General features: G+C 41.9%; 222 protein-coding genes and 3 tRNA genes (1 of these 225 running past the window's edge). 101 read left to right on the top strand and 124 right to left on the bottom strand.

The window, feature by feature from the left end; all coding sequences use genetic code 11:
- The 4 genes in view from ACRHOZ_RS03610 to ACRHOZ_RS03625 are tightly spaced (at most 51 nt apart) and all read left to right on the top strand, a layout consistent with a single transcriptional unit that may run on beyond the window.
- Positions 1–1,573, top strand: the 3' portion of a protein-coding gene (locus ACRHOZ_RS03610) for a T9SS type B sorting domain-containing protein (RefSeq protein ID WP_431122471.1). 1,142 nt of this gene lie to the left of the window's left edge; only the last 1,573 of its 2,715 coding nucleotides appear in the window; its start codon lies off the left edge, out of view; its stop codon occupies positions 1,571–1,573.
- A 51-nt stretch (positions 1,574–1,624) separates the two neighbouring features.
- The gene (locus tag ACRHOZ_RS03615; protein ID WP_431122474.1) at positions 1,625–3,361 is read left to right on the top strand and encodes a T9SS type B sorting domain-containing protein; all 1,737 of its coding nucleotides are present in this window, start codon (positions 1,625–1,627) and stop codon (positions 3,359–3,361) included.
- Between the two features lie 45 nt (positions 3,362–3,406).
- Positions 3,407–5,392 (top strand): excinuclease ABC subunit UvrB, encoded by a 1,986-nt coding sequence (uvrB, locus tag ACRHOZ_RS03620; protein WP_431122476.1) that lies wholly within the window; start codon positions 3,407–3,409, stop codon positions 5,390–5,392.
- Entirely contained in the window at positions 5,389–6,927 is a 1,539-nt protein-coding gene (locus ACRHOZ_RS03625) for a M20/M25/M40 family metallo-hydrolase (protein WP_431122478.1), read from the top strand. Before uvrB ends, ACRHOZ_RS03625 begins: the two co-directional genes overlap by 4 nt.
- A 171-nt stretch (positions 6,928–7,098) precedes the next feature.
- Here ACRHOZ_RS03625 and ACRHOZ_RS03630 read toward each other — a convergent pair whose 3' ends face one another.
- From ACRHOZ_RS03630 to ACRHOZ_RS03645, 4 genes are all read right to left on the bottom strand, one after another.
- Positions 7,099–7,524 carry an Hsp20/alpha crystallin family protein gene (locus ACRHOZ_RS03630; RefSeq protein WP_431122481.1) on the bottom strand — a complete coding sequence of 142 codons (426 nt, stop codon included), beginning with the start codon at positions 7,522–7,524 and terminating at the stop codon, positions 7,099–7,101.
- A gap of 116 nt (positions 7,525–7,640) precedes the next feature.
- Positions 7,641–8,042 carry a TerB family tellurite resistance protein gene (locus tag ACRHOZ_RS03635; RefSeq protein ID WP_431122483.1) on the bottom strand — a complete coding sequence of 134 codons (402 nt, stop codon included), beginning with the start codon at positions 8,040–8,042 and terminating at the stop codon, positions 7,641–7,643.
- A gap of 185 nt (positions 8,043–8,227) precedes the next feature.
- Positions 8,228–9,421 carry an ADP-forming succinate--CoA ligase subunit beta gene (gene sucC / locus ACRHOZ_RS03640; RefSeq protein WP_420400370.1) on the bottom strand — a complete coding sequence of 398 codons (1,194 nt, stop codon included), beginning with the start codon at positions 9,419–9,421 and terminating at the stop codon, positions 8,228–8,230.
- 374 nt (positions 9,422–9,795) lie between these two features.
- Entirely contained in the window at positions 9,796–10,434 is a 639-nt protein-coding gene (locus ACRHOZ_RS03645; RefSeq protein WP_431122485.1) for an LON peptidase substrate-binding domain-containing protein, read from the bottom strand.
- A 164-nt stretch (positions 10,435–10,598) separates the two neighbouring features.
- On the opposite strand from ACRHOZ_RS03645, the gene lysA reads away from it, so the two are divergent.
- The 3 genes from lysA to ACRHOZ_RS03660 all read left to right on the top strand — a co-directional run bounded on the left by lysA (position 10,599) and on the right by ACRHOZ_RS03660 (position 12,848).
- Positions 10,599–11,837 carry a diaminopimelate decarboxylase gene (lysA, locus tag ACRHOZ_RS03650; RefSeq protein ID WP_431122487.1) on the top strand — a complete coding sequence of 413 codons (1,239 nt, stop codon included), beginning with the start codon at positions 10,599–10,601 and terminating at the stop codon, positions 11,835–11,837.
- Between the two features lies 1 nt (position 11,838).
- Complete coding sequence (locus ACRHOZ_RS03655; protein ID WP_431122489.1) at positions 11,839–12,252, top strand: DUF3995 domain-containing protein; 414 nt, start codon at positions 11,839–11,841, stop codon at positions 12,250–12,252.
- Positions 12,253–12,320: 68 nt separating this feature from the next.
- Positions 12,321–12,848 carry a thioredoxin family protein gene (locus ACRHOZ_RS03660; RefSeq protein WP_431122491.1) on the top strand — a complete coding sequence of 176 codons (528 nt, stop codon included), beginning with the start codon at positions 12,321–12,323 and terminating at the stop codon, positions 12,846–12,848.
- 10 nt (positions 12,849–12,858) lie between these two features.
- On the opposite strand, the gene guaB is transcribed toward ACRHOZ_RS03660, so the two are convergent.
- Positions 12,859–14,331: an IMP dehydrogenase gene (gene guaB / locus ACRHOZ_RS03665; RefSeq protein WP_431122493.1), complete on the bottom strand. Its 1,473-nt coding sequence runs from the start codon at positions 14,329–14,331 to the stop codon at positions 12,859–12,861.
- A 12-nt stretch (positions 14,332–14,343) separates the two neighbouring features.
- On the bottom strand, positions 14,344–14,550 hold the full coding sequence (locus ACRHOZ_RS03670) for a hypothetical protein (protein ID WP_431123338.1): 207 nt from the start codon (positions 14,548–14,550) through the stop codon (positions 14,344–14,346).
- Between ACRHOZ_RS03670 and ACRHOZ_RS03675 the strand changes: the two genes are divergently transcribed.
- Entirely contained in the window at positions 14,473–14,823 is a 351-nt protein-coding gene (locus ACRHOZ_RS03675) for a DUF6686 family protein (RefSeq protein ID WP_431122495.1), read from the top strand. The genes ACRHOZ_RS03670 and ACRHOZ_RS03675 overlap by 78 nt on opposite strands.
- A 37-nt stretch (positions 14,824–14,860) precedes the next feature.
- On the opposite strand, the gene ACRHOZ_RS03680 is transcribed toward ACRHOZ_RS03675, so the two are convergent.
- The 6 genes from ACRHOZ_RS03680 to ACRHOZ_RS03705 all read right to left on the bottom strand — a co-directional run bounded on the left by ACRHOZ_RS03680 (position 14,861) and on the right by ACRHOZ_RS03705 (position 19,773).
- Entirely contained in the window at positions 14,861–15,355 is a 495-nt protein-coding gene (locus ACRHOZ_RS03680; protein WP_431122497.1) for a hypothetical protein, read from the bottom strand.
- Positions 15,355–15,885 carry an FMN-binding protein gene (locus tag ACRHOZ_RS03685; RefSeq protein ID WP_431122499.1) on the bottom strand — a complete coding sequence of 177 codons (531 nt, stop codon included), beginning with the start codon at positions 15,883–15,885 and terminating at the stop codon, positions 15,355–15,357. The genes ACRHOZ_RS03680 and ACRHOZ_RS03685 overlap by 1 nt, the downstream gene beginning before the upstream one ends.
- Before the next feature lie 72 nt (positions 15,886–15,957).
- Positions 15,958–17,136 (bottom strand): hypothetical protein, encoded by a 1,179-nt coding sequence (locus ACRHOZ_RS03690; protein ID WP_431122501.1) that lies wholly within the window; start codon positions 17,134–17,136, stop codon positions 15,958–15,960.
- Between the two features lie 151 nt (positions 17,137–17,287).
- A complete protein-coding gene (locus ACRHOZ_RS03695; RefSeq protein WP_431122503.1) occupies positions 17,288–18,151 on the bottom strand; it encodes a hydroxymethylglutaryl-CoA lyase in 864 nt (287 codons plus the stop codon).
- Between the two features lie 107 nt (positions 18,152–18,258).
- Positions 18,259–19,299, bottom strand: coding sequence for a quinone-dependent dihydroorotate dehydrogenase (locus tag ACRHOZ_RS03700; RefSeq protein ID WP_431122506.1), 1,041 nt, complete (start codon positions 19,297–19,299; stop codon positions 18,259–18,261).
- A 54-nt stretch (positions 19,300–19,353) separates the two neighbouring features.
- A complete protein-coding gene (locus tag ACRHOZ_RS03705; RefSeq protein ID WP_431122508.1) occupies positions 19,354–19,773 on the bottom strand; it encodes a hypothetical protein in 420 nt (139 codons plus the stop codon).
- A gap of 96 nt (positions 19,774–19,869) precedes the next feature.
- On the opposite strand from ACRHOZ_RS03705, the gene pepT reads away from it, so the two are divergent.
- Entirely contained in the window at positions 19,870–21,123 is a 1,254-nt protein-coding gene (gene pepT / locus ACRHOZ_RS03710; RefSeq protein WP_431122510.1) for a peptidase T, read from the top strand.
- Positions 21,101–21,694 (top strand): YdeI/OmpD-associated family protein, encoded by a 594-nt coding sequence (locus ACRHOZ_RS03715; protein ID WP_431122513.1) that lies wholly within the window; start codon positions 21,101–21,103, stop codon positions 21,692–21,694. The genes pepT and ACRHOZ_RS03715 overlap by 23 nt, the downstream gene beginning before the upstream one ends.
- A gap of 10 nt (positions 21,695–21,704) precedes the next feature.
- On the opposite strand, the gene ACRHOZ_RS03720 is transcribed toward ACRHOZ_RS03715, so the two are convergent.
- From ACRHOZ_RS03720 to nusB, 4 genes are all read right to left on the bottom strand, one after another.
- Complete coding sequence (locus ACRHOZ_RS03720) at positions 21,705–23,051, bottom strand: Gfo/Idh/MocA family protein (RefSeq protein ID WP_431122515.1); 1,347 nt, start codon at positions 23,049–23,051, stop codon at positions 21,705–21,707.
- Positions 23,052–23,136: 85 nt separating this feature from the next.
- Positions 23,137–23,424 (bottom strand): preprotein translocase subunit YajC, encoded by a 288-nt coding sequence (yajC, locus tag ACRHOZ_RS03725; RefSeq protein ID WP_138834491.1) that lies wholly within the window; start codon positions 23,422–23,424, stop codon positions 23,137–23,139.
- 15 nt (positions 23,425–23,439) lie between these two features.
- Positions 23,440–23,919 (bottom strand): DUF1573 domain-containing protein, encoded by a 480-nt coding sequence (locus tag ACRHOZ_RS03730; RefSeq protein WP_431122518.1) that lies wholly within the window; start codon positions 23,917–23,919, stop codon positions 23,440–23,442.
- 38 nt (positions 23,920–23,957) lie between these two features.
- On the bottom strand, positions 23,958–24,905 hold the full coding sequence (gene nusB, locus ACRHOZ_RS03735) for a transcription antitermination factor NusB (RefSeq protein ID WP_431122520.1): 948 nt from the start codon (positions 24,903–24,905) through the stop codon (positions 23,958–23,960).
- A 168-nt stretch (positions 24,906–25,073) separates the two neighbouring features.
- Between nusB and ACRHOZ_RS03740 the strand changes: the two genes are divergently transcribed.
- The 10 genes from ACRHOZ_RS03740 (at position 25,074) to ACRHOZ_RS03785 (ending at position 35,469) form a co-directional block, all read left to right on the top strand.
- A complete protein-coding gene (locus ACRHOZ_RS03740; protein ID WP_431122522.1) occupies positions 25,074–26,825 on the top strand; it encodes an ABC transporter ATP-binding protein in 1,752 nt (583 codons plus the stop codon).
- A 78-nt stretch (positions 26,826–26,903) separates the two neighbouring features.
- Positions 26,904–27,275, top strand: coding sequence for a PUR family DNA/RNA-binding protein (locus ACRHOZ_RS03745; RefSeq protein WP_420400388.1), 372 nt, complete (start codon positions 26,904–26,906; stop codon positions 27,273–27,275).
- Between the two features lie 87 nt (positions 27,276–27,362).
- Entirely contained in the window at positions 27,363–29,882 is a 2,520-nt protein-coding gene (locus ACRHOZ_RS03750) for a M14 family metallopeptidase (RefSeq protein ID WP_431122524.1), read from the top strand.
- 58 nt (positions 29,883–29,940) lie between these two features.
- Entirely contained in the window at positions 29,941–30,615 is a 675-nt protein-coding gene (locus tag ACRHOZ_RS03755) for a hypothetical protein (RefSeq protein WP_431122526.1), read from the top strand.
- 135 nt (positions 30,616–30,750) lie between these two features.
- Positions 30,751–31,620 (top strand): HEPN domain-containing protein, encoded by an 870-nt coding sequence (locus ACRHOZ_RS03760; RefSeq protein ID WP_431122528.1) that lies wholly within the window; start codon positions 30,751–30,753, stop codon positions 31,618–31,620.
- Between the two features lie 381 nt (positions 31,621–32,001).
- On the top strand, positions 32,002–32,262 hold the full coding sequence (locus tag ACRHOZ_RS03765) for a ribbon-helix-helix domain-containing protein (RefSeq protein ID WP_431122531.1): 261 nt from the start codon (positions 32,002–32,004) through the stop codon (positions 32,260–32,262).
- Positions 32,263–32,421: 159 nt separating this feature from the next.
- Positions 32,422–33,009, top strand: coding sequence for a hypothetical protein (locus ACRHOZ_RS03770; protein ID WP_431122533.1), 588 nt, complete (start codon positions 32,422–32,424; stop codon positions 33,007–33,009).
- A gap of 118 nt (positions 33,010–33,127) precedes the next feature.
- A complete protein-coding gene (locus ACRHOZ_RS03775) occupies positions 33,128–33,763 on the top strand; it encodes a hypothetical protein (protein ID WP_431122535.1) in 636 nt (211 codons plus the stop codon).
- A 4-nt stretch (positions 33,764–33,767) separates the two neighbouring features.
- Positions 33,768–34,313 (top strand): dihydrofolate reductase family protein, encoded by a 546-nt coding sequence (locus ACRHOZ_RS03780; protein WP_431122538.1) that lies wholly within the window; start codon positions 33,768–33,770, stop codon positions 34,311–34,313.
- A gap of 142 nt (positions 34,314–34,455) precedes the next feature.
- Positions 34,456–35,469: a hypothetical protein gene (locus tag ACRHOZ_RS03785; protein ID WP_431122540.1), complete on the top strand. Its 1,014-nt coding sequence runs from the start codon at positions 34,456–34,458 to the stop codon at positions 35,467–35,469.
- A gap of 39 nt (positions 35,470–35,508) precedes the next feature.
- On the opposite strand, the gene ACRHOZ_RS03790 is transcribed toward ACRHOZ_RS03785, so the two are convergent.
- Positions 35,509–36,603 (bottom strand): lysophospholipid acyltransferase family protein, encoded by a 1,095-nt coding sequence (locus tag ACRHOZ_RS03790; RefSeq protein ID WP_431122542.1) that lies wholly within the window; start codon positions 36,601–36,603, stop codon positions 35,509–35,511.
- Entirely contained in the window at positions 36,564–37,481 is a 918-nt protein-coding gene (locus tag ACRHOZ_RS03795; protein WP_431122544.1) for a bile acid:sodium symporter family protein, read from the bottom strand. The genes ACRHOZ_RS03790 and ACRHOZ_RS03795 overlap by 40 nt, the downstream gene beginning before the upstream one ends.
- 87 nt (positions 37,482–37,568) lie before the next feature.
- Between ACRHOZ_RS03795 and ACRHOZ_RS03800 the strand changes: the two genes are divergently transcribed.
- The 3 genes from ACRHOZ_RS03800 (at position 37,569) to ACRHOZ_RS03810 (ending at position 39,042) form a co-directional block, all read left to right on the top strand.
- On the top strand, positions 37,569–38,123 hold the full coding sequence (locus ACRHOZ_RS03800; RefSeq protein WP_431122546.1) for a thioredoxin family protein: 555 nt from the start codon (positions 37,569–37,571) through the stop codon (positions 38,121–38,123).
- A 69-nt stretch (positions 38,124–38,192) separates the two neighbouring features.
- Entirely contained in the window at positions 38,193–38,513 is a 321-nt protein-coding gene (locus ACRHOZ_RS03805) for a cupin domain-containing protein (protein ID WP_431122548.1), read from the top strand.
- Positions 38,514–38,520: 7 nt separating this feature from the next.
- Complete coding sequence (locus ACRHOZ_RS03810) at positions 38,521–39,042, top strand: GNAT family N-acetyltransferase (protein WP_431122550.1); 522 nt, start codon at positions 38,521–38,523, stop codon at positions 39,040–39,042.
- Here ACRHOZ_RS03810 and ACRHOZ_RS03815 read toward each other — a convergent pair whose 3' ends face one another.
- Complete coding sequence (locus ACRHOZ_RS03815; RefSeq protein ID WP_431122552.1) at positions 39,043–39,585, bottom strand: YfiT family bacillithiol transferase; 543 nt, start codon at positions 39,583–39,585, stop codon at positions 39,043–39,045.
- Between the two features lie 165 nt (positions 39,586–39,750).
- Here ACRHOZ_RS03815 and ACRHOZ_RS03820 point away from each other — a divergent pair, with 165 nt between their 5' ends.
- On the top strand, positions 39,751–40,389 hold the full coding sequence (locus ACRHOZ_RS03820; protein ID WP_431122554.1) for a peroxiredoxin: 639 nt from the start codon (positions 39,751–39,753) through the stop codon (positions 40,387–40,389).
- Between the two features lie 50 nt (positions 40,390–40,439).
- Here ACRHOZ_RS03820 and ACRHOZ_RS03825 read toward each other — a convergent pair whose 3' ends face one another.
- Positions 40,440–41,267 carry a hypothetical protein gene (locus tag ACRHOZ_RS03825; RefSeq protein WP_431122557.1) on the bottom strand — a complete coding sequence of 276 codons (828 nt, stop codon included), beginning with the start codon at positions 41,265–41,267 and terminating at the stop codon, positions 40,440–40,442.
- A gap of 334 nt (positions 41,268–41,601) precedes the next feature.
- On the opposite strand from ACRHOZ_RS03825, the gene ACRHOZ_RS03830 reads away from it, so the two are divergent.
- Positions 41,602–41,796 carry a cold-shock protein gene (locus tag ACRHOZ_RS03830; protein WP_420400402.1) on the top strand — a complete coding sequence of 65 codons (195 nt, stop codon included), beginning with the start codon at positions 41,602–41,604 and terminating at the stop codon, positions 41,794–41,796.
- 457 nt (positions 41,797–42,253) lie between these two features.
- Here ACRHOZ_RS03830 and ACRHOZ_RS03835 read toward each other — a convergent pair whose 3' ends face one another.
- Entirely contained in the window at positions 42,254–43,186 is a 933-nt protein-coding gene (locus ACRHOZ_RS03835; protein ID WP_431122559.1) for a peptidylprolyl isomerase, read from the bottom strand.
- Between the two features lie 243 nt (positions 43,187–43,429).
- Between ACRHOZ_RS03835 and ACRHOZ_RS03840 the strand changes: the two genes are divergently transcribed.
- Together ACRHOZ_RS03840 and ACRHOZ_RS03845 are read left to right on the top strand one after the other, a co-directional pair.
- Positions 43,430–43,777 (top strand): hypothetical protein, encoded by a 348-nt coding sequence (locus tag ACRHOZ_RS03840; RefSeq protein ID WP_431122561.1) that lies wholly within the window; start codon positions 43,430–43,432, stop codon positions 43,775–43,777.
- A gap of 72 nt (positions 43,778–43,849) precedes the next feature.
- Entirely contained in the window at positions 43,850–44,278 is a 429-nt protein-coding gene (locus ACRHOZ_RS03845) for a GNAT family N-acetyltransferase (RefSeq protein ID WP_431122565.1), read from the top strand.
- Positions 44,279–44,327: 49 nt separating this feature from the next.
- Here ACRHOZ_RS03845 and ACRHOZ_RS03850 read toward each other — a convergent pair whose 3' ends face one another.
- Positions 44,328–45,725, bottom strand: coding sequence for a M20/M25/M40 family metallo-hydrolase (locus ACRHOZ_RS03850; protein WP_431122568.1), 1,398 nt, complete (start codon positions 45,723–45,725; stop codon positions 44,328–44,330).
- Positions 45,722–46,606 carry a PPK2 family polyphosphate kinase gene (locus ACRHOZ_RS03855; RefSeq protein WP_431122571.1) on the bottom strand — a complete coding sequence of 295 codons (885 nt, stop codon included), beginning with the start codon at positions 46,604–46,606 and terminating at the stop codon, positions 45,722–45,724. Before ACRHOZ_RS03855 ends, ACRHOZ_RS03850 begins: the two co-directional genes overlap by 4 nt.
- Before the next feature lie 178 nt (positions 46,607–46,784).
- Between ACRHOZ_RS03855 and ACRHOZ_RS03860 the strand changes: the two genes are divergently transcribed.
- Entirely contained in the window at positions 46,785–47,498 is a 714-nt protein-coding gene (locus ACRHOZ_RS03860; protein WP_431122574.1) for a hypothetical protein, read from the top strand.
- Between the two features lie 2 nt (positions 47,499–47,500).
- Here ACRHOZ_RS03860 and ACRHOZ_RS03865 read toward each other — a convergent pair whose 3' ends face one another.
- The 9 genes from ACRHOZ_RS03865 to mnmD form a co-directional block, all read right to left on the bottom strand.
- Positions 47,501–48,664 carry a sigma-54-dependent transcriptional regulator gene (locus ACRHOZ_RS03865; RefSeq protein ID WP_431122576.1) on the bottom strand — a complete coding sequence of 388 codons (1,164 nt, stop codon included), beginning with the start codon at positions 48,662–48,664 and terminating at the stop codon, positions 47,501–47,503.
- A 10-nt stretch (positions 48,665–48,674) separates the two neighbouring features.
- Entirely contained in the window at positions 48,675–49,496 is an 822-nt protein-coding gene (locus ACRHOZ_RS03870; RefSeq protein ID WP_420400411.1) for a DUF6268 family outer membrane beta-barrel protein, read from the bottom strand.
- A 74-nt stretch (positions 49,497–49,570) separates the two neighbouring features.
- Positions 49,571–50,467: a mechanosensitive ion channel family protein gene (locus ACRHOZ_RS03875; RefSeq protein ID WP_431122579.1), complete on the bottom strand. Its 897-nt coding sequence runs from the start codon at positions 50,465–50,467 to the stop codon at positions 49,571–49,573.
- 6 nt (positions 50,468–50,473) lie between these two features.
- A complete protein-coding gene (locus tag ACRHOZ_RS03880) occupies positions 50,474–51,817 on the bottom strand; it encodes an ABC transporter permease (protein ID WP_431122582.1) in 1,344 nt (447 codons plus the stop codon).
- The gene (locus ACRHOZ_RS03885) at positions 51,807–52,745 is read right to left on the bottom strand and encodes an ABC transporter ATP-binding protein (RefSeq protein WP_431122584.1); all 939 of its coding nucleotides are present in this window, start codon (positions 52,743–52,745) and stop codon (positions 51,807–51,809) included. Before ACRHOZ_RS03885 ends, ACRHOZ_RS03880 begins: the two co-directional genes overlap by 11 nt.
- Before the next feature lie 189 nt (positions 52,746–52,934).
- Positions 52,935–54,050: a molecular chaperone DnaJ gene (gene dnaJ / locus ACRHOZ_RS03890; RefSeq protein WP_431122587.1), complete on the bottom strand. Its 1,116-nt coding sequence runs from the start codon at positions 54,048–54,050 to the stop codon at positions 52,935–52,937.
- Between the two features lie 6 nt (positions 54,051–54,056).
- Positions 54,057–54,620, bottom strand: coding sequence for a nucleotide exchange factor GrpE (locus ACRHOZ_RS03895; protein ID WP_431122589.1), 564 nt, complete (start codon positions 54,618–54,620; stop codon positions 54,057–54,059).
- Positions 54,621–54,770: 150 nt separating this feature from the next.
- Positions 54,771–55,709, bottom strand: a complete 939-nt coding sequence (locus ACRHOZ_RS03900; RefSeq protein ID WP_431122592.1) for a TIGR01777 family oxidoreductase — start codon at positions 55,707–55,709, stop codon at positions 54,771–54,773.
- A gap of 110 nt (positions 55,710–55,819) precedes the next feature.
- Positions 55,820–56,485: a tRNA (5-methylaminomethyl-2-thiouridine)(34)-methyltransferase MnmD gene (gene mnmD / locus ACRHOZ_RS03905; RefSeq protein ID WP_431122594.1), complete on the bottom strand. Its 666-nt coding sequence runs from the start codon at positions 56,483–56,485 to the stop codon at positions 55,820–55,822.
- A 202-nt stretch (positions 56,486–56,687) separates the two neighbouring features.
- On the opposite strand from mnmD, the gene ACRHOZ_RS03910 reads away from it, so the two are divergent.
- Positions 56,688–57,746, top strand: a complete 1,059-nt coding sequence (locus tag ACRHOZ_RS03910) for a branched-chain amino acid aminotransferase (protein ID WP_431123328.1) — start codon at positions 56,688–56,690, stop codon at positions 57,744–57,746.
- Between the two features lie 31 nt (positions 57,747–57,777).
- Here the strand turns inward: ACRHOZ_RS03910 and ACRHOZ_RS03915 are convergent, their stop codons facing one another.
- The gene (locus ACRHOZ_RS03915; RefSeq protein WP_420400421.1) at positions 57,778–58,164 is read right to left on the bottom strand and encodes a hypothetical protein; all 387 of its coding nucleotides are present in this window, start codon (positions 58,162–58,164) and stop codon (positions 57,778–57,780) included.
- Between the two features lie 538 nt (positions 58,165–58,702).
- Between ACRHOZ_RS03915 and crcB the strand changes: the two genes are divergently transcribed.
- From crcB to ACRHOZ_RS03935, 4 genes are all read left to right on the top strand, one after another.
- Positions 58,703–59,077: a fluoride efflux transporter CrcB gene (crcB, locus tag ACRHOZ_RS03920; protein ID WP_431122596.1), complete on the top strand. Its 375-nt coding sequence runs from the start codon at positions 58,703–58,705 to the stop codon at positions 59,075–59,077.
- Positions 59,078–59,346: 269 nt separating this feature from the next.
- On the top strand, positions 59,347–59,685 hold the full coding sequence (locus ACRHOZ_RS03925) for a P-II family nitrogen regulator (RefSeq protein ID WP_431122599.1): 339 nt from the start codon (positions 59,347–59,349) through the stop codon (positions 59,683–59,685).
- A gap of 32 nt (positions 59,686–59,717) precedes the next feature.
- Entirely contained in the window at positions 59,718–60,974 is a 1,257-nt protein-coding gene (locus tag ACRHOZ_RS03930) for an ammonium transporter (protein ID WP_431122602.1), read from the top strand.
- A gap of 123 nt (positions 60,975–61,097) precedes the next feature.
- Entirely contained in the window at positions 61,098–62,162 is a 1,065-nt protein-coding gene (locus ACRHOZ_RS03935) for an outer membrane beta-barrel protein (protein WP_431122604.1), read from the top strand.
- A 62-nt stretch (positions 62,163–62,224) separates the two neighbouring features.
- Here ACRHOZ_RS03935 and ACRHOZ_RS03940 read toward each other — a convergent pair whose 3' ends face one another.
- A complete protein-coding gene (locus ACRHOZ_RS03940; protein WP_431122607.1) occupies positions 62,225–62,860 on the bottom strand; it encodes a DUF1684 domain-containing protein in 636 nt (211 codons plus the stop codon).
- Positions 62,861–62,943: 83 nt separating this feature from the next.
- On the opposite strand from ACRHOZ_RS03940, the gene ACRHOZ_RS03945 reads away from it, so the two are divergent.
- Positions 62,944–63,681, top strand: coding sequence for a DJ-1/PfpI family protein (locus ACRHOZ_RS03945; protein ID WP_431122609.1), 738 nt, complete (start codon positions 62,944–62,946; stop codon positions 63,679–63,681).
- Here ACRHOZ_RS03945 and ACRHOZ_RS03950 read toward each other — a convergent pair.
- Together ACRHOZ_RS03950 and ACRHOZ_RS03955 are read right to left on the bottom strand one after the other, a co-directional pair.
- Positions 63,668–65,083 (bottom strand): alpha/beta hydrolase, encoded by a 1,416-nt coding sequence (locus ACRHOZ_RS03950; protein WP_431122611.1) that lies wholly within the window; start codon positions 65,081–65,083, stop codon positions 63,668–63,670. The genes ACRHOZ_RS03945 and ACRHOZ_RS03950 overlap by 14 nt on opposite strands.
- Before the next feature lie 70 nt (positions 65,084–65,153).
- Positions 65,154–65,603, bottom strand: coding sequence for an Lrp/AsnC family transcriptional regulator (locus ACRHOZ_RS03955; RefSeq protein WP_431122614.1), 450 nt, complete (start codon positions 65,601–65,603; stop codon positions 65,154–65,156).
- Positions 65,604–65,726: 123 nt separating this feature from the next.
- On the opposite strand from ACRHOZ_RS03955, the gene ACRHOZ_RS03960 reads away from it, so the two are divergent.
- Positions 65,727–66,128 carry a hypothetical protein gene (locus ACRHOZ_RS03960; RefSeq protein WP_420400429.1) on the top strand — a complete coding sequence of 134 codons (402 nt, stop codon included), beginning with the start codon at positions 65,727–65,729 and terminating at the stop codon, positions 66,126–66,128.
- A gap of 12 nt (positions 66,129–66,140) precedes the next feature.
- On the opposite strand, the gene ACRHOZ_RS03965 is transcribed toward ACRHOZ_RS03960, so the two are convergent.
- On the bottom strand, positions 66,141–69,599 hold the full coding sequence (locus tag ACRHOZ_RS03965) for a methylmalonyl-CoA mutase family protein (protein WP_431122617.1): 3,459 nt from the start codon (positions 69,597–69,599) through the stop codon (positions 66,141–66,143).
- 142 nt (positions 69,600–69,741) lie between these two features.
- Here ACRHOZ_RS03965 and purU point away from each other — a divergent pair, with 142 nt between their 5' ends.
- The 3 genes from purU to ACRHOZ_RS03980 all read left to right on the top strand — a co-directional run bounded on the left by purU (position 69,742) and on the right by ACRHOZ_RS03980 (position 73,246).
- A complete protein-coding gene (gene purU / locus ACRHOZ_RS03970) occupies positions 69,742–70,590 on the top strand; it encodes a formyltetrahydrofolate deformylase (RefSeq protein ID WP_431122619.1) in 849 nt (282 codons plus the stop codon).
- A gap of 68 nt (positions 70,591–70,658) precedes the next feature.
- Positions 70,659–71,357: a DUF4197 domain-containing protein gene (locus ACRHOZ_RS03975; protein ID WP_431122622.1), complete on the top strand. Its 699-nt coding sequence runs from the start codon at positions 70,659–70,661 to the stop codon at positions 71,355–71,357.
- A 419-nt stretch (positions 71,358–71,776) separates the two neighbouring features.
- Positions 71,777–73,246 (top strand): helix-turn-helix domain-containing protein, encoded by a 1,470-nt coding sequence (locus ACRHOZ_RS03980; protein WP_431122624.1) that lies wholly within the window; start codon positions 71,777–71,779, stop codon positions 73,244–73,246.
- Positions 73,247–73,411: 165 nt separating this feature from the next.
- On the opposite strand, the gene ACRHOZ_RS03985 is transcribed toward ACRHOZ_RS03980, so the two are convergent.
- Positions 73,412–73,921, bottom strand: coding sequence for a hypothetical protein (locus tag ACRHOZ_RS03985; protein ID WP_431122627.1), 510 nt, complete (start codon positions 73,919–73,921; stop codon positions 73,412–73,414).
- A gap of 196 nt (positions 73,922–74,117) precedes the next feature.
- Here ACRHOZ_RS03985 and ACRHOZ_RS03990 point away from each other — a divergent pair, with 196 nt between their 5' ends.
- Positions 74,118–74,312 (top strand): hypothetical protein, encoded by a 195-nt coding sequence (locus ACRHOZ_RS03990; RefSeq protein ID WP_420400435.1) that lies wholly within the window; start codon positions 74,118–74,120, stop codon positions 74,310–74,312.
- On the opposite strand, the gene pyrF is transcribed toward ACRHOZ_RS03990, so the two are convergent.
- Complete coding sequence (gene pyrF / locus ACRHOZ_RS03995; RefSeq protein ID WP_431122629.1) at positions 74,309–75,136, bottom strand: orotidine-5'-phosphate decarboxylase; 828 nt, start codon at positions 75,134–75,136, stop codon at positions 74,309–74,311. The genes ACRHOZ_RS03990 and pyrF overlap by 4 nt on opposite strands.
- Positions 75,137–75,279: 143 nt before the next feature.
- Positions 75,280–76,356, bottom strand: coding sequence for a peptide chain release factor 1 (gene prfA / locus ACRHOZ_RS04000; protein ID WP_420400437.1), 1,077 nt, complete (start codon positions 76,354–76,356; stop codon positions 75,280–75,282).
- Between the two features lie 353 nt (positions 76,357–76,709).
- Here prfA and ACRHOZ_RS04005 point away from each other — a divergent pair, with 353 nt between their 5' ends.
- Positions 76,710–77,375 carry an ATP-binding cassette domain-containing protein gene (locus ACRHOZ_RS04005; RefSeq protein WP_431122632.1) on the top strand — a complete coding sequence of 222 codons (666 nt, stop codon included), beginning with the start codon at positions 76,710–76,712 and terminating at the stop codon, positions 77,373–77,375.
- On the opposite strand, the gene ACRHOZ_RS04010 is transcribed toward ACRHOZ_RS04005, so the two are convergent.
- The 8 genes from ACRHOZ_RS04010 to ACRHOZ_RS04045 all read right to left on the bottom strand — a co-directional run bounded on the left by ACRHOZ_RS04010 (position 77,356) and on the right by ACRHOZ_RS04045 (position 85,298).
- On the bottom strand, positions 77,356–78,708 hold the full coding sequence (locus ACRHOZ_RS04010) for a DUF3570 domain-containing protein (RefSeq protein WP_431122635.1): 1,353 nt from the start codon (positions 78,706–78,708) through the stop codon (positions 77,356–77,358). The two genes, ACRHOZ_RS04005 and ACRHOZ_RS04010, sit on opposite strands and share 20 nt — an antisense overlap.
- The gene (locus ACRHOZ_RS04015) at positions 78,699–78,908 is read right to left on the bottom strand and encodes a DUF4266 domain-containing protein (protein ID WP_431122637.1); all 210 of its coding nucleotides are present in this window, start codon (positions 78,906–78,908) and stop codon (positions 78,699–78,701) included. The genes ACRHOZ_RS04010 and ACRHOZ_RS04015 overlap by 10 nt, the downstream gene beginning before the upstream one ends.
- An 8-nt stretch (positions 78,909–78,916) precedes the next feature.
- Positions 78,917–79,912: an FAD:protein FMN transferase gene (locus ACRHOZ_RS04020; RefSeq protein WP_431122639.1), complete on the bottom strand. Its 996-nt coding sequence runs from the start codon at positions 79,910–79,912 to the stop codon at positions 78,917–78,919.
- Entirely contained in the window at positions 79,909–80,346 is a 438-nt protein-coding gene (locus ACRHOZ_RS04025) for a thioredoxin family protein (RefSeq protein WP_420400441.1), read from the bottom strand. The genes ACRHOZ_RS04020 and ACRHOZ_RS04025 overlap by 4 nt, the downstream gene beginning before the upstream one ends.
- Positions 80,347–80,367: 21 nt before the next feature.
- Entirely contained in the window at positions 80,368–80,823 is a 456-nt protein-coding gene (locus ACRHOZ_RS04030) for a ubiquinol-cytochrome c reductase iron-sulfur subunit (protein WP_431122641.1), read from the bottom strand.
- A 46-nt stretch (positions 80,824–80,869) separates the two neighbouring features.
- Positions 80,870–82,048 (bottom strand): AIR synthase related protein, encoded by a 1,179-nt coding sequence (locus ACRHOZ_RS04035; protein WP_431122643.1) that lies wholly within the window; start codon positions 82,046–82,048, stop codon positions 80,870–80,872.
- A gap of 64 nt (positions 82,049–82,112) precedes the next feature.
- The gene (locus tag ACRHOZ_RS04040; protein WP_431122646.1) at positions 82,113–83,111 is read right to left on the bottom strand and encodes a serine/threonine dehydratase; all 999 of its coding nucleotides are present in this window, start codon (positions 83,109–83,111) and stop codon (positions 82,113–82,115) included.
- Positions 83,112–85,298 (bottom strand): glutamine synthetase III, encoded by a 2,187-nt coding sequence (locus ACRHOZ_RS04045; RefSeq protein ID WP_431122648.1) that lies wholly within the window; start codon positions 85,296–85,298, stop codon positions 83,112–83,114.
- A 212-nt stretch (positions 85,299–85,510) separates the two neighbouring features.
- Between ACRHOZ_RS04045 and ACRHOZ_RS04050 the strand changes: the two genes are divergently transcribed.
- Positions 85,511–86,521: a glutamine synthetase beta-grasp domain-containing protein gene (locus ACRHOZ_RS04050; RefSeq protein ID WP_431122650.1), complete on the top strand. Its 1,011-nt coding sequence runs from the start codon at positions 85,511–85,513 to the stop codon at positions 86,519–86,521.
- Positions 86,522–86,576: 55 nt separating this feature from the next.
- Here the strand turns inward: ACRHOZ_RS04050 and ACRHOZ_RS04055 are convergent, their stop codons facing one another.
- Complete coding sequence (locus ACRHOZ_RS04055; protein ID WP_431122652.1) at positions 86,577–87,515, bottom strand: calcium/sodium antiporter; 939 nt, start codon at positions 87,513–87,515, stop codon at positions 86,577–86,579.
- Between the two features lie 554 nt (positions 87,516–88,069).
- On the opposite strand from ACRHOZ_RS04055, the gene ACRHOZ_RS04060 reads away from it, so the two are divergent.
- The 3 genes from ACRHOZ_RS04060 (at position 88,070) to ACRHOZ_RS04070 (ending at position 91,565) form a co-directional block, all read left to right on the top strand.
- Positions 88,070–89,404, top strand: a complete 1,335-nt coding sequence (locus tag ACRHOZ_RS04060; protein ID WP_431122655.1) for a cell envelope integrity protein TolA — start codon at positions 88,070–88,072, stop codon at positions 89,402–89,404.
- 127 nt (positions 89,405–89,531) lie between these two features.
- Positions 89,532–91,310 (top strand): DUF885 domain-containing protein, encoded by a 1,779-nt coding sequence (locus ACRHOZ_RS04065; protein ID WP_431122658.1) that lies wholly within the window; start codon positions 89,532–89,534, stop codon positions 91,308–91,310.
- A 108-nt stretch (positions 91,311–91,418) separates the two neighbouring features.
- Positions 91,419–91,565 (top strand): SsrA-binding protein, encoded by a 147-nt coding sequence (locus ACRHOZ_RS04070; protein WP_431122660.1) that lies wholly within the window; start codon positions 91,419–91,421, stop codon positions 91,563–91,565.
- Here the strand turns inward: ACRHOZ_RS04070 and ACRHOZ_RS04075 are convergent.
- A complete protein-coding gene (locus tag ACRHOZ_RS04075) occupies positions 91,559–92,071 on the bottom strand; it encodes an adenine phosphoribosyltransferase (protein ID WP_431122663.1) in 513 nt (170 codons plus the stop codon). The two genes, ACRHOZ_RS04070 and ACRHOZ_RS04075, sit on opposite strands and share 7 nt — an antisense overlap.
- Before the next feature lie 62 nt (positions 92,072–92,133).
- On the opposite strand from ACRHOZ_RS04075, the gene ACRHOZ_RS04080 reads away from it, so the two are divergent.
- Positions 92,134–92,207: transfer RNA gene (locus ACRHOZ_RS04080), tRNA-Arg, on the top strand.
- 221 nt (positions 92,208–92,428) lie between these two features.
- A complete protein-coding gene (locus tag ACRHOZ_RS04085) occupies positions 92,429–93,682 on the top strand; it encodes a site-specific integrase (protein ID WP_374957564.1) in 1,254 nt (417 codons plus the stop codon).
- Here the strand turns inward: ACRHOZ_RS04085 and ACRHOZ_RS04090 are convergent.
- The 4 genes from ACRHOZ_RS04090 to ACRHOZ_RS04105 all read right to left on the bottom strand — a co-directional run bounded on the left by ACRHOZ_RS04090 (position 93,679) and on the right by ACRHOZ_RS04105 (position 98,984).
- Complete coding sequence (locus tag ACRHOZ_RS04090; protein WP_431122666.1) at positions 93,679–94,890, bottom strand: hypothetical protein; 1,212 nt, start codon at positions 94,888–94,890, stop codon at positions 93,679–93,681. The two genes, ACRHOZ_RS04085 and ACRHOZ_RS04090, sit on opposite strands and share 4 nt — an antisense overlap.
- A gap of 146 nt (positions 94,891–95,036) precedes the next feature.
- A complete protein-coding gene (locus ACRHOZ_RS04095; RefSeq protein ID WP_431122668.1) occupies positions 95,037–95,813 on the bottom strand; it encodes an outer membrane lipoprotein-sorting protein in 777 nt (258 codons plus the stop codon).
- A 31-nt stretch (positions 95,814–95,844) separates the two neighbouring features.
- Positions 95,845–98,217 carry an efflux RND transporter permease subunit gene (locus ACRHOZ_RS04100; RefSeq protein WP_431122670.1) on the bottom strand — a complete coding sequence of 791 codons (2,373 nt, stop codon included), beginning with the start codon at positions 98,215–98,217 and terminating at the stop codon, positions 95,845–95,847.
- 170 nt (positions 98,218–98,387) lie between these two features.
- Complete coding sequence (locus ACRHOZ_RS04105) at positions 98,388–98,984, bottom strand: TetR/AcrR family transcriptional regulator (RefSeq protein WP_431122673.1); 597 nt, start codon at positions 98,982–98,984, stop codon at positions 98,388–98,390.
- 69 nt (positions 98,985–99,053) lie between these two features.
- On the opposite strand from ACRHOZ_RS04105, the gene ACRHOZ_RS04110 reads away from it, so the two are divergent.
- Complete coding sequence (locus ACRHOZ_RS04110) at positions 99,054–100,169, top strand: DUF2652 domain-containing protein (RefSeq protein ID WP_431122676.1); 1,116 nt, start codon at positions 99,054–99,056, stop codon at positions 100,167–100,169.
- An 8-nt stretch (positions 100,170–100,177) separates the two neighbouring features.
- Here the strand turns inward: ACRHOZ_RS04110 and ACRHOZ_RS04115 are convergent, their stop codons facing one another.
- The 3 genes from ACRHOZ_RS04115 to ACRHOZ_RS04125 all read right to left on the bottom strand — a co-directional run bounded on the left by ACRHOZ_RS04115 (position 100,178) and on the right by ACRHOZ_RS04125 (position 102,111).
- Positions 100,178–100,792 carry a DinB family protein gene (locus ACRHOZ_RS04115; RefSeq protein ID WP_431122678.1) on the bottom strand — a complete coding sequence of 205 codons (615 nt, stop codon included), beginning with the start codon at positions 100,790–100,792 and terminating at the stop codon, positions 100,178–100,180.
- 11 nt (positions 100,793–100,803) lie between these two features.
- Positions 100,804–101,466 carry an alpha/beta hydrolase gene (locus tag ACRHOZ_RS04120; RefSeq protein ID WP_431122681.1) on the bottom strand — a complete coding sequence of 221 codons (663 nt, stop codon included), beginning with the start codon at positions 101,464–101,466 and terminating at the stop codon, positions 100,804–100,806.
- A 135-nt stretch (positions 101,467–101,601) separates the two neighbouring features.
- Complete coding sequence (locus ACRHOZ_RS04125) at positions 101,602–102,111, bottom strand: SRPBCC family protein (RefSeq protein WP_431122684.1); 510 nt, start codon at positions 102,109–102,111, stop codon at positions 101,602–101,604.
- A gap of 137 nt (positions 102,112–102,248) precedes the next feature.
- On the opposite strand from ACRHOZ_RS04125, the gene ACRHOZ_RS04130 reads away from it, so the two are divergent.
- The 17 genes from ACRHOZ_RS04130 to ACRHOZ_RS04210 all read left to right on the top strand — a co-directional run bounded on the left by ACRHOZ_RS04130 (position 102,249) and on the right by ACRHOZ_RS04210 (position 114,736).
- Positions 102,249–103,127, top strand: a complete 879-nt coding sequence (locus ACRHOZ_RS04130) for an RNA polymerase sigma factor (RefSeq protein ID WP_431122686.1) — start codon at positions 102,249–102,251, stop codon at positions 103,125–103,127.
- Entirely contained in the window at positions 103,127–103,648 is a 522-nt protein-coding gene (locus tag ACRHOZ_RS04135) for a DinB family protein (RefSeq protein ID WP_431122689.1), read from the top strand. Before ACRHOZ_RS04130 ends, ACRHOZ_RS04135 begins: the two co-directional genes overlap by 1 nt.
- A gap of 138 nt (positions 103,649–103,786) precedes the next feature.
- Positions 103,787–104,290: an SRPBCC family protein gene (locus ACRHOZ_RS04140; protein ID WP_431122691.1), complete on the top strand. Its 504-nt coding sequence runs from the start codon at positions 103,787–103,789 to the stop codon at positions 104,288–104,290.
- 19 nt (positions 104,291–104,309) lie between these two features.
- On the top strand, positions 104,310–104,930 hold the full coding sequence (locus ACRHOZ_RS04145) for an SRPBCC family protein (RefSeq protein ID WP_431122693.1): 621 nt from the start codon (positions 104,310–104,312) through the stop codon (positions 104,928–104,930).
- A 59-nt stretch (positions 104,931–104,989) separates the two neighbouring features.
- Positions 104,990–105,343, top strand: coding sequence for a SnoaL-like domain-containing protein (locus ACRHOZ_RS04150; protein WP_431122695.1), 354 nt, complete (start codon positions 104,990–104,992; stop codon positions 105,341–105,343).
- 103 nt (positions 105,344–105,446) lie between these two features.
- A complete protein-coding gene (locus ACRHOZ_RS04155; protein ID WP_431122698.1) occupies positions 105,447–106,328 on the top strand; it encodes an RNA polymerase sigma factor in 882 nt (293 codons plus the stop codon).
- A 90-nt stretch (positions 106,329–106,418) separates the two neighbouring features.
- Positions 106,419–106,922 (top strand): SRPBCC family protein, encoded by a 504-nt coding sequence (locus ACRHOZ_RS04160; protein WP_431122700.1) that lies wholly within the window; start codon positions 106,419–106,421, stop codon positions 106,920–106,922.
- Positions 106,923–106,942: 20 nt separating this feature from the next.
- Positions 106,943–107,533, top strand: coding sequence for a DinB family protein (locus tag ACRHOZ_RS04165; RefSeq protein ID WP_431122702.1), 591 nt, complete (start codon positions 106,943–106,945; stop codon positions 107,531–107,533).
- A 16-nt stretch (positions 107,534–107,549) separates the two neighbouring features.
- The gene (locus ACRHOZ_RS04170) at positions 107,550–107,903 is read left to right on the top strand and encodes a SnoaL-like domain-containing protein (RefSeq protein ID WP_431122704.1); all 354 of its coding nucleotides are present in this window, start codon (positions 107,550–107,552) and stop codon (positions 107,901–107,903) included.
- Positions 107,904–108,105: 202 nt separating this feature from the next.
- The gene (locus tag ACRHOZ_RS04175) at positions 108,106–108,579 is read left to right on the top strand and encodes a hypothetical protein (RefSeq protein WP_431122706.1); all 474 of its coding nucleotides are present in this window, start codon (positions 108,106–108,108) and stop codon (positions 108,577–108,579) included.
- Positions 108,580–108,834: 255 nt separating this feature from the next.
- Positions 108,835–109,212 (top strand): hypothetical protein, encoded by a 378-nt coding sequence (locus ACRHOZ_RS04180; RefSeq protein ID WP_431122708.1) that lies wholly within the window; start codon positions 108,835–108,837, stop codon positions 109,210–109,212.
- A gap of 48 nt (positions 109,213–109,260) precedes the next feature.
- A complete protein-coding gene (locus tag ACRHOZ_RS04185; protein WP_431122711.1) occupies positions 109,261–110,751 on the top strand; it encodes a S41 family peptidase in 1,491 nt (496 codons plus the stop codon).
- 137 nt (positions 110,752–110,888) lie between these two features.
- Positions 110,889–111,416 (top strand): SRPBCC family protein, encoded by a 528-nt coding sequence (locus ACRHOZ_RS04190; protein WP_431122713.1) that lies wholly within the window; start codon positions 110,889–110,891, stop codon positions 111,414–111,416.
- Positions 111,417–111,433: 17 nt separating this feature from the next.
- The gene (locus ACRHOZ_RS04195; RefSeq protein WP_431122716.1) at positions 111,434–112,579 is read left to right on the top strand and encodes an SRPBCC family protein; all 1,146 of its coding nucleotides are present in this window, start codon (positions 111,434–111,436) and stop codon (positions 112,577–112,579) included.
- Between the two features lie 38 nt (positions 112,580–112,617).
- Positions 112,618–113,478 (top strand): helix-turn-helix domain-containing protein, encoded by an 861-nt coding sequence (locus tag ACRHOZ_RS04200; protein WP_431122719.1) that lies wholly within the window; start codon positions 112,618–112,620, stop codon positions 113,476–113,478.
- Between the two features lie 13 nt (positions 113,479–113,491).
- A complete protein-coding gene (locus ACRHOZ_RS04205; protein WP_431122721.1) occupies positions 113,492–114,244 on the top strand; it encodes an SDR family oxidoreductase in 753 nt (250 codons plus the stop codon).
- An 18-nt stretch (positions 114,245–114,262) separates the two neighbouring features.
- Positions 114,263–114,736 (top strand): asparaginase domain-containing protein, encoded by a 474-nt coding sequence (locus ACRHOZ_RS04210; protein ID WP_431122724.1) that lies wholly within the window; start codon positions 114,263–114,265, stop codon positions 114,734–114,736.
- A gap of 70 nt (positions 114,737–114,806) precedes the next feature.
- Here ACRHOZ_RS04210 and istB read toward each other — a convergent pair whose 3' ends face one another.
- The 15 genes from istB to ACRHOZ_RS04285 form a co-directional block, all read right to left on the bottom strand.
- Entirely contained in the window at positions 114,807–115,544 is a 738-nt protein-coding gene (gene istB / locus ACRHOZ_RS04215) for an IS21-like element helper ATPase IstB (RefSeq protein WP_225604039.1), read from the bottom strand.
- A gap of 22 nt (positions 115,545–115,566) precedes the next feature.
- Positions 115,567–117,111, bottom strand: a complete 1,545-nt coding sequence (gene istA, locus ACRHOZ_RS04220; protein ID WP_225604038.1) for an IS21 family transposase — start codon at positions 117,109–117,111, stop codon at positions 115,567–115,569.
- A gap of 195 nt (positions 117,112–117,306) precedes the next feature.
- On the bottom strand, positions 117,307–117,810 hold the full coding sequence (locus ACRHOZ_RS04225; RefSeq protein ID WP_106145287.1) for an RNA polymerase sigma factor: 504 nt from the start codon (positions 117,808–117,810) through the stop codon (positions 117,307–117,309).
- A 126-nt stretch (positions 117,811–117,936) separates the two neighbouring features.
- Positions 117,937–118,272: a DUF1801 domain-containing protein gene (locus ACRHOZ_RS04230; RefSeq protein ID WP_106145286.1), complete on the bottom strand. Its 336-nt coding sequence runs from the start codon at positions 118,270–118,272 to the stop codon at positions 117,937–117,939.
- A complete protein-coding gene (locus ACRHOZ_RS04235) occupies positions 118,269–118,802 on the bottom strand; it encodes a DUF4199 domain-containing protein (RefSeq protein ID WP_106145285.1) in 534 nt (177 codons plus the stop codon). The genes ACRHOZ_RS04230 and ACRHOZ_RS04235 overlap by 4 nt, the downstream gene beginning before the upstream one ends.
- A gap of 78 nt (positions 118,803–118,880) precedes the next feature.
- A complete protein-coding gene (locus tag ACRHOZ_RS04240; protein ID WP_158259120.1) occupies positions 118,881–119,309 on the bottom strand; it encodes a LuxR C-terminal-related transcriptional regulator in 429 nt (142 codons plus the stop codon).
- A gap of 49 nt (positions 119,310–119,358) precedes the next feature.
- Positions 119,359–121,023 (bottom strand): serine hydrolase domain-containing protein, encoded by a 1,665-nt coding sequence (locus ACRHOZ_RS04245; protein WP_431122729.1) that lies wholly within the window; start codon positions 121,021–121,023, stop codon positions 119,359–119,361.
- A gap of 193 nt (positions 121,024–121,216) precedes the next feature.
- Entirely contained in the window at positions 121,217–122,305 is a 1,089-nt protein-coding gene (locus ACRHOZ_RS04250) for a serine hydrolase domain-containing protein (protein ID WP_431122731.1), read from the bottom strand.
- A 117-nt stretch (positions 122,306–122,422) separates the two neighbouring features.
- The gene (locus ACRHOZ_RS04255) at positions 122,423–123,226 is read right to left on the bottom strand and encodes a LytTR family transcriptional regulator DNA-binding domain-containing protein (RefSeq protein WP_431122733.1); all 804 of its coding nucleotides are present in this window, start codon (positions 123,224–123,226) and stop codon (positions 122,423–122,425) included.
- Positions 123,227–123,513: 287 nt separating this feature from the next.
- Positions 123,514–125,106, bottom strand: a complete 1,593-nt coding sequence (locus tag ACRHOZ_RS04260; protein WP_431122735.1) for a type IV secretory system conjugative DNA transfer family protein — start codon at positions 125,104–125,106, stop codon at positions 123,514–123,516.
- Positions 125,106–126,155, bottom strand: coding sequence for a MobB family relaxase (gene mobB / locus ACRHOZ_RS04265; RefSeq protein ID WP_431122737.1), 1,050 nt, complete (start codon positions 126,153–126,155; stop codon positions 125,106–125,108). Before mobB ends, ACRHOZ_RS04260 begins: the two co-directional genes overlap by 1 nt.
- On the bottom strand, positions 126,155–126,547 hold the full coding sequence (locus ACRHOZ_RS04270; RefSeq protein ID WP_431122740.1) for a BfmA/BtgA family mobilization protein: 393 nt from the start codon (positions 126,545–126,547) through the stop codon (positions 126,155–126,157). Before ACRHOZ_RS04270 ends, mobB begins: the two co-directional genes overlap by 1 nt.
- Before the next feature lie 368 nt (positions 126,548–126,915).
- A complete protein-coding gene (locus tag ACRHOZ_RS04275) occupies positions 126,916–127,113 on the bottom strand; it encodes a hypothetical protein (RefSeq protein ID WP_431122742.1) in 198 nt (65 codons plus the stop codon).
- Positions 127,114–127,123: 10 nt separating this feature from the next.
- A complete protein-coding gene (locus tag ACRHOZ_RS04280; RefSeq protein WP_431122744.1) occupies positions 127,124–127,573 on the bottom strand; it encodes a JAB domain-containing protein in 450 nt (149 codons plus the stop codon).
- Positions 127,574–127,648: 75 nt separating this feature from the next.
- The gene (locus ACRHOZ_RS04285) at positions 127,649–127,984 is read right to left on the bottom strand and encodes a single-stranded DNA-binding protein (protein WP_431122747.1); all 336 of its coding nucleotides are present in this window, start codon (positions 127,982–127,984) and stop codon (positions 127,649–127,651) included.
- A 1,090-nt stretch (positions 127,985–129,074) separates the two neighbouring features.
- Between ACRHOZ_RS04285 and ACRHOZ_RS04290 the strand changes: the two genes are divergently transcribed.
- Positions 129,075–129,710 (top strand): CAP domain-containing protein, encoded by a 636-nt coding sequence (locus ACRHOZ_RS04290; protein WP_431122750.1) that lies wholly within the window; start codon positions 129,075–129,077, stop codon positions 129,708–129,710.
- A 174-nt stretch (positions 129,711–129,884) separates the two neighbouring features.
- Here ACRHOZ_RS04290 and ACRHOZ_RS04295 read toward each other — a convergent pair whose 3' ends face one another.
- The 16 genes from ACRHOZ_RS04295 to ACRHOZ_RS04370 form a co-directional block, all read right to left on the bottom strand.
- Positions 129,885–130,991: an alkaline phosphatase gene (locus tag ACRHOZ_RS04295; RefSeq protein ID WP_431122752.1), complete on the bottom strand. Its 1,107-nt coding sequence runs from the start codon at positions 130,989–130,991 to the stop codon at positions 129,885–129,887.
- A gap of 208 nt (positions 130,992–131,199) precedes the next feature.
- A complete protein-coding gene (locus tag ACRHOZ_RS04300; protein ID WP_431122755.1) occupies positions 131,200–132,954 on the bottom strand; it encodes a RagB/SusD family nutrient uptake outer membrane protein in 1,755 nt (584 codons plus the stop codon).
- Positions 132,955–132,972: 18 nt separating this feature from the next.
- On the bottom strand, positions 132,973–136,308 hold the full coding sequence (locus ACRHOZ_RS04305; RefSeq protein ID WP_431122756.1) for a TonB-dependent receptor: 3,336 nt from the start codon (positions 136,306–136,308) through the stop codon (positions 132,973–132,975).
- 142 nt (positions 136,309–136,450) lie between these two features.
- The gene (locus ACRHOZ_RS04310; RefSeq protein WP_431122758.1) at positions 136,451–137,614 is read right to left on the bottom strand and encodes a FecR family protein; all 1,164 of its coding nucleotides are present in this window, start codon (positions 137,612–137,614) and stop codon (positions 136,451–136,453) included.
- A gap of 49 nt (positions 137,615–137,663) precedes the next feature.
- Positions 137,664–138,263: an RNA polymerase sigma-70 factor gene (locus ACRHOZ_RS04315; protein WP_431122761.1), complete on the bottom strand. Its 600-nt coding sequence runs from the start codon at positions 138,261–138,263 to the stop codon at positions 137,664–137,666.
- A gap of 211 nt (positions 138,264–138,474) precedes the next feature.
- Entirely contained in the window at positions 138,475–139,068 is a 594-nt protein-coding gene (locus ACRHOZ_RS04320; protein WP_431122763.1) for a gluconate 2-dehydrogenase subunit 3 family protein, read from the bottom strand.
- 3 nt (positions 139,069–139,071) lie between these two features.
- The gene (locus ACRHOZ_RS04325) at positions 139,072–140,775 is read right to left on the bottom strand and encodes a GMC oxidoreductase (RefSeq protein WP_431122765.1); all 1,704 of its coding nucleotides are present in this window, start codon (positions 140,773–140,775) and stop codon (positions 139,072–139,074) included.
- A 25-nt stretch (positions 140,776–140,800) separates the two neighbouring features.
- Positions 140,801–141,805, bottom strand: a complete 1,005-nt coding sequence (gene iolG, locus ACRHOZ_RS04330; RefSeq protein WP_431122767.1) for an inositol 2-dehydrogenase — start codon at positions 141,803–141,805, stop codon at positions 140,801–140,803.
- Positions 141,805–142,710, bottom strand: a complete 906-nt coding sequence (locus ACRHOZ_RS04335; RefSeq protein WP_431122770.1) for a TIM barrel protein — start codon at positions 142,708–142,710, stop codon at positions 141,805–141,807. The genes iolG and ACRHOZ_RS04335 overlap by 1 nt, the downstream gene beginning before the upstream one ends.
- An 11-nt stretch (positions 142,711–142,721) precedes the next feature.
- Positions 142,722–144,200, bottom strand: a complete 1,479-nt coding sequence (locus tag ACRHOZ_RS04340; RefSeq protein ID WP_431122772.1) for a CoA-acylating methylmalonate-semialdehyde dehydrogenase — start codon at positions 144,198–144,200, stop codon at positions 142,722–142,724.
- 45 nt (positions 144,201–144,245) lie between these two features.
- The gene (locus ACRHOZ_RS04345) at positions 144,246–145,841 is read right to left on the bottom strand and encodes a solute:sodium symporter family transporter (protein WP_431122774.1); all 1,596 of its coding nucleotides are present in this window, start codon (positions 145,839–145,841) and stop codon (positions 144,246–144,248) included.
- 21 nt (positions 145,842–145,862) lie between these two features.
- Entirely contained in the window at positions 145,863–147,722 is a 1,860-nt protein-coding gene (gene iolD, locus ACRHOZ_RS04350; protein ID WP_431122776.1) for a 3D-(3,5/4)-trihydroxycyclohexane-1,2-dione acylhydrolase (decyclizing), read from the bottom strand.
- Between the two features lie 10 nt (positions 147,723–147,732).
- The gene (gene iolC / locus ACRHOZ_RS04355) at positions 147,733–148,746 is read right to left on the bottom strand and encodes a 5-dehydro-2-deoxygluconokinase (protein ID WP_431122779.1); all 1,014 of its coding nucleotides are present in this window, start codon (positions 148,744–148,746) and stop codon (positions 147,733–147,735) included.
- A gap of 4 nt (positions 148,747–148,750) precedes the next feature.
- The gene (gene iolB, locus ACRHOZ_RS04360; protein ID WP_431122781.1) at positions 148,751–149,626 is read right to left on the bottom strand and encodes a 5-deoxy-glucuronate isomerase; all 876 of its coding nucleotides are present in this window, start codon (positions 149,624–149,626) and stop codon (positions 148,751–148,753) included.
- Positions 149,626–150,579, bottom strand: coding sequence for a class II fructose-bisphosphate aldolase (locus tag ACRHOZ_RS04365; RefSeq protein WP_431122783.1), 954 nt, complete (start codon positions 150,577–150,579; stop codon positions 149,626–149,628). The genes iolB and ACRHOZ_RS04365 overlap by 1 nt, the downstream gene beginning before the upstream one ends.
- 143 nt (positions 150,580–150,722) lie before the next feature.
- On the bottom strand, positions 150,723–151,748 hold the full coding sequence (locus ACRHOZ_RS04370; RefSeq protein WP_431122785.1) for a LacI family DNA-binding transcriptional regulator: 1,026 nt from the start codon (positions 151,746–151,748) through the stop codon (positions 150,723–150,725).
- Between the two features lie 111 nt (positions 151,749–151,859).
- Here ACRHOZ_RS04370 and ACRHOZ_RS04375 point away from each other — a divergent pair, with 111 nt between their 5' ends.
- Positions 151,860–152,504 carry an HAD-IA family hydrolase gene (locus ACRHOZ_RS04375; protein WP_431122788.1) on the top strand — a complete coding sequence of 215 codons (645 nt, stop codon included), beginning with the start codon at positions 151,860–151,862 and terminating at the stop codon, positions 152,502–152,504.
- Between the two features lie 160 nt (positions 152,505–152,664).
- Here ACRHOZ_RS04375 and ACRHOZ_RS04380 read toward each other — a convergent pair whose 3' ends face one another.
- Entirely contained in the window at positions 152,665–153,210 is a 546-nt protein-coding gene (locus ACRHOZ_RS04380) for a PepSY-associated TM helix domain-containing protein (protein WP_431122791.1), read from the bottom strand.
- A 142-nt stretch (positions 153,211–153,352) separates the two neighbouring features.
- Between ACRHOZ_RS04380 and ACRHOZ_RS04385 the strand changes: the two genes are divergently transcribed.
- Positions 153,353–154,558 carry a serine hydrolase domain-containing protein gene (locus tag ACRHOZ_RS04385; protein WP_431122792.1) on the top strand — a complete coding sequence of 402 codons (1,206 nt, stop codon included), beginning with the start codon at positions 153,353–153,355 and terminating at the stop codon, positions 154,556–154,558.
- 13 nt (positions 154,559–154,571) lie between these two features.
- On the opposite strand, the gene ACRHOZ_RS04390 is transcribed toward ACRHOZ_RS04385, so the two are convergent.
- The 7 genes from ACRHOZ_RS04390 to ACRHOZ_RS04420 all read right to left on the bottom strand — a co-directional run bounded on the left by ACRHOZ_RS04390 (position 154,572) and on the right by ACRHOZ_RS04420 (position 159,415).
- Entirely contained in the window at positions 154,572–155,177 is a 606-nt protein-coding gene (locus ACRHOZ_RS04390; protein ID WP_431122794.1) for a hypothetical protein, read from the bottom strand.
- Between the two features lie 154 nt (positions 155,178–155,331).
- A complete protein-coding gene (locus ACRHOZ_RS04395; RefSeq protein ID WP_431122796.1) occupies positions 155,332–155,607 on the bottom strand; it encodes an ATP-dependent Clp protease adaptor ClpS in 276 nt (91 codons plus the stop codon).
- Positions 155,608–155,627: 20 nt separating this feature from the next.
- The gene (gene prmA / locus ACRHOZ_RS04400; protein ID WP_431122798.1) at positions 155,628–156,458 is read right to left on the bottom strand and encodes a 50S ribosomal protein L11 methyltransferase; all 831 of its coding nucleotides are present in this window, start codon (positions 156,456–156,458) and stop codon (positions 155,628–155,630) included.
- Between the two features lie 9 nt (positions 156,459–156,467).
- Positions 156,468–157,217, bottom strand: a complete 750-nt coding sequence (tpiA, locus tag ACRHOZ_RS04405; protein WP_431122800.1) for a triose-phosphate isomerase — start codon at positions 157,215–157,217, stop codon at positions 156,468–156,470.
- Between the two features lie 50 nt (positions 157,218–157,267).
- Complete coding sequence (locus tag ACRHOZ_RS04410; RefSeq protein ID WP_431122803.1) at positions 157,268–158,365, bottom strand: BT_3928 family protein; 1,098 nt, start codon at positions 158,363–158,365, stop codon at positions 157,268–157,270.
- 126 nt (positions 158,366–158,491) lie between these two features.
- Positions 158,492–158,845 (bottom strand): four helix bundle protein, encoded by a 354-nt coding sequence (locus ACRHOZ_RS04415; protein WP_431122805.1) that lies wholly within the window; start codon positions 158,843–158,845, stop codon positions 158,492–158,494.
- A gap of 24 nt (positions 158,846–158,869) precedes the next feature.
- Positions 158,870–159,415, bottom strand: a complete 546-nt coding sequence (locus ACRHOZ_RS04420) for a DUF1599 domain-containing protein (RefSeq protein WP_431122807.1) — start codon at positions 159,413–159,415, stop codon at positions 158,870–158,872.
- A 94-nt stretch (positions 159,416–159,509) separates the two neighbouring features.
- On the opposite strand from ACRHOZ_RS04420, the gene folP reads away from it, so the two are divergent.
- Genes folP through ACRHOZ_RS04435 form a run of 3 tightly spaced genes read left to right on the top strand, consistent with a single transcriptional unit; the run spans position 159,510 to position 161,941 of the window.
- Complete coding sequence (gene folP / locus ACRHOZ_RS04425) at positions 159,510–160,343, top strand: dihydropteroate synthase (RefSeq protein WP_431122810.1); 834 nt, start codon at positions 159,510–159,512, stop codon at positions 160,341–160,343.
- 44 nt (positions 160,344–160,387) lie between these two features.
- Complete coding sequence (gene cdaA / locus ACRHOZ_RS04430) at positions 160,388–161,173, top strand: diadenylate cyclase CdaA (RefSeq protein ID WP_420400545.1); 786 nt, start codon at positions 160,388–160,390, stop codon at positions 161,171–161,173.
- On the top strand, positions 161,174–161,941 hold the full coding sequence (locus ACRHOZ_RS04435) for a DUF3667 domain-containing protein (RefSeq protein ID WP_431122812.1): 768 nt from the start codon (positions 161,174–161,176) through the stop codon (positions 161,939–161,941).
- Here ACRHOZ_RS04435 and ACRHOZ_RS04440 read toward each other — a convergent pair.
- Together ACRHOZ_RS04440 and truA are read right to left on the bottom strand one after the other, a co-directional pair.
- Positions 161,938–163,713, bottom strand: a complete 1,776-nt coding sequence (locus ACRHOZ_RS04440) for an ABC transporter ATP-binding protein (protein WP_431122815.1) — start codon at positions 163,711–163,713, stop codon at positions 161,938–161,940. The genes ACRHOZ_RS04435 and ACRHOZ_RS04440 overlap by 4 nt on opposite strands.
- A complete protein-coding gene (truA, locus tag ACRHOZ_RS04445; RefSeq protein ID WP_431122818.1) occupies positions 163,700–164,452 on the bottom strand; it encodes a tRNA pseudouridine(38-40) synthase TruA in 753 nt (250 codons plus the stop codon). The genes ACRHOZ_RS04440 and truA overlap by 14 nt, the downstream gene beginning before the upstream one ends.
- Positions 164,453–164,541: 89 nt before the next feature.
- On the opposite strand from truA, the gene ACRHOZ_RS04450 reads away from it, so the two are divergent.
- The 3 genes from ACRHOZ_RS04450 to ACRHOZ_RS04460 all read left to right on the top strand — a co-directional run bounded on the left by ACRHOZ_RS04450 (position 164,542) and on the right by ACRHOZ_RS04460 (position 166,901).
- Positions 164,542–165,036, top strand: coding sequence for a metallophosphoesterase family protein (locus ACRHOZ_RS04450; RefSeq protein ID WP_431122820.1), 495 nt, complete (start codon positions 164,542–164,544; stop codon positions 165,034–165,036).
- Positions 165,037–165,038: 2 nt separating this feature from the next.
- Positions 165,039–165,974 carry an MBL fold metallo-hydrolase gene (locus ACRHOZ_RS04455; protein WP_431122823.1) on the top strand — a complete coding sequence of 312 codons (936 nt, stop codon included), beginning with the start codon at positions 165,039–165,041 and terminating at the stop codon, positions 165,972–165,974.
- Between the two features lie 69 nt (positions 165,975–166,043).
- On the top strand, positions 166,044–166,901 hold the full coding sequence (locus ACRHOZ_RS04460) for a DUF6503 family protein (protein WP_431122825.1): 858 nt from the start codon (positions 166,044–166,046) through the stop codon (positions 166,899–166,901).
- 82 nt (positions 166,902–166,983) lie between these two features.
- Here the strand turns inward: ACRHOZ_RS04460 and ACRHOZ_RS04465 are convergent, their stop codons facing one another.
- Positions 166,984–167,394 carry a DUF4293 domain-containing protein gene (locus tag ACRHOZ_RS04465; RefSeq protein WP_420400552.1) on the bottom strand — a complete coding sequence of 137 codons (411 nt, stop codon included), beginning with the start codon at positions 167,392–167,394 and terminating at the stop codon, positions 166,984–166,986.
- Positions 167,395–167,587: 193 nt separating this feature from the next.
- On the opposite strand from ACRHOZ_RS04465, the gene rho reads away from it, so the two are divergent.
- The 6 genes from rho (at position 167,588) to ACRHOZ_RS04495 (ending at position 175,802) form a co-directional block, all read left to right on the top strand.
- The gene (gene rho / locus ACRHOZ_RS04470) at positions 167,588–169,162 is read left to right on the top strand and encodes a transcription termination factor Rho (protein ID WP_431122827.1); all 1,575 of its coding nucleotides are present in this window, start codon (positions 167,588–167,590) and stop codon (positions 169,160–169,162) included.
- Positions 169,163–169,304: 142 nt separating this feature from the next.
- Positions 169,305–169,979, top strand: a complete 675-nt coding sequence (locus ACRHOZ_RS04475) for a hypothetical protein (protein ID WP_431122830.1) — start codon at positions 169,305–169,307, stop codon at positions 169,977–169,979.
- Between the two features lie 5 nt (positions 169,980–169,984).
- Positions 169,985–170,674 carry a hypothetical protein gene (locus ACRHOZ_RS04480; protein ID WP_431122832.1) on the top strand — a complete coding sequence of 230 codons (690 nt, stop codon included), beginning with the start codon at positions 169,985–169,987 and terminating at the stop codon, positions 170,672–170,674.
- Between the two features lie 22 nt (positions 170,675–170,696).
- A complete protein-coding gene (locus ACRHOZ_RS04485; protein WP_431122834.1) occupies positions 170,697–171,386 on the top strand; it encodes a hypothetical protein in 690 nt (229 codons plus the stop codon).
- 246 nt (positions 171,387–171,632) lie between these two features.
- Positions 171,633–173,681: an LruC domain-containing protein gene (locus tag ACRHOZ_RS04490; RefSeq protein ID WP_431122836.1), complete on the top strand. Its 2,049-nt coding sequence runs from the start codon at positions 171,633–171,635 to the stop codon at positions 173,679–173,681.
- A 201-nt stretch (positions 173,682–173,882) separates the two neighbouring features.
- The gene (locus ACRHOZ_RS04495) at positions 173,883–175,802 is read left to right on the top strand and encodes an LruC domain-containing protein (protein WP_431122838.1); all 1,920 of its coding nucleotides are present in this window, start codon (positions 173,883–173,885) and stop codon (positions 175,800–175,802) included.
- A 55-nt stretch (positions 175,803–175,857) separates the two neighbouring features.
- On the opposite strand, the gene rpsT is transcribed toward ACRHOZ_RS04495, so the two are convergent.
- From rpsT to proS, 4 genes are all read right to left on the bottom strand, one after another.
- The gene (rpsT, locus tag ACRHOZ_RS04500; protein WP_073175882.1) at positions 175,858–176,109 is read right to left on the bottom strand and encodes a 30S ribosomal protein S20; all 252 of its coding nucleotides are present in this window, start codon (positions 176,107–176,109) and stop codon (positions 175,858–175,860) included.
- 86 nt (positions 176,110–176,195) lie between these two features.
- A tRNA-Glu gene (locus tag ACRHOZ_RS04505) sits at positions 176,196–176,267 on the bottom strand.
- 79 nt (positions 176,268–176,346) lie between these two features.
- Positions 176,347–176,418, bottom strand: a tRNA-Glu gene (locus ACRHOZ_RS04510).
- A 118-nt stretch (positions 176,419–176,536) separates the two neighbouring features.
- Positions 176,537–178,012: a proline--tRNA ligase gene (gene proS, locus ACRHOZ_RS04515; protein WP_431122841.1), complete on the bottom strand. Its 1,476-nt coding sequence runs from the start codon at positions 178,010–178,012 to the stop codon at positions 176,537–176,539.
- Between the two features lie 95 nt (positions 178,013–178,107).
- Here proS and ACRHOZ_RS04520 point away from each other — a divergent pair, with 95 nt between their 5' ends.
- Both ACRHOZ_RS04520 and ACRHOZ_RS04525 read left to right on the top strand, forming a co-directional pair.
- The gene (locus ACRHOZ_RS04520) at positions 178,108–179,484 is read left to right on the top strand and encodes a hypothetical protein (RefSeq protein WP_431122842.1); all 1,377 of its coding nucleotides are present in this window, start codon (positions 178,108–178,110) and stop codon (positions 179,482–179,484) included.
- Positions 179,485–179,522: 38 nt separating this feature from the next.
- Positions 179,523–181,022, top strand: coding sequence for an OmpP1/FadL family transporter (locus tag ACRHOZ_RS04525; protein ID WP_431122845.1), 1,500 nt, complete (start codon positions 179,523–179,525; stop codon positions 181,020–181,022).
- 51 nt (positions 181,023–181,073) lie between these two features.
- Here ACRHOZ_RS04525 and ACRHOZ_RS04530 read toward each other — a convergent pair whose 3' ends face one another.
- Both ACRHOZ_RS04530 and ACRHOZ_RS04535 read right to left on the bottom strand, forming a co-directional pair.
- Positions 181,074–182,525: a T9SS type B sorting domain-containing protein gene (locus ACRHOZ_RS04530; RefSeq protein ID WP_431122847.1), complete on the bottom strand. Its 1,452-nt coding sequence runs from the start codon at positions 182,523–182,525 to the stop codon at positions 181,074–181,076.
- Positions 182,526–182,639: 114 nt separating this feature from the next.
- The gene (locus ACRHOZ_RS04535) at positions 182,640–184,448 is read right to left on the bottom strand and encodes a T9SS type B sorting domain-containing protein (protein ID WP_431122850.1); all 1,809 of its coding nucleotides are present in this window, start codon (positions 184,446–184,448) and stop codon (positions 182,640–182,642) included.
- Between the two features lie 132 nt (positions 184,449–184,580).
- On the opposite strand from ACRHOZ_RS04535, the gene folE reads away from it, so the two are divergent.
- The 11 genes from folE to ACRHOZ_RS04590 all read left to right on the top strand — a co-directional run bounded on the left by folE (position 184,581) and on the right by ACRHOZ_RS04590 (position 192,684).
- On the top strand, positions 184,581–185,261 hold the full coding sequence (folE, locus tag ACRHOZ_RS04540) for a GTP cyclohydrolase I FolE (protein WP_431122852.1): 681 nt from the start codon (positions 184,581–184,583) through the stop codon (positions 185,259–185,261).
- 14 nt (positions 185,262–185,275) lie between these two features.
- Positions 185,276–186,757, top strand: a complete 1,482-nt coding sequence (gene cysS, locus ACRHOZ_RS04545) for a cysteine--tRNA ligase (RefSeq protein ID WP_431122854.1) — start codon at positions 185,276–185,278, stop codon at positions 186,755–186,757.
- Between the two features lie 19 nt (positions 186,758–186,776).
- Positions 186,777–187,004: a membrane protein insertion efficiency factor YidD gene (gene yidD / locus ACRHOZ_RS04550; protein WP_431122856.1), complete on the top strand. Its 228-nt coding sequence runs from the start codon at positions 186,777–186,779 to the stop codon at positions 187,002–187,004.
- A 275-nt stretch (positions 187,005–187,279) separates the two neighbouring features.
- Positions 187,280–188,215 (top strand): prolipoprotein diacylglyceryl transferase, encoded by a 936-nt coding sequence (gene lgt, locus ACRHOZ_RS04555; protein WP_431122858.1) that lies wholly within the window; start codon positions 187,280–187,282, stop codon positions 188,213–188,215.
- Positions 188,216–188,224: 9 nt separating this feature from the next.
- Positions 188,225–188,716 (top strand): DUF192 domain-containing protein, encoded by a 492-nt coding sequence (locus ACRHOZ_RS04560; RefSeq protein ID WP_431122859.1) that lies wholly within the window; start codon positions 188,225–188,227, stop codon positions 188,714–188,716.
- Positions 188,717–189,241 carry a GNAT family N-acetyltransferase gene (locus ACRHOZ_RS04565; RefSeq protein ID WP_431122862.1) on the top strand — a complete coding sequence of 175 codons (525 nt, stop codon included), beginning with the start codon at positions 188,717–188,719 and terminating at the stop codon, positions 189,239–189,241.
- A gap of 29 nt (positions 189,242–189,270) precedes the next feature.
- On the top strand, positions 189,271–190,515 hold the full coding sequence (locus tag ACRHOZ_RS04570) for an ATP-binding cassette domain-containing protein (RefSeq protein WP_431122864.1): 1,245 nt from the start codon (positions 189,271–189,273) through the stop codon (positions 190,513–190,515).
- A gap of 7 nt (positions 190,516–190,522) precedes the next feature.
- Positions 190,523–191,062, top strand: coding sequence for a DinB family protein (locus ACRHOZ_RS04575; RefSeq protein ID WP_431122866.1), 540 nt, complete (start codon positions 190,523–190,525; stop codon positions 191,060–191,062).
- On the top strand, positions 191,059–191,577 hold the full coding sequence (locus tag ACRHOZ_RS04580; RefSeq protein ID WP_431122867.1) for a GNAT family N-acetyltransferase: 519 nt from the start codon (positions 191,059–191,061) through the stop codon (positions 191,575–191,577). The genes ACRHOZ_RS04575 and ACRHOZ_RS04580 overlap by 4 nt, the downstream gene beginning before the upstream one ends.
- A 10-nt stretch (positions 191,578–191,587) precedes the next feature.
- Positions 191,588–191,911 (top strand): hypothetical protein, encoded by a 324-nt coding sequence (locus tag ACRHOZ_RS04585; protein ID WP_431122870.1) that lies wholly within the window; start codon positions 191,588–191,590, stop codon positions 191,909–191,911.
- Positions 191,912–191,919: 8 nt separating this feature from the next.
- On the top strand, positions 191,920–192,684 hold the full coding sequence (locus ACRHOZ_RS04590) for a HEAT repeat domain-containing protein (RefSeq protein ID WP_431122872.1): 765 nt from the start codon (positions 191,920–191,922) through the stop codon (positions 192,682–192,684).
- Positions 192,685–192,734: 50 nt separating this feature from the next.
- Here ACRHOZ_RS04590 and secDF read toward each other — a convergent pair whose 3' ends face one another.
- Together secDF and mdh are read right to left on the bottom strand one after the other, a co-directional pair.
- On the bottom strand, positions 192,735–195,704 hold the full coding sequence (gene secDF / locus ACRHOZ_RS04595) for a protein translocase subunit SecDF (protein ID WP_431122874.1): 2,970 nt from the start codon (positions 195,702–195,704) through the stop codon (positions 192,735–192,737).
- Between the two features lie 214 nt (positions 195,705–195,918).
- Complete coding sequence (gene mdh / locus ACRHOZ_RS04600) at positions 195,919–196,845, bottom strand: malate dehydrogenase (RefSeq protein WP_431122876.1); 927 nt, start codon at positions 196,843–196,845, stop codon at positions 195,919–195,921.
- Positions 196,846–197,092: 247 nt separating this feature from the next.
- On the opposite strand from mdh, the gene ACRHOZ_RS04605 reads away from it, so the two are divergent.
- The gene (locus ACRHOZ_RS04605) at positions 197,093–197,464 is read left to right on the top strand and encodes a hypothetical protein (protein ID WP_420400575.1); all 372 of its coding nucleotides are present in this window, start codon (positions 197,093–197,095) and stop codon (positions 197,462–197,464) included.
- Positions 197,465–197,546: 82 nt separating this feature from the next.
- Here the strand turns inward: ACRHOZ_RS04605 and ACRHOZ_RS04610 are convergent, their stop codons facing one another.
- A complete protein-coding gene (locus tag ACRHOZ_RS04610) occupies positions 197,547–198,557 on the bottom strand; it encodes a DUF6588 family protein (protein ID WP_431122878.1) in 1,011 nt (336 codons plus the stop codon).
- Positions 198,558–198,826: 269 nt separating this feature from the next.
- Here ACRHOZ_RS04610 and ACRHOZ_RS04615 point away from each other — a divergent pair, with 269 nt between their 5' ends.
- A complete protein-coding gene (locus ACRHOZ_RS04615; RefSeq protein ID WP_431122880.1) occupies positions 198,827–201,403 on the top strand; it encodes an alpha/beta fold hydrolase in 2,577 nt (858 codons plus the stop codon).
- A gap of 72 nt (positions 201,404–201,475) precedes the next feature.
- On the opposite strand, the gene gyrB is transcribed toward ACRHOZ_RS04615, so the two are convergent.
- Both gyrB and asnB read right to left on the bottom strand, forming a co-directional pair.
- Positions 201,476–203,416 (bottom strand): DNA topoisomerase (ATP-hydrolyzing) subunit B, encoded by a 1,941-nt coding sequence (gyrB, locus tag ACRHOZ_RS04620; RefSeq protein WP_431122882.1) that lies wholly within the window; start codon positions 203,414–203,416, stop codon positions 201,476–201,478.
- A 238-nt stretch (positions 203,417–203,654) separates the two neighbouring features.
- Positions 203,655–205,325, bottom strand: a complete 1,671-nt coding sequence (asnB, locus tag ACRHOZ_RS04625; RefSeq protein WP_431122884.1) for an asparagine synthase B — start codon at positions 205,323–205,325, stop codon at positions 203,655–203,657.
- 245 nt (positions 205,326–205,570) lie between these two features.
- On the opposite strand from asnB, the gene ACRHOZ_RS04630 reads away from it, so the two are divergent.
- Positions 205,571–206,113, top strand: coding sequence for a DUF2911 domain-containing protein (locus ACRHOZ_RS04630; RefSeq protein WP_431122886.1), 543 nt, complete (start codon positions 205,571–205,573; stop codon positions 206,111–206,113).
- Positions 206,114–206,159: 46 nt separating this feature from the next.
- Here the strand turns inward: ACRHOZ_RS04630 and ACRHOZ_RS04635 are convergent, their stop codons facing one another.
- Together ACRHOZ_RS04635 and ACRHOZ_RS04640 are read right to left on the bottom strand one after the other, a co-directional pair.
- Positions 206,160–207,782 carry an amidohydrolase gene (locus tag ACRHOZ_RS04635; protein ID WP_431122888.1) on the bottom strand — a complete coding sequence of 541 codons (1,623 nt, stop codon included), beginning with the start codon at positions 207,780–207,782 and terminating at the stop codon, positions 206,160–206,162.
- Between the two features lie 139 nt (positions 207,783–207,921).
- Positions 207,922–209,010, bottom strand: a complete 1,089-nt coding sequence (locus tag ACRHOZ_RS04640) for an OmpA family protein (protein WP_431122890.1) — start codon at positions 209,008–209,010, stop codon at positions 207,922–207,924.
- A 149-nt stretch (positions 209,011–209,159) separates the two neighbouring features.
- Here ACRHOZ_RS04640 and ACRHOZ_RS04645 point away from each other — a divergent pair, with 149 nt between their 5' ends.
- Positions 209,160–209,501, top strand: coding sequence for a carboxypeptidase-like regulatory domain-containing protein (locus tag ACRHOZ_RS04645; protein ID WP_431122892.1), 342 nt, complete (start codon positions 209,160–209,162; stop codon positions 209,499–209,501).
- 27 nt (positions 209,502–209,528) lie between these two features.
- On the opposite strand, the gene ACRHOZ_RS04650 is transcribed toward ACRHOZ_RS04645, so the two are convergent.
- The 5 genes from ACRHOZ_RS04650 to ACRHOZ_RS04670 all read right to left on the bottom strand — a co-directional run bounded on the left by ACRHOZ_RS04650 (position 209,529) and on the right by ACRHOZ_RS04670 (position 218,227).
- Complete coding sequence (locus ACRHOZ_RS04650; RefSeq protein ID WP_431122894.1) at positions 209,529–210,620, bottom strand: OmpA family protein; 1,092 nt, start codon at positions 210,618–210,620, stop codon at positions 209,529–209,531.
- 102 nt (positions 210,621–210,722) lie between these two features.
- Positions 210,723–212,483 (bottom strand): alpha/beta hydrolase, encoded by a 1,761-nt coding sequence (locus ACRHOZ_RS04655; protein WP_431122896.1) that lies wholly within the window; start codon positions 212,481–212,483, stop codon positions 210,723–210,725.
- Positions 212,484–212,581: 98 nt separating this feature from the next.
- Complete coding sequence (locus ACRHOZ_RS04660; RefSeq protein WP_431122898.1) at positions 212,582–213,379, bottom strand: helix-turn-helix domain-containing protein; 798 nt, start codon at positions 213,377–213,379, stop codon at positions 212,582–212,584.
- 67 nt (positions 213,380–213,446) lie between these two features.
- Positions 213,447–215,198 carry a TonB-dependent receptor gene (locus tag ACRHOZ_RS04665; protein WP_431123330.1) on the bottom strand — a complete coding sequence of 584 codons (1,752 nt, stop codon included), beginning with the start codon at positions 215,196–215,198 and terminating at the stop codon, positions 213,447–213,449.
- Between the two features lie 11 nt (positions 215,199–215,209).
- Positions 215,210–218,227 (bottom strand): tetratricopeptide repeat protein, encoded by a 3,018-nt coding sequence (locus tag ACRHOZ_RS04670; protein ID WP_431122900.1) that lies wholly within the window; start codon positions 218,225–218,227, stop codon positions 215,210–215,212.
- Positions 218,228–218,436: 209 nt separating this feature from the next.
- Between ACRHOZ_RS04670 and ACRHOZ_RS04675 the strand changes: the two genes are divergently transcribed.
- Positions 218,437–219,120: a cell division ATP-binding protein FtsE gene (locus ACRHOZ_RS04675; RefSeq protein WP_431122902.1), complete on the top strand. Its 684-nt coding sequence runs from the start codon at positions 218,437–218,439 to the stop codon at positions 219,118–219,120.
- Between the two features lie 208 nt (positions 219,121–219,328).
- Positions 219,329–220,102, top strand: a complete 774-nt coding sequence (gene ppgK, locus ACRHOZ_RS04680) for a polyphosphate--glucose phosphotransferase (RefSeq protein WP_431122904.1) — start codon at positions 219,329–219,331, stop codon at positions 220,100–220,102.
- Positions 220,103–220,136: 34 nt separating this feature from the next.
- On the opposite strand, the gene ACRHOZ_RS04685 is transcribed toward ppgK, so the two are convergent.
- From ACRHOZ_RS04685 to ACRHOZ_RS04700, 4 genes are all read right to left on the bottom strand, one after another.
- Complete coding sequence (locus tag ACRHOZ_RS04685) at positions 220,137–220,439, bottom strand: GIY-YIG nuclease family protein (protein ID WP_431122907.1); 303 nt, start codon at positions 220,437–220,439, stop codon at positions 220,137–220,139.
- 269 nt (positions 220,440–220,708) lie between these two features.
- Positions 220,709–222,508, bottom strand: coding sequence for a translational GTPase TypA (typA, locus tag ACRHOZ_RS04690; RefSeq protein ID WP_431122909.1), 1,800 nt, complete (start codon positions 222,506–222,508; stop codon positions 220,709–220,711).
- A 96-nt stretch (positions 222,509–222,604) separates the two neighbouring features.
- Positions 222,605–223,147: a hypothetical protein gene (locus ACRHOZ_RS04695; RefSeq protein WP_431122911.1), complete on the bottom strand. Its 543-nt coding sequence runs from the start codon at positions 223,145–223,147 to the stop codon at positions 222,605–222,607.
- Positions 223,148–223,207: 60 nt separating this feature from the next.
- Positions 223,208–225,607, bottom strand: a complete 2,400-nt coding sequence (locus tag ACRHOZ_RS04700; RefSeq protein WP_431122913.1) for a TonB-dependent receptor domain-containing protein — start codon at positions 225,605–225,607, stop codon at positions 223,208–223,210.
- 184 nt (positions 225,608–225,791) lie between these two features.
- Between ACRHOZ_RS04700 and ACRHOZ_RS04705 the strand changes: the two genes are divergently transcribed.
- The gene (locus ACRHOZ_RS04705; protein WP_431122915.1) at positions 225,792–226,850 is read left to right on the top strand and encodes a sensor histidine kinase; all 1,059 of its coding nucleotides are present in this window, start codon (positions 225,792–225,794) and stop codon (positions 226,848–226,850) included.
- Positions 226,847–227,569, top strand: a complete 723-nt coding sequence (locus ACRHOZ_RS04710; protein WP_431122918.1) for a LytR/AlgR family response regulator transcription factor — start codon at positions 226,847–226,849, stop codon at positions 227,567–227,569. The genes ACRHOZ_RS04705 and ACRHOZ_RS04710 overlap by 4 nt, the downstream gene beginning before the upstream one ends.
- Positions 227,570–227,573: 4 nt before the next feature.
- Here ACRHOZ_RS04710 and ACRHOZ_RS04715 read toward each other — a convergent pair whose 3' ends face one another.
- Entirely contained in the window at positions 227,574–228,131 is a 558-nt protein-coding gene (locus ACRHOZ_RS04715) for a hypothetical protein (RefSeq protein ID WP_431122920.1), read from the bottom strand.
- Positions 228,132–228,201: 70 nt separating this feature from the next.
- Here ACRHOZ_RS04715 and kdsA point away from each other — a divergent pair, with 70 nt between their 5' ends.
- On the top strand, positions 228,202–229,023 hold the full coding sequence (gene kdsA / locus ACRHOZ_RS04720; protein WP_431122923.1) for a 3-deoxy-8-phosphooctulonate synthase: 822 nt from the start codon (positions 228,202–228,204) through the stop codon (positions 229,021–229,023).
- Positions 229,024–229,056: 33 nt separating this feature from the next.
- Here the strand turns inward: kdsA and ACRHOZ_RS04725 are convergent, their stop codons facing one another.
- Both ACRHOZ_RS04725 and ACRHOZ_RS04730 read right to left on the bottom strand, forming a co-directional pair.
- Positions 229,057–230,160, bottom strand: coding sequence for an NAD-dependent epimerase/dehydratase family protein (locus tag ACRHOZ_RS04725; protein WP_431122924.1), 1,104 nt, complete (start codon positions 230,158–230,160; stop codon positions 229,057–229,059).
- 133 nt (positions 230,161–230,293) lie between these two features.
- Complete coding sequence (locus tag ACRHOZ_RS04730) at positions 230,294–230,659, bottom strand: DUF1801 domain-containing protein (protein ID WP_431122926.1); 366 nt, start codon at positions 230,657–230,659, stop codon at positions 230,294–230,296.
- Between the last annotated feature and the right edge of the window lie 27 nt (positions 230,660–230,686).

The following is a 230,686-nucleotide window of genomic DNA, read 5'->3' on the forward strand; positions in this document are numbered from 1 at the left end:
ACCCTTTATCCAGTCCTACTTTGATAGGGTTGCCATAATTAAGAACAGTGATGGATCGGAAAGTACCTCCGGCATCATCTGTGAAGGTGAGGATTTTTCATTTGAGGCAGACGTTGTGCCCAATGCCACCTATAATTGGGAAAAGGACGGCAACACCATATCCAATTCTGGAAATATATTGACGGTAACCGATGCCGATCCTTCTGATGCCGGTAGATATAGTCTCTCGATAGTTCCTAACGACCCCAGCCAATGCCCCGTCATTGGGGAGGCTTTCATCTCCGTAAACCCCTTACCTATAGCACCTACGCTGACTTTGGCCCAATGCGACATAGTCCTGGATGGAAACGATGATGGTCTAACAGCATTCAATCTGGAAGAAGCCATTTTTGATACGGCGTACAGCTATTCTTTTTATGAGAGCATGTCAGATTTGGGGGCTGGCAACGAAATAAGCAACCCCATTGGCTATACCAACACCTCCCCGTTTAACCAAACAATTTATTATGAAATTGTGGATGGCAACGGCTGTTCCAATTCAGGGGAACTCCAACTTGAGGTTCGATCTATACTGTTAAACCCGGATGACGCAAAGACCTTTTATGAATGTGATATTGACTCCGAGGATGCTGAGCTTGAGGGTATCTTTAATTTGGATCAGATCCAGGCACTGGAATATCCAAATTCCGATGTTTCGTTTTATGCCTCAGTTGAAGATGCAACGCTGGAACTGTATCCCATTTCCGGAAATTATCTCTCGGAGTCCGCTACGATATATGCCCGCTTGGAAAGCAATAACGAATGTGAGGATATTGATGCCCTAAACTTCGTTGTGAACCCTACACCCTCCATCAAGTTTCCCGAGGAAATTTCATGGTGTACCGATGGCCCTCCACTGGTGGTCAACGCCCCTGACGGTTACGACAACTACCAATGGTACAGGAGAGTGGGAACCAGTCTCCAATTTGTAGGTGATCAACAAGATATTTCCATTGCAGCGGTGGGTGGATATACCTTAGAAGTTGCTTATCGCTATGTGACCGATGAAGGTGTTTTTGAATGCTTTAATACCGCCGATTTTGAGATTATGCCCTCCAACAAAGCTTTGATTCAGGATGTGCTTATTGAGGATCTATCCGCTGACAATATGGTGGAAGTACTGGTTACAGGAGACGGGGACTACGAGTTTTCGCTGGACGGAACCAATTATCAAGATTCGCCAATTTTTGAAAATATAGACCCAGGATTCATAACGGTAAGTGTTCGGGACAAAAATGGTTGTGGTATAAGCAAGCAAAAAATTGCGGTTATAGGATATCCCAAATTTTTCACACCAAATGGGGATAATGTAAATGATACTTGGCAACTCATCGGTGTTGACGAGGTATCTCAGGCTAATAGTCTTATATCCATTTATAATCGCTACGGAGAACTCATGGCATTGCTAAGTCCCCAAACCAGTGGATGGAACGGGACTTTTAACAATAATGAACTGCCGGCATCGGATTATTGGTTCAAAGTGAATTTGGAAGATGGCAGGGTGTTCAAAGGCCATTTTAGTTTAAAACGATAAACCTTGGCCAAATCATAAAAATGACTACCTTTTAGGTAGGATTGCTATTGAATGTTAAAAAAATTGCTACATATCGTTGTACTTGGTATAACGGCGGTTGGAATGGCACAGGAATGCCCCAATTTGCTTAGTCCTGTAAATGGGGCAACAAATGTTCCTGTGGATGCTACCATTACCTGGGCCGTTTCCGATGGCATTCCAGGCTATAGAATCCGACTGGGCACTACAGACGGGGGAGCAGAAATATTGGAGCAGTCCGTGGGAAGTGCAACCACCTTTACACCTCCCTTGGGATTACCTGAAAACACCCAAATTTATGTAACGATTATTCTGGATTTTTTGTTTCAAGGGAGTCAGGATATTATCTGTAGCAGCCAAACCTTCACCACTGAAGACGTGGTCATGGCACCAGGATGTACTACCTTTAGGACACCAGTGGATGGAGCCACAGATGTCAGCGTTTTTTCCAACCTTTCCTGGTTTTATGCCCCAACGGCAACAGGCTATAACATTTCCATTGGTACTGCCCCAGGAACAGATGATGTTGTTCCCCTTACCGATGTGGGCAATGTAATTTCCTTCAACCCGCCTGGGCAGCTACCTGCAAATACAACGCTTTACGCCACGGTTACCCCATATAATGAAAATGGCAATGCACCCAATTGCCCAGAAATTAGTTTTACCACGGCCGCTTTGGCCCCTTTACCAGGATGCACTTCCTTGGTCACCCCTATGAATGGGGAGATCAACGTACCCCTAACCCCGTTAATAGAATGGTTACCAGTACCGGGGGCAACAGGATATCGGGTTACCATAGGTTCCACCATTGATGGCACCGACATATTGAACAATACATCATTCTCATCCAATTCCACCCTTGTTCTTAATTTTGAACCCAACCGCACCTTCTTCATCACCATTGTACCCTTCAATGCCGCGGGAAGTGCCATTGGTTGTGTACAAGAAAGTTTCTCCACCTTATTGGGTTGTGGGCCCTACTTGGATCCCAATACAGGGGAGTTTATAACTTTTGGACCTGAAATAGATTTTCCAGAGACTCTTTCGTTTTGTCAGAACGAGGCACCTTTGACCATTACAGCCCCTGATTTCGCGGATGGCTACAGATGGTTTCATATAGATGACTTTGACAACGAGGTGATGATTTCCAATTCCAATGAGGTAACAGTGAGTGAGAATGGACGCTACCGGTATATGGCCTTCAACGTGGTTTCCCAAGGGGGTAGTATTGTTGAATGTCCTACCTCACAGGTGTTTGAAGTGGTTTCGTCGGAGACTGCCACCATCAATGGCCTATCTGCGGTGGATACTGCACTGGGATTTGAGATTACTGTAAGCGCAACTGGAAATGGAGACTATGAATTTGCCGTTGATGACATCAATGGCCCTTATCAGGACAGTAATGTATTTACGGGAGTTTTGCCTGGCTCCCATACCTTTTATGTTAGGGATAAAAACGGGTGTGGAACGGTAAGCGAAAAATTTATTCAGGATCTATCTGTGGAAGGTTTTCCCAAATTTTTCACCCCAAATGGGGACAATGTCAATGATATCTGGCAATTTGTCCTGCCCAAGGAGGGCAATGCTGTAATACCGAGGAACATTCGCATATTTGATAGGTACGGAAGATTATTGGCCGTTATTTCTGAAAACTCAACAGGATGGGACGGCAACTATGGCGGAAGACCCCTTCCAGCTGGGGAATATTGGTTTTCTGCCACCGATGATCAAAACCGGGAGGTCCAAGGGCATTTTGCCTTAAAAAGATAATGGCCCACACTTCCCTATACCCTGTCCCTTTAGTATTTTTATAGCATGAAGTTTCAAGTCGTATCGGAGTTTGACCCTACTGGTGATCAACCCCAGGCCATTCAACAGTTGGTTACAGGAATTGAGGAAGGTGAGCCCCATCAAACCCTATTGGGGGTAACCGGTTCTGGAAAAACGTTTACGGTGGCCAATGTGGTTGAACGCGTTCAGCGACCCACCTTGGTCCTTGCCCATAATAAGACTTTGGCGGCCCAATTGTATTCCGAATTCAAGCAGTTTTTTCCCAATAATGCGGTGGAATACTTTGTGTCCTACTACGATTATTATCAACCTGAGGCCTACATCCCTACCAGCGGTCTCTATATCGAAAAAGATCTTAGCATCAATGAGGATATTGAAAAGCTGCGCTTAAGCGCTACATCTTCGTTGCTTTCAGGGCGGAGGGATGTTTTGGTTGTTGCTTCTGTTTCTTGTTTATATGGCATTGGAAACCCTATTGAATTTCAAAAGAATGTGATTTCCATCCATCGCGATCAGGTCATTTCCCGGACCAAATTCCTGAAGCAACTGGTTCAAAGTCTGTATTCCCGTACCACTGCCGATTTCAGAAATGGGAATTTCAGGGTAAAGGGAGACGTGGTCGATGTTTTTCCGGGTTATGCGGACCACGCTTTCAGAATTCACTTTTTTGGGGATGAAATTGAGGAAATCGAGGCATTGGACCCGTTCAATAACAAGGTCATTGAAATCTATGATTCGCTGAACATCTATCCGGCAAATATGTTTGTTACCTCTCCAGATATCTTGCAAAATGCCATCCACATGATCCAGGATGATTTGGTGAAGCAGATTGACTATTTCAAAGAAATAGGACGACCCTTGGAGGCCAAACGCTTGGAAGAACGGACCAATTTTGATTTGGAAATGATCAGGGAGTTGGGCTATTGCTCTGGTATTGAAAACTATTCCAGATATCTGGACGGACGGGAACCGGGAACCCGACCTTTCTGCCTATTGGATTACTTTCCAGATGATTATCTTATGTTGATTGACGAGAGCCATGTAACCATTCCTCAAGTGCACGCCATGTACGGGGGTGACCGTTCTCGGAAAGAAAATTTGGTGGATTACGGTTTTCGACTTCCTGCTGCCCTGGATAACCGCCCACTTAAATTCGAAGAATTTGAAGCCCTTCAAAATCAGGTCATCTATGTGAGCGCCACTCCTGCAGATTATGAACTGCAACTAAGCCAAGGGGTGTATGTGGAGCAGGTGATCAGGCCCACGGGCTTGTTGGATCCGGTTATCGAAGTGAAACCCAGCATGAACCAGATTGATGATTTGGTGGAAGAGATTCAACAACGGGTGGAACTGGATGAGCGTACCTTGGTCACCACTTTGACCAAGCGAATGGCTGAAGAATTGACCAAATACTTATCCAGAATCGATGTTAGGTGCAGGTATATCCATAGCGATGTGGATACCTTGGAACGGGTGGAGATCATGCAGGATTTGCGCAAAGGACTTTTTGATGTATTGATTGGGGTGAATCTACTGCGGGAAGGACTGGATTTGCCCGAGGTTTCCCTGGTCGCCATTTTGGATGCGGATAAGGAAGGTTTTTTACGAAGCAATCGTTCATTGACCCAAACAGTGGGTAGGGCCGCCCGTAACTTAAATGGAAAGGCAATAATGTATGCCGATACCATTACGGAAAGCATGCAGAAAACGATAGACGAGACCAATTATAGAAGGGAAAAGCAAATCAACTACAACACGGAGAACAACATAACGCCCAAGGCATTAAATAAGAATTTGGACAATGCCTTGGCTAAAAATTCAGTTTCCACGTATCACTTCCAAAAAGAAGAATTAAGGGCTGCCGAACCCGATTTGGAATATTTGACACCCGATCAAAAAGATAAATTGATTCGGGAAAAGCGAAAGGCTATGGAAAAAGCGGCCAAGGAACTCAACTTCATGGAAGCGGCCAAACTAAGGGATGAAATAAAAACTCTGCAAGAACCATGATGCTTCGCAAATACATGACCATAAGCTGTTTTGTTTCCGTAAATTTCCTTTTCATTGCGGCATTAAATGGGCAACGGCTTTCAAAGGAACAAGTTAAGATAGCTACAGAAAATGTGCTGCCAACGGCAATCAACGACCTAATTGATTTCTTAAAAATTCCAAATGATGGGCACCATGATGACCATATTGAAGCCAATCTAAAACGTTGTAACGAGATCTTCATCCAACTTGGTTTTGACACAAAACGACTTACCACTGCTGGTGCTCCATTGTTGTTTGCCGAAAAGGAGTATTCCAAAAAATCAAAGACTATTTTGTTCTATTTACAAATAGATGGTCAACCCGTTGATTCAACAAAATGGGACCAACCCAGTCCCTATGATCCAGTTTTGAAAAGTAAGAATGCAAATGATGAATGGGAAACCATAGCCGAAAAATCCAATACCATCCCATTGGATGAAAACTGGAGGATCTTTGCCCGTTCCGCTTCTGATTCCAAAGGTCCAGCCATGGCATTTATCACAGCATTGGGTGTACTAAAGGATATGGAAATAAGACCCAGCTACAACATAAAAGTAATTATGGACTTTCAAGAAGAGTTGGGCTCCCCACACCTTCCCGAGGCGGTTGATCAATATGCAGACCTATTGGTTGCAGATGGGATATTGATTATGGATGGAACCCGCCATCTGTCCAACCTACCTACATTAACCTATGGAGCACGCGGAATTGCTACGGCCACCATTACTTTTTTTGGTCCCAGCAGATCTCTTCATAGTGGTCAATATGGGAACTTTGCCCCTAACCCGGTATTTGAAGCTTCCCGTTTTCTCGCCTCCCTAAAAAATGAGAACGGTCTTGTGCAAATCCCTGGGTTTTATGAGGGTATCACGCTTAGTGAAGAAGAAAAGACTAGACTAAACCAAATTCCCGAAGACATGGAAGAAATTAAGGAAAGTCTAGGGATCTCCAAACCTGAAAAGGTGGGTGGGAGTTATCAAGAATCCTTACAATATCCTTCATTGAACATTAGGGGACTCCAGGCCGCATGGGTAGGAAAGGAAGTGCGTACGCTTATTCCATCTGAAGTTATAGCTGAAATAGACATGAGGTTGGTACCCGAATCAGATGGTGAAAGACTGATGGGGTTGCTGAAACAGTTCATGGAGGACAAAGGGTTTCATCTAGTAGATTCCCAACCTACTGCAGAAGAACGCAGATTACATTCCAAATTGGCTTTATTCAAATTTAAATTGGGTTCTCGGGCATTCCGAACCAATATTGATTCTTCCATGGGACTAATGCTGAATAGTGCAATGACTCGAATCTTTGGAAATCAATATATTAATATGCGCACCACCGGGGGCTCACAACCCATTGCCCCTTTCATAAACAAATTAGGGGTGCCGGCGGTATCTTTGCGAATCCCCAATCCAGACAATAGTATCCATGCACCTAATGAGAACTTAAGAATTGGCAATTTCCGAGAAGGTATTATGTCATGTCTTGCTGTACTTACGGAGCCAATGGAATAAGATGTACCCAATGGGAAGGGATAATTTCCAGTACCAAAAAAAGGAAGCGCGCCCCTTGCAGCAATGGCATGGAGCGCGCTAGCAAACTAACCAACTAAACCAACCCTGCCGAGAATCCGGCAGGCCATCATGAAAAACACCTAAGTTGGTGTTCCCAATTTTATTCTGCTTTTAACCTATGGAAATCAACCGCTTTGGAGCGGGCAATGCTTCCTCTTTTTTAGGTAGGGTCAAGCGTAAAATACCATCCTCGTACTTAGCGTCTATCTTGGAACCATCAACGGTTTCAGGCAGGGTAAACGCTCTTTGGAAGGAAGAATAAGCAAACTCCCTTCGGGTGTAATTGTCATTTTCTTTCCTACTTTCAGATTTTACTTCGTTGGAAATGGTAAGAACATCGTTGTCCACTTCCACTTTAAAATCCTCTTTTTTACCTCCAGGAACCGCAAGTTCCAATTCAAAACTTTCTGTGTTGTCCTTAATATTGACCGCGGGAAGGTTGTTATTCCAGTTTTCTGTTCCACCAAACCAATCAGGTCTAAGGAAATCATTCATTAGCGATGGAAAAAACAGATTATTTCTTTTTACTATACTCATGGTGATTCAATTTTATTATACATGTGTAAATCACCTAGCTATAGTCAAATCCTATACCAACACAAAAACTATGTCATTTTGGCATTTCTTTAACAAAATCTAGTGACATTTTGTCTTTAGTTGTAATGTGCTTTGAAGATATTGATCAGCACATCGACTGGAACGACCTTGTTGGGATATTGGTGCATTACTTCCAAAACCTGTCCAATTGCTGAAGGTGGTAGCCCCATGGCGAGCCCAATATTGTGAAGCGTCCTAATTTCCTTTTGATGCTGCTCTTGGTCAATGTTCATCAGAAGCAAGAGACGATGGAACTGCACTATTCGTTCTGCCTGGGATTTTAAAACCACCTTGGGAGATTTTTCATTGAGAAGTCCATCAAAGGTCTCCTTGTCAATTCCCAAATTGGAAGCCACACCCAATAAAAATTGGTATTCAGAATCCTTAAGGGAATGATCCACCCTTGCAAAGGCAATCATTTCAGATAGGATGCTGAGTTTCTCCTTATGGGTTCCCATGGTAGTGGTTTACGGTTTGGTTTCCAATAGATAACTCTTGAAATAGCTGTTTTAGTGCCTAAATGGTTGAAATTAACTATGTTAAAATTTGATTTAACCGCATTGAAGGGAACTGCTGAATCCTTTGAAACAAAAAAAGGCATCACCCAGTGGCAATGCCTTTTCAATTTATTTTAAGCAGGATATTAGCCCAATACTTCTTTTACCTTATCGGCAGCTTCTTGAAATTGAACGGCAGAATGTACCGCCAATCCAGAATTATCAATAATCTCCTTGGCCAGTTCCGCGTTCGTACCCTGTAGTCTTACTATAATTGGCACTTTAATGGCATCTCCCATATTTTTATAGGCATCCACAACACCTTGTGCTACTCTATCGCAACGGACAATTCCACCAAAAATATTGATCAATATCGCCTTTACATTTGGATCTTTTAGGATAATTCTAAAGGCCTCTTCTACCCTTTTGGCATCAGCAGTACCACCTACATCCAAAAAGTTGGCCGGTTCTCCACCTGCCATTTTAATCAAATCCATGGTGGCCATGGCCAAACCTGCACCATTTACCATACAACCCACATTACCATCCAAATCCACATAGTTCAAGCCCACTTCGCGAGCTTCCACCTCTATGGGGTTCTCCTCACGCAGGTCGCGCATTTCCGCATAATTTTTTCTGCGATATAGCGCATTATCATCGATAGATACTTTTGCATCCACAGCCATGATCTTATCATCCGACGTTTTAAGAACCGGGTTGATTTCAAACAAACTGGCATCACTTTCTTGATACGCTCTGTATAGCGCAGATACAAACTTCACCATGTCTTTAAAAGCAGCACCTGACAACCCAAGGTTAAAAGCAATTTTCCGAGCTTGGAACGGCATAAGACCTACAGCAGGATCAATTTCCTCAGTAAAAATCAAATGCGGGGTTTTTTCGGCCACTTCCTCAATATCCATTCCCCCTTCTGTGGAATACATGATCATATTTCTACCAGTACCCCTGTTCAAAAGAACTGACATATAGAACTCGCTGGTTTCACTATCGCCTGGATAATAAACATCCTCAGCGATTAAAACCTGATGTACTTTTTTCCCCTCAGCAGATGTCTGTGGCGTTATCAGGTTCATTCCAATAATGTTGCCCGACAACTCTTCAACCTCCTTTAAGTTTTTGGCCAGCTTAACACCACCGCCTTTTCCTCTTCCGCCCGCATGGACCTGCGCTTTGATAACGTGCCAACCTGTACCCGTCTCTTGAGTAAGTTGTTTGGCTGCATCAACCGCTTGCTTTGCGTTTCTGGCTACGATTCCTCTTTGGATTCTAACACCGAAACTGGCTAAAATTTCTTTCCCTTGATATTCGTGAAGATTCATCTGTGAATTGACTTTTATTTGCGGACAAAAATAGAAAACCACATTGACAAATTGAAGGGAAAAAGCATTAATACGGGTAATTATTGGAATGAGGGGAATTATTCAGGGATAATAATAGGATTTAAGACGAAATCAATTGAAAATGGAAAATGGAAAGTGGAAAATTGCTGTGGCTATGATGTTGGATGCTGGGTCAGTTTACAGTTTACAGTTAACAGTTGACAGTTGACAGTTGATAGTTAACAAGGATCAATGTTCAATTTTGGATTGTGAAGTTTTCATGTTGAACTGAAATTAATTCAGAACTTAAAATTTAGCATTCAACATTGGAATCCAAGAGCTTTCTTGTCTTGGGTCTTGAGTCTAAAATGTTGCTACCTCTTGAAATTCTTAAAATCCAGGGGGTCAAAGTTTTTAAAGTGCCCGTTCAATTCTATCAAGGTCTTGGTTCTATTGACCTCTTCAAGCACGGCAATGGTGGAATCCAAGTGCTGTTTAATAAACAACAACCGATCCGTTTCTTTGGAAATTTGAAGCAGTTCATATTCCTGTTCAAAGGAAAGTCCCATTTTGTGTGCCAGTGAAAAACTATTGAATTGTTTGGGTTGGGGTTGGCTGAACGGCACATCCATCAATTCGTACAACGTTTCCAATTTGTCCAACACCTCTTGCCGCAAGCTTTCATCGGCGCTGTATTCAACATCCAAAAACTCTACCTCTCCCCCAGCGTATAATTTGTCCTCCAATTGCTGTTCAAAACTCAAAATCCGAAAAACTTGTCGGGCCACACACACCACATCCATCTCCCCATTTTCGTAGGTGGTCACCACCTCCACCAATTGCACTTCTGTACCAAAAGCAATGGTATTATCAATAAAAACAGGGATTCCAAAAGTCACAGCTTCCTGCCTGCAATCGTTGATCAATTGCTTATAGCGGTCCTCAAAAATGTGCAATGGAACAGATTCACCGGGAAAAAAGACCGATTGCAAAGGAAAAAGGGGTAATTTCATGCTGCGAATTTGTATTAAATGTACAATGCTAACCTTAAAGCCGCAAGTTCAATTTGCTTTAAATGTTATATTTTAAACAAATTGTTATATTAATATGATTTGCTATGATATTCTTGGTTAGCTAATACACAAAACATAGATTTGTTTGAAAGACTAATTTGAACATGAACTCCCAGAATTTACTAAAGATTTCACGGCAATTTGGCGCACCTGTTTATGTATACGACGCTGAAAAAATTGCATCCCAATACCAAAGATTAACCAATGCCTTTAAAGGTGTGGGCAGTCTTCGACTCAATTACGCAGCCAAAGCGCTATCCAATATTTCCATTCTTCGCTTGATGAACCAATTGGGCAGTGGCCTTGATACCGTTTCCATTCAGGAGGTTAAATTGGGGTTAATGGCCGGGTTTAAGCCCGAATCCATTATTTTCACCCCTAATGGCGTTTCCTTGGAAGAAATAGAGGAAGCTTCCGCTCTTGGCGTGCAAATCAATATAGATAACCTGTCCGTATTGGAACAATTCGGCAGCAAGCATCCAGATGTACCTGTATGTATCCGAATCAATCCGCATGTGATGGCTGGAGGCAACTCCAAAATTTCGGTAGGACATATCGATTCCAAGTTTGGTATCAGTATCCACCAGATTCCACATCTTTTGCGCATCGTTGATCTCACCAAAATGAACATCAACGGTATTCACATGCATACCGGTAGCGATATTTTGGATATTGATGTATTTCTATACGCTTCTGAGATTCTCTTTGAAACGGCCAAAAACTTTAAAAATCTTGAGTTTATCGATTTTGGAAGTGGCTTTAAAGTTCCCTATAAAAAAGGCGACATTGAAACCAATATTGAAGAATTGGGCAAAAAACTCACCACTAGGTTTAATCAGTTCTGCGAGGAATATGGAAAAGAGTTGACCTTGGCTTTTGAACCTGGAAAATTCTTGGTGAGCGAAGCGGGTTATTTCTTGGCCAAAGTCAATGTGGTGAAGCAGACCACCTCCACCGTATTTGCCAGTGTGGATTCCGGATTCAATCATTTGATCAGACCTATGTTGTATGGGTCTTCCCACGAGATCAGCAACATTTCAAATCCAAAAGGGAGAGAGCGTTATTATTCTGTAGTTGGTTATATTTGTGAGACGGACACCTTTGGCAGCAACCGCAGGATCAACGAAATCTCCGAAGGGGATATTCTGTGTTTTAAGAATGCCGGAGCCTATTGTTTTACCATGTCAAGTAACTACAATTCACGTTTTAGACCCGCCGAGGTGCTGTGGTATCAAGGCAAGGCCCATTTGATAAGGGAACGTGAAACTTTTGACGACATCCTTAGAAACCAAGTGGATGTAAAAAACTTGTTTGAAACCCCAAAAGCAGAAGTGATCAAATAATATGGATGTATTGGCCATCATGTTGTCCGTTGTTTTAATTTTCTTGGCGGTACTTCATTTTTATTGGTCAATTTTCGGCATCAAGGATCCCGAAGCTGTTTTACCCAAAAACGTAAAGAGCAATACTGTTAAAACCCCAGGTAAACTTATGGCGGTAGCTGTGGGAGTAATTTTGCTGGGCTTTGCATTTGTTTATATCAACAAGGTTATCGGCTATTTTAGTCATCCATGGTTGCAATATATTTCAATTGGTATCGCCTTCGTATTTATTGTTCGGGCGTTTGGAGACTTTAAGTATGTCGGGTTCTTTAAAACGGCCAAAAATAGTAAGTTTTCCATCCTAGATACGAAGTACTATTCCCCTTTATGTCTTCTTATGGGCGTGCTCATCCTTTTGTTGGAAGCATTTGGTTAACACTAATTTGGCATAATTTTCGTTAGTTTTGTTAGGGTCGATAGACCAAACCCAATAAAATCTAAGGAATGATGCGTGCAGTTTATACCTACTTGACCCGAATATCTTTACTTCTACTATTTTTAGTTGGATTCCAATCCCATGCCCAAAATGTAAACTGGGTAAGTTGGGAGGAAGCAGTTCAATTGTCCCAAACGGATGCCCAACCCAAGAAGATTTTCATAGATGTTTATACGGATTGGTGCGGATGGTGCAAGAAAATGGACAAGGACACTTTTCAGAATCCGGAAGTAGCGGCTTATATGGCCAATAACTTTTATATGGTGAAGTTGGATGCAGAAGGCAAAGACCCCATAGAGTTCAAAGGAAACACTTTTAAGTTTGTTCCATCCGGTAGGCGTGGATATCATGAATTTGCAGCAGCACTTCTACAAGGCAAGATGAGCTACCCCACGGTAGTCTTTTTAGACGAAAACCTGAATATGCTCTCCCCTGTTCCCGGCTACCAAAAGGCAAAACCTTTTCTACAGATAGCCCGCTACTTTGGAGATGATATTTACAAAGACAAGGACTGGCAGGCCTACGCTGGTAAATAAGCCTTACTGATTATCTACTGTAATTTGGACTTTCTTTGGTGATGGTAACATCATGGGGATGGCTTTCGTTGATACCACTGAAGGTGATTTTCACAAAACGTCCGCTCTCCTTTAAGGTTGCTATATCCTTGGCACCACAATAGCCCATACCAGCTCTGAGTCCCCCAATAAACTGGTGCATGCTCTCGTATAGATCGCCCTTATAAGGTACTCGACCTACAATACCTTCGGGAACCAACTTTTTAATATCATCCTCCACATCTTGGAAGTAACGGTCCTTGCTTCCTTCTTTCATGGCTTCAACAGATCCCATTCCTCTGTAGGATTTGAACTTTCGTCCCTCATAGATGATGGTTTCACCTGGGGATTCTTTGGTACCTGCCAGTAAAGATCCCAACATTACCGTATCCGCTCCCGCAGCAATGGCTTTGGGTATATCACCCGTATATCTGATTCCACCATCAGCAATTACGGGAACTCCACTGCCTTTGATGGCAGAAGCAACCTCAAGAACTGCTGAAAATTGTGGAAAACCTACCCCTGCAACCACTCTGGTGGTACAAATGGAACCAGGACCGATACCTACTTTGACCGCGTCTGCACCTGATTCTACAAGGTATTTGGCAGCTTCTCCAGTGGCAATGTTTCCAACAATGACATCTAAATTAGGAAAGGCCTTTTTTACTGCTTTAAGCACCCCAACAACACCTTTGGTGTGTCCATGGGCTGTATCAATAACTATGGCATCCACTCCTGCGTTGACCAAGGCGCCTGCCCTATCCACAGCATCTGGAGTAACCCCAATAGCCGCAGCAACCCTCAAACGTCCATACTCATCTTTGTTGGCAATGGGCTTTTGGGTCAATTTTGTAATGTCCCTAAACGTGATCAGGCCAACCAAAACATTGTTGCCATTCACAACAGGGAGTTTCTCTATTTTGTTTTCCTGAAGAATTACTTCGGCCTCCGTTAAGGAAGTTCCCTCACCTACGGTTACCAAATTTTCAGAAGTCATGACCTCGGTAATGGAGCGATCATCATTTTTCTCAAACCGTAAATCCCTATTGGTAACGATACCCAACAACTTTTTATCATCCCCGACAATAGGAATACCCCCAATGCTGTGTTCCTTCATATTGGCTTTGGCATCCCTTACGGTAGAATTTAGAGGAAGGGTAACCGGATCCATGATCATTCCACTTTCGGCCCTTTTTACCTTTCGCACCTTGATGGCCTGCTGCTCAATCGTCATGTTCTTGTGCAATACCCCAATACCTCCTTCCTGGGCCATGGCAATGGCCATTTGGCTTTCGGTCACAGTGTCCATTGCTGCAGAAACAATGGGAACGTTGATAGTGATATTTCGCGTGAATTTGGTTTGGATATTGACTTCCCTTGGGAGAACTTCGGAGTATCCAGGTACGAGAAGGACGTCATCATAAGTCAATCCTTCGCCGACAATTTTGTTAAGGTGGGCTTCCATTGCAATTACGGATTAATTGCGTGCAAATATACCATATTTTAATTCAATTGTTCTCCCACCATAAATCGTTAACAATTTTGCGTTTTTATTATTTAGATTCATTTTAAATAAGCGTATATTTGATATAGTAAATCTGTCATTATGTGCCCCTCCATCAAGATACTGAACCAAAGCAAAAACGGGATTCTTACTTTCTGCAACCAAAGCAAACTTTTTCAACTGGTGTACAACAATTTGTGTTTTGAGTTCTACGAATGGGAGTTGGAAGCATTTCGTGACCACCTAAAGTCCCTTGACCTAAACTATTGGGAAAAAGCCATGCCCTTTGCACCTACATCGAGAAAAATTCCCATTTCGGTTGGGAATAAGTGTTTTGTGATTTTGGTAGATAAAAACGAGGTTCTGGAACTAAAGCGCTTATTGAAAATCACTTCCAACTCCCTGGAGTTCCTATCTGCCAAGGATATCAACTACAGGTTTATTGAAAACTAATCTGGAAGGCGGTCATTTTTTCCGCTTTAATCCCTTTTTAGTTTCTTGCTGGCTTAAGGGCTTGCAACAATACCAAACCTGCAGAAAAGCTAAAGGTCAGAGTCATCAAAATCCCTGAAAAAATGACTACATATTTCATCCAAGAGATGCCCAACCACATCAAATAAATGCCACCAAAAGTAAGCAGGGCCGAGAAAAAGGGTTCGATGGTTAAAAATAGCTTCCAACCTTTTGGAAATCGGGTTATCCAGACCAATCCTCCCAAAAGCAAAAAGATAAAGGACATGGAAAGGATATGGGTGTGCACTATCGTTAACATTTCCCGCTCTCCTTTTTTGAATTTCATGACCTCGGCGCTTTCATCCTCTTCATTACCCAGATAATTCTCCTCCACCCCTGCCGGAGTAGTGGATTCAGTTTGCCTTACAAACAAGATACCTGTAAAAAAACCAACGGAAAGCACCACCACAAAGGCGGCAATGAAAAGTCGTATTTCTCTTGGAAATGTACCCAGAAGGCCGTCGTAACGCATTATAAATTCCCGTTTTTCTGAAGAATCCCAATGGTTTGCAGTAGGTTGTCCATGGATTTGGTCATTGATCGCACCGAAATGGTAGCTCCTGCAATTGCATCTATGTTAGTATCACTACTCACGCGATCGTTGCCGCTTTTTCCTAGAAATTGCTTCAACCACCTTTTGCTGCCTATCTCACCACCATACTCTTCACGGTACACCAATACTTTGGAGTTTACCACTTTGAGCTCAGTATCAAAAACAACCAGATAATCAAATTTGGCGGTTTTGCTGGGGGCTTGATCCACAAATGCATAGCCTAAAAGTGTGTTTTGAGCGGATACTTCATAAAAATTCTCTCCAGTAATCTTAGCGGGAAGATCTTGATTGACTTCTTCGGAAACCGAAATTGGACTAAATGAAACCCCCTCCACATCAAAAGTCTTTTCCACTTCCTTGACCACTTTTTTGTGCACAGCTTTGGAAACTCCAAAGGCACAGAGCATTAGAGCAAAGGAAATCAACGCGCATGAACTGATCAGTTTCATATCGCAAATATATTAATTTAGACTTATTATGAATAGATGCGGACCTAAGAAAATGAATAAAAAAAGGTGTGGTTAAAACCACACCCCTATTCCAAAGTTCAAACGGTCTGTAACATCACCGTCGTCCAAGGCGTTGCTTCTAAATTGATAGTCTCCTTTGACCACTACCCCAGGTGCTATATGATAGGTTAGACCGGTTGTTATATCGGTTCTATCATAGGCTTCATTGGCGGTTAAACTTCCATCCGTATCTGCATGGGTATTGAAGGCTTCATAACGGGCAAAAGCAAAAAGTTTTTGTCTCTGACCTGTAGGCAATAAATTGTACGCACCTTCTACGTACCATCCTTGCAATGCGCTACCCAAATCCCTTCCTGTTAAGTTGTTGTAAGCCTCGGTATCAGATAGGGAAGCGTAGATAAATTGACCTCTTGCGGTAAAGCGGTTGTAGGCATATCTGGCATCCAGGCCCAACATGGAAATCCCGATATCCGATCCATCAAAAGTCTCCACATCATCCTCTGCTTGCGTACGACCAAAATAGGTGGAGAAACCCAAACGAAGCCCAGGAATACCATAATAGTCCAATTTAGTGGATAAGTTAGGCTGATCTATGGTAGACTGAATTCCTTTTTGTCTTCCGCTTCTTAGACCGTTAGAACCTCTTAGGATACCTGTGACACCACCTTCCCCATCAGATTCAGCGGATTTAAATCCGTTGAACAAATATGCTTGATATCCCAATGAAATGGAGTTAAAACGACCTGTCACACCCACTCCCAGTTCTCTCCAGGTGGTTGGGACAATCACATTATCAATGGCCGGCCTTTCTGTTCCGTTGAAGGTAGTTGGTTCATGAAATTCGTTCACAATTCCCATGGGCACCAACATTAATCCCCCTCGTATATTAAAATTTGGAGCTGCGTTGTAATTAACAAAAGCCTGCTCCACAAAGACTTCCTCTACGTGTTCAAACTCAATCTCCGTAACAAACTGGGTACGATCATCAAAACGATATCCCAATAGCACTACCAAACGCTGTACATCTATTTCCCCGTTCTGCCCTTCCGGCTGGTTATATAACATCTCCCCATAGGCTCCCAAAGTAACTGCCGAAGCATAGTTTCCAGAGAGGATACGCTGCGCCGCATTCAATTGTTTTTGGGGATCAAACTGAATCGAATCCGTGCGAGTTTGGGCAAAAAATACGGTTGAAAATAATAAGGCTGATAAGAGAAAAAAATGTCTCATTGAATGGCGTTTGTTTTTATTTAGATTGAATTCAAATAAATTGAGGCGCAAATATATTTCCAGCTTTTTAACCAGCCAAATTAATTTAGACTTATTTTAAATAAATTTTAGGATTTAACAGAATCGAACACTAGTGCCACTTGAACCGTCTTTAATGGTATACCGTGAAAAGTTCCGTGGCCTTGTTATAGGCGGCTTCAAATACCATCCAATTTACACCTGTATTCGCTTTTTGCTCGGTAAAATAGGACAGCATTTTCTCTGTGGGCATGTTGCCTGTTAGTTCATCTTTGGCCATGGGGCAACCACCAAAACCCTGTACTGCTCCATCAAAACGTCTGCACCCTGCCTTGTAGGCTGCCTCTACTTTTTCATGCCATTTGGTAGGTGTGGTGTGCAAATGCGCCCCAAACTCAATATGGGGATATTTGGGGATCAAGTTGGAAAACAGATAGTCAATGACCTCTGGGGTCGAACTTCCAATGGTATCGGACAGGGATAAAATAGAAGTTCCCATAGCTGCCAATTTTTCGGTCCACTCCCCCACTATCTCCACATTCCATGGATCGCCATAGGGATTTCCAAATCCCATGGACACATAGGTAACCACCTCCTTGTTGTGGGCATGGGCAATATCCAAAATCTCCTTGAGCGTCTCCACAGATTGGGCAATGGTCTTATGCGTGTTCCGCATTTGGAAGTTCTCGGAAATGGAAAAGGGATACCCCAAATAATGTATTTCCTGGTGTTGACAGGCATTATTTGCCCCTCTGGTATTGGCAACAATGGCCAAGAGTTTACTTTGGGTCTTGGTCAAATCCAACTGGGCCAATACCTCTGCTGTGTCCACCATTTGGGGAATGGCCTTGGGAGAGACAAAACTGCCAAAATCCAAGGTATCAAAACCACAACCCAACAGGGATTGGATATATCTTACCTTCTCTTGGGTGGGAATGAAAGTCTTGATGCCTTGCATGGCATCCCTGGGACATTCTATGAGTTTCACATCGGACATAGGCTGCGTATAAAATTACCACTTATTATCCGATACCAGATGAAAATATGGGCAGGGAAAAACTAACTTTTTCCATTATCCTAGATTGCCAAGAACGGCAACACCCTTTAGGATTTTTGTTCTAAGATGGCCTTGTTGATTTTTTTGACCAAAGTTGGTCCTTCGTAAACAAAACCGGTATAAAGCTGAACCAAATCCGCTCCAGCTTCCAATTTTTCTATGGCGTCTTCCGCGGAATGTATCCCTCCAACTCCAATAATTGGAAAGGCCTTTCCACTTTTTTCTGCCAAAAACCGGATGACCTCCGTACTTCTCTTGGTCAAAGGTTTTCCGCTAAGACCGCCTTTTTCCTCAGACTGAATCAAATGGGATTTAAGTCCTTTTCTGGAGATGGTGGTATTGGTGGCTATGATACCGCTGATGTCCGTCACTTTTACAATATCCACAATATCCATTAATTGCGCATTGCTAAGGTCTGGTGCAATCTTAAGTAGAATGGGCTTTTCTTTGGAACCCATTTTTTTCGCAAACTTCGCGTTTTGCTTTCTAAGTTTCTTGAGCAAGTTGGTCAAGGGTTCCTTGTCTTGCAACTCCCTAAGTCCTGGGGTGTTTGGGGAGCTAACGTTTACCACAAAATAGTCTACGTGCTCAAAAAGGGCTTCAAAACAAATTAAGTAGTCCTTAACGGCATCGTCATTATCGGTAACCTTATTCTTACCAATATTACCACCTATTAAGACTTTATGCTTCTTTTTTAATTGCTCCGCTGCCTCAAAAACACCTTTGTTATTAAAGCCCATACGGTTGATGATGGCCTCATCCTCCAACAACCGAAACAATCGCTTTTTGGGATTTCCTTCCTGGGGTTTGGGGGTCAAGGTTCCTATTTCCACAAATCCAAAACCAAAGTTGGAAAGCTCGTTGTAGAGAATGGCGTCCTTATCAAATCCAGCAGCAAGGCCTACTGGGTTCTTAAATTTTAGTCCAAAAACTTCCCGTTCCAGTCTGGGGTCATTAATGAGATACAATTTTCTGAAAAGCGGCCCAAAGCCTAATTTGGAAAGAACCCGAATCGCCTTAAAAGAAAAATGGTGGGCAGTTTCTGCATCGAGCAAAAAAAGAATGGGGCGAACGAGGAACTTGTACATTCAGAAAATTTTGCACAAAAATAAAAACTCTGCAATCAGAATCTTACAAAACCATTATTTTTCGTTGACCGACCTATCTATATAGATAGGACGCAAGGTAAGTTGGCTACAAAGTTCCAAATAGAGATTGTATTGCCTATCATTGAAAATGGACAACAAACGCTTGTCCAACATACGCACGTTCTGTTTCATGCTATCCAAAAGATCTCTGTATTTGAAGGACACGGCCATTAGATCTTCCGGAGAGCTCTGGGCGTGTTTTTTAAGGAGGTATTTGGCCTGGTCCTTTAGGTATCCATTTCGCACCCTAAGCTCGGCCGACCAATTTTTAAACTGCTCCAATTGGGCCTCATTCAATTGGAAAACCTCGGTGATGGCCTCATCATCCTCACCCCCTATCCCCAAAGAACAATCTTGTTGGGTATAGGCGAAGAAACTGAAACACAGGGATATTAGAAGTAAAGATGTTCTCAATAGTTGGATTTTAGCGAAGGGAAAAGATAGGTTTTAAGGCACTTTTTTTACCAAAATCACGATTGAATAAACGTTATTTTTGATGAAACGCACTTTATGGACAAATTATTAGCCCGTTTTCTGGAATACGTTTCCATTGATACCCAGAGCGATCCCTACTCAAAAAGTACCCCAAGTACCGAAAAGCAATGGAATTTGGCCAAGAAGCTGGTCTTGGAACTGCATCAGATTGGAATGCAAGAAGTCTCTATAGATGAGAACGCCTATATTATGGCAACGCTTCCCAGTAATATGGAGAAAGAAGTGCCCACTATTGGCTTTATTTCCCATATGGACACTTCCCCCGATTTTAGCGGATCAAGGGTTAAACCCCAAGTGGTGGAAAATTATAACGGGGAAGATATTGTCCTGAACAAGGCCAAAAACATTGTTTTGTCACCCAGCTATTTTGAGGACTTGGAGCAGTACCAAGGCCAGACCCTTATCACTACCGATGGCACTACCCTATTAGGCGCTGATGATAAAGCAGGGATCGCGGAAATTATTACCGCCATGGAATACTTGGTACAGCATCCCGAAATCAAGCACGGAACTATCCGCATTGCCTTTACCCCGGATGAGGAAATTGGCAGGGGTGCCCATAAATTTGATGTGGAAAAATTTGGTGCAGATTGGGCTTATACCATGGACGGAAGTCAAATTGGGGAACTGGAATACGAGAATTTCAATGCGGCCAGTGCCAAAATCAAGATAGAGGGGAAAAGTGTGCATCCAGGCTATGCCAAGGGAAAGATGGTGAGTGCCATTGGCATCGCCAATGAGTTTTTGGGGTTGTTGCCCTCAAGGGAAGTTCCGGAACACACCTCAGGGCGGGAAGGTTTTTTTCATGTGCACAAGCTCAAGGGAGAAATTGAACTTGCTGAAATTGAACTCATCATCAGGGATCATGACAGTGGCCACTTTGAGGCTAGGAAGGAGCTCTTGAAAGATATTGCGAACAAACTGAACAAAAAGCACGGAGATTGTATTCACCTAAAAATAGAGGAGCAATACCAGAATATGAAAGAAAAGGTGGAGCCTGTGTTCCACATTGTTGAAATTGCTGAGGAAGCTATGCTTTCCTTAGGTATAGAACCCATAATTAAGCCCATTCGAGGAGGTACGGATGGCTCACAGCTCAGTTTTATGGGCCTTCCCTGTCCCAACATTTTTGCGGGAGGACATAATTTTCACGGAAAATATGAATATATTCCATTGGAAAGTATGCAAAAAGCCGTCCAGGTCATTGTGAAAATCTGTGAGTTGACCGCCATTCAAATTCAATCCAATGGAAAGAGAAAAAAGTCTTGAGGCCTATTACGCAAAAGAACATCCCTTCAAGGAAGGTATCTTGTTACTTCGTTCGCTAGCCCTTCAAACAGATAGCGTAGAAACCTTTAAGTGGAGCATTCCTGTCTATACGGTAAATGGGAAAAACGTGTTCGGAATCTGCAGGTTCAAAAGTCATTTTGGGGTTTGGTTCTTTAACGGTTCTTTTCTGAGCGACCCTAAAAAAGTGCTACGAAATGCCCAAGAGGGAAAGACAAAAGGTATGCGGCATTGGAATTTTGACACATTGAATGAAGTGGACCAAAGTGCGGTGGTATCGTATATGAAAGAGGCCATTGCCAACGAAAAAAAGGGCTTGAAAATTAGCCCAGAAAAGAAGAGTGCTAACACCCAAATCCCTGCTTTGCTTCAATCCCAATTAGCCAGTAGTTCCAAACTTAAAGAAGCATTCGAATCGTTTACTGCCTATAAGCAACGGGAGTTCTGTGAATACATCTCCGAAGCCAAACAGGAAAAGACCAAATTGAGACGTCTGGAAAAAATCCTTCCTATGATCCAAAATGGAACGGGTTTAAATGATGCCTATCGGTAGACAAATGGAATCAGCCAGTAGGTAACTTCCACCCATTATGATAGGCTTGAGCCAAATGCTTATTGGCTTCATCGCTACCAAACTTGGCTTCTTCAGTATTCCAGAACAATCGTTTCCCTGTTTTAAAGGCAATATTGCCCATGTGGCATACCCTTGCGGTATCATACCCAACTTGGATCGGGGCATTCAATATGGCCGAATTTCTGCTTTTGACCGCTTCCAAAAAATTGGCCGTATGCAAATCCAAGCCGTTGGCTTCCACATTTTGAAGGGGAACAGCTTCTATCTTGGGCCCATTGTTTTGGTTCCAATTGGGTCTGTCCTTTTCAGGTATGACCTCCCAACCTCCCCGGTTCAAAACCAAGGTTCCGTTGTTTCCAATAAAGGCAATTCCATGATCGCGTCCGTAGTTACCTCCGTCAATTCCAGTGGCATGTTCCCAGAGTAAGGAGAAACCGTCAAATTCGTATACCGTTTGAAGCGTGTCCGGTGTCTCTTCGGCATCATCCGGATAGGCAAATTTCCCTCCAATGGCCATTACCGATTTTGGATTAGCCGCCTTCATTCCGTAGAGCGCATAATCGATCAAGTGTACTCCCCAATCGGTCATCAATCCCCCTGCATAGTCCCAAAACCATCGAAAATTGAAATGAAATCTGTTTTTATTAAACGGACGATCAGGCGCAGGTCCCAACCACATTTTGTAGTCCACACCATCTGGCACTTGAGCATCCGGTACCACAGGAATGGATTGCATCCAACCTTGATAGGCCCATGCCTTTGCCAATCGAATTTGACCCAACTTTCCCGAATGCACATAGTTAATGGCATCCACAAAATGGGGTTGGCTTCGTTGCCACTGGCCAATTTGAACCATACGATCACTGGCATTGACCTTATTGAACATGGCATCACATTCGGCTATGGAGTTGGCGATCGGTTTTTCACAGTAAACATCCTTTCCGGCATCTACAGCATCCACCAATTGCAGACAATGCCAATGGTCGGGTGTTCCTATGATCGCAATATCTACATCCTTGTCCTCCAACATTTTTCGGTATTCTCCATACCATTTGGGATTCTTGATCCCTGCTTTTTCCAGAGCTTCGGTTTTGGCGGCAAGAACATTCTTATCCACATCGCAAAGGGCCACCACCTCCACTTCGCTATTTTTTAATATGGACAACAAATTGGCAAAACCCATCCCATTACAGCCGATCAGTCCTACCTGAATTCTATCATTGGGGCTGGTCTTTTTTCTAATAGAGGCCAATAATTCGGGTGGAAATAATAACGAAGCGCCCATTCCTGCTGTTAGTAAGGATCCTTGTTTGATGAATTGTCTGCGATTGCCCATGATGGTTGATTTGATTTTGACCTTAAAATACAAAAAGCCCCTTGAAAATAAATCCAAGGGGCTTTCTATTTTGTGATTATCGGAATTACTTCTTGGCTGGAGCGGCTAATTTTTTGCTCATTTCCATGGAGATGGCAGAGCGATCAAACTTAAGCCTTCCGGCCATGGTTTCAATCACACAGGAGTAATCCTTGTCGTTCAACTCCACAACTTTTCCATGAAGTCCGCTTTTGGTAATGATGCGGTCTCCTTTTTTCAATTCCGATGCAAATTTCTTCTCATCCTTTTGACGCTTCATTTGAGGCCTGATCATGAAGAAATAGGCCACCACAAAGATGAGCATCAAAGGTAAAAACTGTCCGAGGTTTTCCATTGTTGGTTTTTGGTTCTAGTTTACAGGCCCGGCTTGTGCGGCGCTCTTTGGGTTTACAAAGGCCTTGATTCGCAACAACTCGGTACCCTTTTCAGTGTTGGCAGTTACGGTTACGGTCTTTGTTACTTGGTTTTGACCCGATCCGTTGAACTTCACCAAAAGTTCGCCAGTTTCGCCTGGGCCAATAGGTGTATTTTTAGGGTATTCAGGAACAGTACATCCGCAGCTACTCTTAGCGTCGGTAATGATCAATGGGGCGTTCCCGGTATTGGTAAATTTAAAGGTTGTTTGTTGCGCTGTGCCTTGGGTAATGGTACCAAAATCATGCTCTTGCTTATCAAAACTCATCACAGGAAGTTGCTTCTGTGCCTCATCCCTATTGGATGCGTCCTCCACATTATCAGCAACTATTTTGTTGGATGCCTTGTCCTTGCAAGAAATGCTTACAAGTCCAACAGCCAAAATCAAACTTAAAATTGTTGTTACTTTTTTCATGTTAAAAATTTATTTGTCCAAAATTAATCAAATATTGTTTATTGAAGTCCACGACCCATTTTTTGCAATTGTCCTGTGGATTTATACTCCTTGGCCAACTTGTCCAGCACCCCATTGATAAAAATGCTGCTTTTGGGGGTTGAGTATTCCTTGGCCACCTCCAAATATTCATTTAAGGTCACTTTTTCAGGTATCGATGGAAAATTGAGCAGTTCGCAAATAGCCATTTTCAGAATAATGGAATCTATTTCAGCAATTCTATCATTGTCCCAATTTGGGGTTTTCCCCTCAATCTCCTTTTCCCATTTGGCATCATTCAACAAGGTTTTGGTCAAAAGATCATTAGCGTAGACCATATCCTGTTGATCCTTGAGCAAAGCGGGTAAAAAGAAACTCTCATTGGAATTGGCAGAGGCCTTTTTCAGTTTTTTCACCAGATAGGTGTTCACTATGGGAATGTCATCTACCCATGTGAGCTTGTCATCCTCAAAATACTCATAGATTTTCTCGTTTGGAGCGATGATTTCCTTAAACAATTGAATGATGACTTCTTTATCCTGCCCATATCCATTAGCGGTATCGGCCATATAGGTTTTGTAAATATCACTGCCCATAATTTCCTTATGGATGATTTTTACATACTCCTCATTGAGGTACCAATTATTTAATTTTCTAGCGGATAGTTCTTGCTGAAGTTGTTTGTTGGAAGCAATCTGGACCAATAACCGATTTTTGATAAACTTCTCCGGGTCTGGATATCCGTCCTCCTCGGAAGCCAAGTATTTATTGGATGCGTGCTGCACGTGTTTCTCCGCCAAGCGGTGCAGTTCTACCAACAGACTCAATACCAATAAATAGAGCACATACATGTTCTCTATACTTATTTTTAAAAATTTTTGCTGCTTCTCCAAGGAGTCGTCCTTGGACTGGATCAGTGCATATATGCACTGCATTACCTTAACTCTGATGTGCCTTCTGGTCAGCATTTTTAAAGAACTTTATAGTGTTTTGTTGGCATTCACTGCGCAAAAGTAACCTTATATTTTCATCCAGCCTACCAAAGTTGTTTTCTTATCAGTTTTATAACATTTACTTTATGGCTTATCGGCTATATTTGCTGAATTGTCATTAAATAAACCACCGCAATCCCTCTTATGAAGGAACTCAAGCACCTTAATAAATACTTTAAAAAATATTGGTTTAAGCTACTCATTGGGATTATCATCACCATAATAGCCCGGGTGTTTTCACTGATCATGCCGTCTTATGTGAACAAGTCCATACAGGCCATTGAAGCATTTGTGGGGAATACCCTTTCCAATGGGGAGGCCAAGGGAATTCTTTTTGAGTATATCCTGATCATTATTGGGGCGGCCCTACTATCGGGATTGTTTACGTTCTTAATGAGGCAGACCATCATCAATGTCTCCCGTTATATAGAATACGATCTCAAAAACGAAGTTTTTGACCATTACCAACTGCTTAGCTTAAGTTTTTACAAAAAAAATAGGATTGGGGACCTCATGAACCGCATCAGCGAGGATATTAATCAGGTGCGTATGTATGTTGGGCCGGCCATTATGTACGGAATGAACACCCTTACCATGTTTGTGTGTATTATTCCCCTCATGTTTATTAAAGCGCCCACCCTTGCAGCTTACACCTTGATTCCACTGCCCATTTTGTCGGTATTGATTTATCAAATCAGCAAAATTATTCACAAACGGAGTACCAAGGTGCAGGAATTTTTGAGCACGTTGTCCACTTTTACCCAAGAATCTTTTTCAGGTGTTGCCGTGATCAAGGCGTATGGCTTGGAGCCCAAAATCAACACGGAAGTGGAGGCACTTGCTTTGGAAGGAAAAAATACCAGTATGGATCTTGCCAAGGTCAATGCCTGGTTCTTTCCACTAATGATCCTGCTCATTGGAATCAGCAACGTATTTGTAATCTACATTGGCGGAAAGCAGTACATTGATGGGGAAATTGCCTCCATAGGTATTATCGCGGAGTTTATTCTGTATGTGAACATGCTTACTTGGCCCGTAGCCATTGTAGGTTGGCTCACTTCCATCATTCAAAGAGCCGAGGCTTCCCAAAAAAGAATCAATGAATTTTTGTTGGAAGAACCCGCTATCAAAAACGAAGTTGCGGAACGCACCCCCGTTACCGGCGGTATCGAGTTCAAAAATGTAACCTTTACCTATGAGGACACCAACATAACGGCCCTCAACAACATTTCGTTTACCATCAAGCCTGGGGAGACCGTGGCCTTCTTGGGAAAAACAGGTTCGGGCAAATCCACTATTTTGGATTTGGTTGCCCGATTGTATGATGCAACTTCTGGGCAGATTTTGGTGGACGGAAAGCCGGTGAAAGAATTCAACCTGGATAGTTTGCGAAGTAGCATCGGGGCGGTGCCTCAAGACGCCTTCCTATTTTCGGATACCATAGAAAACAACATCCGTTTTGGAGACGAAAACGCTTCCTTTGACGAAATTGTAACCGTTGCCAAAAAAGCTGTGGTACATGATAATATAGAAGGGTTTGCCAAAAAATACAATACCATTCTTGGAGAACGTGGCATTACTTTGAGTGGGGGACAAAAACAACGGGTTAGCATAGCTAGGGCCCTGCTGAAAAATCCTCAAATCTATCTTTTTGATGATTGCTTATCTGCTGTGGACACCGAAACGGAAGAGGAAATATTGAACAATTTGAAACAGGTCTCACAAAATAAAACCACCTTAATTGTGAGTCACAGGGTATCCTCTGCCAAAAATGCGGATAAGATCATTGTTTTGGAAAATGGTGCCATAATCCAAGAAGGTACTCATGCCGAATTGAACAATATTGAGGGTTACTATAAAGAACTATATCTGAACCAACTCTCTGAGAAAGAATAGGAAAAAAGTTGCTGGATTAGCTTTTTTTTTACATTTTTGGTAGAATTATTCACTATTGCACTAAACACATTTGACCACATGAGGGATAAAGATATTATGGATCAGGAAGAGATATATTCCAAAGTCCTAAGAGCCGGCAGAAGAACTTATTTCTTTGACGTACGAAGCACCAAGGCCGGGGATTATTATCTAACCATTACAGAAAGCAAAAAGTTTACGCATGATGATGGTTCTTTCCATTATAAAAAGCACAAAATTTATCTGTATAAGGAAGATTTTACAGCATTCAGGGAAATAATGGAAGAAATGATGGATTATATCATTGATGAAAAAGGACTGGAAGTCATTTCTGAAAGACATCAGAAAGATTTTAAAAAGGAAGAGGAAAACGGGGTCAGTGAAAATGGAGCAGCAGGAAACTTTACAGATGTCGACTTTGATGACATCTAACCTTTTTCTTTTAAAAAAAGCTTAAAACGGTCTGCGCAATGCAGGCCGTTTTTTATTTTTAGCATCGACTAATTCAAATATGTTCCTATGAAACAATTCAACTTCCTGCTTTTGGTATTGTTGGGCCTTAACCTTACCGCACAAAATGTAACCCTGGACTACTACTTGCCAGACAACCTCAACTACGACCCCAACATCCCAAAACCGGCCGATGTTATTGGCCACGAAGTTGGCGAATGGCATGTAACCCACGACAAATTGGTGTTCTACATGCAGCAACTGGCAGCAGCCAGTGACAGAATTACTTTGGAAGATCGCGGGAAGACCTTTGAGGGTCGCCCCATACTATTACTTACCATTACGTCTCCAAAAAACCATCAGAATATTGAATCCATAAGGGAGCAACACCTGGAGTTGTCCAATGGTAACGGAAATACCAATACCTCAGACATGCCCGTAGTGGTCTACCAGGGTTTTTCCATCCATGGAAATGAACCCAGCGGTTCCAACGCCGCTTTGGCCTATGCCTATTATTTGGCTGCCGCGCAAGGATCGGAATTTGAAGCCATGTTGGATGATATGGTTGTTTTATTGGATCCTAGTTTTAACCCGGATGGATTACAGCGTTTCGCTTACTGGGCCAATACCAATAAAAGCATCAACCTAAACCCGGATAGCAACGACCGTGAATACAGCGAAGTTTGGCCAGGTGGGCGTACCAACCACTATTGGTTTGATATGAACCGGGATTGGCTTCCTGTGCAACTCCCGGAAAGCAGGGCACGGATTGCCACTTTCCATAAATGGCTCCCCAACATCCTTACGGACCATCACGAAATGGGAACCAATTCCACATTCTTTTTTCAACCTGGAGAGCCTTCAAGGGTAAACCCTTTAACCCCGCATATCAATCAAGATTTGACACGCGAAATTGGCACTTACCATGCCAAGGCCTTGGATAAAATTGGTTCGCTCTATTATTCCGAAGAAAACTATGATGATTATTATTACGGTAAGGGTTCAACCTTCCCCGATGTGAACGGAAGTATAGGTATCCTGTTTGAACAGGGAAGTTCCCGAGGACATATCCAAGAGAGTGAAAATGGAATTTTGACCTTCCCCTTTACCATTAGAAACCAGTTTACCACCGCCTTGTCCACTATAGAAGCAGCCAAAAACATGCGCACCAAACTCTTGGATTATCAGCAGAAGTTTTATGCCGATATGAAAACCGAAGTAGGACGAAACCGGACCAAGGCCATTGTGTTTGGGGATAGTAAAGATGCATCCAAAACGTATCATTTGGCAGAAATCCTGAATCGACATCAAATCAAGTTCCACGAACTGGCCAATGATGTGACCATTTCCGGAAAGCAATATAAAAAGGGAGCTAGCTATGTGGTTCCGATGGACCAAAAGAATCCAAAATTGATTCAGGCGATGTTTGAAAAGCGTACCACCTTTAAGGATAGCTTGTTCTATGATGTATCCGCTTGGACTTTTCCACTGGCTTTTAATGTGGATTACGCCAATTTAAGTTCGCTTTCCAATGCTGGCCCTGAGGTTACCGATTTTCAGGCGCCAAAGGGAGGTGTAAATCAGAAAAGCAACTACGCCTACCTGTTTGAATGGCATGAATACTATACCCCTAAGGCATTGAATAAGATAACAAGCAAGGGATTACGAGCTAAGGTAGCCAAATCACCTTTTACTTTGGAAGGCAAAACCTATGATTACGGCACCATAATGGTACCAGTTCAAAACCAGAAGTTGGATGCGGATCAGCTGTACAATTTCTTGAACAAAATTGCCCAAGAAAGTCAAATACAGCTAACTGCTGTTTCTACTGGGCTTACCCGCGGAATTGATTTGGGAAGCAATGATTTTGACCCTATTCGAAAGCAAAAAGTGGCCATCCTGGTGGGAGATGGGATACGTTCCTACGATGCAGGTGAGGTTTGGCACCTATTTGATACCCGCTACGATATGAAAATCACCAAATTGGATACCCGTGATTTTGACGACGTAGATTTGGACAGATATACAGACCTTATCCTACCCAGTGGTTGGAGCAGCAATCTCCTTAACAAAGAAGGAGCGGACAAAATCAAAGCTTGGGTAAAAGACGGTGGTACGGTCATTGGATACCGCACGGCCGTGGACTGGTTTAAAAAGAATGAGTTTATCAAGGTGGATGCAAAAAAGGACACTTTGGTTGCCAAGAACATCCCTTTTGATCAAAAGAACGATTTTACTGGAGCGCAAGTTACTGGCGGAGCTATTTTTGAAACTAAAATTGACCGCTCCCACCCCATCAATTATGGATATAAGAATGACCTTTTGGCTCTGTTCCGTAATACCAATATCTACCTAAAGCCAGAAAAAAACAGTTATGATAATCCCATTCAGTACACCAGTGATCCGTTGTTGAGCGGCTATATTTCGGAAGAAAATGCCGAGTTGATCAAGAACAGTGTACCCTTTAAGGTAAAAAGGTTGGGCAAGGGTCGAGTAATCTTGTTTACGGACAACACCAATTTTAGGGCATTTTGGTACGGAACCAACAAGCTGTTGATGAATGCTATTTTCTTTGGGGGGATTATGTGACTAAAATGAATTAAAATCCACAAATCAAACTATATTTAATCCAATTAAACATCGACTTTTGAGCTCAACCAAAATCAAACTTAATAGAGACCTCTGGTTAGGCCTAGTAATTCTTGTCCTTTCTCTCCTAAACCTTATCTCAGTATTTTCTCAGAAAGTAGATCTTTCCATAATAGTATCGTTTATAGGAGTGGTCGGCTTCTTGTTACAAATAAATCAGAGAGGTGTTTATAAATTCTTTTACATTATCTGGGTTGTAGCCCAAATCCCATTGATCTCGATTATTGAACCACTTAACGGTACTGCTCAACAGGTCGATGTTTTAAATCTATCTCAGGTATTTTATTTTGACCTTAAATTTAGCATTTCGTTGAATACCAAAACTTTTTCTATCGGTGTCAACCTTCTAGCCTTGGTATACCTCGTATTACTTAGACAAAAGTTTGGTAAGGAATTCGTGAATGAAGAGGTAACAATAATTCCAAACTCACCCAATTCAAAAATTTCGGAATTCTCCCCTTTAAAGGCGGAAATATTCAAATATGAAAAAGATTGGTACACATGCTATTTAAAATCATGTCTAAAGATTGATCAAAGTGAATTTGATTTGATTCGATTTAAACCAAAAAAGGGAGGATTTTTCAAACCAAAAAAAGAACGTCAATTGTGTTCAATAAAATTGGCATCCACCGTCCATGGCCATGAAGAATCGGATACCGGATTTGTGAAGTAATTGTTCTAATTCACCAAATAGTACCGTTCTCTATCTTCTGCTTAAGATTTCAATATCAAATCCTTCTATCTAAGTTTACCTCATAACAGACGGACGGAAGTATCCAACAACCAAAATATTCCTTATTTTGTATTCGTGAACCAAAGCCTACAACACCTGCCCGAATCCAAACAAGAGGAACTACAACTGTTGACCCAACTGCTCTCTAGTTTTAAAGAAGTGGAAATGGTGATTCTCTTTGGCAGTTACGCCCGTGGAAACTGGGTAGAACATGAATATATTGAAAAAGGCACCCGTTACACCTACCTTAGCGATTATGACATCCTAGTAGTGCTTACCCATGAGGATATGCGACAAAAATTTAGGATAGAGGGCAAGGCAAACACCGAACTTAGGGACACCAAAAAGATAAAAACCGCCATAAACCTAATTTTCCATAGTATAAAGCACCTGAACAAGGCACTTAGCATGGGCAATTACTTTTTTAAGGACATTAAAAAGGAAGGGGTGCTACTATACGATTCCGAAAAGTTTAAACTGGCGACACCCAAAAGACTCACACCTGGGCAATACCAACAGAAAGCCCAAGAGTATTTTGATCAATGGTATACTTCCGCTAATGAGTTTTTAGAGTTTTATGAAATGGCTTACGCTAAAAACTATTTACACAAAGCCGCTTTTGAACTTCATCAAACAACAGAGAGATTTTATACTGCAATTCTCTTAGTCTTTACGGATTATCGCCCCAAAGATCACAATCTGGAAACCTTGGGCATAAAAGTGGAAATGTGCGATAAACGCTTTGCTGTTTTTCCAAGGTCCACCAAAGAGGAAGAACGCCTGTTTGAGCTCCTTAAAAAAGCCTATATAGACGCTCGCTACAAAATGGACGAGTATGCCATTACCAAAACCGAACTGGATTATCTGGCGGAAAAAGTGCAACTGCTAAAGCAGTTGATGGAAGAGATTTGTGGGGAGAAAATCAGGGAAATTGGGGAGGGATGAATCCTTTCCAACTTGCCTAAAATTAAGAATCGATAAGGTTTTAAAATGGACACTTTAGCCATTATCTTTTTATTTTTCATAATACCAGGAACTTTATTCTATTTCAGTGTATTATGGCTATATGAGTGGAAGCATTTTAGAAGATTTTTAGTTTTAAACATCCTGCTAACAGTAGGTTATACTCTTTATCTGATTTATGGTGACCCTCGTTTTATTGGTCATGACGAGTATGGGCTTCAAAGAATGGCTTATCTTATTATTGCGCCTGTAGCCCACATCTATATCAACTTTTTTATCGCTTTGAGGATTAAATGTAAGCATCTGTAGGTTCGAAATTTAAACAATTTTGGTGTATATTTACACCATTCTAAGTGACGAATTATGCCCAGACAGAGTATTTCGCTTACCCGACCCAATGACGACTGGCTAAAATCCCAGGTTGACAGTGAGGAATATGCAAGTAAGAGCGAAGTTGTGAATGACCTTATTCGACGAGCCCGGGAAAATCAAAAGGAGATAGCATATATCCGTGCCAAGCTGGAACGGGCAGAACAAGACATGGCTATGAATGGTCCTGTAACTTTAACCCCGGAAGAAATTTTAGAAGAAGCTAAGAAAAGGCTCAGGAATGACCCATTGTAGAATCAAAAATGCTGAGAAAAGAAGTTTGCGACCTCAATATGTCATAGTCCAATGAATGATGTAATCATTGTAATTCTGGTTTTGGGACTATACTTTTCGCCAGTTTTTTATCAACTAGTCATTGTTCTCCAAGAAAGGAAAAAAGGCAATCTTAAACCATTGAGGAGACTCAAAAAAGTGCTGAAAATAAGCTCTTTAATCCTAGCGCCACTATCCATAGCCTTCATATTACTTATTCGAGTCAATTATTTGGATTATGAAAGACCTATACCTTTTGAACGAATTGACGAGATAACATTTGAGAATTTTAGAGGGTTAGAGTTCTTCAAGAAATCCCTATACGGGAATGAACGATTTGCATACATAGTCACTACCATCGAGACAGAATTCGAAAAAGATTCATTAACAATCCAAGCATATTTTCACCCTTCAAAATCGTTTGTTTACAAAACCAATGCCCATAGCCCCGATCTTCTTTCCCATGAGTTGTATCATTTTAGGATTACCGAAATATTTGCCCGCACAGCAAGACAGCGAATTACCAACCTCAAGAATCCGAGTAAAAAGGAAATTGAACTTATTGTAAACAATACTTGGCTAGAGGAACGGGAGTATCAACAAAAGTATGATTATGATACTTTTCATAGCTATGTCTACGGCGAGCAAAAAAAATACGAAAACACCATAGATAGTTTGTTACATTTACTGGAAAAATTTGAAGACCCTAAAGTTAAACTGAATGAATAAATCGTATTGGGTGTTCCTATGCACCCTGTTAATTACTTGTTTATCTTGTAAAACCGAAAAGCACGAATTTCCACTTGACAAAAGGTATTGGAACGTTGAAGACTACAAAACAGTAGTTTTGGAATTGAACTATGGATATGAAGATGATGAGCAACTACCTTCCTTTGCTAATCCAGAAACCAGACTTATTGTCGAAAAATTAACTGACCACAAGAACTATGAGGTCGTATTAAATGATGAAGAATTAGGGCTTAAATACAGAAATAATCTTTCTACTGCCTTTTTTAAAGAGTGGAAAGACATGCAAGATATATATCAGGCAAGAAATGTCCAAGATAAATATGTATACGAAATTGAAATGCTGAAAGTTTGGCACTTCGGTCTTGGCCTTCAGCTAAGATACTTCAAACTTGGGAATGAAGATATTTTGGCAAGTTCTGATGACCCAAATGCTTCTAGGGTGGTATTCCAGGTCAACTCAAACATTGATACTTTAATTGACAATTTCAATATTTACTTAGATGAGATAAACCATGAAAATGCCTTCTCAGATGATGGAAAAAAATTACTGGCTCAAGGAATTGACACATATTTTGTAGGGTTGGTGGAACTTTATCCTCAAGCGAATTATCAGAATTTGGAACGAAAAATAGATTTGTTGGAGAAGAAGAGTTCATCAGAGCACATAAAAAACTCTTTGAAGAACCTCAGAACAGTTATTCTATCCAAGAAAAGCAAGCCAAATCAAGGATAAAATAATGAAAAACAAAAACAGCGTATTTATTGGTGCAAGTTTGGATGGCTTTATCGCCGACAAAAATGGTGGATTGGAATGGTTGGATATGATTCCAAATCCCAATGGCGAAAGTTTGGGCTATTTCGAATTCACCGAAGATATTGATGCCCTGGTTATGGGGCGTACCACCTTTGAAACAGTTCTTGGATTTGATGTCGAATGGCCCTACTCCAAACCTGTTTTTGTATTGAGCAATACCTTAGATACCATCCCGAAGAGTCACGAAGGGAAGGCATTTTTAGTAAAGGGCCCATTGACTGAAGTGTTGGAAAACATCCATCAAAAAAGGTATCATCGGCTTTACATTGATGGTGGGACAACCATCCAAAATTTCTTAAAGGAAGACTTGATCGATGAGATGATTATCACTACAATTCCCATTTTACTGGGTGGAGGTTATTCCCTATTTGCGGAACTTCCCAAAACCTTGGAATTTGAGCTGGTGGAGTCCAAAGTTTACCTGAACCAGTTGACCAGTCGCCATTATGTGCGTAAACGGATTGATTGAAATCCAACTTAGTAAGGAACTAATTCAAAGCACAAGGTTTAGACCAACACCGTAATTTGGGCAACATTCCCTGTTGTTGTTTTACTATCTTTAACCTATCTCCCATTATTTTAAGGGTTTAAACCTCTTAGCAATTTGTGAAATGCGGATCAAAACAACAACATCGGTTCTTGTCCTATTGGCGCTGACCATTGGACTAACATCATCATTTGTATCAAATCAGAAAGACCCTTCTTCGATCCCTGATCAAATTCAGGAATCCCTTTCTTTTCATACAGATGGTTTGTTCAATGCAGAACTCTTTGATTACATATTTAGGGGGGAGTTTGAGAGTGTAAAAATCATGCGTACCGACACCCAATTTCTAATGATTTTTGAGCAATACCTCCGAACTTTTGGTAAGCAGTGCCCAAGTTCCTTGCCATCCAACAAAGTGGAAATCATGAATTGGGTCTGTGCTACGGAACAGGTGACCACCAACGGGTACGGGATTGAAACGGATAGGACTTGCATTGAATGGACCACGGTTGGCTCTGGACTCTATGCCAGACCAGATCTGTACAAAGCCAAACTAAGCCTTGAGAGTCTGATGAGCAAAGATGTGTTTAGGAATGCAATTGCCATGGCAGCCGACCCCAACGCCATCGGTAATTCTGTGGATATGATCCATAAGGCCAACGGGTTGCGCAACGACATGGCACAACTATTCAGTTTAAACCAGTGCAACAACCCTGGGGTACGGCGATTTGAGGAAAACCTTAAAAGGTTTGCTTCGAGCCAAGAGCCCATAAGAATGAAAGGTACTAGCAAGTACACCACCATGAAAGTTTCAGGCGGCCCAACAGGACCACAGAATTTATCCCGACTGGTAGATGATCTTGTGGCGAATCATTCACAGACTTGGGCTTTTAATAGATATGTGCCGGGAAGTATTTCAGGTTTGGAAGTGTATTCCAAAGACAATCAAGGAAGACCAAAGAACTTAAAGGCCAACTATCGTTATAAGGGGTTCGCAGGAAGCAGTGCAGGTTGGGTACAGGTAAGCTTTGAAAATGGATTGCCCAAGTGCATCTATTTCTTCGACTTTCCACAAAACTGCAAAAACCCAAACAGCAGTATTGTGGCATCTTACGCCCAAGGTAAGTACAAAAATTGAATGGTGGGTGGAGAACTGTTCATCCGCCAATGGACGATTTCAGGGATTTTCATCAGAATATGCGTCTGATTTTAAGCGAAAGGATGCAATTCCAATTTTAACGAGCACAAGGTTAACCACCATATGCGATAGAACAGCCATAAATGCCACATCGGCATCGCAAACATTCCAAAGCACAGTTAATGAACCAGCATAAAACAAAGGGTAAGTAACCAGCACGAAGCCCAATCTAAAGGTTGCCATAAATTCGGGTTCCGGTACCTTGGGCTTCAACCCGATCCGCCATAAAAGGACCAAAGGCAGGTTCCACAAAAGAAATAGCAATCTCAAAGTTTTGGGAACCAAGTTCCTTTTCTTAGACATCAGCTGTGGAAAAACCCCTTTGGCTATTGTTGCATTGGTTTCCTCTGGATTCAGGTAGCATTCACCTTCCTTCCCCATTTTCTGTATGATTTCATCATATTCCGCTTTTGGGAAATGGGTGGTCAACCGTGTAAGGTTTTCAAAAATCTTTTGCTTTAAATCCAAAGAATCCTTGTACTGCTGCACGGAAATAGGCTCCCCAAAGCAGAGTATTGCCGAATCCCCAACTTGGGTGGGATATGCATAGTTTTGACCGACAGGCACCAATTGTAACTCCAAATTGGGATCTTTTTCCAATGCATTTTCGATGATTCTCGTAAAACCTTTGCTCAATGGTCTTACCCTGCGTTGAAGGCTGTGGTTGGCCTCGGGGAATAATACCATTGATGCATTTGACAGCAGCAATTCCCCACATTGGTCAAAAATTGCCATGTTCTTATGCAAATTCGATTTTCCATCCCTAATCCGATAAATGGGAAGCATCTGTAAAAACCGAAAAAGGGATTTTAAAAACTTTCCCCTAAAGACATCGGCACGAGTGATAAACCAAGGGCTTTTTTTAACGCTGGTTGCAATCAACAGCACATCCATCAGGGCATTTTGATGGTTGGAAAGAAACAAAACCGGTTTGTCCAAGGGAACATGCTCCATACCCACCACCTTGATTTTCTTATAGTAGCAAAATAATGCCAGTTTAACCCAGAGTCTTAAAAAATAATAGCCCAATTGCTTCAAACCAATTCCTCTTTTTCCACAGGTCTTCCGCCCCATATTAGGCCCATGGCCAGACCAGAAACCAAATGCCAAATGCCCCAAAAAGCAGTGAGCAAAGCCATTCCTCCCAAGCCATCAAAAAAGGTGAAAATCAGCAACAATCCCAATCCCGAATTCTGGATACCCGTTTCAATGGTAAGACATCTAACGTTTTCTGGGGAGAATCGCATCAGTTTGGCAACTGAAAATCCAGTGAGCAAGGCCACTAGATTATGGATTACCACAAGCCAAAAAACGTAGAACACGTATTCCATGAAAATATCCCTGTTTTTGAACAGTGCCACAAAGACGAGAAATACGAAGAAGAGTAGTGATCCAATCTTAAATCCTTTGGCCAGTTTTTGGGCTATCTTGGGTCGATAATGGTGTACCAACATTCCTAGAACCAACGGTATACCCAACAAAAGAGCTACCAGTTTAACCATTTCCAATGGGGATATGGAAACCTGCTGTAAAATGGATGCTGTTGGAGCATACAGACCTCCCCAAAAACTAAGATTAAATGGGGTCATAAATATGGCCAGCAGGGTTGCAATGGCCGTTAAGGTAACGGATAAGGCCGCATTCCCTTTTGATAAATGGGTAAAGAAATTGGAAACATTCCCCCCGGGGCAAGCCGCCACCATAAACATGCCCAATGCGATGCTGGGCAAGGGCTCCGTAATCCATACCAAAACAAAGGTTATGATCGGAAGCAATAAAAATTGGCTCGCTACCCCTGTTAAAACCAACTTAGGGGTTCTTAGAAGTCGTTTGAAGTCATTTATGGAAATTTCCAGAGCTATACCAAACATGACCAAGGCAAGGGCCACATTAAGTGTCCAAAGGGCTTCTTCGTCAAAGTTGATGTGAACGTTATCTATAAGTTGCTCCAAGAACGTCAGTGTTTGTCATACAATATACAGGATTCTTTCAATTGTGGATAAAGTCCACTAAATTCATGGTTTAAAACGAAACAAACCATGGCAAGAACTCCAAGTAATATGTTGGCCTTGGGAACCAAGGCCCCCGATTTTAGTTTGGTGGATACGGTCACGGACGCCCAAAAATCTTTGAACGAAGTAAAAGGTGAAAAGGGTACGGTAATCATGTTCATCTGCAATCACTGCCCTTTTGTGGTGCATGTGAATCCTGAAATTTCCCAATTGGGCAGGGAATACCAATCCAAAGGAATTGGGTTTGTTGCCATTTCCAGTAATGATGTGATCAATTATCCCGACGATGCGCCCCATTTGATGAAACAAAAAGCTGCCGAAGAAGGCTATACGTTCCCCTATCTATATGATGAAACCCAAGAAGTGGCCAAAGCCTATGATGCGGCCTGTACCCCAGATTTTTATCTCTTTGATGCAAATTTAGACCTTGTGTACCGAGGACAATTGGATGATTCAAGACCTGGTAATGGACTACCGCTTACCGGGACCGATTTGCGTAATGCTATGGATGCCCTGCTGGCAGGTACAGCCATCGATAGTGAGCAAAAACCCAGTATTGGTTGTAATATAAAATGGAAATAAAACAAAAAGATTCCCAATTTGCACCACCGCTAAAACTGTTGGTGGCACGCGGTCGTGGGAATGACAACTATGAAAATCAATCCAACAGAAGCACTCCAAAAATTGGCCAAGCATGATGGGCCTTTCAAGACCCTTTTTAATCACGGAACCTTGGAGGTTGAAATCTACAAGCCCGAAAAAGTGGATCTGCAACAACCCCATACAAGGGATGAAGTATATGTTGTGATTTCCGGGACAGGGGAATTTCTGAATGGCGAAGTACGAACAACTTTTGGCCCAGGGGATTTTCTTTTTGTTCCTGCAGGGGTAGTGCATAGATTTGAAAATTTTACAGACGATTTCTCAACCTGGGTGCTGTTTTATGGCCCTGAAGGTGGTGAGCAACCATAAACCAAATATGACAGTCCATTTAGAACCCCTTACCCAAGAAACACTTGCTGAGTATATCAGCATTGGCAAACAGTCGTATCACGAGCACTATTTGCACTTATGGGAGAACAGGGATCCCACTCCTTATATCAGTAGAAGTTTCACCGAGGAAGTAGTGTCGGCCGATTTCAAAAACCCCAACCTAAAGCACTTCTTGGTCAAATTGGAAGATAAAACTGCAGGTATTGTAAAATTGGTGATGGACAGTCCGTTGGATGAACATGCTTCCGCTGTATCCCTGTTAGCCCAAAAAATCTATTTGCTGCAAGCTTATTCAGGGAAAGGATTGGGCAAGAAAGTGCTACTGCTCATTGAACAATATGCCAAAAAGCATGGTAAAAAAATCCTGTGGTTGGACACCATGCAAAAAGGCGGGCCCATCAAATTTTACCTGAAGCAAGGATTCCAGATTAAGAAAGAGAGCGAGCTTAAAATACCAGGGGCCATTCCTGCAGAAAAACCCATGTGGGTACTTACCAAGCAGCTCTGATTACCAACCTTCCCGTTTGATCAAGTTTTCAATATGGGCAAAATGATGGCTTCCATGCCAAGCATAACGGCCAATATTCTCATCCAGGGTGGTTTCTTCGTTCCCATCGGGATGGGTGAATTTTCGCTCTAATTGTTCCTTGGAAAGACCCTTGAGCAAATACACCAATTTGGCGTGCACTGCCTTCAAATGATCTAAGGACATCTGGATAGGAGCGGTTTTGGCATCAAAAAGTTTGGACCATTCCTTTTCAAAATAAGGTTTAATTACTGGGTTATCCTCTGTTAATGCCCATTTAAATCGGATATAACTGTGGTGATGGCTATCAGAAATATGGTGAACCAGTTGCCTAACCGTCCAACCTTCAGGTCTATACGGTGTTTCCAATTGTTCTTCAGAAAGGGGAGTCACCATGGCTTCCAACCTAGCGGGTAAATGTTCCAGAATGGAAATCCATTCCTCTCTTTGCTCTTGAGTAATTGTTTCCGGAATATGATAAGTTCCAATGGGGTAACGCAGTTGTTCAAGTGTTTCTTTTTCCATAGCCTAAAAATAGCAACTTTGACAGGGAGTCCATCAAAAAAAATGAATCAAAATTGAGTTGAAACCCAAAACTTTAATACACTTTTAACTTGGATAAGCAGCTAGGGAAAAACTATGCCTTAACTTTATGGTTCACCAATTTTCAATCAATAAAAAACAGAATACATGGCAACTTTACGTTTGGGCGATACCGCCCCAGATTTTACAGCTGAAACTTCTCAGGGAACGCTGAACTTTTATGAATACTTGGGAGACGGTTGGGGAATTCTATTTTCACATCCGGCAGATTTTACACCTGTGTGCACCACGGAATTGGGCACCGCAGCCAAATTCAAACAGGAATTTGAAAAACGCAATGTAAAAATGATGGCATTGAGCGTTGATGGAGCTGCATCCCATGCCGAATGGATCAAGGACATCAATGAGACCCAAAACACCGTGGTGAACTTTCCCATTGTGGCGGACGAGGATCGAAAGGTATCTGATTTATACGATATGATCCATCCGAATGCCGATGATACCTTAACGGTACGATCGGTATTTATTATTGGACCGGACAAAAAGGTAAAATTAACCTTGACATATCCTGCTTCCACCGGACGTAATTTTTACGAACTTCTTCGAGTAATTGACTCCCTGCAGTTAACCGCTTATCATAAAGTGGCCACCCCTGCCAATTGGGAAAGTGGGGAGAAAGTGGTTGTAAGTCCAGCAATTCCAACGGGCGAAGCTCGAGAAATTTTCACCAAGGGTGTGGAAGAGGTAAAACCTTATTTAAGATTGACGCCAGATCCGACAGTATAGCAGCAAAAAAAACCTCCCATTGGGAGGTTTTTTTTTTAATTCATGTTTTTTTATTTCCGAAGTTCCGGGATTACAGTATATATGTAGTCCCCGTGAACACCCGTAAAATATTTATTAGCCATTTCTTGCATTTTCTTTTTCCCTTCATCATCAGACCAATGCTCAGCGAACAGTTCATTGTTTCTGGTAAACATATTGTCTAAATCCTGCATGGAATCCACATAAAAGGCTTCAGCAAACTCCCTTCTGTCCGACCCCCAAAAATGAGCGTTGGGGTAGTAACCCTTAATTAGCTCGTTTTTATGGAAAACGTTTTCAACATACTCTTTAAAACTGGCCATAAATTCTTCTTGAGACCCATCTTTTGGAAATTTAAACTGACTTCTTCGTACAAGGAGAATATTGGAAGTGGTGTCCGTAGCAGCCCTAAGCTTAGCATGTGGCATTGTAGCATAGATTTCGTCAGAATGGAAGTCTGAGTAATATTCATTTCTCTTGTCAAAGTAGGCGTCCCTAGCTTCTTCATCAGGCCAAGCCTCTTTAATAAGTTCACTATTTCTATCTGCCGCCTTATCTATTGCGTCCCAAGAATCGTATACACTAACCAATATTAACTCCCTGTTGTCCGGAGTATAGCGGTGGGTATATACCCCTGTTCCCATGATATGTTCATTCTTCATGGTAACCTTGTCAAAAAACTCTTTTTCCACGTCTTTCCATGTATTCATATCAAAATTGTCGTAATCCATGTTCCAATGCAGAGTAGTAACAGTAATGTACTTTGGAACTTTTTCTTCTTCTCCTTGAGCAAATCCATAGGAGGTAAACAATAAAGCTGTAATTGTTAACAGCAGAAAACGGTTGGTAGCTTTCATCATTAAGATTGTTTTAATTAATATTAATTGTTGTTTGACTCCAAATAACAGGTGGGGAAACAATCTCCTCATAAAAGCGGGGAACTGGAGTAACCTTGGGAGGGAGTATAGTAATATAGTGTTTTTTATTTAAATACTTAATGACCAAGTACTTATGAAAAGAAAACTGATACCTTTCCCGTAGTTTTATGTTGATTCCAGCAATGGATATTTCTTACACAAACGCTCTGATCAATGTTTTTCTGAGACCCCTGATGTTCAAATAAATTACATTACAGGTCTTTTCCAATAAATAAAGCGTACCTTCGGCGCTCATTTAATTTTTTAACATTTAGTAATGAGTAAAGGAACAGTAAAATTCTTCAACGATTCTAAAGGCTATGGCTTTATCACTGAAGATGGTTCAAACACAGATCACTTTGTACACGTTTCAGGTTTAATCGATGAAATTAGAGAAGGTGACGTTGTAGAATTTGAACTACAACAAGGTAAAAAAGGATTGAACGCCGTAAATGTACAAGTTATAGATTAAGGTAACAGCACACTTTTTTATAGAACAAACCCGAGCCATTTTGCTCGGGTTTTTTTGTTTACAATTTTTTTTTGCGAATACGCAACCTCTCCTACTTTTTTAATCTTAAGACTAAACACGTATTGTTCCCCATAACCATTAAACAAAAAACTCTATGAATACCTTCTTTGCCATTCTCTCCATTTTATTGGCCATCAATTTGCTTTTATTACTGGTTAGTGTTAATAGTTCAAAAAAGTAGTACAATATAGTAGGGTATTTCTTCGTTCAATTGTTACTCAACTGAAACAAAACACGAACTGAATAGCTAAATCCATTAACTATGGGCACTTTTTTTACCGTATTGCTTTTGTTATTAGCGCTCAACTTCTGCTTATTGCTGGTGAGCGTGAATCGATCAAAATAAAAAAAGCTTCCTTTTGGAAGCTTTTCTTTTATCTGTTATATCGAAGTTGGATTACTTCACATTCATCAATTCCACATCAAAAATCAATGTTGCATCAGGAGGAATTACCCCTCCTGCGCCAGCACTTCCATAGGCCAAGTTGGAAGGAATCACAAAACGTGCCTTATCCCCTACTTTTAACAGCCCTATCCCTTCGTCCCAACCGGGAATTACCTGTCCTACGCCCAAAGTAAAATCTATGGGCTGATTTCTGCTATAGGAAGAATCAAAAACCTGTCCGTTGGTAAGACTGCCTTCATAATGTACGGAAACCGTTTTTCCCTTTTCAGCTTTGGAACCACTTCCTTCCTGAATCATTTTGAAACGCAAGCCGCTGTCAGTTTTGTCAAAACCGGCAGCTAGTTTTTCCATTTCAGCTTCTGCTTTGGCCTTGGCTTCTGCAATTCGCTTTTCACGAGCACCCTCAAAAGTTCTGAACGCTTCAATAGCATTCCAGGATTCAGCCTCGGCTCCTACTCTAACAATCTCCAAACTGTCTATGGAATCCCCTTGGGCAATGGCATCAACAACTTCTTGTCCATGTTCCACATGTCCAAATACGGTATGTTTATTATCCAACCATGGCGTGGCAACATGGGTTATAAAAAATTGACTTCCATTGGTGCCAGGGCCGGCATTGGCCATAGAAAGTACACCAGGACCTTCGTGAGTAAGTTCTGGGTGGAACTCATCATCAAATTTGTATCCTGGGTCTCCTGTACCCGTTCCTTGTGGACAACCCCCTTGAATCATAAAGTCGGCAATTACCCTATGAAACTTTAATCCATTGTAGTAAGGATTTCCTTGAGGTTTGGCGCTGTTTTCCATATTTCCTTCGGCCAAGGCCACAAAGTTCCCTACAGTTCCGGGGGTTTTATCGTGGGTTAGTTTTACCAAAACCTCTCCTTTGGTAGTATTGAATTTTGCGTAGATTCCGTCTTGCATTGCTTTGGATATTAGATTATTCGATTGCTCGATTCTTCAAATTTAAGGCTGCAAAGGTAGGGGTTTTTGCCGGGTGCCACCTAATAACTGAACCAAACAAATCTTAAAGGAAATTTGAAACTTTAACTTGTCAAACCAAAGGAGTGCTAGCAATAGAACGCTTATTCAAATTTTACAAGGAAACAATTACAATAATATGTTAGTTTTGGTAGCTCTATTTATTAACTTAACCTCCAGCCTTACATGAGGAATATTTCTATTCTAGTTGCCTTACTATTAATTCTACAAAGCTGTCAGACTTACAAAACTGTAGGTGTCCAGGACATTAAAGAGGGAAAAAAGTACCGGATAACCCTGCATAATGGCCAGTTATTTGAAACCAAGTGTAGGGGTGTTGCAGATGAATCCATTGAACTACGAATCAATGGAAATCTCAAGGATCTACCTAAATCCGATATTGATAATGTGAAACAACGAAAGACCTCTCCTTTGGTTGTTATTGGGGGTGTGGCCGTGGCTGCTGTAGGCGTGTTTGCCTTGCTGAATAAAACGGACAAGGAATCCATCCTTGAAAAAACTTCAGGTAATTAATTGGGAGATTGGTATGCCAATTTTCTGCAATGCTACTTCTTTTTTAAGAGGAAGTTTGATTTACTTTGTTGAATGATCATCGATATTCTCAAAAAAGTAGACCTCACACCAGAAATCCAGCTAAGGGTGGATGAATTGTTTAAACAATTGGCACCTCATCTAACGCCCCTGAACTTAAAGCAGGTACTACGCGATGGGAATCAGGTTACCATTGTGCTTTGTAAGGAAAACAAACAAATCCTGGGTATGGCCTCACTTTGCGAATACCAAGCCGTTTCTGGAAAAAAAGGATGGATTGAGGACGTTGTGGTAGATGAAAATGCCAGAGGCAAGGGTATTGGACGAAAACTGATGGAAAAGCTCTTGGAAATTTCAAAGGACAGGGAAATTGCCGAAATACTTTTATTTACCGGACATCATCGTTTACCAGCCATGGCTCTTTACGAAAGCCTGGGTTTTAAACTACGGAAATCAGGCCTTTATTACATAAAGAACGTTTAGTCCTTCCCAACAAAAACACTGATTAAACAAATAATATCCTAGAAGTTAATTACCCTTTAATCTTTGTATTGGGAATTGTACCGTATTTGTCTATCAAATACACCAAACTGGCCATGGTGGCCGCCCCTAACTGTAGTTCCCGTTTGTTTACGTGCTCAAAGGTGTCATTTTCGGCATGGTGGTGGTCAAAATAGCGCTGAGAATCCGGTCTGAGTCCAGCCAACACCAAATCTTGATCCATAAGCGGACGGATATCCGCTCCGCTATAGCCTTTTACGAACATATGGATGAGATAGGGTTCAAAAAGTCCCTTCCACTGTTGAATGTGCTTTAAATTCTCATCGGAACAATTGAAGGAAAACCCTCGAGGAGTAAAGCCTCCCGAATCGCTTTCCAAGGCAAAAACATGTTTTTCGTTTTTATTTCGGGCCACCTCAGCGTATTTGTTCCCGCCCCTAAGTCCATTTTCCTCATTCATAAATAGGACCACACGAAGCGTCCGCTCAGGCTTATACCCTGTTTGCTTGAGCAACCTAAGTACCTCCATGCTCTGGACGCATCCCGCTCCATCGTCATGGGAACCATCTCCCAAATCCCAGGAATCCAGATGTCCGCCCACAATCATGATCTCATTGGGGTAAGTGGTTCCCCTAATCTCCCCAATAACATTATACGATTGCACATCATCAAACTGCTTGCAGTTTTGCTTGAAATAAAACTTGATATCCGGGTTCAACTTCAAAGTGGCACTTAATAACTCCGCACCATTGGTACTTATAGCCGCTGCAGGAATACGATTTGCCACTGGAACATCTCCATAGCTCATAGATCCTGTATGGGGGTAATCGTCCAATCTAAGGGTCATAGAGCGTACAATGACGCCTGCAGCACCAAATTTACCAGCCTCCGCCGCCCCGGCATAACGTTGATCCACACATCCAGAGTACGACTCAAAGGTGCTGATAAGGGTTGGTTCCATGGGTCTGTTGTAAAAAACAATCTTTCCCTCGATATTTTCACGGCCCAATTTTTCCAAATCCTCAATGCCCTTGACCTCCACAATATTTGCCTTGACACCTCCATCGGGGGTAGCAACGGAACCTCCCAGGGCACATATAGGCACATTGGTGGTAAGTCCAGGTTTGGTTTCTATAAATGCGAACTCAGGGGTTCCCCTAACCCATTTGGGCACCATTACTGGCTGTAACCATACCCTATCCAATCCCAAGGAATCCAATTGGGCCTTGGTGTAATCCACGGCTAGTTGGGCTTGCACAGAACCCGATAGTCGCCCACCTATTTGATTGGACAAATGATTAAGCCAATCATAGCCCTGACCCTCCGTGAGTGCCAAATCATAAATGGCCTTGAGCTGTTTCTCGTCTTCGGATTGTGAAAAAACAGTAGTGCTTGCACAAAATAAAATCAGGAGTAGGATTGTTCTCATTCGGTTTCTTTTTCCAATTCTTGTTTGAAGGTTTCTAAATTAGCTTTTATTTCGGCATCCAACTCAGGTTCCTGGATATCTTTATATTTTTTTAACGCTTCCAATAAAATCGAAGCCACTATTACTCTAGCCGCTCTTTTATTATCTGCTGGGATGATATACCAGGGCGCATGCTCCTTGGAGGTTTTGTTGAGAGCCTCTTCATAGCATTCCTGGTACGCATCCCACAATCTACGTTCCTTAAGATCGCCCGGGGAAAACTTCCAGTTTTTCTCCCGAAGTCGGATCCTGCGCAACAAACGTTGTCTTTGTTCTTCTTTTGACAGGTGCAGGAAAAATTTAAAAACCAAAGTACCGTTTTCGGAAATATGCCGCTCAAAATCGTTGATTTGGCGGTATCTATCCGCCCAAAAAGCTTGATCGATGTCCTCAACAGTGTCAATTCCGGGGATATTTTCCCCTAAAATATACCCTGGATGTACCTTGGTCACCAGTACATTTTCATAGTGGGTACGGTTGAAAACACTGAACTTACCTCTCGCCGGAAGCGCTATATAATGGCGCCATAAATAATCATGTTTCAGTTCCAAATCCGTAGGAACCTTAAAACTATGCACTTGAACACCCCGAACATTGAAATCTTTGAACACTTCCCTGATCAAGCTATCCTTGCCAGCGGTATCCATGCCCTGTAAACAGACCAAAACCCCATATTTTCCGTGGGCATACAGTTTATCCTGAAATTTCCCAAGTTCTTTCCGAATTTGCTCCAATTCCTTTTTAAGGGCCTTGTCCGAGCTATCAAAGGTCTCCAACGTAGCCTTTTGAGCCAGTTTAACGGGGCCTTGCACCCTATACTGGTCTAAATCCTTGTTTTCCATGGGAATGAATATAGTTTTTTTTGGTCAGTCCTTCAACCATCGCTTAAAATGCGCAACTCACCGATCCAAACTACATCTTATAGTTGAAGTTCGTGTTTTATCGATTTTTTTTACCGATGGCGGATTCTTCATCTAAATTCGTAGGAAACATAAGACGCACCGTCCCAAATCGAGCGTTATGAAAACAAGAAAGATTATCCTACTTATAGTCTTTATCTTAGGCGTTATCAGCCTTTTGATATTGTCTTCCTTTATCTCGCATAACGCATGCGAATACGCCAACTCAAATTTGGATTACATTAAGGACAAAACGCAGGCCGCCATTGTTGCGGACAATTTTGAGCAATCCAAGTACTTGGCTTACAAAGCGCTTAACAGTATTGAAAAAACACGCTCCAATTTTGTTGAATGTGGATGCGATGGTGCCATTGAAAGCCTGGAAGCAGCCCTTTTCTACCTAAAAGATGCTACCAAGGCCTCTTCCTTTTCTGCTTCTAAAGAATTATTGCACACCGCTCTGGAGAACATGGAAATTAGCGGTAAGGTCCTAAAAATCTTTGAGGAAGAATCTGTTAGCACCTATGGCAATGACGTTTTGCTTTTGAATACCACGGAGGCCCTAAAACAGCAAGGCGGTGTAGTTTTGAGCGATGCAAATCCCATAAAAAAACAGGTGCACAACTGCTTATTGGGTTTTGAATCCTCATTGGATAAGGTAGTTACCGGGGTTGAATGCAATGAAGCGTATCAGTTTATATCCAAAATTCATGAGGAAGCCAGTGAAACCTTGCTTAACACAGAGCTTTCCGAACACAAAAAACAATACCACCATCGGGTACAGACCATTACCATGGGCGCACTTCAGCGTTTAGGGGAATGTTCGGAACAATAAGATTATTTACTAGCAAAAAGTTTAACGTCCTCTTCTGAGATTTCCTTGCCTCCAAGGATAATCAAGCGCTCCACCACATTGCGCAATTCCCTCACATTTCCAGTCCAGTCATAACTCTTTAACAGCTCCATGGCCTTTTTAGAAAAGTCTTTGGCTGCAGTACCTTGTTCCGAGGCTATTTTTGAGGCAAAATGTTCCACCAAAATCGGGATGTCATCCCTTCTATCGTTCAAAGCGGGTACCTTGATCAGAATCACCGCCAGTCTATGGTACAAGTCTTCACGAAATTTCCCGTCTGCAATTTCCTTTTTAAGGTCTTTGTTGGTCGCTGCCAATACGCGCACATCTACCTTGATATCCTTATCTGTACCCACACGGGAAATCTTGTTTTCCTGAAGTGCCCTGAGCACTTTGGCCTGGGCGGAAAGACTCATATCGCCAATTTCATCAAGAAAAATGGTTCCCTTATTCGCTGCCTCAAATTTTCCGGCCCGATCCTTGACCGCAGAGGTAAAAGCACCTTTAACATGCCCAAAAAGTTCGCTTTCTATCAATTCTGATGGAATAGCAGCACAATTCACTTCTATAAATGGCGATGAAGATCTTGGACTTTTCTGATGCAACCAATGGGCCACCAGTTCTTTCCCTGTACCGTTGGGCCCGGTAATAAGTACCCTGGCATCTGTAGGGGCCACTTTTTCAATCATGTCCTTGATAACCCCTAATTCCTTGCTTTCCCCAATCATTTCATAATTCTTGGAGACTTTTTTCTTTAAAATTTTGTTTTCAACCACCAGTTCCTTGCGATCCAGTGCATTTCTAACCGTTGTAAGTAGGCGATTTAAATCTGGGGGTTTGGAAATGTAGTCAAACGCACCCATACGCATAGTGTTTACCGCAGTGTCCAAATCGCCATGGCCGGAGATCATGATAAACGGGATTTCCGGTTTTATTTTTCGTGCTGCCTCCAATACTTCCACGCCATCCATTTTTGGCATTTTGATATCGCAAAGGGCCAAATCAAAATCTTCTTTTTTGATGGCCTCCATGCCTTTTAGTCCATCCTCGGCTTCGTGAACCACATAGGAATCACTTTCTTCACTCAATATCTTTACCAACACCCTTCGGATGGCAGCTTCATCTTCTATTACCAATATTTTAGACATACACTTCTATTTAAAAGATTCCTATCTTGAAACCAGTCCGAATATAAAAATTTGCTTCATCATTCAACAAAAAAACATCACCCCTATCATCGTTCCTTAGTTTGCCTTCCTGTTCTATGGAGCGACCTGCCAAGGTGTAAAATCGCATATGCTTGGTCAATCGAAATTCGTAGCCCAACGCAAACACCAAAGAGGTAAGCGATATTTTGGATGCAATCTGATTATCAGGCAAAACAATATTGTCCTGGATATTTATAAAATAGCCATCCAAAAACAATGCCGTTTCCAAAGTGTGCTTTTTTCCCAAATAATGTTTAAACCCAGATTTGGGGATTCCCAGGGTAAAAGACCATTTAGGATGAAATTTTCGGTAGTAGCTTACCAAGGGCAAGGGTATGGGCAATCCAGTGGTACTATTGTACGAAAGTCCCAACACAATTCTATAAGGCTTGGCGGCCTTGGAATTTTCCTTCCAAAAGGTGGCCGTGGCATTCATAAAAAAGTCATCCGTCAAGGTACCATCAGTTAAATTGGAAGCAATCCGTGGGGTAAGTATGGTCACCAAGTTCCAGTTCTCATTCCATTTGGTGATGTAACCCAGATTAAGGTCAATCACATGGAATCGGTTTAAGTCACTCTTATCAAATCCAAAATCCTGCGAATAGCCAATGTCCAATTTATTGTATTCCAAACCCGTGATCAAATAGTCCTTTTTGGGGTTGATCTTGATGGGCACATTGAACAGGAATTTATAGCGCTGGGTCTTGATTCCCGTATCATTTTCAGGAATATTGAGGTATTCTATCCGAAGGACATCAGAACTCTGGCCCAAAACAAGGTTGGGCAATAACAATCCCAGACCAAAAATCAGTGTCCAGGTGTACTTTCGATATGTTGTACTTTTTATTATTCTTGAGGTTTTTGCTGCGGTACAATATGTACATCTCGTTGCGGGAACGGAATAGTAACGTTGTTTTCCTTGAATTTGGTATTGATGTTATACCGAATTGCACTTTTTATCCTGGGGCCGGCAAAACTATCATTGGTGAAAAAGTTGAGGGAGAACTGCAGTGCCGAGTCCCCAAAGTCATCAAACAGCACAAAGGGTTTGGGATTCTTAAGTACCATTTTCTGTTCTGCGGCCACCTGCTCCAAAATTTGGGTCACCAACTCCACATTACTACCATAAGCCACCCCAACACTTATTTTCTCCATGGTGGTCCTATGGTTCTGGGTGTAGTTAAAGACAATATCGCTAATGAATTTGTGGTTGGGAATTACCACAACTTTATCATCCCTTGTAATGGCTCTTGTGGTTCTCAATTTTATTTCGAAGACCTTACCCACCTTCCCGTCCACCTCAACAATGTCACCTACTTGTAGGGATTTATCCACTATGATCAATATGCCGCCAAGAATGTCTTGAAACAGTTCTTGGAGTGCAAGCCCCAAACCAACAAATAAGGCAGCGGAAGCGGTAATGAGCAAGGTGATGTCAATTCCCGCAGCGCTGAGGGTAATCAATACCACCACCAAATAGATAAAGTAGTTGGTAAATTTGAAGACACTGGTAAACTTTTGTTTGTCCTCGGTCTCCATTTTACGTGTCAATATGTACCTAATCCATCGTAAAAGAAATTTTGTGACCACAAAAGCTACTCCCAATAACAATAAAAGTCCAATAGTCAGGTGAATGGATTTATCCCCCTCTCCCAAATGGATTCCCATATTGAGGAACTCCTTTATAGATCCCCAGATATCTTCCTTAATAATTTCTTTTATCTCGTTGGTCTCTTCCTGCATTTCAATTTAATAACGTAACCATTTTACCAATTCCTTGTAGGTGGGCCTTTTGCCGTACATCAAAATCCCTACCCGATAAATTTTGGCCGCCAAGGAAACAATGGCCAAAAAAGTACCTATCAACAGTGCTATGGACAGTAAAAGTTGCCACAAAGGTACACCTCCTTCTCCAATACCCGCTGGAAGTCGCATCAACATCACAATGGGAGAGGTCAAAGGAAAAAGTGAAAAACCAACTGCTATAGGGCCATGAGGGTTGCTGAACACGGAAAAGAAACCTACATAAATGGCCAGCATAAGTGGTAAAATCACAGGAAAAACAAACTGCTGCGTATCGGTTTCATTGTCCACTGCAGCACCTATGGCCGCATAAATGGAACTGTAAATGAGATACCCCAAAACAAAATACAACAGAAATGAAGTGATCAAAAGTACCCATGGAATGTTCAGAATTTCCCTGGCATATAATATGGTGTCATTACTTAATGGAGTGGAAAATTGAGACATTCCACCCATGGCTCCAGGGGTGTTTTGTACCTCGGCCATCAAGGCCGTCATATCTATTCCCGAAATCAACACTACCATAAAAAGCAGTATTCCCGCAGAAATCAGCCAGATCACAAATTGGGTGATTCCAGCCAAGGAAGTACCGATAATCTTACCCAACATCAATTGGAACGGCTTTACAGACGATATGATCACCTCTATGATCCTGCTGGTTTTTTCCTCAATCACGCTTCGCATTACAAAGGTTCCATATATGATGATGAACATCATGATGGCATATCCAAATCCCCCGCCAATGAACGCTTTGATCTCGGTAATTCCCTTCACACTTTTTTCACCTTCAAAAGTGGCCAGATTTAACTCAAAGGACTTTTCTATTGTTGAAAATTGTTCTGCAGAAACCCCAAGGTTCCCCAAACGGTTTTGACGTAGTTTTTTCTGGAAAATCCCTTCCAACTGTTGTGTTATATGTGTATTGGGGTTATCCTTGGTGTATAGATGAGCCTGCTTGGAAGTTTGTTCCAAATTTTCCCCTTTGGGAAGATGCAAAAGTCCATATAGCCCCATGTTGTTGGTGGAATCCTTGGCCTTTTCCAGGGATATATCATAGAATTGCACAAAGGACATGTTTTCGGTGGTAGCAAATTCCCTGTGAAGAAAGTCACTTTCATTCAACACGGCCACTACCCGCTTCTCACTATCGTTTACTTCTGTGAGATAGGCAATCAACACGATCATGCCCACAATTAAAATTGGGCTTAAAATGGTCATCACAATAAAGGACTTGTTCCTTACCTTGGCCAGGTACTCCCGCTTAATGATCAACTGTAGTTTACTTGCCATTATCCCTCTTGTTTACAGTCTGAATAAATATATCATTGGCAGATGGTACGGTCTCCTCAAAGCGGTTTACCTTGGCTTGTTGTGCCAATTGGGCCAAAATCCCAGCGGTATTGCTGGATGGTAACTGCACGCTGAAATCCAACTGTTTTTCCGTTGGATCATAGTGGGAATCCAAAACTTGGAATTGATCTGTTATCATTTTGAGGAAGTCATCGGCATTCCGCTCAAGCTCCAGGCCAATGTTAAAAATATTGTTCTTATAGGATTTTTTGATATCCGACAACTTTCCATCCAGTATTTTTTCAGATTTATGTATCAAGGCGATGTACTCACAAAGCTCTTCCACAGATTCCATCCTGTGGGTTGAAAAGATGATGGAGGTGCCCTTTTCTTTAAGTTGAAGAATCTCGTCTTTGATAATATTGGCATTTATGGGATCAAAACCGCTGAAGGGTTCATCAAAAATCAAAAGTTTGGGCTCATGCAGAACGGTAACTATAAATTGTATTTTTTGGGCCATCCCTTTGGACAGTTCCTGAATTTTCTTGCCCCACCAATCGCCAATGTCCAGACGATCAAACCAATATTTAAGTCTTTTCTTGGCTTCGGTACGGGACAATCCCTTTAGTTGGGCCAAGTAGAGGGCCTGGTCTCCCACCTTCATACTTTTATATAATCCCCTTTCCTCGGGCAAATAACCTATTTGGGCAATGTGTTCGTGCGCCAGCGGCTTTCCCTTAAACAAAACCGAACCTGTATCTTGATAAGTAATCTGATTGACAATGCGAATAAAAGTAGTCTTGCCGGCGCCGTTTGGGCCCAACAGACCATATATACAATTTTCCGGAATTTCCAGTGTAATGTTGCTCAACGCTTGGTGGTCCCCATAAGACTTGGAGACGTCTTTGGCAACAAGGATGTGGTTCATTTATACGGTTTTTTCAAAGATATATAATTGGTCAAAAAGACCGGATTACCCCTAAAAACAAAACCCACCCTTAAAAAAATCTAAGGATGGGAAAAAAATTGCTATGAAAAAGAAAATTAGATGTCGGTTTCCCAACATCAGTTCCAAATATACGTTTTTTATTTAAACAGAAAACTTTTATTCTGTTCTTTAAGAGAACATATCCTTAACTTTTTCAAAGAACGACTTGTCCGATTTCTCTGGTTTAGGGGTGAAATTTTCATCACTTTGCATGCGTTCAAAGAACTCTTTTTGCTCTTTGCTAAGCTCTTTGGGCGTCCAAACATTCACGTGAACGAGCAAATCCCCGCTGCCATACCCATTAAGACTGGAAATCCCTTTTCCTCTCAACCTCAGTATTTTTCCCGATTGGATTCCTGGCTCCAATTTAATGCGCACCTTGCCTCCAACGGCATCAATTTCTTTGGAACTTCCCAACACCGCTTCTGAAAAACTGATATACAAATCGTAGTGTAGGTTATCCCCTTCCCTTTTCAAAGTATCATGTTCCGCTGTTTCAATGGCCACCAATAAATCCCCTGGGATTCCATTGCCGGGAGCCTCGTTCCCCTTACCACTGACTTTTAGCTGCATGCCATCTTCAACACCCGGTGGAATTTTGATGGAAACAGTTTCCTCGGCTACTTCCAAGCCTTGTGCATCGGCTCCACTTGGACGGTTATCAATAGTTTGTCCAGATCCACCACAGGTAGTACAGGTCGTCGCCGTTTGCATTCGGCCCAAAATGGTATTGGCAATCTTGGTCACCTGTCCACTTCCATTACAGGTTGTACAGGTTTTGTAGGTTACCCCTTCAGCTTGGACCTTTCGTCGTACTTTGACTTTTTTCTCAACGCCATTGGCCACCTCTTCCAAGGTCAGTTTTACACGAATGCGAAGATTGCTGCCTTTTGTTCTGCGCTGTCCGCCACCAAATCCTCCAAATCCGCTGAATCCACCACCGAAAGCGCTTCCAAAGATATCCCCAAACTGACTGAAGATATCATCCATATTCATTCCACCTCCGCCAAATCCGGCACCACCTTCAAAAGCGGCATGTCCAAATTGGTCGTACTTCGCTTTTTTATCAGGATCGCTCAGCACCTCATAGGCTTCGGCCGCTTTTTTGAACATCTCCTCGGCCTTTGTATCCCCTGGGTTCTTATCTGGATGGAATTCAATGGCCTTTTTTCTATACGCCTTCTTGATTTCCGCCGCAGAAGCTCCCTTGGAAACACCTAATATGTCGTAAAAGTCCTCCTTCATACCTTATTAGTTACCTACAACCACTTTGGGGTGTCTGATGATGCGTTCTCCAAGTTTGAAACCCTTTTCAACCACATCGATTATTTTTCCTTTCAATTTTTTATTGGGAGCAGGAATCTGGGTGATGGCATCGTGCACTTCGGCATCAAACACATCTCCTTCACCTACTTCAATCTGCTCCAATCCTTTAGCTTTTAGGGTTTCCCTAAATTTATTGTTGATGAGCTCCACGCCTTTAAACATCTCCTTATCCTCAGATTTGGAAAGTTCTTTCAAGGCCCGGTCAAAATCATCCAAAATGGGCAACAAGGAGACTATGACCTCCTGGCCAGCGGTCTTAAAAAGATCCATACGCTCCTTGGAAGTACGCTTCTTGAAGTTTTCAAACTCTGCAAACAACCTTAAAAACTTGTCCTTTTCCTTGGTCAATTCCTCACGCAATTGATCCTCTACGGACAGCTCCTCTTCAAGAGTCGACCCATTGGTTTCATCGTTCAGTTCAGGATTTTCCGCAATTTGGGATTCGTTCAATTCCCCTTCCGTTTCCTCAACCTTACTTTTCTTGCTCATATATGGTTTGTTTTTTTCTTTTTTGAAGTGGCAAAAGTACTGCCATTTGTCCAAAAATGTCAAAATGTCACAAGAAAACACTAAAAAATCCGCCAAAGGCGGATATCAAATTATTTAGCAACATTGGCAAAGCCAATTTAAATGACGCTTCTACTGAACCGTGTAAGACTCTTTTTGCTCCTTACCATAAAGGTTCATTAGAGCGGGTTCCAGATTGGGATACTGGAAAACAAAGCCTTTCTTTTCAATTCTTTTGCTACTCACCCGCTGACTGGCAAACAACAGATAAGACATTTCCCCCAGGAGCCCCTGCATGGCAAACTTTGGAATATTGGGCAGCCAAATGGGCTTGTTAAGTACCCTGCCCAAAATTTTGGTCATTTTGGATTGGGTAACGGGATTGGGAGCCACTCCATTAAATGTTCCCTTAAGTCCGTTTTCCATAATGTAGACAAACATCTGCGCCAAATCCTCAATATGTATCCAGGATTGCCATTGTTCGCCAGAGCCAAAGGCCGCACCTAAATACAACTGTACTGGGCGAGCCATCTTGGGTAATGCTCCGCCATTGGCTGAAAGGACTACCCCAATTCTAATCTTGGCTACGTTTAAGTCTAAATCCTCAAACTCATATGCCGCATTTTCCCACTGTTCCACCACACTCCCTAAAAAACTATCATCCACTTCTTTCTCGCTCTCATCATAGAATTGGGAAAGGGAATTGGGATAAATCCCAATGGCCGAAGCTGAAATAATGGATTCTATTCCATGGGCATTGCTGCTTTCCAAGGCTTTTTTAAGGGTCTTTAAGCTTTCAACCCTGCTCTCCTTTATTTTTCTTTTGTAGGATTTGGTCCATCTGTTGGCTATGGTAGCACCGGCAAGGTTGATTATGGTACGGACCCCTTCCAAGCTTTTGGGATCCATCTCCCCAGTTGAGGGGTTCCAATAAAACCCTTTATAATTGGGATCTGAATGAATTTTTCTTTTACTACGGGTCAGGTAATGAACGGTGATGTTTTTTTCGTGTAGAACCTTAACAATCTCCTTTCCAACTAAACCCGTTGCACCTGTAATCAACACCTTCATACCTTCATTTTAATACAAAATTAGTCGTTTCATTTCCAGAATATTCAGGCATTAATTTAGCTTTAACAGAATTGTTGAAGGAAATTCGCGGTTATGGTCACTTCAGAGCTTTACACTATTTTGGTGGCCCTGAGCATTTCCCGTTTCCCAGGGGGTCCTGGAAGTCGTTCCACAGTAAAGCCTACAGCCTGCATTGCCCTTCGCACACTACCCTTGGCTGCATATGTTACCAATACTCCCCCAACTTTGAGAGCAGTAAACATTTTGGAAAAAATGGCCTCCGTCCATAACTCTGGTTGCACCCTAGCTCCAAAAGCGTCAAAATAGATAAGGTTAAACAAATTGCTGTTTTCAATTTGCATAAAATTCTTTTGCTGTTTTAGCAAACAAAAATTCTTAGCTATAGCAACCTCCTCTTCCCAGGGCGAACGATGCATCTTTTCAAAAACACCCTGATGTCCATCAACCTGCAATTGGGAGCAATAGTCCAAAGCCCCAACTTCCTCCATTGAAACAGGATAGGCCTCCACTCCCACATAATTGATTTGAATTCCGTTTTGTTCCGCTTCCAAGAGTGTTATCAAGGCATTCAATCCCGTACCAAACCCAATCTCCAAGATACTTATATCCTGCAAGCCTACATGCCTTAAACCATGTTCTATAAAAACATGATAGGCCTCTTGGACGGCTCCGTGTTTGGAGTGATATTGCTCGTTCCAATCCTCTAGATGGATGGTTTTGGAGCCGTCAGCCGTTGTTATAATCTTCCGCTTCAATATTCAGGATGGAATTGCTACTGAAAATCAATGAATTAATCTTGGATTTCATTGCATAGGTTGCATCAAAAATGTTAAATACATAGGTGATTTTAAAAATCTTGAGATTTCGGGAACAAACTGTGTAAATTTAATTGAAAAGTAAGCAATACAAGGGTTTATTGTCTAATTTTATAGGTTCAAATTATTTGAAATGGAAACAATGACTAAAAATGTAACGGTAGAGAAGTCCAAAACTTCAAAAATCCATGATGTTGATTTTGACAACCTTTCCTTCGGAAGCGTCTATACGGACCATATGCTAGTCTGCGATTACGTGGATGGAGCATGGCAAACGCCCAAGGTAATTCCTTATCAGCCCATTAGCCTGGATCCCTCTGCCAAGATTTTCCATTACGGTCAGTCCATTTTTGAGGGAATGAAAGCCTATAAGGATGAAAATGGCAAAGCCTGGTTGTTTAGACCCTTGGAGAACTTTAAGCGGTTCAATAAGTCGGCCAAAAGATTGGCTATTCCTGAATTGCCGGAATCCCATTTTATGGATGGCTTGACCACTCTTTTACAGGTTGAAAAAGATTGGATTCCGCAAAATCCCGGAAGCTCCCTATATATCAGACCGTTTATCCTAGCATCCGGAAACGGATTCCACGCCTCTCCAGCTGATGAATACAAATTTATCATTGCCTGTGCTCCTTCCGGCGCTTATTTCTCGGGAAAGGTAAAAGTATTGATAGAGGAAAAATACTCCCGCGCAGCCAACGGCGGAGTCGGATATGCCAAGGCAGGTGGTAATTATGCCGGACAGTTCTATCCAACCCAACTAGCTATTAAAAAAGGATACCAGCAGGTGATATGGACAGATGACAACACCCATGAGTATATTGAGGAAGCAGGCGCCATGAACATTTTTGTCCGTATTAACGACACCTTGATCACTGGCCCTACCAGTGACCGTATCCTGGATGGTATTACCCGTAAAAGCATCTTGCAAATTGCAGAGGACCAAGGTATAGCAACGGAGGTTCGAAAAATTACCGTTTCTGAAGTAGTGGAAGCTGCCAAAAACGGAAGTCTTAAGGAAATGTTTGGTGCAGGTACTGCTGCAGTAGTATCGCCCATTGCTGCGTTCGGTTATCAAGGAACCGATTATGAACTACCGGAATTGGAGCAAAGTTATGCTTCCCAATTAAAACAATATATCACCGATCTCCAATACAATCGGATTGAGGACAAATTTGACTGGAGATATCCAGTAGATTAATTAAAAAAAAAAGCGCCTTAAGGCGCTTTTTTTAATTGTTCAATATTCCTTCAATATCTGGTTTAAAGTAGTTGGGCCCTTTCAGCACTTTTCCGTCTTCCCTGTAAATAGGATTGCCGTCCTCGCCCAGTTTGCTCATATTGCTACGTTGGATTTCATTGAAGACTTCCTCTATCTTGTGCTGCATGCCATGTTCCAAAATGGTTCCGCATAAAATATAGAGCATATCTCCCAAGGCATCAGCCACCTCCACCAAATCTCCGTCATTGGCTGCTTCCAAATACTCTTTGTTTTCCTCATCCATTAGGTTGAAGCGCAGTTTGTTTTTTTCTGCACCAAGATTGGCCTGTGGTTGCTGCTGTACTCCAAGTCCGAAGGAATTATGGAACAGTTCCACCGCTTTAATTTTGCTTTGCATTACTTTCTTTTGATTTAGCTTTGCATAAAAATAAACAATATGTTAAGCACCGGACAATTAATTTTTGCCGTACTTTTTTTCATTGCTTTTGTATTCGTAATCGCCTTCACATATAAAAAGGATAAGTCTTGGCATCAAAAAAACTATAAGGGGGTTAAATGGGTGCTGGCCACTTTTGTAATCTTCATAATTATCCTGTTTTTGATTAAGTACTTTCTTAAAAATTAACAGCTTTTTTGTTTTCACAACAAAAATGTCATTGTTTACAACTTTAATCAGACTAAAGCATCGCTCGTATAGGAAAAGACGTACTTTTGCATTGTACCTGATTAGTAAAGACAAATGGTAACATTTTTCAGCCTCCTATTCATTTTGCTAGCAGTAAACGCAATTCTTTTGATTTTTAGCGTAAATGGAGCTGGCGAAAGGTTTAGAAAACCAATTCAAAAGATTTCGGAAACTTCGATCAGAAAAATCCTCCCCCGCGAACAGTCCGAGACCGATTTAAAGAAAGCTGTTTAGTTTGTACCTTTAAGGTATGAAACAGGTTCTTCTTGTTTTTTTGGGCGGTGGTTTAGGTAGTGCATTGCGCTATTTGATTTCCAAGCCGCTTAATATTGTATTTCACAATTTTTTCTTAGGGACTTTCTTGGTCAATATTGTTGGCTGTCTACTTATTGGTATTATCCTGGGGTTTTCTGCAAAGAATAATTTGCTCACTTCCAATAACACCCTTTTCCTGGCCACAGGCTTTTGTGGTGGATTCACCACATTCTCCGCGTTTGCATTTGAAAAGCACACCCTAATAAAAAACAGCGAGCTTTTTCATTTTTCATTGTACACCCTCAGTAGCATAATTGTGGGGATATTGGCCGTTGCCTTGGGCCTCTGGCTATCCAAGTTTTTGGATTAGTTATATTCTTTTAAAATTTCTATCACTTTTGTTGGTTTCCGAACAATTCTATCGGAAAAACCCCTATTCCGTATAAAATATCAAAGTTTTTGGGCTTGGTATTAAGAAAAAGTCATCAATAGTTGAATAAAACTTACTTTAAAATTGAGTACCCCTAATTTTATAGGGGTATTTTTTTAATAATTACAAAAATTGATGTTGTACCCCATCATTTTGAGGGGTTAGTCATGTTTTAACATATATTTGGCTCATCAATTAACTACTTAATTATGAAAAAAGTCGAGGCAATTATTAGAAAATCCAAATTCGACGAGGTGAAAAAAGCACTTCATGGGATTGAGGTCAACTTCTTTAGTTACTGGGATGTAACAGGGGTTGGAAATGAGAAACAAGGCCACGTGTATCGTGGTATCTCTTACAGTACTTCGGACATTCAGAGGAGGTACTTGGTTATTGTGGTATCGGATAGTTTTCTGGAGCGTACCGTAAACACCCTTCTTGAATCAGCATCAACAGGAAATGTCGGGGATGGTAAAATCTTCGTAACCGATGTGATTGAGGCTTACAGAATCAGAACAAAGGAAAGCGGCAGTGCCGGTATTAACTAATCAACAAACCTTAACTACAATATTTAAAGATTATGGACGCAGGATTATTTACAGCGAATAACGTATGGATGATGATTTGTACCGCCTTGGTGTTCTTTATGCACCTTGGATTCTCTTTCTTGGAGATTGGACTTACTCGTCAGAAGAATACCGTGAACATTCTATTTAAGAATGTATTTATTATATGTGTTGGACTCCTATTATATTATATAGGTGGTTTTAACTTGATGTACCCAGGATTTGAGGATGGCGACGCAGGCTTCCTTAAGTTTGCTGGATTTGGAATTGCAGCCCCAGAAAATGGAATGACCCCCGAATATGCCGATGGCGGCTATACATGGTGGACCGATTTTCTCTTCCAAGGAATGTTTGCGGCTACTGCAGCAACCATTGTTTCTGGAGCCGTTGCTGAAAGAGTGAAGCTCAAAAGCTTTATGCTTTTCACCATTATCTACGTTGGATTGGTTTACCCAATCGTTGGATCTTGGCAATGGGGTGGTGGTTTCCTTTCTTCCCTTGCTTTTGGTGAAGCCGAAGGTTTCTACGATTTTGCAGGTTCTACCTTGGTACACTCCGTAGGAGGATGGGGTGCATTGATCGCCATTTACCTTTTGGGTGCGAGAATCGGAAAATTTGGAGAAGATGGAAAGCCAAAGGCCATTCCAGGACACAACCTTCCGCTAGCGGCAGCAGGTGTTTTGATTCTTTGGTTGGGTTGGTTCGGATTTAACGGAGGTTCCGTTCTATCTGCAGATCCAGAGTTGACATCCCTAGTGCTTGTTACCACATCATTGGCAGCAGCAGCAGGTGGGGTATCCGCTTTCCTAACTTCCTTGTTCGCTTATAAAAATTACGATCTTACCATGTTCTTGAACGGAATCTTGGGTGGATTGGTTGGAATTACAGCAGGCGCGGACCAAATGTCCCCCAACGAAGCGGTAATCATCGGACTTATAGCAGGTGTGGTCATTGTAGCAGGAGTTGCATTGATTGACAAGCTTAAATTGGACGACCCAGTAGGTGCCGTTGCGGTTCACTTGATCTGTGGTATGTGGGGTACGCTTGCCGTAGGAATCTTTGGCGATCTTGCCGGATTTGACCAGTTCTTGGTACAATTGGCCGGTGTAGGAGCTGCAGCAACATTCTGCTCCCTAACTGCATTTATCATTCTATTTACCATCAAAAAGGTATCTGGCATCCGAGTGGACGAAAAAGAAGAGCTACAAGGATTGGATATTCACGAGCATGGGATGGACGCTTATGCCGACTTTAGAATGAACCAACATTAAAATAGCATAAAAGGAAACGGAGCGTTTGGCAGAACGCTCCGTTAAATAACCTTTTTCACTGTACAAATCTCAATTAAATACCAATAAATGCTTCTGTATTGAGGCACCTTAATATTTAAGATTATGAAAACGATTATCAGCACAAAATACATAAAAAAAATAGCTTTTATTGCTTTAGCAAGCATCCCGGTTTTGGCCTTCGCACAAGAGGAAGAAGAAGCCAAAACAACATTTGAATTTAGCGGAACGGTTGACGCCTATTACCGCACCAACTTGACCGCACCCAACGGAGAAGATGCCATTGCCCCAGGTTCTTCATTTGCCAATTTGGATGGCTTTTCGCTGGGTATGGCCAACATAATAGCAGCCTACGAAGGAGATAAGGTGGGTTTTGTGGCAGACTTGGTGTTCGGCCCGAGAGGAACGGACGCTATCTTTGCCTCTCCCATGTACTCTGCTACTGGCGATATTGTTAACCAGTTGTACGTATATTGGAATGTAAGTGAGGACGTAACCCTTACCTTTGGTAACTTCAACACCTTCTTGGGATACGAAGTAATCTCACCTGCAGCCAACTTTAACTACAGCACTTCTTATTTGTTCTCTTACGGTCCTTTTAGCCATACCGGTTTAAAAGCCGACTTTGATCTTGGGAATGATTGGAGCGCAATGTTGGCGGTAATGAATCCGACAGATTTGACCGAGCTTAACGGAACGGGAGACTATGCTGTGGGTGCCCAGTTGGGTTACTCTGGTCAGTTCCTAAACTTCCTGTACAGCCAAGGTGGTTTTGAGGTTGACTTTACAGGTGGGTTCGATGTATCAGAAGATTTCTTCCTAGGCGTGAACGCAGCTCACTTTAGCCAAGAAGATAATGGCGGAAGTTTTACAGGCGTTGCCCTTTATCCACAATTGGCCACTTCTGACAACTTCACCATTGGTTTAAGAGGTGAATATTTTACAACAAGTGACGGATTTGACAACGTTGCCGGGATTGGCGCCGCTGGTGATACGGATGATGGAAGTGTTTTTGCCGTTACCTTGACTGGAAGTGCCACAGTTGGCGATTTGATTTTGAAACCTGAAATCCGATTGGACAGCACCTCAGAAGATGCTTTTATAGACAATGACATGGAGGCCACGGGAAGCTTGGCATCCGTTCTTTTTGCCGCAATCTACTCTTTCTAGAAAACAATAAGTTCTGACTATTTTGATTTAAAAGCCCTTCTTCCTCCGGAAGTTGGGCTTTTTCATTCCTTGATAAAGTCTTTCACTCCTGCTCTCACATTAGTTCTCAAATAATTTTGCCTTGGCACTAGAGGGCAGGAGTACTTTTTATTGTATACACAATAGGGATTGTACGCCTTGTTGAAGTCAATAACAATCGTATCCCCTTTGGGAATCGTTAAATCGATATAACGTCCGCCTCCGTAGGTTTCATTGCCGTTGGTATTATCCAAAAATGGTAGGAACAGATAATCCTCCAATCCCTCATCAGGTTCGTCCATACTTTGATAAATTTCCAATTGGTATGGTGTACCCTGGAGTTCAAAATGCGCAATACCGTATACCACTTCATTCCTATGGTCATTGGTTGTGGTCTTCATTAAAAAAGGAATGGCTTCCGGTGTGCGCTCCAATTTGGCATGGACAATATAGCTGGTGTCGGGTTCATAAAAATCCAACCCATTAAAATCTTTTCGGTACCGATCGGGCAAAGGTGAGCTCTCGGGATTTCTAAAAGAGGCGTTTAATCCCATCTGAAAATCAAGAATATCCTGAACCAAGTTGGATTCCGTTGTAACTTCCTTGACTTCCCCATGGTATTTTTTATCCGACTTGCAGGCCATCACCAAACAACACGCAAGAAGCACCAAATATCTCATCCTCTATTTTTTTGCTGTAAAAGTAGCGGAAATCAATTTGAATAGTACCTTAGCATTCCTTCTAATTCAAAATGTATTCAGATATGACCAGAATCCTCGTGGTACTTTGCCTCTCCGCTGTCTTTTTTTCTTGTGGGGAAAGAAAGGAATCCAAATTGATTGCTGAACCGGCAAACCGGGTTTTCCCCAAACTTGAGGCTAATCGGTACAATGTCGCATTCTTGATTATGGACGGGGTCTATAATACCGAGTTTACAGCTCCCTATGATATTTTTCAGCACACCCAATACCGCAAAAACATCAAGGCCATGAATACTTTTACCGTGGCCAACACCCTAGATCCCATTACATCTTTTGAAGGGGTTCGGATTCTCCCTGATTTTGATTATACCAAGGATTCCATTCCAAACATCGACATATTGGTAGTACCTAGCGCCGAACACCACTTGGACACCGACTTGGAAGATACCGTCATGCTTGAATTTGTAAAGAAAACGAACCAGAATGCCCAATTCGTCACTTCCCACTGCGATGGGGCCTTCGTGCTGGCAAAGGCAGGGATCCTGGACAAAGTTGCATCCACTACTTTTCCCAGCGATATTGGCAAATACAAGACCATGTTTCCCCATTTAAATGTAAAGGATAGCGTCCTTTTTGTTCACGACGGCAAATACATCACTTCTGCTGGAGGAGCCAAAAGCTTTGAAGCGGCCCTTTATCTCTGCGAATATTTGTACGGAAAAGAAATTGCGGAATCTATTGCCGGAGGATTGGTAATTGATTGGAACTTGGAGGATGTTTCCAGATTTATTGCTCCTTGATGTTGTAACGGGCGTCTTTTAAATATTCAGATACCAACTTATTAAATTTTGGGTTGATGCGAAGTAAGGCAGTATGTTCCAGGCCATATAAGGTTTCCTTGTCATTAAAGCCCCTTTTAAATGCTTCCTCCAAGTAGAATAAGGCCGTGCCAAAATCCTCGTTTTTCGAGCTCAAGGAGATAATCTTCATATAGAAGTCAAAATTATCGGGCTCCAAAATGGTCTTCAGCATAAAAAGGAAGGCCAATGCATCCTCATCAATCAAATCTTCGGATTGCACGATATCGATATTGTCCTCTGCCAAAGCATTGATGTATCCCAATAACCGATGTCCCATATTCTTTTCAGCTTTATTGGAACCTTCTATGAATTTGTTGATTTCACTTTTTTGAAAATTCCACCATCCCAAATTGTTGAAATTATAGGCCAACAAGTCTTCCTCCATATAATACAGGTAATCCTCCTTAAGTAAGGATTCCTTTAAAAAAGCAGCACTTTCGGACCTTTTCATACTTCGGTACATTTTATTCCTTCGAATGTCCCGCTGCACCATTCGCAAGGAGTCCAAGTTCTTGTAAGCTCCATACACGCCCATCATCTCACCTAAATACTGTTCCGCCAATAAGAGCTTCAAGGAATTTTTTAACCTTCCCGCATGGGTCACATCGCTCTCGTAAGATCCGTCAATATATGAAGAGTCCCTAGCCACCAACTGTTTGCGCATGGCAGCCAGTGTAAATAATCTCAATGATCTTTTAAGATAAGATGGGTCAGGCCATAATTTATCCCCAGAATGTATCAATACTTGATTGGGAAATCTATACCGATCCAAAATCTTTTTTACAGACAGCAAGCCTGGATAGTTATAGTCCTTTTTATTCACTATCCCAATAAAATGAAATGGACGTCTGATACTCAACAACTCTGTATTGGTAATGCTCGCCCCAATGGAAATTGCCCCGCTCACATCCTTGGATAAAATGGGTACCAAATTGGCGTACCTACCACCAGATCCCGCGCCTGCCGTGTAAATCCTCGATTTTTGGATGGGCAACAAGTCCATTACCTTTTGCACCGTTTGGGTAGTTTTCACCATATTATCGGCCAATGAAGCGGTATCCCTTACTTGGGGTGCTGCCAGCACATAGCCTTCTTCTTCAGCGGCATGCACGAACATGGAGAGGGCCTGTATCTCTTTACCATCCAAATCAAACACCACCAACAAAGGCCATGTCTTATCCGTGGAAAATGAGGTGGGCAAATACAGGGAGAAGGTTTCAGAAATGGAATCGTTTACTGGGAGCGCTTCCAAAATGGTTCCCTTTTTCAGTACCATTTGTTGGGAAAAAACACCCTGCGCAACACAAGTGGCAAGAAAAAGTATAGCGAGATTTTTTTTCATATTCCTTTCACAACAAAAACCCCGCCAAAACGGGAATATTTTTTAGTCACTTAAAAATAATCGAAAATGGTCAGTAAACCTTACCGTTTTTGATTGGGGCATTGGAAATTACATTGGACAATACAATATGCGTACGGCATTCCCCATAAACAATGAGTTGGTCTATAAACTTTTCCAAGTGGGCCTGATCCTTCAGTACCACCTCCATAATGATATTTTCGTTTCCGGTTATACGGTAACAATTGACCACTTCCTGAAAGTTATCCACTTGGTTTAAAAAGGGCTTCAATTTTCCGACGAAAGCCCTGAGCATGATAATAGCCTTAAGCTGATGTCCGGCCAAAGCATAGGACACTTTGGTTTCGTATCCCTCAATCACCCCAACATCTTCCATCTTCTTGACACGTTCTGCCACTGCTGGGGGTGTGAGGCCAATTTTACGACCAATATTTGCAAAAGTTTCCCTGGCATTTTCTTGTAAACAAGCTAAAATTTGCCAGTTTATATCATCTATTTTCATATGTAAAGCAAAAAATGAAAAAAATTAATAATCTAAAGTGAATTAATCACCAAGCTTTTGAATCCAAAGTTAAGTTATCTTTTTGATATGTAATTTTATAGTAGAAAATTGCTTTTGAAAAAAATGGAGAAAAATTCTTTAAATTCTCTTGGAGTATATCGTAAATCTTTGGCCCTTCGTGACTTGAGTGAGGCCGTCGCCCATTATTTTTCGTACAACAAGGATTTGCTATCATTTAGGAAAATTGGAAGTTTCCGTGATGACGTGATGCAATCCCTAATGACCGATGCGGTTCAAATCACCAAGGAGGTAGAACATGTTGCGCTCAGCAACTCATACGCCTCACGTATGAGAAGTCTTAGTTTCATCAACGTAATGACCAAGAATATCCTGGCTTATTGCAATGGCTTGGAGCGGGATGGCGTCAAGGAAAAAGAATATCTGAATCTTTTGCGAAGGGAAATCAAGATTTTTAGGGTTTCCTTTAAAAAGTGGCGAAAATCTTTCCAAAACGGAAACGACTAATAAAACCCAACATTACATATTCCGTCGGTACTGACCTCCCACTTGAAATAAGGCATTGGTTATCTGGCCCAAGGAACATACTTTGGCTACTTCCATCAATTGCCCAAAAATATTCTCATTCCTGATTGCGGTTTGTTGTAGCTCTTTCAATAAGTGATTTGCTCTTTCCTTGTTTCCTTTATGTAGATTTTCAAGGGTTTTGATTTGATTTTGCTTTTCCCCTTCTGTTGCCCTGATGACTTCAACTGGTAAAACCGTAGGCGAACCCTTGGAACTCAAGAAGGTATTCACCCCAATAATGGGATACTCCCCTGTATGCTTCAAAGTTTCATAATGCAAACTTTCTTCCTGAATCTTGGAACGTTGGTACATGGTTTCCATGGCGCCCAATACGCCACCACGTTCCGTGATTCGGTCAAATTCCAACAGCACAGCCTCCTCTACCAAATCGGTTAGTTCCTCAATAATGAACGAGCCTTGCATGGGGTTTTCGTTTTTGGCCAAGCCCAATTCCTTATTGATAATCAGCTGAATGGCCATGGCCCGTCTAACGGATTCCTCGGTAGGTGTGGTTATGGCCTCATCGTAGGCGTTGGTGTGCAGGGAATTGCAGTTATCGTAAATGGCATAAAGCGCTTGGAGGGTAGTCCTAATATCATTAAAATCGATTTCTTGGGCATGCAAGCTTCTACCGGAAGTTTGAATATGATATTTTAACATCTGCGCCCGTGGGTTGGCCCCATATTTTTCTTTCATGGCCTTGGCCCAAATTCTGCGAGCCACCCTCCCAATAACCGCATATTCCGGATCTACTCCGTTGGAAAAGAAAAAGGAAAGGTTTGGGCCAAATTGATCAATGTCCATTCCCCTGCTTAAGTAATATTCCACATACGTAAAACCATTGGACAATGTGAAGGCCAATTGGGTAATGGGGTTGGCCCCTGCTTCGGCTATATGGTAACCCGAAATGGATACAGAATAAAAATTGCGTACCTGGTTGGCAATAAAATACGCTTGGACGTCACCCATGAGGCGCAAGGCAAATTCTGTGGAAAAGATGCAGGTATTTTGCGCTTGATCCTCCTTCAGGATATCAGCTTGAACCGTACCTCTGACCTGACCCAGGGTTTCCAATTTTATTTTCTCATAAACATCTTTGGGCAACACTTCATCTCCGGTGACACCCAGTAACATCAAGCCCAACCCGCTGTTGCCCTCAGGAAGTTCCCCAGCATATTGGGGTCTCTCCATTTTCTTTTCTGTAAAGATCTTCCCAAGCTTTTGCTCCACTTCTTTCTCCAACCCATTTTGCTTGATGTATTTCTCGCAATTCTGGTCAATGGCTGCGTTCATAAAAAAGGCCAAGAGCATGGGAGCTGGGCCATTGATGGTCATACTGACCGAGGTCATTGGATCACTCAAATCAAATCCGGAGTACAATTTCTTGGCATCATCCAAACAACAAATGGAAACCCCAGCATTCCCAATTTTTCCGTAAATATCTGGCCTGTAGTCGGGATCACTTCCGTACAAAGTCACAGAATCAAAAGCGGTTGAAAGTCGTTTGGCAGGCATATCCAAACTAACGTAATGGAATCGGCGATTGGTCCGCTCCGGGCCACCTTCCCCAGCAAACATTCGGGTTGGATCCTCTCCTTCCCGTTTAAATGGATACAAACCGGAAGTGAAAGGAAACTCACCCGGTACATTTTCCTGTAGATTCCAGTTTAAAATGTCACCCCAGGCCTTGTACTTAGGCAACGCTACCTTCGGAATCTGGCTGGCAGACAAGGAAGCGGTATGGGTCTGGATCTTTACTTCCTTACCTCTTACATCAAAGGAATAGGTTTCAGATTTGTATCGATTGACTTTGTTTTGCCACTGCAGCAGAATTTCCCAATTATGGGGATCCAAGTTCATTTTTACCTTATCAAATTCCTTGATCAGGAGAGCGACAAAATCTTTGTCTTTTTCATTTTTCAGATATGAATGAACCCTATCTTCATCCATGCCTGTTTTAGAAAGTAGACTGGCATACGCCTCATTTTCATCCAAATCAAGAATTGAAGTCAAGGTCAGGAAAATGCCATATAGCTTTTGGGCGATTTTCGTTTGGGATGCCACTCGACCATCATAAGAACGGTTATTCTCTGCTATTTCTGACAGATATCGGGTTCGCGCAGGAGGTATTACAAAAATCTTCTCGGACATTTCATCCGAAACAGTCCAGTTGGATTTTAGTGGGGCATTTGTTTTGGTAACCAAAGTGTCCATTACCACCTTGTACAACTGATTCATCCCAGGGTCATTAAATTGGGAAGCTATTGTTCCATAAATCGGAAGGTCGTCTTCTTTGGTATCCCATAACCCATGGTTGCGCATGTATTGTTTTTTAACATCCCTTAGAGCATCCAAGGCCCCTCTTTTGTCAAACTTGTTGATGGCAACTACGTCAGCAAAATCGAGCATGTCAATTTTTTCCAATTGGGTAGCCGCACCAAATTCTGGGGTCATCACATAAAGGGAAACATCACTATGCTCCAAGATTTCGGTATCGGATTGTCCAATTCCCGAAGTTTCCAAAATAATCAAATCAAACTGGGCAGCCTTTAGTACTTGTACGGCCTCTGCCACATGCTTGGACAAGGCAAGATTGGATTGTCTGGTGGCCAGCGATCGCATATACACCCGCTCGTTGCTAATAGCATTCATTCGTATTCGGTCACCGAGCAATGCGCCCCCTGTTTTACGTTTGGATGGATCTACAGAAATGATTCCGATATGCTTGTCCTCAAAATCATTTAGAAATCGCCTGACCAGTTCATCCACCAAACTGGATTTTCCTGCTCCGCCGGTCCCTGTTATTCCCAGCACCGGAACCTCAGTGATGGATTTCGTAAATTTTTGCTGGTATTTTTCGAATTCGTCGTGTCTGTTTTCAGCCAGTGAGATTAATCGCGCCAAGGAGTTTACCTGTTTGTCAACCAGCAATTTTTCCAGTTTTTTCCCTTTGGGAATCTGCAAATCCGGTACCGGTGAATCACATCGTTCCACCAAATCATTGATCATCCCTTGCAGCCCCATTTCCCTACCATCATCCGGGGAGTAAATCCGCTCGATACCATAAGCCACCAGGGCTTCAATTTCCGAGGGAAGGATTACCCCACCGCCACCGCCAAAAATCTTGATGTGCCCTGCTCCCCGTTCATTGAGCAAATCATACATATACCTAAAATATTCATTGTGACCTCCTTGGTAGGAAGTCATGGCAATGGCATTTGCATCTTCCTGAATAGCGCAATCCACCACTTCGGCCACACTTCTGTCGTGGCCCAAATGGATGACTTCAACCCCAGTGGACTGTATAATCCTCCGCATAATGTTGATTGCGGCATCATGTCCATCAAACAGCGAAGCTGCTGTCACAATTCTCACTTTATTTTTAGGTCTGTATGGCTTCGATTGTTTCATTAGCAATAAAGGCTCATTATTTGCCCTGCAATTTACAGAAAATGCAGGCTAAAATCGGTTTTGTTTCGAATTTTATAAAAATTCAAAGACATAAGGCTTGCTTTTTCTGAATATCATAATTTTATCGGGTTAACACAAGAGCATGAAGCTTACCATACTTATTCACTGCGCCGACCAACCAGGTATTATAAGTTCCGTAACCCGATTCATCCACAAGAAAAAGGGTAACATTATTTATTTGGACCAACATGTGGACAAAGAAGCAGGGGTGTTCTTTATGCGTTTGGAGAGTGAATTTGAACAGGGTACTGATGTGCCCAAGTTTAAAGGCGACTTTGACGTGGAATTGGCCAAATATTATCAAATGCAATGGGGTATTTATAAAGATGGGATAAAGCCCAAAATGGCCATTTTTGTTTCCAAATACAACCACTGTCTATATGATCTATTAAGCCGTTATAATTCTGGCGAGCTCCAGGTAGACATCCCTTTCATTTTAAGTAACCATCCAGATTTGGCTTATATAGCAGATCAATTTGATATCCCCTACTTTCATGTACCCTTCAACAAAGACGTTAGAGAAAGTGCTGAAGAAGAACAATTGCAACTTTTAAGGCAGCATAAGGTTGATTTTATCGTGCTTGCCCGCTACATGCAGATTGTGTCTCCGAAAGTAATTGACGTTTTTCCCCATAAAATTATAAACATCCACCACTCATTTTTACCTGCTTTTGCTGGAGCAAAACCCTACCATGCCGCATTTGAAAGAGGCGTAAAGATTATTGGTGCTACCAGCCATTATGTGACAGAGGAGTTGGATGCGGGCCCGATCATTGAGCAGGACGTTACCACGGTATCACATTCACATTCCATAAAGGATTTCATTGCTAAAGGCCGAGACCTTGAAAAGATTGTACTGTCCAGGGCAGTGCACCTGCATGTGGCCCGAAAAACCATAGTCTACAATAACAAGACGGTGATTTTTTCATAAATTATTTTATTCCACTTGATTTATAGAAGTTTAGCTGTAACTTAACTTCAACTATAAAACACTGAAACATGAAACGATTATTGTTGTGCGTACTGCTATTTCAATTGGTTGGATGCACAGAACTTCAACAAGTTGTAAACCAACTTCCACAGGGAACCGTAGGTAATGCCGAGATAGCCCAAGCTCTTAAGGAAGCGTTAAATCAAGGAATTGAAAAACAGGTCAACAAATTAGCCTCGATGGACGGGTTTTTCAAAAATGAATTGGTGAAAATCCTACTTCCAGAGGAGCTTAAAAAAGTGGACAAAGCCCTAAGGGATGTGGGATTGGGCAATTTGGCGGATGAAGGTTTGCGCGTCATCAACCGTGCCGCTGAAGACGCCGTGGATAAATCCATTCCCATTTTTGTGGATGCGGTCAAAGGTATAAGTTTTGAGGATGCCCGTAAGATTTTGTTGGGTGCGGATAATGCGGCAACTGCCTTTTTGGAAGGTTCAACTTCGACCAAGTTATACAACAAATTCAATCCAGTCATTGAACAGTCCTTTAAAAAAGTGGGCGCGGATGAGATTTGGAGGAACATTATTACCAAATACAACAGCCTACCCCTTACCACTGACGTAAATCCTGATTTAACAGATTATACTACCAAGGAAGCATTGGAAGGAGTGTACACCATGATAGCGGTTGAAGAAAAGAAAATTCGTACAAATATTGCTTCTAGAACCACAGAATTGTTAAAAAAGGTGTTTGCTTTGCAAGATTAATGCTAAAATTTTCATAATAATGTAATAACTTTTGGGATTTATCGTTACTATAACAACACTATGAAAACAATTTTAACAAAATCCTAAAGTTAAATTAACCTAGGTTCAAAGGTTAAAAAAGAGTTTTGTAGCAAGTTATCTGAGTTAGCATTTTTTTGAGTTAGTTAGTTTAAACCGGTGCATGCACCGGTTTTTTCATTTTATGGGCACCATATTAATTGAGGTTAATTTAGACATAAAAAGCTTATTCAAATGAAGTTACAAAAGGTAAACTATTATCGGGACTTACGGTTTTTAGATTTTTTTTAACATTTCAAGCATACATATTTGGTACCTTCAAGGAAGGCTAATTCACTAATCAACTCATGGGACGGTTGGGCTTCTTTGCATTTCTATTTGTTATGTCATGCATTTCATGCTTGGCAAACCTGAATGGCTACACCTCCAATTTAACCCGAACCCCGCTTCACTTGGCCCTTCAGGATTCCTTGGAATGGGCAGATTACTATTACAATATTCATAGATATAAAAAAGCTTTATCCATATATGAAAAAAACCTGGGTAACGCTACTGCAGAAAAAACCCATGTACTAAAAAGGATTGCGCTTAGCGAAGCTGCTTTGGAACATCCGGAAGAATCCACGTATACGCTTAATGAATATCTTCAGGTAGAATTCAATCCCAATTTTCTACTGAACGAAGGGTTTGATCCCATAAGAAGAACAGAGGAGTTCAAGGATATTTCGGAAAAGGTAATTCCGAAGGTAACTTCGTGGTCCTTGCTATTCTTATTTGTGGCCCTTATCGGCTTTTATGTAGTATTCCTAATTTGTTTTAACCGGCAGATACACAAACCGTCAAGATTATTGATTGCCACCTTTATTTTTCTGCATTCGTTTTTTATCCTTCATATTGCCATAAATCGATCCAACTATTATTTTCAGTACCCTCATACCTATCTAATGTCCACATGGGCCTCATTTCTCTATGGCCCCCTATTATACCTTTATTTCAAGTCCACCATTCAAAAGTATCGGTTCAAAACCCGAGACCTTCTACATTTGATACCCACAGTTATACTGATAAGCTATTTGAGCTTTACAGTATACGCGTATACTTGTGAAACCAAAATTCAATGGATGCTATCTAGGGTACAGCATGGCCTAAATCCACAGGATTCTAATAAGCTTGTGCTTCTGGTTGTATTAAAAATCATCTCTCTAACTATTTATGGATATTTTATCGGTAAGGTATACAGGCGCGGGAAGCGTGAAAAACTCCTACAATCAAAAAATCAGATTTGGCAAAAAAATCTATATCATATCCATATTCTTTATGTAATCACCTATACCGCTTATGGCATATTGATCGCCAACGAAATTTCTTCTGGACTGTTGTTTGATATCTCTGCAGCTTCCATGGCTCTTATGGTACTATATGTTGGCTATTCAGCTAACATTCAGCCGGACGTTTTCAGCGGTGCTTATGACTATACCAACCGCCTGTTCCCCAAATATGAAAAATCCGGGCTCACCCCTAGCCTTTCATTGGAACTCAAGGAAAACCTGATTTATCTGTTTACCCACGAAAGAATCTATAAGGAAAACAATATTAGTCTGGACATGGTGGCACAAAAACTTAATACTACACGGCACAATACCTCCCAAATCATTAATGAGCACTTTAATGTTAGTTTCCATGAGTTTGTCAATATGTATAGAATCAAGGAAGCAAAGGAACTTTTGGTGGATGACAAGTCCCGAAGACTCAATATAATTAATGTGGCCTATGAAGTGGGTTACAACAACAAGGTTACCTTTAACAAAGCTTTTAAAAAGGACACTCAACTTACACCCTCGCAATACCAGAAGAGTATTTTACGATTCTAAATACCTGGTAATCTTAAATCGGGGAAGGTAAAGGTTTATCAGATTTAGCCTAAAGTGAACTACAGTTTGCCAACTTTAAAGTAATAAACAGTCCTGGCGAACAACCTCCCAAAAGGTCTCATTAGGTACACATTTGAATTAGTCATCAATCATGCTTTGGGCTGTTTATTCTTTTTTATATATCCCATCAAAAGCAGTATTTACTACCTTTTCACCCTCCAGAATTTCCCAGAGCTGTCTTACCGTTCCATCTTCGTTGGCCGTCCATGTAATTCGATTGGTGAGCATTTTGCCATCCCTATCAAAAGGATCTGACGAAAGTATCATCTGATTTCCCATTCTTTTCCCTTTGAGTTTTAGATAAGCTCCGCTGTTATCTATCCAAAGTTGCTCCCATCTATCCTTTGCCGCATTGTAAAAGTTAAGACTGGTTCCTGTATAACCAGAAGTAGCGCTGGTCCAGTTTTCACGAATTACGCATCCCCCTTCCTCTTGGGATATATTGCTCTTCCCAGCCGGATTTCCGTTGGTGGCATTGGAGACTGTCCATTCCCCAATCCAAAAATCAAAAGCCTTGTGATTTTCAGTGCAGCAGTTACAGGAGTCGGTATTTTGTGCCGAGACAGGGCCAAAGGCTAGTATAGCTAACACTATCAAATAGTTCTTTAGTTGCATCTTACTGGGTTTGAGTTGTTAAAAGATCACGGTCAAAATACGTTAAAATTTAGCCAACAAAGTATACGAATAGCGGGGCATCCTTTACCTCTTTGTTAAATTTTAGATAAAGTGCTTGATTTATAGGTGAATACCTGTTAATCTGATGATCTAAAGCCTGTTTTTGAACGTATCTTTGTTATAACAAATCTTAAAAATGAAAAATCAGTATTGCAGAGTTGGGGCAGTGACCCCGATCACAAGCGGAAACCAAGCTATTACAGTCTTGGAATTTAGGTATCAGAAGTTTATTGAAATGGCGGCGGATGCAGCCTACATCAATACCAACTTGGGTGAATTTTTTAAGCGCAAGGCCCAAAGTATCAAAAAAGTACTTGAGCAATTGGCCTAGACGGCATTGAGCCTTTGCAGTTCAACCTCCATGTCTTGTTGAATGGACTTGGCTTGGATTGCAGCTTTGTCCGCAAAATCTTCATCTTGGGATGCATATAGAATTCCCCTGGAGGAATTTACCAAGAGCCCCACATTGGACGCCATCCCATACTTACAAACTTCTTGCAAGCTCCCTCCTTGCGCCCCTACCCCAGGAACCAATAAAAACTGCTTCGGAATTATATCCCTAATTTCTTTTAGGAATTCTGCCTTGGTGGCCCCTACAACATACATTAAGCTCTCGGCATTTTTATACCCTTTGGAAACCTCCAAAACTTTCTTGTACAGCTCCTGACCCTCAATTTTTAGGGTCTGAAAATCATAAGCTCCCTGATTGGAGGTCAATGCCAATAAAATGGTATGCTTATCCTGAAATGCCAAAAAGGGTTCAACGGAATCCCTACCCATATAGGGCGCTATGGTAATGGAATCAAAGTTTAGGGTTTCAAAAAAAGCTTTGGCATATCTGGTAGATGTGTTTCCAATGTCACCTCGCTTGGCATCGGCAATGGTAAACATTTCTGGATAGTGCTCATTTAGATAGTCCATAGTCCGTTCCAAGGACTTCCACCCTTCCAGTCCATAGGCCTCATAAAAGGCAATATTGGGCTTATAGGCCACACAGTATTCATGGGTAGCATCAATTATTGACTTATTGAAAGTAAAGATTGGGTCTTCCTGGGACAGAAGATGTTTTGGAATCTTATCCAGATCCGTATCCAAGCCCACGCATAGGAAGGTGTTCTTTTTATGGATTTGGGAAACTAAATGTTCTATTTTCATACTAATGCTATCGCTTGCACATGGACTGATTTTCCTTAAGGATGCTATTTTTCTAACCTCAAACCTCTGACTTCAGATTATTGATTATTGATTATTGATTATTGGTTATTGATTATTGGTTATTGGTTATTGGTTATTGAACCCTAAAAAATCTCCGAAGCCTCTTTCAGCTTTTCTGTATTCTCTACCAACATCAATTCGTCTATAATCTTTTGAACGTCCCCGTTAATGATATTCTGCAAATCGTACAAAGTCAGGCCAATTCTATGATCGGTTACCCTACCTTGCGGATAGTTATATGTTCTAATCTTGGCCGAACGGTCTCCACTGCTCACCTGCGAATTACGTTTGGCGGCATCTTCTTCCTGCTTTTTGGCCAACTCCAAATCATATAGTCTGGACCGAAGCACCTTAAACGCCTTTTCCTTGTTCTTATGCTGCGATTTTTGATCCTGGCACTGCGCTACCAATCCTGTTGGAACGTGCGTTAAACGAACCGCTGAATACGTAGTATTCACGGATTGCCCTCCCGGTCCAGAGGAACAGAAAAAATCAATCCGAACATCCTTTGGGTCTATTTGGACATCAAAATCCTCAGCCTCTGGAATTACCATCACGGTGGCGGCACTGGTATGTACCCTTCCCTGGGTTTCGGTCTGTGGAACACGCTGTACTCGGTGTACCCCAGCTTCAAACTTTAAGGTACCATACACATCTTCGCCACTTACCTCAAAATGGATTTCCTTATACCCTCCGCTGGTTCCCTCATTCAGGTCAATAATATTAGTTTTCCATCCTTTGGATTCGCAATATTTGGCATACATTCGGTACAGGTCCCCGGCAAAAATACTGGCTTCATCCCCACCGGTTCCGGCCCTTATTTCCATTACCACATCCTTTTCATCCTCTGGGTCCTTCGGAATTAGTAAGAACTTGATTTCTTCCTCCAATTTTGGGAGTCCTTCCTTGGCCTCATCCAATTGCATTTTGGCCATTTCCACCATTTCCGCATCACTCCCATCGGCTATGATCTCCTCCGCCTCCGAAATGTTGTTGGTAAAAGCAATGTACTGCTCCCTCTTGTCCACTAACAACTTAAGGTCTTTGTACTCCTTATTGAGCTTTACATATCGCTTTTGATCTGCAATAATATCAGGTTGAATGATCAGGTCGGAAACTTCATCAAAACGTTGTTTAACTATGTTGAGTTTGTCTAGCATAAATCAATCCGCGTTAAGATGCGAATTTACGATTAATTTGTACATTTATTTTACATCATGTCAGCTCTGCTTCGAATTAGGACTTACCTCTTGACTTTTCACTTTTGCAAATATCTATTGGCAGTTTCTATAGTTGTTTCCATCTTTTTATTTGTGGCAAAAGCAACTTTGATCTCTGTAGTACTCTTGAAGTTGGTTGTAATGGGTTTGCTCTACATCTTATTTTTAAATGAAAAACTTAAAAAGCAACTCATCTTTTATCAAAATTTTGGCTTATCCAAAGGAGTTCTGTTCACAATCTCCTTTATTTTTGATTTGGTGACAACAATTATTTTGTATCTAACCTTTGTAGCTTGGTTCTAGAGATTGATAACGTTGAATTGAATTTTGGTCAAAAAAAGATTTTATCAGGCATTTACTTGAACGCCCAAAGTGGTAGTATCACAAGTATTTTGGGAAGAAACGGTGCAGGTAAAACTTCACTCTTCAACATTTTGTTTGGGTGTTTGAAACCAAAGTATAAGAGCATCAGAATTGATGGAACCCCAATCTCAAAGCATCTGTTTCAATCCAATGAGATTGCCTACCTACCTCAACACCAATTATTGCCCTCTAAATTAAGCGTTCGAAAGGCATTTGATTTGTTCAAAGTTGATTGGGATTTGTTCATTGAAGAATTCGATAGTTTTAGATTGTATGAGAATAATAAAATCTCGGAAATCTCCAGTGGTGAAAGGCGGGTATTAGAAACTTATCTCATTTTATATCTGGACAAAAAAATCATTTTGCTGGATGAACCCTTCTCTTACATCGCTCCGTTGTATGTGGATAAATTCAAGCAGATAATTCTTGATAAGAAAAAGGAGAGAATTACACTCATTACAGACCATTTTTATCGGGATATTTTACAAATCAGTGATAAAACCTATCTACTTAAAAATGGTTGTTCCAAACTCATTAAAGACTCAAAGGAATTAATTGACAACGGCTATATTTTATCTAATTCCCAACAAAAGTAGTTCCCAAAGTAATGATGGAGGCATTGAGTCCATCACTACGATCATACTGGTTGAATCTTAAATCGATGGTCTTAAGCCCAAAGGTGAACACCTTGGTATTGGCAAAAATATCCTTGTACTGCACCCCCAAACCATACTGATGGGCATCGTATTGTGACAAATCGTAATCCGAGGTATAAAAGGAAAAAGTGGACAATGCCCCTTCCTTCGGATAGAAATAGTCTGCCGCGGATTGGCTATAAAATCGATAGGTGGGATACAAAGTGAATTTATCCGTAAGCTTGATGGGCACTTCCAAACTGGCCGTATGCGATGTTATGCCCCAATCGTCCCAATAATAGCGATAGTATGACCGTAATATCAAAAAGTCGTTCAGATAATAGTTCAAACGCCCTCCGATTGGAAGTTTAAAACGGGAATCCGGTAAGCGCTCCACATCATCCGCCAGTTGAAAGTCATCAATAAAAAAGTCCTCTGTATCTCCAAAATGCACCCGCTGAAAAGGCGTGCTGAGCAAGCCATTCTGGTGCACCAAATCCAAAAATAGGGCGCCCTGCATTTTCTTGGTCAAGATTTGCGAAAAGCTTAGGGAAAGGGAATATGAATTCCGCGTTTCCGAGTCAAATTCCGAAAAGTTGGGGTTATAGGTTCCGTTTCCCGTTACGCGGTCATCAAAAAAACCGGAACGAAGTTCTATGGGATAAATAGCGTTCCATTTATCCAGATACACACTTCCGCCCACAGTCAATTCTGTGTTTTTCTCGTTAAAAAGTCTCGTATAACTTCCCCCAAAACCAAAGGAAAAATAATCGTACTCCGTAGAGAAATATAGGTCGGCACTCCAAACGGTATTCCGATCCTTGGAGCTATGCTGATAACTAGGGTTGACATAGGCCAACAAATCCTTTCTGGACTCGCCAGAGGAAGCATCAAATACAGTTGCGTTGACGTTAGCTCCATCCAACGGATTCACATTGCTGGATGATGCAGAAGTGTAGGCCGATAATCCCACGTCTATGGTAAGCACATCATCCGCGTTCATCGGCATGCGAAGTACAATGCTGGATGTGGCATCGGTTAGCTCTTCGGTTCCCTCACCCCCAGTAACAGCAGCATTGTTCCCGTCTTGCTCATAATAACTGAAGAGCAGATCCACTTCGCTGGTTTCCAAGACTTTTTTAGCATAGGAAGTATTGGTTTGTTGGGACCAACAAGTAGCTGTAAACAATCCGAGCAGAAGTAAAACCAGGATTACCCGATTGTTGGATTGTTGGATTGTTCGATCAATGGAGAAAATCATTTTCAATTTTCCATTTTCATTTATCAATTGCATCCACATCCCCCTCCTGTTTTACCTCCATTTGCGCCTGCCGATGCCTCCCTGTAAAATTGAAAATTGGTCTCAAAGCGTTCACAAGGCCTTGAGCTCAGGTTCATCTCTGCATCCGAAAGGTATACTTTGTCATATTCCCTGACCACAACGCAGGAACTGAAGATGCTTAAAACAATCAACCATAAAAAAAGTCTACCCATACCTAAAATTAAGGATTGTTATCGAACAAAATTCCTGTACTCTTGTGGATCTTGTTATCAGAATCCACAACGACCACCTCTACCCCATCAATCTGATTGATCAGATGGATACCACTGTCCTTGCCCATGATAAAAACCGCAGTAGCCAAGGCATCGCAGAGTTCGGCATATTTGGCAAAGACAGATACACTGTGTATGCCCGAAGTTGGGTACCCCGATCGCGGATCTATGATATGCGAGTATTTTTTCCCGTTGAGTACTATGTATTTCTCGTAATTTCCTGATGTGGCCACGGAAGATTCAATAACAGGCAACCAACTAAAGACCTTTTCCTTGCTCAACGGATTGGCAATTCCCACCAGCCATTTTTCTCCGGTGGTCTTGGTTCCCCAGGTGGTTAGATCTCCCGAAGCATTGATGATTCCACCTTTGACCTGTTTGGATACGAGCAATTCCTTGGCCCTATCCGCGGCGTACCCCTTTCCAATGGCCCCAAAGCCAATTCGCATACCTGGTTCCGAAAGGAAAACCGTTTGCTCATCATGGTCCAAGATTATTTTTTGGTATCCTATTTTGGAAATGGAAAGTGCAATGGCTTTTTCCGAAGGAGCGCGGTCCATTGTTCCATCAAACTTCCAAATATTGTCCATGGACGCGTAGGATATATCAAAAGCTCCATCGGTAATTTCTGATATTTTCTTGGCCCGTTCTATAAGCCCAAAGAGCTCAGAACTCACCTTGACAGGTTCAACACCTGCGTTTTTATTGATCAAGGAAGTTTCAGAAGCCTCGTCCCAAGAAGAAATGATTTTTTCTATCCGCTTGATTTCAGATACGGCCTCATCTATGTTGATATACCCGATATCCTCATTGGGAGCCACCACCGTAATCTCGAAGCGGGTTCCCATGAGCTTCATGACCTGCTTTACGGTAACATCCTGGCTTTGCTGTCCAAAAGACAGAAAACCCATCAAAACCCAACAAAGGAGCAGCGGCTTTTTCATTTGACAAACCCATCTAGCAAAGCAATATAATCCTGTGGGGAAGCTTTCCTGTTGAAACCAGTCTTGCCTAGGACTTTTTGATCCTTATCCAAGACCACTACCAATGGAAAATATCCTTTGGGGTTATACGCAGCAAAAAGGGATTTATTTTCATTTAACTTATGTTCCGGTAATTGATTCTTTTTCTTTCTGGGAAAATCAGCATTATAGAGCACATAATGATCCTTGGCATAAGCACTGAAATCCTCAGAATCCAAAATGCCTCGTTTCAAACGAATACAGGGACCACACCAGTCCGAACCTGAAAACACCAAAACGATGGGCTTGTCCTGGTCATTGGCCAAGGCCAATGCATCTTCAAAACTGTCCTGCCAGTCTTGGGCTTGGAGCGAACCAAACCACAAACAGCCCATTATGATCAATAATCGTTTCATAAATACAGTGATTTGCTGAAATTATTCAAAAACCCTTAGTGTGGTGCCATTTAGTTCTGTATTGAAAACCTTTAGCGGGTTGCTGGTTACAGAATTGAGCGGGGTTCCATCTTGGTCAAACCTGGAACCGTGGGTAGAACATCGGAATATTCCGCCATCCTCTGAGATAAAACGGACCTCTTCGGTTTGTTGGTGACTACAGATTTGGCTTGCGGCAATTAAATTACCTTCCAAGTTCCGCGCAACAACGATATCGGTATAGCCCAAACTTGGACTCGATTTTACTAAAATAAATCCTCCGTTGTTGGCCAATGGGGCTGCATCAGTTGAAGTGAGGTCCACAGTGAAATCCACTCCGTTTGGTTCTGGAAACTGTTCCAAATCCTCAGAATCTGTTGAACAACCGTTTAAACAGGGAAAAGTAAGGGCAAATGCGGCACCGGCGCCCAAACTCCGCAGAAAATCTTTTCTTTCCATAGCGTGGGGTTTATAGAAAGAACGCTATTTTAGGTGGATTCGTATGCTAATATTCAAACTTGCCAAACTCGCTTTGGATGGTCAGTTTTTTACCATTGGACTTTTCTACCCTTCCAATGATTTGGGCATCAACATCAAAACTTTGGGAAATGGCAATAATCTCGCTTGCAACCTGCTCAACCGCATAAAGTTCCAACCTATGACCGCAATTGAAAACTTGATACATTTCCTTCCAATCCGTTCCGGATTGCTCTTGTATCAATTTAAACAAGGGAGGAATAGGGAACATATGGTCCTTGATAATATGTAGGTCCTCAACAAAATGAAGAATTTTGGTTTGGGCACCTCCGCTACAATGCACCATACCGTGGATTTCTTTTGAAGTATATCGCTCCAATATTTGTTTAACAATGGGGGCATAGGTTCGGGTTGGGGACAATACTAGTTTCCCTGCATCCAAGGGAGCATCGGAAACCGAATCGGTTAGTTTGGTATTTCCAGAATATACCAGTTCATCAGGAACGGCAGCATCAAAGCTTTCCGGATATTTAGCCGCCAGATATTTGTCAAAAACGTCATGACGGGCAGAAGTAAGCCCATTGCTTCCCATTCCACCGTTATATTCTGACTCGTAGCTAGCCTGACCGTAGGAAGCCAGCCCTACGATAACATCTCCAGCTTTGATATTGGCATTATCAATGACTTTATCCCTCCTCATCCGAGCCGTGACGGTTGAATCCACAATAATGGTTCGGACCAAATCCCCAACATCAGCCGTCTCTCCTCCCGTAGAATGAATGGTGATGCCATGTTGTCCCAAATCAGAAATCAACTCTTCCGTGCCATTGATAATCGCCGAAATAACCTCCCCTGGAATCAGGTTTTTGTTACGACCTATGGTGGAAGAAAGCATGATATTATCAGTTGCGCCCACACAGATAAGGTCATCCACGTTCATGATCAAGGCGTCCTGTGCAATCCCTTTCCATACGGAAATATCTCCAGTTTCCTTCCAGTACATATAGGCTAAAGAGGATTTTGTTCCCGCTCCATCCGCGTGCATCACCAAACAGTGTTCATCACTGCCTGTAAGATAATCGGGCACAATTTTGCAAAACGCTTTGGGGAAGAGTCCTTTATCAATGTTCTTGATGGCATTGTGCACATCTTCCTTGGAAGCGGAAACCCCTCTTTGGGTATATCTTTTACTAGTATCTGAGGACATAGTTGGATTTTGCGCAAAAATAGCAAAACTGATTCCCTTACGCTATTATTTGCTGTCCACAATTTTATAGGAGCAGGGAAGGTAGATGTCCCAAATAATCCTTCTCCCAGATTTTATGGGTTGTTGGCTGATCAATATTTCCCCCAGATAGGATTACCAAAACCTTTTTCTTGGCCGAAGCCCCCTTTAACCACTCACATACTCCTGCCATGGTCATGGCGCTGGTTGGCTCTATCCTGCATTTAAGTAGATGGGTCAGCCATTGGGTCCAGTAAATTATTTTCTCTTCATCCACCTCATAAAAGGCATCCAGTTGTTTGAGGTATTCAAAGGTGATATCGCCCACGGCCATGGTCATTGCGCCATCTGCCAAGGTGTTTGGTACTGTCGTTAATCTTTGAATCGCACCTTGCCGAAGGGATTCAGCAGCATCATTCGCATTTAAGGGTTCCACCCCCATTACCCGGGTCTTTGGGGAAAGTCCGCGGCTCGCCAAAAGGGTTCCAGAGAGCAATCCGCCACCGCCACAGGGGGCAAAAACAGCGTCAATTTTATCTAATTCGATTAGGGCTTCGTAGGCCGAAGTCCCCTGTCCGCAAATAACCTGTTCATGGTTAAATGGAGGAATCCAATACGTACCTTCAACTGAAGCTGCCTGCCTTACTTTCTCATCCGTAAGGTCTCGGGTTTTGCTCAAAACCACCTCTGCACCATAAGATTTAGTTGCTTGAATCTTGACTTGGGAAGAGTATTCCGGCATAAATATGGTCGCTGGAATTCCAAATTGATGGGCAGCAAATGCCACGGCCTGTGCATGGTTTCCAGAACTATTGGCCACAATATGTTTGGGACGTTGCCCGTTCTCCAGCAACCAAGCCAGGGTGTTACAGCCTCCCCTGGCTTTAAACGCTCCTATTTTCTGAAAGCATTCTGCCTTAAAATAGATTTCATGCCCCAACCAATTATTCAATAAGGAAGAGGAGAGAATGGGAGTTTTATGAATAAACTTGCTTATCCGAGCCTGTGCTTGTTCTATATCCGTGATTTCCAAAGTTCCCTTCATTTACTTCGCAAAAAGAAGTTCGCGATATTTGGTAAAGGGCCAAACTTCATCAGAAACCAATTTTTCCAACTTATCCGACTGTTCCCGTATTGTTTCAAAATAAGGTCGTACATCGTTGCAATAAGCTTGGGCTTTTTTATTGATGGTGGAGAGCCCGTTGGCACGGCGTCGGGCAGCGGTCATTTCATCCGTTTGTTTTTTGATTTCTGACAGGTGTTCCCCAATTTGTTCCAAGATATTGAGCTGACTTTCTGCCACTTTGTTATAAACAGCACCATAAATCTCCTTTAGCCCCTGAACATTTGTCAAAAGGGAGTTTTGATAGTTTACAGCAGCTGGAATTATATGATTGTACACCATTTCACCCAGAATCCTTCCTTCAATTTGTAAATGAAAAACGTAGGTTTTCAATTCTACCTCTTGACGCGCCTTCAATTCTACCTCACTCAACACATCCATTTCATTAAACAGCGTAATACTATTTTTGGAAGTTAGCACCTGAAGTGCCTCAGGGGTGTTTTTGTTATTGCTCAGTTTACGTTTGCGAGCCTCGTCCTGCCATTCAATCCCATAACCATCACCGTCAAATCGAATTCTTTTGGATGTCTTTATGTATTCCCGTAATACATTGAACACAGCCTCATCCTTTTTCAAGTTTTTTTTGTCGATCAAAACATCCACTTCTTTTTTAAAGTCAGTGAGCTGTTTGGCCACAATGGTATTCAAAATGGTCATGGGCTTGGCACAGTTGGTCTTGGAGCCTACGCCCCGCATCTCAAACTTGTTCCCAGTAAAGGCAAAAGGCGAAGTCCTGTTCCTGTCCGTATTGTCCAGCAAAATTTCAGGAATTTTACCCACTACGTTGAGTTTTAGCTCTGTTTTTTCTTGCGGAGACAGCTTACCTTGGGAAACTCCTTCCAACTCATCCAATACATCACTTAATTGTTTACCAATAAAAATGGAAAAGATGGATGGAGGAGCCTCATGGCCACCCAATCTGCAATCATTGCTAGCAGATGCTATGGAAGAACGCAAGAGTTCCTCATACGTATCCACTGCTTTGATAGTGTTCACAAAAAAGGTGAGAAACTGCAAATTCTTCATGGGTGTGGAACCCGGACTAAGCAGATTGACCCCAGTATCTGTGGCCAAGGACCAGTTGTTATGCTTTCCTGATCCATTCATACCAGCAAAGGGTTTTTCATGGAAAAGAACCGTAAAGCTATGCTGGTCCGCAACTTCTTCCATAACGTCCATCAACAATAGGTTGTGGTCCACGGACAAGTTGGCTTCCTCAAAAACAGGTGCCAATTCAAATTGGTTGGGTGCGACTTCGTTATGTCTTGTCTTTACCGGAATCCCCAATTTGGTACATTGTCTTTCCAAATCGCTCATAAAACTGAGCGCCCGGGAAGGAATCACCCCAAAGTAATGATCATCCAACTGTTGTCCTTTGGCTGCCGCATTACCTACCAGGGTTCTTCCTGTCATGACCAAATCCAAACGCGATTTGGCCAAAGCCTTGTCAATCAAGAAATACTCCTGTTCCCAACCCAATGTGGCATAGACTTTACGTACATTTTTATCAAAGTATTGGGCTACGGAGGTTGCGGCTTCGTCTATGGCATGCAAAGCCCGCAACAAGGGAGCTTTGTTATCCAATGCCTCGCCGGTATACGCTACAAAAATGGTAGGTATACAAAGCGTGGTTTTATAAATGAAGGCGGGTGAGGTGGGATCCCAAGCCGTATATCCCCTGGCCTCAAATGTGTTTCTTATTCCGCCGCTTGGAAAACTGGAAGCATCCGGTTCCTGTTGTACAAGCTGTGCACCGCCAAACTTTTCCATGGCCCTACCATCCGGTAAAATGTCAAAAAATGCATCGTGTTTTTCTGCTGTGGAACCGGTTAAAGGCTGAAACCAGTGGGTATAATGCGTAGCTCCCATGGACAGGGCCCACGCTTTCATCCCTTCAGCCACTTGATCTGCAATTTTACGATCTATCTTGGTTCCTTGAAAAATTGCCGATTTCACTTTTTCCAAGGCTTCCTTGGTCAAAAACTGAAGCATTTTTTCCTCATTGAACACCTGTTGTCCAAAAAGTTGGGATCTTTTCCCTGTTTCCTCCACTTTTCTATGGGTTCGTTTTCCGCTCTCGGCAATGGCACCAAATCTAGTGTTTGACATAGATAAACTTGTTTAAGCCACAAAATTACGATTAACAATTTAATAATATATGCTTCAAAAATTACTTTTTTTTCATTTAACCCCACCAAAAATGGGGGTTATGAAAATTATAATGCCATGATTGCGATTTTAACCCATCAAAATGCATATTATCAACTGAAAAACATACTTTTGTCTCTTAAAAATTTGAGAACAAAATAACGACCGCAATTATGAGCAAATCTAAATTAGAGTACATCTGGTTGGACGGTTATGTGCCCACCGCCAATATGAGAAGCAAAACTAAAATTGAAGAGGATTTTAGTGGAAAATTGGAAGATTGTCCTATTTGGTCTTTCGACGGAAGTTCTACCCAGCAAGCTGAAGGAGGTTCTTCTGACTGTTTATTGAAACCTGTAGCCATTTATCCCGATCCCGCTCGAAAGAATGGTTATTTGGTAATGGCCGAGGTATTGAATGCGGACGGCACCGCGCATGCCTCAAATTCAAGAGCCACCATTGATGATGAAAATGACGATTTCTGGTTCGGGTTTGAGCAAGAGTATTTTATTATGGATACTGAAACCCAATTGCCTTTAGGTTTCCCAATTGGTGGTTATCCTGGTCCCCAGGGCTTGTATTACTGCTCTGTTGGTGGGAAAAACACATGGGGCCGCGAATTGGTTGAAAGACATGCCGATCTTTGTATTGAGGCAGGATTGAACTTTGAAGGAATTAACCAAGAGGTAGCTGCCGGACAATGGGAGTTCCAGATTTTTGCCAAGGGAGCCAAAACTGCTGGAGACCAAATCTGGGTTGCCCGTTACTTGTTGGATAGATTGACCGAGGATTACGGATATTATATAGAGTACCACCCAAAACCCATCAAAGGGGATTGGAACGGTTCCGGAATGCACGCCAACTTCTCAAACACCACTTTGAGAACTGCTGGCAATAAAGAAACGTATGAGAAAATCTGTGAAGCGTTCAGACCTGTGGCCAAAGAACACATTGCGGTTTACGGAGAGTTCAACGATCAGCGTTTGACCGGTCTTCACGAAACAGCTTCCATTAATGATTTCAGCTACGGAGTATCCGATAGGGGTGCGTCCATTCGAATTCCAATTATTACAGTAGAAAAGGGCTGGAAAGGATGGTTGGAAGACAGAAGACCTGCTTCCAATGCCGATCCATATAAAGTTGCAGCCAGAATCATCACGACTGTAAAGTCGGCAAAGGTTTAGACCCCGATGAATTAATTGTTGATAATGATTAAAAAACCGTCCTATGGGCGGTTTTTTAGTTTACGGTCAAATAGATAAATGCCGTATAAAAAGTCAACAGAATCAGTCCATCCCTCCAACCTAGACGCAAACCTTTTGGAAAGAAAACCAGAGGTAAAATCAAGAAGGAAATTCCAAGCATCCAGAAAATATCGCTGCCCAACAAACCTTGATCTACCACCTTTATGGGAGTGATAATGGAAGTGATACCCAAAACAGCCAAAAGGTTAAAGATATTGGAGCCTATCAAGTTGCCCAGTGATATAGCTTTTTCCTTTTTTAGTACCGCCACTACGGATGCCGCCAATTCAGGAATACTGGTCCCTACCGAAACCACCGTAACTCCAATAATTCGGTCACTTACTCCCAAGGATGAGGCCATCCCAACGGCTCCGTTGATCAACAGCTCAGAACCTCCCCAAAGTGCCGTTCCGCCAATACCCAAAAACAATACGGTTTTATATAATGGTAAAGGAATGTCATCTTCAGGCATTTCATCTTCAACTGCCGTTTTTTGAAATCGCAATAAATAAATCAAGAACAGAAATAGGAAAACCACTAGTATGATTCCCTCATATTGTTCCAAAACCCCATCAAAATAAATAAACCCAACAAATAACAAGGAGGCCACCATCATTACGGGCCAATCCGTGGTGTAAAAGCTCTTTCGCACATTGATACTGCCCAACAAAACCGTAATGGCCAATACCAAACCCAAATTGGCAATATTGGAACCCACCACATTGCCCAAGGCCAAATCGGGGAAACCATCAAGTGCTGCCTTGATGCTTACAATAAGTTCTGGAGCTGAAGTAGCAAATGAAACAATGGTCATCCCAATTACAATTTTTGGAATGGCCAATCTTAGGGACAGGGCCACAGCAGATTTCAATAACCAATTCCCTCCTACAATAAGAAGGGTAAATCCCACAACAACTAAAAGTAGATTTCCCAAGCGGTAAAATTTTGTCGTAAATATAGATGAAGATTTAAAGCTCCAAGCTTTGGGGTTTAAAATTTATTTGCAAATCATGTCAAAAGCCTAAATCAACCCAAAAAAGAGGGTGAATTTTCACCCTTCTCCACCCTCCAAAAACCAGAACTCCTGCTACCTCCTGGAAACGAAAACACAAAAAAAGCACCTTTTTGAAGCAAAATCTCCCTTGGTTTTCAAAAAAGTGTCATAAAAGCCCCTACAATTACGATAATCCAAAGCTATAAATACAATTTTACCTTACATTTTATAACTTCATCGTAGAGAGTCACATCATTTTTAAAGTCAATCTCATTTTTTAACCTACAACCTTGTACGCAATTGTATTGATTTCCTTCCAAAAATTTGGAAACATGATTCTTGTCATTTTATCTTAAAAAAACGTAACCGGTTCAAAGCAATTTTTCAACCCTTAAAATCAGTCAAATCAATGATCACAATTGTTAAGTTTTTGGTGATGCTGGTCATCCAGCTGATCACTGTAATTTTTGTCTAACCCTTTAAAACCAATCGCTATGCTTACATTATTTGGAATACTGATCATACTTTTAGGAATTGTTACCCTAGTTACCAAGCCTATCTTCAAAACCAGCAAATTATTGCAATGGTTTACTCCCAGACGTAGTCTGCAAATCATTGGAATTGGAATTTTGATGAGCATTATAACAGGCACCTTTTTCTATGCTGAACCAGGTACTGCTTATGCCGTCCAATACCCTTGGGGCGGACAAAAGGCTGTTTTCAGGCAAGGTATCCACACCAAAATGTGGGGTAGGCTAATTCCCATTCAATTTGAACTGCCCATTAAATATGTTATTCCCAACCAAGATGGGGACTTGGGGGAACAAAGCGAATATGCCAACGTGGATGCAGCCAAATATTGGGCCTTTAGCGATGCGGTTAAAGCTAGAATCGCCACTTCCGTGGTCATCAGTATCAACACGGAAGATCAAGGCCAATTCCTTTCGGTGGCCGACCGAAACAAAACAGAAAAAAACCTAATTCGCTCCAGGATAATACCCAATATTGACCAGTCCATAAAGAACACCTGCAAACTTATGGATGCCCAAGACTATATTTCTGGTCAAGCCTCGGATTTTGACCGTTATTTTAAGGATCAATTGGAGAATGGAATGTATGTACTGGAGGAGTATGTACAAAGTGAAAAGAAGGACATTATTGGCGATAGCAGTACGGTACGTACGGTGGTGAACAAAGAGTCCAAACAGAAGCGCTTTCGTATCAAGTTCCAAGATGGCAAGCCCATTAGGGAAGAAGGCAACTCCTTAAAGGCCTATGGTCTTACCGTTGTTCAAGCCGTTGTAACGGAAATTGACTGGGAGACTACTTTTGACAAACGACTGCAGCTACAAAAAGAGGAAGTGGCCCAGACCCAGTTGGAAAAACAACAAGCAGAACGTGAATTCTATCGCGCTCAAAAGGAAAAGGCCCGTGGTGAAGCTGAGAAAGCTGCAGAACGTGCGCGCTTGGAAAAGGAACAAATCCAAAAAACCATCGCAGCTGAAACCGAAGCCAAAGTGGCCGAATTCAACTTGGTAAAAGAGAAGAAGCAGTTTGAAGTGGAAAAATTTAAGGCCCAGAGCAAAAAAGTGGCGGCGGATGCCGAAGCCTATCAAAATGCCAAACTGGTCAACGCGGGGCTTACCCCCCAGGAAAGGGCCGAATGGGATTATAAAACCTCTGTTGGTGTGGCCAGAGAACTTAAGGAGCTTCGACTTCCTGAAATTTTTATCGAGGGCAGTGACTCCAAAAACTCGGACAATACCTTGCTTGAGTCCTTAATTGGTGCGGATTTGGCCAAGCAGATGATGAGCAAACCAAAGAACTAGCACCCTGTGCAAAATTTAGTCCCGCAATAGCGGGACTTTTTTTTTAGAAAACTTTAGCAATTGCCTTGGGCTTCAATTTGGCTGATTTGTCTATTTTACATTTTTATAACAAATCACACAAAAATTGATGAAAAAAATAACAATTGTTTTGACCGTCCTAATCAGCTTACTCTCTTGTAAGCAGGAGGTCAAAAAGGAAGAATCCCCCAACCTTAGCGAAGAATTTGCCGAAGTCTTGAACAACTATTATGAAGATGGACTGAAATTGAACCCCATCAACGCCACTACCGCTGGTGACCACAGGTACGATGATGTTTTTGCCAACGCACTTTCAGATGAGCACATATCGAAAGTCAAAGCACATTTTGAAGGTTACAAGGCTAAACTTGCCAATTTCCCAGATGAAAACTTGACGGAAAGTGAGCAAATGAGCAAAGCCATTCTTGCATGGGAATGTGATATTAATCTAGATGAGTTCAATCACCATGCCAACCTTACCCCCATTGACCAAATGTGGTCTCCCAATTTATTTATAGGGCAATTGGCCAGTGGATCCAGCGCACAACCGTTCAATACGGTTGAGGACTATGAAAAATGGATAAAAAGAGTGGATGGATTCTTGGCATGGTTATCCAGCGCAGAAGACAAAATGCGTGAGGGCATGGCCAAAGGGCACGTGCTTCCCAAATCTTTGATCAAAAAGGTCTTACCACAGCTGGAGTCCCAAACGGTCCAAGATTTGGACCAACATCTGTTTTATTCTCCCATCAAAAATTTTCCCGATAGTTTCTCTGAACAGGACAAAACCATACTGAAAGAGGCTTACCAAGCAATGATCAAGGATAGAATTATTCCAGCTTACGAAAAACTCCACACCTTCATGGCCAATGAATATTTGGAAGCAGGTAGGGAGTCCAGCGGAATTCAAGGAGAACCCAATGGTGATAGCTACTATGCCCATCAAATCAAAAAATACACCACTACCAATATGACCGCTGCCGAGATTCATGAACTTGGATTGAGTGAAGTGGCCAGGATTCGTTCCGAAATGGAAAAAATTAAGGAGGAAGTAGGTTTTGAAGGGGATTTAAAAGCATTCTTTGATTATGTAAGAAACAATAAGGAATTGATGCCCTATACCGATCCGCAGCAGGTAATTGACAATTTCAATGCCATACATGATCGAATGAAACCACAAATAGAAAAACTATTTGATGTAAAGCCCAAGACCCCATTTGAGGTGCGCCGTACTGAAGCCTTTAGAGAAAAATCTGCAAGTGCTGAGTACAACCCAGGATCCTTGGATGGTACCCGACCAGGAATTTTTTATACCCCTATTCCGGAGGTGACCAAGTACAATGTGTATTCCGATGAATCCTTGTTCCTACATGAAGCCATACCCGGACATCATTATCAAATTTCATTGACCCAGGAGAGCGAGGTATTACCCAAATTCAGGAAGCTTTTGTGGTATAGTGGATACGGCGAGGGCTGGGCTTTGTACTGTGAGTCTTTGGGAACAGAACTTGGTCTTTACACTGACCCCTACCAACTTTTTGGGATGTTGGGCGCCGAGATGCATAGGGCCATTCGGTTGGTGGTGGATACCGGTTTGCATTCCAAAGGGTGGACCCGTGAGCAGGCCATCCAATATTCATTGGATAACGAAGCGGAATCCGAAGCTTCAATTACTGCGGAAATTGAGCGGTACATGGCCAATCCAGGTCAGGCACTTTCTTATAAGATTGGGCAATTAAAAATTCGTGAATTGCGCAAAAAAGCGTCTGAGAGCTTAGGAGATAAATTTGATATCCGTCAATTCCACAATCAGGTGTTGGAAACCGGATGTGTTCCTTTGGCCTTGCTTGAGGATAAAATCAATACATGGATTAAGGAAAATAGTTAATTGTTAGATATGTTTTCCTAGGGGTCGATAACTCGGCCCCTATCCTTTATTATATTTGGGGTTAGCTCAGGTTGGTTATATTTGTAGCACCAACCAACACTTGAAGCGATGTTCTACAAAGTTCTGGCAAAAATCAACAAGGCCCTACTGCCGTCTTACACCAAAAAGGGATTGGATCCTGCCAAAGCTTCCAAGCTACAATTGGCTATCATAGGATGGCGCTATTTTGTTACCACACGGGCATTGGATCAATAGTGCAGCAAGGATTTGATTGGATATCCGTTCAGTTTTTCAGCCCCGTTTAAAAAGCTAAGTTCAATCAAAAAATTACACTGAACCACTTCCCCTCCCAATTGTTCAACCAGCTTGCAAACGGCTTTAGCTGTTCCGCCAGTGGCCAACACGTCGTCATGAACCAGTACTTTTTCCCCTTTGTTTATAGCGTCCGTATGGATTTCAAGGGCATCCACTCCATATTCCAAGGAATAAAACTCTGCAAGGGTTTTGTAAGGCAGTTTCCCTTTTTTACGTACTGGGACAAACCCCGCCCCAAGCTTTGAGGCCAGCATAGGCGCAAATATAAACCCTCGACTATCTACGCCAACCACTTTATCAATGGATAAACCCTCCAACATGGAAAGCAGGGATTCGCATGCCTTGTTCAGTGCCTCGGGATTGTTTAAAAGTGGAGTGATGTCTTTGAAGGTTACGCCAGGTTTTGGAAAGTCTTCAATGTCACGGATATAGGATTCAAAATCCATAATTTTTGATTACTTGGTTTTGTCGTAAATTTAAAAAGAAATATATTTGCACCCCTTAAAAAGGCCTCGTGGCGCAACTGAATAGCGCATCTGATTACGGCTCAGAAGGTTGCAGGTTTGAATCCTGCCGAGGTCACTAGGAGGAAACTCCAACGAATACTAAAACCTTGCAAAATCTATGATTTGCAAGGTTTCGTTGTTTTTGGACTATCATTTTATTTAAATTGATTTGGTTTCAAACGTCAACAAATCGGTCAACAGATTTTTAATCGTCAACAACTGTTGACGATTAGCCAAAAACACAAACCATAGTTGATTTGACTTTCATCTTAATGTTTAACCTTAAAGATGACAACTATGAAATCTTCACACACATTCACAATCCTGTTTTGGATTAACAAATCACGCATCGTAGATAGCAAAGCGGAACTCTTTGCACGAGTAACGGTAAATGGTCGTAGAACCAATCTTGGACTAAAACGTAAAATCGAGGTGGAACGATGGGACAACAAAGCCAAAAAAGCCATAGGTAATTCTGCTATTGCTAGAGAAATCAACAATCATATTGAGTCAGTTCGTGTTAGGCTTTATGATATCTACCAAGAAATGAAATATAATAGCGAGCTTATTACTGCTCAACTAATCAAGGCGAAATACAATGGTGAGGACGATAATTCTAAAACACTCCAAGAAATTCTTGCTTACCACAACCGCAAAATTGAAAATACTTTGGCCGCTGGTACTATTCGAAATTTTGGCGTTACTGAAAATTACATAAACCGATATCTGAACAAGAAACTTAAAACATCTGATATTTATTTAAGACAACTTGATTTTAAGTTCATCTCAGACTTTGAGACGTTCCTTGTTGGGTACTATCCATCTGGCCATCCAAAGGCGATGGGCCACAACACTGTAATGAAACACTTGCAGCGACTTAAAAAGATTGTAACGCTGGCTTATCATTTGGAATGGACTGACAAAGACCCTTTTATCAGATGGAAACCTACTTATGAATCGAAACAGCGTGAGTTTCTCAGCGCAAATGAGCTCTCCAACCTAGAAACTTACAAGTTTCCGTTAGAACGTCTGGACCGTGTTAGAGACCTTTTTGTATTTAGTTGCTACACGGGTATCAGCTATGCAGACATCATCAAATTAACTACGGATAATATTGTTTTAGGAATAGATGGAAGTAGATGGATTGTGACCAAAAGGCAGAAAACAAAAGTTCCCGTTAAAGTTCCACTTCTTGATAAAGCCGAGATTATTATCGAAAAATACTCTGAACACCCAGTAACATTGATTTCGGAAACACTACTTCCAGTGCTTACCAATGAAAAAATCAATCTTTATTTAAAGGAAATTGCTGATGCCGTGGGTATCAAAAAGAACTTGACCTTTCACATGGCAAGGCATACGTTTGCTACAACGGTTACGCTTTCCAATGGAGTTCCCATTGAAACTGTTTCCAAACTATTAGGTCATACCAAATTGGCTACGACCCAAATTTATGCCAGGGTACTTGATAAAAAGATTAGTGCTGATATGAATAACCTAAGACAAAAACTGAATCATAAAAAAGAAGAACAGCAAGTAAGCTCTAATTAAAAAAATCTTGAAATAGCGATTCGTAAAAAGCTGTCCTGCCTAAAATTGGCAAGAATGAGCTCTGAATCATCGATGTTGGAAAAGATACGTGCCTCTACTTCTGCAGTCCAATTGCTTCCAAAACGACGGGATGCTTCCATACTGAAGATGGTGCTACTTTGTTCCAAGTCTTTGATTCCCCCCAATAGGATGGACGTATCTTGCACATCGTTGAATGCAATTCGACTTCCAAAAAAGATATCATTTTGTAGTGCTGTCAAGGCTAATTCATCCCTTTCGTCATACAGATATTCTCCCAGCACACCAATGTCCAAACCATTGCCATCAATATTGCTAAATGTGAACTCTAGTCCGGCAGCAAGGGCGAAAAAATCCTGCGCATCGGCGTGGCGATAGATGGACTCCAGTTTCCACAGGAATGCATTATGTGTTATTTGCAGGTCTAGACCAGATTGATTTATGACAGGGTAAAAGGCATCAACATCTCCGGTTGGTGTAAATACGAACAAAGGTTCACGACCGTTGCCATAAAAGTGGGAAAGCCCAATATCAAAAGCACCTACATAATGCTTCCATCGAATCGCAATATCTTGCCTCCATTCCTCGGCTCCGCTCTCATAGCCAAGGTCGTCCTGGTCGATGACCGTACCAAAACGTAATCGCCCTTCTTCACCCGGGAATGTTCTTTTTCTATGAAACGGAAGATAGAAGAAATCAAATGTGCCCAGCTTATTCGTTATCAGGCTAAATTGGACCATTGGTTGACCCAATTTTTCTTCTCCGTCAAAAGTCTCAACGGCATCTGTTTGGTTGATGACATCCACCAAATGATTACTTTCAATAACGCCCCAATAAACTTTCTTCAACCCAACACTCAATTCCCAGTTATTCTTGGCTTTTTGATAATAGAGTTCTCGGATGTCCCAGTGCGTACGTTCATTGTCCCTATCCCATCTAAAGAACCCTTTAAAGTTGACGCTTTGATAGCCCTTGTCCCATTCTGCTGAATATTCAGGACGGAAAGCAATGGATGGATAATGGTCTTCTTGACCTTCAAATTGTGACTCTTCATAAAAGAAGCGATACTCGCCTTCAACTTCAAGTTCTACATCATGGGATACTTTCTTATTTTCTTCTTCTTGTGCATTTAGGCAAAGAACCATAAAAAAGAGGGTAACAAGTAATCCTAGTTTAGAATGTCTTTCCATAGTTATCAATTGTGCCAAATGACCACATTAATGCCACCTTAGAGCATGCACTAATGTGGCATTTGGACTTTAAAATTTAAAAGAAAGGTCAGTGGGGGATTAAAAAGCACTGACCTTTCGACACCAACCATCAATCAACGAAAAAACTAACTTCCTGCTCTTTTGAGTGCTACTTGGGTAAAATCATCGTCTGAAAGTCCTACCCCAAAATTGTAATCACTGAATTCAAGTAAGGTCTCCTTATTACTTTGGTGGTTGACCATATTAAAGGTGCTGGCTCTCCAAAACTTATCCTTGTACAATTTGTAACCGGAATAGGTCAAGGTCTTTAGAAGAGCGTTCTTTCGGTCGTAGAATTCGATTTTTTCAATACGATACCCTTTTTCCTTGTTGTACGAAACTACCCGACGGGTATATCCTGATTTTGGGTCTACAGGGTCTTGTTCCACAATCAGTAGAGGCCCCTCTTCACTGAGGAATTTATAACTATACTTTTCCACTTCTTGGGAAGAAAGGTCTTCATAAGCAAACTCACTGCCTACAAATGGCCCTGATTTGTTGTTTGACGAAATACGTTTCACCCTTGCAATGGAAGGCAAATACAGCCACTGGTCGTCACTGCCCACCTTATGGGTGAAAGTAAGTGTGGCTGTTCCCTCTACATCTTTCGGGCTGTTGAACACAATCAAGGATTTGTCACCATCCTCGGTCAATTCGAGAGTTTTGTTTTCCAAATAGCGTTCTGAGGTCTGCCCATTCTTATTCTTTAAGGTCATTTTTAAGGTCACGGTAGAACTCCCGAAACCAAGGTCTGCTTCTTCTGCAGCCTTGGCAATTTGCAAGCCACGTTCCTCTGCAGTTTGAGCATTTCCAAAAGCAACTGCCATAATAAGTGCTATGCTAGATAAAATCTGTTTTTTCATTTGTCTTGTATTTATATAATTGATGATTCTATTATTTGTCTAATTGTATTTCAGGTCTAAGTTCCCGTGCAGAGACATTTTCTTTATTGTCTCTGCTTATCAGTACCAGCAAGGAAGGGAGTAGTAAAAAATCGATGACCAAAGCCGAAATGATTATTATCACAGTGATTTGAGCCATATAACTGTTTAGTGCGAAAGGCGATGTTGATAACACGGCAAAACCTGCAACGAGAACCACGGTCGTTGTAACGAGTGCACGACCTACAGTTTCAAAGGCATATATCACAGCAGCCCTGGAGCTGTACCCGAGTTCTCTACGCGCCCTTAAAAATTTGCTCATAAAGTGTACTGTATCATCCACGATGATTCCGAGTGTCATAGCAAACACGGTGACCATTCCTGTATTAATGGTTCCCTTGTACAACCACCATAAACCGAAGCCAACCAACACCGGAGCCACGTTGGGAATAATACTGAGTAACCCCAGTTTAAAGTTTCGCAACGCGAGCATCAGTACCAACGATATAAGGATGAGGGCAATGATGTTTCCATTGAACATGCTTTCTGCCTGACGGAAATCCAATTTTGAGAACATCAGCGTAGGACTCACTCCAATGGCGTGCATTGGTTCAGGTGTATTGTCCTTTAACCATTGCTCTGCACGTTCAGCAAACGCTATCATTTCAACACTTGAGTTGTTTTCCAATGTTGCGGTAACACGCGTCTCTGATTTGTCCACATTTATTTGATTGTTCAAATCCAAACCAAAGGGCAGGGACAGTTCATATAGCAAAAGGTACTGTGCAGCCTCTTCCCGACTTGTAGGGACTTTATAATATGATGGGTTATCACCATGCATAGAGCGATTTACTCTTCTGGCGACCTCACTAAATGCATTTACATGCACTACTTCTGGTTGCTCTTCCAACCAATTTTCAAAAGCATTTAGCTTGGCTAAATATTGAGGATTGTTGATGCCGCCGCTTTCTCCACTTCCGACCGAAAACTCTACATTGTAGAAGCCTGTGAGGTTTTCATTGATGAAATCACTGTCCTGACGGAATTTTACCGAGGTGTCGAAATATTCTACAAACTCGTCATTAAAAACATTGAAGGTGGCGATATAGGCCAGTCCGGCAATGATAATCAGTGAGGTTGCCGTAATGACTTTAGGTCTACCCACAACCCAAAGGCCCAAGTTGGTGTACCAATCCAACTTATCCTTTTTCTCAAGTGCCTTCTTTTTGTTCCAAAGCGGGAAAATGGCCATTAAAGCAGGAAGCAATGTCGTGGAATACAAAAAGGCCATGGCCATGCCGAAGGCAACAATGTTACCCAAGTCCCAGATGGGCGGTACATCACCAAAATTGAAGGTCAAAAAACCGATGACCGTGGTAATACTTGTTATAAATACCGGCATGAAATTAAGTCGCATGCTTTCTACCAGTGCCTCTTTCTTTCCAAGTCCGTCCTTTCTTACTTTTTGTAAATAGGTAATAAGAATATGAATACTGTCTGCCACTGCAAGTGTCAAAATCATAGTGGGGAAGACAGCCGAGGGTGGGGTAAGCTTAATTCCCAGCAAACCGATAAAACCGAAGGCACTCATGAAAGAAAACATGAAAACCAATAATGTAGATAGCATCGCAAAGAAATTGCGTGTTAGCAAAAGGGTAAGTACAAGCACGATAAGAATCATAAGACCCGCCCTGGCAAAATCTTTTTCTGAATGCTCAAAGAAAGCGGCATTCAAAGGGACCAGGCCAGTGGTATAGACGTCAAATTCAGGATGCTTTTCCTGAAAATCACCAATCATTTTTCTAGCAGCGGCTGTTACTTCAGGAATTTCAACTGCACTATCCTCTCCCGGAAGTCGTACCGTTACATTTATGGCCGTAACACTGCCATCGTCATTTATAAGACGGTCTACCAACAATGGTTCCTTTAGAGCGGTTGCTCTAATCTGGTCGATTTCTGCGTCGGTCTTAGCTGCCGATTCATAGGAAAGGTCATCTACATATAAATCGTCACCTTCAGCACGTGTGTGTTGAAAATTGGTAATGGCATCTACTCTAGAAGAATACGGCGTGTTCCAAGCTTCAGCTGTAAGCTCTTCAATGGCAACCAAATTTTCACGGGTAAATACATTCTTGTTCTTGGGGGCCAGTACAATGACAATATTATCATCTTTGGTGTATTTGTCCTGAAGGGCATCAAAGGCTTCTAACTCCGGATTGCTCTCCGAGAAGAATACGTGATAATCGCCATCAAACTGCATCTTCCCTTGAGAGCCCAAGCCCATTGCCAAAAGTATACAGCCAATGAGGACAAACCATTTATACTTAATTACAAATTCGGCCCATTTTGTAGCGAAGGTGTTACCCGCTTTTTTTATTGCATTCATTTTTAGACAGTTTTGGTTTTGTTCTTGTATTGAGTATGACGTTCTAAATGTTTTAAATTGGACATTTTAGTTGACCGGTCAGCTATTATTATCGTATACCCCTTCTATTTTTATATTTGACTGCACACTATTTATAATTGACCAGTCATCTATTAGTGGTGCAAAAAAAATTACGCCCTCAATAAATGTTTTATCATCATTGTAAAATTATCAATGGGGTAACAATCATTCATTTCCTTCATACTAACCATAGCGCCCCTACCTGCATCTTCCATAAAGTTCACTAAATCCAATGCAGCGATACTGTTGTCAATTTCTCCATATTCTTGTGCCAATTCTACCACTTCGGTGATGTGCCCTTTCACTTTCTCCGTCTTATTCTCAATGGCCTTCCGAATAGGTTCGCTATGCTCGCCCATTTCATTGGCCAGATTACACCCCATACACCCCATCTTACAGTTGAACTCTTCCTTAAGGATGTGCGCTCGAAACTCATAAAAATTGATGAGCCGTTGCTTGGGACCTACTCCATTGTTTTGAAGTATTTCGAGAGCTGGTGGAAACATTTGATTAAAATATTTGTCAATAGCCTTCACAGCGAAATCTTCCTTGCTATCAAAATAAAAATAAAAGGAACCCTTAGGCACATCGGCTGCCTGCACAATATCATTAACACTGGTAGCATTGTAACCTTTGCTCCATAAAAGCATCATTCCCCTTTCAATGAGATGGTCCATTTTGACCTCGTGCTTTTTTGTTTTAGGCATGCTAATTACAGTTTCTCGGCCAAATATAATTAAAAAATTGACCAGTCGTCTATAAATTAGTAATTTTGTGTGAAATCAACAGATATTTTAACACAATCTTTACTTTTTATACCAGATATTTCTGGATTCACCCATTTTGTTCAGACCACTGAAAAACAGCATAGCGAACACGTCATAGCAGAACTACTCGAGGTGCTGATATCGGCCAATACCCAGAATATGCGATTGGCCGAGGTTGAAGGTGATGCCCTTTTCTTTTACAAGGAGAACCACATTCCTTCGCAGGAAAAACTATTGGCTCAGGTAGAAACCATGTACACTGCCTTTTACAGCCATTTAAAGATGATGGAAACCAATCGCATCTGCCCATGTCAAGCCTGTGCCACGGCGCCGAACCTAGAACTTAAAATTGTGCTTCATTGTGGTGAGTTGCAATTTTTGACGGTTCAGGGAAATAGAAAACCCTTTGGTGAAATGGTGATTGAAGCACATCGACTTCTAAAAAATTCCGTTGGGAGTGATAACTATGTCTTGATAAGCAGGAAACTTGCCGACAAAATTGGATTGCAGGCCACTTACGAAAGTATGTTGTTCAGCTTTGGTGAAGGTCAGGATACGTATGATGGCAGGCAACTGCCCTATTTGTTTGCGGTCATTGATGTCTCAAAACTGAAACTGCTCGGTTTCGAGCCACCAGAAATGGTGGTTACCAATCGCCCACCTGATTTTGTAATGGAATGGTCAATAAAAACGGATGGCTATGAGGTTTTTGAGATGTTAACCAACTATAGATTTCGCCATTTGTGGGTTGATGGTGTGGAAGAATTTTTATTCAATGAAAACGAAGTAACGCGTGGTGGTACTGAGCATGTATGCGTTATCAATGGAAAGCATTTCAATTTCTCTACAGTTATTAAAGAAGCTCCTGTCAATCAATTGGTGTATGGCGAACTTACTTCAGACCCACCACCAGTGCACAAGCTCTATCAGTTTTACATCATTGAGCCTATCGATGAAAACCAATGTGTTTTGAGGGTTGAACAGTTTTGGAAAACGAAAACGTTGTTACAAAAATTGCTGATGGCCACTATAGGTAAAAAACAGTTGACCCAAGGACTTAAATCTTCAATTGATAAGCTCCAAAGAGTTATGGAGGATAAAAACTTTCAGATGACTGAAGTCTGATTGGTCTGTTATTCTAGATACTTATCTCGAATCACATTAAAATGATGATGTTGATGACCAGATGCACATAACACAAACATTCTAACAGATAGTGAGAAACCATCCATTGAACCCATTAGTTTTAGCTCATTTTCACTCAATCTATCAATTAATGCTATCATTCGGTCCCTAACGTCAATGTATTCCTCAATCAACTGATGCTTACTTTTGCCAAGACCAGCTGCTGCTGTACCAGATTGTGTGTAGTAATTGTACTTTAAATTTGTTGGTGCTTCATTAATTGCAATGAGCATTTTTTCATACATAATCTCTTCATAATAAATAACGTGTTGCAATACTTCGGCGGTGGTCCATTTATTTTTTCCGTATTTGTAGGCTACTTTGTCGTCTGGAATTGAGGCAATAAATTCTAGCATGGCATTTTTAGAATTTAACAAAACTTCGGTCGCAGTTTCGCCTTGATATGCCTGGCTTGAATAATATGTGACCTGCGGGCTATATTCCGATTTAGGTATTTTACTGTGTAACATATGTTTTTCTATTTTAGCTTTACTTTCTTGTGATGTACAAGAACCAAATGTAAGACAGCTTATCACTGCCCATAAGTAATGTTGTAGCTTCATAATTAGTGTATTCAAGGTGTTAGAATAAAATTTATTACGTGCTTCAGTTGGGCGTTCCAATTCTTAAAATCGTGTGCTCCATCTGTTTCATGCATTTTAACTTGATAGCCCTTTCCCTCGTAACTTGCTTTTAACGGTGGTAAATATCTTTCGGCGTCATTTGTACCCGTGGATAGGAAGATTTTCAAGTCTTTGTTTTTGGAAAAGGCAATGTGCTTCATCAATTCTTGCTGGCAAGGATATGTAACAGGAGATAGCATACCATAACTTTGAAAAGATGTCGCGGTGGCTGAAAAATAAGTTGCATTCAACCCGCCAAAAGAGATACCCACTAAGCTACGCTCTTTTGACTTTCGCTTCCTCCCAAGAGGAAATACGCTTTCATCAATATGTGGAATAAGCTCCTCTTCAAAAAATCTTCGGTAATTCTCATTGCAGAAAAAGTATTCGTTCCTGAAATCGACACCGGAGGTCTCATCTATGGTACTCACAAAAACGTAAAATGCAACAGGGACCTTATTCGCTCTTGTTAACCGCTCAATTACATTCAAACTACCGTTTTCTATCATCTTTTGCCCATCCGTCAGATACACGATGGGTTTATCACGAACTTCGGGAGCGGTGTCAAAAGCGGTAATGCTTATAGACCTATTCAAGTGGAGGCTTTCCAGCAAGAATTGGGTGGTCTGAGCGTTAACGCTAAGAGAAAACAATACTAAGAATATAACATTGGAATACCTCATGAACAAAAGTATAGGGGGCTACACCAAATCCGTAACCCCCAATAACACACCAACCATGAATATGAGCTACTTTGTAGCAGCCAATGCCACATTGGCCATCATTTCAGAGCATGCCTGATTGAGGAACCCACTAAACTGCTCCTCGGTCATCTGAGGATTCTCTACAAACGCATCATAATTTCCAGTCCAAACAATCATAGATTTTTGGTAACCCAAGTCGACCACCTTAAAGTTGTTGACCATGCCCGTGGCAGGCACACCCTCTACAACGGCATAGCTATAGCTACGTGCCGCATCATCAAAGGCAATGATATTCTCCTTGAACTTACCTTGACCATCAGGGGCAATACAGACCCGGCTGCCCCCTATCCCTTTGGGTCCCGTGAATTCCACTTTACCTACAAAACTCGATATCTTGTCAATATTGTCCAATTTTCGTAGTTCGGCCCAGACATCATCCGCCGATGTCTCCACAATTTTTGTCAGGGTGATTTTGGCATCGGCATTTTGAGCACTAATTTGTGTAAAACCGAAAACTGCAAAAGCAACTACGGCTATCATTTTTGTGATTCTCATTTTTATTGTTTTAGAAATTATTACCCTACTTAGATTCAAAACCTACAACACTGTGACAGGTTTTCTGTTTTTTTGCTTATTATGCTCTAAGTTGTCACACATTCCCATCTTGCACATCTAAATAAAAATACTATGCCATGGAAAACCCATTTTTAAAAGAATATACAAGTGATAAAACGGACCACCAGCTAGTTGATGAGGCCAATAAGGGCAACAAAAAATCTTTGGAAGACCTTATCTTAAAACATCAGCCCTATATCTATAATATTGCCTGGAAAATGGTTCACAATCCTACTGATGCAAAAGACCTTACTCAAGAGGCCATAATAAAAATCATTACTCATCTTTCCAAATTTGAAAACAGGAGTGCCTTTAGGACCTGGGCTTACAGAATTGTGGCCAATCATTTCCTGATGTCAAAAAGAAGGCCTAATGAATCCATTTTTGAAAGCTTTGATAAAATGGCCCAAGGACTCGATATGACCCCCGACCAACCTCTTACACCACTGGAACAAGAGGAAAAGAGGGAATTTATTAAAGAGATGAACTACAGCTGTATGAGCGGAATGCTACTGTGCCTTACTCGCGACCAACGATTGGTGTACATCTTGGGTGAAATGTTCAATGCAGACCACACCATAGGTTCTGAAATCCTTGAGATTTCAAAAGATAATTTCAGACAAAAATTATCACGTGCCCGCAGAGACCTTTTCAACTTTATGAACGACAAATGCGGCCTAGTGAATAAAGCCAACCCCTGTCGGTGTCATAAGAAAGTAACTTTTGCCTTGGACAATAAGGTCATTGACAGCAAGAATCTTCTTTTTAACCGAAAAGAGTTTTCGAATTTTAAACAACACATTCGCAAGGATGCTGATGAGATGCTTGACATTGTGGACGAGAAATATGCAGAGCTCTACGGTCAATTGCCTTATAAAGATAATTTTGATAAAAAGACATTTTTGCAGGATATATTGAGTGATGACCATATCAAAAACTTAATGAAACTAGACTGATGCGGCTATCCAAACAATTATCCGCCTTACTTACACTTTTATTCACCTCATGGATGCCTATGAATGCACAGAAAAGCTCGTTCAAAACCGAATTTTTAAAAAAATGGGAAAACAGTTTGGAATATACCTTAGAGGTGGCCAAGAAAATGCCCGAAGAGCATTTTAACTTCAAACCTGCAGAAGGAGTTCGCTCTTTCGGCGAACAACTGGTCCACATAGGAGAAGGAATCGCATATATCGGCAATTCAGCATTAAAATTTCAGACTTTTCCTCAACCAGGCAATACAAATGACAAAGAAGCCGTAGTATCCTATTTAAAACTTCAGTATAGCGCTTTACAAGAAGCTGTCAAATCAAAGGAGGCTTCATACTTTGAAGAAACCACCTCTTTTTGGGCAGGTAGAATGACCGGAAGAAAAATATTGAATATCGTTTTTGACCATTGCACGCATCACCGGGCACAAGCCATCGTACATCTAAGGATAAATGGTAAAAGACCGCCGGACTATATGGGTTGGTAACCCCCAAATTAGAAAAGCCTGAGCCAAAACTCAGGCTTTTTTTATGCAAAGTTGTCACAGGCCCTTCCGCTTTGAATCTAAGTAGAAATTGTTTTCAAGAACAACTTGTGTTCTCTAAAACATAAATTTCAACAACCCATGAAAATCAAAAAAACACTACTAATAAGTGCTCCCGCCACCAAGGTTTGGGAAACACTTTACACCAATTATGCCGATAGTTGTGACTGGGCAAGTACGGTAAATGAGTCAAAAGAACGTGAAGTTGCTGGCAGTGAATATATGGGCAGAACCTGCTCTACGGTCTTTGGGGACGTAAGTGAAATCATAGATAAGGCAGATGAAGAAAAGATGGAATTGCAGTACCATCTTGATGACACTCCATTCATTATGAAGGCTGCGAATGCCAACTGGAAGGTTAAACCTTTGAGTGTTAATACTTCAGAAGTGACGATGGACTTGGATGTTACCCTCGCTACCCTTCCTGGTCTTCTGATGGGCTGGATGATAAAACCCAAGATGCGAAAAGACCTGAACCAAACCCTTGAAGACCTGAAATACTACATAGAAACAGGAAAGCAATCTGAGGCAAAAATAAAATCGGACAAAAAATACTTTAAAAAGAAAGGCAATAAAGCCGCATAATACTTTAAAATCAAAAACAATGAAAATAGCAATAAAATCCACGATTGCATTGATGGCATTGGTACTCACAAGCTCATTTGTAAATGCCCAAAGTATGAGCAAAAAATTCAAGACCATTAAGGTCGAAATAAAAATCAATGCTCCGGCCGAACAGGTGTGGGAGGCAATGGTCGAAGATTATGGAGAAATTTCAAACTTCTCACCCTATATCTATACCTCAGATTATATCAACGGTTCGGTAAAAGGAGTCGAGGGAGCTACCCGAAAATGCTCTTTCAACGAAAAAGGCTCCCGATGGACTCATGAACGCATTGCAGAGATTGACAAAGCGAATATGACCATGCGGAATATTGTTATCGATGCCCAAAAGTTTCCACTTAATATGGACAATTCGCAGGCCTACTATACCGTGCGAGATAATGGTGACGGTACCTCTACCGCAGGGTATGAGTTTCAGTACAGAACAAAACCGGCCTTTATGGGTGGCTTTGTGAAAGGCCAGTTCAAAAAACAATTGGGCGGCACTTTGGTAGGCCTAAAACATTATATCGAGACTGGTGAGATTGTACGAGCTGGAAATGGAAAATATGATGAAATAAAGGACAAGTACCCTAAAGCGACAGTTATTAAAACAAAATAATGGGCAGTTGTTCTAACATACGAATGCTCCAATTAAATCAACTTACAAAGAAAATCGATATGACAAATCAAGAAATAGCAAACAGATTGGTAGGTCTCTTAAGAGAAGGAAAGTTCAATGACGTATATGATGAACTGTTCCATCCCGAAGCGCACCACATTGAACCACAGTCCGAACATTTTTCAGATGTGAAGGGTGTGGAGGCCATAAAGGCGAAAGATGCTGCCATGGGTGAACATTTAGCCGGAATCGAATCCATGGAAGTAGGAAACGCCATTGTGGCCTCAAAACATATTGCGATTCCCTACAAATTGACGGCTAATCTTAAAGATGGCAATCAAATGGCGTTGGATGAGATTATTGTCTATGAGGTCAAAAATGGGAAGATAGTGAGCGAGCAGTTTTTCTATTAGAACTTTTTAGCTAAAAACAATGACTTTATTTTCCAAGTATTTGCCTATTTAATCCATTTCAAGAAGAGTTGAAAACCCGAAATTGGGGGATAAACTTGTCATAATGAATAATCCGTTTATAAAATCCAATCATGCAACTAAGAAGGAAGATATTGATTTAGTAGTTAAGGCACAATCTGGGAACAAAAAGGCACTAAATTCCTTGATAGATAAGCACAGAGTGTTCATATATAATATTGCATGGAAAATGGTTCGCAACCAAGCAGATGCCGAAGATTTAACACAAGAGGCATTAATCAAAGTCGTTACTCATTTAGGGCAATTTGAGGGAAGAAGCTCCTTTACTACTTGGTGCTACCGTATCGTGACCAACCATTTTTTAATGTCGAAACGTAAGAAAGATGAAATCACCTTAACCAGTTTTGATGAAATGTCTGAAGTGTTGGAAAATACACCGGATAAAACCTTGACAGAGCAAGAGAAAAATGAAAATAGAGCACTAATTAAAGAGATGAATTATTATTGTATGAGCGGCATGTTGCTCTGCCTCACTAGGGAGCAAAGACTGGTTTATATTCTTGGCGAGATGTTCAACGCTGACCATACTATTGGGTCAGAAATACTGAACATATCAAAAGGTAATTTTAGACTTCGACTTTCCCGTGCCCGTTCAGACCTCTATAATTTTATGAATAATAACTGTGGGTTGGTTAACAAATCCAACCCTTGCCGATGTCACAAAAAGGTGACTTTCGCCGTAAACAATAAAATCATAGATAACAGGAATCTACTCTTTAATCAAAAGCATTTTGCCAGTTTTAGAAATGCCCTACATAAAGACGCAGATAAAATGGTTGACATAATTGATGAAAAGTATGCCACGCTATATGGAGAATTACCATTTAAGGAAGATTTTGAGAAGAAAACTTTTTTGAAAAATATTATTGAGGATAAGCAAATTAAAGATTTAATGAGATTGAATTAACAACTAGCACCGACCATAAGTTGTAACACATCTCTCTTTTTTGAATCAAAAGTGTAAAACCGCTTTGTAAAGCGAATAAAACACTTTCCTATGCACATTCTTATAACAAAACAAGTAAATGCTCCAGCTGAAAAAGTTTGGGAAGTACTTTGGCATAATTACAACCGCTCTTGTGATTGGGCCAGTACTGTTAATCATTCTGAGGCCAGAGAAGATTTAACCGAAAACCTCGGAGGAAGAAAATGTCATTCATCCTATGGCGAAGTAAGTGAAATTATTGATTATGTAAATGATGATGAAATGAATCTTAAATATCATTTAGACGGAACCCCTGCTATGATTAAATCGGGGAAGGCTAATTGGAAAGTCAACCCAACAGGAACCGACACAAGTGAGATTGTTATGAATTTGGATGTTGAACTGGCATTGATACCCAGATTATTGATGACATGGATGATAAAGCCGAAAATGCATAAGGACATGAGTCAGACAGTTGAAGACTTAAAGCATTTTGTTGAGACTGGAAAACAGACAGAGGCCAAGAAAAAGTCGGACGCCAAATTCAAAAAAAAGAAAGGTAACAAAACCGCATAACACTTTAAAATCTATTATAAATGAAACATTTAGCAATAAAAGGACTGGCCATATTGACCATAGCAATTGGGATGAACTCTTGCCAGCAACCAAAAACCGTAGAAAAAGAAGTTATTAAAGAGGTTTATAAGCCCACAGACATACAAGTATTGAAAGCTCAGTATGATTTGCAAGCCAGCCTATTTTCAAAGAACCTGGATGGCATTTCAGATACGGAAGCTGACAGACGGATTAACAATGCCAATAGTCTGGCCTGGATAGCAGGTCATACGGTTGATATTCAGTATAACTTAGCCATGTTACTAGGGCAGGCCACAGAAAACCCTTATGCAGAGCAATTTGCCTTTGGAAAGACTTTTGACCCTTCAGCAAAATATCCTCGACTTTCAAAAATGAAGGATGATTTTGACGCACTGACCCCAAAAATCTCAGCGGCACTAGAAAACCTAAGCGAAGAGCAGTTAAACGCAGATGCGCCATTCCCCATTCCTTTTCCTGAACAAACAATACGTGGTTTATATGCCTTTCAAATGCATCACATTGGATATGAACTTGGTCAAATAGGATTGTACCGCAAATTCCTGGGTAAAACAGCATTTAGTTATCAATAAAATTAATTCGTAGCAAATGACAAATCAAGAAATAGCAAACAGATTAGTAGGCCTCTTAAGAGAGGGAAAGTTCAATGATGTATACGATGAGTTGTTTCATCCCAATGCCCATCACATTGAACCACAGAGCGAACATTTTTCAGATGTAAAGGGAGTGGAGGCCATCAAGGCAAAAGATGCCGCCATGGGTGAACATTTGGCCGGAATCGAGTCAATGGAAGTAGGTAATGCCATTGTGGCTTCAAAACATATTGCGATTCCCTATAAATTGACGGCCAATCTTAAAGATGGCAATCAAATGGCGTTGGATGAGATTATCGTCTATGAGATAGATAATGGAAAAATAGTTAGCGAGCAGTTTTTCTATTAGGCCTTTTTAGCTAAAAACGACCTTAATCTCCATGAATTCGACCATTTTGACCCAACCTGGCAATCAAATTCTTTGGATTTCGGTTGTCTAAATTAAAATAGGGTCTCATGGATAAATAGAGATTTAACAGCTTTCTAATACTGGTTTTTAATATTTTCTTGTATTATGATAAGCGTTAAAAATCAAAAAACATAGCTCAATCATGAAAGAAAAATTAAGGTCTAAAGTATTTTATATTGCTGCACTGGTATTTCTTATTGCTGGTTGTCAACAGCCAGTAAGTGAAAAATGGCAATTGGTATTTCAAACGGATAAATCTGGGAACGTGGTCCATGGCACAAAACAGGAGCTGATTCAATATGTTCGTGACGGGCATCCCATTCGTATTGGGTGGGAATCTATGGGAAAGACCTCTGTTGAGCATACCATTGATGTACGGTTTTTGACCATTGCCAATGAGAAGGAAGTCTTTGCAATGTTGGAACCGTTTTGGGCGCAACGACCTGACCTCAAAAGTGATACATTGAGTATTGTTCCTGTTGGAAGTGAAACCAACTGGATTTTGAGCAGCAACGGTTTGCGGAGCAGTATGATGGTGGATAAAACAAATGACACCATCATAAATTATAAGCCCGATTTATTTGGCCTCCCGATTAAATGGTTCGTCAAAAAGTGACTTTATAAAAATGATGTGAATCCCACCGCTATTTGATGAGATGTGTGTCGCTTACCGCACTCTTTTCTTTGGTTTTCATAACTAACCAGTATTCTCATATTCTTTTCAGCTAAAAATTTACCCAAAGTTATCACACATCCTTTGATTTGGCATCTAAGTATAAAATAGGGTTTGACCTTATTTTACAAGAATTTGCCCTTTTTGTCAAAGTCAAATTTCTTGATTTCAACTAGTTTATCATCAATAAACGAAGGCATGGAAATTACTTTTACCGAACCCATAGACAAACCCAGCAAAAACGTTCAGTTAGCTCTGGAGGAAGCCTACAACGTATTCTCGCAATCAGGTCTTATAGAAAACGGAAGCATCTCTAAAAAATATCAACTTTATTTTGCGTGCCTTAAAAACGGTAGTCTTTACCAAAAAATGCGAAACACTTTAGTATTAGCGAGGGTAAGGCCACAACAGCGTTCGAAATCTGCTTCAGAATTGGAGGTTACTTTATTATTTAATTTTGATAATGCCACGGTCGTGTCAAGAATCCGTTATTGGCTATGGGAAAGGAAAATATGTAGGGTAATCGTGAAAAAAGTTATTCGCGATTTCAGAAAAAGAGTCGAGAAATGGACCTAATTCAAAACTTGAATTATCTATTGTGGTGGTTAATAACAGCAATTCAAAATGAGAATACAAAAATTAGCAATACTACTTTTAATCTGTCCTCTTTATTCTATTGGACAGTTAAAAATAACGAAAGAGGAAGCAAAAGAAGATATAGTTTGGTTGGAGAAAGCATTGGAGTATGTACATCCTCGAATCTATAAGTATAACACTAAAAAGTCCTTTGACTCAATTTTTGGTAAAGCCCATAAAAAAATTGAAGCGTCCAATAATTCCATACTGGCGATAGATGTCCTGAGCGAAGTCAGTAAAATAAATGCTCATGTCAATTGTGGGCATTTATATACAATCCCTCAATTTGAACTGGAGCAAGAGATTTTGGCTAAAAAAGTTATGCCATTTCATGTGAAAATTCTGCAAGACGAAATTTTTATTATCAATGATTGTAGTGATGCAGCAGGTAAACTTAATGGAGCTAAACTGCTTACGGTAAATGGTAAAAGTTCAGCTACAATCCTCCAAGAAATGAAGGAAGGCATAGCAACAGATGGATATATAGACACTAGAAAGAACAGGCTAATTGAGCATTATTTTAGCACTACCTATTATGGTTTTGACCTTTACTATTACTTACACGTAGATAGAAGCCAAACGTTCCAAATTGAGTACGAGGAGCATGGAAGTAAAGAGATTAAAAAAGTAACGCTTTCGGGCATCAGCAGTTCCGATAGAGCAAATATCTTGCTTAAAAAGTACCATGTAGACGAAAGAATCTGGTTTAAAACACCTTCTCCAAGGTTTGAAATCAGCGATAGCAATAGGTATGCGCTCTTGACCGTATCTCGTTCCTTTTATAATGCCAAAATAGACCCTGACTTTGATGAATTGTTAGATGATGCTTTTCGACAATTGAAAGAACGAAAAATACCGAATCTAATTCTTGACCTACGGAACAATGGTGGAGGAAGTGAACACCAGCAAATGGAACTAATTTCGTATTTGTATGATAAGCCCTTTAAGCTCTATGACAATATTTACCTCAGTCATTTAGATTATCGCCCGCTTAAGTCCATAATTATCGAAAGAGATTCAGTTGACCTGGTGTTTAACAATGATGATGAGTATATGCGAAAGTTTTCAAACGATTTATGGGTAAGCAACTATAGGTATGGTAAGAACCTGCAACTTCAACCTCCAAAGAAGAATGTATTCAAAGGCAACCTGTATGTGCTAATCAATGGAACAACTTTTTCAAGTGCAGGAGATTTGGCCTCTGATATTAGAAAAACAACAGATGCAGTTTTTATTGGGGAAGAATCAGGAGGGACTTTTGAAGGTCCTACTGGTGGTGCCAACATTGTAGTGCAGCTTCCCAACAGTAAGATAATGGTTCGAATATCGCCAAATATCCAAATGGGGTACATGTATTCAAAGCACCCCATTGGTCGGGGAGTAATACCTGACCACAAAATTGTATACTCCATTGATGATGTTCTGCGAAATGAGGACTTAGAGTTAAAAAAAGTACTACAGCTAATTGAGAATAATTAATTCTTAGGATGTAAAACCATTCTACAATTAGGTACAAAACTTTATCCACTCTTTGACCCTATTTTCCAAGTTCTTGCTGTTTTTGACCAAGTGATTTTTCTGATTTTCTGGCAATTTTATGTTGTAAAAATCACCGAATGCCCAGTAGTAAATCAAACATCAATGTTCATCAAACAATTATAGTGGATGCCGGGATAAACGAAGTCTGGAAGGCATTGGCAGAAGACTTTGACAAAATCGGCGAATGGTCATCTGGAGTCAATCATTCAGAAGGTTTTGGAGAACCTGTGAATGGTTCTATGTGTGGTGAAAGGGCTTGCAAAATCAATGCGCCAGGATTTAGCAATGCCAAGGAACGAATAACCGTGTACGACAAAAACTCATACATGCTCTCTTATGACTTGTATGAAGGCGTCCCATCTTTTGTAAAAAGTGCGGAAATCACTTGGATGTTGATGCCAATAAAAGAGAAGACCCAAATGCAGGTGGTTTCTAAAATGCGGGCAACTGGTCTTCTTGGTTTTCTAATGCGTGGTTTTATGCGTTCAAGCACAAAAAATGCACTACGCTCCATGTGCGAAGAACTTGCCTACTACATCGAAAATAATAAGCCGCATCCTAAAAAGATGAAAGCAATAGAAAAATTCAACAAAAAGAAAAAGTAACAGTAAAGTATATCGTTATGAAAGCTAAAAAGAAAATTTATACAAGCTATACATTGATTGCCCTAATAGCAGCCTTGATGCTCATACCAGGTTCTTTAAGGGCAACCAATGTAACCAAAGACAAAAAGAAAAAGCCCAATGTTGTGGCCAATGCAGAAATCTTCATAAAAGCCCCGGCAAAAGATGTATGGGCAGTTTTTGCCGAAGACTTTGCAGGGATAGAGAAATGGTCTTCTGGGGTGTCCCATTCTGAGGGCTTCGGTGAAGCCATTGGAAGCTCTCCTTACAGCGTTCGCGCTTGCGAGATTACGGCTGCAGGTTTTGGTGATGCTCGAGAGGAAATCTTAAATTTTAACGAAGATGACTTTGAGATACGCTATGCATTGTATGAAGCCATTCCTGGTTTTGTTAAAGATTTCATCAACACCTGGAAGTTTAGGGAACAAGATGGCGGCACTTATGTATCTGCACAATCTGAAATGCGAGCGACCGGTGTTATGGGGTTCATGATGAAAGGCATCATGAAAGGAGCCACCAGAAAAGCTTTGGAAAGTATGTGTGAGGAATTAAAATACTATGTAGAAAATGGTGAGCCACATCCAGAGAAAGTTGCCTCAAATGAGAAAATCGCGACCAAGGATGCTAAAATGAAAAAGAAGGTAGTTTCTTTTGAGATAGTACAAGAAATTGATGCTCCTGTTGACCGAGTTTGGGAGGTAATTGGAGAAGGTTTTGCCGATATAGCCAATAGCAATCCGGATTGCCCAAAATCTGAGTGGTTTCAGGGTCATACCAAAGCAGAGCTCGGAGCCAAACGCATCATGTACATGAAGGAGAATGAGAAGAAATATTTCATCGATAAAATTGCCAAATGGGAACCTGAAAACCACCATATCACCATTGAAGTAATCAAGAAAAAAGGCTTTCCTATCAATGCCGATTACACGTGGGTAAATATGGATGCTACCTCCTTGGGCCCGAACAAAACCAGGTTAAAAATTAGAATGAACTACCTGACCAAACCACGGTTGTTAAAAGGTATGGCCAAAGGAAATTTAAAGAAAACTTTTCAACGCTATGCCTATGCCATTGACTATCATTCTGAGACAGGTGAAAACGTAACTCGCGATAAATGGAAGGAAATAAAAGGAAATTATAAGTAAGCTAACTTTGTAGTTGCCATTTTCCAAAACTAAAATTTATGTTCTTAGAGCACCAACATTTTGACATATCAGACAAACCTGTCTTACAAAGGTTCAAGTTCAATACACCATTAAAACTGCCTGTTTCTATGGATAATGAGGCGTGCTTCATTTTGGCAGTTCACGGTAGGGCATCTATTTACTCAAGAACTAATGTTGTTGATGCCAATGGCGAACATGCTGTTCTGGTGCGTTGTGGAAAATATATCAATAAATGGAAAAAGGTTTGTGAAACTGGCGTATCGGAAGCCATTATAATTCGCTTCTACCCCAAACTAATGAAAAAGATATTTACGGATGTCCTTCCCAAAGGAATATATGACAAGCTTTCCAGGAAAAAGACGGGGCCAGCAAAACACAACGACGTTCATAGTTTTAAGGTAGATAGACTACTTAAGGCCTATATAAAAAGCCTTATGTTCTACTTTGAGGCACCAGAATTAATGACCGATGAGCTCATCGAGCTTAAGCTGAAAGAACTCATACTCTTACTGGTAAATTCTGAACGTTCAGGCGATATTGCTGATATTCTATCACAAATTTTTGACAACGAAGAATATTCTCTCAAACAAATTGTTGAAACCCACCTTTTTGAAGACTTAATGATGGAAGACTATGCTAGCCTGTGTAATATGAGCCTATCCTCGTTTCAAAGGAAGTTCAAGAAGACCTTTGATGAGACGCCGGGGAGATACATACTAATTAGACGTCTTGAAAAAGGAGCAGAACTCCTTAAAGTTTCAAAGGAGTCCATTTCTGCTATAAGCTATCAATGTGGTTTTAGTGACCCTACGTATTTCACTAAGGCTTTCAAAAAGAAATTTGGAAAATCTCCACGAGATTTTAGAACTGTAAAATAAAAAATATAATAATATGACTAAACAATTGAACAATAAAATAGCACTGATAACTGGAGGGAGTTCAGGAATCGGTTTGGCCACAGCACAAAAGTTTGTAGAACAGGGAGCCCATGTAATTATAGTAGGCAGAAATGAAGAAGCCTTAAATACTGCCGTATCGCAATTGGGTGAGCAGTCTTATGGAATCAGGGCGGATATTTCAAATTTGAGTGATTTAGATAATTTATACAATGAGGTAAAAACCAAGTATCAAAAATTGGACATCTTATTTGTAAATGCTGGTGTTGCAGGATTCTCACCCATCGACGGAACCGATGAGGCAAAGTATGACCACCTTTTCGATATTAATGTAAAGGGTGCATACTTTACCATACAAAAGGCATTACCACTTATTCCAGAAGGAGGCTCCATAGTTTTGACCACCTCTGTGATTAATGGGAAAGGTCTGCCCGGTACGAGTGCCTATTCTGCGACTAAAGCCGCAGTGCGTTCATTCGCCCGGACATTGGCAACGGAACTGGCTCCAAGAGGTATACGAATCAACGCAGTATCTCCGGGTCATACCGCGACTCCTATTGTTACCAAAATTGAAATGGACGAAGATGCCATGAAGGCCATGGAAAATGAGGTGAAGCTAAAAACACCATTAGGTCGAATGGGGCAACCGGAAGAGATTGCTTCCGTCGCTACATTTTTAGCTTCGCCAGAGAGCTCATTTGTCACGGGAGCTGAATTTCCCGCTGATGGCGGATATGCACAGATTTGATAGTCGTCTAAATACCTTATGATTACCATTTTAACAACCGGGGGAACTATCGAAGGGCTTGAATATGATAAAATTGACAAGGCCCCTGAGAAAGCCCCCATTAGTATTGAAGACCATTTATCACGTATTGATATTGCTCCTCAATATGACATAAAAGAAGTGTTTTCGAAAGACAGCCGTTTTGTCAATAGGCGTGACCGTGATTTGTTGTTACGGGAGATAGAGTTTGCTGAAAATGATAAAATTATAATCACTCATGGCACGCTTACCATGGTAGAGACAGCACTTTTTTTAGGTAAACTCAAACTGAATAAAACCATTGTCTTGACAGGGGCCTTTGTGTTGGGTACTGACCCAAAAACAGATGCTTTTGAAAATTTATCCTTTGCCCTGGCCAAAGTCTCTTCCTTGGAAAAAGGAGTCTATATAGCAATGCATCGGACCCTATTTCCTTGGGACAACGTTCAAAAGTGGATAAGCCGGGTAAACTGACCCACCTTCGCCGGATGAAACTGACCATGGCAATTGGACTGCCCAGATTTGATCTATCCGTGGGTTAAACTTAGTTTTTATTTTTCAATTTTCTTCTCATTGATTCGCCTTTTATATCTATTCTGTGTGCCGTGTGCACCAAACGGTCGAGGATGGCATCGGCCAGTGTTCTCTCCCCGATAATGTCGTGCCACTTTGATACGGGCAATTGTGATGCTATTATAGTGGATTTTTTGCCGTGCCTGTCCTCGATGATTTCCATAAGTGCATGCCTATTGATGTTGTCCAATGGCTTAAGGCCGAAGTCATCCAAGATGAGCAAGTCCTGTTTTTCAAGTTTGTTTATTTGTTTTGGATAGGAACCGTCGGCCTTTGATGTCTTGAGCAGGGTAAAGAGCTTTGCAGTATTGAAGTACATCGTTTTTGATCCCATGGAACAGGCCTGGTGGCCGATGGCCGAGGCCAGGTAACTTTTGCCCACGCCGGTACTGCCGGTAATAAGTATGTTCTCCCTTTTTTGGATGAACCCGCAGGAACCTAGCCGCCGGACCAGGTTCTTGTCCAGTTGGCGCGACGGTCGGTAGTCGATGGCCTCCATGACGGCCGTATACCTGAACCTTGCCGACTTGGTCAATCGCTCTATCCTACGGTTGTGCCGGTCGTCCCATTCGCACTGGACCAGATAGGCGACCAGTTCATCGTTGGTGTAACCGGTCGACGGACCGCCGGTCTCCATTGTTGTGGTGAAGGCCCTGTGCATTCCATAGAGCCTCATTTCTTTCATCAATTGCATTGTTTTTTCGTTCATATGTCCTGTTTTTAATATTGTTCTATTCGTAGTATTCCCCTCCCCTTATGTTGTTGTGCTCGGGCATTTCCATATCCCCGTCCATACGTTCATCGATCTGGTCCCATCCCTTTTTTAGGATGCGCTCGACCATATTGTAATTGTACGCACCATATTCCGAGGCACGTTTGCACGCATTTTCAAGACGCTCCCTTCCGTACTTTTTGGCAAGGTGGAGCACGCCCAGACAAGATTTGTAGGATTGTTCCGGGTGTTGCTTCTTCTCCAGGATGGCAATGATGTACCCTTTACAGTGTCCGCCGATATTGCCCGCCCAATCGATGAACCTTTCACTGCTCCATTCGCTCACGAACCTGTGGTGCGAGGGCATATGGTCGGCCAAGGTGGTATAGCCGTATTTCTTCCTGTCCCTTGTATGTACGGCGAACCTTTCGTGCTTATGGTAGATCTCGACGATGTTATCGGTATAGACCAGCTTGACCTGTTTGCCTATATGTCTGTAGGGCACGCTGTAATAATGCTTGTCCTTCCCAAAATAGATATGGCTGTTCTTGTGTACGGTGGCCTGGGCATATCGTTTTACCTCATAGCGTTTCGCCGGTAACGGCATCAGTTCGCCCTTCTCGATTTCCATGAAAAGTGAACGCCTGGAATATTCCCTTCCCCTGAACGACATTGCGTTGTGTTTTTCCAGCAGTTCCCTTATCGCGATGTTGATATCGGTCATGCCATGGAAGACCTGGTTCCGTAAAGGGGCGAACACCCTGGTGTAGATTATCTTCACGGCGTTCTCCACTATGGCCTTGTCCCTTGGCCTATAGGTACGTGTGGGCAGTACCGCCGTTTCGTAGTGTTCGGCAAAGTCGGCGAAGACCTCGTTGACCTTGGGCTCGTAACGGCTGCTCTTGGTGACCGCCGACTTAAGGTTGTCGGGCACCAGGGCCTTTGGTACGCCGCCGTAGAACCATAGTGCGTTTTCGGTGCAGCGGATGAAGTCCTCCAGTTTTTGGCTTGCGCAGGCCTCTACATAAGTATATTGGCTGCTGCCCAGTATGCAAACGAACACCTCCAGTTCCTTCAGTTCACCGGTTTCCCTGTCAACGATGTGGAGTTTCTTTCCCGTGAAGTCTATAAAGAGCTTGTCGCCGGCCTTGTGCTCCATGTGCATTACCGGAGAGGTCTCCTTGCGCCATTCGGCGTACCAATACTTGAACTGTGAGAGCTTGAAGCCATCGGGGTGCTTGGCATAATATTCCTCCCACAACAATTGCCTGGTCACCCCGGTCTTGCGGAGCTCTTTGTCAAAATAGGGGAAGTACTGCCGTAAGGTCAGCAACCGTTGGCTCTTGCGCTTTTGACCGTCCTTGAAAAGGTTGTGGAGTTCCTCCAGGGTCATCTTCTCCACTTCGTAGGCCGTAAAACGGTACCGCCTGAAGAACTCGATGTACTTCCTGACCGTGACACGGGATATGCCCAATTGTTGGCTTATCCTCCGTTTGCTAGTGCCGGAGGTGTAAAGTTTGTAAATCAGTTTTGTTTTTCGCATGTCTATCTGCTTGTTCGCCATGGTGCTTTTTAACAAAAAAAGCACTTAGACTTTTTACAGATAGATCGAATCTAAAAGTGGTCCACTTTGGCCCGGCGAGGGTGGGTCACTTTCGTCCGGCCAGCTATGGTCGCTTTAACCCGGCGAGGGTGGTATACTATGTCCGGCGTTTCCAATTACTGGACGTTTGCCAGATTTTGATTAATTCATCTTCTATCATAACATTCCATTTATACAGTTCAACAATTTTGATTTAATCCGCTTGATTTTTACGGCTACGTGATTTTCAGATAGTCCGAGTATGTCTGAAATTTCTCGGTATGCTAATCCCTCCAAGTACAGAGCAATTATTGCCTTGTCTCCATCATTCAATTTTTTAACACACTTTCTTAAAGCTATTAGTTTTTCATCCCTTTTTTCATTTTCTACTTGAGAACCGATATTACAAATAGTCATACTATCCAATCTTATAAATCGGTTTTGGTGTTTTGTGTATTTTGATTTGAAACGAAGACAAACATTTAATGCTATCCTAAATATCCAAGTACCAATAGATGAATTACCTTTAAATGAACTCATCGACTTCCATATATTAACTAAAACCTCTTGGAACAGGTCTTTTGAGTCTTCATTATTATCAGAATATATTGAACAAAGCCTATATAATTTATCTTGGTTTTTCTCAAGTGTAGAAAGAAATAGGCTTTTTTGTTTTTCCATTTTTAGTTCGTCCCTTTACCTCTTTAGTTACCATAGTTTAAGAAATATGACACTTTAGAGAATATTTTTTTTGAGAATGCCTCAAGACTTTATTTGACATCCAGACGAATACGCTTTCACACTTTCTCAAGTTATTTCTTTCAGCCATTGCGAAATTTGCTTCTTTAGATTTTCACCCAGGGAATTTATTTTCACATGCCTTAATGTATTCCCCTCTCCTTCCAATAAATTGTTTGGGTCGCTGAGTCTATCAATATTGTAAAACCCAAGTGTAACGTGTTTTTTGGCAAAGCGCAGATAAGCAAAGTCCTTTCCATTATTGAAAACAGGCATTTTCCATTTTAGTTCTTCCTTGACATTTTCAACAGAGGTATGTACCAACTTCCTTAATTCTTCCAACAAAGCGACCTGCTCGTCGGTAGCTTTAGATATGTAATCAGTTATTTTCTTGTTATAATTCATCTTTCTTTACTTGTTTTTAGAAAGAAGCTTAACAACAATGTAAAAGCTCCTCCTGTTATAAGGTTTCCAATAAAGGAGAACATACTTTGCGTTGAAGTACTTAAATATGCCTCTTTTTCCTCCAGTTTAGCGTTTAGCTTCTCTACAGGAACACCAGAACTTTCCATTTTCAGCCTAAGTGCCTCAATAGTGTCAGCCACATAAGATGGATACAGCAATTCGTAAAAAACAATTGTAAAAACAACACTGAATACTGCTGTAGATAAGCTAACCACAAATCCTTGAATCAGGGCTTCCTTGAATTGGATGCCTCTCCCTAGAACATCTTTTCTCTTCTTGATGGCAAAGTAAATGGCGAAAAGCAATAAAAGGTATAACATTAAGAAGAGGATGGTTCCTCCGGTCATTTCATTTTCCAGAGCGATAGCCTTGGGGCCAAGTAATTTGAGTGCTAAAAGTGTCAGCATTAAAATGCTTCCGGCGAGTGCAACTACAAATCCGTAAACAATAGGTGTTTTTAATTTTTCCATTTTGTATTTTGATTTTCTACAAAATTCACGGACAAAATGGTAATTCTCAATTAAAAACGGTTGGAAAAAAGGGTGGATTTATTGGTTTCCACTCTTTTGTAGTACCCTCTTGCCATAGAATTTCAACTCCCTACGATTTTTCACACCGGTCTTTTTGTAAATTCGGTTGATATGCGTCTTAATTGTTGTAATATCAACAAATAGTTCATTTGCTATATCCTGATTCTTTTTGCCTAAACAAATAAGCTCGATAACCTGCTGTTCACGTTCCGACAGCTGGTTTTGATAGGCGTTTTCGATTTCATCGGTATTCTTGGTCGTGCCCAATACCATTCCTAGCCCACATACCAACAAGATGAAAGGCACTAACAATAGCGAGTTTACATTGTTAATTTCAACGATTCCATAGCTGGTAGAATAATGGAACACATTAAAAACCAGGACTCCCAAAGTAACGAGCACAGTCAAGAAAATCAAGAGTTTATTCTCTCTTATAATTTTTATCATGGTCATGAAGCTTATCTAACCCCACTTTAAGGGATTATGTGTTCTAATATTAAATCCTTTCAAATTCCACATCCTTAATTCTCGAGGCATTGACCTTCAGATGTTTTTTATCATCTGCAAAGAAGAATACCCCAAAATCGGCATTACTGCTTACAAACGTGCCCTTAGCAATTGGCTTTAGAGTACTCATTTTGTTATGGTTGATGAACAAGGTTAATTCTTCATTCTGAATTTTTATATAGTAGGTAACATTCAGGTCCTTACTGTAATAGCTCCCTACAAAAGGTTGTAATTCATCTGCAGCATAAACTTTGGGCTCGAATCTTTTGAACATAGTGGTCTTTCTTCCATCATTGACAAAGCTAAAGGCCCGTCTGCCTTGTTCGACCTTTTCGAAAGCAATACCGAATTGTCCATTACCTCTGCTCACTATTTCAAAATCAGTTTGGCTAAATGGCACAAGTTTATCCTTCCTATTTTCAGACCGAACATAGAACAAAGTGTCATTGCTCATTTCAATGGAGCGGACACGCCCTGAATATTCATCAATATAATCGCCAATAAATTTGGCAAGCTCGTTCGATTTCAAGTCTAGGAAAGACCTTGCTTTCCGCGTTTCGCTTTCACTCGAATAATGCTTCTCTAGATATAAATCTGCTATCTCTCTGGCCTTCGTATTATAGTTGGTATCAGACCTATTCGACAACACTATAACAGAAAAGTTTTGCTCTGGAAATCGCATTATCTGTGTTCTAAACCCACCGCGGGAACCTCCATGACTGATTTCGGTGATACCTTTGTAATCATCTACCTGAATCCCTGCCGATTCTCCGGTTGACTCGCCATTATTCAATCGCCCTACCTTAAGCATCTTGTTGATGATTTTTTGTCCTCCTTCACCTAACCTATTTTTGTAAAAATTTTGGTCCCATTTATAAAGGTCCAGCACTGTTGAGTACACCCCACCAGAACCCACAAGTTCAAACCTTCGTATAGCATTATCAAAATCTCCGTCTGAGTTTTTGTAATAACCGAAAGCCCGGTTTTTGATAAGGTCTTTATGATTGTCGAGAAATAAGGTATGCTCCATACCAAGTGGGTCAAAAATATGTTCCTTGGCAAAATCTTTTAAACTTTTTCCGGTAACTCGTTGAACAATTTCAGATAATAAGAAATACCCACCATTGCTATATAATACCTCTTCTCCTGGGGGGAAATTGATACGGCTTTGTCTTTTAAGCATTTCGTAGGTCTCTGCAGCCGTAATCAAGTCAAAATAGCTTCGTCCCTGTAAGTCCCATAGGGATGAATAGTCTCGGATTCCACTGGTGTGGTACAGAAGGTTTTCAATGGTTATGGGAGACTCGTACTCGGGAAAATCAGGGAGGTATTGTCTAATGTCGTCCGTCAATTTTAGTTTTCCCTGCTCTTCTAGTAACAAAACACAAAAAGCGGCAAACTGCTTTCCATTGGAGCCGATATAGAACACAGTTGACGGAGTATTGGGAATGTCATGCTCTAAATCAGCCAATCCATATCCTTTGGAAAATACGAGCTCTCCATCTTTTATGATTCCGACCGACCCTCCTGGCACATTGGTCTCATTCCATTCTTTAAAGACTAAATCTATTTGAGATTCTTGAATTTGGGCAACCCCGTAGAAGGGTGAAAAACCAAGGAAACAACAAAAACATATAAGGGTTAATTTCTTCATTTTTTAAAAGCGTAACAGGCCTATAATTTACGAATTACCTATCACACTCTTGGCGTAAGAAACAATAAGATGCCCAATACCCTAATTGGTCATATTGCTATTCACAAATCCCAAAACGTCTTTTTCATATTGCTTAAGTGTTTCTTCACTCGTTCCAAGGCATAAACAGACCTTCAAAATAATGCGAGAAAAGTTATTCCATCAAAATTTTGTTTATTTTGACAATTAAAGGACCTATCCACTTTTCTCCACTAGAAGTGAGCAATACCACTCCTGAATTATTTTTAGAATTAAATGAATAGTCAGACGCATAACCATCCATATCTCCGCTATGTCCGTACGTCTGCATCCCCCAGTCAACAAACCCGTAACCGTAATATATTCCAGTATTTTGACCAATTTCTGACTTACTTTGAGTTAGAAATAATGGCACTATTTTTTGATTTTTAGTGAATTTTCTATAAACACTTAACTGAGCAATAAGCAGTTTGGAGAGGTCTTTTGTGGTACTGTAAATCGCAGATGGAGGAGCTAATTTCCCCATTACCCATGGCTCAGTCCTCACACTCCTATCGTCTTTTCTATATGGAGTGACTAAATCATTTTTTTGTTCTCTTGACAACTGTAAAGCGGTGCTTTCTAGATGATAAGGCTCAATTATATACTTAGACAATAGCTGCTCATAACTACTTTCAGCAGCTTGTTCCATAATGAATGCTAGCAACGCGTAGCCAAAGTTGGAATACTGATACTTGTTTCCAGGTTTTATACGTAATTTGAGAACATCACTTTCCAAGTCTTTAACGGTATAATCGTATCTATATGCCTCGCCGTCTTTCCTTTTGTATCCCGCTTTGGCATCCTGTGGAAAGCCGGAACGATGAAATAGTAAGTCTTTAATCTTGATTTCTTTTAATTTAATCAATCTCCTTTGAGGGATTTCGAAGGGTAAATATTTAGTTATTGGGTCATCTAACTGAATGAGATTTTCAAGTAATAGATGGTGTGCAACAATCCCAATAAAAGTTTTTCCAAGCGAAGCTATTTGATAAATACTCTCTTCATTAACCTTTTGCTTTTGAGTTCTATCAAAATGCCCAAAATTCATAAATCTGACGTCCTTCCCATTGGTAACAATACCAATACTTATCGCAGGAATATTATCGTTTTCAATGACTTGTACAACTTCCTCTTTTATTCGTTCAAGTTTTTCAATTGGTTGTCCACTGCAGAATAAGTGAAACGTTAAAAAAATAATTATAGAGCTTCCTTTCAAAATCATAAGAACTTAAATTTTAATAATCATTTACGTTGTGTAATTGCCTGGGATTTTGATATAAAGAAAAAAGTTTGCTACAAGACGAGGCAAACAAATGAAGAAAAAGTGGTGAAATAGGTCCTATTTGGGAGGAAATTTTAATATTTTCAATAATTCAGGCTTGTATGTTTCCGAAACTGGGACATCAAGACAAGTTAGCGCTAAGGAATTATCTTTATTCCAATTGGTAAAATGATGTGTGTTAACTAAATAAGACCGATGCGTTTTGACTAAATCAGGAGCGAATTGATGTGCTTTTTTTAAAGGTAAGCGCATTACTTTTTTTTGAAGGTTTTTGTCTTTCAAGTAATATATTTCTACATAATTATCAGCTCCTCTTATACAAATCAAATCTTCAAATGAAACATTTAATAAATCCTTTCTATTATTTCCAACAATCATTGTTTTATTAAATGTATTACTTCTTTTAAGAAGGGATTGAAAAAATAAGACTCTAAGAAAAAATAAAGCAGGTATTAGAACCGCCGTCGTTGGCAGGTACATATGCAAACTAAAGTCAAGAAACGCGGACTCCCCAAGTATAAATGCAGATTTATAATATATAAAGGTAGGAATCAGACATATGATGAATATGGTAACAATACTGGAGGCTTCAAGTACAAGACTCCATTTGTTTTGCCGCTTAAACAACCATTTCTGCAAAGGGATAATAATTAAATATGCTGCTGTAAAAATCAAAGCATAGGGCAGCATAGCTCCCAACCTTCTACTCATTTTTAAAGGGAAAATATCAAAAGGACCAATGAGTACCAGAAAAAAATAAATCCATCCACTAAAAACTATCGCTATCCATATATGATATTTTGCTGCGTCCGATGGCTGAACTAGATTATTTCGATTTATTACATTAAATATATTTTTCATATCGGTCACAGTTTTCAAATAATCTGAGTACACTCTTTACGGTTAACCAGTTAAACAAAATAAAGTAATGAGCCAGGATTAAATACTACAAAAAGTTCTAGGTTAACGTATAACTTTTTTCCCCAATTTGATAGCCCTAAGCTTTAACCAATAGCGTCTCTTTACTATTAAGGCCGTAAAAAGAAAAAAACATGTCCTATTTTAAGTCTTATCTATATACTAAAGACGATTAGAATTGTGATGCGTGACAACATTGATGCTATTTAAGCTGATGCTATTATATACTATCAGGATTTAAAGATTGACCATACTTCTTCAAAAATCCTTTCATAATTCTCCAGAATATCTTGTTCTGAATATTTCTTTTGAGGAACAGGGCGAGTCTTTAAAATTTTTGGGGTTCTGAATTGTACTTTCTTATCCATGCCGTCCGCATAAGTAATAAACTCACCTTGCTTTAGCTTAAAGAAAATAGCTGCTCGATTCTTGCTCACCTCACGCTCTCCAGTAGTAATTCGAGTATCAAAATTAAGATTGTTGCCACGATTTATACTTGTGGTTTCACGCTTGATGATTTCAAAAAAACGCTCATAATATTTGGCGGTATCTGGGTCATTGACCTTACCAAAGAATTGATAGGAAAGGTTACTGAGAATGGCCCGACTCGCCTTGTCACCATACATCATATCGTTCTGTACTTTATCCTGCATCACATAAACCGTACAAATGTCATAGCTTCTCAAAGTTGCTGGAATACGGTGCATATTGAGCAGTCGAATCGTTGGGGCTTCTTCCATCATTAGAAAAGAATGATTTTCGTTCCGAACACTCATTTGTTTGGCAATGGTGTGAATAATGGCGGCTATTGCCGGTGAATATGCCGTTTCATATTTCGGATTGTTGACCACGGAAACTACCATTGGTTTTTCCAGCCCATTTATGTTCAGAGGAACTTCATCAGCGCTCAATGCCATAAACAATTGTTTAGAACTTATCTTTTTAAGCGCATTGGCCAGGGTGCTCTTTACACCAGCGGTTTGCCTGTCAGAATCTTTACCACCAATAAATGCGCTGGCCATGGCCTTGGCGATTTGGTTGCTGCTTAGAAAGGCAATTAGACTATCAGTATCGAGCAATTGATAAACGGCTATTAGGTGTGGCAACGTACAATACCTTTTATACTTAGAACGTAATTTCCATATCAATCCTGCTATCAATCCTTCCGCAGCATCATTAAAGAACTTACTCGTCCCGAAAGCTCCTGATTCTTTCTGCTCCAATAAATTTTCAATAAGCACTCGTGCCACTTCGTTTACACTTTCCTCGTTGGGCAAATACTTGGGAGCAATGGGATTAACACGATGGTATATTTGGTCAAAAGCAATGGTATAAAAGTCAATTCCAGCCTTATGGAACAAAGGATATGCCATGTCAGTGATTTCAAAATCCTTGTAATCATGAATGACTCCGCAGAATTGATGCTTTGCAAAATGCTGTAACAAGCCGTAAACCACACTTTCCGTCTTACCACTACCCGCCGAACCAATAATGGAAATGCCTCTCCGTATATTCTCTAAATGAACAGGTTGTTTTGTTGTTTTGAGCTGCACATAAAATGGTCGCTCCTTGGAAGTACCGCTATTTTCTTTGGACAAGAAAACATATAAAACCGTATTTAAAAGCATCAATGGACAGCCCAGGAGCAAAAGGATTCTTGCAATACTGAATTGATATCTGCCCAATTGTAATTCTGCCCAAATTAAAATCAGAATTAACAGCGTATTGATACCAAAGGCATATCGAAAGAGCTTGTGCGTACTCCAAAACACAAGTCCTAACCCAAGCAATATTCCTATGATATGTAATTCAATGGCCACCATTAAATTCCAATTGAGCCAGAACGCATCGCAACATCGACACCCCGTTTTAAGCGCTTAAAGGTTTTAATAGCCAGTTGCACCTTATTGGTGGGAATATTGAGTATGGGCACACCCGATTTCCCCAAAATTTTAAAGGCCACTGCTTTTTCATTGGCTGGTAGCCCCATCAAAACTGAAAAATAGAGCTTTGGATTTTTCAGGAAATCTTTTCGGGAACGATAGCTTTCCGCATAGTTCCGTTTATATCCAAAGGTTTTGTCAAAGGTCTTTTCCGCTTTCGCAAAAAAGGAGTCACGGTCAAAACCCCGTTTTACTTTTTTGCCGTTCATCATCACTTCGGAGGATTTGTATTTACTTCCCGGGGAAAGGCTCACTGAATTGGAAATGTCTTTTCGGCTAACGATAATATGGACATGGCTTTGATTGCCTTCTTTCTTCATGCCCTGGACTACCCGTTTTCCATTTTGTTGATGTGGAGCTTCGTGTTCCAATCGCCCTATTTTTCGTTGAAGCCTTTGAATGTTACCCAGTTCCTTTCCTTCTGATATTCTTCGGATTTGATGTTTGAGTTCCAAGATTTGATTCGCAAAGGGTTGATTCTCCCGAACCTGCTTGTCCGTTCCTTTAAACGTGCGTTGGTGTTCAATTTTGGCGAAGTACAGAATATCATCAACCGTTACCTTTCGACCATTGATTTCCCGATTAAAGGAAGCTGCATAGTCTTTCATTATCCTACGGGTATATCGTTTTAAGGCATTTCTATTGTTTTCTATTTGTCTTAACTCCCTTGTGCTTGGGCTCACGGTTATGGAATAAAACTTGGGCTCTCGCTTTTTTAATTTGGCCGTGTTCTTATCAATGGCTTTAGTCACTTCTTCTGCCGAAATTTGTTCTCCATATTGATTGAAAAAATGCTCCATTCCTGCCTTGTCGGAAGACAGGTCTGATGGGTCCAGTTGCTCATTTTCTTTTTCCAGATAGGCAACAAAGTCCCCAACACTTTGCGAAAAGTTGCCATCTATCTTTTGTGCGGTTATGGTGATATACATTATAAATCCATTTGATTGCGTTCTACAAATTTTACAGGTTGCTCTTTGCCCTTATCGTCCTTTTCTAAAAGCAATTCTTTCTTGTCAAGTTCCACACCTACAAACAAAGATTGCATCATGGCCACAGTGGGTTTGGTTTGGTTCTTTTCAATATCCCGTACAATGGCAATGACCGCATTGATGCGTTTTTTGAGTAAGCTTTCAAGCGTCTTGATATTGGGCCCTAGCCGTTCTTCAGGGGATAGTCCTGTAGCTTCAAAAAACTCTAACATAGCAAGCAGGCTCATTGACTGCGACTTGGAAATTGCCTTGCTGTACCGTTTGAATTTTTGAGCTACCGAGGATTTGATTTTCAGGGTCTCAAACTTCTCTTTTTTAAATTCTCTATCCATTTTTTAGTAAAAAAATTGCCATTCTGTAAGGGGTGACAGCGTTTTTTAGTAAAAAACGAATCCAGTTTCTAAAGAAGTTAATTTAAAAATCTTTGAAAACCCTTGTAATAAAAGGGCTTTAAGAAAGGGCATCAAAAATGAAACACCGCGTAGCGTGTTACCCTCTTGCTTCTCCTTTTTGTGAGCCGAGGCTCACTAAACATCGAACAACATGGCGTACCGCCAGTTGCTTACATCTCTTAAAAAATGGTCGTTTGCAGTTATCCTGTGAAAGTCAAAAAGGTGGGATAACCGTAAAAAAGAAAGCCGAAAATCAGATTATAAATTTACGGCTTTTTGATGGATGTTCAGTCAACTGGCCGAACAAATTAAATATTGAATTCAAAAGAATATGAATAGAGGTTCCGCATTGCTTCCTCATCAAGCATCTTATCTAAATTGGCATTATGCTTGGTGGCGTAATCCATCATATCCTTACCAAATTTTTTCTTTACATCTTCTTTGGAATTGGCAAGTAATCGCTCTTGGGCTTCTCCATTCAGGTCGGTGAAATTGAGATAAATCATAGCCTTTATTTTAAAGAATTCCGTTATCCGCAAAACTGTAGTAATCTCCATCAGGTGCAAATATCAAATGGTCTAAAAGTCGAATATCAAACAGCTTTCCTGCCTTGTTGATTTTTTGGGTTAATCTTTTGTCGGCTTCACTTGGAAGCAGTTTTCCACTTGGGTGATTGTGTGTCAATATAATGGCAACCGAGAGCGATTTTAAAATGACTGCAAAGAGAATCCGCAAGTCCACCAGCGCACCCGTTATTCCGCCTTGCGAAATCTGATACACCCCTTTGACCTTATTGCTGTTGTTCAATAAAACAACTTTGAAAGTTTCGTAGATATTTATCGAGTTCTTGTCCCAATCCTCGAATAGCAGTTCTGCCGCATCCTGTGAATTGGAAATTACTTGCCACTCAGACGATTTTAGACCACCCTTGTAGCTAATCTTTATTTCATTAACTTTATTCCTCATTGTTCTTCTTTTTAAATAGTTGGATAATGAAAAAAGAGGGTGCATCTTTTCGACGGGTACACCCTCTTTCATTACTTAGTTACCGTTCAGCAATAGGATTTCACTCGCCACAACCTCAGTTGTGTAACGTTGGTGTCCATTGTCATCGGTATAGCTTCGGGTTTTCAGCTTACCAACGACACCAATTTTCTTGCCTTTGTTGGCATACTTCTCGATGATTTCTGCGGTCTTGCCCCAAGCGACCACAGTGTGCCAGTTGGTTTCAGTCTGCTTTTCACCGTCTTTGTCCTTGTAGTTCTCATTGGTCGCCAATGATAACCGGGCTACTTTTTTCCCGCTGTCTAGGTTCGTTACTGTTGGGTCGTCCCCAAGGTTTCCGATTAACTGTACATGATTTTGAATAGAACTCATAACATTAAAATTTAAAGGATTAAAAAATTGATTTACTTATTGTATCTAGAGCGTTTTCCTTTTTTGATTTTTTGGATAGTCTTTGATATGTTTTTTGAAATGATTTCATTGTTCGGATTTTAGATTTACTTCCCGTAGCGCCGTCGCTGTTACCTTTTTTGATGCTTGACGATTAAGCAATATCCGAGGGAGGTAAGGCGTATAAAAAGTGGAGAGCAACGCAACGGTTTATGCCGTCGTCCGACAGCGGATGTTGTAGTTTTGCGAGCAAAAAAGGTAGGACAGTGGCGGGTCGGAAGTGAGCCTAAAATGAATAACGGGAAGCTTCGGAATAAACAGAAGGCTATCTAAAACGAATAATGAAATTCCGTTTAAGCGAACTTAACACACTCTTTTTGTGGTAAGTAAAAGACCATTCCATGAGCATCGGAGTGGTTTACTGGAGTGAGAGCAAAAAAGAGTGTGTTGTGTTCAAGAAATATGCAGTGAAGCTCTTTTCTCGAAATTTAATGGAGGGAAATGTGCTGAATGATTATGAGGCTAAGTTTCACAGATTTCCTATTTTTACAATTAGAAAGTCAAATGGTATCATTTGCAATCAAATAGACCGTCAACAATTCGGTCAACAGATTTTGTAAAGAAGTTTTTAGAACCTATAAAATCTCTACATACTCTAGAAAGCTAGAATACTGTGGAGGTCACAAAGGCAAGGGTTTGAACCCTGCCGCGGTCACAAAAAGGTAGTTTGAATACTGCCGTGGTCACTCAAGGCAGTTTAAATCCTGCCGAGGTCACTTAAAGCGCAAACCCTGTATGAAAATGCAGGGTTTTGTTTTTTCCGGAAGCGTTGAAAGCGATGGCTTTCGTTAGCTGAAGAAAATGACAAAACCACAGGGCGATAGCCATGTGGACTTGCATTTTCAGGAGGGAGTGCAAAGTATGTGAAACAACCCTACCTCGGTCACCGAGACTCTTATATGCGTATAATGGACATACGCCATTCTTATTTGCTTGCAGACAAAGTCCAGCCTCAAAACACTAAATAACGAAAGGAAACGTTTTTTATTTAGAACCTACTTATTGCACTATAATGAAAAAATCACTTCCCAAAATCGGTACATCAAAGCTTTCCATTTTTCTTTTCTTGGTTTTATTCAACTTGGCCTGTTCTAAATCCAATGAAGAACCGCATAGCCCATTGATTGATTTGGGAATGGATGATGCCGAAGTTGAGTCTAGGCTTACCGCCTCTCTGGTTGGCGAATCGCCTGATGGTGAAGGCAATCCTGAAAATCTTTGTGCCAATGGCGAAATGCAGTTGATGTCTGACGATCCGTACTGCGGATATGTTGATGTTGGTGAGTACGCGGTAAACCAAATTAACTTTTACAGGGCCAAGCATGGATTACCACCTTATGTCAGAGCCATTGAGTATGAATTATGTGCTGCGCGTGAAGCCCGTTTGGCAGCTCAAAACGACACCTTTCATTGGAATGATGGTTGTGATTGGCGATCCCAAGGTGCGGCAGGTGGCGGCAGAGGGGGTGATGATTCAGAAGGTACGGTAGAAAAATCCATCTGGTGGGTCCCAAAATTGTTTTACCAAGAAGGTCCTGAAGGTGGACATTACCATGCCATGATGGAGGAAAGGAGCAGGCGGGTCGCTATTGGCTACTTTGCCATTGACAGAGATAGACACGGCGTCGTGGTCAACTACTATGATTAATCTCAACAAAGTCAAAGTTAAGTTTCCAATGAAAGTGATTGAATGTGCCGAGCTTGAACATTAGTTTATTATCAATAAGCATTCCCACACAAATAAAAAAAACCTTGCAAACTGTATGATGTGCAAGGTTTCTTTGTTTTGGTCAGCTCATGAGCTAACTACCAAACTTGTAGTTTATTTGTCCACTTTTAGCAGACCCAAAATTTTATGGAAAACTTCAAAATTTGAATAAATCCCATTGAACTCTGCACTTCCTGGGCCATATGCAAAAATGGGTATCATGGTAGAGGTGTGCCCCCCAGTGGAGAAAGTTCCTACCACTTGATTGTAGTTGTTTTTATCAGATGACAAAGCAAATCCTCCAGTTTCATGATCTGCAGTAACAACAACAAGGGTGTTTCCATCCTTTTCCGCATAGTCAAGAATGACTCCCAATGTCTTGTCAAAATCCTGCATTTCTGTTATAATGTAATTGGCGTCATTGGCATGGCCTCCCCAGTCAATCTGTGAACCTTCAACCATCAAAAAGAAATTCTTGCCATCTTTTGAAAGGTAATCCATCGCCATTTTGCTGGCATTGGGTAAAAAATCCCCACGACCCTCGGACATTTTTGGCATTCCTTCCTTAGCCAAAAGGTAAGCTAACTTTTTATCGGAGCGTTTGGATTCGTTCAAGTCGTAGGAAACCTCAAATCCACTTGTGCGCAAACTGTCGCTATAGTTTAGTCCATCGGGTCTTTCTTCGAAAAACCGTTTTCCACCCCCAGCAAAGAAATCTACTTTGGATCGGTGCATCCAACTAGCAATATCGTCCTCTTGCTTGCGCCATTTAACGTGCGAAAAATAGGAAGCTGGGGTCGCGTGTGTAATAGAGCTTGTTGCCACCAATCCTGCATTCCAATTATCATCCGGCAATACCTCAACTATATTTTTAACAATAAGGGTGTCACTATCCATACCTATTGAGCCATTGTACGTTTTAACCCCACATGCATAGGCCGTGGCCCCTGCGGCTGAATCTGTAATACGATGGCCACTGGCATTGTTTCTAAGCAAACCTATGTGGTCAAAACGCTCAAAATTGGATTGATCTTGCCCGCCCAGCTCATATAAAGAGGTGATTTGGGTAAGCCCCATACCGTCCCCTATTACCATAATAACCTTGTTTGGACCTTGCTGTTCCTGCGCTTTTAAACCCATAGATATTAGGAACATTAACAGTGTCAGCGCTATCCCAAAACCAGAAGACCGTCCTATTTTATGAATGGTTTTTCCAATCATTATATTTAGATTTTAAAAAATTAATCAATTATTTGTCATTGTTTTTTTAGGCGAATAAAAGTAGTTGAAATTGGTTTGGTGCAGCAATTATTGCCATCAGGATTTCAATAATTCCACAAAACAAAAGATGTGTAACAAAAGGTGGCCTAAACCCAGGCCACCTTTTTCCACAATTAACTCAAACTAACTCAAACTCAACTTGTGTATATCAATACCCTTGGTTCTGTTCCAAGAATCCTTCTATTCCTGAAGCGGCATCAATGGCGCTTTGTGGTATTGGGAATAGTCTTTTGTTGGCATCGCTATCCGTTTTATCTGTCCATGGATCTTCATATTTTCCAAAACGAATTTGGTCACCTCTCCTAAAACCTTCCCAGTACAGTTCAAATCCACGCTCCCTAAAAAGAATGTCAGCATCAATGGAAGCTAAACCTTCTGGAGTTTGCGCTGGACGGGCGGTTCTTGAAGCTCTTACGGTATTTACATCGGCCAGGGCGCCGGCAGAATCTCCATTTCTAAGTTTGGCCTCGGCCCGCATCAAATAGATTTCGGCCAAACGCATAAGAACAAGATCCACACTGCTAAAATTGTTTCCATTGGGAGAGGTGCGGCTAAATTGGTACTTGGAAACACGATAGCCCGTATTATGTAAGGATCCCTCAGTAGTGAAATTCACATTCAAGACATGGTCTACATAACCTACATCCCTATCAGGACCATTACCCTTTCTTTGTTGTATGGGGCCAATCCTCACACCATCATCACAGGTCAAGAAGGAACCATCATCTCCTTTTCTAGGCCCCCATTGGATTCCCCTTAAAATTCCCCGATCCATTTCAAATGCATTGGGATCGATACAGTAGTAGCTATTATCCGTTTCCGTAGCCAATAAGGGCTCTCGCCCTTCCAAATCCATCAACTGGGCATCTGGCACCATATTATTCCTTTGATAGAACCTAGCATCGGCTTCTGCAGGGTCAACTGCTCCATAAGCATCCACCCAAGTTTGATAAAAATCCACCGTAATTGCAGGCCCGTCCGTGCCGTCAGCACTTGGAAATTCGGGTCTTGGGAACATGGATCCGGCAATGGACCAATAAGCCCAGCGACTGTGCTCCCTTCTTAACTGCCCTCTTTGATCCAAGGCAAATATCAGCTCACTATTGCTGTTGTTATCATCATTGAACAAATCAAAATATTCTGGAGATAAACTAAATCCACCTGAATTAATGATGTTATCCGTATAGGTGATCACAGCGTTCATGTCCTCCGTAGTAAAATTTGGAGTACCATATGGGTCACGGTACACGGCAGCATTCAAATGCAATCGTGCCAAAAAGCCCCAAACCGCGGCCTGGGTAATTCTACCCGGACCTCTATTGGTGTTAATGGCATCCACAACAGACATGAGTTCCGCCTCAATATAGTCCACTGCTTCCTGTCCTCGAAGAACCTCGGACAATTCCGCAGAGGATTCTTTCCGGAGCACCAAGCCCCAGCTATCCAACAGCAACATATTTAGATAACCTCTCAAGGCAATCATTTCATACAATGCCCCTTGGGCTTCGGAATCCCCATTTTCCGCCAGGGGTCTTAATACCTCAATGGCCGCCAGTGTTCTGGAAATATTGGTTGTCAGTTCGTTCCAGCTATCCCCGACCAAATCGTTGGTTGGCGTGATGGCATGGGTATGGGTGGCTATAAACTTACCACCATCAAACCAATCCGTCCCCCCACGAAAAGGTAAAACGGCCTCATCTGAAGCAATCAATTGAAGTCCATAATAATTGGTGTGCCTCCATGTCCAAGAAATATACCCGTAGGCCGGCGCAATGGCACCACTCACAATTTCCGCCTGACCTCCAAATTCAGACTCATCCAGTCTTTCTTCTTCCAAATCGGTACAATTCCAATTTAGCAAGGCGCTTAACGTAATGGCTATATATAAAATTCTATTTTTCATCTTCTCAACAATTTTTTATTAAAATGACACATTTAATCCCAACAGCAACGTTCTGGGCGAGGGGTAGGTAAAACGATCAATTCCGAAGGTTTGAATCCCATCCAACGTATTCCCTGAGTTAAGCTCTGGATCAAAACCGGAATAATCCGTAATTACGAAGAGATTTTGGCCAGTTAACGTAAAGCGTATATCCTTTACCAACTCATCAAGTCCGAGTTTTTCAGGAGCCAAGTTGTAACCCAAGGTAGCGTTGTTCAATCTTAGGAAACTTCCATCTTCCAAATATCTAGTGGAAACTTCGTTGGAATTGCTAAGGTCCTCATTGGGAAACTCAACGGCAAAAGCTGTCGTATTCAAGTTTCTACTAAGTTGACTACTAGAAAAGATGGTCATGGCGGTATGGTTGTAGATCTTGTTACCAGATACCCCATTAAAGTTGAACCCTAAATCCAAGTTTTTATAATTAAAATTGAGATAGAATGCGTAGATGATGTCAGGTAAGGCACTCCCAACGGCCAATCTATCATTATCCAAGGATACACCATCCCCGTTAATGTCCCTAAACTGGTTTAACCCATCATCCCCAATTCCAATAAAGTCCTTCATATAGAAGGTTCCAACCGGTTCACCATTGATATAACCATTGATGGTGGCCCCGGTTTGACCGGCACCTACGGCCCCACCCGTGGTCAACACTTCAAAAGGGGAGTTTTCAACCTTGTTGTTGGTATATGAAATGTTACCGCCAATGTTATATGTGAAATCCTCGCTGAAACTGCCTCTATAATCCAAGGACAGCTCAACACCATTATTGATGATTTCCATCTCTGGAATATTGGTCCAGATTTTTTCGGTAGGTTGAATCGGATCCGTACGGTTTGCAAAAAGTACCACATCGGTTACTACCTTGTTAAAGTAGTCCAATGTCCCGGTAACCTTATTGCCAAAAAGACCAAAGTCCAAACCAATGTTTGTTTGGGTGGAGACTTCCCATTTTAGATCAGGGAATGCCGTACGAACAGGCACAGTTCCAAAAGGATAGTCATCCAGGGTAACTTCGTCCCCATCCAAAGGATAGGTGTCATTTTCTGTCCTGGAGTCCACAAAACTTGCCAAACTCACGTTGCTGGGTATACCATCCTGATTTCCCGTTTGCCCCCAACTGGCACGGAGTTTCAAATTATTGAAAACACCATTCCCATCCATAAAATCCTCACGGGTAATGTTCCAACCCAACGCCACGGAAGGAAAGTATCCATATTTGTTGTTCTCCCCAAATCTTGAAGATCCATCCGCACGCATGGTGGCTGTCAATAAGTACTTATCCGCATAGGTATAATTCAATCGGACAAAGAAGGACTGCAACTCGGCCTTAAAGGCTACCGAATTCAATGTTGTTGGAAAAATATCTGTACTGATTTGATCCTGATACCTTGGTTCAATACCATTATCCGCAAAGCCCTCCAATCCGAAACTTTTTTGTTCCAATTTGGTTTCTTGATAGGAGTGAGCCGCCAATACGGTCACATTGTGCTTATCATTGTTGTAGTTATAGGTCAATGTATTCTCTATCAAGGTATTGGTGTTAATCGTAGCCGATGTTGTTAGAAAACCATTCTCCGAACCTTCCAACAAAGCAAATGGGGTTTGCTGCACATCCCGGTTCGTAGATGAATAATCCACCCCAAGATTAAGTTTATAGGTCAATCCCTTAATAATTTCGTAAGATGGAGCAATATTGGCCAAAATTCGGTTACTGTTGGCTCGATCTGCAAAAATTCGGTTTCTAAGAATTGGATTTAAACGTTCGTCCAGAAAAGTGGGCTCTCCATTGGTAAAAACCGGAATAGTTGGATTCAATTCCAACATGTCCCTGACAATAGCCCTATCATCAGGTCTGTCGTTCACCGTTCTAGAGGCGGTTAGATTAAAAGCTACATTAAAACGTCCATCCAAGGCCTTTTGGGTCAGGTTTACCCTGCCTGAATATCTCGTTAAAGAACTATTGTTCAAAGTACCTTCTTGATCGTCCACCCCTGCAGACACAAAGTAAGAAGATTGGTTAGCAACACCACCGCTCATAGACAGGTTGATGTTTTTGGAAATCCCCGTTCTAGTCAACTCATCCTGCCAATCCGTATTGGCTCCTTGATCATCCAGGATACCACCAACGGCAACCACTTGCTCCCTAAATTGATTGGCACTGAAAACGTCCATTGGGTTAGCTATGGTAGACATGGCGGTTGAGACCGAAAGATTGATTTCCGATTTGCCACCCTGGCCTTTTTTAGTGGTGATAACGATTACCCCGTTGGCAGCCCTTGCTCCGTAGATGGCCGCAGCGGAGGCATCTTTCAAGACATCAATGGACTCAATGTCCTGCGGGTTGATAAAGTTTAAAGGATTGGCTCCCGCGGCTACCCCAATTCCAGAATTGTCAATGATAAAACCATCAACAACAAACAAAGGCGTTGTACCCGATCTCAAACTTCCAACACCTCTAATGATAATATTCTGCGCCGCACCTGGTTCCCCACTTACACTGGTTACATTTACACCAGCCATTTTACCTTGCAACAATTGCCCTGGATTGGCAACAACCCCCTTATTGAAGTTCTCGCTCTTTACGGAGGCAATTGCACCAGTAATGTCCGATTTTCGTTGAACCCCGTAACCTACCACGACAATGTCATCCAATTGGGTGGCGTCCGGTGCCAACTGTATTCTAATGGTGGATTGCCCTTGAACGGCAACATCCTTGGTGGCATATCCGATAAAGGAAATTTGGAGAACTGCATCTTCAGCCACCTCAATGGAAAAATTCCCATCAAAATCGGATTGTACGCCGTTGGTGGTTCCCTTCTCCAAAATATTGGCTCCTGGCAAAGGTTGCCCCGTTTCGTCCACTACCTGTCCGCTGACCGCAAACTGTACGGTCTTTTCCTCAACGGGGACGGGTGCTTTTTCTTCCGGTTGGATGGTTTCTTCGACATCCTTTTTTCTTAATACGATTTGTTTCCCGTATACTTCGAAAATTACATCAGTATCTTTCAAAAGCCTTTCCAAAATTGTGGAAACCTTTTTTTTATTGGCCTTAACGCTGACCAATTTGGTATAGTTCACCTCTCTGTCATTGTACAGAAACTTAAATTCCGTCATGGATTCTATTCTGTCCAATGCTTTTTCCAGACTAATGCTTTCCACATTTAATGAAATCCTTGTCTTTTGCGCGTAAGATTCATTAGCATGGATTTGAAACAAAGCAACTATCAATAAAAAAGTAGTGAGTTTCATTTTGAGGTCGAATTTTAGTCTAAAGGGACGCACGTTCCCTAGCTTGATTCGTTTTTTCATATTTTTATCAATGTATTGTGTGGTTAATTAATTTAATCACCTTTCCAATCGGGGAATGCTGGCCCATTTCCCGGTTTTTTTGTGTTTACAAGTGTGATTAGGTTAACTTGTTTGGTATTGTGTTGTTCTTTCTACCGTTGGTTTAATTCATAGGCGTTTCGTTTGAGTTGATTACTAGTTGTTTGATTTCGTTGTATTGATAATGTATCGGATATGTCTTGCTGAACGTTGCCATTACTTCCTCTATGGTTTCAATATCAAAACTGGCCGTGAACACTTCATCGTCCAGTAGCTGATTATTGTTGATGATTTCTACATTATAATGGCGTTCCAATTTTTTGACAATGTTTTTAAATGGGGTGTGACGAAAAACTATTTTACCATTGATCCAAGCCGTGTGAAGCGAAATGTCAGCCTCATCAACAGTAACCTGGCCATTGCTTTTTTCCAACGAAGCTTTAAAGCCTGGTTCCAACTGGGTATTGGTCTTCATATTTTGTTCTTCATCCACAGGTGAAATTTGAACGGAACCTTCTACCAAAACCGCGTTGACCATCGTATCTTCCGGATAAGATGAAACATTGAATTTGGTGCCCAGGACGGTAATGTTCATCTGATCCGCATTCACCACAAATTGATGTTCCGCATCATGAGCTACATCAAAAAAGGCTTCCCCAATCAAAAAAACCTCCCTATTAGCCTCTTTAAGGAATTTGACGGGATATTTTATGGAACTCCCTGCATTCAATGTCACTTTGGTTCCATCGGAAAGTTCCAAGTCAAAGGTCTTTCCGTAGGGCACTGTAAGTGTATTGTATACCAATTCTTCCAATTCTGATGTGTTGTCATAGACCAGTTTGGATCCGGACTGTGCCCCCACAATATTTCCTTGTTTGTCTAGGACTTTTGCGGTTCCATCTTCGGAAATGACCATGATATTGTTATCCCCGGTTTCGAGCGTTATGGCATTCTCGGGAATCGGAATGGTTTCATTATCATTCAAGTTGGCGGTGTACAGAATATAGCCAGTCCCCAGCACAAAAATGATGGAAGCTGCATATTTCAACAAGGATCTCAACCCTTGAATCCTCTTGAGCTTTTGGGCCTTTTTGCTGAAGGTTTCGTATTCCTTCCCAACCTCAACCTCTTCAGAGGTTTGATCAAAAGTGGCCGCAATAAATTGGGATTTCAGCAGGTTGTACTTTTTTGCATTCCGATCGGAGGAAATAATCCAATCTTCAACTTGCTTGGCTTCTTCAGTTGAAGCATCTCCCTTGATGTATTTTAGAATTTCTTCGGTGCTCATAAAAATCGCCTATATAATAAAGACGATTCAACCGTGAAGTATACCTAGTCTATTTCAGAAGAATTATGAAAATAAGGGACAAAAATTCCCTTAAATGAAGTCTCATATGCCTTAAGGCATTGGCAATATGGTTGTCCACGGTTCTTTTCGAAATGCCCATCAATTTGGCTATCTCGTGGTGTTTTAAGCCTTCCATTCTACTTTTTACGAAGACTTTTTTACATTTTTCGGGAAGTAGATCCAACCCTTGGATTATTTTTCGCTCCAACTCATTTTTCAAGAGCAGGGACGCTGCTTCATCCTTTAAAAACTGGTATTGGATCATTCTTTTTTTATGCTGACGAAGGTCAATATAACTGTTCTTGATTTTTTGATGTTTCAAATGATCCAAGCAGGCATTTTTGGTCATCGCATAAAGATACCCGTTCAAGTTGGTGGACACTTCCAGCTTTGATCTATACTCCCAAATCTTCAGAAAAGTATTTTGTACTACTCCCTCAGCATCTTCATAACTATCCAGGTATCCCTTGGCAATGTGAAAGAGCTTGTCGTAGTACAATCGAAACAAAGTTTCAAAAGCCCTATTGTCCCCCTTCCTTAGAAGAAGGATAAAAGAATTTGCATTGATATTTATGCTACGACTTTCCAAAAAACCAGTTTGTTCTATTTCTATAATGTCTCCATAAATCAGTTGTTAAACCAGTCTCTGATTTAGCATGATTGAGCTGTAAAACTACCTTTCCCGTTACTATTTGAGGTAACCAAAAAGTTATCTGTTCGGGTCTAATATTACTATACCATCAATTACATTTTATCCGAGTTTCATGTTTAAACCAATAAACCATTACTGCAGCATAAATCTATCCTTCCGTCCAGGCATTTCCAATGTCTTTTAGCGGTATACAACCTTCTTGCTTACCCGGTATGGGGTCATAATTAAAAATATTCTTGCCAACCTCTTCCGAGCTATAGTATCCAAGCATTGCTATGCTTTTCATTTTTCTATAGAAATTCACCTTGTAAGGAGGAACAATAAGTTTTCCCCATACCTGATCGGGAAACGGCAGTGAGTCTTCTTCCAGTTCCCGAACTATTTCCTCCTTCTCTTCTTGGGAGCACTTTTGAAGTGTTTTACCATATTTGTCCGCTATTGTATTGCCGAAGTGATTCAGCTGTTGCAGAAAAACTTCTTTATCATCATCGGTATAGGTCAGGTCTATTATAGCATCCACAAAACGATCCACTAGAAGACTTAGAGCCCCTGGGGTCTCGGTTTCCGGAATGATCACATCCAGTAGGTTTGCTACAGCAACCGCTTGTTCCTTCGAAAAAACCTTGGGAGTCCATCCCAAATTGGAAGGAGAACAACTTTTTAGAATAGCCGAAACCGTACTTCCGGAAAGTACAATTCCCATTCCCATTGCCGTTTTCTTTAATGCCTCGCGTCTGTACATGGTTTAGATATTTTTCTTTTTTAACTGTTCCACCGCATGATTGGCCGCCCTTGCAGTAAGAGCCATATAGGTCAATGATGGATTCTGGCATGCCGAGGAGGTCATGCAGGCTCCATCAGTTACATACACATTGGGCACGGCATGGATGGCGTTGTTCCCGTTTAGTACGGAGGTCTTGGCATCCCTTCCCATGCGTGCCGTTCCCATTTCATGAATACCTAGACCGGGAACCGGATCTTGATTAAATGGTTTGATGTCTTTCATACCCGCCTTATCCAACATTTCCACGGCATCAATTTCCATTTGCTTCCGCATCGCAATCTCGTTGGATCCAAACTTGCAGTTAATGCCCAAAACGGGCTGACCATATTTGTCTTGTTTCGTGGTATTGATATAAACATGATTGTCGTAATCCGGTAGATGTTCTCCAAAACCTACCAAGAACATTTCCCAAGGCCCTGGTTTAAACAAACTTTCTTTAAAATCGGTACCAAAGGATTTGTCGTTAACACCTCTTCCCCATCCTTGTCTCATGGCTCCACCTTGATACCCATATCCTCTCACAAAGGAGTCCACCTTTGATTTTTCATCCACATTTCTATATCGTGGAATATAGATACCATTGGGTCTTCTGCCCTTGTAATATTTATCCTCAAATCCCTCTGACTTGGCCTTGGCTCCCACCATAAAGTGATGGTCCATTAAATTGTGCCCCAATTGCCCACTATCATTGCCCATTCCGTCAGGAAAACGCTCCGAGGTGGAGTTTAGCAAAATAAAAGTTGACCCCAACGCTGAGGCATTGCAGAAGATGACTTTGCCATAAAATTCCAGCATTTCCCCGCTTTGTTCATCAATTACCCTCACGCCGGTGGCTTTGCCCAAATCATTGTCATAAATAATGGAATTGACTATGGAATGCGGTCTTAATGTCATATTGTTGGTTTTCTCCGCTGCTGGTAGAGTAACCGCATTGCTACTAAAATATGCACCAAAAGGGCATCCCCTACTGCATCTATTTCTAAACTGACATGGACCCCGTCCATTATGTCTTTGGGTAACATGCGCTACCCTTCCAGTTGTGAGCACCCTATTCCCATAGTGTTCAGCCAAGCTTTGTTGCAGGTGTTTTTCCACACAATTCAACTCCATAGGGGGCATCAACTGCTGATCTGGCAATTGTTTTAGGCCAAGATTGGAACCGCTCACTCCTATGTATTTTTCAACATAATCGTACCAAGGTTCAATGTCTTTATACCTTATGGGCCAATCCACTCCTATACCCTCTTTGGCATTAGCTTCAAAATCCAAGTCGCCTAAACGGTATGAATGCCGACCCCAAGTCAGGGATCTTCCCCCAACATGATAGCCCCTTATCCAATGGAAGGCCTCGTCCTCAATGTATGGGTTTTCAATATCGTTTACAAAGAAGTGCTTGTTGGTTCCATCTATTCCAGTATTTACCTGTTTGTGCTGTTGTTCTTTTTCAGCAACACTTAAGGCAAATCGTTCTTCGGAGTTCCAAGGATCACTATGGGCCGTTACATAATCTTTGATATGTTCCACATTTCTTCCACGTTCAAGCACAAGTGTCTTCAGACCTTTTTCACATAGTTCCTTTGCGGCCCAACCTCCACTTATTCCAGAACCAATTACAATGGCATCATAGGTGTTCTGTTCTTTTGATTTTAAATTCAAATTGCTCATATAATCCAAACTCTATTCAAACACATTATTTTATTTCTTCCAGTTGTACCGGTCTATTTTCTTGCAACGACTTTTTAGCTGCCAGACCAATCTTCAACGACAATAATCCATCCTCTCCCCCAACCGGGATATCGCAATCACCAGTAAGGGCATCCACAAAACTTTGCATTTCCGCTTTATAGGCTTGCGCATAGCGCTCCAAGAAAAAATGCAGGGGCAATGCGCCGTGAATCCCGTCCTTGTTGTACAGCCTATGGTTGTTCAGTAAATTATTGTTGCCCTGCACCATTCCTTCAGACCCAAAAACCTCTACGCGCTGGTCATATCCATATGCCGCTTCCCGACTGTTGTCAATGACCGCCATGGTACCATCTGCATAGGTAAGGGTAACAATAGCGGTGTCAATATCTCCTGCCTTTCCTATGGCTTCATCCACTAACACAGCTCCTTTGGCATAAACCTCCTTCACTTCCTTCCCAACAACAAAGCGAGCCATATCAAAATCGTGAATGGTCATGTCCAAGAAAAGGCCTCCAGATTGTTCTATGTAAGAGACCGGAGGAGCCCCTGGATCACGGCTCGTTATTTTAACCAAATGTGGTTCTCCCACCTGACCACTCTTTACAGAGTCCTTTACTTTTGTAAATTCCGGGTCAAACCTTCGGTTAAATCCAATCATAAGGTTGACCTGCGTCTTTTCCACTATTTCCAGGACCTCTACAACACGTTTCAGGTCCAAGTCCAGGGGTTTTTCACAAAAAACATGTTTCCCGGCAATGGCGGCCTTCTCCACATAAGCTGCATGAGTATCTGTTGGGGTGCAAATAATGATGGCATCCACTTCTGGATACCCCAACAAATCTTCATAGGTAGCTACCGTTGGAATGCCTAAATCCTTCGCGTACTGCATCGATTCTTTTTGCGGATCCGTAACCGCAACAACCTTCACATTATCCATGTGCAACAGGTTGTCCAAATGTATCTTGCCGATACGACCCAGTCCAGCGACTGCAAATCTCAATTTATCCATTACAAACCCAATGTTTTTATATAATCCCTATTGGCCTGTGCACAGGCTTTTGGATGTCCCATTCCCGGCAGTATATCCTGTTCCACAACAATCCAATCAGAATACCCTATTTCGTTTAAATGATCCACTATCTCCTTAAAATCAACTGCCCCATCACCAAGCTTGCAGAACACCCCTCTTTTTATGGCATCAAAATAATCCCCTTGACCTTCTCTTGACAATTGAGCTATTTCAGGATCAAAATCCTTGAAATGCACATGCCAGATTCGGTTGGAATACTTCTTCAACGCTTCCATGGGGTTTCCTCCGCCAAAGGCGTAATGACCCATATCCAAGCATAGTCCCAATAGTTCAGGATCCGTCAACGACATGAGTTTATCTATTTCTTCCGGAGTTTCTATATATCCCGCACAATGATGATGGAAAACCGTCCGGATTCCAAAGGTGTCCTTCACAATTTTGGCGATATGATTGGCTCCCTTGGCATAGTGTTCCCATTGCTCCTTCGTAAGTCCCATTTGTGGGGAGATCCTTCCAGCATTTTTCGTGCGCTCCGGTACAGTTCCGTTGTCATCCGCCAAAACGATGAACGCATTTTTATAACCCGCCTGATACATGAGTTCGGCGGTTTTTAAGGCCGTTGTTATCCCTTGCTCATGTTTGGTAGGATCGGCCAAGGCCACAGGCACAAAAGCACCCAACAATTGCAATCCTCGCTTGTCCACTTCTTGCCGCAACAAACTTGGAGTAGTTGGCATATAGCCCCAATCCCCAAGTTCGGTTCCTACATAACCCGTCTCCTTGATTTCATCCAAAACCTGTTCAAAACCAATCTCTTCGGATTTTTCTTCCAAATCGAATTCCAAGGCGCCCCACGAGCACGGAGCATTTGCAATCTTGATCATTCTTAACAGCTTTAAAATTTACGACTCCAGTTCTTCGGCCAGCGTTCTATGACCACCTTGGTCTGTGTAAAGAACTCAATGGCATGTCTCCCCTGTCCGTGCAGATCCCCAAAGAAGGATTCCTTCCACCCAGAAAATGGGAATTGTGCTACCGGGGCGGCAACACCAATGTTGATACCCACATTTCCAGCCATCACTTCACTCCTAAATTTTCGTGCGGCAAGTCCATCCCTGGTGAAAATACAGGCCATATTTCCATACCGTCCTTGGTTAATAAAATCAATGGTTTGGTCCAACTCATCAAAATTCACCAAACTCATTACGGGACCAAATATTTCTGTATTGATAATCTCACCCTGCAAAGGCACCCCTTCCAAGATGGTTGGTGCTACGAAATTCCCTTTTTCATAGCCGGATATTTTGGCATTCCTTCCATCCAACAAAAGGTTCCCCCCTTCATCCTGTCCTTTTTGAATCAATCCTTCAATTCTTTGTTTGCTCTCCGGGGTAATTACGGGGCCCATTTCCACTCCCGAATCCAGGCCATAGCCAACATTCCTGGATTTGGCCGCTTCTACCAAGGCTTCGGTAAATTGTCGTTTGTTGTCCCCTGTTGGAATGATCACAGAGGCCGCCAAACAGCGCTGACCCGCGCACCCATAAACAGAATCAATGATGATTTGCGTTGTCATATCCACGTCGGCATCTGGCATAATCACCACTGGATTTTTAGCTCCGCCTTGGGCTTGCACCCGCTTACCGTACTTGGTTCCTTCGGAATAAATGTACTTGGCCACATTTGTAGATCCCACAAAGCTGATGGCCTTTACCTTGGGATGCTGCAACATGGCATCCACGGCATCTTTACCCCCATGCACCAAGCTTAACAATCCCTTGGGCAGATCCAATTTTTCATCGATGAGTTCAAAGACATACTGCATGGTCATCGGAACCTTTTCGGAAGGTTTGATGACAAAGGCATTTCCAGTGGCTATGGCATAGGGCAAAAACCAGAAAGGAATCATCCCCGGAAAGTTGAATGGGGTAATACATCCACAAACTCCCAAGGGTTGCCTGATCATAAATTCATCAATACCGTTGGCAATGTTTTCCGAAAACTCGGATTGTGCCATCACATACGTACCACAGGCAACTTCCACATTTTCAATGGCCCGTTGCAGTTCCCCCAAAGATTCCGCATAGGTCTTTCCACATTCATTGGTAATCAACTTGGCGATTTCCTCACTGTGATCTTCCAGAAGGGTCTTTAGTTTGAAAAGCGGCTGTACCCTTCTCATCGTGGGGACATCCTTCCATTCCAAATAGGCTTGATGCGCCTTTTCAATGGCATTTTGCATGTCTTGGGCCGTTTCATTGCCAAAAGGCACGGTTGCCAGGACTTCCTGATTGGCAGGATTCAACACATCAATGGTCTGTTTTGATACGCTTTCGGTCCAAACGCCGTCTATATAATTCTTTAAAGTGTTCATTGTAAAACTTAAATACGATTTGTTTTTATTCTTGTAATGTCAGGGTCAACTGTTACCAAGTAGGATATAGATCAACACGGTTACCGTACATAAGGCAATGGACATGGGCTTGGTGTATTTCCAAGTGACCAAATCAACAGCACCTACATCCGTTACTTCGTACATATTCTTTCTTGGGCTGAAATGTGAAACGGCATACATGATGATCACGTTCAGCACAAACTCGATTCCCCAGAGATGTATAAAATGAATGCCATGGGACGTATAACCCCAGGACATGAAAATGTAAAAGAACAGGCCAAAAATGAGCGCCACCTTGGCTCCCAATGCTGACACCTTTTTCATAAAGAAACCTGCCAACAAAATGGAAGCAATGGGGATAAAGAAAATCCCGTTCAATTGCTGCAATAATTGGTAAAGTCCATCCGAAGCATTGGCCACCATGGGTGCAGTAAAGATGGCCGCAATGGCCAAAACAGCAGAGGTAATCTTTCCTACACGTACCATGCTGGTATCCGAGGCCTTTTTATCGATATGTCTTTTATAGATTCCAACACTGAAAAGGGTGGCGATGGAATTCAACACCGAATTAAAAGTGCTCAATACCGCCCCCATGATCACAGCAGCAAAGAACCCGATCATCCACACCGGAAGTACTTTTTTTACCAATTCTGGATATACTGCATCCTGATTATCAAAGAAGGAATCCTGAAAATAATAGTAGCAAATGACACCTGGAAGAATGATGACCAAGGGAATCAATATTTTAAAAAGTCCTGTCAACAGCAGTCCTTTTTGGGCCTCCTTTAAATTTTTGGCTCCTAATGCCCGCTGGATAATGGTCTGGTTCATTCCCCAGAAATACAGCTGGTTGATGATCAATCCTGTAAAGAGCACTTCAAAAGGCATTACGGAATCCGCTTCCCCGATTACATTGAACTTTTCTGGTGCAAACTCGTATACCTTCACCAATCCATCCACAATATTGCTATCCCCAATGGCCCACAGGGCAAAAATGGGAATCAACATGCCTCCGACCAATAAGCCAATCCCGTTGATAGTGTCCGAATAAGCAACTGCTTTCAATCCTCCAAAAATGGCATAAATGGAGCCTATGGCCCCAATCGCAACCACGGTAATCCATAATCCTTTGGTTTTGCTTACCCCAAGAACATCTGAAATCCCAAACAAGCTTTCAATCCCAATAGCACCAGAGTACAGCACTATAGGTAAGAGTGTCACCACCATAGATAGAATCAAGATCAAGGCCACCAAGGTTCTGGTGGTACCGTCAAAGCGATTTTCCAAAAATTGGGGGATTGTGGTCAAGCCCATTTTTAGATACTTGGGGATAAAAATCACCGCCGCGATGACCAAGGCTATTGAAGATGTCACTTCCCAGGCAATAACAATAAAACCATTGACATAGGAATTCCCGTTCATCCCGATCAAGTGTTCGGAGGAAATGTTGGTCAACAACATAGATCCCGCGATGACCACGCCAGTTAAGCTTCTTCCTCCCAGAAAATACCCTGTTGAAGAGTTTAAATTGGTTTTTCTAAGATTGTACCAAGTAAAAAAGGCAACTCCCCCGGTAAAAAGCAGGAAGGAAAGAAGCGTAATGGCTAGATTGGCATCCATAGGGTTGGTTGTTGGTGGTTATCAGAGGTAATACTTTTGTGTCTTTTGATTTTCCCCATAGATCTTTAAGGACTCCTTAACTGCCCGTTTATCAGACACCTGCGCAATAGGTACATCCCACCATGCAAATCCGGGAACAGCTTTTTTGCGGTCCACTTCAATATAAATGAAGGTGGTTCGTTCTATGGTCTTGGCCTCTTCCAGAGCTGCCCTCAACTCACTTACATTTGCGGCTGTGATAACATGGGCTCCCATGCTGGCAGCATTTGCTGGGTAGTCCACAGGTAACACATCGCCATCCAGTTGTTGGGTTTGTTCGTTCCGATATCGGTAATAGGTACCAAATCCATCGCTTCCCACGGAACTGGACAGGCTCCCGATACTGGAATACCCATCGTTGTTCAGCATTACTATGGTCAGTTTTTGTTTTTCCTGAATGGCGGTCACTATTTCCTGGGCCATCATCAGATAGCTGCCATCCCCTACCATGATATAGACTTCCCCATCGGGATTGGCCATTTTAGCCCCCAAACCTCCAGCAATTTCATAGCCCATGCAGGAATAACCATATTCCAGATGAAAACCTTTGGGGTGTGATGTCCTCCATAACTTATGCAAGTCACCCGGTAAGCTTCCTGCCGCACATAGGACAATGTCCTTATCCGTGGCTACATCATTTACTGCCCCTATGACTTCTCCTTGGAAGGCTGGGGATTCGTTTTTCTCCGTATAAATTTCCGCAACAAAGTCATCCCAACTTTTATTGAATTTTTCCACCTTGTTGGCGTAAGCGGAATCCACTTGAAAATTGGAAAGCGCCTTGTCCAAAGCTTCCAAAACGGATTTCGCATCTCCCGTCAACGGAATGGCGCCATGCTTAAAGGAATCAAACTCGGTTATGTTGATATTGATAAACTGAACATTTGGGTTTTGAAATGCAGATTTTGAGATGGTGGTAAAATCGCTATACCTGGTACCAATCCCAATGACCACATCGGCTTCTTTCGCTATCTCATTGGCGCCTGGGGTTCCTGTAACGCCCATGGCCCCCAAATTTTGGGGCTCATCATAAGTCAAAGAACCCTTTCCTCCATAGGTTTCCGCCACCGGGATGCCCGTTCGGTTTACAAAACTTTTTAGTGCTGTAGTTGCTCCACTATAAATAATGCCTCCTCCTGCTATGATCATAGGGCGCTTGCTTTCCCGAATGTATTGGATTGCCTTTTTCAATAGCGAAGCATCCGGCATGGGTCTACCAATATGCCACACCTTTTTCTCAAACATGGCTTCAGGAAAATCGAAGGCCTCTGCTTGCACATCTTGTGGTATGCTCAGGGTTACCGTTCCTGTATCCCCTGGGGATGTCAACACACGCATAACCTCTGGGAGGGCAGTAATCAATTGTTCCGGTCTATTGATTCGATCCCAATATTTTGAAATGGGTTTAAAACAATCGTTCACCGAAATATCCTGGGTTTGCGAAGACTCCAATTGCTGGAGTACCGGAGCTACTTGTCTGGTTGCAAAAATATCTCCTGGTATCAGTAAAACGGGAATTCTGTTGATGGTTGCACCAGCGGCCGCCGTCAACATATTGGTGGCACCGGGCCCTATAGAGGTGGTGCAGACAAACGTTTGAAGCCGATTTTTGACCTTGGCATAGGCAGCTGCAGTATGCACCATGGCCTGCTCGTTTCGAGCCACATAAAAGGGAAAATCCAGATTTTGGTGTAATGCCTGTCCCACTCCCGCCACATTTCCATGACCAAAGATGCCCAGACAGCCTGCAAAAAATTTATTCTGCACCCCATCCCGTTCCACATATTGGTTCTTCAGATATTCGATGGTAGCCTGGGCTACCGTAAGCCTTTTAGTTTTCATATTTTCAATATTAAAACCCTCCTTTTTGCTCAATAAACTTTAGGGATTCCTCCAAAGTGGGCATAAAATTGGCACAGCCATTTTTGGTTACCACTTGTGCTCCACTGGCATTTCCCATTCGGCAAGCCGTGTATATATCCCATCCCTGTAAGATTCCGTATAAGAAACCTCCAGCAAAAGCATCTCCTGCGCCCAGAACATTCAAAACCTCCACGGGAAACCCGGGAACGTCCGTTCTATTCCCATCGGCACTGTAAATACTGGCACCCGCTTCCCCCCTTTTTACGATTAGGGTTTCAATTCCGGAAGCTAAAAGCCCATTGATGGAAACATCTATGTCCCCTTTGATCTCTGGAGCTGAGATTTGCTGATCTTTGATGGTCACTTGCGAAGCATCATCCATGGTCGCGGCCAATATTTCCTCTTCTGTCCCTATGGCAATCTTCACTCTGGGAAGAATGGCTCTTACCGTCAATCCAAAGGCTCGGTAATCGTGCCACTGATCCGCCCTGAAATCCAAATCCAAAACCACTTCCACATCATTTTTATTCGCGATTTCAGTTGCGAAAAAGGTCGCGCTTCTACTCGGTTCCACGTTCAGGGCCGTACCGTTGATTAACAGGATTCGGTAATTTGGAATATTTGCCCTTTGCACATCATCAATGTCCACTTGGCTATCTGCGGCGTTGTCACGATAATACACCAAAGGGAATTTATCGGGTGGCTCTATTCCCAGAACCACGGCGCTACTTCGGGTTCCATTTTTGACAGGGATGCACTCAGTATTTACCTTTTCGCGCTTTAGAAAATCCAGAATAAACTCCCCTACTTTGTCATTTCCCACTGCGGTGAGCAAACTGGCATTGACCCCAAGCCGTGCACAGGCCACCGCGATATTCAAGGGAGAACCACCCACAAAAGCGTCAAAGCCCTTAATATCATTAAAGGGGGTACCAATATTTTGGGAGTACAGATCGATGGATGATCGGCCAAATGTGATTACATCAAGTTTCTTATTGGACATGGGATTATTGTTTGTTCATTTCTGCAGTGACCAAAGGCAAGCGTTTATCTTTTCCAGACCAGGAATCATATATCCATTCATGGTCAGGGTCTGTGGTATTTGCCAAACATTGATCAGTTCCTGCCAAGAAATTCAAATAATAGCAGTGAAAACCATGTTCCGCAACTACTGGGTGGAATCCTTTGGGAATCATGACCACATTGTTGTGCCTTGGTCTCACAATCTCATCCAATGACCTGTCTTGCGTATACACCTGTTGAATAGCATAGGCTTCGGGCTTTTGAAACTTATAGAAGTAGGTCTCCTCTTGAATGGGCTCCAACACATTCCCTTCATCATCCAAAATCCGTTCATCGTGCTTATGTGCTGGAAAGGAACTCCAGTTACCAGAAGGTGTATAGACTTCCCTCACCACAATCTTGCTGCATCCAAATCCTGGTGGTACCAGATCATTGAATTGTCTGGTAGCATTGTCGCCTCCAAAAATGACCACTGGGGTATCTTCTGGAGTTACGAATTTGGGTGGAAAATCTTCATCTACAGCGCACCAACCATAACCAATATCCAGATGATCACTGGTGGCTTCCAAGGTAAATTGGGTGTTTCTGGGTAGATAAAGTGTATGGGCCACCCCGCTAAACACATCTTTGCGTCCGTTGATCGTCTCCCAGCTTCCCTTGTTGCTGCTCACCTTAAAATTTCCGCTCAACAATACGATCACGAGTTCATTTTCGGCGGTGTCCCATTCCCATGTGTCGCCCAACTTCATTTGTCTGGCTTCAAAGCTCAGGTATTCCCATTGGGCCGTTTCCGGGGTGATATGATGGTATACCCTGGAATCTGTTCTCGGTTTTACCAATAAGGGTGATATTGTACTCATTATATGGTTTTTAATGATTTGATTTGACTTGCCTTTCCCGTGGCGCCGAATAGATCAAACTTCTCCAGCATGAATTTTTCCTGCTCTTCAATATAGGTCTGGCCAGGAATGATCGGATCAAAGAGGTCTGGCGAATCCTGAAAGAACTCCCGGTGCACGCGGGTCCATAGTAAGCGTGTATCCGTTGCAATGTTTATTTTGCACACTCCATATTCTATGGATTTCACAATTTCATTTGGATCAACACCGGCCGCACCCGATTTTAGTTGCCCTCCACTTTTGTTGATCCTATCTATTTCTGCAAGGTTAACGGCTGATCCACCGTGAAGCACTATAGGAAAGTTTGGGATTCTATTTTGGATTTCTTCCAGTATATCAAATTGAATTCCTTGTCCTCCAGAAAACTTATAGGCTCCATGGCTTGTACCTACCGCAACCGCCAGGCTATCACAATTTGTTTTTTGCACAAATTCCACCACCTCATCTGGTTGGGTGTATCTGGCATGTTTTTCATCCACTGATATATCATCCTCCACCCCGCTAAGCACACCAAGTTCGGCCTCCACAGCCACATTGTACTTATGGGCTTTTTCAACCACTGCCTTTGTTCTTTGCACATTGGTTTCAAAATGATCATGGGAGGCATCAATCATTACCGAGTTAAATTGGTTTGACGCTATGGCATCGAACGCATGGGCCTCCGTTCCGTGATCCAGATGGATAGCATAAGTGGCCTTTGGATATATTTTGGCAGCGGCTGAAATTATGGCCAACAGCATTTCCGGATGAGCATAATTTCGTGCTACGGGAGTCATTTGTACAATAAAGGGAGCATCTGCTTTTTCCCCTGCCCTGAATAAGCCATGCACCTGTTCCATAGTAAAGACATTAACGGCTGCAATGGCATATTTCCCATAACAGTTTTTGTAGAATATCTTTGGCGAAACAAGCATAATATCAGGCATTTAGACAACCAAAAAGCTGCAATCGTCTTACTCAAAGCAACAATAAATTATTGGTAAAGTGAAGGATTTAGCCGATAAATACTATGCAAAGGTTTGCATAAAAATTCCCTTTTTAACGGGATAAAAACTGCCTAAATCTCTTTGGAAGAAGCCCTGATGACCAACTCTGGTTTAAATACCTCCCGTCTAAGTTCCCGTTCTTCTTCCCCCTCCTGAAGTTTGCTTAGCAATATACGCGCAGATAACATGCCCATGCTATAAACCGGTTGCCAAATTGTAGATAGTCCAGGTGTAAAATAGCTGGAATGGGGTTCATCGTCAAAACCAATTATGGAAACATCCCCAGGTATCTGCAAACCCATTTTTTTTGCGACGTACATTGCAGAAATGGCAATACAGTCGTTCATGGCAAAAATGGCATCGGGCCTGTCTTTTAGATTTAATAATTTTTGAGCTGGTTTTATCCCATCCTCATGCGTAAACCCAGAAACATGTATTATGTTTTCCTGTTTAACAGGGAATTTATGTTTCTCAAGAGCATCAAGATATCCCTGCAATCTGTGTTTGGTAATGGACAAATCCATTGGGCCGCTCAAATGGGCAATGTTTTTACATCCAGATTTTATAAGATATTCTACTGCTTGAAAGGCACCATCATAATCATCAACCAAGACCTTGTCGGCGTCCAACCCTGGGCAATCCCGATCAAAAACCACTAAAGGAATGCCATTTTTTTGAAGCGCCTTAAAGTGCTTGTAGGTTTTGGTAGAGGAGGCAGGGGATACCAACACCCCATCAATCTGTGTCTTTGCCATTTTCTCAGTTATCTCTATTTCTTCTTGAAAGGACTCGTTGGAGAGGCATATGGCAATGTTGTAGCCTGCTGGAGAAAGCACATCCCGAATTCCCGTTATTACAGTGGAAAAAAAATGTCCTGTTATCTCTGGAACAATGACACCCACAGTGTACGTTTTCTTTTGCAAGAGTCCCAAGGCCAGTAGGTTGGGTTGGTACTTTAGCTTTTTGGCCAGTTTAACCACGGCTTGTTTGGTCTCCTTGTTTATGGCCGGATGGTCCTTTAAGGCCCTAGATACGGTAGACGCAGAGATGTTGAGCGCTTTTGCAATATCCGTTAAGGTAACCCTACTTTTTTTCATGATGGTTTAAAATCCCTGACCAAAATACAAGATACCATAGAATTGTGACAATCTCCAAATGCCCATGTAGGTCTCCTACAATTCCCTAGTTTTGGTCAATAATTCGGTTGCATGAAATACAAATGTGTCATTTTTGATTGTGATGGTGTCTTGGTTGACAGTGAAATCATTACCTGCAAAGTACTGGTGACCATGGCTGGGGAATTAGGCCTTGATATCGATTTGGACTTTACCGTTAAAAACTTCATGGGAAAATCATTGAAACACATAATGGAATATCTGGATACCCAACTTGATGTTCCTCTGCCCTCTAATTTTGAAAAAGATTACAGAGCAAGAACCTTTACCAAATTTGAGGAGGAATTACAGCCTATTGAAGGGGTGCAGAACTTAATTGCACAACTTGATGTTCCCTTTTGCGTAGCTTCCAGCGGACCATTAAATAAGATTAAGACCAATTTGATGATTACCCAGTTGGCGGATAAGTTCGCCAATAGGATGTTCAGTTGTTATGAGATAAACAGTTGGAAACCCGAGCCTGACATCTTTTTACATGCTGCCAAAAACATGGGGTTCAAACCCAGTGAATGTGTGGTTGTGGAGGACAGTTCCGTGGGAGTGCAAGCTGCCTTGGCCGGAGGATTTGATGTTTTTAGGTATTCGCATAAAAGTACCGATAAATTCCCTAACCATCCCAAGGTAATACCCTTCACGCATATGGATCAGCTGCCATCTTTATGGTCGGATGAAAATTAAGTTGGATGATTGGATTGATGGATTGTTCGATTTAGTCCAGATCCTATCTAAATTGAAAAGGGAAAATGGAAAATGGAAAACGACCTGTTCAACCTTGGTCATTGCTAATTGTCAATTGATCATTGTTCATTGTTCATTGACCAAAAGTGTTAGCAAAAAACTAAGCGTACAGTATCAAAAACAACAGCGGAAATAAAATTCCCGCAACCGCAAATTTCCAGCCCCTACTTTTAAAGCCGTTTTTCCCATTGGGAATCAAGATGCCAGTAATGGCGATCAGCAACATTGCGGCCCCGAAAATATCTGAATACCAAATCCAAAAGGAATTGGTGGACTTGTGGAGGAACATGGTATGTCCAATAAAAGGCACCTTGCGCTTATATTCCAAAATCCCGTGACCCGTTTTTGTGTCCACATCCAAAATTACATTGTCTTTATAGTACACACGGAGGGTATTATCCCGCACTCGATGTCCATCGTATTCCACATCCCATTCCTTGGAGAAAGCTTCAATATATTCTTGGGAAATATCTGTTGTATTGGCGTCCAAAGCAATGGAAACTTCTTCACTTTCATAGGTGTAATCCATGGGATACCAATCCTGTCTGTGATTCAATATGATGCCTGAGAAGGAAAATGCAATAATCAACCCCACATAGAAGTAGGCAAAATCCCTATGCAAATTTCTATTGGTAAACTTGTACATAAACAATTGTCTTTTTGTTTGAATCGAACGCAAAGTAAGCAATAAACCAGCAAAGAAAACTTCGCCAATCACCATCAACACCGTAATTATTTAATATTCTGTATATTGAGTTTTACAAACCATCGATCAAAACCCATTCCCGATGTTAGATAGCGTTATAAACAATGCCCTCCGCATATTGACTTTGATATGCCTCATTGGTCAAATGGCCTGTTCTTCCAGTGGCAACGAAGCATCCCCTGACCCGAATTCCAATCCGGATCCCGATCCCAACCCTAATCCAACTCCGGAATTGACCATTGAGGAAAAACTTCAGACCATCATTGATGAAAAAGTGGGTACGGACGCGGATAAACTTGTTGGTGTCTCGGTTTCCATTAGAATTGGTGACCAAGAACATTTAAGCTTGACCGGCGGAATTTCCAAACTGGGGGTTCCTGTTACGGAAGATATGCGATTTGGTGTGGGCAGTATCACCAAAACCGTGGTTGCGGCCACAGTGATGAAACTTGTGGATGAAGGTTTATTGAACCTGGAAGACACCATTGCGGATTGGTTGGAGCTTACTTCCGAAAATGTGGATAGTTCCATAACCATTTATCAGCTGCTTACCCATTCTTCAGGCTTAACGGGCTATATGTACAATGACCTGTGGGCCATGGCAGAGGCGGATTTGGAAACTCCCATTCCACAAGCTACGCTATTTGGGTTTATTGGCCCTCCGGATGCTGAACCTGGGGTTGGTCACAGTTATTCCAATTCCAATTACCTTATTTTGGGTTTGATCATAGAAGCTGCAACGGAAAAGACGGTTGGGGAGGTTATGCGAGAAAAGTTTTGGACTCCCTTAAATATGAATGCCATCTATTTTGGAACAAATGAACCCATAGAAGGCACTTGGGCCACTCCTTGGCGTGATGGGGATGATGACGGTGTTCTGGAAGACATTGAAGCTGACTTTGGCCCCGCTTTTCATAGTATTTTCTATTGTGCCGCCGATGTTTTTTCAACCGCTTCCGACTTATCGCAATGGGCGCAACACCTGTACAATGGGGATGCGGTTTCCGAAGCATCCAGAACCAATATGATGACAGACCATTACGCCATACCTGATGACATCTTTGTGAGCTATGGACTTGGAACGCGAGAGGTGATATTCCATGGCAGGTCTACCTATGGGCATACCGGGGGCATGCGCGGCTATGGAGCTTACATGTTTTTTGACCCCATTAGTAAAGTCAGCATAGCGATGTTAAACAACCAAAGTAGATCCGATGACGGACCTTTGTTGAGATACGAGTTGGTAAATGAGCTGTTGGAAGAGGTCTTTGCCCATTTCAACATTTAGTTGGACCACAAAGTTATTTACTTGCTAGGGAATCTATAGTCTTTTGAGCTTTTTCCAAGGCCTGCTCCAACTGTTGGTTTTCTTCTTGGTAATGGGAACGAAGCGCTTCCATTTTGCGTTCAAATTCATCTACAGGAACATAATCGGGTTTTAAAAATGCATTGTTGACCAGACTGAACAGCGTGAACAAAAAACTCACCACTACCGCGGAAATAAGTAATATCAATAGTGTTTTCTCCTTTTTCAGCACCGGTGATTTTTCTTTCCCGAGTAATTTTTCCCCATTGGAACTTTTTTTATCACGGGATAATTGGGTCAGAAAAGTATCCCATTTTTCCTCTTCAACCACGTGCATGTCCATAAACCCGCCCTCGTCCAAGAAGTTCTGGGTTTTGGAGGTGGAGGCCAACATAAACATGGCCACCCCATTGCCGGCCATAATATCCAACAATCCATTGTCGTATTCCTGGATTTCCTTAATCAGTTTATGCACAAAATCCTGGCTGTAGTTGGGGCGAAGGAATTCATCATAAAGCACCCTGACCTCAAAGTAATCCCTTCGCTTCAGGGCATACTCCAAAAAACGGTCCTTTAGTTCGGCTTTGAAAAATTCGCCCATATCCGGTACAGGGGTTAAAGGTTTGGTGAATTAATCCTTGGAGTAAATTTAAGGTATAGCCCAATGTCGGACAATAGTTGCCATGTAAAGAATAGGTGATATTTTATCCCTTAGAACACCAAAGTGGAATGCTCGCTAAGTGAATTGCGAACACTTAAACGATTTCGGCACTTAAACCTGCTTGAAGCAATCGGGTACATCTCGGTTTAAGGTCGTTGTATTCTCCAGTTTTGACGGTGCATTTGCCATTGTAGTGCACAATCAGGGAACACTGTTCAGCTTGCTCCGGCGTATGCTCACACACGGCAATCAAGGTTTCAATGACATGATCAAAGGTGTTCACATCATCATTGAACAGGACAATCTCACTCTGCTTTAGTACTTCTTCTTCCAGAAGCACTTCTTCCGAAACTTTTTCCTTGATTCCCATGGGTCTGCTGTTACTACAACCTAATTTACATATTTTGCTGAAACCCAGTTGTTCTTTTCCAAATTTTTAACGAATTCCAATCCATAGCTACCACATTTTGAGGATATTACATCCAAATCCTCTATATAAAAGCCACTTAAGTAAAGCTCCCCTTCCGGATTCAAACATTCACTGTAAATGGGAATATCGGACAAAAGTATATTTCTGTTGATGTTGGCCAGGATAATATCGTATTTCTTACCGGGTAAAATGGAACTGTCTCCTTGATAGACTTCAATTTCACAGTTGTTGCGTTCCACATTTTCCTTGGAGTTCAAAAAACACCATTCGTCAATATCAATGGCATCCACTTGGGAAGCGCCCTTCATTTTAGCCAGAATGGCCAAGACCCCTGTCCCGCAACCCATGTCAAGAACGGACATCCCTTCAAAAGGGTTCTCTAAAATATGCTGCAGCATCATGTGAGTGGTCTCGTGATGCCCTGTCCCAAAACTCATCTTGGGTTCAATTACAATATCAAATTCCACATTTTCGGATGGATGGAAAGGCGCCCGAACCATGCATTGGTCCCCTACATTGATGGGATGAAAGTTCCTTTCCCATTCAGCATTCCAGTTTTGCTGTGCAATCTCCTTGGATTTCCAGGTAACGTTCACCGCATCATTGGTGAGGGTGCAAATAGCATCCAAAATGCTTTCCCTCCAATCGTTTTTAAGGATATAGGCCAACAAAAGCCCTTCTTCCTCCACAAAACTTTCAAAACCCACCTCACCTAATTCCGCAATCAAAATCTCGGTCCACGGGGTTAACGGCTGAAGCTTAAATTGATATTCGATATAAATCGATGACACCTTGCGGGATTAAATAGCCTTGATAATGGCAATGAAATCGTCTGCTTTTAAGGACGCGCCGCCAATAAGTCCGCCATCCACGTCGGGTTTTCCAAAGATATCCCCAGCATTTCCAGGTTTCACGCTACCTCCATAAAGGATGGATACCTCATCTGCAATGTCAGCGCCATAAGAATCTGTTATGGTTTTTCGGATAAAAGCGTGCATCTCTTGGGCTTGCTCTGGGCTGGCAGTTTCCCCAGTTCCTATGGCCCAAACCGGCTCGTATGCCAAAACAATATTCTTCCAAGCTGCGGCATCCAAATCAAACAAAGCATTCTTCAGTTGACTTTCCACTACGGAAAAATGGTTACCTGATTTACGCTCTTCCAATTCTTCTCCAAAGCAAAAAATAATGGTCATATCCTTTTCCAAGGCAGCCTGCACTTTTTTGGACAATAGTGTATCATCCTCTCCAAAGTAGGCACGTCTTTCAGAATGTCCCAAAATGACGGTGTCCACATGGATGTTCAATAACATATCGGCAGAGATTTCACCCGTGTACGCTCCACTTTCAGCAAAATGCATGTTCTGTGCCGCAACTTTTATGGCGGAGGACTGCAAATTTCTTTGTGCGGTGGTCAAGTTTACAAAGGTCGGTGCCACCACCACCTCAGCATGGGTGTCCGGTAATTTGGCCGAGAGTTCTGAAAGCAATGCCTCAGTTTGCTCCAGATTATTGTTCATTTTCCAGTTTCCTGCTACTATTTTCTTTCTCATCGTGTTTTCGTTTGTTGGTTTTAATTTATTGTTGGTTGTCAGTAGTTATTTTAATTGTATTCCAGCTCATCAAAGTCGTTGTAATGTACCTTTTGGAGTATGGTGCCTCGATTTAACACCAATATGGCCGGATTGGATCGTACTATGGTTTTTAAGGTCGTTTCATCAGTAAAATAAAAGTCAAAGTTAAGTCCAAATTTGGATTTAAGTGCCTTGGTTTGGGCATCACTTGAGGCCGACATTCCAATTACTTTATATCCATTGGATATGGCTTCGCCAGTAACCTCCGCAACCTTTTCAAAATAATCCGTGTTGCTTTTGGCCAAATCATAGGCAATAACCATGACCAATTTGTCCTCTTCCAAGAGTTCCGCCGCAAAGTCCGTCCCTTGTTGTTCAATGGTGAAATCGTGAATGGGAGGTTCATAGCCTTTTTGGATTTCCGTGGTCTCCACATCCACAAATTCCCCATCAACAGAAGGGTATTCCCCATTGGTCACCACAATTTTATCCTCACCGTTCACCTTAAACCTCCATGCATATTCATAAAGCGGTTTAGGAGCATCTTCAGGAACTGACATTCCTTCTTGAATGTTGGCTCCAATCTTATAAGGTCTGAAATCAACTGATGGGAGGTGATTCAACACGTGATTTGCAAACAGCGCACAAGCAATCAACGATACTCCACCCAAAATCCAATTCACTTTGGTATTGAACAAGGGTCTAATAAATTTTCTGCCCACAAACAATATCAAAATCAATCCCAATAAAATTATGTCTTTGGTAAACGATTCCCACGGGGTTAGTTTGATAGCATCCCCGAAGCAACCGCAATCCGTCACTTTGTTGAAATAGGCCGAATAGAAGGTCAGAAATGTAAAAAACACAATCATCAACAGCAGGCTCCAAACAGTAAATTTTGGTTTGAAACCGATCAATAAGAGAATTCCAAGCAGCACCTCAACAATGACCACAAAAATTGAAATTGCCAATGCCAAAGGCATTAAAAAGGGTAGATCCAACACCCCTTGGCTAAAATACTCTTCCAGCTTAAAGGAAAAACCGACAGGGTCGTTTAGTTTAATAAGTCCGCTTATTATAAATAAGACCCCAACAACAATCCGGGAAATCCAAACCAAATATTTCATATTTCTTTAATATAAAAATCCAAAGCCAAGGCTCTAAATTACAAGCACCAAATTCCAAATTCCAAATTCCAATCTCCAAATTCCAAATTCCAAATTCCAAATTCCAAATTTTATGGTAGAAATGGATTATTTGGCTTTATTGATAATTGAAGACAAAATATTCCTCAATTCCGTGGACTCATTAATCAATTCTTCTATTATAATTTCATTTTCAAGATTGGCATCTTGTAAAAGCCGCAGCCAATATCCAGATTCCTTGGCTTCTTTCCTGGCAATTTTTAACCTGAAATAGAAATCTTTGTCCCCAAGCTTTTCATTAGCTTCAATATAATTTGCCCCAACAGATCCTGACGAACGTATCAATTGCTTTCCATCTTCTATGTTTCCAATGGAGTATTTGAGCGATTGTACAAGTTTTCTACAGGCCTTTGCAAATTTAAATGTCCGTTCTTCTAAATCATAAACTTTGTCTTTTACCATGCATAAGTTGTGATTTGGGATTTGCTATTTGAAGCTTTGATTTAAATGGATCAATGCAAAAACCGCATAGTTGATTATATCCTGATAATTGGCATCAATCCCTTCACTGACCAAGGTCTCTCCTTGATTATCCTCAATTTGCTTGACTCGAAGCAGTTTTTGCAAAATTAAATCCGTTAGGGAACTCACCCGCATATCGCGCCAGGCCTCCCCATAATCATGATTTTTGTTTTCCATTAAGGATTTTGCAATCAACACCTCTTCATCATATAATGCGATGGCCGAGTCTTTGTCCAAATCGGGTTGCTCGGCCACGCCTTTTTTCAGCTGTATCAAGGCCATAATGGCATAGTTGATGATTCCCACAAATTCTGATTGCTCCCCCTCGTCCACTTTCCGCACCTCATTTTGCTGTAAACTGCGAATGCGCTGCGCCTTAATAAATATTTGATCTGTGAGCGATGGGAGACGCAATATGCGCCATGCGGTTCCGTAATCTTTGGTCTTTTTTAAGAAGAGGTCACGACAGGTGGTAATTACCGCATCGAATTGTTGGGAAGTCTGCTGCATCTATTCTTGCTAATTTGCGTAAATTTCGTCCAAACTTTGGGCTCTCATGAAGCCTTGCCAAAGATAATCAAACCCAACAAAGCACCTATTTTTTATGACGATAAACTGCAAGGGAGAGCTTATTGATCTCAGCCGACCCAAGGTCATGGGAATTCTAAACCTTACCCCCGACTCATTTTATGACGGAGGGAAATACAAGGATGAAAAAACCATTTTGCTTCAAGTAGAACAAATGTTGGCGAATGGGGCAACCTTTATCGACATGGGAGCTTATAGTTCGCGACCAGGAGCGGAACATGTCCCCGAAGACCAGGAGCTTCAAAGAATGCTCCCCATTTTGGAGCTGATTCTGAAACACTACCCTGAAACTTTCATTTCCATAGATACCTTTAGCAGCAAGGTTGCCAAACACTGCATTGAGTCAGGAGCCGCTATAATCAATGACATTTCCGCAGGAAATTTGGATGATGGGATGTTCCAAACTGTAGCGGACTACCAGGTTCCGTATGTTATGATGCATTTAAAGGGAACTCCCCAATCCATGCAAAAATTGGCTACTTATGATGATTTGATCCAGGATTTGAGGCTGTATTTCGCACAAAAAATTGAAAAAGCCACAAGCTTAAAAATAAATGACATCATCATTGATCCCGGTTTTGGATTTGCCAAAACCACGGCCCAGAACTACACTTTGCTCAGTCATTTGGATCTGTTTCAAACCTTTGGTTTGCCCCTTTTGATCGGGCTTAGTAGAAAATCCATGATCTATAAAGTTCTGGAATCTTCTTCCAAAGAGGCTTTGAACGGAACTACTGCACTGCATACGGTGGCTTTACTAAAGGGTGCCAATATTCTACGTGTCCACGATGTGAAAGAGGCTATGGAATGTGTTACCTTGATTGAGGAACTCAAAGCCAATTCACTCTAATTTGATGTTCTGCGATTTTTGCTAATTTTACAAAAACACTGCGGTTGGATTTTCTAAATTTTATTGAATTTAAGATTACCGATGTCATAGACATCGTGCTTGTGGCCGCACTACTCTACTATATCTACAAGTTGGTCAAGGGCACCGTGGCCATCAATATCTTTATCGGAATTGTGATTGTTTGGGCGCTTTGGAAACTTACAGAGCTGTTGCAAATGAAAATGATCAGTAGCATGGTAGGTGGTTTTATGAACATTGGACTGATTGCCTTGATCATTGTGTTTCAACAAGAAATACGAAAGTTTTTGTTGATGATCGGGTCTACCAATTTTGCTTCCAAAAGAAATTTCACGCGGCATTTCAAGTTCTTGAAGCAAGAGGCCCTGCCCACGGATACCAATGTTGATGCCGTTGTAGGTGCCTGTGAAAAAATGGGGATGTCCAAAACCGGTGCTATTTTAGTGATGGAGCGCACCAATTCACTCGACTTTTTTAAGTCCTCCGGGGATTCCATGAATATTGAGATTACCCAACCCATTTTGGAGAGTATCTTTTTCAAAAATAGCCCGCTCCATGATGGCGCGGCCATTATCCAAGACAACTACATAACCGCCACACGTGTTATACTTCCTGTTTCCAATGATAGGAACATTCCTTTACGGTTTGGATTACGGCATAGGGCTGCTGTCGGAATCACGGAAAAAACGGATGCCGTTTGTCTGGTGGTGAGTGAAGAAACCGGTTCCATCTCCTATATTAAAAATGGGGAATTTGTTCCGTACAAAGGTCTGGATGCGTTAATCGCCATGATCAAAAAGGATTTGGAATAAATGGTTTGTAAAAACTGCAATCAAGCCCTTGTACCAGAGGATCGCTACTGCCGTAATTGCGGTGCAAAAGTTATCCAAAACAGGCTTACCCTTAAAAATGTGTGGCATGACCTTGGTCAGCAAGTCTTTAACCTGGACAATACCTTTCTCAGGACTTTTAGGGAACTTTTTACAAAACCCGAAGTGGTTGTTGCCACCTATATTGCAGGAACACGCAAAAGGTACATGAACCCCATAAGCTACTTTGCCATTGCCATTACCCTTTCTGGGCTTATGTTTTTTGTGCTCCGCGATATCTATGACCTAAATCTCACAGAGAGTAGCTTTAACAATGAAACGGCACCACAACTAAACTATGTTTTCGATTTCCAAGCACTTCTGGCCTATCTGAGCATGCCCCTATATGCCCTAATGACCTGGATGCTCTTTAGTGCCACCAAGAAATTCAATTATACGGAGCACTTGGTAGCCAACGCCTACATTATTGGTCAAACATCTTATGTCCAGGTCTTTACCTATATATTCTTTTTGGGCCTTTTCCCCATCAAATTTGACATCTTCAATTTTGCGTTCCTAATTGTTATAGTCGTTTACCAGTTCTATGCCTTGGGAAGATTGCACCAGCTAGGTTTTTGGAGTACATTTTGGAGGGCCTTGATCTACTTTTTCCTATTGATCATAGTCATGATGGGAATAGGCGTCGTCATTTTCCTGATCAGTTTATCAACTGGAATGGTAAACTTAGAAGATTTTGCTCCCAAATCTTAAGCGACCTCCTCTTCGGCCATAAACTGGGCCTCGTAAAGATCGCTATAGTAACCACCTTTTTTCAACAATTCCTGATGGTTCCCAACTTCCACAATTTGACCCGCATCCATCACAATGATCTTATCCGCTTTTTTGATGGTGGCCAATCGGTGCGCAATGATGATGGAGGTTCTACCTTCGGTAATCTTGTCCGTGGCCTGTTGGATCAACTGCTCGGAATAGGTATCCACGGAAGAGGTAGCTTCATCCAAAATCAAAATGCTGGGGTTACTTACATAAGCCCTTAAAAATGCAATGAGTTGTCGCTGTCCGCTTGAAAGCATGGTGCCGCGTTCCTTTACATTGTACAAATAGCCTTCGGGTAGACTGGAAATAAAATCATGTACGCCTATTTGTTTGGCAGCGTTTTCAATCTGTTCCAAGGTCACTGTTTCATCCCGCAGGGAAATGTTATTGGCTATGGAATCCGCAAACAGAAATACATCTTGAAGCACAATGGCAATGTGCGAGCGCAAGGATTTTAGGGTATAGTCCTTAATGTTGTGACCGTCGACCAAGATCTCCCCTGAGTTGATTTCGTAAAAACGATTGAGCAGGTTGATGATCGTGGATTTTCCAGCTCCAGTGGCGCCCACAATGGCAACGGTTTCCCCTGCTTCAACCTCAAAGGAAATACCATGCAGCACCTCCTCATCCTCCAGATATCCAAAATGGACATTGGAAAACTGAATATTGCCCTTGACATCTGCCTTCTCCAAACTACCATTGTCCGCAATGCGGCTGTCGGTATCCAAAATTCCAAAGACCCTGTTTGCCGCCACCATTCCCATTTGTAGGGTATTGAACTTATCCGCAATCTGCCGAAGTGGCCTGAACAGTAAGTCCATCAGGAAAAAGAAGGCAATGATGGAACCTTTGTTATCCAAGCTTACGCTATCAATGTTTTGGATGATTCCAAAATAGACAACCAAACCTACCCCTACAGAATTGGAGATTTCGGCTATGGGGAAAAAGATGGAGTTGTACCATACCGTCCTTAACCATGCATTTTGATGCTTTTCATTGATTTTTCTGAACTTTTCCTTTTCAATCTGCTCCCTGTTGAATAGCTGCACAATCTTCATCCCCGCAATCCGCTCCTGCACAAAGGAATTTAAATTGGCCACTTGTGCCCTAACATCGATGAAGGCGACTTTCATTGCCTGCTGAAAAAGGCGCGTAGCAATTAAGATTATAGGTAGGATCGCAAACACGATCAAGGCCAGTCTCCAATTCATTATGAGCATCACGCAAGCCGCGCATAGCATTTTCAGGATATCGGCCACAATCACAAAAAACCCTTGACTAAAAATCTCACCAATCCGCTGCATATCCGCTACTGCTCGGGTGACCAAAACCCCAATGGAGGAATTGTCAAAATAGGTCATCTTAAAGCCCACCATTCTTTTAAAAAGCTTCACACGGATATCCTTGATCACGGATTCACCCAAAAGGTTAGCATAATAGTTGAACAATAGCTGACTGATTACCTGGGCAATTAAGGTTCCCAGCATGACCAAGACAACAAACAGCAACTGCTCGCTATCCTTATTCGTCAACGGCTCATCTATAATCAACTTCACCAAAATAGGGACGAGCACGGCAAAAGCGGCCGACAAAATAGCCATTATGGCCACCAACCAAAAGATACCCCTGTAGGGTTTGGTGTGTCCAAAAACACGCTTGAACAAGCCAAAATCAAATGCTTTTCCTATTTCCTCAGTTTTGCTCATCAAAAATATTTTTTGGGTAGGAGATGGCTGTCAAATATAGGCCTTTTGCGGGTACGGAAACCCCAGCTTTACTCCTGTCCCTACTCTCAATAATATCGTTTATTCTTTCAGGTTCCATTTTTCCCAGTCCTACATCCAGTAAAGTTCCTACTACGGCCCTAACCATATTCCGAAGAAAACGATCTGCAACAATGGTAAAAACCAACTTATCCTCTTTCATTTCCCAAATTGCTCTGCGGACATCACAATTAAAAGTCTTGACATCTGAATTGGATTTGGAAAAACTCTCAAAATCAGTGTGAGACAATAAGTAATTGGCAGCCTTGTTCATTGCCTTTACATCCAAAGGTTGAAGAATGCAATGTGCAAAATCAGAATAAAATGGGTTTTTTTCCTGCACCAACCAATATTCGTAGGTACGTTCTGTAGCATCAAATCGGGCATGGGCATCCGACTTAACGGCAACCAAATCCTGTATGGCAATGGCTTCGGGAAGGTAGGCATTCAGTCTATAGATCAATTCCTCACGATTGGCCACCTGATCCACATCAAAATGGGCATACATTTCCTTGGCGTGCACCCCAGCATCTGTCCTGCCAGCTCCCACTACCTCAACGGGTTGGCGCAAAAGGGTAGACAGTGCCTTCTCCAAAACCTCCTGGACGGTAATGGCGTTGGGTTGGTTTTGCCAGCCATGGTAAGCCTTTCCGAAATAAGCAAATCGGATAAAATATCTCAATGGGATTCCCTACTTTTAAAATGTTAAAGATACTTGAATCCCATCCAATAGAAATTCTGCGTTTATTTTTTTAGCATATTTTTAGCGTTATGACCAAAATCCTGTTGCTGTCTGACACCCATGGACATATGGATGTCACCATTTTAAAGTATGTTGCGCAAGCGGATGAAGTTTGGCATGCAGGCGATATTGGGAGCTTATCCGTAACGGACAGCATTCAAAAATTGAAACCCTTAAGGGCCGTACACGGCAATATAGATAACCATGTGATTCAACAGGAATTTCCGGAAAACCAGCGCTTTCTTTGCGAACAAGTGGATGTGTGGATTACCCATATTGGAGGCTACCCCAACAGATACGATCGAAGGATAAAGGATGAAATTAAAAAACACCCTCCCAAACTTTTCATCAGTGGACATTCCCATATTTTAAAGGTCATGCATGACAAAAAGTTGAACTTATTACACATGAATCCAGGAGCTTGCGGCAAGTATGGATTCCATCAAGTTAGAACACTATTGCGGTTTGTAATAGATGGGGATAAAATATCAGATTTGGAAGTAGTAGAACTAGGAAAAAGATAGGTATGATGTATTTGTTGGCTTTAACGGCACTTTTAATGTTGTCTTGTGAAACCCAGGCACAAAAGAAAACCCAAAGTCCGGTTTCGTTAATTGTGCTGGGCACCGTACAAGATGGAGGCAGTCCACATATTGGCTGTAAACGGGACTGTTGTGCGGATTTGTTTAAGAACCTTGATCCTGAACGGAAAGTGGTTTCCTTGGGTATTGTAGATCATGAAAACCAGAAAACCTATTTGTTTGAAGCCACTCCAGACATGTCCACCCAACTCAAAGCCTTAAAATCATATGCAGGTCTGGAAGCGGAAACACCCGATGGGATTTTCTTGACCCATGCCCATATTGGACATTATACCGGACTTATGTATTTGGGTCGGGAAGCCTTGGGCGCCCATCAAGTTCCGGTCTATGCAATGCCCAAAATGAAAGCTTTTTTAGAAAACAATGGCCCTTGGAGTCAACTGGTTGCTTTGGGAAACATGGATTTAATAGAGATGTCGGACAAGCGAGTTGTGGAACTTACTCCCAACTTGACCGTAACTCCATTTACAGTGCCTCATAGGGATGAATTTTCCGAAACCGTGGGTTTTAAAATTTTTGGCCCTACCAAAAGTGTCCTATTTATTCCTGATATCGATAAATGGCATAAATGGGAAGAAAGCATAGCCGAAGAAATACGTAAAGTGGATTTTGCTTTTTTGGATGCTTCATTTTTTGACGGCAAGGAAATCAACAATCGGGATATTGCAGAAATCCCTCACCCATTTGTAATTGAAAGCATGGAACTATTTGCCTCGCTGCCTACTTCAGAAAAAGAAAAAATACATTTTACCCACCTCAACCATACCAATCCGCTTTTGGATAAAACCAGTGATGCCAGCCAATCTGTTCGCGACTCGGGTTATAAGGTGGCCCAATTTCATCAAAAGGTTGGTTTATAAGTATATCGGTTAAGTAAGTATTCGCATAAAGCTTCGTCTAAAGCAGCAAACCATTAGACGATTAAGAAAATGAAAATATCTATTTGGAAGCTTGTTGCCCTTGGTGGACTTGCTTTTTTACTTTCCTGCGGAGAAAAAACAAAACAACAAAAAGTGGAAGTTGAAACGGCTGTTGAGAAGGTTTCCGAGCCAGTTTATGACACTGACAATCCCAAAACCGTATTAGCCGCGGTAGCCAACGCGCATGGCGGTTGGAACGATCTTTGGAAAAAAGGGGATGTTGAGTACACCTATACGTACCACTATCCTTCAACCGGAAAAACAGACCTCTCCTTGGAGCGCTACATTTTTGGTTCCGAGGAATCCTATGGAAAATACAGCAAACATGAGATCAACAACATGCCTAATGAGGAGGGGGAGTTGACCCAGTATTTTGACGGGAACAAAACCGTTCTGGAACTGAATGGCAACATAGTTGAAGACGCAGAGCATTTGGCCATGGCCGATTTTTTAAGAAGAACCAACTATTATTGGTTTGCCATGCCCTATAAGATCAATGACAAGGCCGTAACCGCCAAGTATTTGGGAACAGAGGAATACAATGGAACGACCTATGATAAAATTGAAGTTTCCTATAGTGCGGAGATGACCGGAAAAGAGCAAAATGATGTGTACATATTACTGGTGAACCCAGAAACGAAATTGGTGGATCGTTTCTATTTCTCCCTTCCCTTTTTTGGTGTTGAGGAACCCGTTATTGTTGCCAATTATGAGTATGAGGATATTGATGGTCAATTGGTGTCCACAAAACGTACATATTTTATGCCAGGCCCTGATGGCAACTATGCTGAGGAACCAGGAGTGGTTCAGACGTTGACCAACGTAAAGTTCAATAACGGATTTACAAAGGAAAATTTAAGGCAATAAGGCTTGATGGTTATCCAGGATAAAACAAAAACCCCGGCCAAGGCCGGGGTTTTCTCGCACTAATACTACTAAGATGTTAGGTTTAACGTAAGCGATCAACAGATTTTACAAGATCTTCATCCTTTTTGATGGCTCTGTTGGCCAGAACCAGAAAAACGATAGAAAATACAGGAATCAGCATCCCAATACCCTTCTCAGAAACCGAGGTTTCTCCGGATAAACTTAGCGACCGGTAAACGAAAAATCCTAGTAAAAAAAGGTTCAATATCATATTCAATCTGTTCAACACAAATTGATTTTGCCGGTTTTTAAACATAAAAATTGCAATCAAGGCCAATAGCGCAGAGGCGTAAAAAGCCAAGCTATATCCCAAGGAATCCTTAGCAAAAATCTCAGCGCCGGTTTCATCGGTCCACAGGTGTACTATAAACGGCAGAGCTCCCGCAATTAGTGCCACCAAGGCTAAGAAAATTGTTTGGATTCTTTGAATCATTGCCAAAATCGATTTTGGAAGGCAAAAATAGGTGTCTTTTCGTTAAATGACCCTGTAATGTTGAAAAATAATTTGTATTATTGTGACGTTATTAGCAAAGCACTCACCTCAGGATTCTTTCCTATCGTAGTACCCCAATAACTTTTACTTCGAGATTATTTACGTTAGACAAGTTTAATTTATTCATTATTTAATGTTCGAGATTTCAGATCTAAAGGCTAAAAAGCTTCCTGAATTGCAAGAAATTGCAAAGGGACTCAGCGTTCCTAAATTTAAGACCTTAAAAAAACTGGACTTGGTCTACCAGATACTGGATGTTCAGGCATCCAACCCCAAGGCGGTTCAAGGAAATACTGCCGAAACCCAAGAAAATAAGCCCCAAAAACCTAAAAGGGCCAGATTACCACGACCTCAAAAAGATCAAAAGGAGGTAGCTGTTGCATCTAAAGAAACCGCTGTTGAAAATGACGCCAAAGAAGGGTCAGAAAAAACAGAAAACCCCACTCAGAAAAAAGACCAGCAGAAACAGCACCAACACCCAAAAAACCAGCATAACAAAAAGCATAACCAGCACCATAGAAATGGGCAGGAAAAAAAGAGCAGCAACTTTGACAAGGATTTAAAAAATAGGTACAAAGAGCCAGAGTTTGAATTTGACAGCATCATTGAAAGCGAAGGTGTCCTGGACATTATGCAGGATGGATATGGGTTCTTGCGCTCTTCGGATTACAACTACCTTTCTTCCCCTGACGATATTTATGTTTCCCAATCCCAGATTAGATTGTTCGGGCTAAAAACAGGGGATACCGTTCTTGGAAATGTTAGACCTCCAAAAGAGGGTGAAAAATATTTCCCTTTGATCAAAGTGACCAAAATCAACGGGTTAGATCCACAAGTAGTACGCGATCGGGTTTCTTTTGAGCACTTGACCCCCTTGTTCCCCAAGGAAAAATTTAAGTTGGCCGAAAGACAAAGCACCTTATCAACACGTATCATGGATTTGTTCTCTCCCATTGGAAAAGGACAAAGGGGAATGATCGTTTCCCAGCCCAAAACGGGTAAGACCATGTTGCTCAAGGACATTGCCAATGCCATTGCCGCCAACCACCCAGAGGTATACCAAATCATTCTTTTGATTGATGAACGTCCTGAGGAGGTTACGGATATGCAACGTAATGTTCGCGGAGAAGTTGTCGCTTCAACCTTTGACAAGGAAGCCACCGAGCATGTGCGTGTCGCAAATATTGTTCTTGAAAAGGCAAAGCGTTTGGTAGAATGTGGCCATGATGTGGTTATCTTATTGGATTCCATTACACGATTGGCCAGGGCCTATAACACCGTGCAACCTGCTTCCGGTAAGGTATTGAGTGGTGGTGTTGACGCCAACGCCCTGCACAAACCCAAAAGGTTCTTTGGGGCCGCCAGGAACATTGAAAATGGAGGTTCCCTTTCCATCATAGCTACCGCTTTGACAGAGACAGGTTCCAAAATGGACGAGGTTATTTTTGAGGAATTCAAGGGTACCGGCAACATGGAGCTGCAGTTGGATAGAAGAATATCCAACCGTAGAATATTCCCTGCCATTGATTTGGTTACTTCATCTACCCGTCGTGATGATCTTTTGTTGGATGAAACCACCATTCAGCGTATGTGGATCATGCGTAAGTATCTTGCGGATATGAATCCAGTCGAAGCCATGGAATTCATGGAACAGCGAATTAAGCAAACCAAAAACAACGAGGAATTTTTGTTGACCATGAACGAGTAAGGTTCGTTCCATACAGCATATTCCATAATCATTTAGAAAACCTTTGGGTCATTCCCAAAGGTTTTTTTGTTAATACATTTTAAAGAAAAGACATATCTTTAGTAAAGTTTCCCCATACTATGAATACTAAAAATCCTTACAAATGAAAAACACAAGAAAAGTAGGCCATGTACTTTTGGCAGCGATTTTCCTATTTATGGCATCTTGCAAGCAACAAACCAAACCTTCGGAAGCTCCCGAAGAAACGCATCAAGAGGAGGCAGAACCCGTAAAACCTCCAAAAGGATTGATTTCCCTGGAAGAGTCAAAATCCCTATATGACAATTATTCCAGGAACAGGGTAGCGTTAATCCAAGAATTTGAAGCACAAAGAAGTCCTGAGGAAAAGTTCGACCCTGCAAGGTATACCTCATTTGACTATGCGACCATCAAACAATATATGGCATACATAGAACAGGAAGCTAAAGGTGCCAAGGTGGATATCTCATCCATCAGGTTCTATTTTGCCAACTATCCAAACGAGGAAAAATTTCCTGACGGCGATAAAATTGTACATCCAAGGCAGAATTCCATCTTTATGGTTCCCACTATGAAGGTTGATGGAGAGGACTATGGATTTTACATTGGTGAGGATGGGCAAGCCAAACTTATCAAGGACGCCGTTGGTGCCAACAAAGGAATGGGATCCAACGAAGTCAAGAAAGATAGAGCCTATGCTGGTTTTGTCCCTAGCGCTCCAAATCCCGTATTTCAAAAGGGGGGGAGTCTTAACATGAATCATGGAAGTTCCGGCCCACCGCCCAACAACGATTTTTAGATCCCATGCCCCAAGCTTTATTGAACTTTCTTTCGGAACATTTTTATATTCCACTATATCTGCTAACGTGGTTGATATCAGTATACGCATATAGAAGGTACTTTGATACCGCATTGAAGTACCTTCCCATACTGATAGCATACACCTTTTTTACCGAGCTCTTAGGTTTTCTGATTAAAGAGAATTATCAATTTCAGTTTTTTTCCGAATCTCGATATGCGTGGCATAATGTGATCATTTACAATGTTTATCAGCTCATTTTTTTCCTGTTTTTCTTTAAGGTCTATTCCAAAGTAATTATCAGTAACCAATTTAGAACATGGATCAAGTATGGCAGTTATGCATGTGTATTGGCTTATGTTGGCAATTCCATTTTTAAAAACCCCTTGCACAATCAACTGGCATTTGGCCATGTTGTTGGATCCTTTATTTTGATAGCCATCATTGTGGTGTATTTTAGGCAAAAAACGGAAGTGGAAAATCCTTATCCCAAATGGAGAAATCTGATGTTTTGGGTCAGTTTGGGCTTGGTTGGTTTTTATGTGCTTTTCCCTGTTATCCTTATCGTAAGTCATACCAAATTTGATATTTACACCCAATTCTACTACAGAAACATCTTGATGGCATGTATCATAATGATGTATGCTTGCTTCAATATAGGCTTTCTTTTGGCCAAGCGAAAAGCTTTCGGATAAATCTTCCTAACTTAGAAGGTAGATGATTGAAGAAATTCAAAACTTTCTTACCGAAAGCTATTTCATTCCAATATATCTGGCAACTTGGATTGTGGCCATGTATAGGTATCGTAGATATTTTGATACGGTGATGCGGTTTTTTCCCATCTTCATCATGTATACTTTTTTGACCGAACTCCTGGGCTATTTCATCAAATACCATGATGAATATCAATTTTTTTCTGAACCGGAATATTCATGGCACAACGTAATTATTTACAACATATATTCCGTTATCTCTTTCTCTTTTTTCTACTACATCTATTGGACGGTTCTAAAGCAACCCAAACATAGGGACATAGTCAAAAAGGGGGCTTTTGTAAGTTTATCGGGGTATTTGATCAGTGTTTTCTTTCAAGATCCACTGCACTCCAATCTCTATTACGCAGATCTGATAGCATCCATCGTCCTAATTCTCTGTGTTTGGATGTACTTTAAGGAAAAACGAAGTGAGGAAAGCTCCTATCCCCTGTATCGTAGCCTTTTGTATTGGGTAAGTTTGGGACTGGTTATTTTCCATATCTTCTTTCCCCTCATATTTATTGCAGCTTACGAGATGCCTGAATTTTACTTCGCCTTTCACCTGCATCAACTCTTGCTTGTTTTAATTGCATTAATGTACTTCCTTTTTATGGTTGGATTCCTGATCGGGCAACGAAAAGCCTTTAGGTAAGATTCAAAATTTCCCATTGTTTCCAACGGTTTTCACAACTTCCATATTCCGTTCATCGATTTTTTTATATGATTTTGTAGGTTTTTTCGTTCAAAATTGAATTAATAGTTGCCGTCAGCGATCCATCGATATCATAAAACCATTGGTCGATACTAAATCGCTGGAAGCCTAAGACCAGCCAAAAGATGGTTGGTCAAAAATTAGTTTTACCATAATTGGACTATAAATCCACCAAATAAAAATAAGATGAGACTGCCCCAAATTAATTTGTCCTGTGTATGTATTCTGCTGGCTTTGAGCTTAACTTCTTGTGTTAAGGACAGCTTGGACAATCCTACCAATCCAACGTCTGAAGGAACACCTCCAACGCCCGAAGTTGAGGTCCCCGTAGATGAACTTGAAATTACGGAACTTAAGATTCCTGCCAATTTTGACTTCGATACGGAAAAAGAAGTAACCCTGACCATCAATGACAACACTCCAAATGCAAAATACTATGTATATGCATACAATGACCAGGTAGTTTTGGGGGAGGAATTTGTGTTTCTAAATGAAGAAGAAGAGGAAGAAACTGGTGTCGAGGTCTCGGTGGATAATCTCAATCATTTAATTTTAAGCGGCATTCCGTCCGGAGGAAGCTTGGAGCAGACTTTTGTGATTCCCTCCTATTATGAAAAACTTTACCTTAAACGAAAGGAAGGCTTTAAATTTTCTTCGGCCATTATAAATATTACGGGCACCGCCTTAACGTATAACTATATCCCGGATACGGGGAAAGGAACATCGGCCAATAAGGCCATGATAGAGGATTATCTATACTGTGTCAATGGAGGTGGAGAAATGTTTCAAGTGGATCCTTTGACAGGAGCATATACATTTATCTCAGATATGCCCATGGGGAGTTGGACCGCTGCAATTGATCAAGAAAATCAGTTTGTGTATTCCGTTGGTCGCAGCAAGCCCTATCCCTTAATGAAATATGACATGGCCGCCGATTCTTGGACCACGGTGGGCGACTTGGGCTTGGGCGGGCCACGACTCGACTACAACAAAAACGATGGCCTATTGTATTTTTCCACCGGCAATAAGCTCTACACAGTCGATCCACAAAACGCCAACATCTTATCCAACTGGGATATTGTGGGCCTTCACAAGAAAAACGGTGGCGATCTTGCTTTTGCTACAGATGGCACCATTTTCTTATGCTCTTTTTCGGGGCTTTATAGACTTGACGAAAACGGAGATGGAAATTACGATGCTGTTCGGATTAGCGGGGAAGACCTTCCATTTTCACCCACTTCCATGACTTTTGACTCCAATGACGAGTTGTGGTTGGCGGACAATGGAGGTAGCAGTAACCTTATTGTAATGGATACCCAAACGGGAGGATGGGAATACCGATATGGCCCTGCTTCCACCTCGGGTGTCAGTTTAGGCCGAACCATCAATGACCTAACAACTTTTAGGGTATTTGATGAAGTTGCCGTAGATCCTGATACGGATGGTGATGGAATTACAGATAGCAATGACGATTTTCCCGAGGATGCTAACAAAGCTTTTGAGCAATTTACACCCAGTAAGTATGGATGGGGTACAGTAGCGTTTGAAGACCTTTGGCCTTATCTCGGGGATTATGATTTCAACGACACCGCTGTAAACTATAGGTTTGTCGCTGTTTTGAATTCGGACAATATGGTGGTACAGCTGGACATTCATTTTGAGGTAAGTTCAGATGGAGCTGGGTTGACCAACGCCTTTGGAATCGAGTTTGAAAGTATTCCACCAAGCTTGGTTGAATCCGTTACGGGAACGGTTCTGAATGAAGGTTTTATAAACGTAGCTGCAAATGGTTTGGAACAAGGGCAGGACAGGGCGGTAGTCATCCTATTTGATAATCATGAAACCATGCTCAATATCCCTAGCAAGGTTACCATCAATTTTACTACCCCAATTACCACCAACCAGCTTGGAATAGCTCCTTTTAACCCCTTCTTAATTGTGGACAAGAATCGAGGGCAAGAAATCCATTTGCCCAATAGATTTAGAACAAGCTTAGGAGTTAATGATACCACCGTGGAAGGTGTAAATCTTGACTTGGATGGCAATTATAAAACAGATTCAGGTTTACCTTGGGCCATTAATATTGTGCACAACTTTAAGCCTCCCAAAGAAAATGTCCCAGTCAATCAAGCCTATAATTACTTTAATCAATGGGCAAATTCTGGTGGAACGCTGTTTCAAGACTGGTACAAAGATTCCACGGGATACCGAAACGAATCCCAACTTCAGGATTAACCCTTACAGTTAAAAACAACATATAAACGCCCAAAAGAGGGCGTTTTTTGATGTAATGTCTGCTGCCAATCGCTTTCTAATTTGAGTTAGGAAATTAGCTACACCACAGCTTTAACGGGTTTTACAACTTCGAAATGTCGTTCATCGATTAAATCAATGATTTTGTAGGTTTTTTCGTTCATTTAAGGAATGTTATGATGGATGAAAAGGCATAAAATTCTGAATATAATAACCATCTCGTTGGTAGTTCTGCTTAGCCAAAGCTGTCTAAGGCAGAAATACGACAATTACCTGGAAGCCCTAGCAAGGGACTCTATCTTGGTAGAGGATCCCGTATTGGTTGAGCTAAAGTTTCCGGATAATTTCGATTTTAAGACGGAAAAAGTGGTGGCCGTAAGTATTTCGGACAACACTCCCAATGTTGTTTATGAAGTTTATCCGCTAAGCGAGGAATTAACGGAAAGCCTGGATAGTATTACCGGTCCCTTGCCCCAAAGGTTGCTGGAAAGGGAACCTTTCAACGGCACTATTTTAGAAAACCTTACCGTTCCGTCCTATGTGGATGAATTGTTCTTGGTCCGAAAATCCAATAGCTCTGTGGATGACATAACCATCCAGATTATCGAAAACTCGGCGTCATTTACATTCAATGGCATCATAGGAAAAAATGGAAAGTCCAAGTCACAAAGTAACTCTTCCAAAATGAATACGGACTGCTCCAATGTTTATGGTCAAAAGTTTTACGTTGACCTTGGGAATGTAGTGGACACCAATGGTTCAGGGATACATACGTTATCCAACATCCAGTTTCCCAAAAACAATGCAACGGCCATTATCACGGCAACGGATGTTGATGGAGTGGAGTTTAAAAACAGTTTTTCCTTGGCTGGAGGTGGATTTTCGACACCCATTTTTACTTTTTATGGTTTCAACTTTTGGATCAGCTCCAAAATTGATACCAATAATGATTCCGACGGTTATGTGGAGTTTGAAATGGACTTTGATTCGCCCATCCAGCATGTATTGATGCATGTGAGAAGTGTGGATGCATCCAGATATGAATTTGTTGGCACCCAGCACACGGAAACGCTTTTATCTGGCGGTAGTGAACTTGTTTACGATGAGGTAGATAGAATTTTAAGAGATAGTAACCCAGGGTCTCGATCGCACTACTACCGTGATGGTTATGGTACCATCCTTATCTCTGCAACTTCAGGTTCCTTTGACAAGATCGTTTGGCGAAGAACCGATGATCCCGGCACCAATACCCAAAACGACTCCAACTGGTTCACTTTTACCGAGGTGGAGTTATGCAATGATCAAGATGGGGATGGTGTTGTTGATTCTGTGGACGAATTTCCCAACGATGCTACCAAGGCTTATACCGTTATCTATCCTTCGGCTAGTTCCAAAGCTTCTTTGGTATTTGAGGATTTATGGCCATTTAGGGGGGATTGGGATTTTAACGACACCTCCATTGATTATTCCATTACCAGAATTTTCAATGCCAGCAATCAAGTGGTTGCCATAGATATTGATTATAGTGTTACTTCTGATGGAGCTGGTTTTGTAAACAGCATGGCATTTGAGATCAAAGGACTCAACCCCAATAATGTTGCTTCCATAACGGGTCAACTTTTAGACCGTGACGTGTTTAGTTTGGACAATAATGGAACAGAACTGGGGCAGACCCATGCCGTAATTCCGCTTTTTGATGACCATTCCATTATTGTAAACCAGGAAAACAAAGTGAATATTACGCTTATCGATCCCATATCGGAATCTGCGCTGGATCCTGCGCCTTTCAATCCATTTTTAGTAGCTAATGGCGAACGGGACAAAGAAATTCATCTTTCCAATCACGAACCAACGGATTTGGGAGATGCGCAACCTGCAGTCGAGGGTAATAATGCCGATACAGATGGAAACTATGCGACCGAAAATGGCCTTCCTTGGGCCATTAACGTAGTGGAATCCTTCCCACTGCTATTGGAAAAGGAGCCTATTAATGAAGGGTATCTATTTTTTGAGGAATGGGGAATATCTGGCGGTCAAAGTAGAAAGGATTGGCACAAAAACCTGCCCGGTTATAGGAACACTTCCAAGCTAAAACAGAATTAATCCATAAAAAAACGCCCCTAAAAGGGGCGTTGCTATATCTTAATGAGAAGTAAGATTACATTGCTGCAACCTTGCTCATCAATTTGCTCTTCAAATTAGCTGCCTTGTTGTTATGGATAATGTTGCGTTTTGCCAACTTATCAATCATACCAACTACAGTAGGAAGAAGTGTTTCAGCTGCTTTTTTGTCCTCTTCATTTCTCAGCTTTTTGATTGCGTTACGAACCGTTTTGTGCTGGTATCTGTTGCGCAAGCGAACTGCTTCGTTTCTTCTGATTCTCTTTAATGCTGACTTATGGTTTGCCATTATTTTAATTTAAAATGAATAATGAAAAATTGAAAATTGGCATACCCTTTTTTCATTTTCCATTTATAATTTACAGTTTTCTTTAGTAGCCCGTAGGGGAATCGAACCCCTGTTACCAGGATGAAAACCTGGCGTCCTAACCCCTAGACGAACGGGCCAATTAAAATTAACAATGAAAAATTGAAAATTGGCATACCCTTTTTTCATTTTCCATTTATTATTTACAGTTTTCTTTAGTAGCCCGTAGGGGAATCGAACCCCTGTTACCAGGATGAAAACCTGGCGTCCTAACCCCTAGACGAACGGGCCAATTTATTGTTATGAACGTTTGCCTTTCAGAAATATGTAACCAAATGTCATTCAGGCGGGTGCAAAAATACAACTATTTTTAAGTCTTGCAACAGTAAAATTCTATTTTTTAAACCTTTTAATACGCCTTGGCAAACAATACTCTTTGAGTAGACGGCTTGCCCGTTACCATGCACTTACCATCTTCCTGAACAGGGTTCAACGGAATGCATCTTATAGTGGCTTTGGTCTCTTCTTTAATTTTGTCTTCCGTAGCTGTTGTACCGTCCCAATGGGCGGATACAAAACCTCCTTTTTCCTCAATTACTTTCTTAAAATCTTCATACGAATCCACAGCTGTGATGCGTTCCTCCCTAAAATCCAACGCCTTTTTAAAGATATTTTCTTGAATTTCTGTCATCAAGGACTCAATTTTATCGATTACGACATCTGCTTGCACTGTTTCCTTTTGAAGCGTATCCCTTCGTGCAACCTCAAAGGTTCCATTTTCCAAATCGCGTTGCCCAACCGCCAAACGCACAGGTACGCCTTTCAGTTCGTACTCGTTGAATTTAAAACCAGGTTTGTGCGTGTCCCTTTTATCATACTTAACGGAAATACCCCTCGCCCTTAGTTCCTTCACCAAAGGCTCCACTTTTTCGGAAATGGCATCCAATTGTTCCAATCCTTTATAAATAGGTACGATAACCACCTGAATGGGCGCTAAATTTGGAGGCAACACCAATCCATTATCATCACTATGGGTCATGACCAACGCTCCCATAAGTCGGGTAGAGACACCCCATGAAGTGGCCCAAACATATTCCTGTTTGCCCTCCTTATTGGCAAACTTCACATCGAATGCCTTGGCAAAATTTTGTCCCAGAAAATGGGAAGTCCCTGCTTGCAATGCTTTTCCATCCTGCATAAGCGCCTCAATACAATAGGTTTCTTCAGCCCCTGCAAAGCGTTCGCTCTCCGTTTTGGTTCCCTTGATTACGGGAACACCCATATAATTCTCCACAAAATCCGCGTAAACATGCATCATTTGCTCTGCTTCATCAAGCGCTTCTTGGCGGGTGGCATGTGCCGTATGTCCTTCTTGCCACAAGAATTCTGCAGTACGGAGAAACAGTCTTGTACGCATTTCCCAACGCACCACATTGGCCCATTGGTTCACCAAAATGGGAAGATCCCTATACGATTGTATCCATTTTCTATAAGTGTCCCAAATAATGGTTTCGGAAGTGGGCCTTACAATAAGTTCTTCTTCCAACTTGGCATCTTCATCTACGATGATCCCGCTTCCATCCTCAGCATTTTTCAATCGGTAATGGGTGACCACCGCACACTCCTTAGCGAAGCCTTCTACATGGCTGGCCTCTTTGCTCAAGTAAGATTTTGGAATAAACAACGGGAAATAGGCATTCTCATGACCCGTCTCTTTAAACATTTTATCCAGCTGGGCCTGCATTTTCTCCCAAATGGCAAACCCATAGGGTTTTATGACCATACATCCCCTTACACCAGAATTTTCGGCTAAATCCGCCTTTACAACAAGTTCATTATACCATTTGGAATAATCCTCGCTCCGACTCGTTAATTTTTTACCCATCTACAGTAGTTTGGCACAAAACTTGTGACTTAATCTTCAAAAATAGTTCGGTAAAACTAACTAATTTTAGTATGTTCAACAATAAAAATTGTACGATGAAAAAGTCTTTACCCCGCCCCAAAATTCAAATGCTCGCAACATCCTTGTTGGCTGCACTTTTTTTAATCTCTTGTGGTACTTATCAGCAATCTTCCTATTATGAGGATGATGGTATTTATTCCAGCAACAACCGAGTGGTAGGGGTTGAGAAGAGAAATGCGGAAGCCGTCCGGTTGGAAAAGCAGGAAAGTGATATTTACGGAGATTATTTTGGACAAAAGGCGCAAGAGTACGATGAAATCCTGGAGGACGAAATCTTCACGGATATAGATAACTACAGCAGTCAAATTAGTAATGATAGCATTCCTTTAGGGGAACAGACTACATACTTTGCAAATAACAACACCTATAATGGTAATCCCGGTTGGGGAGACAACCCAACCAGTGTATCCATCAACGTCTACGACAACAGCTGGGCCTGGGGTGGTCTTGGTTGGGGTTGGGGCTGGAACGATCCATGGCTCTGGAACGGCTGGGGCTGGGGAGGCTACGGCTGGGGCTGGGGCTGGAACAACCCTTGGAGATGGAACCGTTGGGGCTGGGGCGGATACGCCTGGGGCTGGGGCTGGAACAACCCATGGGGATGGAACCGTTGGGGTTGGGGTGGTTATTATGGCTACGGAAGACCTTATTACAATAGAGGATACAACCGTGGATATGGTTATGCCTATAACAGAAGCAGAAGAGGTTACACCAGTTCCGCAATTCCAGGTACAACCTTACGAGGCAGATCTAATCTTGCTGCAAGGCGAAGTGGTTATGCCTCCAGATATAGGTCTAGTGCAGGACGTTCCAATGTGAGCAGAAGTGCCGCAACTGGAAGAAGCTCCACAACCTATAGAAGTGGATCCACAGCACGAAGGTCCGTTGGGTCGGATGCGGTTGCAAGAAACCGAAGCTATAGAACAAGCAGAAGTACCCGTACCACACCCAATTATAGAAGCTCAAGAACCTATCGTTCTTATGGCACCTCGCCCTCTACCAGAAGTAGTGGAACCTACAGAAGTGGGGCTACCCGAAGTGGAGCCAATAGTAGTGGTACCTATAGGAGCGGAAGCATAAACAGAGGCTCATCAGGATACAGAACCCAAGGAAGAAGCACCCGAAGCTATCAATCATCTGGTAGAACGGCACCGAGATCTAGCAATTATAACAGGTCTTCCAGCGGTCAAAGAAGTCCTGGCAGCTACAGAAGCAGTGCTCCTAGCAGAAGTTCCAGAAGTAGTAGCTATAGAAGTTCTGGAAGTTCCCGAAGTTCTAGCTACCGAAGCAGCGGATCTAGGGGAGGAAGCTATAGAAGTTCTGGCGGAAGCCGATCTTCAGGGGCATCCCGTTCATCAGGGGGAAGAGGTAGAAGTGGCGGAAGACACTAAAATCCCATTGCACTTATTGTATTAACTAAATCAAAGAAATGAAACGATCCTTAACTTTCATCATGGTATTGGCATGCTTTGTTGCCAGTGGTCAAATTATTGACGATGTAGTTCGTTATAGTACGGAAAATACCCTTGGAACCGCAAGATTTCAAGCCATGGGCGGTGCGTTTGGCGCCTTGGGTGGAGATCTATCCGCTATCAATGTGAACCCAGCGGGTTCCGCAGTGTTCAACTACAGCCAATTCTCGGTCAACGGATCTAATTACAACAGAAACAATGATGCCTTTTTTGGCAGTAGCGTTCAAAACAGGGATATCAATTCCGTGGAGTTGAACCAGGCCGGAGGCGTATTTGTCTTCAAGTCCTCCGACAGTCCATGGAAAAAAATCGCTTTCGCAGTCAATTATGACATGGTGCAGAATTTTGACAACGAATTTTTTGCAGCAGGAAATACAACCCAAGGTGTTGACAACTACTTTTTGGAGTTTGCCCAAGGACAGGCTTTAGGCCCTTTAAGGGTGCAGGAAGGGGAGTTTATAGAAGATGCCTATTTAGATATCGGTTCCAGTTTGGGTTATGGGGCACAGCAAGCTTTTCTGGGCTTTCAGGCGGGTCTTATTGAACCTACTGAGGACGATGACGCCAATACGTCTTACTTTTCCAACGCCCAATACAATAGTGTAAATCAAGAATACCTGCAGAGCACTACAGGATACAACAGCAAATTCACCTTGAACTTTGCGGGTCAATACCAAGAAAATCTGTACCTGGGCGCAGCACTGAATTTTCACAATGTCATTTATGATAGGTTAACCCTCTTGGATGAAAATGGCTATGATCAAGATTCTCCTGTTCAATTCACCACTTTTGACAATTTCCTTCATACGGAGGGATATGGGTTTTCATTTAGTGTTGGGGCCATTGCCAAATTAAACGAGAACATACGAGTTGGAGGAAGTTATCAGTCGCCCACTTGGTATGAACTGACCGATGACATTTCCCAACGGATCAATTCCTCATTGGCGGTTTCTGATATCGATTTTATCAATTTCAACATTGTCAATGCTTTCGAAGAGTATCGCATCAAAACACCCTCCAAACTTACTGGAAGTGTTGCGGTAATTTTTGGCAAGGATGGTCTTTTGAGTTTGGATTATGGATATCAGGACATGTCCCAAGCCGAGCTTAGACCTACAACGGACCCCAATTTTGCATCCCAAAATGATGTCATAGCCAATGAACTGGGTGTAGTCAACAGCTATAGGGTTGGTGGGGAATATCGTATAGAGCAGGTGAGCCTGAGAGCGGGATACCGATTTGAGCAAAGCCCTTATGAAAATGCCGATACTATCGGGGATTTAACAGGATATTCAGGTGGTATAGGATATAATTTTGGTGGAAGCAGATTGGATTTGGCCTTTAGCCGATCCGAACAAGATGTCAATGAATTCTTCTTTGATGCCGGCATCGACAATTCTGCCATGGTCAACAGAATAAACACCAACGTTACCTTGGGTTATACGGTTAAATTCTAACCATAAGAATAGAAGAACACAAATAGGGCTGGAGAAATCCAGCCTTTTTTATTAGCGCACCAGGGAGAAATGTCTTCTTACGGAACGTGCCACCACAACTCCATTGTCATCCCGATCATAATCCAAACGGAACCAATAATCTGAAGATGGCATATCCCTTCCGTTAAAAGTACCATCCCAACCTGCGGTATTCGTAGGGAACTCCTTTATAAGCTTTCCAAATCGGTCAAAAATGAAGATTCTAGGATTGTCCAATTGGTCAACCCCTTCCACATTCCAAAAATCGTGAAAAGTATCGCCATTAGGAGTAAAAAACTTGGGATAACCCACAACCAAAAAATCTATGGGTTCGGAGGTTCCGCATCCATTAACATCATTAATAACAACGGAATTCATTCCTGGAGGGACATCAAGAAAGATTGGGTCGGTTTGAAAATCCCCCCCATTTAGCGAATATTCGTAGTTTCCATTGCCTACTGGGACAAACTCCACATTATAAGGGTCGGTTTGATCACTGTTGACGAAATCGTCGAGTACCACAATATCTATATCAGCTGGTGTGGGCGTTGGATAAAAGGTAATTAGGATGTCGTCTGTAATCACAGTAGCAAAAGTAGTTTCAATGGTCACCCGGTATCGTCCTGAATTTGGACTGGTTACCGTCCATTCTGTTTGTCCGGCTCCCGTGGCCAAAACGGTTTCATAGGTACCATCATCATCCGCATCCAACTCCCAGGTAATATTGGCAATATTTGGTCCTGCCGGAGAGTTCAATGCGCTTAGTACGATGTCTGGGTCTCCTTCGCAAGCAATAATGTCCAAGCCCAAAAACTCGTCCCTTAATGTACAATCCAATGCTGTATTCTGATCGTCATCCACCGAACTTCCCGTAAATCTTATTTGAAAAGGTTCAGGATCCCCATTAAAGTTGGTGTTGTAGTTATTGATAAACAAATAATAAATCTCACCAGCTATCACATCAATATATTCGTCATAGGTATTCTGGCTACCTACAACAAAGGGCGCCCCCACTCTTCCATCCACAGGGTTCACGCCAATCCCGGTATGATGGGTGTCATTGACTTCGTAATTACATCGAATGGGTTGTGCCGAGCCATTACCCACCAAAGTGCAAAAATTTTGTCCCGAGGTCTCATCAAAAGGGCCGTACAATGCAAAATCCAACTCAGAGGTAACTACTGTACCAGATACAGGAAAAGATTGAATATCAAATCCTATTTGCCCATCAGTTCCTGCTCTAAAAACAAACCAAGAAGTGTTATTCTCAATATTGGCAGATGCCACACTCCCTTTCTCCAAACAACCCGATTGTGTAATGACCATGGGGTCAAAATCATCAATATCTCCACTACCATCAGATTCGGCATCAACAAACATATCGGCACACACGGGTATGGCGGTTCTACAATCCGGGGAATTTTGGGAAAAAGCTATGCTGGAACTAAGAAAAAAACAGCAAATAGCACAAAATAGGGCTCTCATAGAATTTTGGGGCTATAGGGTTATTCTATAATAACCTCTATAACTCCAAAAAAGCATGTTTTAGTATGCTTCAACGGAAAAATTGTACAGTTAATCGATAAAATGCAATCCTGACTATCTTCTCAATGAAAAATGGCTTTGTAAATGTTTGGCATATATGCGATTACCGTCGGAGTCCAGATAGGACAATTTAAACCAATAATCGGTTGAAGGCAGGGGCATTCCTTGGAAACTTCCATCCCATCCTGGGCTAAACTCAGTCATTTCCCAAAGCAGTTTTCCATAGCGGTCATAGATAGTTACCACTGGGGAATCCAGCACCGAAAGACCTTCAATCTGCCAAGTTTCGTTAAGCACGTCGCCATTGGGTGAAAAACTAGGCGAAAAGCCAACCACCACAAAGTTTTCCGTCACCTCGGAACAACCATGTATGTCCCGAGCGGTTACCGTATGGGCTCCAGGTAGTACTTCATCAAAAATAGGGCTGGTTTGATAGGGGCCGTCATCCAATCTATATTCAAAACTTCCCTCTGCATCATTCTGGACGGTCACCGCGTTGCTAGGTTTTATGTCTTCAAAATCAATATCAACCGAAATGATGGGAGTATTGGATATTGCCGTACTTACCGTTCTGTCTACATCGCAATCCACTCCGCCTTGGGAATGAGTAATCGTGACCGTATAATCCCCAGCTTGGGAAACGGTAATATTGGGTGTAGTCTCTCCCGTGCTCCATAAATAGCTATAGCTGGGGTTGGGAAGGGTTTCCCCAATAACAATCCCTGGCGAACCATCACAAAGCGTAGCTTCTGTAGGAAATGTGGGTTCTGGGGTTTCCACAGCGTTAAGGATAAAATGTTGTGAATCATCGTAACAGTCAGGGTTGGTACTGGACGTCAATCGCACATAAATAGTTTCCGATCCAGGAGCCTTTGCATACTGTTTGCTCAATGGATTTGCGCCTGAAGCTGCATCCCCCGCACTAGCATGAAAACTTACGATATACTCACTTGGATTTTGGGTTCCCAGTACTTCGGAATCCTTTGTTTGCAAATCAAAAACCATATCTAGGGTATGGCAAAAACCTTCGTCCAAGACTGGCTGAGCAACAGGAATAGCGCTAAAAAAGGCCTGTACATCACTAATAATGGCGCCTGAAGAAGTGGCAACAACCACGCGATACATTGCTGATGTTGATACTATCAATGTTGGGTTGGTCTCTCCTGAAATTGGGGTATAGCCGCTTCCTGTATCATTATACCAAGTATAGCTTAAAGCACCCGCCGTGGTGGCATCCAAAGTAATCGTATCTCCTTCACAAGCCGCTATTGGAGATCCCAGTAAATTATTGATAATGGAGCAGTCCAAGGCATCCGTTGGGTTGGTAATCCATATATCTCCAGTAAATTGAACGGAAAAACCCGAATTGGAGTCGCTAAAATTATTGATAAACAGCATATAGTCCTCCCCTGGCATAACCTGCAGCCAGTCCTCATAATGCACAGAGTTGGGATCCCCGGTAGGATCCTCTCCTACCCCTATAAAGCTTTTGGCATCACTGTTGTCAAAGAAATTACAGCGAATTGGATCTCCCAGGTTGTTGCAGTCGCCAGTCCTGTATAGAGCGAAATCCCAATCCTCGCTACTGTCGTGCCCTATATTAAATCCCAATTGGCCAGAGGCATTGGTTCTAAACCGATACCATGCGGAATTGGACTCAATACTGCCCGAAGTGGTCTGTTCCAAACATCCACTGACAGCAACCCCACTAAAATCGTCAATCCCGTAACCGTTGGTACCCCCGTTCACAGGAGTGTTGCTACAAATGGGCACAGCATTCCCGCAGTCGGGAATGACCTGGGTATAAGTCATTTGACTGAAAATCGCAACAGCTATAAGCGTCATCGCCGATTTCAATATCATTTGCCATAGATTTTGGGCACTATAAAAATAATTGGGCTTTTCCCTTAACAATAATTTATGTTGTCAAACCAAGGCTAGCAGATGTTAAATAGGGCATTAATGTATATCTTTGCTTTCTTGAAGAAAGAGCAAATGAAACTAGAGCAGGCTTTGGAAGAGCAATATGAAGAAAGAGGCAACGACCATGTTGGCTCATCAACGGAAACCCCAATTAGGGACGATGCTTTTGTATTGAGCGATGATGAAAAAATTGAACGCATCCAAAAAAGCGTTCGTGAAATCATGTTAACCCTAGGTTTGGACCTGGATGATGACAGCTTGAACGGCACTCCAAAAAGGGTAGCCAAAATGTTCGTACAAGAAATTTTTAGCGGACTTCATCCCAAAAGAAAACCAAAATCCTCCACCTTTAAAAACAAGTATAAATATGGTGAGATGTTGGTGGAGAAGAACATCGTGGTGTATTCCACCTGCGAACACCATTTGCTCCCCATTATTGGCAGGGCCCATATCGCCTATGTTTCCAACGGAACAGTGGTGGGACTTTCCAAAATGAACCGTATTGTGGACTACTACGCCAAACGTCCACAGGTGCAGGAACGAATGAACATCCAAATTGTGAAGGAACTCCAGCGGGTTTTGGGAACCGAGGATGTAGCCTGTGTAATTGATGCCAAGCACCTTTGCGTAAATTCCAGGGGAATTCGGGACATTGAAAGCAGCACTGTTACTGCGGAATACGGAGGAAAATTCAAGGATGAAGCGGTTAGAAGGGAATTTTTGGACTACATCAACCTAGATACCGACTTTTAACATTCAACACATTCATGCAACTTTACAAAAGCCAGCAACTCAAAGTACACAATTCACTTTCGGGAAAAAAAGAACTGTTTGAACCTATCAACGAGGGCCACATAGGCATGTATGTCTGTGGGCCAACGGTTTATAGCAATGTACACTTGGGGAACTGCCGAACCTTTATGTCTTTTGACATGATTTTCCGGTATTTCAAGCATTTGGGCTTTAAAGTTCGCTATGTCCGAAATATTACGGATGCTGGGCATTTGGAGAACGATGCGGATGAAGGTGAGGACAAAATCGCAAAAAAAGCAAAGCTGGAGCAGATAGAGCCCATGGAGGTGGTGCAACGGTATACCGTGGATTTTCATAATACGCTACAACAGTTCAATTTTTTGCCTCCGAGCATTGAACCTACCGCCACGGGACATATTATTGAGCAAATAGAAATCATCAAGGAAATCATTGATAATGGATTTGCCTATGAAATCAATGGGTCTGTTTATTTTGATGTCATAAAATTCAATGAATCCAACACCTACGGTAAGCTCAGCGGAAGAAAGCTGGAAGACATGATCGCCAATACTCGTGAGTTGACCGCCCAAAGTGAAAAAAGAAATCCCCAGGATTTTGCCCTTTGGAAAAAGGCAGAGCCACAACATATTATGCGATGGCCTTCCCCTTGGGGCGATGGCTTCCCAGGCTGGCATTTGGAGTGTACCGCCATGAGCACCAAATACCTGGGCGAGACCTTCGATATCCATGGAGGTGGAATGGATTTGAAGTTTCCCCATCACGAATGTGAAATAGCCCAGTCTGAAGCCAGTAGTGGAAAATCCCCTGTGAAGTATTGGTTGCACGCCAACATGCTTACCCTCAATGGGAAGAAAATGTCCAAATCCACAGGCAACAACATTTATCCTTCTGAGATTATCAGTGGGGAGAATGACATTTTAAGCAAGGCCTACTCCCCTTCCGTGGTTCGGTTTTTTATGATGCAGGCCCATTACACCAGTATTTTGGATTTAAGTGATGAGGCGTTATTGGCCTCTGAAAAAGGGTATTACCGTTTGATGGATGGTATGGACAATGTTTCAAAATTGAACACCGGTGCATCCTCTGATTTCGACGTGAAATCTTGGCAACAGAAATGTTATGATGCCATGAACGATGATTTCAATACTCCCATTTTGATCTCACAATTGTTCGAAGCCGTAAAACATATCAATCTAATCAAGGAAGGAAAGGAAAGCATTACCGAAGCGGATAAAACTTTGCTCCAAAACACCATGACCACCTTTGTTCATGAAATTTTGGGTATTGAGAACCAAGCTGCAACGGAAGACAATTCCCAAACCCTGTCCGGCGTTGTGGAACTGTTAATCGGTCTGCGGAACGAGGCACGGGCCAATAAGGATTTTGCCACTTCGGATAAGATCAGGGATGAACTTATTGCCTTGGGCATCCAATTGAAAGATGGCAAGGAAGGCACCACATTTAGTCTAAAGTAACTGCGTACCCATTTAGGGAATGTCTTTAAAGAAAATACTTATTGCCCCCTTTGTGCTTTTGGTACGACTTTACCAAATGCTCATCTCTCCGTTGACCCCTGCTACCTGCAGATATACCCCAACCTGTTCGGCCTATACTTTGGAAGCTTTGAAAAAGCACGGTCTTTTTAAAGGTGGGTGGCTCTCCATAAAGCGCATTTTTAGCTGCCATCCCTGGGGCGGCAAAGGTTACGACCCTGTTCCATAGGAAAGTTCAAGATCAAATGCCAAGTTCAGGTTCAATCAACTGTGGACAGTAGTAAACACCTTCACCTTTAACCTTTCACCCTTTACCATTCACCCTTTACCCACCAAGTAGTAGCCCAATTCACACGTTCTCAAATCGTCGCATCCAAAGCTCAAGATTTCAAATTAAACTGCATGCTATTCACCAAAAACCCCATCAATGATTTATCTCAATTCTAACATCTAAAAGCGCAGCGGTCTAACTTCTTTAAGTATATTAGTCCAAAATTTTACCTTATGTACTTTTTAGGCTTTAACTGGAATCCGGATGGCACTTTGTTTCAACTGGGTTTTGTTCAGATCAAGTACTATAACCTACTTTGGATAGCAGCTTTTGTGGTCGGATGGTTTCTGATGAAACGTATCTTCCAAAATGAAAACAAGTCCTTGGAGAAATTGGATTCCTTATTTATTTATGGAATCGTCTCCATTATGCTGGGTGCGCGCCTTGGACACGTGATTTTTTACCAGAGCGATTTGTTTACCAAAGACCCCTTGTCCATTTTATTGCCCATAAGTACCGTTCCCGAGTTTAGATTTACCGGTTTTGCAGGTTTGGCCAGCCATGGAGCCACTATTGCGGCCATCATTGGAATGTGGCTGTATACACGCAAATGGAAGGACATTAAGATGCTATGGTTGCTGGATAGGATGGCAGTCGTATCCGCCATAGGGGCTTGTTTTGTTCGTTTGGGGAATTTTTTCAATTCCGAAATCAACGGAAAGGAAGCTGATGGATCTTCTTTTATGGCTACCAGATTTATTCGGGACAGTCAAGATATGCCTGAGAGTGAAGCTATGCGGGTTACTGGGGAAAAAACCGCTAATGCCGCCTATAAGGCCATTGAAAACGATCCCCAATTTGCCAGTATTTTGGAATCCATTCCTTTTAGATATCCCGCCCAATTGTATGAAGCCATGGGTTATGCCCTCATTTTTGTGCTCTTGTATCTTTTGTATTGGAAAACGGATAAAAAAGACAAGCCAGGATATCTCTTTGGCTTGTTTATGGTATGCCTTTGGACGGTTAGATTTATTGTAGAGAGATTCAAAAGGGAGCAAGGCGGAATCGAGGAAACCCTTGGGCTTTTGTCTACAGGACAATGGCTGAGTATCCCTATGATTTTGATAGGATTGTATTTCATGTTCAGACCCAATTCAGCTAAACAATAATCCCTTATAATGAACAATTGGCGTAACGTACTTTTTGTGTTGGTAGGTTCCATGCTGTTCTTTAGTGCATGTAAGACGGAATCCAAAAAGGAGATTCAAACCAAGACCATTACATTTACCAAGGAAGGGGAGTTGACCATTTCCAAATCCGAAACGGATTCCATAATCGCCCGTTTGGACATCGAAATTGCGGAAACCGATTATGAAACCCAGACCGGATTAATGTATCGGGAATCCATGGAGCAAAAGCAGGGAATGTTGTTTATTTTTCCAGATGTGACGCATCATTCCTTCTACATGAAGAATACCCAATTTCCTTTGGATATCATCTATATCGATGAAAACTTGAAAATTGCCAGTTTTCAAAAAAATGCAAAGCCCTTTGACGAAAGTGGACTTCCTTCGGAAGGACCGGTGAAATTTGTATTGGAAATCAATGCAGGCTTGTCGGACCAATGGGGTCTTGAAGTGGGCGATACAGTTGCTTATTCCCGAAATTAGATGGACAAGCGACTCCTGGAAAACCAAAGTAGCGAGCGACTACTTTTTAGAAAGGTTCAGCTCTCAGATTTTGAGGCCTGGCTACCATTTTACAACAATCCAAAATCCACGGAATTTTGGGACGGACTGCCCTCGGATCCAATCCAAGCTTGTCAACAGCAGTTTGACCGTATTTTTGAACGATACGAGCATGAGTTGGGCGGTATGAATGCGCTTGAGCTAAAATCCACTGGGCAATTGGTTGGTATTTGTGGCCTTTTGGTTCAAACTGTGGATGGAATTGAAGAGTTGGAAATAGGATACTCGGTTCTACCTGAATTTTGGCTCCAGGGCTTCGCTTTTGAAGCAGCCGAGAAGTGCAAACAATATGCTTTTCAACACCAGTTGACCAATACCTTGATTTCCATTATTCATGTGGACAACATCCCTTCTCAAAAAGTTGCTCTAAAAAACGGGATGGTTCTGGACAAGACAACTACCTACAAGGACAATCCCGTACACATTTTTAGGGTAGATCAAGGATAATTTTTAACTTAAAATCCTTTATCCAAGGGATGGACCAACCTAAAAACTACGCCGTACTCACCAACAACACCTCAAAGACCAGGAATTTGGTCCTCAATTTATTAAATGGTCCAATACCTAATGGGTTTGAAGCATTGGAAAACAAATCTGGTTTGCTTTTTTCGCGTTCGGAAATCCACCGTTTTATGGATGAGGAAGAACGGCATGATGTAAAAATAATCACTCAGGACACCCAACAATCCCTTAAGACCATGAGCAGCGGCGAACAAAAGAAAGCCCTACTCCGCTATTTGCTATCCCAAAGTCCCGATTTTTTGGTCCTGGTAAATCCCTTTGACAACTTGGATGTTGCTACCCAAGCAAGTCTTAAGGAGCAGCTCCTTACCATATCAAAAACAACGGTTTTGGTGCAGGTGGTAAGCAGACTGGAGGATATCCTCCCCATTACCTCCAATTATTTCAAATTGGAAAATGGCAGTTTAAACAGATATACCGATTCAGAAGCATTTTTTAAGGCCAACCAAACTGGAACTTTGGGTTTCCAACTCCCCATTCCGCCCCCTATCCAGCAAATCAAAGTGGAGTCCGAAACCTTGGTGGCATTCAAAAACGTGTCCGTCAGTTTTGATGGACGGCAGGTATTGAACAACATCTGTTGGACCGTAAAGCAGGGGGAATTTTGGCAACTTATAGGCCCCAATGGCAGTGGCAAGACCACTCTTTTGTCCATGGTTACTGGAGACAGTCATAAAGGGTATGGTAAAGATTTAACCTTGTTTGGACAAAAAAAAGGAAGCGGGGAAAGTGTCTGGGACCTTAAAAGCAAGATTGGCTATTTTACCCCAGCAATGACCGATAAGTTTAATGGATACCATAGCGTCGAAAATATGCTGGTTTCAGGGTTTCATGATTCGGTGGGGTTATACATAAGACCGTCTGACCATGAAAAGCGAGTGGCCAAGGAATGGTTGAAACTACTGGGCTTAGAACACAAAAAAGATATACAGTTTTTGGAACTGACACAAGGCCAAAAACGATTGGTGATGACCGCCCGTGCCATGGTAAAACATCCTCCGTTGCTCATTCTGGACGAACCTACAGCAGGTTTGGACGACGCCAATGCGGCCTTGTTTATAGCCTTGGTGAACAAGATTTCCACTGAGAGCCATACCACCATAGTTTTTGTATCCCATAGAAAAGAGATTGGATTGGAACCTCAATTTGATTACATTTTGGAAATGGGTGAATCCGGTTCCACTGGAAGCGTTAAATAAGCCAAGAATGAAGAAAGAAGAAATCATTCAACAGTTAAAGCATAACCATCAAACTTTTGCAAAAAAATTGGAAAGTCTAGGAAAGGAGGATTTTACCCGAATTCCTGGCCCTAAATGGACTGCAGGACAACAGTTGGACCACATTCTGAAATCTGTAGTTCCCACAGCAAAAATATTCCATACGGCTCCTACAGTTCTTGAAGAAAAGTTTGGATTGGCGGAGAATCCCAGCAGAACCTATCAGAAGTTGGTGGATGACTATCTGAAAGTTCTGGAAAATTTGAGAGATTTTGTCTTACCCGAACGATTCGTCCCCACTAAAATCACCATTGAAAATCGAGGCCAAACAATTTCAGAACTGCTAGCAGCAATAGAAACTCTAAATCAAGGACTTCATCTCTTTGACGAATCGGTTTTGGATTCGCATAGGATTGTCCATCCCGCCATGGGGAAGTTAACCTTACGGGAAATGCTGTACTTTACCATATACCATGTAACCCATCATGACCGTCAAATATTGGAGAATCTAGAAAACTACCCAGCATGATACAATTGAGGGAGGCGAATACAAATGATGCAGCGGTTATTGCCCTGTTGGCCAGAGTGACCTTTACCGAAACCTTTGGGCATTACTTTAGGGACCCAACCGATTTAGATCAATATCTCAACCAAACCTTTGGGGTTTCCAAATTGCGAACTAGCCTATCCAAGCCCAATAATGTGTTTTGGCTGGCCTATATGGAAGAGCTCCCTGTTGGATATGCCAAACTAAAACGACACTCCCCTTCCCCTTTTTTGAACTCGGATAAGGTTTGTCAACTTCAGAAAATCTATGTGCTGAAGGATTTTTTATCCAAAAAAGTCGGGTTGGCACTCCAAGAAATTCTCCTGGATAAGGCACAAGAAGAAGGTTTCCAAAAAATTTGGCTCTCGGTACTCAAAGAAAACGAAAGAGCTATTCGATTTTACAGCAAAAATGGCTTTGACACCTTTGGTGACCATGATTTCAGTATTGGCCAGGAAGATTTTGAATTTCAAGTCATGGCCAAGGATTTATTTTAATTTTGACAGTATGCGGGAAGAGGTCTTAAAAATTTATGATGAAGTGGTAGCCGTCAATCCCAATTTTGAGCGAAAGGGCAAAACCATGCCCTATACCTCCGCCAACGGATATATGTTTTCCCTACTGAACAAGGATGGGGAATTGGGGGTTAGACTTTCCAAAGAGGTTATTCAAACCTTTGACCAAATGTATGGAGCACTTCCCTTCAAGTCCCACGGAGCCACCATGCGGGAATATGTTCTGATTCCCGAATCGCTTTTGAAAGACAAGACCCAACTTGGAGCTTACATTCAAAAAGGTTACGAATATGTTTGTTCCCTACCCCCTAAGTAAATCCAATTATGGGGTTTTACGACTTGTCCAAAGAAGAACGCCAAGCATTGGTTCAACAGATTGACCAAGCCATTCGTCATGGCTTTAAAAATCAGCAAATCGAGCCGGTCAACAACTATTTTGCAGATGATGATACCTATATCCGGAAAGCGGGATATCTGGCGGTTGGCAAAATCCACAAGGCAGGGCAAATGGAAACCGTATCCATTGTTTCTTTTTTGGAACTTCTCTTGGATAACGATTCAGAAAAGGTTAGACAAACCGTTATCAATGCCGCAGGCGAAGTGGGCAAGAGAGATTTTGAATCCGTGAAGCATTTTTTTGACCAAGGCTTGTTTGACAATCACCATTCCGTTAGAAATGCGGTTATTGGCTCCATTAAAAAAATGGGAGAGAAAAATCCTGAGCCTATTTTGCATTGGGCAAAGAAGTACCTTAAACATCCTGATAAAGAGGTACGTCGGGAAATATGTCATGGAATTGAACTTCGGGGACGAACCCATCCCCAAGACATTCTGCCGCTGCTTGAGGTACTTCAGCATGATCCTACTGCCAGAGTGCGAAACACCTTAATTCATGTAATAGGTCAAATAGCCTATAAGAAGGGCTGCCTACCCACCGTGATTACTGCTTTAAATTCTTGGAAAAACAAAGGACTTGTAGAAAAAGCTCTGGATGAAATTGTGGATGTACACCATCGCTATAAAAACTTTGCTGTACTATCCCAAACTGAGGCCATCGCCTATATTGGCCAGAATTATGACCCAAAATGAAAAAGCCATCTGAAAACAGACGGCTTTTTCGACCAAATATAAATTCTCAACTACTCTCTAGCTGAGCCAATTTTCCTTTTCAAGGCATCAAACATAATCGGTGTTGCAATGAAAACAGAGGAATAGGTACCTACCAATACCCCCACGATCATAGCGAACATAAATCCTCTTAAACTCTCTCCGCCAAAAACAAAGATAGCCAAAAGCACGATCAATGTTGTAAGTGAGGTATTCAACGTACGGCTCAAGGTACTGTTCAACGCTTGATTGATATTCTGCCCATTGTTCCATCCTTTGAGATTCACAATTTCCCGAATACGGTCAAATACTACCACCGTATCATTCAGGGAGTACCCAATAACGGTAAGGATGGCCGCAATAAAGGCTTGATCAATCTCCATGTTGAACGGCATGATCTTACCGGTCAATGAGAATATCCCTAGCACGATCATTACATCATGGAATACCGCGATTACAGCACCCAAAGAGAACTGCCATTTTCTAAATCGTAAAAGAATGTAGAGGAACACCACTGCCAAAGAACCGATAATGGCCAAGAACGCATTGTTCTTGATATCATCCGCAATGGTTGGCCCTACTTTTTTGGATTGGACAATTCCAAGAGCCTTGTCAGATGCAGCACTCAATGTAAACTCATCATATGAAGTACCATCTGGCAAGTATTTCTGAAGCGAGGTGTATAGTTTGTCCTGAATCTCATTATCCACTTCAATCCCCTCAACATCCACTTTATATGGAGTGGTAATCATAATCTGATTAGCCTCCCCAAAAGTTTTCACATTGGTACCACTTCCAAAGACATCGTTCAATTCTGATGCTATTTCGGATGGATTTACTGCTTTTTCAAAACGAACTTGATACGATCGTCCCCCCACAAAGTCCACACCTTGCTGCAAGCCCGTGGTAAATAAGGAGAACGCTCCTATACCAACCAATATCACAGAAACTATATAGGCAATTTTACGTTTGCCCAAGAAGTTGATCTTCATATTGGTAAACAAGCCCTTGGTCATCGCAGTGGAGAAATCCAAGCTTCTGCCTTTTTTGGCAATATAGGAATCCACCATCAATCTAGTGATGAAGATAGCAGTGAACAGGGAAGTTACAATACCAATCAAAAGAGTTGTTGCAAAGCCCTTAATGGGACCTGAACCGAAAATGAATAGGATAATTGCCGTTAAACCGGTGGTAATGTTAGCATCCAAAATGGAAGACAATGCGTTGCTAAAACCATCCGCCACAGCCTGACCCTTGCCCTTACCGCGCGCCAATTCTTCTTTAATTCGTTCAAAGATCAGTACGTTCGCATCCACGGACATACCAATGGTCAATACGATACCTGCAATTCCAGGAAGTGTCAATACCGCACCAAGGCTGGTCAATACCCCAAAAATTAGGACTATGTTTAAAATCAATGCGATGTCAGCAAAGATTCCTGCTTTACCATAATAGAAAATCATCCATAGCAACACAAAGGCCATGGCAATCAAGAAAGACATGAAACCGCTATCGATAGCTTCTTGACCCAAAGATGGCCCAACTACTTCCGATTGGATAATTTCTGCTTCTGCCGGAAGCTTACCAGCTCTCAATACGTTGGCAATATCCTTGGTCTCGTTAACCGTAAATGTTCCCGTGATTTCAGAACGTCCGCCAGATATGGGTCCGTTGGTAACTCCTGGTGCCGTGTATACTTTACCATCCAATACAATGGCAATACCTGTTTGGTTGTTGTAGGCATCCCCTGTCAACTTTTCCCAATCCTTGGCTCCTTTGGTATTCATGGTCATGCTTACCGCAGGCTTGTTGTATTGGTCAAAAGTATCCTGTGCATCGGATACTACATCCCCACTAATTCTAGGAACGTTATCCCTGTTTGATTTAAGCGCGTATAACTCGGCAATCTCTGAATCCTTTGCAGGACGCTCCCATAAAAATTTGGTGAATTGGACATCAGCAGGCAACAACCTTCTAATCTCTCTCATTCTAAGATATCCGCCAATCTCAGCGGTATCAGACACCAATGCTCTTGCAATGGCATGACTCCCTGGGTTACCTGGTATCAGTTTACCCAGTAATGGATTTACCTGAGGTGTCAAGTCCAAGGAATCTTGGGCAACATCGGATAACAAGGAATCAATCTCTGATTCTGGAGTAGCCTGCGCTTCCTCTTCTTCCTCAACAGGTTCCAAAATCTCTTTTAAGCGTTCGTTGGCGTTCACAAAAAATGCACCCAAACTTTGATTGCTTTGCTGGTAGGTTTCCCAGAATTCCAATTGCGCCGTACTGGAAAGTAGTTCCTGTGCCCTGGCAATGTCCCTTGCTCCAGGCAGTTCCACCAAAATACGCCCGGAATTCCCTTCCCGCTGGATATTGGGTTGAGTTACCCCAAAACCATCGATACGCTCACGCAAAACCTCAAATGCAGAAACAATGGCCTCATCAATTTTGGTTCGGATAATGGGCTTCACCTGGTCATCTGTCATCTGGAAGTTGACCACATCGCTTAGCCCCTTATTGGCGAAAATATCAGGAGAAGCCAATTTGGTATCCCCCTTGATAGCATCAAATGCATCAAAAAACAGTTCCAAATAGGTATCAGGGCTGCTCTTGGATGCGGTATCCGCATCATCCAAAGCCTTATTGAAAACGGGATTTTTGGAATTATTTGCCAAACCTTGCAAGATATCCCTAACGGAAATCTGGAGGGTTACATTGATACCCCCTTTAAGGTCCAATCCTTTGTTAAGTTCCTTCTTTTTGGCATCATCATAGCTGGTAAAGCCCAAAATTGGGTTGGTTCCAATGGAATCCAGATACGATGCCTCTAAAGCCTCGCGCTTTGCCACATAACCTTCTTCATCTTCCGAAATCTGGCTGATGGCGTAGGTTTCAGCATCCCCTTCCAATTTGCTTGTAATGAAAGTATAGGAAAGCTGATAAACGCTCACCAAACCAAAAAGGAGTGCGAAAAGCTTTATAAGTCCTTTATTTTGCATTGATTATTAAATTTTTATGATGTTTTGCTAAACAGCGTGCAAATATATCATTTCCCATAAGATTTGCCAATAGAAATTATGGGAATTGCAATAAGCAACTGGTGGGAATACTGTTAAAACAAAAATGTCATTTCGACACTAGTCAAAATCCATCCGCAACAGACAGATTTCTTACTCACGCTCGAAATGACATTTTATATGGTGGAAATTCAGCTTACAGCTGAAGCAATCCGTTGGTTTTTTTCACGCCTTCGGCACTTTCCTGCATTTTGGCTTTTTCAGCATCGCTCAAATCAATTTCCACGATTTTCTCGATACCATTTTTACCTAAAATTACTGGCACCCCAATGCTCAAATCATCCAATCCATACTCCCCTTCCAACAAGGCAGAGCAAGGGAACATTTTCTTTTGGTCACAGGCTATGGCCTGCACCAATCCAGAAACAGCAGCACCGGGAGCATACCAAGCACTGGTACCCAACAATTTGGTCAATGTAGCGCCACCAACCTTGGTTTCTTCAACCACCCATTGCATTTTGTCCGCTTCAAGAAATTCGGAAACTTTAACGCTGTTTCGGGTAGCATGTCCAATAAGTGGTACCATACCTTTATCGCTATGTCCGCCGATAACCATGCCATCCACATCAGAAATGGGAGATCCCAAAGCCTCGGCCAATCTGTATTTGAATCGGGCACTGTCCAAGGCTCCGCCCATCCCGATAATCTTGTTTTTGGGAAGATCAGTGGTTTTGTGCACCAAATAGGTCATGGTGTCCATAGGGTTGCTCACCACAATAATGATGGTATTGGGTGAATGCTCCAACAAGCTGGAAGCAACAGACTTTACAATTCCCGCATTGATCCCAATCAATTCTTCACGGGTCATTCCAGGTTTACGTGGAATTCCAGAGGTAATTACCGCAATATCGCTACCTGCAGTTTTGGAATAATCACCTGTGGTACCGGTGATTTTGGTATCAAAACCATTCAAAGAGGCGGTTTGCATCAAATCCATGGCCTTCCCTTCGGCATAGCCCTCCTTGATATCCAGCAAAACCACTTCCGCGGCAAAATTTTTCATGGCAATATATTCGGCACAGCTAGCCCCAACTGCACCTGCTCCAACTACGGTAACTTTCATTTTTATAAGATTTTATTTTAAACGTTCAAAAATAAGGCATTTGCGGCAGATAAAACCTGACATTTTACCATTTTAAGTTGGATTGGAATCCTCCAACAAATTGTAGGTAAAGTATGTACAATGTTAACAAATTGTGCAGTTCACCGAAGAAATGGCAAAGACCCTTACCATACATCGATTTTCCAACAATACTTGGGTTAAAAAACCCGTTGTATTAGTCCCAAATTACATTTAACCTACTTAACCTATGAAAAAGTTCTTTTCATTGTTGGCCATTGCATCCATAATTGCTGTTAGCAATTGTACCAGTATTCCTGAAAACAACGATCCCATTCTCGGGATTTGGGTAAGGGACGATGTCAATGGAGACGAAAACAAAAATGGAAGTACTTCGCGAGAGGAGTGGATATTCAACGACGTATACCTAGGTCGATATCAAAGCTACTCCAACTCTAGCCTTACTTTTTATACCGATTTTAAATGGTCCGAGGAAAATGGTAAATACACCATTACCTATTCGGATGAACAAGTCACGGATGTTATTGTGAGCCTGGAAGAGACCAGCGACCCTGAAATATTAGCCTTGGAGAATGGTTCTGTCTTCGCCACCAGGGAATAATGGAAGGCACACCATATGAAAATAGGAAGCCCCAACAATTGTTGGGGCTTTCTTTATGTTTTGAGTTGGAATAGCTTGTTTTCTATCTAAATCCGAAGTTGATACCAAAGGTCAAGGTGCTAAATTCCGCAATGTTATAGTCTGCATTGATTCTAAAGAATCCTAGCTTAAGTTTGGTCCCAATGTTTCCTGAAACGCCGCTAACCTTATTACTAATGTTGAACGGATCATTGTAAACAATGGGTTGTGCAACGGTTTCTATTTCATATCTACCCAATATGTTCGTATCCGCTTTTCCAGTGATGTAATTCAATCCGCCATAGAAGTTGATCACAGGCAATTTTGTGGATACCACTGCGCTGAAATTCCAAGAGCTGAATTTAGCATCAATTCGTTGGTTTTCCCCGTTAATCACATCGGTATTGGTAAAATCGTACTCCCCGCTTAGATTGGTGTAACCAATAACTGCTGAAATGGCCACAGGTAATAGCTTGTCTGCAGGAAGATGTTTGGTAAAATCGTGTTGTACACCAAATCCGTATAAGCCTATTTTAACGTCATCGGTGTTTATTTTTGGCAAGAACCTAGCTTTAACCTCGGTTCCCTTGATCAATCCCACACTGGCCTGAATATATCCGGAAGGCACAAAATTCAAATCTTCGGAAGACAAACCGGAAGGCAGCTCAAAGGTTGCACTAACAGGTTGCCCTTGTACCAATGCATTAATGGCCACATCCACACCTTCAATATCCCCTAAGGCTGTAGCTACTTCCTTGGATGTACTACCATCGACAAACGTAAGATTTTCGTAATCTGCGGTATTTAAGGTAAAGGATTTTTTATCGTCTTTGTTTTTGAAGCCTGTAATATTACCCACGATGGAAATTTCAAAACCACCTAAAGGTTTGGCATCGGCAGAGTTGTACCACCCATTGGAGATACTGTAAACACTCGCTTCGGTAACTGGAGCCATCCATGCTGTGGTAAATCGCTCCGCATCATTAAGTCCAGCAGCCAAAATATCATTAAGGTTGGATTGCGCCATTCCCATGGTAGCACTGAACAAAGTAAGTAAAAGAACTATCTTTTTCATCTTGTGAGGTTTTTCCCAAAACTATGAAACTGGGCTTGGGATGCCGACTTTTTGTTGTGAAATGCCCTTATCTATATATTTAGGGGTATTACCGTGATGGCAATACAATAAAACAGGGCCAAATTCGCGCATATTTTGATGACTCCCCCAACACCGAAAAAATCAGTTGGTTGGCTTATTTATGTTGTCTGTCGCCCCTGCTCTATGGGTAATCTATTCTTTTTGCAGCCCATGGGTCAAATCTTTACTTTTTGACTAAAAATTACTTCATGGTTAAATTCTGGAATACTAGATTGTCATTGTTTGTTGTCTGTTTTGTTTGCAGTTCACTCCTGCATGCACAAAAAAGGCAAGGCAACATTGTTGAATATTTTGGCAAGGAAAAAGTAAACGAAGTCAAAGAGGGCAAGGTAGCCCATGTGTTCAAGGAGGCACTCTATCTTCCTACAAAGCGAAACGCTCTCAATTCCATTTCGTTTCCCACTGATAAAGTATTAAAGGATTTTTTGATGACCCATAAAACGGTTTCTGAAGGTGAGATTGGACTGGTGGATCATTCAGGAACTGCGCAACGATGGACCAAAATCAAAGTGGATAGCAGCAGCACCTTTAATAGTCCCGTACTCCGAGGATCCTACGTTTACCTCAGCTATAAATCCAATAAGGAGGACATTGTTCTTTTTGAAGCTTCGGGCCATACCCAAGCTATCATCAATGGGTTTCCGCATGAGGGGGATTATTATGATTTTGGTTACAGCCTGATTCCCATCAAGTTGAAAAAAGGCACCAATGTGTTTGTATTAAAATCCGGGCGCTTTCCCCGCGTACGTGGAAGATTGATCAAACCAAAATCACCTGTGCTTATGACACAACGAGACATGACTTTACCCGATCTTTTGATGGGCGAGGACATTAAATATAAAGGAGCTATTAGAGTCATCAATGCTTCCGATACTTGGGTGAAAAAGCATGAGATTCAGGTAGTGTATCAAGGAAAGAAATTATCCTCAGAGATTCCGTCAATTCCTCCTATGAGTGTTAGAAAGATGGCTTTTGAAATTCCCTCGGTAGAAGAAAATATCACCACCCAGGATTCAAACCTCAAACTAAAGCTGATTAACGGTTCGCAACAGACTTTGGATGATCAGGAAATAGCAATACACATCAAATCCAAACACGATAAGCACAAACGCACTTTTATAAGTCAAATTGATGGTAGTGTGCAATATTTTAGCGTAGCACCCTCATCTACACATGATTTGGAAGATGGGGCTTTGTTTCTTTCGGTTCACGGTGCATCGGTAGAGGCAGTAAACCAAGCCAACGCCTATAAGCAAAAGGATTGGGGCCATGTAGTAGCACCTACCAATAGAAGGCCTTTCGGTTTTGCCTGGGAAGACTGGGGGCGTTTGGATGCCTTGGAAGTATTGAAAGAAGGCAAGAGAATCTACCAACCAAATCCACAAAAAATATATTTGACAGGTCACTCCATGGGAGGTCATGGCACCTGGTATCTAGGAGCCACTTATCCAGACAAATTTGCGGCCATTGCGCCCTGTGCAGGCTACCCTGATCTGCTGGGTTATCGGGACAGTTTTGTAAAAAGGGCCTTAAGTGCCAGCGAAGAGGAGCTCAAGCGATGGGGCATTACTCCCAAAATGTTGGAGGAAATGCAAAAGAAGCCTCAGCTCACGGATATGGATCATATGATTTTGCGTGCAGGAAACCCAAGCAGGACCTTAAAGTTGAAACGAAATTACCTGCAGCAGGGAATTTATGTATTGCACGGGGAAAAGGACAATGTGGTGCCCACTTTTATTGCCCGGGAAATGCGGGAAGTTATGGGTAAATTCCATTCCGATTTCACCTATTACGAATATCCTGGAGGAACCCACTGGTATGGGGATCACAGCATGGATTGGCCACCTATTTTTGACTTGTTCAAACAGCGCAGCATTCCTGCGGATTCCACCATTAAAAAGATGGAATTTTACACGGCCTCACCTGGAGTTTCAGCTACCTCCCATTTTGCATCCATAATCCAACAGCAAAAACCCTTGGAGATTAGTTCTATCAACTTCAACAAAGAAGATGGGGTCAAAATAGATACGGAAAATATCTCCGTTCTTAAGCTGGACTTGGATGCAATGGGATTGGATACCAGCAAGCTGCAAATTGATAACGACACTTTGGAAATCTCGTCAGTCGGTAAAATCTATTTACACCATACCAATGGATCATGGAGGGCAGGAAACGCGCCATCATATAAGGACAAAGGGCCGCATAGAAATGGTGGTTTCAAGGATGCCTTTAGAAATGAAATGGTCTTTGTTTATGCCACAAAAGGAACCGAGCAAGAAAATGAATGGTATTTTAACAAGGCACGACTGGATGCTGAAACATTTTATTATAGAGCCAATGGATCTGTGGAATTGGTAGCGGATGTAGATTTTAGCGCAAAGGCCTATCCGAATAGAAACATTGTCATTTATGGAAACAGCGACAACAACTCGGCTTGGAGCAAACTCTTAAAGCAATTTCCTGTTCAAGTCAAAGACAATCAAGTTACAGTTGATGGGAAGGAAGTAAAAGGGAACCAATGGGGGCTCTATTTTATTGCCCCTAGACAGGATAGTGATACCGCAAGTATTGGGGTGGTTAGTGCAACCGGGACAAATGGGATGAAGGCCATTTATAGCAATCACTATCTGTTGAACGGAACCTCTTACCCCGATTTGCTCTTGTTTAGCAATGGAATCATGGATTATGGAACTGACGCGGTAAAATGCGCTGGATTTTTTGGCAATGACTGGTCTTTTGAACGGGGCGAGTTTGAATGGAACTAACCAACAACCAATATCCAACTATAAAAAAATCCCAGGTTGCCCTGGGATTTTTTGTTTATCGATTGAACACTATTATGCGTCTATATTCGCGTAAACCGCATTTTTCTCTATGAATTCACGTCTTGGCGGAACCTCATCCCCCATCAACATGGAAAAGATTCGGTCTGTCTCCGTGGCATTTTCAATGCTCACCTGACGAAGGGTTCTAAACTCTGGATTCATGGTGGTATCCCAAAGTTGCTCGGCGTTCATCTCCCCAAGACCTTTGTAACGTTGGATGCTTGCTCCTCCCTTCATGGAATCCACAATCTCATCGCGTTCCTTATCGTCCCAAGCATATCGCTTTTTGGAGCCTTTTTTCACCAAGTATAAAGGTGGGGTAGCGATGTAGACATGTCCATTCTCTATCAATTCCCGCATGTAACGGAAAAAGAAGGTAAGAATCAAAGTCTCAATATGGCTACCGTCCACATCGGCATCACACATGATAACCACTTTATGGTATCGAAGTTTTTCCAGGTTAAGCGCTTTGCTGTCCTCTTCGGTACCGATGGTAACCCCAAGGGCCGTATAAATATTCTTGATTTCCTCGTTTTCAAAAACCTTGTGCTGCATGGCTTTCTCCACGTTCAAAATCTTACCACGTAATGGCAAAATGGCCTGGAAGTTTCTATCCCTACCCTGTTTGGCCGTTCCTCCCGCAGAATCACCCTCAACCAAGAATACCTCACACTTGGTAGGATCTTGCTCTGAGCAATCCGAAAGCTTTCCAGGAAGCCCCCCAACACTCATTGGGTTTTTACGTTGGACCATTTCACGCGCCTTGGCAGCTGCGTGACGGGCCTGGGCCGCCAATTTTACCTTTTCTACGATTTGTTTGGCATCATCTGGATGTTCCTCTAGATAATCTGTAAGCATTTCTGATACTGCCTGACTTACCGCGCTGGTGACCTCCCGGTTACCCAACTTGGTCTTGGTTTGCCCTTCAAACTGTGGTTCGGCAACTTTTACCGAAACAATGGCAGTCAATCCTTCCCTGAAATCATCCCCAGAAATTTCAAACTTTAATTTATCTAGCAATCCGGAGTTATCCGCATATTTTTTGAGAGTAGTGGTCAATCCCCTCCTAAATCCAGATAAATGCGTACCCCCTTCGTGGGTATTGATGTTATTTACATAGGAATGAAGGTTTTCGGAAAAACCAGTGTTGTAGATCATGGCCACTTCCACTGGAATTCCATTCTTCTCACCTTCCATGGAAATCACACTTTGTATCAGCGGCTCGCGGGTTTCATCCAAAAACTTGATGAATTCCTTGAGACCTTCCTCAGAAAAGAAGGTTTCAGAGATAAACTCTCCTTTTTCGTCCTTGTTTCTCTTATCTGTAAGGGTAATGGTCACTCCCTTGTTCAAATACGACAACTCACGCATTCTGTTGGCCAAGGTATCATAACTGTATTCCGTTGTCTGGGTAAAAATGGTATCGTCCGGTGTAAAGGTAACCGTCGTACCAGTCTCTTGAGTTGTACCGGTGCTTTTTACGGGATAAAGGGTCTTACCTCTTTCGTACTCCTGCTCCCAAATTTTACCTTCGCGATGTACCACCGCTTTTAGATGGCTGGACAGGGCATTAACACAGGAAACCCCAACACCGTGAAGACCCCCGGAAACCTTATAGGAATCCTTGTCGAATTTCCCTCCAGCCCCAATCTTGGTCATTACAACCTCCAGGGCGGAAACTCCCTCTTTCTTGTGCAGTCCAACAGGAATACCCCTACCATTATCTTTTGTTGTGATTGAATTGTCTTCATTTATAATGACCTCAATGGTATCGCAATGACCACCCATGGCCTCATCAATGGAATTATCCACCACTTCATATACCAAATGATGTAACCCCCTTGTCCCTACATCTCCAATATACATGGAGGGTCTCATACGCACGTGCTCCATGCCCTCAAGGGCCTGGATACTATCCGCGGAATATTGGTTTTTTTTAGCTTCTTCGCTCATACATCTGCTTTATTTGCCTTGAAAATTTCAAATCTTACAAATATAACGAATACCCTATGTAAATGGGCGTTTCAGGTCAATTTGACCTCTCAAGTTATCAACAAAAAATTGTGGAAAAAGCGAAGCGGAATTTTCAGGGATTTTTCAACCAAAAAGCCCCTTATATCAGGGGCTTTTCTGACTAATTGAAAATGAAACAAAACAGCATCTTCCTACTACATAAAATATAATGGGTCGGCTATTTTACGTATGCATCTTCATGAACATTGGCCACGGCCCTTCCTGAAGGGTCATTCATGTTCTTGAAGGCCTCGTCCCACTCCAGGGCAATCTTGGTACTACAGGCCACTGAAGGCTCTTGTGGCACACTCATTGCTGCCGCATCCGAAGGGAAATGCTCTTCGAAAATGGAACGGTAATAATATTCCTCTTTGGTGGTTGGCGTTTGGATCGGAAACTTAAAGTGGGCATTGGCCAACTGCTGGTCCGTTACCTCTTCTTCCACCAACTCTTTCAAGGTGTCTATCCAGCTGTATCCAACTCCGTCAGAGAATTGTTCTTTTTGTCTCCAGGTCACGCTTTCCGGCAAATAGGATTCAAAGGCTTTTCTGATCACCCATTTTTCCATACGCTCCCCGTTGATCATTTTATCCTTGGGATTGATTCGCATGGCCACATCCATAAATTCCTTATCCAAGAAAGGTACTCGGCCTTCAATTCCCCATGCAGCCAAAGATTTATTGGCCCTAAGACAATCGTACATGTGAAGCTTATCCAGTTTTCTTACGGTTTCTTCATGAAAATCCTTTGCACTTGGCGCCTTGTGGAAATATAAGTAGCCGCCAAAAAGCTCGTCCGCTCCTTCTCCGGACAACACCATTTTTATTCCCATGGACTTGATGACCCTAGCCATCAGATACATGGGCGTGGAAGCCCTAATAGTTGTGATATCGTAGGTTTCAAGGTTGTAAATCACGTCCTTGATGGCATCCAATCCTTCCTGGATGGTAAATTTGATTTCGTGATGGATGGTTCCAATATGATCCGCTACCTTTTGAGCAGCAGCCAAATCTGGAGATCCTTCCAAACCAACTGAAAACGAGTGCAGTTGTGGCCACCAAGCTTCTTTGGTGTCACCAGATTCTATCCGCATTTGGGAATACTTCTTGGCAATTGCCGAAGTGACCGATGAGTCCAATCCACCGGAAAGAAGTACTCCATAAGGCACATCCGACATCAATTGACGGTGAACCGCAGCTTCCAGGGCCTCTTTAAGTGCTGCAATGCTGGTCTCATTTTCTTTTACAGCTTCATACTCCATCCAGTCCCTTTTGTACCATCTCTTGAATTCCCCATCCGAACTATGTAAATAGTGTCCCGGAGGGAACAATTCGATTTTGGAGCATGATCCCTCTAAAGCTTTCAACTCAGAGGCCACGTAAAAAGTCCCTTGTTTATCCCATCCTATGTATAGTGGAATAATCCCCATATGGTCCCTTGCTATGAAATACTCATCCTTTTCGCTATCATAGATGGCAAAACCAAATATCCCATTAAGGTCATCCATAAAATCCACTCCTTTTTCTTTATAAAGGGCCAGAATGACCTCGCAGTCCGATTGCGTCTTAAACTGATATTTTCCTTCAAATTGGGCCCTAAGTTCTTTGTGGTTATATATTTCACCGTTGGCTGCCAATACCAATTTTCCATCTTCGCTGAACAATGGTTGCTTACCCGACACTGGATCCACAATCGCCAATCGTTCATGGGCCAAAATGGCTTTATCGTCCGAATAAATTCCACTCCAATCCGGACCTCTATGCCTTACTTTCTTCGACATCTCCAATAATTGGGGCCTAAGGCTTTCTGTACTTTCTTTCACGTCAAACGCGCATACTATTCCACACATATCTCTAATAAATTAGTAACAATTTCTGATACAAATATTATTGAATAACGTCAATTATAAAACATTATTGGAATTATTGCTTACATATTTTTATGCAGATTGACAATTATTAAAAATTATGTTAGGTTATCAGAGATTATCTCATGATTCCCTATCACTTTGTAAGTCTTGTTAAATTTTAACGTCTTTTTATAAAATCATCATTCATTAACACCCTAGTTTTGGAAACATCTAAAATCATCATCATGAAAAAATTTCTCTCACTTACCATTTTAATGTTAACACTTACTTTTTCTACGGAGCTTGCAGCCCAAAAGTTTAGCGGTCTGGACATAAGCCCTGCAGATATTGCCACTTATCCTTCCAGTTATAGGGTATCGGACAAAGCCATAAAGGTGGTTTATAGCCGACCCAAACTGAAAAAAGATGGGGTTAAAAGAGATCTTGCCGACTTGGCCCCTGAAGGCAAAGTATGGAGAACCGGAGCCAACGAGGCCAGTGAAATTACCTTTTACAAGGATGCCACTGTTGGCGGAAAATCAGTTAAGGCTGGTAGCTACTCCTTATTTACCATTCCTGGGGAAGACGAGTGGACGATCATATTGAACAGCAACCTTAACCAATGGGGCGCTTATTCTTATGATAGTGCCGCCGACGTGATAAGAGTTTCAGCCAAAGCTAGCACGGCCAACGAATCCCTAGACGTTTTTTCCATTGCCTTTGCAGACGATGGAGACCTGGTCATGGGTTGGGGAAACACCCGAGTTTCACTGGATATCAGTCTATAAAAACAACTCCTAAACGAATTTGAAAAGCGGGCCTAAAGGCCCGTTTTTATTTTACCCGTTTTCCACCCAAAAACACCTGTTCCGCCTGCAAGTTTGGAATCTCCTCCGCCGAAATGGTCATGATATCATTGCTAAGGATAACAAAATCAGCAAATTTCCCTGGTTCCAAACTTCCTTTTTCGTTTTCCTCAAAATTGGAATATGCTGCCCAGATGGTCATTCCCCTAAGTGTTTCTTCACGGGACAAGGCATCGGTCATTTGAAATCCTCCTTCGGGATACTGGTCTAAATCTTGACGGGCCACCGCTGCATAGAAGGTCAAGAAAGGGCTTACCCTTTCCACAGGAAAGTCGGTGCCCAGGGCTATAATTCCCGACTTATCCAATAATTTTTTAAAGGCGTATGCACCCTGAACCCGCTCTGGTCCCAATCGGTCTTCCGCCCAATACATATCACTTGTGGCATGTGTGGGTTGTACGGACGGGATTATACCTTCCGCGAAATACTCAAAGTCTTCCTCTGAAACAACTTGGGCGTGTTCCACTTTCCATCTTCTATCCTTGATACCCTCAAGCGACTTTCTATAGGCTCTTAGAACCACAACATTGGCAGAATCACCAATGGCATGTGTATTCATCTGATAATCTGAAGCCGCTATTCGTTCAGCCAAGGCCTCAATTTGATTTACAGGGGTGACCATGGCACCGAAATGTCCGTGTTGATCCGAATAAGGTGCTTTAAGTGCTGCTCCCCTAGAGCCCAAAGCGCCGTCACCATATACCTTTACCGATCGCACATTGAGTTTATCGGTCTTGAAAATCCCAGCCTGTAAGTAGTGATCTAAATTTTCTTGGGTGTTGCTGATCATTGCATAAACCCTCATGGACAAGTCCCCCGTTTGGTGCAGGCTATCTATAAGTTCAATGGTGGATTTATGAAGTCCTGCATCGTTGACCGTTGTTAGTCCGTAATTTAAGCACAGGCTTTCGGCATCCTTCAGCGCCTGAATTTGTGCAGCCCTTTGAGGTTGTGGAATTATGTTATCTATCAAGGCCATGGGATTGTCCACCAACACCCCACTTGGTTTACCCCCCTCTAGAATTATTTCTCCCCCATCCACTTGGGTATGCCCATCAATTCCAGCCAAATCCAGTGCTTTCTGATTCACCAGATAGGCATGGCCATCCACTCGTTGTAAAACCACAGGGATATCAGGATATAGTTGGTCAAGTTTCTTCTTGGTTGGGAACTCCTTTACTTCCCAATCATTTTGATCCCATCCCCTACCTTGGATAAAATTGGAAGGACGTTCTTTTTGGAAGGCGATCACCTTCTCGATGACCTCATCAAAACTCTTAGTTCCAACCAAATCTACTATCTGTTGATCCAATCCGAGATTATAAAAATGGCAATGGGCATCTATTAAACCTGGAACAATTGTCTTTGACTGGGCATCCAGATTCTCCTTGGCATTATATTTTTGTTGTAAAGCCTCCGAACTCCCCAAGGAAACAACTAGTCCGTCCTTTACCACCAAAGCAGTGGCTTTGGAAAATTCAGCATCAACGGTGTAGATATTGGCATTATGGACCAATAAATCTACCTCTTCCTTTGGAGTGCAGGCGACAAGCAAACAAATCAATAAGAATCCCAAATGATAATTTTTCATGAATCTGAAGGTTTCCTTCAAAAATAGAAAAATGTAGCAGTACTATCGGGGTCAACTTATTTATCCATGGGATATAAAAAAAATCACCTCTAAAGAGGTGATTTCAATTAACAGTTCTAGTTGGTTATTTACCTATTTTTTAATCCTTCACCTCGGTCATAACAAATTCAACCCTTCTATTGGACAAATGATCATCCTTGAGTTTTCCATTGCCCAGGGGTCTTGTACTGCCAACACCTTCCCAGACGATACGGCTGTCATCAATACCTAGTTTCTTGAGATAAAGTGCAACCGCCCTAGCTCTCAAGGAGGAAATGAACTTGTCATAACCCGGTTTTCCAACGTTGTCCGAATGTCCTGTAATCTTCATCTGGACCTCAGCATTCTCCTTGAGGTATTTGAATATTTTCTTGACATTGGCAATAGCCTCCGCGTCCAACTCGTATCCCTTGGGTTCAAAAGGATTACGCTCCAACACATAGATCTTGTCTTTTTCATAATTGACCCTTGGCAACTCTTCCAGGGCAAAATTATCCACATAATAATAGGAGAAGTCACTTGACAATACCGGAGTTGCTTTTTCCAAGAGTGCTGTATCCGTATTGCTGGCAAAATTTCCAACGATGATATGATTTTCAAAACCCTTGGCTTCAAATTCTGCGGTAAGGGTTATCCATTCATCCGTATTGGCCAAGGATTTATTTGGTTTTAGCTTTACCTCTTGGAATATGACATCTTCTTGAAAATCCAAACGGGAAGTGGTAAGTGCCGAACTATTGGGCAACTTGATTTTTTTGTTGACCAGCATCACCGAAATATTTTTCAAGGCCAAAGTTGACGCATCGGCAAGACTTACTTGCAATGATAATTTATAGGGGTGTTTCTCCCTCAAGGTTTTGCTGGTGTTCAATTGAACATACTCGCGGTAGTCGTTAAGGGCATAGAAATACAGCCCTACGTAGCCGGAGCCATCCGTTGCCTTTTGACTGCCTTTAAAATTGGCGGGTACACCAAAGTCATCGGAACCACACTCATGAAAATAATCTCCAGAGCTTGATGAAGGAATTGAAATATCTTCAAGCAAAGAGTCAAATGCAGTAATATTGACAGGACAAGCATTATGCCTTTCAAAGCTGGGATTCAGTATTAGATTCTGCCCAACCATCGCTTGGTTCAACAAAAGGGCTAATACAGGAAGAAAAAAAATACGAGTAACCTTATAAATCATAGAAATTATGTTTTTAGGTTCTCGTACTGCCTATATAAACGTTGGATTTAGGCCTGTATTGTCTAACTTTTCAATTTTGTTGCTTCAGTTTAGCGCAGCATATGATACTAACTTTCAATAAAATACGTTACTATAGTCCAAATCTTACTATGATGCGCATAGTGACCTTTATGCTAATGATGTGCCTTGTGCCCTGTTTTGGTTTTGGTCAAAATCAGATAACGGGCAAAATTGTAGACGAGCTTGGCTTTCCCATTTACCGAGCTTCCGTTGAAATAAGTGGTACCGATAGTATCGCTTACACGGACTACGATGGCTCCTTTGTGCTTGCTAGCGAAAAGGCTTTTCATTGGAAAATCAATATTAAATCCAAAGGGTACCGACCTGAATCATTCTTTGTTTTGGATGGTGGAAGTACCGAGAGTATTGTTTTGGAGTATGATGCGGAAATGAAGGAACTATTAAGTGGCACTTCAAGCACACAACACTAAATCTAGATTAGAAAGAAAATAAGCGAATTACTCGTCGTCCACAAACTCCGTCATCACAAACTCCACACGACGGTTTTTGCGTCTGGCCTTATCAGTAAGGGCACTGTCCAAAGGCAGTTTATTGCCATACCCCTGGGAAGAAATTCGATGTGGTTTTAATCCCAAACTCATCAAATATCTGGCAACCGTGGTAGCTCTTTGTTTGGAGAGCACATCATTGTAGTCATCAGAACCTTGATCGTCTGTATGACCGCTAATGGAAACCTTGAGTTGAGGGTTCTTTCTTAAATAGTCATAGACATCCTTTAAACTCTGTTTTGCTTTTGGCTCCAACTCAAAACGGTCAAAGTCGAAGTTGACATGATTGAGCACATAGCTTTGATTGGGTTGATAATCCGGCCCCAAGTATATTAAGGCAACATCGTCCAAATAGTAGTAGGAATAACCCTCTGCTCCAGCGGTTCGTTTACCAAAATCCAGGTAATGCGTTCCGCCATTGCTTTTAAAATTGCCCAACACCAAATGCCTTTCAAATCCTTTGGCCACAATATCCAAACTCACCTGCATCCATTCCTTTTTATCATCGTAAAAGCCAGTAGCCGAAAATTGCTTGGCGTGGGTTGTTCGGGTCTTGCTTGATGCCAAAACTGCATTGGAAAGTTGTCTTTTGGTATGAATGGAGAGTGGTTTTTGGGCAAAAACAGCACCCAAATCCATCACGGCCCCATCTGATTTTTCAGAAAGGCTCATAGACAAGCTCAATCTGTATCTATGCCCTTTTTTCAGGGTTTCCTTAAGTTCTACTTGAATATACTCCCGATAGTCCTTTGGTGCAAAAAGATACAGGCCGGCATAGGCATTTCCTTGATATGCTTCCTGCTTTCCTTTAAAATTCATGGGAATCCCCAACTTGGTCTTGCTGCACTCGTTAAAATAATCCGTGGTACCCAGGGTTGGAGCGCTCCAATACTCGGTATCACCGTTAAGATTGCTCATTTTAACAGGGCATTCCACAAAATCCTCAAATCCACCATTGTGGACGAGGTTTTGGGCAATCCCCGATGTAATACACAGGGAAATTGTGAGGTTGGTCAATATGTTGCTGAATCGTAATCGCATGATTTCCAATCCATGTGGGGTAGCCTATCTGTCCCTTACGAACTGATAGGCGTGCATGTAATAACGATTTTCTTAGGACTTTATTGTGTTTTTCCTACAAAGCTAGAGGTTGCGAAGAAAATCTTCAATGGTTGCGAAGTACGTTTTGGGAGCATCAAGCCATCCGTAATGGGCACAATTCTCTAGAATAGTGAGTTTGGAATTGGGAAAGGTCTGGTGTGCCATTTTCGCTACCTGGGGATGAACAACATCGTGGTCCCCATGCAGGATCAGCACAGGGTTTTTAAACTGTTCCATTGCCTTGGACACGTCATAACCATTTTTCCTTAAATCGGACCAAACTTGTTGATTCACTTCCGGATAAAAACGAGAATTAAAGGCAAGTCCCTTAAAAACACGGTTCCGTAAAGTTTTATCATAAACATAACCTGCTGCCAAAGCTTTATGTCGATGTAACATTTGTAATTCCGGATTTTTGATACTTGACACTTCCCTCAGGGATTCATGATCCTCGGGTGTTAAACCACGCATCAACCGTTCATTGGTATCCTCCAAAAACTGAAGGTCCATTCCCCCAGAATGGGATAAAATCATGGATTTTACACAAGTAGGATAGGCTTCGGCATAGCTCATGGCATACATACCACCAAAGGATTGCCCAAACAAACTTATCTGGTCATATCCCAAATGTTTCCTGAGAGCCTCCAAATCCTCTACCATGACTTTCATGGAAATAGTTTCGGAATTCAATTCGGAAAAGCCCGTACCCCTTTGATCAAAAAGAACAACTTGGTGGGTTTTGGCAAATTTTTTTGCCAGACCTTGGAAATTATGACTGGAAAAACCAGGTCCCCCATTCAAAACAAACAGTGGGTCACCAGTACCAAACACCTGATATGCCAACTGTACCCCGTTTGTATTGAGGGTTTTGTATTGCACCTTGTTTTCCATAATGTAATCCAAGATCATTTTTCTGTATGGACTTTGGTCGGACTTTGCCAAATTATCCAATAGCGATTCATGGTCTTCATTGTGGATATGATGGAATTGCATGCGATCATAATCGGCTTGTTTTGCAGTATTTTCCAATAATCTTGTATAATCGTAGGTCCCCCTTTCCGATATCACCAGCATGGGCACCCATTGGTTATCGACAAAACTCGTGGGCGAAGCATTTCTAAAAGACGCTTCCGTATTCCCAAAAACGGCTTGCACATGTTTTTCAGCCATTTCTTTTCCATTGTATCTTAAATGGCTTTGGTGATAAGCCGAAATGTCATAGGCCCCGGCAACAGGTATTGCTCCTCTGATATCCTTTACCGATTTGCCCACATCATTTAAATAATTAGGATCCATGGAAAGAAGGGCCGCCAAATGCCCCCCTGCGGAATAGCCACTTACAAATATGGAACGGGAATCATACCCGTATTCATTTCCATTATCATGAACCCAAGCAAAAGCCCTCGCTACATCTTTGATATGCTCCGGATGTTGAACTCCTTCCTTAAATCTTGAATCTCTCCAAGTACCGGGACTGAGCCGATAGCTTATGGCCGCCACGGCCACTCCTTCCCCTGCAAACTTCCTGGCTAGATTGCTTTCAAACTTCCTTCCCCCAAATGCCCAGGCACCACCATGTATCCACAATAGTAAGGGTGGATTTTGGACGCCCTGTGGCACAAACAAATTTAGTTTGTGTTTTATGCTATCGACATCTTTCCCTCGATAATAGGGTAAATCAAAAAACTCCTTGATTAGGTGTTTCGGCTCTTTTTGAAAGCCAGCACAGCTCAAACTAAACAGTAAGCTTGCACCCAACATAACGGACATTAAGGCATACCTTTTTAGTACGTTCTTCTTCAAATCCCTGCTGTTTACAATCAAATTAAATAAAAACATAGAGGGAAATTACTCTAGATCTATATCAGCCCTGCAAAAATCTTGCGAATTTGGTTTTGGATTCAATCCAGTAAGCACTTTCTTAGGTATCTCACATCCCGGAAACCGGATTTCATGGCCACTTGATGTAATGGCATCCCAGTAGAAATTAAATTTCTAGCATGCTGGATTCGAAGGTTCATTAAGTACTGGGTTGGGGTTACCCCGTGAACCGTCTTAAAATTTCTTTGGAAATGAAAAGGGGAAAGACAAGCAATCTGGGCAATTTTATCAAGATTCATTTTATGGGAAAAGTTTTCGTCCATAAAAGCCCGTGCCTTTTCCAAGTTTTCACTTAAATGGAGCTTGGTTTCCCATTTTTTGACCTTGATTCCCTGCACTTTTTTTGAATAATGGGTTAAGAACTGTGGCATGAAATCCAAAATTTCGTTTAAGTGGTGGTCGGGAGAAATTCTGTAACCTCCTCCAGCTACTTTTTGGAGTACATCTCGCCCTGTAGTGCTGATGGCCAACGGGAATGTTGGCATTTTCATGGGTTCTTCGGTTAGGTCATGACACCTTTCCTCAAAACTGTCCTTGGACAAATAGATACATATACCAGTAGCTCCCTGTCCCTCCATCACCTGAGTTTGAAGCTCAACTCCTGGAGGTACCAACAAAAACTGACCAGGTTTCACCGTTTTTGTAAGTCCGTTAAAGACATATTTCTCCATGCCCTTCAGAACCAACTTTATGGAGTAGTCCGTAGTCAAGGATGCTGCATCATACTTTTGCAGTTGGGAGAAAAGTATTTTACCATCCACTTTTTTACCCTTTACCCCAAAAATATCGCCTTCCTTATGTCTTATTTGATGTACCAAGTTTACATGCTCCTAACCATGGAAGATAGATATAAAGCTGTTGAATGTCCAGAATTTTGGGATAACTTTAAAAATCGAACTTATACGAAACCCCGGCCAAGGCCTGAAAGCCCTGTACCCTAAAATTGGCCCAACGTTGGTAATTGTTGTTGGCAATGTTGGAGGCTTTTACAAATATGGAAAGCTGTTCGTTAAATCGATAGCCTGCATGGGCGTTGGCATCAAAAAAACTATCCAAGGTCACAATGGTGGCAGGAAATTCTGATGGTGTCGCATTTTGAATGGCCTGCGCCATCAAATCCTCTCGTTCCCCAACATAGAACAAATTGGCTCCCAAATACCATTGCTTGTTGATTTGATAATCCATAAACACAGAGCCCTTAACGCTTGGAAGGTTCCATGCCGGATTATCTGTTTCGGTATCATAATCAAAGAACTCCGCATTGACACCTAAGGTGAAATTTCTATTTACATCAACGTTCAGTTCCCCAAAAATGCCCAAAGTCTTTACATCATCATAAAACACCTGAAATGAATTCCCATAGTAGTAGCCCTTGTCATCCGTACGGAATAGGTTCTGCGGGTTTAAAAAGAACAATGGTTTTCTGTTTTCCGCCGTGTAGGATCCCTTGATATTGTACCCCACATTGGACATCAACTGCCCTTTTATACCGACATGGCCCTCGTATTGTTTGTCAGTGGGCTGGATGTCCAAAGTTGGGGATACATAAGGATTGTCTTGAACAAAGTCATAATAGGAATTTTGTTCCAATTGCCCTTCAATTCCACCATAGGCGATAACCGTTTCATCCACCAAACGATAGGAAGCTGTAATTGCAGGGTAAATATAGAAGTTGGAATCACTGTTTTCCGTGTCCAGGCCATAAACAAAATTGGCACCCAAATTCAAGGTCAAGTCATCACGCAATACCAGTAAACTTGGATTGATTCCCACTTGAAACTGGCTATAATTGATTTCCCCATCATTAAGGGTATTGTTCAAGGATGCGTTTTTAAAATTCCCATTCACAAAGTCCAATTTGGCATTGATGGTCACCAATTCCTCTGTTATGGGCAATTCCACAGATGGTTCCAAAACCACACGATTCTCCCCTGATTTTGTAGTATCCCAAAACCTTCGCAACAGCACCTTGCCACTTTTAAAATAGGAATCTTCCAAATTTAAATGTGCCTTGGCCTGGGCATTGAAATAGTTCTGTGTCTCGTCAATTCCAGCCACAGTGGTTTCATCAAATGCCCCATTTTCAATTCCATACCAATTGTATAATTGATGTTGAAGACCAACACTGGCACCCCAATCCATATCCCTATCCTTTTTGGCATAAGAAGCATCAAACTTGGTGTTGTAAAAATCCGCATCCAAAGGAGTGGTTTCTATGGCTCCCCTTGAGGAGTGATGGTTTAATCCAAAATCCAAAAGATCTTCCCCACGATTGAATTCACGACTGGTATACAATTCCACCAAAGCATTGTTGTAGTTCCCAAGACCTACCGAAGCGTAGGAATTATACAGGGTTGGTGGTGGAGTACGCTTCACCTTGGAGGCCTTTCCTTTTGCTGGGGTGAAGGTAGAAGCCACGGGCACCGAGAAGATGCTATAGTCAATGTTCTTTTTTTGGAGTACAATGGAATCGTTCAGATTGGGTGCCGATTTGATTTTAAAGGCATCCGAAACGGTGGGGGAATACGGTTTTACCACCGTAACCGTTTCTGTGCCTATGTCATCGGTTTCCTGAGCAAAAATTGCTCCCCAAAGGCTCAAAAATAGAATCGAAAATATATAGTTTTTCCTTTGCATCATGTCTCGTATTAATTGCCTGGATCAACGGATGAATTGCTTTGGGCCTCCCTGCTTTTGATCAATGCCAGTTCACCTTTGGCCTCCGCCACAATTTCATCATACTCCGAAAAATTGGAAATCACGCTTTCCAAAATATAGGTGGCCTGGAATGCATCCTGCAGCGCATAAAAATTCTTAGCCATTATGATCAATCCTTTACCGCCCCATTCTTTATAGGCGGCATAATCCTTGGCCAATTTTTGCACCGCGGTATTGGAACTTTCAAAATCCTGGTTTTTATGCTTAAAGAGCGCATCGTAATACCAGGCTTCGGCCGCCAACTCCCCAGTGGCAATTTTCTTGACCTCGCTATATGCCGTCTCCGCCAAGGCTTCATCCTCAGCAGCTATTGCAGATCGGGCAATCATGATCTGGGCATCACTTTTTATTCGGTTGTCAATTTTAGGAGCTTTCAACACCTTTTCTGCATACGCAATGGTCTTGCTGTAATTGTTTTGCCCATAATAACCCTTCATCAAATTGGATTGCGCAAAAGTTCTGTTTTGGGCTATTTCCGCAGTATTTTCCAACTGCTCCAAATAAGGAATGGCCTTTTGGTAGTCCTGTTTTCCCACATAAATCTCGCACACCCTGGTTAGTGCCTGTTCCGTGTACTCGCCACTTCCGCTATTCGCCACCACCAAATATTTATCCAATGCTTGGTCTTTCATCTCCTTCCCAAAATACAGCTGTGCCAAGTTAAAATTTGCCTGTAGGGAATGGATTCCGGCTGGAAACTCCTTTAAATAATCTTCAAAAGCACGGATGGCGGCATCCGTTTTTCGCTCAGCATATTTTCTGTCCGCTGCCTCAAAACTGGCATTGTCCAACTCCGCATCGGTCACTTCCACAAAATCAAGATTTCGTACCCAAGCGGCATATTCGCTTACTCTACCTTCATCCACATACACTAATTTAGCCGTGGCCACGGCCTGTTTGGCCTCTTGGGTATTAGGATATTTTTGAACCACCGCTTTTAATTTGGTAAGTGCTTGACCATTCCTATTGGCATTGTAGTGCACCAATCCCTGGCGTAACATGGCACGCGGTGCAAACTTGCTTCTGGAAAACTCATTGATCAAACGATCATAGCTCTGCAATCCCAAACTTTCATTATCCGATTTGATATAGGAATTCCCCAACTCGAACAAGGCATCGTCCCGTAAAGAAGATTTGGGGTAACGGGTCAAAAATTGGTTGATCCCTTCAATTTTTGTGGAATTCTTACCCAAAAATCCATGACAAAGGGTCTTTTGAAAAGCTGCGTAATCTCTTTCAGGGCCATTCATTTTTGAAGCCTCATTGTAGGCCGACAGTGCTGAATTGTATTTGCTGGTCACAAAGTAACTATCCCCCAGACGCACATAACTGTCATTGGTTTTTTCATCCGTCCCACCAACTGTTGTCACTTTTTTAAAATGTGAAATGGCTTGATTGTAATGCTTCAATTTAAAATGGCAATACCCCAGATTGTAATCCAAATCCTGATACTCTTCCAAATTCCTTGCGGCAGAATTGCCTTCAAACTTTCCAAAATCAGATAAAGCTTCTTCAAAACGATTTAACCTATAGTTGCTCTCGGCCATCCAGTATAGAGCCCTCGCCTCAAACGTTGGGTTTTCCGCACTTTTTATGGACTTGGAAAAACGCTCAACGGCAGCCTCATAATCGCCATCCAAAAACAATTCTACACCGCGATAGAAAGCGACTTTCTGATAGGTCTCCTTACTGGCATAACCCTTGTTTTTTTCCAAAAGCTCCATGGCTCCCTCAAAATTCTTGGAAGTGATATAAGAATCCACCAAAAGTTCCTGTATTTCTTGTTGGTGTTCATCCCTTGGGTATTTTTCCAAATAGGTGCTCATGACCTGCGGAACGGGTTCGTAGGCATTTCCAATTTCATAGCTCAAACGCGCATAGTTCAGTAATGCATCCTTTGTTATTTCTGGGCTAAAATCCATCTGGGAAGCATTTCTGAATGCATTTAAGGCTTCCGATTTTTTATCGAGCTTGAGATAACATTCTGCCAGATGGTAATAGGCGTTTTGCGAAACACTGTTGGTACCGCCGATTATTTTGTTGAACTGCTGTATGGCTCCTTCAAAATCACCTTGCATATAATGGCTATAGCCCATCAAGTAGTAGTCCGTATTACTGAGCTTGCCTCTTCGTCCCCTGTACTTCTTAAGATATGGGAGGGCTTCGTCATATTTTTCTAGGTTGAAATAGCTTTCCCCAATTATCTTGTTCAGTTCCGAAACTTCTTTACGGTCCGATTTGGGTAGTTGCTTTTTGGCCATGGCGATAGCTTCATCAAAATTGCCCAACTTGAAATTGAGATCTGCTTGATAGTAAGAAAGCTTTTCGTTAAGTAACTCCGGGTCTGTTATTTGATCAAATCGGGCACTGGCCTCATCGTAGTCGTCCTGCTCATAGGCAATGTATCCAAGATAGTATTTGGCTTGGGAGCCATATTTCTGGGAAGTACTCACCCTGCTCAAGTAGCGTTCGGCCTCCTTTGGTCTTCTGGAGGCGTACAATGCATAACCGTTGTTGAAATTGAAGCGTTCCTTGTCCGCATTGGACATGGCTGACTGGTCTACCTTTTTATACCATTTAAGGGAATATGGGTATTTACCCGTCTCAAAATAATAATCGGCCACATCCAAGAAAGCGGAATTTCGCTTGGTGGATGTAGGATAGCGCTCCACAAAATCCTCCATCATTTTATCCGCTCCACGTTGGTTCAACCGAATAGCTGCATTGGCCGCATAGTAAGCACTATTGGCTTCCGTCTCACCATCGGAAGTGGTGGTCTTTACCTTTTCAAAAATAGTCTGGGCAGCTTGGTACTGCTGATTGTTGTACAAAGCCAAAGCGTCTTGAAAGGCCTTGTCTTCATGGGAAAATACCTGGGTCTCTTGGGCAAAAAGAATTGAAACAGTTCCCAGAAAAATGGGAACTAAAAGGAAGCTTTTTCGACTCATAGTGTTCTACGCTGTTCTCGATTGACTGTTACCATAACGTCAAAATTCAAGCCAAAGTATATTTTTAATAAATCGAAAAGAGCCATTGTCCTGTCCAAATTAATTTTAAACATGGTAACTTTGGAATAGGTTTTGACCACTTTATTGAGTTAAAATCTTGGTTCCCAAGGAGCAAAACAAATGCTTAACCTTATAAACCTTTGCCTTAAATGTCCGAAACGATTTTAAAATTACAGGATGTCGCCGTCTTTCAAAATGAAAATCTTATCCTAAACCATATCACCCTGCAAGTAAAAAAAGGGGAATTCGTTTACGTAATCGGTAAAACTGGGAGCGGGAAAAGTAGTTTCATGAAAACGCTTTACGCCGATTTACCCTTGAAGCAGGGAACGGGTACCATTGTGGATTTTGACCTGAAAAATCTGGAGGAGAAGGAAATTCCTTATTTACGACGCAAACTTGGCATCGTATTTCAAGATTTTAAACTGCTCCCCGACCGAAATGTAAACAACAACCTCAGATTTGTGCTCAAGGCCACTGGTTGGACGGAAGACTCCAAAATGGATGCTAAAATTGAGGAAGTTTTGGACAAGGTAGGCATGAAAACCAAGGGTTTTAAGTTTCCCCATGAACTATCCGGGGGAGAGCAACAGCGTATTGCCATAGCGCGGGCACTCCTTAACGATCCCGAAATTATTTTGGCCGATGAGCCTACCGGGAACCTTGACCCACAGACCAGCGTAGAGGTCATGAAGGTTTTGCAGGATATCAACCAAACAGGAAGGACGATTATTATGGCTACCCATGACTATGCGCTGATATTGAAGTATCCGCACAAAACACTCAAATGTGATGGAAGTAAGGTTTTTGAAGTCATCCAAAAAGCTGTCTAAATATTTGCATAAGGATTAAGATCTAGCACAATTCACAGGTTACAATTTCGAGCTAACCGAACTTGAGAACAAACCAAATTCATTGGAAAATTTGTGTTTACTCCACAGCATTTTGGTCGTTGATAACAATTGGAAAATCCAACAAATCAACACTTTGAAGGCAAAAAGATTTTTGTTTCTTTGTCAAAATTAAATCTACACTCCATTCATGGAAATTCTTGGTATTGATATTGGCGGATCGGGCATTAAGGGTGCCTTGGTGAACGCCGAAACTGGCGAAATGGTATCCGAACGATTTCGAATTCCTACACCTAAGGGACGCAAACCCAATGATATGGCAGAAGTTGTCAAGCAAATTGTGGATCACTTCGATTATGACGGTCCAGTGGGCTGTGGCTTCCCTACCATTGTTAAAAATGGGGTTTGTACCTCCGCTGGGAATCTGGATTCAAGCTGGGTAGGTGTCAACATCGATGAACTATTTACCCAGGCAACCGGCCATGAATTTACCGTACTCAATGATGCCGATGCTGCAGGTTATGCCTCCATGAATTACGGTGTTGGGAAAGGGCAAAAGGGTTTGGTTCTTATGATAACCATAGGCACCGGACTGGGTAGTGGTGCATTTTACAATGGTATTCTACTCCCCAATTTTGAATTGGGCCAAATTCCCTATAAAAAGTACAAGAAAATTGAGCAATGGGCAGCCGCCTCTGCCAAAGAACGGGAAAATCTAAGCTATGAAAAATGGGGCAAGCGCTTCAATAAGTTCCTTCATTATGTGGAATTGATCACTGCTCCTGACTTGATCATTGTGGGTGGTGGAACTTCCAAAAAGTGGAAGGAATTCAGTCATTTGATCACTATTGAAACCGACGTGGTCAAAGCGGAATTAATGAATCACGCAGGAATTATTGGTCCTGCTGTGGCCTGTTTACGGGAGCAACACCATGGGCACTTAAACCTCAGTACAAACGGGTAATCAAGAATGTCATTCCTGCCAAAGCAGGAATCCATCAATCATACCAGTCAGCCGCCAAATCCTGCCATCCTGGATTTTCTTTTTCGATCAATTCGATTTTCCATTGTCTTTTCCATTTTTTTAATCGCTTCTCTCTGACAATGGCATCCTTCACATATTGATAGGTCTCAAAATAGACCAGAATACCCAATCCATATCTCTTCGTAAACCCATCCACCAATTTCTTTTTGTGCTCAAAGACCCTCCGTTCCAAATCATTGGTCATTCCTATATATAGGGTTCCGTTTCTTTTGTTGGTAAGAATGTATACGTAGTAGGCGTGGACGGTTTTATACATTGGGAACTGGATTCCTGCTTTCGCAGGAATGACAAGGTAGACAAATTCTAAGTAAACAGGGAAGGAGGGAAACGGATATGCTGCCTGCCTGTACATCCACATAAAGCTCTATATCAATTTAACACTCGAGTTAAATTTAGTTTTGAAAATGGGAATCCAAGGCCAATTTTACCAATTGGAAATTAGGGTATTATGCTTCCTCTAGGGTTAAGCACTATCTAAATCATATGGGATGTCATTCCTGCGAAAGCAGGAATCCATTAACCAACCTAATCGATTTTGTTCCTTTTTCTATCCACCTCTTTGAGATAGATCTTTCTAAGGCGTAAATGATTTGGGGTTACCTCCACATACTCGTCTTTCTGGATATATTCCAAAGCCTCTTCCAATGAAAACTTGATAGCGGGAACAATTTTAGCCTTATCATCAGCCCCAGCCGATCGCACGTTGGACAGCTTTTTCGTCTTAGTCACGTTGATCGTCATATCATCCCCTCTTGAGTTCTCCCCAATGACCTGTCCTTCATAAATTTCCTCCCCCGGATCAATAAAAAACTTACCACGCTCTTGAAGCTTGTCTATAGAGTACGGAATGGCGGTTCCATTTTCCATGGAAACCAACGATCCATTTATACGCTGGGCAATTTCTCCCTTTAAGGGTTGGTATTCCAAAAATCGATGCGCCATAATGGCCTCACCAGCCGTGGCTGTTAACAATTGGTTACGCAGACCTATAATTCCCCTGGATGGAATCACAAATTCACAAAGCATGCGGGAACCTTTGGCCTCCATGCTGGTCATCTCCCCTTTTCGGATGGAAACCATCTCCACAGCTTTTCCTGAAACTTCTTCTGGAAGGTCTATGGTCAAATGCTCTACAGGTTCGCATTTTTGCCCATCAATTTCCTTGATGATTACTTGGGGCTGTCCAATTTGAAGTTCGTAACCCTCCCTGCGCATCGTTTCTATTAAAACGGAAAGATGTAAAACACCTCTACCAAAAACCATGAACTTATCAGCACTATTGGTCTCCTCCACCCTTAAGGCCAGGTTTTTTTCCAGTTCTTTTTCCAAACGTTCCTTGATATGTCTGGAAGTAACAAACTTACCGTCCTTACCAAAAAATGGACTATCATTAATGGTGAACAGCATGCTCATGGTAGGTTCATCAATAGCGATGGTCTTCAACTTTTCTGGATTTTCAAAATCTGCAACCGTATCACCTATCTCAAAACCTTCAACACCAACAATGGCGCAAATATCCCCAGCTACCACTTCAGAAACCTTTTGGCGTCCCAATCCTTCAAAAGTGAATAGCTCCTTGACTTTGGTTTTGACGATGCTTCCATCTCTTTTAACCAAAGAAATTTGCTGTCCCTCTTTCAGAGTACCTCGTTGCAAACGACCAATGGCAATTCGACCAGTAAACGAAGAAAAATCCAAGGAAGTTATCAGCATTTGGGTTGAACCTTCTTCCGGTTTAAATTCCGGCACGTGGTCAATGACCATATCCAAAAGCGGTTCTATGTTGTCTGTGGGCTTTTGCCAGTCCTCACTCATCCAATTTTGCTTGGCAGAACCATACACTGTTGGAAAATCCAGCTGCCATTCTTCCGCTCCAAGCTCAAACATGAGATCAAAAACTTTTTCATGCACTTCTTCTGGAGTACAGTTTTCCTTGTCAACTTTGTTGATTACCACACAAGGTTTCAAGCCCAAATCAATAGCCTTTTGCAGCACAAATCGTGTTTGGGGCATGGGTCCTTCAAAGGCATCCACCAACAACAAAACGCCATCCGCCATGTTAAGTACCCTTTCAACTTCTCCCCCAAAATCCGCGTGACCAGGTGTGTCAATAATGTTGATTTTGGTGTCTTTATAGACTACGGAAACGTTCTTGGAAACAATCGTGATCCCACGCTCGCGTTCCAAATCGTTGTTATCCAAAATCAGGTCGCCTTTGTTTTCGTTATCCCGAAACAAACGGCAGTGGTACATAATCTTGTCCACCAAGGTAGTTTTACCATGGTCTACGTGCGCTATGATTGCAATGTTCTTGATCTTGGACATAAGCTGAATTTTAAGCCCGCAAAGATACTGCTATTTTTTACTTGTGCACCTTAAGAATTGTTATTTTTATCTTATTGATTATGAGGAAGTTTGCGCCTATCTATTTTTGCGAACAACCCAACCCAATTTAATGGCTACGAACAATCCAAAATCATCATCGAATTCGTCAAAGAAATAGGCTGGTCCCACCTCAAATCGAAAACTGAAGCCTTTGTTTCCAACCCGCTGCAAACCATACACTGCGCCCGCAACCGCAAAGAAATCCGACGAATAATCCAAATCTCCCAAGACAGCATTCCCTCCTTGCAATCCTATAGTTGGAGCGATGTAATTTCCCGTGTTTTCCGATATTTTCTTGTCCAAATCCAAACGTCGCTGAAAATTGTAGTAGTGCCGATATTGCAATTTTCCAATGGGATAAACCCCAAAACCAGAGCCGAAAAAATCCGAATCCCGGTACGCAAAGCCAATTGTAGCTTCAGCGGTTAAGGTTGAATTCTGCGAAATTCCGTGTTCATACACCACTCCCGGCAACAATACATTGACCGTAAATTGGTGGTCTTCGACATTTTTATTTGTTTGGGCACAAAGCAGTGCAGGAAGAAAAAAGAGAAAAGCAAAAAAGTTGGAAATCTTCATTTTGTTTAATTTTTGGTTATGCGGTTTTTTTATCAAAGACCGAACCAAAAATCTAAATCCCTAACTTCCAATACGTTTGTTTTCGTCCTCCAATCCTGTCTTGCGTTTTCTAGCCTTTTTTATCTCGTTTCTTCCAAAATCATAGGTAAAACTAAAGGCCACCTGCCTTGAATCGCTACCGCCATTGCCGTCTATAAATAGATTTCCGAATTGCGTAGTGCCGCGCCATGGGACTGTGTACAAAATATCGTTGAAGGACAATCTTCCAGTGACCTTATCATCAAAAAATTTCTTCTGAAAAGCCAAATTCAAAGACCCCAAAGATTTGGTGGCATAGGTTCCGCCCCAAATGGACGGGGAACTAAACCAACCTGAAACTTCCATCTTAAAACCCTTGGACAAGGTAAATGTGTTCTGGGCATAGAAACTTACCGTTTCTTGTTTCACCGCCAAAAATTCGGGACTGGTTGGTTTGTAGTCACTGATGTAGGCATTCAAACTAAAATAAAGGTTCCACCACTCATAAATCTTCTTAGGATACGAAACCCCAAGATTGACTACCTCCTGATCGGCCACGTTCAAGGTGGTCAAAAAGTTGGTGCTCTCCCCTTCTGCAACGGTCACCTTGGCAAAAAAGTCGGATATATAGGAATAGCTCAGGGAGGTGGTCAACCTATAATTGAAGGTATGGGAAAGTTTGATGTTATCCGTATACTGGGGCTGCAAAAATGGATTGCCCTTGCCAAAGGAAAGCTCATTCAGTTTGTACTCAAACGGATTTAAGGATTGATAATTGGGCCTTTGGATCCGTTTGCTGTAGGTCAGGGCAAACTGGTTTTTGCGGTTCATTTGAAAAGTCAATCCGCCAGAAGGGAAATAATCTACATAATTTCTTTCTACCCGCTCATCTGCGTTATCCTGAGTGCTCTCTAACTTCCCATCGGATATTGTGTTTTCCATTCGCAAGCCCATTTGCATATTCCATTTTCCCCATTTTTTGTTGTAATTGAAATAAGCCGCATTTATGTTTTCCTTATAACTGAACTGATTGCTTTGGGTTGGATCCAAAACACTCTGGTCACCTATCTGATTAAAAAAATCGAAGGTGTTATCAGTATTTACATAGGAGAATTTAAAACCCACTCCTAATTTTCCCTTTAGAAAATTCTGTTCGTAGTCTGCTTTTACCGTTGCAATATCAATATCTATGGGTGTTTCTTGGAGTGTTACCCGCTCTGCGAGTATTTGCGTTTCCGATGCATCAAAATAACGGTTGGGTTGGTAGGCATTTCTATCACTATTGTATTTACCAAAATCCAAGTCCACATTAAAACTGTATCCCAAGGTATCGGCATATCGATAGTTTAAGTTGGCGTTGACATTATAGGAAGTATTGTCCGTCTGGTTCAACGCCACCAAAATACTGTCCACTTGAATAGTCTCAACAGGACGTATAGGTGTTCTGGAATTGTTGGTGTTGAAGCCGTTGTTGAAATTTCCATTGAATATGGCTCCAAGGGTATTTTTATCATCAATGTAATAATCGTAGCCAAGTTTAATATTGTTGCTATTGCGATCATAAACGCTATTGGTTTCGGCATCAAATTGGGTATTGACCTGGGTTCGGTACAGATTGATGAACCCAGTACTTTTCCCAAACCTGTTGCTGTAGGTTCCATAAAAGTTGCCTTTTCTACCCCTATTGTTAAAGTTCAGGCTGGAATTGAATCTTGCAAAATCCCCATTGGTCAATCCTGAGGTATAGGTGCCATTGGTTCCCAGACTTTTGTCTTTTTTTAGCTTGATGTTGATGATTCCAGCGTTTCCCGCAGCATCATACTTTGAAGAAGGCTGGGTAATTATCTCAACGGCCTCTACATCGGTTGCCTGAAGACTTTCCAAGTAATTGGTCAAGTCCTCCCCTTGTAAAACCGAAGGTTTTCCGTCAATGAAGATTTGAACCCCAGTTTTACCTTCCACAATAATGCTCCCGTTGTTGTCCACTATCACTCCGGGTGCTTTGCGCAATAGTTCGAAGGCGCTTGTTCCTGTGGCATTGATGGTATTTTCCACATTGAACACTGTTTTATCCGCCAAAACCTGAACCATTGGTTTCTCGGCAACCACAGTTACCTCTTCCAGATTTTCTGCTGTTTCCAACAAGATTACCGGTCCCAAGTTCCGCGTGCCCCCTTGGAAATTCAATTTTCTGTCATTATCAGCGTAGCCAATGCTGGAAACCTTGAATTGATATTCGCCAGGGAGAATCCCTTTAAGCTCAAAAGTTCCATCCTCAGCACTGATGGCAGCTTTCACCAGACTTCCATCCAATACAGAGTTAAGAGTTACGGCGGCATAAGGAATGGGAATACCCATTTCCGATTGCACATTACCTTTTATGGATTGGGCTGAAGTAGTACCAGCAGCTATTAAAAAAAGGAGTGCGATGTAAAGCTTCATGATTTCGGATTTAAAATTAAATACTCAAAATTTCCCCATTGGTTACAGCTATGAAAGTAGAATCTGATGAGTTGGCCCATTTCCGGTTAAATGGCCCGGACCATCCGTCGTCCTATACGGCATCTCGTCAGAATAAGCTTTAACCAACTTCATTTTGTTAGTATCTTCCAAAAAAGATTTGATTATGCACAGAAAAATCTTGTGGGGCATTTCCGTGAAAGAAATTCTTATGGTTTTGTCCTTTTATGTGGTGTCCTCCTTTTTTTATCACTTAACGGTATGGCTAAGCGCAGCTGACCATGCGGATGTGAATGTGACCTTATTGGGAATCAAGGCCTTTGTAGACGGAGGGGGACTCCAGTATGGTATCTTTTTATTGTTCACCATTCCTATCTGGTGGTTGCTTTTTGTTAAGCTAAAACATGAGGAGTTATGGGTGCGACTTTCGCTGCATGTAATTTTCCTTCCAGTATTCATCTACGTTTCCAGAATTATCTATTATGATGTCTGCGAAGCCTTGGAATGGTTTCATCTAACAGGTTCCGCAGAAGTCTGGGACCTCTACATTCCTGCCATGTTCTACCTCATTCAATTTGGAATTTACCATGGGTATGAGCATTATCAGGAAAACCAGAAAAAACTAAAACTCGAAGGGGAATTGAAGCAGGCGGCCCTGAAAAGTGAATTAGCCGCAATCAAAGCTCAGCTAAACCCCCATTTTCTCTATAATGTGTTTAATACCATTAACGCTTCCGTACCTCCCAAACAAGAAAAGACAAGACAACTTATAGCCACCTTGTCCGACTTGTTCCGCTATCAGCTTAAAGCTTCCAAAAAAGAGCTGGTCACCTTGGAAGAGGAACTGGATTTTGTTAAAAAGTACCTGCAGCTGGAAAAAGCTCGCTTTGAAGAGCGCTTGACCATAAAAATCAATGTGCCCAAAAGTCTTTACCAAGAGCAAATTCCACCTATGTTGCTGCAACCTTTGGTAGAAAATTCGGTGAAACATGGCATCTCCAACACCTTGAAAGGCGGAACTATTGCCATTTCCATTTATAAGGAAGACGGTAAATTAAAGTTTGAAATAGCCGACACAGGCGCTGGGATAAAGGACAAATCGCATCTGTTTGACAAAGGAGTAGGACTCACCAATACCAGGATTCGACTCCAGAAAATGTATCAATCCCAGATGGAAATTTTGGACAATGAGCCCCAAGGCCTTAAAATTAGTTTTGCCCTATGAAAAAGGTCATTATTGCGGATGATGAGAATGCCGGAAGGGTCTTGATCAAGGAGTATCTACAGGATTACCCAGATCTTGTGCTAATTGCAGAAGTGAACAACGGAGTGGATGCCATAGCCGAAATCAATAAATTTAAACCCGATCTTGTTTTTTTGGATATCCAAATGCCTGGCAAAACTGGGTTCGAAGTACTCAACCATTTGGAGGAAATTCCCAAAATCATCTTCTCAACCGCCTATGATGAATATGCCCTCAAGGCTTTTGAGGTCCACGCCGTTGATTATTTGCTCAAACCTTATACCAAGGAGCGATTTAAAATTGCCGTGGAGCGCCTAAATGGGGAAAACGAAAAGTTGGGCGCCCTGGCTCAAAGTATTTTCATGGAAGATACCACTTATCCCACGCGGGTATTGGTACAATTCAACAAAAAGCTCATTACTGTAAAGTGCGAGGAGATTCTTTGGATCGAAGCCTATGGGGATTATTCCAGGATTCATACGGTGGGACAAGTATATTTGAGCAACTTTGGGATTTCGGATTTGGAAAAAAAATTGAATCCGCAATTGTTTTTAAGGGTACACCGATCCTCCATGATCAATTTGGACAAGGTTCGCGAACTAAACAAATATGGAAAAAGCTACGATGTTACTCTTGAAAATGGTGACGTTGTAAGAGTCAGCCGTGGGTATATGAATGCCATAAAGCGTCTATTGATTTAAATCCCTATCGCCCCACACACCAACGTTTTTCACTAATGATCCATCCAATGCTCAGGTTTACAACAGGGTGGATACCGCCTTCAAAAGGGCCTAAATAATATCCTGCTCCCGCATCAATGGAGAAGCTTAGACCAGCATTAAAGCTACGTTGAATCCCATAGACCAAACCACCATAGCCATGTACTCCGTCTACCATCCTACCCTCAACAACCCGGGCGTCCGGAGAAAATAAGGCAACTGTTGGCGCCAAATAATTACCAGAATTCCCATAGATATCCCGGCCGCGTCTTTGCCTGCCATTAAAATTGTGGTAATATCTGTTTTGGACAGTTATGGCGGGAAAAAAGTCGTAGTTTTCCAAGGGTTCTGAACTTGCCGGCTCCAAGGCGGCCTGCCAGGCAATACGAACATCCAACGTACTGTTGACCCCCAATCCCATTTCGTATTCCAAACCGGGATTGACAATGTTGAGCTTAAACTGCCTTACCTCGCAATTTTTCCCGAACTGGCCATACCCCAAAATGGAGCAGAACAGTGCTGTAATCACATGAATTCTAAACATTGTAGGTTAATTTGGCACTATTAAAACTATTCCTTGTTCAAAATAGTATTTTTGCACAAACTCTTTGTGCATGCAGTTAGACGTAATTCCCCAGATAAAACATACAAAAAGTGATAATTTTTTCCTTTTGGCGGGTCCTTGCGCCATTGAAGGCGAAGACATGGCCCTCCGAATTGCGGAGCGCGTGGTGGAAATCAGTGATAAGCTGGAAATACCCTATGTGTTCAAAGGGAGTTTTAAAAAAGCCAACCGAAGTAGAATTGATTCCTTTACTGGAATTGGGGATGAAAAAGCACTTAAAATCCTGAGAAAAGTTTCGGAAACCTTTAAAGTGCCCACCGTAACAGACATTCATGAAGTTTCTGATGCCACTAAAGCTGCTGAATATGTTGACGTGCTTCAAATCCCTGCCTTCTTGGTACGTCAAACCGATTTGGTGGTTGCAGCGGCCAAGACAGGAAAAGTGGTCAACCTAAAAAAAGGGCAATTTATGAGCCCGGAAAGTATGCAACATGCTGTTAGAAAAGTTTCGGATTCTGGAAGCGACAAAGCTTGGATCACCGATCGTGGCACCATGTTCGGTTATCAAGACATGGTGGTTGACTTTAGGGGAATTCCCACTATGAAACAGTATGCTCCTGTGGTCTTGGACGTGACCCACAGTCTACAACAACCCAATCAATCTTCAGGGGTTACCGGTGGTAGACCAGCCTTGATCGGAACCATGGCCCGTGCCGGTATTGCAGCAGGTGTAGACGGACTTTTTATGGAAACCCATTTTGATCCTGCCAATGCTAAAAGTGATGGCGCCAATATGTTGGATCTTAGTTTGCTGGAAAAGTTGCTTACGGATTTGGTAGCCATAAGAAAAGTAGTGACCAGTTTATCGTAGAAATCCCAAAATTCGAAAAGGAAGATGTATTAATCAGTTATCCCTTCTCTCAAGGGATTCGATTACCTCTTTTTCCTTTTGAACAGTTATGCCCACTGGCTCATCTCCTACCCCAAACAACATATCCGGATTGCCTTTGGTCCGGCACCAAGCCAAACAGTCATCCAAGGTTTTTTCAAGAGGTGAATAGTTGAATCCCGCGGCAACCGCTTTGGCGTTGCTAACCTCCATAAAAAAATCATCCGAAATTGGAGCCCAAAGGGGAAGGTGCTCCCAGGCATAAACTTCATGGTTTTCCAAAAATTCCTTATCGGACCAGTATAGCTTTGAAGTAGATTGGAGATGTGTTTTGGCAAGATTTAGGAAATCCTTCCAAACAAGGACATTCTCTTTGGGTCCAACGCAGTTATAAATACCTGCAAGCTTATTTTCAATGGCCCTTACAGCGAACTTTGCAACATCTTTAACATCAATAAATTGAAGAGGGTCATTTCCATTTCCGGGAGCCAGTATATCTTCATTCCGCTGCAGTTTTAGAAGCCAGTACAGCAGGTCATGAGCGGGATCCCGCCACCCTTTGATAGGGCCTGGACGAAGAATGGTATGATTATTAGGGAAACGATCGGACACCAACTTCTCAGATGCAGCCTTCTCTTCCGAATATCCCCATGTGGATTTGTCTTTGGGAAGGTCCAACACTGAATCGTCCTCGCTTCTTCCGGCTTCATTAAAATTCTTGTAAACGGCAACACTGGAGATAAAACTGTAATGCTTGGCATAGGATTGCAAAGCCGCCGTAGACTCATCTACCAGAACGGAGCGCTGTGGCCAAACATCAATAACCAAATCCCATTGTTTATGTTGCAAGGCCAAGTAAGCTTCCGGTCCATTCTCCCTATCCCCAAAAATGTGTGGTAAATCCGGAAATAAATCTGGATTGGTCAATCCTCTATTAAATAGGGTAACTGCATGTCCAGCGTTCCTGAAAGCATTTACAATAGCGGGACCTAAAAAATAGGTTCCACCCAACACCAGCACATCCAATTTTGGTTTGAAATTGGCACAGGAAACTACATTTGAAAGTCCCAAGGAAACCGCAGACAAGGCCATGGCTTCCATGAAGGTGCGTCTATCCATGTTCAACTTGTTTTGGTTCAGAAATCAGAAAACACAAAAACAAACCTGAAATTATGAGTAATCTTCTGAAAGTGATTCTAGCTAAGTTAGAAATTTGGATGTACAAAAAGGTGTTATAATCCAGGTTTAACATCTACTTCCAAAATCCTTTGTGATTGACTTCCAGCGCATTCTGGAGCACTTCAATCAATACTTCGGCATCCAAATGATCCAAACTTGGGTATCTCAAGGATTTCATCACCTTTCTTCCCTCAGTCACCATTTTATCCTGATGGACGGATAAATGGGCGGAGCTCCAAAACCCTACATCTACATAAGCTTTCTTTTTAGGAACGTTGAGATAACAAAAGGGTTTTCCATCCAAATAGTAAAATGGAATCCTGTATTTGAACTTTAACTCTACTTCTGGAATGGTGGTTTCTATAAGAACCTGCAATTGAAGCAATATAGATTTAAAAGGTTCTTTTTGGTCAAGAATATAATCTTCGGCCGGATTCATAATCTAAAAATAAGTTGATGTTCCCAA

The organism is Flagellimonas flava, from assembly GCF_050617915.1.
Lineage (GTDB): Bacteria > Bacteroidota > Bacteroidia > Flavobacteriales > Flavobacteriaceae > Flagellimonas > Flagellimonas flava_A.

Coding starts and splice junctions, on each gene's coding strand:
- ACRHOZ_RS04185 (WP_431122711.1), top strand. CDS start 109,261: ATGAGAATACAAAAATTAGCAATACTACTTTTAATCTGTCCTCTTTAT.
- ACRHOZ_RS04730 (WP_431122926.1), bottom strand. CDS start 230,659: ATGAATCCGGCCGAAGATTATATTCTTGACCAAAAAGAACCTTTTAAA.
- ACRHOZ_RS03780 (WP_431122538.1), top strand. CDS start 33,768: ATGAAAAACAAAAACAGCGTATTTATTGGTGCAAGTTTGGATGGCTTT.
- nusB (WP_431122520.1), bottom strand. CDS start 24,905: ATGCTGACCAGAAGGCACATCAGAGTTAAGGTAATGCAGTGCATATAT.
- ACRHOZ_RS03785 (WP_431122540.1), top strand. CDS start 34,456: ATGCGGATCAAAACAACAACATCGGTTCTTGTCCTATTGGCGCTGACC.
- ACRHOZ_RS04155 (WP_431122698.1), top strand. CDS start 105,447: ATGAATAATCCGTTTATAAAATCCAATCATGCAACTAAGAAGGAAGAT.
- ACRHOZ_RS03680 (WP_431122497.1), bottom strand. CDS start 15,355: ATGCGTTACGACGGCCTTCTGGGTACATTTCCAAGAGAAATACGACTT.
- ACRHOZ_RS03655 (WP_431122489.1), top strand. CDS start 11,839: ATGGATGTATTGGCCATCATGTTGTCCGTTGTTTTAATTTTCTTGGCG.
- ACRHOZ_RS03925 (WP_431122599.1), top strand. CDS start 59,347: ATGAAAAAAGTCGAGGCAATTATTAGAAAATCCAAATTCGACGAGGTG.
- ACRHOZ_RS04255 (WP_431122733.1), bottom strand. CDS start 123,226: ATGAAAAATATATTTAATGTAATAAATCGAAATAATCTAGTTCAGCCA.
- ACRHOZ_RS03895 (WP_431122589.1), bottom strand. CDS start 54,620: ATGAGCAAGAAAAGTAAGGTTGAGGAAACGGAAGGGGAATTGAACGAA.
- iolB (WP_431122781.1), bottom strand. CDS start 149,626: ATGAGTACAATATCACCCTTATTGGTAAAACCGAGAACAGATTCCAGG.
- ACRHOZ_RS04465 (WP_420400552.1), bottom strand. CDS start 167,394: ATGATTCAAAGAATCCAAACAATTTTCTTAGCCTTGGTGGCACTAATT.
- ACRHOZ_RS04195 (WP_431122716.1), top strand. CDS start 111,434: ATGAAAGCTAAAAAGAAAATTTATACAAGCTATACATTGATTGCCCTA.
- guaB (WP_431122493.1), bottom strand. CDS start 14,331: ATGGAAGCCCACCTTAACAAAATTGTCGGCGAAGGATTGACTTATGAT.
- ACRHOZ_RS03960 (WP_420400429.1), top strand. CDS start 65,727: ATGGAGAAAAATTCTTTAAATTCTCTTGGAGTATATCGTAAATCTTTG.
- ACRHOZ_RS04280 (WP_431122744.1), bottom strand. CDS start 127,573: ATGAGGAATAAAGTTAATGAAATAAAGATTAGCTACAAGGGTGGTCTA.
- ACRHOZ_RS04305 (WP_431122756.1), bottom strand. CDS start 136,308: ATGAAAAAACGAATCAAGCTAGGGAACGTGCGTCCCTTTAGACTAAAA.
- ACRHOZ_RS04390 (WP_431122794.1), bottom strand. CDS start 155,177: ATGGGCGAATTTTTCAAAGCCGAACTAAAGGACCGTTTTTTGGAGTAT.
- ACRHOZ_RS04460 (WP_431122825.1), top strand. CDS start 166,044: ATGAAAATATCTATTTGGAAGCTTGTTGCCCTTGGTGGACTTGCTTTT.
- ACRHOZ_RS04450 (WP_431122820.1), top strand. CDS start 164,542: ATGACCAAAATCCTGTTGCTGTCTGACACCCATGGACATATGGATGTC.
- rho (WP_431122827.1), top strand. CDS start 167,588: ATGTTCGAGATTTCAGATCTAAAGGCTAAAAAGCTTCCTGAATTGCAA.
- ACRHOZ_RS04605 (WP_420400575.1), top strand. CDS start 197,093: ATGAAAAAGTTCTTTTCATTGTTGGCCATTGCATCCATAATTGCTGTT.
- ACRHOZ_RS04245 (WP_431122729.1), bottom strand. CDS start 121,023: ATGAAGAAATTAACCCTTATATGTTTTTGTTGTTTCCTTGGTTTTTCA.
- ACRHOZ_RS04575 (WP_431122866.1), top strand. CDS start 190,523: ATGAAGAAAGAAGAAATCATTCAACAGTTAAAGCATAACCATCAAACT.
- tpiA (WP_431122800.1), bottom strand. CDS start 157,217: ATGAGAAAGAAAATAGTAGCAGGAAACTGGAAAATGAACAATAATCTG.
- ACRHOZ_RS04435 (WP_431122812.1), top strand. CDS start 161,174: ATGGTTTGTAAAAACTGCAATCAAGCCCTTGTACCAGAGGATCGCTAC.
- ACRHOZ_RS03800 (WP_431122546.1), top strand. CDS start 37,569: ATGGCAAGAACTCCAAGTAATATGTTGGCCTTGGGAACCAAGGCCCCC.
- ACRHOZ_RS04260 (WP_431122735.1), bottom strand. CDS start 125,106: ATGGTGGCCATTGAATTACATATCATAGGAATATTGCTTGGGTTAGGA.
- ACRHOZ_RS04230 (WP_106145286.1), bottom strand. CDS start 118,272: ATGAATTATAACAAGAAAATAACTGATTACATATCTAAAGCTACCGAC.
- mdh (WP_431122876.1), bottom strand. CDS start 196,845: ATGAAAGTTACCGTAGTTGGAGCAGGTGCAGTTGGGGCTAGCTGTGCC.
- ACRHOZ_RS04495 (WP_431122838.1), top strand. CDS start 173,883: ATGAAAAGGCATAAAATTCTGAATATAATAACCATCTCGTTGGTAGTT.
- dnaJ (WP_431122587.1), bottom strand. CDS start 54,050: ATGAAGGAGGACTTTTACGACATATTAGGTGTTTCCAAGGGAGCTTCT.
- ACRHOZ_RS04580 (WP_431122867.1), top strand. CDS start 191,059: ATGATACAATTGAGGGAGGCGAATACAAATGATGCAGCGGTTATTGCC.
- ACRHOZ_RS03660 (WP_431122491.1), top strand. CDS start 12,321: ATGATGCGTGCAGTTTATACCTACTTGACCCGAATATCTTTACTTCTA.
- ACRHOZ_RS04010 (WP_431122635.1), bottom strand. CDS start 78,708: ATGCAATTGATAAATGAAAATGGAAAATTGAAAATGATTTTCTCCATT.
- ACRHOZ_RS04455 (WP_431122823.1), top strand. CDS start 165,039: ATGATGTATTTGTTGGCTTTAACGGCACTTTTAATGTTGTCTTGTGAA.
- pepT (WP_431122510.1), top strand. CDS start 19,870: ATGGACAAATTATTAGCCCGTTTTCTGGAATACGTTTCCATTGATACC.
- ACRHOZ_RS04200 (WP_431122719.1), top strand. CDS start 112,618: ATGTTCTTAGAGCACCAACATTTTGACATATCAGACAAACCTGTCTTA.
- ACRHOZ_RS03930 (WP_431122602.1), top strand. CDS start 59,718: ATGGACGCAGGATTATTTACAGCGAATAACGTATGGATGATGATTTGT.
- ACRHOZ_RS04535 (WP_431122850.1), bottom strand. CDS start 184,448: ATGATATTGAAATCGGCGATGACGCTTATAGCTGTTGCGATTTTCAGT.
- ACRHOZ_RS04140 (WP_431122691.1), top strand. CDS start 103,787: ATGAAAATCAAAAAAACACTACTAATAAGTGCTCCCGCCACCAAGGTT.
- ACRHOZ_RS03880 (WP_431122582.1), bottom strand. CDS start 51,817: ATGGCAAGTAAACTACAGTTGATCATTAAGCGGGAGTACCTGGCCAAG.
- ACRHOZ_RS04190 (WP_431122713.1), top strand. CDS start 110,889: ATGCCCAGTAGTAAATCAAACATCAATGTTCATCAAACAATTATAGTG.
- sucC (WP_420400370.1), bottom strand. CDS start 9,421: ATGAATCTTCACGAATATCAAGGGAAAGAAATTTTAGCCAGTTTCGGT.
- ACRHOZ_RS04365 (WP_431122783.1), bottom strand. CDS start 150,579: ATGCTTGTTTCGCCAAAGATATTCTACAAAAACTGTTATGGGAAATAT.
- ACRHOZ_RS03745 (WP_420400388.1), top strand. CDS start 26,904: ATGAGGGATAAAGATATTATGGATCAGGAAGAGATATATTCCAAAGTC.
- cysS (WP_431122854.1), top strand. CDS start 185,276: ATGCAACTTTACAAAAGCCAGCAACTCAAAGTACACAATTCACTTTCG.
- ACRHOZ_RS04250 (WP_431122731.1), bottom strand. CDS start 122,305: ATGATTTTGAAAGGAAGCTCTATAATTATTTTTTTAACGTTTCACTTA.
- ACRHOZ_RS03805 (WP_431122548.1), top strand. CDS start 38,193: ATGAAAATCAATCCAACAGAAGCACTCCAAAAATTGGCCAAGCATGAT.
- ppgK (WP_431122904.1), top strand. CDS start 219,329: ATGGAAATTCTTGGTATTGATATTGGCGGATCGGGCATTAAGGGTGCC.
- ACRHOZ_RS04675 (WP_431122902.1), top strand. CDS start 218,437: ATGTCCGAAACGATTTTAAAATTACAGGATGTCGCCGTCTTTCAAAAT.
- ACRHOZ_RS04485 (WP_431122834.1), top strand. CDS start 170,697: ATGATTGAAGAAATTCAAAACTTTCTTACCGAAAGCTATTTCATTCCA.
- ACRHOZ_RS04375 (WP_431122788.1), top strand. CDS start 151,860: ATGAAATACAAATGTGTCATTTTTGATTGTGATGGTGTCTTGGTTGAC.
- ACRHOZ_RS04590 (WP_431122872.1), top strand. CDS start 191,920: ATGGGGTTTTACGACTTGTCCAAAGAAGAACGCCAAGCATTGGTTCAA.
- ACRHOZ_RS03965 (WP_431122617.1), bottom strand. CDS start 69,599: ATGAAACAATCGAAGCCATACAGACCTAAAAATAAAGTGAGAATTGTG.
- ACRHOZ_RS04615 (WP_431122880.1), top strand. CDS start 198,827: ATGGTTAAATTCTGGAATACTAGATTGTCATTGTTTGTTGTCTGTTTT.
- ACRHOZ_RS03750 (WP_431122524.1), top strand. CDS start 27,363: ATGAAACAATTCAACTTCCTGCTTTTGGTATTGTTGGGCCTTAACCTT.
- ACRHOZ_RS03860 (WP_431122574.1), top strand. CDS start 46,785: ATGAAAACAAGAAAGATTATCCTACTTATAGTCTTTATCTTAGGCGTT.
- ACRHOZ_RS04570 (WP_431122864.1), top strand. CDS start 189,271: ATGGACCAACCTAAAAACTACGCCGTACTCACCAACAACACCTCAAAG.
- ACRHOZ_RS04170 (WP_431122704.1), top strand. CDS start 107,550: ATGACAAATCAAGAAATAGCAAACAGATTAGTAGGCCTCTTAAGAGAG.
- ACRHOZ_RS03900 (WP_431122592.1), bottom strand. CDS start 55,709: ATGAAGGTGTTGATTACAGGTGCAACGGGTTTAGTTGGAAAGGAGATT.
- ACRHOZ_RS04395 (WP_431122796.1), bottom strand. CDS start 155,607: ATGGGAATCAAGGAAAAAGTTTCGGAAGAAGTGCTTCTGGAAGAAGAA.
- rpsT (WP_073175882.1), bottom strand. CDS start 176,109: ATGGCAAACCATAAGTCAGCATTAAAGAGAATCAGAAGAAACGAAGCA.
- prfA (WP_420400437.1), bottom strand. CDS start 76,356: ATGCTAGACAAACTCAACATAGTTAAACAACGTTTTGATGAAGTTTCC.
- ACRHOZ_RS04670 (WP_431122900.1), bottom strand. CDS start 218,227: ATGAGTCGAAAAAGCTTCCTTTTAGTTCCCATTTTTCTGGGAACTGTT.
- ACRHOZ_RS04320 (WP_431122763.1), bottom strand. CDS start 139,068: ATGTACAGACGCGAGGCATTAAAGAAAACGGCAATGGGAATGGGAATT.
- ACRHOZ_RS04225 (WP_106145287.1), bottom strand. CDS start 117,810: ATGGAAAAACAAAAAAGCCTATTTCTTTCTACACTTGAGAAAAACCAA.
- typA (WP_431122909.1), bottom strand. CDS start 222,508: ATGTCCAAGATCAAGAACATTGCAATCATAGCGCACGTAGACCATGGT.
- ACRHOZ_RS04610 (WP_431122878.1), bottom strand. CDS start 198,557: ATGAAAAAGATAGTTCTTTTACTTACTTTGTTCAGTGCTACCATGGGA.
- ACRHOZ_RS04125 (WP_431122684.1), bottom strand. CDS start 102,111: ATGAGAATCACAAAAATGATAGCCGTAGTTGCTTTTGCAGTTTTCGGT.
- ACRHOZ_RS04030 (WP_431122641.1), bottom strand. CDS start 80,823: ATGGAAAGAAAAGATTTTCTGCGGAGTTTGGGCGCCGGTGCCGCATTT.
- ACRHOZ_RS03875 (WP_431122579.1), bottom strand. CDS start 50,467: ATGCAGGAAGAGACCAACGAGATAAAAGAAATTATTAAGGAAGATATC.
- ACRHOZ_RS04630 (WP_431122886.1), top strand. CDS start 205,571: ATGAAAAAATTTCTCTCACTTACCATTTTAATGTTAACACTTACTTTT.
- ACRHOZ_RS03765 (WP_431122531.1), top strand. CDS start 32,002: ATGCCCAGACAGAGTATTTCGCTTACCCGACCCAATGACGACTGGCTA.
- ACRHOZ_RS04095 (WP_431122668.1), bottom strand. CDS start 95,813: ATGAAAAAACAGATTTTATCTAGCATAGCACTTATTATGGCAGTTGCT.
- ACRHOZ_RS03810 (WP_431122550.1), top strand. CDS start 38,521: ATGACAGTCCATTTAGAACCCCTTACCCAAGAAACACTTGCTGAGTAT.
- ACRHOZ_RS03730 (WP_431122518.1), bottom strand. CDS start 23,919: ATGAAAAAAGTAACAACAATTTTAAGTTTGATTTTGGCTGTTGGACTT.
- ACRHOZ_RS03820 (WP_431122554.1), top strand. CDS start 39,751: ATGGCAACTTTACGTTTGGGCGATACCGCCCCAGATTTTACAGCTGAA.
- ACRHOZ_RS03975 (WP_431122622.1), top strand. CDS start 70,659: ATGAAACGATTATTGTTGTGCGTACTGCTATTTCAATTGGTTGGATGC.
- ACRHOZ_RS03720 (WP_431122515.1), bottom strand. CDS start 23,051: ATGGGCAATCGCAGACAATTCATCAAACAAGGATCCTTACTAACAGCA.
- gyrB (WP_431122882.1), bottom strand. CDS start 203,416: ATGAGCGAAGAAGCTAAAAAAAACCAATATTCCGCGGATAGTATCCAG.
- pyrF (WP_431122629.1), bottom strand. CDS start 75,136: ATGAAAATAGAACATTTAGTTTCCCAAATCCATAAAAAGAACACCTTC.
- ACRHOZ_RS03675 (WP_431122495.1), top strand. CDS start 14,473: ATGTGCCCCTCCATCAAGATACTGAACCAAAGCAAAAACGGGATTCTT.
- ACRHOZ_RS03615 (WP_431122474.1), top strand. CDS start 1,625: ATGTTAAAAAAATTGCTACATATCGTTGTACTTGGTATAACGGCGGTT.
- ACRHOZ_RS04635 (WP_431122888.1), bottom strand. CDS start 207,782: ATGAAAAATTATCATTTGGGATTCTTATTGATTTGTTTGCTTGTCGCC.
- ACRHOZ_RS03850 (WP_431122568.1), bottom strand. CDS start 45,725: ATGAGAACAATCCTACTCCTGATTTTATTTTGTGCAAGCACTACTGTT.
- kdsA (WP_431122923.1), top strand. CDS start 228,202: ATGCAGTTAGACGTAATTCCCCAGATAAAACATACAAAAAGTGATAAT.
- folP (WP_431122810.1), top strand. CDS start 159,510: ATGACGATAAACTGCAAGGGAGAGCTTATTGATCTCAGCCGACCCAAG.
- ACRHOZ_RS04115 (WP_431122678.1), bottom strand. CDS start 100,792: ATGAAGCTACAACATTACTTATGGGCAGTGATAAGCTGTCTTACATTT.
- ACRHOZ_RS03855 (WP_431122571.1), bottom strand. CDS start 46,606: ATGGAAAACAAGGATTTAGACCAGTATAGGGTGCAAGGCCCCGTTAAA.
- ACRHOZ_RS04060 (WP_431122655.1), top strand. CDS start 88,070: ATGCTTACATTATTTGGAATACTGATCATACTTTTAGGAATTGTTACC.
- ACRHOZ_RS04065 (WP_431122658.1), top strand. CDS start 89,532: ATGAAAAAAATAACAATTGTTTTGACCGTCCTAATCAGCTTACTCTCT.
- ACRHOZ_RS04235 (WP_106145285.1), bottom strand. CDS start 118,802: ATGGAAAAATTAAAAACACCTATTGTTTACGGATTTGTAGTTGCACTC.
- yidD (WP_431122856.1), top strand. CDS start 186,777: ATGTCTTTAAAGAAAATACTTATTGCCCCCTTTGTGCTTTTGGTACGA.
- ACRHOZ_RS03740 (WP_431122522.1), top strand. CDS start 25,074: ATGAAGGAACTCAAGCACCTTAATAAATACTTTAAAAAATATTGGTTT.
- secDF (WP_431122874.1), bottom strand. CDS start 195,704: ATGCAAAATAAAGGACTTATAAAGCTTTTCGCACTCCTTTTTGGTTTG.
- ACRHOZ_RS03915 (WP_420400421.1), bottom strand. CDS start 58,164: ATGCAAAGCAAAATTAAAGCGGTGGAACTGTTCCATAATTCCTTCGGA.
- ACRHOZ_RS04340 (WP_431122772.1), bottom strand. CDS start 144,200: ATGAACACTTTAAAGAATTATATAGACGGCGTTTGGACCGAAAGCGTA.
- ACRHOZ_RS04090 (WP_431122666.1), bottom strand. CDS start 94,890: ATGGAAAGACATTCTAAACTAGGATTACTTGTTACCCTCTTTTTTATG.
- ACRHOZ_RS04135 (WP_431122689.1), top strand. CDS start 103,127: ATGCGGCTATCCAAACAATTATCCGCCTTACTTACACTTTTATTCACC.
- ACRHOZ_RS04275 (WP_431122742.1), bottom strand. CDS start 127,113: ATGATTTATCTCAATTTCACCGACCTGAATGGAGAAGCCCAAGAGCGA.
- ACRHOZ_RS04100 (WP_431122670.1), bottom strand. CDS start 98,217: ATGAATGCAATAAAAAAAGCGGGTAACACCTTCGCTACAAAATGGGCC.
- ACRHOZ_RS04105 (WP_431122673.1), bottom strand. CDS start 98,984: ATGCCTAAAACAAAAAAGCACGAGGTCAAAATGGACCATCTCATTGAA.
- ACRHOZ_RS03935 (WP_431122604.1), top strand. CDS start 61,098: ATGAAAACGATTATCAGCACAAAATACATAAAAAAAATAGCTTTTATT.
- mobB (WP_431122737.1), bottom strand. CDS start 126,155: ATGTATATCACCATAACCGCACAAAAGATAGATGGCAACTTTTCGCAA.
- iolD (WP_431122776.1), bottom strand. CDS start 147,722: ATGAAAACTAAAAGGCTTACGGTAGCCCAGGCTACCATCGAATATCTG.
- ACRHOZ_RS04015 (WP_431122637.1), bottom strand. CDS start 78,908: ATGGGTAGACTTTTTTTATGGTTGATTGTTTTAAGCATCTTCAGTTCC.
- ACRHOZ_RS04210 (WP_431122724.1), top strand. CDS start 114,263: ATGATTACCATTTTAACAACCGGGGGAACTATCGAAGGGCTTGAATAT.
- ACRHOZ_RS04270 (WP_431122740.1), bottom strand. CDS start 126,547: ATGGATAGAGAATTTAAAAAAGAGAAGTTTGAGACCCTGAAAATCAAA.
- ACRHOZ_RS04345 (WP_431122774.1), bottom strand. CDS start 145,841: ATGGATGCCAATCTAGCCATTACGCTTCTTTCCTTCCTGCTTTTTACC.
- ACRHOZ_RS04160 (WP_431122700.1), top strand. CDS start 106,419: ATGCACATTCTTATAACAAAACAAGTAAATGCTCCAGCTGAAAAAGTT.
- ACRHOZ_RS04040 (WP_431122646.1), bottom strand. CDS start 83,111: ATGAAGGGAACTTTGGAAATCACGGATATAGAACAAGCACAGGCTCGG.
- ACRHOZ_RS03790 (WP_431122542.1), bottom strand. CDS start 36,603: ATGGGGCGGAAGACCTGTGGAAAAAGAGGAATTGGTTTGAAGCAATTG.
- ACRHOZ_RS03950 (WP_431122611.1), bottom strand. CDS start 65,083: ATGAAAAAAAATCTCGCTATACTTTTTCTTGCCACTTGTGTTGCGCAG.
- ACRHOZ_RS04175 (WP_431122706.1), top strand. CDS start 108,106: ATGAAAGAAAAATTAAGGTCTAAAGTATTTTATATTGCTGCACTGGTA.
- ACRHOZ_RS03840 (WP_431122561.1), top strand. CDS start 43,430: ATGAGGAATATTTCTATTCTAGTTGCCTTACTATTAATTCTACAAAGC.
- ACRHOZ_RS04420 (WP_431122807.1), bottom strand. CDS start 159,415: ATGCAGCAGACTTCCCAACAATTCGATGCGGTAATTACCACCTGTCGT.
- ACRHOZ_RS04370 (WP_431122785.1), bottom strand. CDS start 151,748: ATGAAAAAAAGTAGGGTTACCTTAACGGATATTGCAAAAGCGCTCAAC.
- yajC (WP_138834491.1), bottom strand. CDS start 23,424: ATGGAAAACCTCGGACAGTTTTTACCTTTGATGCTCATCTTTGTGGTG.
- ACRHOZ_RS04025 (WP_420400441.1), bottom strand. CDS start 80,346: ATGAAACGATTATTGATCATAATGGGCTGTTTGTGGTTTGGTTCGCTC.
- ACRHOZ_RS04295 (WP_431122752.1), bottom strand. CDS start 130,991: ATGATTGGAAAAACCATTCATAAAATAGGACGGTCTTCTGGTTTTGGG.
- ACRHOZ_RS04695 (WP_431122911.1), bottom strand. CDS start 223,147: ATGAAGATTTCCAACTTTTTTGCTTTTCTCTTTTTTCTTCCTGCACTG.
- ACRHOZ_RS04035 (WP_431122643.1), bottom strand. CDS start 82,048: ATGTCCTCAGATACTAGTAAAAGATATACCCAAAGAGGGGTTTCCGCT.
- ACRHOZ_RS03645 (WP_431122485.1), bottom strand. CDS start 10,434: ATGAAATTACCCCTTTTTCCTTTGCAATCGGTCTTTTTTCCCGGTGAA.
- ACRHOZ_RS03635 (WP_431122483.1), bottom strand. CDS start 8,042: ATGGGAACCCATAAGGAGAAACTCAGCATCCTATCTGAAATGATTGCC.
- ACRHOZ_RS04050 (WP_431122650.1), top strand. CDS start 85,511: ATGAGCAAATCTAAATTAGAGTACATCTGGTTGGACGGTTATGTGCCC.
- ACRHOZ_RS04380 (WP_431122791.1), bottom strand. CDS start 153,210: ATGTACAAGTTTACCAATAGAAATTTGCATAGGGATTTTGCCTACTTC.
- ACRHOZ_RS04560 (WP_431122859.1), top strand. CDS start 188,225: ATGAACAATTGGCGTAACGTACTTTTTGTGTTGGTAGGTTCCATGCTG.
- ACRHOZ_RS03700 (WP_431122506.1), bottom strand. CDS start 19,299: ATGTACAAGTTCCTCGTTCGCCCCATTCTTTTTTTGCTCGATGCAGAA.
- ACRHOZ_RS04685 (WP_431122907.1), bottom strand. CDS start 220,439: ATGTATAAAACCGTCCACGCCTACTACGTATACATTCTTACCAACAAA.
- ACRHOZ_RS04180 (WP_431122708.1), top strand. CDS start 108,835: ATGGAAATTACTTTTACCGAACCCATAGACAAACCCAGCAAAAACGTT.
- ACRHOZ_RS03690 (WP_431122501.1), bottom strand. CDS start 17,136: ATGAGACATTTTTTTCTCTTATCAGCCTTATTATTTTCAACCGTATTT.
- ACRHOZ_RS04650 (WP_431122894.1), bottom strand. CDS start 210,620: ATGCGATTACGATTCAGCAACATATTGACCAACCTCACAATTTCCCTG.
- ACRHOZ_RS04070 (WP_431122660.1), top strand. CDS start 91,419: ATGTTCTACAAAGTTCTGGCAAAAATCAACAAGGCCCTACTGCCGTCT.
- ACRHOZ_RS04440 (WP_431122815.1), bottom strand. CDS start 163,713: ATGAGCAAAACTGAGGAAATAGGAAAAGCATTTGATTTTGGCTTGTTC.
- ACRHOZ_RS03865 (WP_431122576.1), bottom strand. CDS start 48,664: ATGTCTAAAATATTGGTAATAGAAGATGAAGCTGCCATCCGAAGGGTG.
- ACRHOZ_RS04710 (WP_431122918.1), top strand. CDS start 226,847: ATGAAAAAGGTCATTATTGCGGATGATGAGAATGCCGGAAGGGTCTTG.
- ACRHOZ_RS04165 (WP_431122702.1), top strand. CDS start 106,943: ATGAAACATTTAGCAATAAAAGGACTGGCCATATTGACCATAGCAATT.
- istB (WP_225604039.1), bottom strand. CDS start 115,544: ATGAACGAAAAAACAATGCAATTGATGAAAGAAATGAGGCTCTATGGA.
- uvrB (WP_431122476.1), top strand. CDS start 3,407: ATGAAGTTTCAAGTCGTATCGGAGTTTGACCCTACTGGTGATCAACCC.
- ACRHOZ_RS04130 (WP_431122686.1), top strand. CDS start 102,249: ATGGAAAACCCATTTTTAAAAGAATATACAAGTGATAAAACGGACCAC.
- ACRHOZ_RS03885 (WP_431122584.1), bottom strand. CDS start 52,745: ATGAACCACATCCTTGTTGCCAAAGACGTCTCCAAGTCTTATGGGGAC.
- ACRHOZ_RS03825 (WP_431122557.1), bottom strand. CDS start 41,267: ATGATGAAAGCTACCAACCGTTTTCTGCTGTTAACAATTACAGCTTTA.
- ACRHOZ_RS03815 (WP_431122552.1), bottom strand. CDS start 39,585: ATGGAAAAAGAAACACTTGAACAACTGCGTTACCCCATTGGAACTTAT.
- purU (WP_431122619.1), top strand. CDS start 69,742: ATGAAGCTTACCATACTTATTCACTGCGCCGACCAACCAGGTATTATA.
- ACRHOZ_RS04715 (WP_431122920.1), bottom strand. CDS start 228,131: ATGTTTAGAATTCATGTGATTACAGCACTGTTCTGCTCCATTTTGGGG.
- ACRHOZ_RS04410 (WP_431122803.1), bottom strand. CDS start 158,365: ATGAAATATTTGGTTTGGATTTCCCGGATTGTTGTTGGGGTCTTATTT.
- ACRHOZ_RS03685 (WP_431122499.1), bottom strand. CDS start 15,885: ATGAAACTGATCAGTTCATGCGCGTTGATTTCCTTTGCTCTAATGCTC.
- iolC (WP_431122779.1), bottom strand. CDS start 148,746: ATGTCCAATAAGAAACTTGATGTAATCACATTTGGCCGATCATCCATC.
- ACRHOZ_RS04585 (WP_431122870.1), top strand. CDS start 191,588: ATGCGGGAAGAGGTCTTAAAAATTTATGATGAAGTGGTAGCCGTCAAT.
- ACRHOZ_RS04285 (WP_431122747.1), bottom strand. CDS start 127,984: ATGAGTTCTATTCAAAATCATGTACAGTTAATCGGAAACCTTGGGGAC.
- ACRHOZ_RS03985 (WP_431122627.1), bottom strand. CDS start 73,921: ATGCAACTAAAGAACTATTTGATAGTGTTAGCTATACTAGCCTTTGGC.
- ACRHOZ_RS04385 (WP_431122792.1), top strand. CDS start 153,353: ATGTTAGATAGCGTTATAAACAATGCCCTCCGCATATTGACTTTGATA.
- ACRHOZ_RS03695 (WP_431122503.1), bottom strand. CDS start 18,151: ATGTCCGATGTGAAACTCATAGAATGTCCCAGGGATGCCATGCAAGGC.
- ACRHOZ_RS04020 (WP_431122639.1), bottom strand. CDS start 79,912: ATGAAAAAGCCGCTGCTCCTTTGTTGGGTTTTGATGGGTTTTCTGTCT.
- ACRHOZ_RS04300 (WP_431122755.1), bottom strand. CDS start 132,954: ATGAAAAATAGAATTTTATATATAGCCATTACGTTAAGCGCCTTGCTA.
- ACRHOZ_RS04520 (WP_431122842.1), top strand. CDS start 178,108: ATGAAAAAGTCTTTACCCCGCCCCAAAATTCAAATGCTCGCAACATCC.
- ACRHOZ_RS04725 (WP_431122924.1), bottom strand. CDS start 230,160: ATGGATAGACGCACCTTCATGGAAGCCATGGCCTTGTCTGCGGTTTCC.
- ACRHOZ_RS04705 (WP_431122915.1), top strand. CDS start 225,792: ATGCACAGAAAAATCTTGTGGGGCATTTCCGTGAAAGAAATTCTTATG.
- ACRHOZ_RS04490 (WP_431122836.1), top strand. CDS start 171,633: ATGAGACTGCCCCAAATTAATTTGTCCTGTGTATGTATTCTGCTGGCT.
- ACRHOZ_RS04240 (WP_158259120.1), bottom strand. CDS start 119,309: ATGATAAAAATTATAAGAGAGAATAAACTCTTGATTTTCTTGACTGTG.
- ACRHOZ_RS03830 (WP_420400402.1), top strand. CDS start 41,602: ATGAGTAAAGGAACAGTAAAATTCTTCAACGATTCTAAAGGCTATGGC.
- ACRHOZ_RS04325 (WP_431122765.1), bottom strand. CDS start 140,775: ATGAGCAATTTGAATTTAAAATCAAAAGAACAGAACACCTATGATGCC.
- ACRHOZ_RS03910 (WP_431123328.1), top strand. CDS start 56,688: ATGACTAAAAATGTAACGGTAGAGAAGTCCAAAACTTCAAAAATCCAT.
- ACRHOZ_RS04290 (WP_431122750.1), top strand. CDS start 129,075: ATGAAAAAATCACTTCCCAAAATCGGTACATCAAAGCTTTCCATTTTT.
- ACRHOZ_RS04665 (WP_431123330.1), bottom strand. CDS start 215,198: ATGCAAAGGAAAAACTATATATTTTCGATTCTATTTTTGAGCCTTTGG.
- iolG (WP_431122767.1), bottom strand. CDS start 141,805: ATGGATAAATTGAGATTTGCAGTCGCTGGACTGGGTCGTATCGGCAAG.
- ACRHOZ_RS04475 (WP_431122830.1), top strand. CDS start 169,305: ATGAAAAACACAAGAAAAGTAGGCCATGTACTTTTGGCAGCGATTTTC.
- lgt (WP_431122858.1), top strand. CDS start 187,280: ATGTACTTTTTAGGCTTTAACTGGAATCCGGATGGCACTTTGTTTCAA.
- ACRHOZ_RS04045 (WP_431122648.1), bottom strand. CDS start 85,298: ATGTCAAACACTAGATTTGGTGCCATTGCCGAGAGCGGAAAACGAACC.
- ACRHOZ_RS04565 (WP_431122862.1), top strand. CDS start 188,717: ATGGACAAGCGACTCCTGGAAAACCAAAGTAGCGAGCGACTACTTTTT.
- ACRHOZ_RS04480 (WP_431122832.1), top strand. CDS start 169,985: ATGCCCCAAGCTTTATTGAACTTTCTTTCGGAACATTTTTATATTCCA.
- ACRHOZ_RS04150 (WP_431122695.1), top strand. CDS start 104,990: ATGACAAATCAAGAAATAGCAAACAGATTGGTAGGTCTCTTAAGAGAA.
- ACRHOZ_RS03955 (WP_431122614.1), bottom strand. CDS start 65,603: ATGAAAATAGATGATATAAACTGGCAAATTTTAGCTTGTTTACAAGAA.
- ACRHOZ_RS04085 (WP_374957564.1), top strand. CDS start 92,429: ATGAAATCTTCACACACATTCACAATCCTGTTTTGGATTAACAAATCA.
- ACRHOZ_RS04310 (WP_431122758.1), bottom strand. CDS start 137,614: ATGAGCACCGAAGAAATTCTAAAATACATCAAGGGAGATGCTTCAACT.
- folE (WP_431122852.1), top strand. CDS start 184,581: ATGAAACTAGAGCAGGCTTTGGAAGAGCAATATGAAGAAAGAGGCAAC.
- ACRHOZ_RS04335 (WP_431122770.1), bottom strand. CDS start 142,710: ATGATCAAGATTGCAAATGCTCCGTGCTCGTGGGGCGCCTTGGAATTC.
- ACRHOZ_RS04415 (WP_431122805.1), bottom strand. CDS start 158,845: ATGGTAAAAGACAAAGTTTATGATTTAGAAGAACGGACATTTAAATTT.
- istA (WP_225604038.1), bottom strand. CDS start 117,111: ATGGCGAACAAGCAGATAGACATGCGAAAAACAAAACTGATTTACAAA.
- ACRHOZ_RS04530 (WP_431122847.1), bottom strand. CDS start 182,525: ATGAGAGCCCTATTTTGTGCTATTTGCTGTTTTTTTCTTAGTTCCAGC.
- ACRHOZ_RS03940 (WP_431122607.1), bottom strand. CDS start 62,860: ATGAGATATTTGGTGCTTCTTGCGTGTTGTTTGGTGATGGCCTGCAAG.
- ACRHOZ_RS03845 (WP_431122565.1), top strand. CDS start 43,850: ATGATCATCGATATTCTCAAAAAAGTAGACCTCACACCAGAAATCCAG.
- ACRHOZ_RS04525 (WP_431122845.1), top strand. CDS start 179,523: ATGAAACGATCCTTAACTTTCATCATGGTATTGGCATGCTTTGTTGCC.
- ACRHOZ_RS04145 (WP_431122693.1), top strand. CDS start 104,310: ATGAAAATAGCAATAAAATCCACGATTGCATTGATGGCATTGGTACTC.
- ACRHOZ_RS03990 (WP_420400435.1), top strand. CDS start 74,118: ATGAAAAATCAGTATTGCAGAGTTGGGGCAGTGACCCCGATCACAAGC.
- ACRHOZ_RS03630 (WP_431122481.1), bottom strand. CDS start 7,524: ATGAGTATAGTAAAAAGAAATAATCTGTTTTTTCCATCGCTAATGAAT.
- ACRHOZ_RS03835 (WP_431122559.1), bottom strand. CDS start 43,186: ATGCAAGACGGAATCTACGCAAAATTCAATACTACCAAAGGAGAGGTT.
- lysA (WP_431122487.1), top strand. CDS start 10,599: ATGAACTCCCAGAATTTACTAAAGATTTCACGGCAATTTGGCGCACCT.
- crcB (WP_431122596.1), top strand. CDS start 58,703: ATGAAACAGGTTCTTCTTGTTTTTTTGGGCGGTGGTTTAGGTAGTGCA.
- ACRHOZ_RS04640 (WP_431122890.1), bottom strand. CDS start 209,010: ATGATTTATAAGGTTACTCGTATTTTTTTTCTTCCTGTATTAGCCCTT.
- proS (WP_431122841.1), bottom strand. CDS start 178,012: ATGGGTAAAAAATTAACGAGTCGGAGCGAGGATTATTCCAAATGGTAT.
- ACRHOZ_RS04205 (WP_431122721.1), top strand. CDS start 113,492: ATGACTAAACAATTGAACAATAAAATAGCACTGATAACTGGAGGGAGT.
- ACRHOZ_RS03945 (WP_431122609.1), top strand. CDS start 62,944: ATGACCAGAATCCTCGTGGTACTTTGCCTCTCCGCTGTCTTTTTTTCT.
- ACRHOZ_RS04645 (WP_431122892.1), top strand. CDS start 209,160: ATGATGCGCATAGTGACCTTTATGCTAATGATGTGCCTTGTGCCCTGT.
- asnB (WP_431122884.1), bottom strand. CDS start 205,325: ATGTGTGGAATAGTATGCGCGTTTGACGTGAAAGAAAGTACAGAAAGC.
- ACRHOZ_RS03715 (WP_431122513.1), top strand. CDS start 21,101: ATGGAAAGAGAAAAAAGTCTTGAGGCCTATTACGCAAAAGAACATCCC.
- ACRHOZ_RS04700 (WP_431122913.1), bottom strand. CDS start 225,607: ATGAAGCTTTACATCGCACTCCTTTTTTTAATAGCTGCTGGTACTACT.
- ACRHOZ_RS03625 (WP_431122478.1), top strand. CDS start 5,389: ATGATGCTTCGCAAATACATGACCATAAGCTGTTTTGTTTCCGTAAAT.
- ACRHOZ_RS04075 (WP_431122663.1), bottom strand. CDS start 92,071: ATGGATTTTGAATCCTATATCCGTGACATTGAAGACTTTCCAAAACCT.